This is a genomic window from Acidicapsa acidisoli (assembly GCF_025685625.1).
Taxonomy (GTDB): domain Bacteria; phylum Acidobacteriota; class Terriglobia; order Terriglobales; family Acidobacteriaceae; genus Acidicapsa; species Acidicapsa acidisoli.
In genome coordinates, this window is record NZ_JAGSYI010000001.1 from 57672 (window position 1) to 288357 (window position 230686).

At 56.5% G+C, this 230686-nt stretch carries 179 protein-coding genes, 1 other RNA gene and 2 pseudogenes (2 of these 182 only partly in view); 86 read left to right on the forward strand and 96 right to left on the reverse strand.

The features are described from left to right. The 6 genes from OHL23_RS00250 to OHL23_RS00275 all read right to left on the reverse strand — a co-directional run. Window positions 1-449: the 5' end (the start) of a thiamine pyrophosphate-dependent enzyme gene (locus OHL23_RS00250; RefSeq protein ID WP_263349732.1), read on the reverse strand. It extends 697 nt beyond the left edge of the window; the window shows 449 of its 1146 coding nt (coding positions 1-449); the start codon lies at window positions 447-449; its stop codon lies off the left edge, out of view. 13 nt (window positions 450-462) lie between these two features. Continuing rightward, window positions 463-891, reverse strand: coding sequence for a thiamine pyrophosphate-binding protein (locus OHL23_RS00255; protein ID WP_263349733.1), 429 nt, complete (start codon window positions 889-891; stop codon window positions 463-465). A 6-nt stretch (window positions 892-897) separates the two neighbouring features. Next, window positions 898-1032 carry a thiamine pyrophosphate-binding protein gene (locus OHL23_RS00260; protein WP_263349734.1) on the reverse strand — a complete coding sequence of 45 codons (135 nt, stop codon included), beginning with the start codon at window positions 1030-1032 and terminating at the stop codon, window positions 898-900. 144 nt (window positions 1033-1176) lie between these two features. After that, complete coding sequence (locus OHL23_RS00265; protein WP_263349735.1) at window positions 1177-2040, reverse strand: alpha/beta fold hydrolase; 864 nt, start codon at window positions 2038-2040, stop codon at window positions 1177-1179. Window positions 2041-2118: 78 nt separating this feature from the next. After that, window positions 2119-5058, reverse strand: a complete 2940-nt coding sequence (locus tag OHL23_RS00270) for an FAD-binding and (Fe-S)-binding domain-containing protein (protein ID WP_263349736.1) — start codon at window positions 5056-5058, stop codon at window positions 2119-2121. A 35-nt stretch (window positions 5059-5093) separates the two neighbouring features. Then, window positions 5094-5915: a fumarylacetoacetate hydrolase family protein gene (locus OHL23_RS00275; RefSeq protein WP_263349737.1), complete on the reverse strand. Its 822-nt coding sequence runs from the start codon at window positions 5913-5915 to the stop codon at window positions 5094-5096. 798 nt (window positions 5916-6713) lie between these two features. On the opposite strand from OHL23_RS00275, the gene OHL23_RS00280 reads away from it, so the two are divergent. The 8 genes and pseudogenes from OHL23_RS00280 (at window position 6714) to OHL23_RS00310 (ending at window position 18634) form a co-directional block, all read left to right on the forward strand. Beyond that, window positions 6714-7940 (forward strand): ligand-binding sensor domain-containing protein, encoded by a 1227-nt coding sequence (locus tag OHL23_RS00280; RefSeq protein ID WP_263349738.1) that lies wholly within the window; start codon window positions 6714-6716, stop codon window positions 7938-7940. After that, complete coding sequence (locus OHL23_RS00285; protein ID WP_396127310.1) at window positions 7856-10141, forward strand: ATP-binding protein; 2286 nt, start codon at window positions 7856-7858, stop codon at window positions 10139-10141. The genes OHL23_RS00280 and OHL23_RS00285 overlap by 85 nt, the downstream gene beginning before the upstream one ends. Before the next feature lie 98 nt (window positions 10142-10239). Then, complete coding sequence (locus OHL23_RS00290; protein ID WP_263349740.1) at window positions 10240-12741, forward strand: PAS domain-containing protein; 2502 nt, start codon at window positions 10240-10242, stop codon at window positions 12739-12741. Then, on the forward strand, window positions 12725-13351 hold the full coding sequence (locus tag OHL23_RS00295; RefSeq protein ID WP_263349741.1) for a response regulator transcription factor: 627 nt from the start codon (window positions 12725-12727) through the stop codon (window positions 13349-13351). Before OHL23_RS00290 ends, OHL23_RS00295 begins: the two co-directional genes overlap by 17 nt. Before the next feature lie 147 nt (window positions 13352-13498). Then, window positions 13499-13858 carry a response regulator transcription factor gene (locus OHL23_RS00300; protein ID WP_263349742.1) on the forward strand — a complete coding sequence of 120 codons (360 nt, stop codon included), beginning with the start codon at window positions 13499-13501 and terminating at the stop codon, window positions 13856-13858. A gap of 36 nt (window positions 13859-13894) precedes the next feature. Next, complete coding sequence (locus tag OHL23_RS00305) at window positions 13895-14944, forward strand: sigma-54 interaction domain-containing protein (RefSeq protein WP_263349743.1); 1050 nt, start codon at window positions 13895-13897, stop codon at window positions 14942-14944. A 273-nt stretch (window positions 14945-15217) separates the two neighbouring features. Continuing rightward, window positions 15218-15526: pseudogene (locus OHL23_RS28620) on the forward strand (two-component regulator propeller domain-containing protein); the annotation flags it as partial. A gap of 300 nt (window positions 15527-15826) precedes the next feature. Next, on the forward strand, window positions 15827-18634 hold the full coding sequence (locus tag OHL23_RS00310) for an ATP-binding protein (protein ID WP_263349744.1): 2808 nt from the start codon (window positions 15827-15829) through the stop codon (window positions 18632-18634). Between the two features lie 150 nt (window positions 18635-18784). On the opposite strand, the gene OHL23_RS28625 is transcribed toward OHL23_RS00310, so the two are convergent. Next, window positions 18785-19222 carry a response regulator gene (locus OHL23_RS28625; RefSeq protein WP_396127311.1) on the reverse strand — a complete coding sequence of 146 codons (438 nt, stop codon included), beginning with the start codon at window positions 19220-19222 and terminating at the stop codon, window positions 18785-18787. A gap of 198 nt (window positions 19223-19420) precedes the next feature. Continuing rightward, entirely contained in the window at window positions 19421-20407 is a 987-nt protein-coding gene (locus tag OHL23_RS28630) for an RNA polymerase sigma factor (protein WP_396127246.1), read from the reverse strand. A 476-nt stretch (window positions 20408-20883) separates the two neighbouring features. Between OHL23_RS28630 and OHL23_RS00315 the strand changes: the two genes are divergently transcribed. From OHL23_RS00315 to OHL23_RS00330, 4 genes are all read left to right on the forward strand, one after another. Further along, window positions 20884-21363 carry a redoxin domain-containing protein gene (locus OHL23_RS00315; RefSeq protein ID WP_263349745.1) on the forward strand — a complete coding sequence of 160 codons (480 nt, stop codon included), beginning with the start codon at window positions 20884-20886 and terminating at the stop codon, window positions 21361-21363. Beyond that, the gene (locus tag OHL23_RS00320) at window positions 21360-21893 is read left to right on the forward strand and encodes a DsbA family protein (RefSeq protein WP_263349746.1); all 534 of its coding nucleotides are present in this window, start codon (window positions 21360-21362) and stop codon (window positions 21891-21893) included. Before OHL23_RS00315 ends, OHL23_RS00320 begins: the two co-directional genes overlap by 4 nt. Before the next feature lie 400 nt (window positions 21894-22293). Next, window positions 22294-23193, forward strand: coding sequence for a polysaccharide deacetylase family protein (locus OHL23_RS00325; protein WP_263349747.1), 900 nt, complete (start codon window positions 22294-22296; stop codon window positions 23191-23193). Beyond that, on the forward strand, window positions 23102-23401 hold the full coding sequence (locus OHL23_RS00330; protein WP_263349748.1) for an SDR family NAD(P)-dependent oxidoreductase: 300 nt from the start codon (window positions 23102-23104) through the stop codon (window positions 23399-23401). The genes OHL23_RS00325 and OHL23_RS00330 overlap by 92 nt, the downstream gene beginning before the upstream one ends. A gap of 274 nt (window positions 23402-23675) precedes the next feature. On the opposite strand, the gene OHL23_RS00335 is transcribed toward OHL23_RS00330, so the two are convergent. The 9 genes from OHL23_RS00335 to mdcA all read right to left on the reverse strand — a co-directional run bounded on the left by OHL23_RS00335 (window position 23676) and on the right by mdcA (window position 32357). After that, on the reverse strand, window positions 23676-24842 hold the full coding sequence (locus OHL23_RS00335; RefSeq protein ID WP_263349749.1) for a tyrosine-type recombinase/integrase: 1167 nt from the start codon (window positions 24840-24842) through the stop codon (window positions 23676-23678). Between the two features lie 433 nt (window positions 24843-25275). Next, window positions 25276-26211, reverse strand: a complete 936-nt coding sequence (gene mdcH, locus OHL23_RS00340) for a malonate decarboxylase subunit epsilon (RefSeq protein WP_263349750.1) — start codon at window positions 26209-26211, stop codon at window positions 25276-25278. After that, window positions 26195-26836 (reverse strand): malonate decarboxylase holo-ACP synthase, encoded by a 642-nt coding sequence (locus tag OHL23_RS00345; protein ID WP_263349751.1) that lies wholly within the window; start codon window positions 26834-26836, stop codon window positions 26195-26197. The genes mdcH and OHL23_RS00345 overlap by 17 nt, the downstream gene beginning before the upstream one ends. A 9-nt stretch (window positions 26837-26845) precedes the next feature. Further along, entirely contained in the window at window positions 26846-27793 is a 948-nt protein-coding gene (locus OHL23_RS00350) for an AEC family transporter (RefSeq protein WP_263349752.1), read from the reverse strand. Between the two features lie 9 nt (window positions 27794-27802). After that, the gene (gene mdcE / locus OHL23_RS00355; RefSeq protein WP_263349753.1) at window positions 27803-28636 is read right to left on the reverse strand and encodes a biotin-independent malonate decarboxylase subunit gamma; all 834 of its coding nucleotides are present in this window, start codon (window positions 28634-28636) and stop codon (window positions 27803-27805) included. Further along, the gene (locus OHL23_RS00360; RefSeq protein ID WP_263349754.1) at window positions 28633-29502 is read right to left on the reverse strand and encodes a biotin-independent malonate decarboxylase subunit beta; all 870 of its coding nucleotides are present in this window, start codon (window positions 29500-29502) and stop codon (window positions 28633-28635) included. Before OHL23_RS00360 ends, mdcE begins: the two co-directional genes overlap by 4 nt. Then, window positions 29499-29795, reverse strand: a complete 297-nt coding sequence (locus OHL23_RS00365) for a malonate decarboxylase subunit delta (protein ID WP_263349755.1) — start codon at window positions 29793-29795, stop codon at window positions 29499-29501. Before OHL23_RS00365 ends, OHL23_RS00360 begins: the two co-directional genes overlap by 4 nt. Next, window positions 29782-30699 (reverse strand): triphosphoribosyl-dephospho-CoA synthase, encoded by a 918-nt coding sequence (locus OHL23_RS00370; protein ID WP_263349756.1) that lies wholly within the window; start codon window positions 30697-30699, stop codon window positions 29782-29784. Before OHL23_RS00370 ends, OHL23_RS00365 begins: the two co-directional genes overlap by 14 nt. Next, complete coding sequence (gene mdcA / locus OHL23_RS00375; RefSeq protein WP_263349757.1) at window positions 30699-32357, reverse strand: malonate decarboxylase subunit alpha; 1659 nt, start codon at window positions 32355-32357, stop codon at window positions 30699-30701. Before mdcA ends, OHL23_RS00370 begins: the two co-directional genes overlap by 1 nt. 104 nt (window positions 32358-32461) lie before the next feature. Here mdcA and OHL23_RS00380 point away from each other — a divergent pair, with 104 nt between their 5' ends. After that, entirely contained in the window at window positions 32462-33400 is a 939-nt protein-coding gene (locus tag OHL23_RS00380; protein WP_263349758.1) for a LysR family transcriptional regulator, read from the forward strand. A gap of 51 nt (window positions 33401-33451) precedes the next feature. On the opposite strand, the gene OHL23_RS00385 is transcribed toward OHL23_RS00380, so the two are convergent. The 6 genes from OHL23_RS00385 to OHL23_RS00405 all read right to left on the reverse strand — a co-directional run bounded on the left by OHL23_RS00385 (window position 33452) and on the right by OHL23_RS00405 (window position 41905). Beyond that, window positions 33452-34963 (reverse strand): multicopper oxidase family protein, encoded by a 1512-nt coding sequence (locus tag OHL23_RS00385; protein WP_263349759.1) that lies wholly within the window; start codon window positions 34961-34963, stop codon window positions 33452-33454. A gap of 137 nt (window positions 34964-35100) precedes the next feature. Beyond that, the gene (locus tag OHL23_RS00390) at window positions 35101-35883 is read right to left on the reverse strand and encodes an alpha/beta hydrolase (RefSeq protein ID WP_263349760.1); all 783 of its coding nucleotides are present in this window, start codon (window positions 35881-35883) and stop codon (window positions 35101-35103) included. 96 nt (window positions 35884-35979) lie between these two features. After that, window positions 35980-36828: a helix-turn-helix domain-containing protein gene (locus OHL23_RS28635; RefSeq protein WP_396127247.1), complete on the reverse strand. Its 849-nt coding sequence runs from the start codon at window positions 36826-36828 to the stop codon at window positions 35980-35982. A 508-nt stretch (window positions 36829-37336) separates the two neighbouring features. Then, a complete protein-coding gene (locus OHL23_RS00395) occupies window positions 37337-40522 on the reverse strand; it encodes a sigma 54-interacting transcriptional regulator (RefSeq protein ID WP_263349761.1) in 3186 nt (1061 codons plus the stop codon). Between the two features lie 209 nt (window positions 40523-40731). Continuing rightward, the gene (locus tag OHL23_RS00400) at window positions 40732-41121 is read right to left on the reverse strand and encodes a nuclear transport factor 2-like protein (protein ID WP_263349762.1); all 390 of its coding nucleotides are present in this window, start codon (window positions 41119-41121) and stop codon (window positions 40732-40734) included. Window positions 41122-41149: 28 nt separating this feature from the next. Then, entirely contained in the window at window positions 41150-41905 is a 756-nt protein-coding gene (locus OHL23_RS00405; RefSeq protein ID WP_263349763.1) for an SDR family NAD(P)-dependent oxidoreductase, read from the reverse strand. Between the two features lie 269 nt (window positions 41906-42174). Here OHL23_RS00405 and OHL23_RS00410 point away from each other — a divergent pair, with 269 nt between their 5' ends. The 29 genes from OHL23_RS00410 (at window position 42175) to OHL23_RS00540 (ending at window position 75601) form a co-directional block, all read left to right on the forward strand. Continuing rightward, window positions 42175-42489 (forward strand): antibiotic biosynthesis monooxygenase family protein, encoded by a 315-nt coding sequence (locus OHL23_RS00410; RefSeq protein WP_263349764.1) that lies wholly within the window; start codon window positions 42175-42177, stop codon window positions 42487-42489. A 728-nt stretch (window positions 42490-43217) separates the two neighbouring features. Next, window positions 43218-43625, forward strand: a complete 408-nt coding sequence (locus OHL23_RS00415) for a hypothetical protein (RefSeq protein ID WP_263349765.1) — start codon at window positions 43218-43220, stop codon at window positions 43623-43625. Window positions 43626-44190: 565 nt separating this feature from the next. Further along, window positions 44191-47355: an efflux RND transporter permease subunit gene (locus tag OHL23_RS00420; protein ID WP_263349766.1), complete on the forward strand. Its 3165-nt coding sequence runs from the start codon at window positions 44191-44193 to the stop codon at window positions 47353-47355. Between the two features lie 142 nt (window positions 47356-47497). Further along, window positions 47498-48706 (forward strand): efflux RND transporter periplasmic adaptor subunit, encoded by a 1209-nt coding sequence (locus OHL23_RS00425; RefSeq protein WP_263349767.1) that lies wholly within the window; start codon window positions 47498-47500, stop codon window positions 48704-48706. Continuing rightward, window positions 48703-50163 (forward strand): efflux transporter outer membrane subunit, encoded by a 1461-nt coding sequence (locus OHL23_RS00430; RefSeq protein ID WP_263349768.1) that lies wholly within the window; start codon window positions 48703-48705, stop codon window positions 50161-50163. Before OHL23_RS00425 ends, OHL23_RS00430 begins: the two co-directional genes overlap by 4 nt. A gap of 394 nt (window positions 50164-50557) precedes the next feature. Continuing rightward, window positions 50558-50818 (forward strand): hypothetical protein, encoded by a 261-nt coding sequence (locus tag OHL23_RS00435; protein WP_263349769.1) that lies wholly within the window; start codon window positions 50558-50560, stop codon window positions 50816-50818. Further along, complete coding sequence (locus OHL23_RS28640) at window positions 50752-51111, forward strand: DUF4136 domain-containing protein (RefSeq protein WP_396127312.1); 360 nt, start codon at window positions 50752-50754, stop codon at window positions 51109-51111. Before OHL23_RS00435 ends, OHL23_RS28640 begins: the two co-directional genes overlap by 67 nt. After that, window positions 51108-51305 carry a hypothetical protein gene (locus tag OHL23_RS00440; RefSeq protein WP_263349770.1) on the forward strand — a complete coding sequence of 66 codons (198 nt, stop codon included), beginning with the start codon at window positions 51108-51110 and terminating at the stop codon, window positions 51303-51305. The genes OHL23_RS28640 and OHL23_RS00440 overlap by 4 nt, the downstream gene beginning before the upstream one ends. 118 nt (window positions 51306-51423) lie before the next feature. Continuing rightward, window positions 51424-51990 (forward strand): cupin domain-containing protein, encoded by a 567-nt coding sequence (locus OHL23_RS00445; protein ID WP_263349771.1) that lies wholly within the window; start codon window positions 51424-51426, stop codon window positions 51988-51990. A 52-nt stretch (window positions 51991-52042) separates the two neighbouring features. Beyond that, window positions 52043-52444, forward strand: a complete 402-nt coding sequence (locus tag OHL23_RS00450) for a nuclear transport factor 2 family protein (protein ID WP_263349772.1) — start codon at window positions 52043-52045, stop codon at window positions 52442-52444. A gap of 43 nt (window positions 52445-52487) precedes the next feature. Continuing rightward, window positions 52488-53537, forward strand: coding sequence for an alkene reductase (locus OHL23_RS00455; RefSeq protein ID WP_263349773.1), 1050 nt, complete (start codon window positions 52488-52490; stop codon window positions 53535-53537). 527 nt (window positions 53538-54064) lie between these two features. Next, window positions 54065-54631, forward strand: a complete 567-nt coding sequence (locus tag OHL23_RS00460; RefSeq protein ID WP_263349774.1) for a cupin domain-containing protein — start codon at window positions 54065-54067, stop codon at window positions 54629-54631. 238 nt (window positions 54632-54869) lie between these two features. Then, window positions 54870-55508, forward strand: coding sequence for an RNA polymerase sigma factor (locus OHL23_RS00465; protein ID WP_263349775.1), 639 nt, complete (start codon window positions 54870-54872; stop codon window positions 55506-55508). A 91-nt stretch (window positions 55509-55599) separates the two neighbouring features. Then, window positions 55600-56682 carry an alpha/beta fold hydrolase gene (locus OHL23_RS00470; protein ID WP_263349776.1) on the forward strand — a complete coding sequence of 361 codons (1083 nt, stop codon included), beginning with the start codon at window positions 55600-55602 and terminating at the stop codon, window positions 56680-56682. A gap of 743 nt (window positions 56683-57425) precedes the next feature. After that, window positions 57426-58856: a class II fumarate hydratase gene (gene fumC / locus OHL23_RS00475; RefSeq protein ID WP_263349777.1), complete on the forward strand. Its 1431-nt coding sequence runs from the start codon at window positions 57426-57428 to the stop codon at window positions 58854-58856. A 14-nt stretch (window positions 58857-58870) separates the two neighbouring features. Beyond that, on the forward strand, window positions 58871-60610 hold the full coding sequence (locus tag OHL23_RS00480) for an NAD-dependent malic enzyme (RefSeq protein ID WP_263351685.1): 1740 nt from the start codon (window positions 58871-58873) through the stop codon (window positions 60608-60610). A gap of 128 nt (window positions 60611-60738) precedes the next feature. Further along, window positions 60739-61308: an FUSC family protein gene (locus OHL23_RS00485; protein ID WP_263349778.1), complete on the forward strand. Its 570-nt coding sequence runs from the start codon at window positions 60739-60741 to the stop codon at window positions 61306-61308. 30 nt (window positions 61309-61338) lie between these two features. Then, window positions 61339-62130 (forward strand): (Fe-S)-binding protein, encoded by a 792-nt coding sequence (locus OHL23_RS00490; protein ID WP_263349779.1) that lies wholly within the window; start codon window positions 61339-61341, stop codon window positions 62128-62130. 14 nt (window positions 62131-62144) lie between these two features. After that, complete coding sequence (locus OHL23_RS00495; protein WP_263349780.1) at window positions 62145-63551, forward strand: lactate utilization protein B; 1407 nt, start codon at window positions 62145-62147, stop codon at window positions 63549-63551. Further along, the gene (locus tag OHL23_RS00500; protein WP_263349781.1) at window positions 63532-64185 is read left to right on the forward strand and encodes a LutC/YkgG family protein; all 654 of its coding nucleotides are present in this window, start codon (window positions 63532-63534) and stop codon (window positions 64183-64185) included. Before OHL23_RS00495 ends, OHL23_RS00500 begins: the two co-directional genes overlap by 20 nt. Before the next feature lie 4 nt (window positions 64186-64189). Then, window positions 64190-65518, forward strand: a complete 1329-nt coding sequence (locus tag OHL23_RS00505; RefSeq protein ID WP_263349782.1) for a cytochrome ubiquinol oxidase subunit I — start codon at window positions 64190-64192, stop codon at window positions 65516-65518. Beyond that, window positions 65515-66546, forward strand: coding sequence for a cytochrome d ubiquinol oxidase subunit II (locus OHL23_RS00510; protein WP_263349783.1), 1032 nt, complete (start codon window positions 65515-65517; stop codon window positions 66544-66546). The genes OHL23_RS00505 and OHL23_RS00510 overlap by 4 nt, the downstream gene beginning before the upstream one ends. Before the next feature lie 16 nt (window positions 66547-66562). After that, window positions 66563-67405 carry an acetolactate decarboxylase gene (gene budA, locus OHL23_RS00515; protein ID WP_263349784.1) on the forward strand — a complete coding sequence of 281 codons (843 nt, stop codon included), beginning with the start codon at window positions 66563-66565 and terminating at the stop codon, window positions 67403-67405. Next, the gene (gene alsS / locus OHL23_RS00520; protein WP_263349785.1) at window positions 67405-69084 is read left to right on the forward strand and encodes an acetolactate synthase AlsS; all 1680 of its coding nucleotides are present in this window, start codon (window positions 67405-67407) and stop codon (window positions 69082-69084) included. Before budA ends, alsS begins: the two co-directional genes overlap by 1 nt. 163 nt (window positions 69085-69247) lie before the next feature. Beyond that, a complete protein-coding gene (locus tag OHL23_RS00525) occupies window positions 69248-70681 on the forward strand; it encodes a TolC family protein (RefSeq protein ID WP_263349786.1) in 1434 nt (477 codons plus the stop codon). A gap of 131 nt (window positions 70682-70812) precedes the next feature. Beyond that, window positions 70813-70947, forward strand: coding sequence for a YtcA family lipoprotein (locus OHL23_RS28645; RefSeq protein WP_396127313.1), 135 nt, complete (start codon window positions 70813-70815; stop codon window positions 70945-70947). A 17-nt stretch (window positions 70948-70964) separates the two neighbouring features. After that, complete coding sequence (locus OHL23_RS00530; RefSeq protein WP_396127314.1) at window positions 70965-72173, forward strand: efflux RND transporter periplasmic adaptor subunit; 1209 nt, start codon at window positions 70965-70967, stop codon at window positions 72171-72173. 2 nt (window positions 72174-72175) lie between these two features. Continuing rightward, window positions 72176-74302 carry an FUSC family protein gene (locus tag OHL23_RS00535; protein ID WP_263349788.1) on the forward strand — a complete coding sequence of 709 codons (2127 nt, stop codon included), beginning with the start codon at window positions 72176-72178 and terminating at the stop codon, window positions 74300-74302. 321 nt (window positions 74303-74623) lie between these two features. Next, window positions 74624-75601, forward strand: a complete 978-nt coding sequence (locus OHL23_RS00540) for an ATP-binding protein (RefSeq protein WP_263351686.1) — start codon at window positions 74624-74626, stop codon at window positions 75599-75601. Between the two features lie 187 nt (window positions 75602-75788). On the opposite strand, the gene OHL23_RS00545 is transcribed toward OHL23_RS00540, so the two are convergent. Continuing rightward, window positions 75789-76082 (reverse strand): excisionase family DNA-binding protein, encoded by a 294-nt coding sequence (locus OHL23_RS00545; RefSeq protein WP_263349789.1) that lies wholly within the window; start codon window positions 76080-76082, stop codon window positions 75789-75791. A gap of 715 nt (window positions 76083-76797) precedes the next feature. Beyond that, entirely contained in the window at window positions 76798-77298 is a 501-nt protein-coding gene (locus OHL23_RS00550) for a hypothetical protein (RefSeq protein ID WP_263349790.1), read from the reverse strand. 501 nt (window positions 77299-77799) lie between these two features. Here OHL23_RS00550 and OHL23_RS00555 point away from each other — a divergent pair. Next, the gene (locus OHL23_RS00555; RefSeq protein WP_263349791.1) at window positions 77800-78147 is read left to right on the forward strand and encodes an ArsR/SmtB family transcription factor; all 348 of its coding nucleotides are present in this window, start codon (window positions 77800-77802) and stop codon (window positions 78145-78147) included. After that, the gene (locus OHL23_RS00560; RefSeq protein ID WP_263349792.1) at window positions 78128-78637 is read left to right on the forward strand and encodes an SRPBCC domain-containing protein; all 510 of its coding nucleotides are present in this window, start codon (window positions 78128-78130) and stop codon (window positions 78635-78637) included. Before OHL23_RS00555 ends, OHL23_RS00560 begins: the two co-directional genes overlap by 20 nt. A 402-nt stretch (window positions 78638-79039) precedes the next feature. Here the strand turns inward: OHL23_RS00560 and OHL23_RS00565 are convergent, their stop codons facing one another. Together OHL23_RS00565 and OHL23_RS00570 are read right to left on the reverse strand one after the other, a co-directional pair. Next, the gene (locus OHL23_RS00565; protein ID WP_263349793.1) at window positions 79040-79633 is read right to left on the reverse strand and encodes a DinB family protein; all 594 of its coding nucleotides are present in this window, start codon (window positions 79631-79633) and stop codon (window positions 79040-79042) included. A 194-nt stretch (window positions 79634-79827) separates the two neighbouring features. Beyond that, window positions 79828-81108 (reverse strand): hypothetical protein, encoded by a 1281-nt coding sequence (locus OHL23_RS00570; protein ID WP_263349794.1) that lies wholly within the window; start codon window positions 81106-81108, stop codon window positions 79828-79830. Window positions 81109-81491: 383 nt separating this feature from the next. Between OHL23_RS00570 and OHL23_RS28650 the strand changes: the two genes are divergently transcribed. Together OHL23_RS28650 and OHL23_RS00580 are read left to right on the forward strand one after the other, a co-directional pair. Continuing rightward, complete coding sequence (locus OHL23_RS28650) at window positions 81492-82172, forward strand: TetR family transcriptional regulator C-terminal domain-containing protein (protein ID WP_396127248.1); 681 nt, start codon at window positions 81492-81494, stop codon at window positions 82170-82172. A gap of 161 nt (window positions 82173-82333) precedes the next feature. Next, window positions 82334-82951 (forward strand): LytR/AlgR family response regulator transcription factor, encoded by a 618-nt coding sequence (locus tag OHL23_RS00580; RefSeq protein WP_263349797.1) that lies wholly within the window; start codon window positions 82334-82336, stop codon window positions 82949-82951. Window positions 82952-83036: 85 nt separating this feature from the next. Here OHL23_RS00580 and OHL23_RS00585 read toward each other — a convergent pair whose 3' ends face one another. The 5 genes from OHL23_RS00585 to OHL23_RS00605 form a co-directional block, all read right to left on the reverse strand. Beyond that, window positions 83037-83411, reverse strand: coding sequence for a DDE-type integrase/transposase/recombinase (locus OHL23_RS00585; RefSeq protein WP_263351688.1), 375 nt, complete (start codon window positions 83409-83411; stop codon window positions 83037-83039). Beyond that, window positions 83408-86077 carry a hypothetical protein gene (locus tag OHL23_RS00590; protein WP_263349798.1) on the reverse strand — a complete coding sequence of 890 codons (2670 nt, stop codon included), beginning with the start codon at window positions 86075-86077 and terminating at the stop codon, window positions 83408-83410. Before OHL23_RS00590 ends, OHL23_RS00585 begins: the two co-directional genes overlap by 4 nt. A gap of 280 nt (window positions 86078-86357) precedes the next feature. Beyond that, the gene (locus OHL23_RS00595) at window positions 86358-86960 is read right to left on the reverse strand and encodes a class I SAM-dependent methyltransferase (RefSeq protein WP_263349799.1); all 603 of its coding nucleotides are present in this window, start codon (window positions 86958-86960) and stop codon (window positions 86358-86360) included. Window positions 86961-87039: 79 nt separating this feature from the next. Beyond that, complete coding sequence (locus tag OHL23_RS00600; protein WP_263349800.1) at window positions 87040-88200, reverse strand: iron-containing alcohol dehydrogenase; 1161 nt, start codon at window positions 88198-88200, stop codon at window positions 87040-87042. Window positions 88201-88765: 565 nt separating this feature from the next. Next, window positions 88766-91009 (reverse strand): GH92 family glycosyl hydrolase, encoded by a 2244-nt coding sequence (locus OHL23_RS00605; protein ID WP_263349802.1) that lies wholly within the window; start codon window positions 91007-91009, stop codon window positions 88766-88768. A gap of 346 nt (window positions 91010-91355) precedes the next feature. Here OHL23_RS00605 and OHL23_RS00610 point away from each other — a divergent pair, with 346 nt between their 5' ends. Beyond that, window positions 91356-95795, forward strand: a complete 4440-nt coding sequence (locus tag OHL23_RS00610) for a DEAD/DEAH box helicase (protein WP_263349803.1) — start codon at window positions 91356-91358, stop codon at window positions 95793-95795. A 130-nt stretch (window positions 95796-95925) separates the two neighbouring features. On the opposite strand, the gene OHL23_RS00615 is transcribed toward OHL23_RS00610, so the two are convergent. Next, entirely contained in the window at window positions 95926-99063 is a 3138-nt protein-coding gene (locus tag OHL23_RS00615; protein WP_263349804.1) for an ATP-binding protein, read from the reverse strand. Between the two features lie 496 nt (window positions 99064-99559). On the opposite strand from OHL23_RS00615, the gene OHL23_RS00620 reads away from it, so the two are divergent. Then, on the forward strand, window positions 99560-99931 hold the full coding sequence (locus OHL23_RS00620) for a response regulator (protein WP_263349805.1): 372 nt from the start codon (window positions 99560-99562) through the stop codon (window positions 99929-99931). 74 nt (window positions 99932-100005) lie between these two features. Continuing rightward, window positions 100006-100638 (forward strand): response regulator transcription factor, encoded by a 633-nt coding sequence (locus OHL23_RS00625; protein WP_263349806.1) that lies wholly within the window; start codon window positions 100006-100008, stop codon window positions 100636-100638. Window positions 100639-100908: 270 nt separating this feature from the next. On the opposite strand, the gene OHL23_RS00630 is transcribed toward OHL23_RS00625, so the two are convergent. The 8 genes from OHL23_RS00630 to OHL23_RS00670 all read right to left on the reverse strand — a co-directional run bounded on the left by OHL23_RS00630 (window position 100909) and on the right by OHL23_RS00670 (window position 118661). Further along, window positions 100909-102303: a Gfo/Idh/MocA family protein gene (locus OHL23_RS00630; protein WP_263349807.1), complete on the reverse strand. Its 1395-nt coding sequence runs from the start codon at window positions 102301-102303 to the stop codon at window positions 100909-100911. A gap of 508 nt (window positions 102304-102811) precedes the next feature. Then, window positions 102812-104569: a hypothetical protein gene (locus OHL23_RS00635; RefSeq protein ID WP_263349808.1), complete on the reverse strand. Its 1758-nt coding sequence runs from the start codon at window positions 104567-104569 to the stop codon at window positions 102812-102814. Then, complete coding sequence (locus tag OHL23_RS00640) at window positions 104566-106998, reverse strand: hypothetical protein (RefSeq protein ID WP_263349809.1); 2433 nt, start codon at window positions 106996-106998, stop codon at window positions 104566-104568. The genes OHL23_RS00635 and OHL23_RS00640 overlap by 4 nt, the downstream gene beginning before the upstream one ends. 28 nt (window positions 106999-107026) lie before the next feature. Next, window positions 107027-109315 carry a hypothetical protein gene (locus OHL23_RS00645; RefSeq protein WP_263349811.1) on the reverse strand — a complete coding sequence of 763 codons (2289 nt, stop codon included), beginning with the start codon at window positions 109313-109315 and terminating at the stop codon, window positions 107027-107029. Then, on the reverse strand, window positions 109316-111748 hold the full coding sequence (locus OHL23_RS00650; RefSeq protein WP_263349812.1) for a hypothetical protein: 2433 nt from the start codon (window positions 111746-111748) through the stop codon (window positions 109316-109318). A 398-nt stretch (window positions 111749-112146) separates the two neighbouring features. Next, a complete protein-coding gene (locus tag OHL23_RS00655; protein WP_263349813.1) occupies window positions 112147-114045 on the reverse strand; it encodes a hypothetical protein in 1899 nt (632 codons plus the stop codon). Between the two features lie 32 nt (window positions 114046-114077). Next, window positions 114078-114704, reverse strand: coding sequence for a hypothetical protein (locus OHL23_RS00660; protein ID WP_263351765.1), 627 nt, complete (start codon window positions 114702-114704; stop codon window positions 114078-114080). A gap of 378 nt (window positions 114705-115082) precedes the next feature. After that, window positions 115083-118661, reverse strand: coding sequence for an alpha-mannosidase (locus OHL23_RS00670; protein WP_263349814.1), 3579 nt, complete (start codon window positions 118659-118661; stop codon window positions 115083-115085). 323 nt (window positions 118662-118984) lie between these two features. On the opposite strand from OHL23_RS00670, the gene OHL23_RS00675 reads away from it, so the two are divergent. Then, window positions 118985-120031, forward strand: coding sequence for a LacI family DNA-binding transcriptional regulator (locus OHL23_RS00675; protein WP_263349815.1), 1047 nt, complete (start codon window positions 118985-118987; stop codon window positions 120029-120031). A 132-nt stretch (window positions 120032-120163) separates the two neighbouring features. Here OHL23_RS00675 and OHL23_RS00680 read toward each other — a convergent pair whose 3' ends face one another. From OHL23_RS00680 to OHL23_RS00690, 4 genes are all read right to left on the reverse strand, one after another. After that, window positions 120164-120715, reverse strand: a complete 552-nt coding sequence (locus tag OHL23_RS00680; RefSeq protein WP_263349817.1) for a tetratricopeptide repeat protein — start codon at window positions 120713-120715, stop codon at window positions 120164-120166. Beyond that, window positions 120684-120794, reverse strand: a complete 111-nt coding sequence (locus OHL23_RS28655; RefSeq protein ID WP_396127315.1) for a hypothetical protein — start codon at window positions 120792-120794, stop codon at window positions 120684-120686. The genes OHL23_RS00680 and OHL23_RS28655 overlap by 32 nt, the downstream gene beginning before the upstream one ends. 13 nt (window positions 120795-120807) lie before the next feature. Continuing rightward, entirely contained in the window at window positions 120808-121236 is a 429-nt protein-coding gene (locus OHL23_RS00685) for a hypothetical protein (protein WP_263349818.1), read from the reverse strand. A 171-nt stretch (window positions 121237-121407) separates the two neighbouring features. After that, window positions 121408-124947, reverse strand: a complete 3540-nt coding sequence (locus OHL23_RS00690; protein WP_263349819.1) for a carboxypeptidase regulatory-like domain-containing protein — start codon at window positions 124945-124947, stop codon at window positions 121408-121410. A gap of 380 nt (window positions 124948-125327) precedes the next feature. Here OHL23_RS00690 and OHL23_RS00695 point away from each other — a divergent pair, with 380 nt between their 5' ends. Both OHL23_RS00695 and OHL23_RS00700 read left to right on the forward strand, forming a co-directional pair. Continuing rightward, window positions 125328-125612, forward strand: coding sequence for a hypothetical protein (locus OHL23_RS00695; protein ID WP_263349820.1), 285 nt, complete (start codon window positions 125328-125330; stop codon window positions 125610-125612). A 684-nt stretch (window positions 125613-126296) separates the two neighbouring features. Continuing rightward, window positions 126297-127016, forward strand: coding sequence for a glyoxalase (locus OHL23_RS00700; protein WP_263349821.1), 720 nt, complete (start codon window positions 126297-126299; stop codon window positions 127014-127016). 336 nt (window positions 127017-127352) lie between these two features. Here the strand turns inward: OHL23_RS00700 and OHL23_RS00705 are convergent, their stop codons facing one another. Beyond that, window positions 127353-128615 (reverse strand): hypothetical protein, encoded by a 1263-nt coding sequence (locus tag OHL23_RS00705; RefSeq protein WP_263349822.1) that lies wholly within the window; start codon window positions 128613-128615, stop codon window positions 127353-127355. A gap of 9 nt (window positions 128616-128624) precedes the next feature. Then, window positions 128625-129791, reverse strand: a complete 1167-nt coding sequence (locus tag OHL23_RS00710) for a nucleotidyltransferase domain-containing protein (RefSeq protein WP_263349824.1) — start codon at window positions 129789-129791, stop codon at window positions 128625-128627. Window positions 129792-130762: 971 nt separating this feature from the next. Between OHL23_RS00710 and OHL23_RS00715 the strand changes: the two genes are divergently transcribed. Beyond that, window positions 130763-131290 carry a hypothetical protein gene (locus OHL23_RS00715; protein WP_263349825.1) on the forward strand — a complete coding sequence of 176 codons (528 nt, stop codon included), beginning with the start codon at window positions 130763-130765 and terminating at the stop codon, window positions 131288-131290. Window positions 131291-131402: 112 nt separating this feature from the next. On the opposite strand, the gene OHL23_RS00720 is transcribed toward OHL23_RS00715, so the two are convergent. Genes OHL23_RS00720 through OHL23_RS00735 form a run of 4 tightly spaced genes read right to left on the reverse strand, consistent with a single transcriptional unit; the run spans window position 131403 to window position 133539 of the window. Continuing rightward, on the reverse strand, window positions 131403-131885 hold the full coding sequence (locus OHL23_RS00720; protein ID WP_263349826.1) for a GNAT family N-acetyltransferase: 483 nt from the start codon (window positions 131883-131885) through the stop codon (window positions 131403-131405). Window positions 131886-131940: 55 nt separating this feature from the next. Beyond that, the gene (locus tag OHL23_RS00725) at window positions 131941-132477 is read right to left on the reverse strand and encodes a phage tail protein (protein WP_263349828.1); all 537 of its coding nucleotides are present in this window, start codon (window positions 132475-132477) and stop codon (window positions 131941-131943) included. Window positions 132478-132495: 18 nt separating this feature from the next. After that, on the reverse strand, window positions 132496-132993 hold the full coding sequence (locus OHL23_RS00730) for a phage tail protein (RefSeq protein WP_263349829.1): 498 nt from the start codon (window positions 132991-132993) through the stop codon (window positions 132496-132498). A 48-nt stretch (window positions 132994-133041) separates the two neighbouring features. After that, the gene (locus OHL23_RS00735) at window positions 133042-133539 is read right to left on the reverse strand and encodes a phage tail protein (protein ID WP_263349830.1); all 498 of its coding nucleotides are present in this window, start codon (window positions 133537-133539) and stop codon (window positions 133042-133044) included. 397 nt (window positions 133540-133936) lie between these two features. Here OHL23_RS00735 and OHL23_RS00740 point away from each other — a divergent pair, with 397 nt between their 5' ends. Further along, entirely contained in the window at window positions 133937-139339 is a 5403-nt protein-coding gene (locus tag OHL23_RS00740; protein WP_263349831.1) for a beta strand repeat-containing protein, read from the forward strand. A 429-nt stretch (window positions 139340-139768) separates the two neighbouring features. Beyond that, on the forward strand, window positions 139769-140923 hold the full coding sequence (locus OHL23_RS00745; protein WP_263349832.1) for an esterase/lipase family protein: 1155 nt from the start codon (window positions 139769-139771) through the stop codon (window positions 140921-140923). 166 nt (window positions 140924-141089) lie between these two features. On the opposite strand, the gene OHL23_RS00750 is transcribed toward OHL23_RS00745, so the two are convergent. From OHL23_RS00750 to OHL23_RS00785, 9 genes are all read right to left on the reverse strand, one after another. Further along, a complete protein-coding gene (locus tag OHL23_RS00750) occupies window positions 141090-141641 on the reverse strand; it encodes a YceI family protein (protein ID WP_263349833.1) in 552 nt (183 codons plus the stop codon). A gap of 70 nt (window positions 141642-141711) precedes the next feature. Beyond that, a complete protein-coding gene (locus tag OHL23_RS00755; protein ID WP_263349834.1) occupies window positions 141712-142176 on the reverse strand; it encodes a MarR family winged helix-turn-helix transcriptional regulator in 465 nt (154 codons plus the stop codon). Between the two features lie 78 nt (window positions 142177-142254). Next, window positions 142255-142629, reverse strand: coding sequence for a methyltransferase domain-containing protein (locus tag OHL23_RS28660; RefSeq protein WP_396127249.1), 375 nt, complete (start codon window positions 142627-142629; stop codon window positions 142255-142257). Next, a complete protein-coding gene (locus tag OHL23_RS00760) occupies window positions 142566-143258 on the reverse strand; it encodes a hypothetical protein (protein WP_263349835.1) in 693 nt (230 codons plus the stop codon). The genes OHL23_RS28660 and OHL23_RS00760 overlap by 64 nt, the downstream gene beginning before the upstream one ends. 58 nt (window positions 143259-143316) lie before the next feature. Beyond that, entirely contained in the window at window positions 143317-144345 is a 1029-nt protein-coding gene (locus OHL23_RS00765) for an alpha/beta hydrolase (protein ID WP_263349836.1), read from the reverse strand. Between the two features lie 8 nt (window positions 144346-144353). Next, complete coding sequence (locus tag OHL23_RS00770) at window positions 144354-145127, reverse strand: outer membrane lipoprotein-sorting protein (protein ID WP_263349837.1); 774 nt, start codon at window positions 145125-145127, stop codon at window positions 144354-144356. Then, a complete protein-coding gene (locus OHL23_RS00775; protein ID WP_263349838.1) occupies window positions 145124-145804 on the reverse strand; it encodes an ABC transporter ATP-binding protein in 681 nt (226 codons plus the stop codon). Before OHL23_RS00775 ends, OHL23_RS00770 begins: the two co-directional genes overlap by 4 nt. Next, entirely contained in the window at window positions 145797-146930 is a 1134-nt protein-coding gene (locus tag OHL23_RS00780; RefSeq protein WP_263349840.1) for an ABC transporter permease, read from the reverse strand. The genes OHL23_RS00775 and OHL23_RS00780 overlap by 8 nt, the downstream gene beginning before the upstream one ends. A gap of 332 nt (window positions 146931-147262) precedes the next feature. Next, a complete protein-coding gene (locus OHL23_RS00785; protein ID WP_263349841.1) occupies window positions 147263-149347 on the reverse strand; it encodes a beta-N-acetylhexosaminidase in 2085 nt (694 codons plus the stop codon). A 357-nt stretch (window positions 149348-149704) separates the two neighbouring features. On the opposite strand from OHL23_RS00785, the gene OHL23_RS00790 reads away from it, so the two are divergent. The 4 genes from OHL23_RS00790 to OHL23_RS00805 all read left to right on the forward strand — a co-directional run bounded on the left by OHL23_RS00790 (window position 149705) and on the right by OHL23_RS00805 (window position 155692). Further along, entirely contained in the window at window positions 149705-149851 is a 147-nt protein-coding gene (locus tag OHL23_RS00790; RefSeq protein ID WP_263349843.1) for a hypothetical protein, read from the forward strand. Beyond that, a complete protein-coding gene (locus OHL23_RS00795; RefSeq protein ID WP_263349844.1) occupies window positions 149848-151545 on the forward strand; it encodes a nitrite/sulfite reductase in 1698 nt (565 codons plus the stop codon). The genes OHL23_RS00790 and OHL23_RS00795 overlap by 4 nt, the downstream gene beginning before the upstream one ends. Window positions 151546-151758: 213 nt before the next feature. Then, complete coding sequence (locus OHL23_RS00800; protein WP_263349846.1) at window positions 151759-154074, forward strand: glycoside hydrolase family 2 protein; 2316 nt, start codon at window positions 151759-151761, stop codon at window positions 154072-154074. Between the two features lie 49 nt (window positions 154075-154123). Next, window positions 154124-155692: a glycerol-3-phosphate dehydrogenase/oxidase gene (locus OHL23_RS00805; protein WP_263349847.1), complete on the forward strand. Its 1569-nt coding sequence runs from the start codon at window positions 154124-154126 to the stop codon at window positions 155690-155692. A gap of 2 nt (window positions 155693-155694) precedes the next feature. Here OHL23_RS00805 and kdpC read toward each other — a convergent pair whose 3' ends face one another. Genes kdpC through kdpF form a run of 4 tightly spaced genes read right to left on the reverse strand, consistent with a single transcriptional unit; the run spans window position 155695 to window position 160153 of the window. Further along, window positions 155695-156261: a potassium-transporting ATPase subunit KdpC gene (kdpC, locus tag OHL23_RS00810; RefSeq protein ID WP_263349849.1), complete on the reverse strand. Its 567-nt coding sequence runs from the start codon at window positions 156259-156261 to the stop codon at window positions 155695-155697. Window positions 156262-156272: 11 nt separating this feature from the next. Next, window positions 156273-158306: a potassium-transporting ATPase subunit KdpB gene (gene kdpB, locus OHL23_RS00815; RefSeq protein WP_263349850.1), complete on the reverse strand. Its 2034-nt coding sequence runs from the start codon at window positions 158304-158306 to the stop codon at window positions 156273-156275. 14 nt (window positions 158307-158320) lie between these two features. Next, window positions 158321-160063: a potassium-transporting ATPase subunit KdpA gene (gene kdpA / locus OHL23_RS00820; protein WP_263349851.1), complete on the reverse strand. Its 1743-nt coding sequence runs from the start codon at window positions 160061-160063 to the stop codon at window positions 158321-158323. After that, window positions 160064-160153 (reverse strand): K(+)-transporting ATPase subunit F, encoded by a 90-nt coding sequence (kdpF, locus tag OHL23_RS28665; RefSeq protein WP_396127250.1) that lies wholly within the window; start codon window positions 160151-160153, stop codon window positions 160064-160066. Between the two features lie 464 nt (window positions 160154-160617). On the opposite strand from kdpF, the gene OHL23_RS00825 reads away from it, so the two are divergent. The 5 genes from OHL23_RS00825 to OHL23_RS00845 all read left to right on the forward strand — a co-directional run bounded on the left by OHL23_RS00825 (window position 160618) and on the right by OHL23_RS00845 (window position 166768). Further along, on the forward strand, window positions 160618-162258 hold the full coding sequence (locus OHL23_RS00825) for a UxaA family hydrolase (RefSeq protein WP_263349852.1): 1641 nt from the start codon (window positions 160618-160620) through the stop codon (window positions 162256-162258). A 54-nt stretch (window positions 162259-162312) separates the two neighbouring features. Further along, entirely contained in the window at window positions 162313-162702 is a 390-nt protein-coding gene (rbsD, locus tag OHL23_RS00830) for a D-ribose pyranase (RefSeq protein ID WP_263349854.1), read from the forward strand. A 52-nt stretch (window positions 162703-162754) separates the two neighbouring features. Next, window positions 162755-163930: a mannonate dehydratase gene (gene uxuA, locus OHL23_RS00835; protein ID WP_263349856.1), complete on the forward strand. Its 1176-nt coding sequence runs from the start codon at window positions 162755-162757 to the stop codon at window positions 163928-163930. A 61-nt stretch (window positions 163931-163991) separates the two neighbouring features. Further along, window positions 163992-165437, forward strand: coding sequence for a glucuronate isomerase (uxaC, locus tag OHL23_RS00840; RefSeq protein WP_263349858.1), 1446 nt, complete (start codon window positions 163992-163994; stop codon window positions 165435-165437). A gap of 2 nt (window positions 165438-165439) precedes the next feature. Beyond that, window positions 165440-166768 (forward strand): MFS transporter, encoded by a 1329-nt coding sequence (locus OHL23_RS00845; protein WP_263349859.1) that lies wholly within the window; start codon window positions 165440-165442, stop codon window positions 166766-166768. A gap of 13 nt (window positions 166769-166781) precedes the next feature. Here the strand turns inward: OHL23_RS00845 and OHL23_RS00850 are convergent, their stop codons facing one another. Genes OHL23_RS00850 through OHL23_RS00860 form a run of 3 tightly spaced genes read right to left on the reverse strand, consistent with a single transcriptional unit; the run spans window position 166782 to window position 169682 of the window. After that, complete coding sequence (locus tag OHL23_RS00850; RefSeq protein WP_263349861.1) at window positions 166782-167447, reverse strand: LutC/YkgG family protein; 666 nt, start codon at window positions 167445-167447, stop codon at window positions 166782-166784. Beyond that, a complete protein-coding gene (locus OHL23_RS00855) occupies window positions 167440-168927 on the reverse strand; it encodes a LutB/LldF family L-lactate oxidation iron-sulfur protein (protein ID WP_263349862.1) in 1488 nt (495 codons plus the stop codon). Before OHL23_RS00855 ends, OHL23_RS00850 begins: the two co-directional genes overlap by 8 nt. After that, window positions 168924-169682, reverse strand: coding sequence for a (Fe-S)-binding protein (locus tag OHL23_RS00860; protein ID WP_263349863.1), 759 nt, complete (start codon window positions 169680-169682; stop codon window positions 168924-168926). Before OHL23_RS00860 ends, OHL23_RS00855 begins: the two co-directional genes overlap by 4 nt. A gap of 241 nt (window positions 169683-169923) precedes the next feature. On the opposite strand from OHL23_RS00860, the gene OHL23_RS00865 reads away from it, so the two are divergent. Beyond that, window positions 169924-172827, forward strand: a complete 2904-nt coding sequence (locus OHL23_RS00865; protein ID WP_263349864.1) for an FAD-binding and (Fe-S)-binding domain-containing protein — start codon at window positions 169924-169926, stop codon at window positions 172825-172827. 13 nt (window positions 172828-172840) lie between these two features. Here OHL23_RS00865 and glpK read toward each other — a convergent pair whose 3' ends face one another. Then, complete coding sequence (gene glpK, locus OHL23_RS00870; protein ID WP_263349865.1) at window positions 172841-174352, reverse strand: glycerol kinase GlpK; 1512 nt, start codon at window positions 174350-174352, stop codon at window positions 172841-172843. 54 nt (window positions 174353-174406) lie between these two features. Then, complete coding sequence (locus OHL23_RS00875; protein ID WP_263351689.1) at window positions 174407-175771, reverse strand: DUF2252 domain-containing protein; 1365 nt, start codon at window positions 175769-175771, stop codon at window positions 174407-174409. Between the two features lie 97 nt (window positions 175772-175868). Between OHL23_RS00875 and OHL23_RS00880 the strand changes: the two genes are divergently transcribed. From OHL23_RS00880 to OHL23_RS00895, 4 genes are all read left to right on the forward strand, one after another. Continuing rightward, complete coding sequence (locus OHL23_RS00880; RefSeq protein ID WP_263349867.1) at window positions 175869-177341, forward strand: UbiA family prenyltransferase; 1473 nt, start codon at window positions 175869-175871, stop codon at window positions 177339-177341. A gap of 200 nt (window positions 177342-177541) precedes the next feature. Then, complete coding sequence (locus tag OHL23_RS00885; RefSeq protein ID WP_263349868.1) at window positions 177542-180814, forward strand: efflux RND transporter permease subunit; 3273 nt, start codon at window positions 177542-177544, stop codon at window positions 180812-180814. Then, window positions 180811-182064 carry an efflux RND transporter periplasmic adaptor subunit gene (locus OHL23_RS00890; protein WP_263349869.1) on the forward strand — a complete coding sequence of 418 codons (1254 nt, stop codon included), beginning with the start codon at window positions 180811-180813 and terminating at the stop codon, window positions 182062-182064. The genes OHL23_RS00885 and OHL23_RS00890 overlap by 4 nt, the downstream gene beginning before the upstream one ends. Window positions 182065-182121: 57 nt before the next feature. Further along, the gene (locus OHL23_RS00895; protein WP_263349870.1) at window positions 182122-183639 is read left to right on the forward strand and encodes an efflux transporter outer membrane subunit; all 1518 of its coding nucleotides are present in this window, start codon (window positions 182122-182124) and stop codon (window positions 183637-183639) included. A 66-nt stretch (window positions 183640-183705) separates the two neighbouring features. On the opposite strand, the gene OHL23_RS00900 is transcribed toward OHL23_RS00895, so the two are convergent. After that, window positions 183706-184461, reverse strand: coding sequence for a polysaccharide deacetylase family protein (locus tag OHL23_RS00900; RefSeq protein WP_263351690.1), 756 nt, complete (start codon window positions 184459-184461; stop codon window positions 183706-183708). A gap of 145 nt (window positions 184462-184606) precedes the next feature. Between OHL23_RS00900 and panB the strand changes: the two genes are divergently transcribed. Continuing rightward, window positions 184607-185548, forward strand: coding sequence for a 3-methyl-2-oxobutanoate hydroxymethyltransferase (gene panB / locus OHL23_RS00905; protein ID WP_396127251.1), 942 nt, complete (start codon window positions 184607-184609; stop codon window positions 185546-185548). Between the two features lie 6 nt (window positions 185549-185554). Continuing rightward, window positions 185555-186397 (forward strand): pantoate--beta-alanine ligase, encoded by an 843-nt coding sequence (gene panC, locus OHL23_RS00910; RefSeq protein ID WP_263349871.1) that lies wholly within the window; start codon window positions 185555-185557, stop codon window positions 186395-186397. A gap of 81 nt (window positions 186398-186478) precedes the next feature. On the opposite strand, the gene OHL23_RS00915 is transcribed toward panC, so the two are convergent. The 3 genes from OHL23_RS00915 to bcp form a co-directional block, all read right to left on the reverse strand. After that, window positions 186479-186979 carry a c-type cytochrome gene (locus OHL23_RS00915; RefSeq protein WP_263349872.1) on the reverse strand — a complete coding sequence of 167 codons (501 nt, stop codon included), beginning with the start codon at window positions 186977-186979 and terminating at the stop codon, window positions 186479-186481. Between the two features lie 76 nt (window positions 186980-187055). Beyond that, on the reverse strand, window positions 187056-187664 hold the full coding sequence (locus OHL23_RS00920; RefSeq protein WP_263349874.1) for a DNA-3-methyladenine glycosylase: 609 nt from the start codon (window positions 187662-187664) through the stop codon (window positions 187056-187058). A 49-nt stretch (window positions 187665-187713) separates the two neighbouring features. Beyond that, window positions 187714-188178, reverse strand: a complete 465-nt coding sequence (bcp, locus tag OHL23_RS00925; RefSeq protein ID WP_263349875.1) for a thioredoxin-dependent thiol peroxidase — start codon at window positions 188176-188178, stop codon at window positions 187714-187716. 175 nt (window positions 188179-188353) lie between these two features. On the opposite strand from bcp, the gene OHL23_RS00930 reads away from it, so the two are divergent. Then, window positions 188354-189883, forward strand: a complete 1530-nt coding sequence (locus OHL23_RS00930) for a hypothetical protein (RefSeq protein WP_263349877.1) — start codon at window positions 188354-188356, stop codon at window positions 189881-189883. A gap of 239 nt (window positions 189884-190122) precedes the next feature. Here OHL23_RS00930 and hemL read toward each other — a convergent pair whose 3' ends face one another. After that, window positions 190123-191433 carry a glutamate-1-semialdehyde 2,1-aminomutase gene (gene hemL, locus OHL23_RS00935; RefSeq protein WP_263349878.1) on the reverse strand — a complete coding sequence of 437 codons (1311 nt, stop codon included), beginning with the start codon at window positions 191431-191433 and terminating at the stop codon, window positions 190123-190125. Between the two features lie 92 nt (window positions 191434-191525). Here hemL and OHL23_RS00940 point away from each other — a divergent pair, with 92 nt between their 5' ends. From OHL23_RS00940 to OHL23_RS00955, 4 genes are all read left to right on the forward strand, one after another. Beyond that, window positions 191526-191972, forward strand: coding sequence for a thiol-disulfide oxidoreductase DCC family protein (locus OHL23_RS00940; protein WP_263349879.1), 447 nt, complete (start codon window positions 191526-191528; stop codon window positions 191970-191972). A 111-nt stretch (window positions 191973-192083) separates the two neighbouring features. After that, window positions 192084-193211, forward strand: coding sequence for a phosphoribosylformylglycinamidine cyclo-ligase (purM, locus tag OHL23_RS00945; RefSeq protein ID WP_263349880.1), 1128 nt, complete (start codon window positions 192084-192086; stop codon window positions 193209-193211). Continuing rightward, entirely contained in the window at window positions 193208-193837 is a 630-nt protein-coding gene (gene purN / locus OHL23_RS00950) for a phosphoribosylglycinamide formyltransferase (RefSeq protein ID WP_263349881.1), read from the forward strand. Before purM ends, purN begins: the two co-directional genes overlap by 4 nt. Before the next feature lie 272 nt (window positions 193838-194109). Beyond that, window positions 194110-194388, forward strand: a complete 279-nt coding sequence (locus OHL23_RS00955; protein ID WP_263349882.1) for a hypothetical protein — start codon at window positions 194110-194112, stop codon at window positions 194386-194388. 70 nt (window positions 194389-194458) lie between these two features. Here OHL23_RS00955 and OHL23_RS00960 read toward each other — a convergent pair whose 3' ends face one another. The 4 genes from OHL23_RS00960 to OHL23_RS00975 form a co-directional block, all read right to left on the reverse strand. Beyond that, a complete protein-coding gene (locus tag OHL23_RS00960) occupies window positions 194459-195610 on the reverse strand; it encodes a S1C family serine protease (RefSeq protein ID WP_263349883.1) in 1152 nt (383 codons plus the stop codon). A 104-nt stretch (window positions 195611-195714) separates the two neighbouring features. Further along, window positions 195715-196905, reverse strand: a complete 1191-nt coding sequence (locus tag OHL23_RS00965) for an acyltransferase family protein (RefSeq protein ID WP_263349884.1) — start codon at window positions 196903-196905, stop codon at window positions 195715-195717. Between the two features lie 289 nt (window positions 196906-197194). Continuing rightward, window positions 197195-197899, reverse strand: coding sequence for a dephospho-CoA kinase (gene coaE / locus OHL23_RS00970; protein ID WP_263349885.1), 705 nt, complete (start codon window positions 197897-197899; stop codon window positions 197195-197197). 4 nt (window positions 197900-197903) lie between these two features. Then, entirely contained in the window at window positions 197904-198818 is a 915-nt protein-coding gene (locus tag OHL23_RS00975; RefSeq protein WP_263349886.1) for a bifunctional 5,10-methylenetetrahydrofolate dehydrogenase/5,10-methenyltetrahydrofolate cyclohydrolase, read from the reverse strand. Window positions 198819-198945: 127 nt separating this feature from the next. On the opposite strand from OHL23_RS00975, the gene OHL23_RS00980 reads away from it, so the two are divergent. The 3 genes from OHL23_RS00980 (at window position 198946) to OHL23_RS00990 (ending at window position 205419) form a co-directional block, all read left to right on the forward strand. Beyond that, window positions 198946-201021, forward strand: coding sequence for a PP2C family protein-serine/threonine phosphatase (locus OHL23_RS00980; protein WP_263349887.1), 2076 nt, complete (start codon window positions 198946-198948; stop codon window positions 201019-201021). Window positions 201022-201159: 138 nt separating this feature from the next. Then, complete coding sequence (locus tag OHL23_RS00985) at window positions 201160-203301, forward strand: PP2C family protein-serine/threonine phosphatase (protein WP_263349888.1); 2142 nt, start codon at window positions 201160-201162, stop codon at window positions 203299-203301. A 78-nt stretch (window positions 203302-203379) separates the two neighbouring features. Continuing rightward, window positions 203380-205419: a PP2C family protein-serine/threonine phosphatase gene (locus OHL23_RS00990; protein ID WP_263349889.1), complete on the forward strand. Its 2040-nt coding sequence runs from the start codon at window positions 203380-203382 to the stop codon at window positions 205417-205419. A gap of 10 nt (window positions 205420-205429) precedes the next feature. Here OHL23_RS00990 and OHL23_RS00995 read toward each other — a convergent pair whose 3' ends face one another. Continuing rightward, a complete protein-coding gene (locus tag OHL23_RS00995; protein WP_263349890.1) occupies window positions 205430-205882 on the reverse strand; it encodes a hypothetical protein in 453 nt (150 codons plus the stop codon). Window positions 205883-206307: 425 nt separating this feature from the next. Here OHL23_RS00995 and OHL23_RS01000 point away from each other — a divergent pair, with 425 nt between their 5' ends. Then, window positions 206308-206457 (forward strand): hypothetical protein, encoded by a 150-nt coding sequence (locus OHL23_RS01000; RefSeq protein WP_263349891.1) that lies wholly within the window; start codon window positions 206308-206310, stop codon window positions 206455-206457. 102 nt (window positions 206458-206559) lie between these two features. On the opposite strand, the gene tyrS is transcribed toward OHL23_RS01000, so the two are convergent. Continuing rightward, window positions 206560-207813 (reverse strand): tyrosine--tRNA ligase, encoded by a 1254-nt coding sequence (gene tyrS, locus OHL23_RS01005; RefSeq protein WP_263349892.1) that lies wholly within the window; start codon window positions 207811-207813, stop codon window positions 206560-206562. Between the two features lie 331 nt (window positions 207814-208144). Here tyrS and OHL23_RS01010 point away from each other — a divergent pair, with 331 nt between their 5' ends. Further along, window positions 208145-209584 carry a hypothetical protein gene (locus OHL23_RS01010; protein WP_263349893.1) on the forward strand — a complete coding sequence of 480 codons (1440 nt, stop codon included), beginning with the start codon at window positions 208145-208147 and terminating at the stop codon, window positions 209582-209584. A gap of 167 nt (window positions 209585-209751) precedes the next feature. Here OHL23_RS01010 and OHL23_RS01015 read toward each other — a convergent pair whose 3' ends face one another. The 8 genes and pseudogenes from OHL23_RS01015 to OHL23_RS28670 all read right to left on the reverse strand — a co-directional run. Further along, window positions 209752-211095, reverse strand: coding sequence for an MFS transporter (locus OHL23_RS01015; protein WP_263349895.1), 1344 nt, complete (start codon window positions 211093-211095; stop codon window positions 209752-209754). A 153-nt stretch (window positions 211096-211248) separates the two neighbouring features. Continuing rightward, entirely contained in the window at window positions 211249-212295 is a 1047-nt protein-coding gene (locus OHL23_RS01020) for a VWA domain-containing protein (RefSeq protein ID WP_263349896.1), read from the reverse strand. A gap of 16 nt (window positions 212296-212311) precedes the next feature. After that, window positions 212312-213349 carry an RluA family pseudouridine synthase gene (locus tag OHL23_RS01025; protein ID WP_263349897.1) on the reverse strand — a complete coding sequence of 346 codons (1038 nt, stop codon included), beginning with the start codon at window positions 213347-213349 and terminating at the stop codon, window positions 212312-212314. Next, a complete protein-coding gene (locus OHL23_RS01030; protein WP_263349899.1) occupies window positions 213342-214148 on the reverse strand; it encodes a prolipoprotein diacylglyceryl transferase in 807 nt (268 codons plus the stop codon). Before OHL23_RS01030 ends, OHL23_RS01025 begins: the two co-directional genes overlap by 8 nt. A gap of 98 nt (window positions 214149-214246) precedes the next feature. Then, a non-coding RNA gene (gene ssrS, locus OHL23_RS01035) (6S RNA) lies at window positions 214247-214434 on the reverse strand. Between the two features lie 175 nt (window positions 214435-214609). Continuing rightward, a complete protein-coding gene (locus tag OHL23_RS01040; RefSeq protein ID WP_263349901.1) occupies window positions 214610-214954 on the reverse strand; it encodes an EF-hand domain-containing protein in 345 nt (114 codons plus the stop codon). Window positions 214955-215167: 213 nt separating this feature from the next. Then, window positions 215168-215506 (reverse strand): DUF4870 domain-containing protein, encoded by a 339-nt coding sequence (locus OHL23_RS01045; RefSeq protein ID WP_263349902.1) that lies wholly within the window; start codon window positions 215504-215506, stop codon window positions 215168-215170. A 78-nt stretch (window positions 215507-215584) separates the two neighbouring features. Beyond that, window positions 215585-215674 (reverse strand): annotated as a pseudogene (locus tag OHL23_RS28670) (zinc-ribbon domain-containing protein); the annotation flags it as partial. 362 nt (window positions 215675-216036) lie between these two features. Here OHL23_RS28670 and OHL23_RS01050 point away from each other — a divergent pair. Further along, on the forward strand, window positions 216037-218127 hold the full coding sequence (locus OHL23_RS01050) for a putative bifunctional diguanylate cyclase/phosphodiesterase (RefSeq protein ID WP_263349903.1): 2091 nt from the start codon (window positions 216037-216039) through the stop codon (window positions 218125-218127). A 113-nt stretch (window positions 218128-218240) separates the two neighbouring features. Here the strand turns inward: OHL23_RS01050 and OHL23_RS01055 are convergent, their stop codons facing one another. After that, the gene (locus tag OHL23_RS01055) at window positions 218241-219761 is read right to left on the reverse strand and encodes a S10 family peptidase (protein ID WP_263349905.1); all 1521 of its coding nucleotides are present in this window, start codon (window positions 219759-219761) and stop codon (window positions 218241-218243) included. Window positions 219762-219894: 133 nt separating this feature from the next. Then, the gene (locus OHL23_RS01060) at window positions 219895-220836 is read right to left on the reverse strand and encodes a catalase family peroxidase (protein WP_263349907.1); all 942 of its coding nucleotides are present in this window, start codon (window positions 220834-220836) and stop codon (window positions 219895-219897) included. A gap of 290 nt (window positions 220837-221126) precedes the next feature. Here OHL23_RS01060 and OHL23_RS01065 point away from each other — a divergent pair, with 290 nt between their 5' ends. Further along, a complete protein-coding gene (locus OHL23_RS01065) occupies window positions 221127-222209 on the forward strand; it encodes a hypothetical protein (RefSeq protein ID WP_263349908.1) in 1083 nt (360 codons plus the stop codon). A gap of 176 nt (window positions 222210-222385) precedes the next feature. Continuing rightward, on the forward strand, window positions 222386-222562 hold the full coding sequence (locus tag OHL23_RS01070; RefSeq protein WP_263349910.1) for a hypothetical protein: 177 nt from the start codon (window positions 222386-222388) through the stop codon (window positions 222560-222562). Between the two features lie 71 nt (window positions 222563-222633). Here OHL23_RS01070 and OHL23_RS01075 read toward each other — a convergent pair whose 3' ends face one another. From OHL23_RS01075 to rpmI, 6 genes are all read right to left on the reverse strand, one after another. Next, entirely contained in the window at window positions 222634-223014 is a 381-nt protein-coding gene (locus OHL23_RS01075) for a cell division protein ZapA (RefSeq protein ID WP_263349911.1), read from the reverse strand. A gap of 9 nt (window positions 223015-223023) precedes the next feature. Beyond that, a complete protein-coding gene (locus OHL23_RS01080) occupies window positions 223024-223674 on the reverse strand; it encodes a hypothetical protein (protein ID WP_263349913.1) in 651 nt (216 codons plus the stop codon). A gap of 87 nt (window positions 223675-223761) precedes the next feature. After that, complete coding sequence (pheT, locus tag OHL23_RS01085) at window positions 223762-225918, reverse strand: phenylalanine--tRNA ligase subunit beta (protein WP_263349914.1); 2157 nt, start codon at window positions 225916-225918, stop codon at window positions 223762-223764. Beyond that, on the reverse strand, window positions 225915-226997 hold the full coding sequence (pheS, locus tag OHL23_RS01090; protein WP_263349915.1) for a phenylalanine--tRNA ligase subunit alpha: 1083 nt from the start codon (window positions 226995-226997) through the stop codon (window positions 225915-225917). The genes pheT and pheS overlap by 4 nt, the downstream gene beginning before the upstream one ends. An 89-nt stretch (window positions 226998-227086) precedes the next feature. Continuing rightward, on the reverse strand, window positions 227087-227461 hold the full coding sequence (rplT, locus tag OHL23_RS01095; protein WP_263349917.1) for a 50S ribosomal protein L20: 375 nt from the start codon (window positions 227459-227461) through the stop codon (window positions 227087-227089). 240 nt (window positions 227462-227701) lie between these two features. After that, window positions 227702-227899 (reverse strand): 50S ribosomal protein L35, encoded by a 198-nt coding sequence (gene rpmI, locus OHL23_RS01100; protein ID WP_263349918.1) that lies wholly within the window; start codon window positions 227897-227899, stop codon window positions 227702-227704. A 173-nt stretch (window positions 227900-228072) separates the two neighbouring features. On the opposite strand from rpmI, the gene OHL23_RS01105 reads away from it, so the two are divergent. Together OHL23_RS01105 and OHL23_RS01110 are read left to right on the forward strand one after the other, a co-directional pair. Beyond that, window positions 228073-228831, forward strand: coding sequence for a hypothetical protein (locus OHL23_RS01105; protein ID WP_263349919.1), 759 nt, complete (start codon window positions 228073-228075; stop codon window positions 228829-228831). A gap of 481 nt (window positions 228832-229312) precedes the next feature. Beyond that, window positions 229313-230686 carry the 5' portion of a carbohydrate binding family 9 domain-containing protein gene (locus tag OHL23_RS01110; protein ID WP_263349920.1) on the forward strand. It continues 861 nt past the right edge of the window, so 1374 of the gene's 2235 nt are visible here — the first part of the coding sequence; the start codon lies at window positions 229313-229315; its stop codon lies off the right edge, out of view.

Here is a 230686-nt window from a genome sequence, read left to right on the forward strand (position 1 = left end):
CTCGCCTCCTGGTAATTTTCCCGGGAGGTCTTCAAATGCCAATCGTCCTGGTTTTGCGTCAGCTTTGGCAGAAGGGCCTGAAGAGTCGTTTTTGCATCTCCTACAAAGCCATAGTCGACCTTGGTGCGGCGGCCTAATTGTTCTCCCCGGATGTCGATCTGTACGACCGTCGCATCCTTCGGGAAGAACTGCTGATATGGAAAGTCCGTTCCGATCATGAGCAACAGATCGCAGGTCATCATCGCGCGATAACCCGACGAAAACCCAAGCAGGCCAGTCATACCCACATCGTATGGATTGTCGTACTCGATGAATTCTTTTCCACGCACAGCATGCACGATTGGGGCGTTCAGTCTGGCCGCAAGTTCAACCAACTCCGCGTGAGCTCCCGCGCAGCCCGCCCCGGCAAGGATCGTTGTCTTCGTGGATCCATTGAGTAGGGATGCCAATATCTCGATTTCATCACCGGTGGGAGATACAGTAGGTCTGGGCGGGGGGAAAATGTAGCCGTGGTCCCTCTTGTGTTGCATCACGTAGCGCTATGTCTCCGGGAATCGTAACCACTGCGACCCCACCACGCGAAACAGCAGTCTGGATGGCAATCTCGAGAACACGCGGCATCTGCTCCGGAAACGAGATCGATTGGCAGTAGTGACTGCATTGCGCGAAGAGGTGTTCTGGGTTAGTTTCTTGAAAATAGCCGCTGCCAATTTCGCTGCTGGGGATCTGAGCTGCGATCGCGAGCACTGGAACGCGACTGCGATGGCAATCATAAAGACCGTTGATCAAATGCAGATTGCCTGGGCCGCAACTCCCCGCGCATACCGCCAGTCTTCCCGTCAGATGTGCTTCCGCGCCGGCCGCGAAGGCGGCTGCCTCTTCGTGGCGCATGTGAATCTATTGAATCTGGCTCTGCCGTCGAATCGAGTCGGTAATTCCGTTGAGGGAATCGCCGGAAACCCCGTAGAGCCTTTTCACGCCGGCCGCCGCAAGAGTTTGCACAAGCAGATCGGCCACTGTTTTTGTTGCCACTGTATTCCCTCCCTCTTCATCCTGCAAAGCGGTTCGTTCACTTGCATCGCCATTGTCGGCGTCCTCGCGCTAGGTAAGGCAAGTTGTCTCTCTCCTTTGGTGGAGACAACTCGCCAATTACGCGGCGCGCTTGCCCGATGTATTTCAAGGTTGCAGGAAATCGAGCAACGCGGCGGTCACTTGTTCGGGCTGCTCTTCGTGTGGCAGATGGCCTGACAGCGGGATGGGTGCAACCTTAAGATCTGAAGCCATGTCGTCCCAGAGTTTCGCCATGTCCATAATTTTCGCTCCGGCGAATTCGGCTCCCCACAGCGCCATCGTGGGGCATGCGATCCTCTTGTCCGCATCGGCGTAATCCTGCTCCAGATCCTGACGCCAGGCGCTATAGTCGGAAAAAGCGCCATGCAGACCGCCCGGCTGAGCATAAGCCTGCGTGTATACGGCGATGTCCGCGTCGCTCAACGCTTCGGGATTGTAGGTCCAGTCTCCGAAGAGGTAGCGCAGCCACATCTCTTCGCGCCCCTGTACCAGCGCCTGGGGAAGATGGGGCACACCTTGGAAGAGGAAAAACCAACCGAACTGAGCGAATGCCGCATTCTTTGTGTCAAAGATAACTTTGGTCGGGATATTGTCCAGCGCCGCAAACCGTTCGACCACTTCGGGATGATCTTTTACAAACCGCGTTCCTACTCGAGCGCCTCGATCATGACCGATAATGGTGGCCTTCTGAATGCCCAGGTGTCGCATCAGCCTTCGAATGTCGTTGGCCATCGTGCGCTTGTCATAGCCGCTCGCTGGCTTATCAGTGGCGCCATAGCCGCGCAGATCCGGGACGATGAGTCGATAATGTTGCGCCAGCGAGGTGATCTGGTAACGCCAGGCATACCAGGTCTCCGGGAAGCCGTGGAGCAAGACCACAGCAGGGCCTTTCCCCGCTTCTACAAAGTGCATCCGTAGACCGTCTAAGTCTGCGCGATGGTGCTGGATCATCGATAAATTGGCGTTCATAATGAGCTCCCCCTGTCGAAAATGATGAAAAATCTCTTGGCGCTAAAAGGCGTTGCCCCTCTAACGATCCTCTTGCAGCTATCTTGCTGCGCCATCGAGACGAGTCGTCTCCTCGAGCGCGAAGATGAATGACTCGTAAGGCTTACCGGTCGCTTGCTGCAGGCCCATCTCACAAGTCCGATTTGCTGAAAGGTAGACGTCGGCGGGATGCGCGTCTAGATAGGCCTTCTCCTCGCGTGTAGCCGAGACAACGAGCTCTGGGTGCAGTAAGCCGCGATCGCCGGCGGTTCCGCAGCACGTTGTTCCGATTGGAACGATAACGTCGTCGGCAACAGCCCTGGCGATCTCGATGAATTTCTCCTCGAGACCGAGATGGATCATGGAGCACGTCGGATGCACCGCCGCACTACCCAGCTTTCGTTCGATCGGAAGGCTTGGGAGCAACCGGTGGACCCAAACAATCGCGTCGACGAGTTCGATCTTATTGAATCGCTCTTGTCGCTCGCGGTCTATGTGAGTTCGTACATCGTCCAATAGGCCGTGAGTGCATGAAACAGCGTCGATCACGACGGGCAGGGCGCCCGCGTTGCTCCAGTCCCACATTGCGTCGGCGATCGCCGTGGCCATCCATTCATGACCAAGCCGGTAACCCTTGGAACTCCAAGGCGTTGAACAGCAAAGGCCACGCACGTTATCGGGGATCCAGAGCGGTTGCCCGGCGCGGGCAGATAGCGCCACAAGCGCCTCGGGAAGGCTCGGTCGCCGCGCCATGCCTCGCGCGCGGCCAAAGATGCGGTTGATGCAGGCCGGAAAATAAACCGCCGCTGCACCCTGACGCGAAGTCTGCGGAAGCCTGCCTGGGGCCTTCTGCGGCATGGGTCCGGGGACTGAGGGAACGAGGTCTTTGCTGAGTGCCGCTCTCGCCACCGCAGTCAGACCCGTCAAGGCTCTCACGCCAACAGTTCTCGAGATGAAATCAGTCACGCCTACTGCCATGCGGGCGATGGTTTCGACGCTATTCCAGCGCTTGGCGATAGCAAGCGCAACCTTCTCGCGCCCATCTGTGTTTTCGCGCTGGCGGAATGACTTGACAAGCGTCCCCGTGTTGATTGATACCGGGCAAGGCTCCGCGCATGATCCGTCGGCCGCGCAAGTCTGTATACCGTCGTATTCGTAGTCCTTGAGCAATTGCGCAAACATCAGTGAGTCATTCGGCTGGCGAGCCATCTCGCGCCGGACAACGATACGTTGCCGAGGTGTCATAGTAACGTTGCGCGATGGGCAAACCGGCTCACACATGCCGCACTCGATGCAACGCGTGGCTTCGGAGCCGTCGATCGCTGGGGAAGACTTAAATCGCTGCAAATGGATTCCCTCATCACGAGTAAGAACGCAGTCCGGAGCGAGCACACCGTATGGGTCGGCCAACCTCTTGATCCGCCACATCATCTCTGTGGCCTTATCGCCCCATTCACGCCGTACAAACGGGGCCATATTACGCCCCGTTCCGTGCTCGGCCTTCAGCGAACCGTCGTATTTGTCAATCACGAGCTCGACCAGTTCGTCCATGAATGCGCTGTAGCGGGCCCGATCGGCGGGGTCCTCCAGCCTTGGGGTAAGAGTGAAATGCAAGTTGCCGAAGGCCGCGTGCCCGGCCACGCCTGGCAGAAATCCGTGCTTGGTGAGCAGCGCCTGCAAGTCTTGTGCGCCTTCGGCGATGCGGGCTGGAGGAAAGCAGACGTCTTCATTGACGAGCGCGGATCCGTCCGGTCGCCCTTTCCCAATGATCCCGATCAGGCCTTCGCGTACCCGCCAGTCAATCTCCATCGCCTTGGCGTCACGGGTGAAGTCCAGAGGTTGGAGCAGATTGGCGTTGGCAGTAAGCGCGTGTGCCGCAGCTTCGATATGGTCAAGTGCGGCGTCATCCGCTGCGGTGAATTCGACCAACAGTGCGGCGGCCTTCGGATCGAGTGTCATCCAGTAGTGAGGTGTTCCCGGAAACGCCTGGACAGCAGCCGTCAGTGCTGGCGCCATCATGAGCTCGACGGCCTCTGCGCCGAGAGAGACGAGGCCGGGCACCAGCGCGACGGCCTCATCCATTGAAGGTAACGGAATCCATGTAACGCAGGTAGCGCCGGGGGTCGGGAGCGTGTCGATCACCGCTTCGGCGATGAACGCAAGCGTCCCTTCGGAACCAACTACGAGTCGGCGGAAGATTTCGAGCGGCGTGTCGGCGTCGAGCAGAGCGTCGAGCCGGTAGCCGTTCGTATTTCGGATCATGAACTTATGTCGGATTCGGTCGGTGAGTGGACGGTCGGCGATCAACTCAGCCCGCAGCTTGAGCAGACCCTGTGCAAGCTCTGGTTCGCTGCGCATGAGCGCTGCCTCGGCATCGGGCTGTGCCGTGTCAATGACGGTTCCAGAAGCCAGCACGAGGGTCATCGAGCGGACCGTGTTGTACGCGTTGCGCTCAATCTTGCACCGCATCCCACCTGAGTTGTTGGCGATGACCCCGCCGATCGTGCACGCATTGATGCTCGCTGGGTCAGGTCCCAGGCGACGACCGTGTTTGCGTAGGAAGGTACTGGCGTGCCCGAGAATAACACCGGGCCGGGCACGAAGCAGACTGCCTCCGTCCGCGAGCGACATGCCATACCAATGTTTACGGACATCGATCAGGATGTCGTCCGATTGCGCCTGTCCGCAGAGGCTCGTCCCTGCTGCGCGGAAAGTTGCATGTCGTCCGTTCTCGCGGCAGTATTTCAGTAAAGCGACAACGTCTCGGGTTGTGCGCGGAGTTACTACGACCTGCGGAATGAGGCGATAGGGGCTGGCGTCGGAGGCGTAACGGATAAGGTCAATGGCACGATGCAGAACTTGATCTCCGCCGATCAGTTTACTCAGCGCTTCGCGCAACTCCCGCGGCGTCCCGAAAACGCGTTCATCGGGAACGCGATCTTCAGCTGGTTTTCCCGATGTGTGACCGATTCGAGCCGTGTCTGGTTGTAGTAGTGCCATTTTGGGCGCTTCTCCTCGTAGGGTCTGCTGATGGGTCAGCGTTGAACGATCCGGTTGGCTATGCGGCCAATTCGCTCGATTTCAACTTCGACCACGTCGCCGTCGTGCAGGAATATGGGTGGTTTCCTGGCGACCCCGACGCCTTCCGGTGTGCCGGTAGCGATAACGTCGCCAGGCTTGAGCGTCATTGCCCCTGAAGCATAGGCTCCGATTTCCGCGCCTGAAAAGATAAGGCCTGACGTGTTGCCGTCCTGGACGATCTTGCCGTTGACGCGGGTCTGGAGATGCAATCGACCGGGATCTGGGATTTCGTCGGCCGTAACGATCCACGGGCCGAAAGGTCCTGAGCTGTCGGCGTTCTTGCCAAGTGTCCAGCGCTCGCTGGCCATTTGAAACTTACGGGCGCTGAGGTCGTTGAAACATGCATAGCCGAGGATCCCAGCCTTTGCGACCTCAGGTGTGACGTCTCGGAGCTCTGTGCCGACGACCACCGCCAACTCACCTTCCCAGTCGAAATGGTCATCGCGCGGTGGAATGGGGACGGATTGGCCATCGACGGACAGGGTCGAGCGCCAACGCGCAAAGATGTCGGGCTGCTCCGGCACCTTAAGCTGTGTTTCCTGAGCATGGGCGAGATAGTTCATGCCCGCGCAGAGTATGCGGGCCGTGTCCGGCAGCGGCGGAACTTGAATCAGGTTTGCGAGCGGCTCTCCACCGGAGCGCATCTGGGCGGCTGCCAATAGATTCTGCTGGGGGTTCGCCCAGAAGTCCTCAAGTTTGGCGACTGGCAGCGCCGTCTGATCGAGAACTCTGGCCATGATTCGGTCGTCGCCTTTCAGATATGCAATGAGTTTCATTGCTGATCTCCTTGATCTCAGCTCGTGACACTTCATTCAAAAGCAAGTGTGAGCCAAACTCGCTCCGCAGTTTCCGCGACCCGCGTTCCTTCTTCAACAAATATCCACCCAGCTATGGTCGATCCTGTGCCGCCACCGAAAATCACTAAAACACATTCTTCCGACTGCGTCTGCCCAGGTAACTGGGCGCCGTGACGTGTTGTCGGTGCCCTTCATGCTTATTTTTGTTTCTGTGCGTCAGGCTCACTCTTGGCCTACTTTGTTTTCACGAAATCGGCGGCCGACGCTCCATCGAGGGAAGGCGCACAGCCGTCTTCTCGCACTACGCGTTCCTTCAACGCTATGTAAGCTGCACAGCCGAATTTCTTGCGCAGACCAATTTGAGTGCCTGGCCGCAGGAAATAGTGTCCAGCCTTTTAACGGAGCACGGCGAATGCCAGGAATCAGAGTCGCAACATCGCCTGAATTCAAAAGGGTTGTGAAATAGCGTGTCTCGCCGGTATTCGTTGCGTGGCAAATCTCTGACGTCAAGGCGGAAAGGAGATTGACGTGACGCACGAGTGCAGTTCGCTCACGCGTTCAACTTATCCAACCTGATGGAGGTGAAGGATCAGCGAAGCGCAAGGGCGACGCCGCGAGGCGGGGGTCTGAAGGAACCTAGTGCCACGAGGCGTGGCTTGATGCGCAGGAAAAATTTTGCATGAGAATTGTGGCTCGTTTTCGGCCTTGACGGGGAGATCCAGAGCCGCGAGAGAATGCTATAAGATCTGGGACACGGGGCGCTCAGAGGGGGGATAAGTGCGGCGTCATGCGGGACTGCTGGCTACGGTGTCTTCTATTGTACTGGCGTGGTGCGCTTGCGCATTTGCGTTGGATCCGTCGCACGACATCAGCCAGTACGCGCATACGGCATGGAAGGCAGGCGCCCGTCTTACAACGGGCAAGATCAACGCGGTCGCTCAGACGCCTGATGGTTATCTATGGCGGGGCACAGATTTCGGCTTGCTCCGGTTCGATGGCGTGCGCGCGATTCCATGGCGGCCACCTGCCGGTCAGCAGCTGCCGTCTAACAATGTCTCTAGTCTATTGGCCGCTCGTGACGGGACCTTATGGATTGGTACGCGGAAAGGGCCCGCCAGTTGGAAGGACGGCAGACTAAAGGAGTATCCAGAGCTGGCGGTTTCGTACGTCGTCAGAATCCTGGAGGATCGCGAAGGTACGATATGGATCAGCGGAGCTGACTCTCTGATCGGTAAGGTCTGCTGGTTGCGCAGTGGCATGGCCGATTGTCAGGGAGAGAATGCACGGCTTGGCTCTGGAGCCTTCGGCCTCTATGAAGACCGTCAGGGTAATATCTGGGTGGGCGCGGTGAGCGGGCTGTGGCTGTGGAAACCCGGTCCTCGAAAATTGTACCCGTTGACGGGCGAAATGTTCGGCGTCGAAGCCCTGGGGGAAGACAACGAGGGCGCGCTCCTCGTCGGCTGGAAGGGCGGAATCCACCGGTTCAATGACGGCAAAATCGAAACGTATCCACTCCGCGGCGTTGGGCAATTCACTGCCACATGCATTCTACGAGACCGCGATGGTGGGCTGTGGATTGGCACACGAACAGAAGGCCTTGTGCATGTCCATCAAGGCAGGACAGATGTATTCACTCCGTCCGATGGCCTTTCCGGTGCCACCGTGCAGAATATTTTTGAGGATCGTGAAGGCAGCCTTTGGGTAGCCACGGGGAGCGGTCTGGACCGATTCCGCGATTTCCCGGTGGCGACGTTTGCTGCGGGTCAGGGTTTGTCAAGGGATCTCGTGAGCTCGGTTCTGGCAGATCGAGATGGAAGTGTCTGGGTGGCAACCTATGGTGGTCTAGACAGATGGCGGGACGGAGGAATCAGACCATGGGCAATCGCGAAGGGAAACTCAACGGACTTAATCCGACTTCGCTGTTTCAGGATAGCCGTGGGCAAATTTGGGTGTCCACGAATCGTGACTTTGGCTATCTGGCACACGACCGATTTGTTCCAATAAGCGGTTTCCCTGGCGGTATCGTGGACGGCATCGCGGAGGACGGCCGGGGCGACCTATGGGTCGCAAACCAAAATGAGGGGCTCATCCACCTATCTGCCAACAGAGTCGTGGAGGAAATTCCATGGACCCGCCTGGGACATAAAGAGAACGCAAAGGCCCTGACGGCAGACGCCGTGCGGGGCGGCCTGTGGCTGGGATTTTACGATGGAGGCGTTGAGCATTTCGCCGACGGTAAAATCCAAGAGTCGTATACAGCCGCCGACGGATTGCGCAAAGGCAGTGTAAACAGCTTTCGCATCGAGCAAGACGGCACATTGTGGGCCGCGACTGAGGGTGGCCTCAGCCGCTTGAAAGACGGCCGCTTTCTCACACTCGGCAGCAAGAACGGTTTGCCTTGTGACGGAGTGCACTGGACAGTCGAGGGCGATGACCGTTCCTTATGGCTGTATATGCAGTGTGGGCTGATTCGCATTGCACGTCCCGACGTAGAGGGTTGGACTGTTGCACTGGATAAGGATGACAAGCGAAGCATCGCATTCACAGCCTTTGATGGTTCCGACGGAACACCGACCTTCGCGGCGGCCCTCTGGCGCTACACGCCCGCAGTGACCAAGTTGTTGGATGGAAGGATCTGGTTCAAAGCTTTCGAAGGGGTCAGTGTCATTGATCCGCATCACCTTCCGTTCAACAAACTCCCGCCGCCGGTGCACATCGAGCAAGTCACCGCCGATCGGAAGACCTACTGGCAGAACTGGTCGGGCGACGCATCATCCTCGCTCCTGAGGCTGCCGCCGCTGGTGCGCGATCTCACAATTGATTACACGGCGCTGAGCCTGGTTATGCCGGAAAAGGTTCACTTCCGCTTCAAGCTGGAGGGACAAGATCGGGACTGGAGGGAGGTGGTCAACGACCGTGAGGTGCAATATTCGAACCTTGTGCCGGGCAAGTACCGCTTCCGCGTGACCGCCTGCAATAACAGCGGTGTATGGAACGAGGCCGGCGCATTCCTGGATCTTTCAGTCGCCCCGACGTTCTACCAAACGAACTGGTTCCGTGCTCTTTGCGTGGCCGCTTTCCTGACTTTGGTTTGGGTGCTGTATCGACTGCGTATCCAACAAGTACGGCACCAAGAAAGGAAGCTTCGGGATGTCGTTGAAACGATGCCGACGTTTGCCTGGACCACTCTGCCCGACGGCTCCGTGGACTTCGTCAATCGCCACTGGCAGGAATATACGGGGTTGTCCACCGAGAGTACAGTCGGCTCAGGTTGGCAAGCCGCTGTTCACCCCCAAGACTTAAAGCGCCACGCTGAAAAGTGGCGCGCCTCGGTGGCGACCGATGCGCCCTTCGAAAATGAGGTGCGCTATCGGCGGGCGGCGGATGGGCAATATCGTTGGTTCTTGACTCGTGCCGTGCCGCTGCGAGATGCGCGAGGCAAGATCGTCAAATGGTACGGAGTCTCGACCGACATCGAAGATCGCAAGCGCGCCGAAGAGCTACAGGCGGACCTCGCGCATATCACGCGCGTGAATACCATGGTGGAACTGACCGCCTCGCTTGCGCACGACATCAAGCAGCCAATTGGGGCGGCAGTAACAAATGCTGAAGCGTGTGCGCGACTACTTGATCGCGATCAGCCGGATGTGTTGGAGGCACGAGAAGCCGCTCTGGAAATGGCCAGAGACGCTAGGCGTGCAGCCCAAATCATCGACCGTGTCCGTTCGCTGTACCGAAAGGATTCTTCACACTGGGACATGGTCGACGTAAACGAAATCGTCGGCGAAATGGTCATGTTGCTACGAGGCGAGTCCCAACGGTATGGAATTTCGGTGCGCACGGAACTTGCAGAGGAACTTCCCACAATCAAGGCCGATCGTGTGCAACTGCAGCAAGTATTCATGAACCTCATGCTCAACGCAATTGAGGCAATGAAGGAAACCGGGGGCGACCTTAGCATCAGGTCGCAGCAGAATGAAGATGGTGAACTGCTGGTCTCAGTAACGGACAATGGCGTGGGATTGCCTGCCGGAAGAGCAGATGAGATCTTCAATGCATTTTTTACTACCAAGTCTCAGGGCACGGGTTTGGGACTGGCAATCACCCGTTCCATTGTGGAATCGCACGGTGGTCGCATCTGGGCCACTGCAAACTCTGAACGAGGGACAACGTTTTACTTTACGCTCTCCAGTACAGTCGCATGACTGGATGAGCTTTCTCGCTGCGAGCGAATCCTACTTTGCACCTGATGAGTGTATGAGCGATTCTATTGTGTAATGTGGCGTGAGGGTGAATAGCGGAGATGTCATCTCTGACCAAACGCGGAACCGGCGAAGGCGTTTATTCTTCGCCTCAGGTCGCGGGGCGGCGCTATGAAGCGGTACTTCGCCTTAGTGAATCTCTTTCCCAATGTCGGGATCCCGAGGATCTCACTGCGATCCTCTCTGAAGAACTGCGTGAGTTCCTCCCGTTCTTACAGTTCTACATCGTCGTCTACAGGGAGAACTCCGACGAAGTCGAATGGGCTGTAGTAGGGCGAGAAAAGAGCCTCATCGCTGGATACGCGAATGTGCCAGTTCAGGAACGACCATCCTGGCAGGCGTACAAGACCCAGGAACCTTACTACATCCATGATTGGGACACCGACGAGAGAGTCCCCGCACAACTGAAAAGGGGAATTGCAGATCAAGGGCTAAACGTCGGCCCCCTGGTTTTTGTACCCCTGACCACGCCGGATCGCCGTTTGGGCGCGTTGGGCATGTCCGGACCTGCCGCAACCGTCTACACCAGTGAGGACGTCAGCTTTCTGCAACTGATTGGCCGTGTGGTCGCATTTAGGATTTCCGACAGCTTCAATCTCCGGCAAGCGGAGGCAGCACGCTTGGAGTTGGAGCGCCAGAATGATCGGTTGCAACGCACTGAACGAGAGCTGCGCGAAGTGATCGAAACGATCCCGTGTATGGCGTGGTCTGCCACGGCAGACGGGAACGCCGAATTCTTCAATCGGCGCTGGTTGGACTACGCCGGGCTCACGGCGAATCAGGCGCGGGGCACCGGCTGGACAGCTGCACTTCATCCGAACGACCTCAATGGGCTTGTTGATTACTGGCAGCGAATTTTAGCCTCTGGTCGGCCAGGTGAGTTCGAGGCACGGCTGCGCCGTTTCGACGGAGAATACCGTTGGTTTCTGTTCCGCACAACTCCAAGCTTCGACGAAAATGGAAAAGTCATCAAATGGTATGGCACAAACATCGATATAGAGGAGCGCAAACGGGCGGAGCAGGATCTCAGGCGCAGCGAAGCTTATCTCGCCGAAGCACAGAGGCTGACCCAAACGGGTAGTTGCGCCATTCACGGGACAAGCCGCGAGATCTTGTACTGGTCCGAGGAAATGTTCCGACTTTTCGGCTTCGATCCGCAACTGGGTCTACCAAGGTTTGAGCAATGGGTGCAGTGCATTCACCCCGAAGACCGCGACAAGTTCAAGCTGGCGAGCGATAGGACCCTGCTGAAGAATCTAGATTGCGACGTTGAATTTAGAATCGTGAAGCCCGATGGAACAGTTCGACACATTCATGGTATCGGCCATCCAGTTTTGAGTCCCGACGGTGAGCTTGTCCAGGCGGTTGGCACGATGGTCGACATCACGGAACGCATACGCGCTGAAGAAGGTTTAAAGCGGAGTGAAACATACCTGGCGCAAGCCCAACGAGTGGCCAACATGGGGAGCTGGGTTTTCGACACAATTCGAATGAAACCCGTGCATCTTTCAACGGAATGGCATCGCCTCCAAGACTTCGATCCTAAAGACGGTATGCCCACCTGGGAGCAAAGGCTGCAGCGGATTTATCCCGCGGATCGGGTCAGATATGAAGGGGCATTCAAGCGAGCAATAGCCGAGAAATCGGATTTGGACGAGGAGTTCCGAATTCTGCTTCCGAACTCGACCGTCAGATATATTCGTTCCCTCGGCCACCCTGTTTTGGACGCATTTGGCGAAGTAATACAAATGATTGGGGTGATAATGGACGTGACCGAAGGCAGGCGGGCTGAGCAAGAACACGAGAGATTACGGCAGGAACTCGCGCATCTGTCGCATCTGAACCGAGTCAGTACGATCGGGGAGTTGACGGCCTCATTGGCCCACGAAATCAAGCAACCAATTGGGGCGGCGGTTACAAATGCTCAAGCGTGCTTGCGATTTCTTGATGGGGACCAACTTAATCTAATCGAGGCACGCGAGGCTGCATTGGAGATGGCCAGCGACGCCATGCGTGCGGCCGAAATCATTGACCGTGTCCGTTCCCTCTACCGAAAGGATTCTTCACATCAGGAGATGGTTGACGTAAACGAACTGATTCAAGAGATGATTGTTATGCTGCGCGACGAGGCCAATCGGCATTCCATTACAACGCGCACCGATCTCGGCCAAGGGCTCCCCAATCTGATTGCCGATCGCGTGCAGTTGCAGCAGGCATTGATGAATCTCATGCTCAATGGGATTGAAGCGATGCGGGACACGACCGGCGAGCTGAGCGTCAAGTCGCGGCTGGCTGAGAATTGTCAAGTGTTGGTTTCCGTCACGGATGCCGGGGTAGGGCTGCCCACCGAAAAGACTGACCAGATCTTTAACGCGTTCTTTACCACCAAACCGCACGGCACCGGGCTGGGACTTGCGATCACACGTTCCATTATCGAGTCACATGGCGGCCGCGTGTGGGCCACCGCAAACTCGGTGCGAGGGACAACGTTTCACTTTATCCTGCCCTACGGAAGGCTGTGCACGCATGACCCCCGCAAATGATGTCACAGTATTCCTTATTGATGATGACGCTCGTATGCGTGCGGCACTGGAGCGGCTCTTGAAGTCAGTCGGATTGCGCTCCGAATCGTTTGCAACGCCGCAAGACTTCCTCCGTCACAAACTTCCAGATGTCGCCAGTTGCCTCGTTTTGGATGTGCGGCTCCCTGGAATGAGCGGACTGGAGGTCCAACGCAAATTAAACGAGAGGAGAGTCAGCCTCCCTATCATCTTCATCACCGGTCACGGAGACATCCCCATGACCGTCGAAGCCATGAAATCGGGGGCGGTGGAGTTTCTGACAAAGCCTTTTCGGGATCAAGATCTCATCGATGCGATACAGCAGGCCCTGAAGCGTGACGATGAGTTGCGGCAACAACAGGCCGAGATTGCTCAATTGCGGGAACGCTACGCGAAGCTGACCGCACGTGAGCGCGACGTAATGCGTCTTGTTGTTTCCGGCATGCTTACGAAACAGATTGCCTCAACGCTCGCGTTGAGCGAGGTCACCGCGACCGTCCATCGAGGGCATGTAATGCGCAAGATGCACGCCAATTCTCCGGCCGAGTTAGGACGAATAGCAGAAAAACTTAAACTTCCTACAACGACCTAGACCTCGAGCCGCAAAGGCGGCTGCGCTCCTGCACGATTAAAGCTCACCCTATAGATACCTATCATTGTCCTTATCACAAGTCACAATTGCATTTTGCAGTGGCCGCATTGACCATGTACCTGTATGCCCAGAGCGAGGGTCCCAAAAATGGTCGCGGTTGTCGAAGACGATGAATCGTACCGGCTCGCGATGCAACGGTTTCTGAAATCAGCTGGCTTCTCTGTACGGTCGTTCCAGTCCGCAGAAGACTTCCTGGACTCAGGCTGCCAGCAGGAGACGGGTTGTCTTATTGCCGATATCCGCATGCCCGGAATGTCGGGCTTGGATCTTCAGGCGAAGCTGAACGAAGATCATTGCCCGATCCCCATTATTTTTGTTACGGCACATGGAGACGAAAAAATGCGGTTGCAGGCGATGAGAGGGGGAGCAGTGAAATTCCTCGCCAAGCCATTTGACGGCGCAATCTTACTGGAGGGTGTTCGAGCGGCCTTGGGAAGCGAAAGCTAAGACGGAGTTCAGCAAGGTTCTGACGAAAGGGATACTGTGGCCAGCTTCAAATCAATTCGGTCCGGGGACCAGGAGGACAGATATCGCCAATTTGATCAAATCATCGGACGGAGTGCGGCTCTTGAAGCAGTTCTTGAGAAGGTTGAACTGGTCGCGCCTACCACCTCAACGGTATTGATTCAGGGCGAGACCGGCACCGGGAAGGAACTGATAGCGAAAGCGATCCACAATATCAGTCCGCGCTACGACCGTCCCTTTGTGAAGGTCAATTGTGCTGCCATTCCTTTAGATTTGCTGGAAAGCGAGCTCTTCGGTCATGAGCGAGGAGCGTTCACCGGGGCGATCTCGCAGAAAATCGGGCGCTTCGAACTGGCCGACAAGGGAACGCTTTTTCTGGACGAGGTTGGCGATATTCCGCTGTGCTTGCAACCCAAACTGCTGCGTGTTCTGCAAGAGCAAGAGTTTGAACGTCTGGGAAGTACTCGGACCCACCGTGTGGACGTGCGCGTGGTGTCCGCCACCCACAGAGATCTTGAGTGCATGGTTAGGCGCAGCGAATTTCGCGGCGATCTCTACTATCGTCTCAATGTGTTTCCGGTGCAACTGCCGCCATTGCGGGCACGCGTTGACGATATACCTGCTCTTGTCAGCTATTTCGTTGATTTCTATGGCCGCCAGATCGGGAAACGCGTTGAACAAATTCCTGAAGAAACCATGTTGGCATTGCGCTCATATGACTGGCCTGGCAATGTGCGCGAGTTGCAGAACCTGATTCAACGCGCGGTAATCCTTTCTTATGATGGCGTCCTACAGAATCCTCTACCGTCGAATCATCTCGAGACGGTAACTGTAACATCGAAGTCCGCAGCGCTAAGAGAGGTTGACCGAGCCCTGATTTTGCAGGCGCTAGAAGCGGCCGGCTGGATGATCGGCGGCCCGGAAGGGGCGGCAGCCAAACTAGGACTCAAGCGCACCACACTGTTTTACAAAATGAAAAAGCTTGGCATTTCTCGCCCCGCCCCTACCCGTCGGGTAGGAGGTGCGGCGACAGCGCTCGAACCCGCGGAGTCATCTTCCACACTGTAAGACCTTCCCATGCTCATATTGAAGTCTCAGATCGAAAAGACGCCCGCCTTCATGGGGAGCGTTTTGCGCCTGCCGTTCGATCAGAAGCTTCTGATCAGGAAGCAGGTTCAAACCGTGTGTCGATATATCGACGCGGAGTCTCCCCCGCGTCACCGATCCGTTCTGTCCCTTCCCGGCAGGATCGACGGGCATGCATGCGAGTTTAGTTCATCAGGATTGCGTACTTCCGTTGCGAACACTTTTATTCCGGCTAGCAATCGAGGAATACTCTTCATGTGCCGAGCGATCATCTTGTTGGTAGTCGTTTGCTTTGATTCCTCAGTCGGCATTGCCCTCGACCCCACAAGTCACATCTCACAATACGGTCACAGTGTTTGGCGGGCGCAGGACGGATATTTCGGAGGAGCGCCAACGGATATTACACAGACCACAGATGGGTACATCTGGGTCAGAACTTACAGCGGGCTCTTCCGGTTTGACGATGTGCAGTTTGTTCGCTGGAGCGCACAATCCGGAGAGGTATTGCCTTCAACCTCGGTTAATTCCATGCTGGGCGCGAGGGATGGCAGCCTCTGGGTCGGAACCGAAGCCGGCCTGGCTCACCTTGTCAACGGGCGACTGACTCTGTACGAAAAAGGATGGGTAACTGCGCCCCTCATTCAGGATAGAGATGGAACAATCTGGTTCCTCCACGTTCGACCCGGTGACCGGACACATCCTCTTTGTCAGGTTCTGCAGGGTGAAGTTCATTGCTACGGAAAAGAAGACGGACTTGATATACCCGGTTCCAGCGCCATGGCCCAAGATGCTTCCGGAGACCTCTGGGTAGGAAGTGAGAGAACTCTTGTCAGATGGCGCCCCAATTCCTCTGGGTCCTCGAAAGTGTACCGTCTGCAGACGCTGCAATCCCAGGCGGGAAATCTCGGCGTGGCAGGGATAACACGCGCCGCCGATGGCTCTGTTTGGGTCGGGATCGCGCGGCCCGGAAAGGGTGGCGGCTTGCAGCACCTGATCAACGGTACTTTGAAGCCGTTTCTCGCTCCCAAATTGAATGGCGAGACTCTAACGGTGACCGCTCTGCTCAGCGATCATCAGGAAAACCTGTGGGTCGGAACATTGCATGGTGTTTACAAGATTCGCGGTAAAAATGTCGATCTCTACGGCACTGCCGAGGGTTTATCGGGTGACGTTGTAACCAAAATATTTGAGGATCGCGAGGGCAACATCTGGGTCGCGACATCGGGGGGCCTCGATATGTTTCGTGATCTTCGCGTGAAAAGTATTTCTACACGCGAAGGGCTAAACGAAGACGCAGTAGAATCGGTTGCCGCCGCGCGAGACGGTAGGGTGTGGGTAGGAACGAGCCGGCTGCAGGTCATCGAGCCCGGGGGAGTATCGTTAAATACTGAAAAGGCCCCGCCAGGAAATCAAGTTACGGGTCTTTTTGTAGATCGCGCCGCCCACCTATGGATGGGAATGGACAACAAGCTGTTCGTTCGCGAGGGAGGAACATTTCATCAAATCACGAAGCCTAATGGGAGTCCCCTCGGGATGATCTTTGGGATCGCCGAAGATTCGGATCGTAACATTTGGGTTGAGGCCAAGGGACCACCAGGCACACTCGTTCGGATTCGGGGCCTGAAGATCCAGGAAATGTTCTCTCCGCCGAAAACGCCATTCACCGGAAGGATCGTGGCCGACCCTCAGCGCGGAATCTGGTTAGGTCTGTGGTCGGGCAATTTGGGGCGCTTTCGCGACGGAAAGGTCCAGACCTTTCGTTTTGGCGAGAACCCAAACTTTCATTTTATGGCAATCACTGCTGCCTCCGACGGTTCCATCCTGGGCGGAACGGCCTCTGGCGTGGTTGCCTGGAAAGATGGAAAGCAGCAAATCCTTTCAGAAAAAAACGGCTTGCCTTGCAATTATGTCAGCGGACTGATTACGGACGATGCAGGCAACTTGTGGCTCTTCGCGCAATGCGGCCTCATCGAGATTCCTCAACATCAGATGCGACAGTGGTGGGAGCATCCAGAGAGCAAATTGGATCTGAGGGTGTTCGATATCTTCGACGGGTTCCGATCCGGTTTAGGTCACTTCAATACTAGTGCCAAAACGCCCGATGGACGACTCTGGTTTGCCAACGGCAGCGTGCTGCAAGTGATCGATCCGGCGCATGTGTCCCAGAATATTGTTCCGCCACCCGTCAAGATTCACGCTCTTGTTGCCGACCACAAGGAGTACCCGATAGATTCGGGAATCAAGCTCCCGGCGCTAACGCGCGATCTCGAAATTGACTATACAGCCCTGAGCTATGCCGCGCCGCAAAAGGTCTTATTTCGTTACATGCTTGATGGTCGAGATTCCGGCTTTCAGGAGGCAGGCACAAGGCGGCAGGCTTTTTATAATGACCTCCGACCCGGCCATTATCGTTTCCACGTAATCGCTTGTAACAACGATGGCGTCTGGAATGAGGTAGGAGCCTCTTTGGGTTTTTCAGTTCTTCCCGCCTATTACCAGACGAATTGGTTCCGAGCACTGTGGGCTGCGGCTTTCCTGGCGCTGCTCTGGGCGGTTTACCAAGTGCGGATTCGGCAACTGAGGAGCGAAGAACAAAAGTTTCGAGAAGCGGTTGAGACCATGCCTGCCCTGGCGTTCATTGCTCGGCCGGACGGTCAACGCACATTCGTAAACAGCCGCTGGGTCGAATATACAGGGCTGACAGAGAAACAGGCCTTAGGCTGGGGTTGGCAGGTTGCAATTCATCCCAACGATCTCAGCCGTGCTCTAACAACATGGCAGGAGTCTCAGGCCTCCGGTAATACATTGGAGTATGAGGCGCGAATACTTCGTAGCGCGGATGGAGATTACCGTTGGTTCCAGACCCGTGCCGTACCTGTGCGCGACAAACGAGGAAAGATCGTTAAATGGTACGGAGTAATAAATGACATTGAAGATCGCAAACGTGTCGAGCAGCTACAAGCGAACCTCGCTCATGTAAATCGCGTGAGCACAATGGGTGAACTCACCGCCTCGCTAGCACACGAAATCAAGCAGCCAATTGGCGCGGCGGTAACGAATGCTGAAGCGTGCGCGCGATTCCTTGATCGAGATCAGCCGGATGTCCTCGAGGCGCGCGAAGCTGCCTTGGAAACTGTTAAGGACGCCGGGCGTGCAGCCCACATCATTGACCGTGTCCGCGCGCTGTACAGGAAGGGCTCTTCACAAATGGATTCCGTTGATGTAAACGAACTCATCGGAGAGATGTTGCTTATCTTGCGCAACGATGCGCATCGCCATTCCGTAAATATCGTTACGAACGTCGCCGACGGGCTCCCGAAGGTCATGGCAGATCGTGTGCAGCTCCAGCAAGTACTAATGAACCTTATGCTCAATGGCATCCAAGCGATGGAGGACGCAGGCGGAGCACTTACGATTAAGGCGCAACTTCGGCAGGACGTCCAAGTCCAGATTTCGGTCAGCGATACAGGTGTCGGATTGCCCGCCCATGAAGCAGACCACATTTTTGATGCATTCTTTACCACGAAACCAGAAGGCAGTGGCATGGGGCTGGCGATCAGTCGTTCGATTATTGCGTCGCACGGAGGACGTGTGTGGGCATCTGCCAACTCTGGGAAAGGAGCGACATTTCATTTCACTTTGCCGCTCGCACCAGACTCTCTGCCGCGTTGAAGGCGACAAGTTGCATTGCTTTGGAGAGGCCGATGGAGTTCCACGCGTTCTATATAGGTAAGCCTTGACGTTTTTTCCCGTAATGAGCCGACAACGCGAGCAGCCCTCCTGAAAGGGCTTCGCCTCCCGATGCGACGAAATGTGTCTCTGTTATGAGCCATAATCGGGGCCCTGCATTGGATCCAGAAATTCCGCGACCGTGTCGAGTAGGTAATGAATGGGCATGCTCTTGTCGATACACCGCGCAAAGAGGATGCAATCTTCGTGCGAAAGACCCGCCAGGCACCCCGTGAGCAACACAATTGGGAATCTGGCCCCCATCGCTCGAATACGTAGTAAGAGCTCTCGACCATTTAGTCCCGGCATCTCAAAATCCAGAATCGCGAGATTAAACGCAGAGAGATCGCAGCGTGTAACCTCGAGGGGAGAGTGAAAGACAGCAACTGAGAAACCGTGCTCCTCCAGAATCTCTGCGCGCATAGTCGTGCCCAATACGTCGTCATCTACGCACAGAATCCGCTGTTTGTGAATTTGCACAGGCGCAACATCGAGAGGCATTTTGTTAACAGTGACCTGATCGCTATCCATCAGATCGTTCGATAGACACAATCTCCGTCGGACGTTTTCCTGTTTCACTCTTGCCTCCCAAACGCCCCTCGCGAAATCGGGTGAGTGAGTCAGTTCTCTTAATGTTCTTTCCAGAAATTAAATTCGTTACTGATCCGGAATGAAATGCATCGAGATCAGGTTTGAGCAACACTTCTGTTGGCGCTATCTAGTCGTGAATCAGGTTCTCGATCGATGCATTGGATGAAGCTGACAGCAGAGTGTCTCTGCCGACGCTCGCCAAGAGTGATTGCAGGATGTCAATTGCAAAACGCTGATGGTCGGCGTTCCTGTAGAAAGTTGTTGACGTGCGCGATATAGACGAGACTTGGCAGCCGCTTCGGAGATGTTCAGAGCTTGGCTGATCTCCTTTACCGACCATTCGTGCTTCATCTGCATCCGAATTGCCGTTTGCAGTTTGGGGTTGAGACGGCGGATCGCGCGCAGGGTCCTGGTTTGACGCTGCCGCAAGTCGTAGGCCTCCTCAGGATTCGGAGCAGAGTCCTCAACTTCGAAGAAGATCGTCTCACAGCGACGATGATCCGGTTGGGGATCAAACAACACTTCGGGACGGGTACGCCGTTTGCGCAGGATCATAAGGGCACAGTTGATGGCGATCCGGCTCAACCAGGAATAGATACTAGATCTGCTTTCGAAAGCGTGGACCCTCAGATGCGCTCGCAAGAATGTCTCCTGTAGAGCGTCTTGGGCATCCTCTGGGTTCTTTGTAATCGCAGTGATCGTTCTGTACAGACGAGGAGAATATATCGCATAAAGTTGCGCGAAAGCCTCGGGCGCTCCCGCTTGGATCGCCGTTACGAGTGGGTCCTTATGTCTTGAGGCCAATTCGTCGGCATTTTCGATTTGCGCGTCTTGGTCTATCCAATTCATGCAACGCCTCCGAGTCGGAGTGTCCGCATCGTTTCGGACTCGATCTCTCAAGTAGCAACCCGGTTGCCAGGATGCACTCCGAAGAAGACGCTTGAATTTATGTGAGTTGTGAAATCGCGAATGTTCGGCCGCCTGGCCACGCGTCGATCCTGTGACGTCAGGACGGAACAAGGATTGACGTAGCGCAGACTCAGCCATGCCGAGCATGGAGTCAACTGCTTTTGAATGGAGATGTTGGTTCGACGCTGCGTCCCGGCACTCGAATTGCAAGGACATAAGGTGGAGGCGTTCGTTGGTGAGTAGCCAATAGCTCAGTCGGTACCAGGGACGAAATCGTGCTGAGGAATTGTGGCTGACGGCGTGCCTCGCTCGGCGTTAATTCGGAACATCTGGACTTACGGGTAGCAAGACAATTCTCTCGAGGGATCACTCTAATTTGAGTGCATCAGCAAAGCGCGACAATAACACGATCGATCAGGTCCGAGTAATCCTTCCAAGACAAATGTGAATCTGAAAACGTCGTGAGGAAACAATAACGGCTGTTGATTTGATGATGAACTGCGTCGCGGATCTGGTCGCGAACGCGCTGCTGAAACGCACTGGGGCTAGACACGAATTGGAGCGGCACGCCATCACGCCGGAGGATCTACCAAGGACGACCTGACAGAGTCAACTCTTCTGGACGGATTTCAATTTTGGTACTGACAAACATGTTCTGTGATTTTTAGTCATCTCACACTCGAAGTAGCCTTATGTCCAACATTTTGTCTGCCGGATCGCCGGCTCCGGATTTCAGTCTTCACGTCACGCCCGACCAAAGGCTCTCCCTGAACGAGTTGCGAGGTAAGCCTGTCATTCTCGCGTTCTACCCCGCTGACTGGAGTCCGGTTTGCGGCGACCAGATGGCACTCTATAACGAGATTCTGCCCGAGTTTCAGAAATTTGGAGCCATATTGGTGGGAGTGTCAGTAGATGGCGTCTGGTGTCACGAGGCGTTTGCCAAAGATCGGCATCTGCAATTCCCCTTAGCCGCAGACTTCGAACCGAAAGGCGAGGTTGCGAGGGCTTACGGGGCCTACCGAAGCGAAGTCGGTGTCTGTGAACGGGCACTGTTTCTCATTGACCAGAAGGGCGTTATCGACTGGAGCTACCTTTCGCCCATCGCAATCAATCCTGGAGCCGACGGCATCCTAGAAGCTCTTGAGAATCTACCGAAAAAGGAGAAGCCATGAGCAAGCTTTCAATTGCAGTCAACGAGGACGACCACATACAGGGAAATCCTACAGCGGAGTACAGCCTGGTCGAATATGGCGACTATGAATGCCCCTACTGCGGAGCGGCCTATCCAATCGTCAAGCGACTACAGAAGCACTTTGGAAAACGGCTCTCATTTGTCTTTCGCAATTTTCCTCTGGCCCAGATCCATCCGTGGGCAGAGCCGGCTGCCGAAGTAGCCGAATTTGCCGGGGCCCACGGAAAGTTCTGGGAGATGCACGATCTGCTCTTTGAGAATCAGTTGGGTCTGGACGAAGCTCTGTTCATGAATCTGGCTAACGATCTCGACCTATCAACTTCGCAGTTACAAACTGCCATTGCCAACCATACTTACCGCGCTCGAGTGTTGGCCGATTTCGCTGGAGGCGCCCGAAGTGGCGTCAACGGAACTCCCACGTTCTTCGTCAACGGTTGGCGTCACAACGGATCTTTCGATTTCGATTCCCTGAGTGAATCTATCCAATTAGCTCGTTCGCTGAGTCGATAGCGGAAGCTTGAGGCAGTGCGAACCACTGGTGCTTCATTCGTCCATGAATTAGATCCAATCTGATGGAACCCCAGCCACCGCCTCCGGGCGCGCGTACAGGTTCGTGCTTTATCGAGGTTAGCTAACAATTCGCGGTGGGCGACAGGTAATCGGCATGCACTTCTCAGAGATTGTCCTCTTCATCGGTCTCCGAACGGTTGTGGGGCTCGTCGGCGGCTTGTTCGCGATCGGTGGCGCCGTTCATGCATAGCATGTGTGAGTGCGAGCTATGTGGCTCGATCAGAATGGGTACCAGATGATCACACGAAGAAATTTTGCAATCGGAATGGGAGCTTCTGGACTAGCGTGGGGCCGCGGTCTCACGCGAATCAACAGCAATTTGGACAAAGGAGAAGGTGAAATGAGCGCAGACAAACCCGCCCAAAAATTTTGGCCGAACGGTGCACGGCTTGCAGTGAGCATCTCGATGATGTTTGAAGGCGGCGGACAACCGATCTCTGGCTCCGGCGGCCCGATTCCTGAGCCAATCAAGGATGGCCTGCCTGACCTGCCGACTAATGCGTTCTTTGCGTACGGCTATTACGAAGGCATCCCGCGTGCCTTGAATCTCTTCGACAAGCACGGGATTAAGGTATCCAGCTTCATGATCGGCGAGGCCGTCGAGAATGCTCCAGATCTCGCGCAAGAGATCGCGCGTCGCGGCCACGAGGTGGCGGCGCACGGACGTACCTGGCGGAACTCTTACTTCTTACCCCGTGATGAGGAGAAGAAGTTCATCGCCGACTCGGTCGAGATGATTCACAAGGTTACGGGTCAAAGGCCTGTCGGCTGGAATGCCTACTGGCTCCGCAACTCGGTACACATCCTCGAAACATTGCAGGAGCTGGGCTTCCTCTATCACATTGACGAGCCCAGCCACGACGAGCCCTTCATTATCCCGGTAAAGGGCAAAGACTTTGTCACGGTTCCATATACCTTCCACATGAATGACATCTCCTCCTTCCCGTTTGAAAGCTACAACCCTATGGCCTATGAACAGGCCCTCAAGGACGAGTTCGACCAGCTTTACGAAGAAGGGGCGACTCGGCGACGGATGATGCTTATCGGTTTCCACGATCGCATCAATGGGCACGCTAACCGGATCCGGATGCTGGATCGATTCCTCACCTACGCAAAGGGCCACGACAGCGTGTGGTTTGCGCGCAAAGATGAGATTGCGAAATGGGTGTTGGAGAACAGGCAGGATACCCCGATTCTTCAGCGGGGACCAGCCAACGTGTCAGGACTGCCGGGCGTCTAGCTGGCAGATTTCATTAAAGGAGAGCTCTATCTCATGCGAAGCGGGCATTGCGATTCAGTCCGTGCTTGTAGTCGGCGGGAGCTCCGGTATTGGACTCGCCACTGTCCAGCTTGCGCTTGAACGCGGAGCGCACGTAACGATCGCGTCTCGCGATCGAGAGAAGTTGCGCAAAGTTAGCGCGACGATTGGAACTGCTGTGGTCGTCTAAGACGTCGATACAGACGACGATGCGATCAAGACGATGTTTTCGAAGACCGGTGTGTTTAACTATGTGGTAATGTCTGCCGCTGCTGGCCTGTCCGAGGTTTTTGTATGAGTGGAATCAGTGTAGCGCAGATTTCACGGCGATAACACGGGTTCAAATCCCGTCGGGGACGCCAAATAGAATCTGTAACTTACGCTCAGTTTCGCCTAAACTTCGGGGGTGCAAAAAGCCACGTTTTTGTGTCTTTTTTGCACCCTCAATACCGGGACTACTTCCCCTACGCCAGCCCAATCATCTCGCAATCAACGTGCAAATCCGGTGGCGCGAAGAACAGCGAGAGTACTGCTGCTTGAGCAGCGCGCTTTGCTGGGCCGACGGCCTGCGTATACACGTCGAGCGTAGAGCGCAGCGAGGAGTGTCGCATCAATTCCTGCATGACTTTGAATTCGACTCCAAGACTTCTGAGCAACGTGCAGTAGGTGTGGCGAAACGTGTGCCACCCAATGCGCTTTTGAATACCCAGCTTTTCGGCAACCGGCTGGATGTAATGGCGCATAATTGCTGCTCCCCAATACGGCTTTCGCCCGTTGTGCAATCGACTGGCGAACACCCAATCGTCAACAGCCTTGAGCCTGCACTGTTTTTTCCACTCAATCAATGCCGCAGCGAGCTGCTGATGCATCGGAACGGGCTTCTGCGAGGATTCGGTCTTGCAGCGGCCTTCCACACCGCAGACAATCGATCGAATCACATTCAACTCCCCATGTTCGAAATCAATGTCCCTCCATTTCAGACCGAAGAGTTCTCCCTGTCTCAACCCGGTTGATGCCGCGAGCAGAACGAGTGTGTGCTCGCGCAATGGCAGATTCTCAACCAAAACCTTAATCTCGGGACCGGTTAGCACATCTGGAGCTCGACGGCGCTTGGCGCTTTGGCGAACGAAGCGTATTGGGTTGCGGTCATACAGTTCATGACGACAGGCATGATTAAACAGGACACAAAAGACGTTTCGGATCTTGGCTCGTGAACCGCGTGCAAGATTGAGTCCACCCAGCCATGCTTCCACTTCCACTGCCTTGATCTCGTCCAGAGTGCGAGCGCCCCAGCGTGGCCTGATCCAGCGACGAACGTAACCGCGGTAGGTCTTCTGGGTGGCGACGCTCCACGAGCTTGTGCCGGACCGCATTTCACTCTGTTCAAAGTGCTCGCACAGCTGATCGATGGTAATTGCGCCAACTCGATTCTTGTGTGATCGCAGGTTGACCTCCGAAATCAGAGCTGACGCCGCATGACGTACGGCAGTCGCATCAGCGTATTGCTCCACAGTTCCGATGACCCGCTTCCGATAAACACGTTGGCCATTCAAATCCTTTTCCGACCATCGAAACTGCCATACATTCGGGCCTTCTTTTCTGCCCGTTTGAATTACGCTTCCCTGTTGCATGGCTTACCTCCATGATCTGTCAGACGGAGGCAAGTCTTCCACGACTCCTCGGCAATGTGCGATAGCGCTAGGACTCTTCTTTTTGCGGGAAGTGAGGTAAGACGGCACGCTGTAATACGCGGATGAAAACCCGCTCTGAAATTGTTGTAGTCGACCGATCCTGGGAAGCAGGCAATTGGAAACTGCTTGGCAAATGCATTCCTATGGAATGGCCTCCACAAAACCTACTGCCGAACCGATTCATCGGTCCGGATCAGGTCTCGACGTGTGCTTTGGCGATAATGCCCATCGAGACAGTCGTAACGAGTCAATTAGCTGCGACCACTTGTCCGTGCAGCCGGTTATACGGCCTGGTGGATTGGATATGTAACACTAGGCCATTCAGGAACCCATCATCCAGGGCGGGTGATAGCCACGCCCTTCACATCAGACCTTAAGCGGTGGCGAGTCGCAAAACGTGTCTGAAAAGATCCGATGTGACCACACAAGCGGTAACGCCGGGAACGTTTTCTTCCGCGAGGTCCGTCAGAGTGTGGCCCGGCGGCATTTCAAGGAAGAGGTTACAGCCCAATTCCTCCGCGACTATCGTCGCATCATGCCACCGAACTCCGTGAGCGATGTTGTCCGCCAGATCCGTTGCTACGGCCGACGCGGAGCGCAGAGCTCGTGCATTCACATTTGCGATGTATGGACATTTCGGAACCTTTAGCTGCATAGAATTTAGCTGGAGCCGAAGTGAGTCAGCAACGGATGAAAGCAGAGGACAATGGGACGGCACGGAAACGTGCAGGAGCTCAGCCTTCCTGGCGCCGTTCCGGCTCGCCTCTTCTAAAGACTTCTGCATCCCTTCTATGGAACCTGCAATTACGATCTGCCTCGGTGCGTTGATATTTCCTACGAATACTGGAGTCGCGGTCGTATGTACTGAATCGACGATAGCCGTAACCTGACGCTCGTTCAGACCGACGATGGCAGCCAATCCGTATCCGACTGGATATAGCTGTTCCATTTTCTCTGCGCGGGAGCGAACCAGAATTACCGCATCCTTCAATGTGATCGCTTCGGCAACGACCGCTGCTGCAAAGGCGCCCACTGATAAACCTGCAACTGCACAACAAGTGACGCCGTATCTCTGCAAAGCTCTGGCCGTAGCTACTCCGGAAGCTAGAAGAGCGAGTTGAGCCGATACTGTGGAATTCAACGCCTCAGTCGAGTCCAACAGACGAACATCGGATTTCAAAACATCACTGATCTCGTCGAGCGTCAATTCGACAGCTGGATCATCCACGAGTTCATGAAGCATTCCAGGTTTCTGTGCTCCTTGTCCCGGGAACAGAAATGCAGTATTCACGCTAGCTATCCTCGTCATTCGAAGGGTTCCAGGGATCGGAGCCGAGAATGCGGCCCTCGCTTGTACGAAGCAGAATCCTACGCGGTGAGGCAGTCACGAATTCCTCTAAGGAAAAACCGCAGCACGGTGTCTCTACCAATACATCGACCTTTCCCGGAGCACCGCCGATCATGCGCCACAAATCCCGTGCTTCTGTAATGTCGAGCCTTCTGGGCGCGAAAAGTATGAAGTCCAAATCGCTGTCGGCGCGGACAGCAGGGATTCCCGCGGCTAGTTCATAACCTACGCTCCCGCCCGGGCCCCAGCTCATATCCAATCCTGCGAGATGGCTTTCGAGATAGGACAAGGTTCGAAATGCTTGTAGTGCTCGACGTGAATCCTCTGCGAGCCGCAGCCGCAATTGATCCGGGCGCCGAGACTCTATCGCTTCACTCAATCTTGTGAACCCTGCACAGCGTTCATGCCTTTGCGTCCCCCGCACTCCCACAGGGATCAATCCATCTAAGATGCGGCCTCTGCGCACAACCACCCACGGGCGCTGATTGAGATTGAGGTAAGGGTACGCTGATACTCCTTCAGTGGAGATGACCGCCGACTCTGTTCTCAGGAGGATGAGATCGTGGACATGTAGCGTGCCGACCATTGGATTTCCTCAAAAATACTTTGTGAGTACGAGCATCCAGCCAGCCAGGGAAAATGCGCCTACGCAATAGGAGGCAATCAGCGCTGAGCTGGCGGTTTCAGGAGTTGCATTGAAGCTCTTTCCGAAGACGAGACCGAAGAACCCCGCGGGTATCGCGCTGATAAGCGTGACATCGCGGATTTCAGCATGACTCATATGAAAAAGCTCAGTCATGCCAAGAGCAAACAGAGGCTGGATCAGCGCGATTGCGGCGGTTGTCCAAGCGACTTTGCTGTCAAAGCGAAATGTCTGAGAGGAGACAACGAGGCCGGTAAGAATCAAAGCCGATCCTGACGCCGCGCTCCCAAGAATCGTTAAGGACCTATCAACATAGGATGGCAAATGTAAACCGAAGTAGACACCTATCAAAGCCAAGATAGGGGCCCACACCACGGGGCGAGTGAAGGCCCGAAGAAATTTGATCGCAAACGCTTGAGTAGAGACACCCTGTCCATCGGACAGTTTGTCGGACTCGAGCAGCGCAACGGTGAAAGGGGAGATGGTGATCGCTCCTACTGCGATTGAAAGAGCAGCTGTGACGCGTGAACTGGGGCCATACGCGGTGGTCAGCAACGGCAAAGCTACGGCTGCGGAGTTTGGAAAGCCGATTGTCAGTGCAAGTACAGAAGCATCGGAGATGGACATTTTGAGGCTTTTTCTTGCCCAGATATAACTGGCGGCATACAGGGCCACAAATACCACAGCGATCATTGCTGCGGATTCCGATTGTTCCCGGAGCACAGGCCAGGATGTGTTGCTGATCGTGGAAAACATTGCACATGGGATGGCGATGTCCATCACGAGCACAATCAGATTGCGAACATTCAGGTTGTCCATGACTCCGCGCCGGCCCGCTATATATCCCAAGAGCAGACCGACGAAGATCGGGAGTAACGCATCAAGAAGAATCAGAGTCATTTCGACCTCTTACTCGTTGATCCACTGCGCTTCAAGAGCAGCTCGCACCGCAAGGGTACCTTTCCGCGTTGTTTTTGCGGCGTCTGACTCCCACCTGTTACTCAGATCGAGCTTGCCTTTACGTGCATCTGCAATCGCTTCCGTGATTGCGTTCCTCACTTCGGCAACCTCATTCGAGGCCGGGTGTTGCGGGTCGGCGGCGTGCAACAGCTTGAACAGGAGACCGAGCTTCGCGTAGTCACGGACGTCATACGACATCGGAGCGATCTCGTGTCCCAGCTTTTCGAGTTCCGCAACGGGCCTTCTCGTAATCCTCGCCGCCGCCTCTTTATGCATCGCATGGATCACAATCCCGGCATCGTCAAATGCCAGAATACGATTGGCCTGGTAACCGTGAGTGAGAAATCCGCCGCTGAATGCCTGGCCGGCTATCAAGGAAATAACGGGATGCCCCGCCATCCTTGCCGATGCGTATGCATCCGCTGACGCAGCCGCAGCGAAGAAGATACCGGCCGTCTCCTCACGGCGCCCGTAAGCCTGGCTCTTGACGTCAACGATTGCGATGATGGGCCGCTTCGCTTCCCGAGGTTTATCGCGATCTTCGGCGATAACTGCTCGAATGTGGGCTGCGAGAGCGAATGCTTCTTCGAGTCCAACCTGCCCGTCGCGGACGCAGGGAAAACGGCTGTCCTTGTCAGGTACCACGCAGAGGAACAGGGCTGATTCATTCCAGACTGGTGCGGTCGTGGCCAGCACGGAGTTCGGATCGCCATCGTTCGGAGTGTCGCTTCCGGTCAGAGCTTTGAACCATGCTCTGCCGCGCAATCCAACTTGTTCATTCATCGCACACCTCTCTTTGAGTCAGCCCACTGTTGCCGCAATGTTGCCGGTTCGATCTGGCTGGACGTATCAAGCGCCGCTATATGAGCGCGATAGAGTTCCACCTGCTCGGTCCGGTGTTTTTGGGGTACGCCTTTGTAGACACAATCACGCACTGCCGCCGCTATCTTGCCTGCATCATCATCGACCAGCAAATCAGCGAGTCCCATGCCGACGCGTTGTTCTCCGCCATGAATTGCCCAGATGAGCGCTCGATCGGATGAGTCAAACTCATCGATACCGGACTCCTGCTCGATCACCTCGGGGCCGTTCAATCCAAGCCGTGCTTCGCGCGTCATGATTGTGTAGCTGGAGAGGCCAGCTACAAGAGACATGCCTCCGAAGCAGCCGACAGTGCCTGCAACGATTGTGATCACGGGGGCATGCTGACGAAGGGCGAGCGCTGAAGAGATAATTTCGGCAACAGCTGCCAAACCAAGGTTCGCTTCCTGAAGGCGCACACCGCCGGTTTCGAGTAGAAGAACTGCAACTGTCGGTTTTCCGGCCTCGGAATCCCGCGTGGCGAGATCCAAAGCAGCGGTCATCTTGGCGCCTGATACCTCGCCAACGCTGCCACCCTGGAACGCTCCTTCGAAGGCAATGGCGACCGCAGGAGAGCCACCGATTTTCCCCTTGATCACGACGCAGCCATCATCCGATTGCGGAGCGATTCCTTGCTTGGCAAGCCACGGAGACTCGATGCGATCGAAGGGACCGACCAGCTCCCTCCATGTACCTTCATCGAAGAGGCTCTGCGCACGGGAACGGGCGTCCAGTTCTATGAAGCTCTTGCGCTTGACGAAAGCGGGTATGAAAGTTGGCGCGTTCATTGCTCAATCACCTCCACTGCCTGTTCGAGACGAAGCAGCACACTGCCGGGTGTTGCGCCGGCATCGTTAATGTAGATACGGACGGCCCCATCGAACTTTGAGAAGAAACGATCGAAGACCGCCTTCCACGCATTGCCGAAGCCGTTGACGCTGGTCGTGATGAAGACCCGGGCTCCGTCTTCGTTATTCGGTTCGAGAAGGACCTCCATGTCGCCTGACCCCACTACACCGACGTGCGCTCTCCTGGTGACGATGCGTTTTGCCTCTGGATAGTTGAACTCAATGTTCTCCATCGTTTTCCTCCACTAGACTGTTGTCCTTTTCCACTCGTTCGAGGCCGCGTTCGAGAGCGTCCAGAAAAAGTGTGGCCGCGAGAAGATCCGCGCTGCCGCCGGGAGAGATGCGCCGACTGACAAGCTCTTGCCCGAGTGCGATCAATGCTGCATTTCCCTCTGTGCTTCCCGGGCCGCCTACCTCGATGACACGAGTAGCGCCTTCGCGCACGATCCTTTGTCCATCAGGCCCTCCTCGATAGAGAACACAGGTGTCATCGAGATGCGACATGATCGCAAGCAGTGCGGTGAGCCGGCTCTCTCGCTCAGTTCGGCCGCTTTTGCGAGCCGCCTTCAGTGCAGGGAGCCCAATCTTGACGACGTGCGGAAAGTCTCTGTAGGCTTCACCGCGAGCGCCGGTGACTCCATAGCGTTCAAGAACGACATCGCCGTGAGATACCGTGCGCGGTCTTGCACGATCAGGCAAGCGGGCGAGACAGCCTGCAGCCTCGGTTACAAGCTCGGGATGGGAATCCTCACTCTGACTTGCAGCACAAACCAGAAGTCCCAGAATCCAGATTGCGCCTTTGTGCGCATTGCTGCCTGAGGTCGCGCGGAGCATCGCCGCTTCGGCTTCTCTTCCAATACTCGCAACTACGGCACGCAGACTGGTATCTATCTGAGATTCGGAGGATGCCAGGGCCATCCGCGTGAAGTACGGGGCAATCGCATTTGCAGATCTCCTCATCAGGTGGAGGGATAGATCCGAATGCGATCCCGATCCTCGGCCGTCGACCAGGCCCGGTTTCGGTGTCAGCTCTGCCTCAGCAATCAACGACTGCCAGGCGAGTTCTGAAAGCCACTCATACCGGGTCAGAGCGCTGAGCTGCTGAGACGATTTCGCAATTGCTGTTAACTGTGCCATTACCAGCTCCTGAACTTGGCCGGCGGCTGATAAAGGCCACCTGACCATGCAACTAGGTCTTCCATGCTCCTGGCAGCGAGTAAAGACCGGTTGGCCTGGAGGCGATGGACTCCAATATCTTCAGGAAAGGCCACGATGCCGCGACGACGGAGATCGGCTGTCTCACTGGCCTTTGCCTTAAGGCCGACAGGACTGATGCCTGCTACCGCAGCCAAAACCCGGCGGCGCTCTTCAATGCCTTCGGTTTTGTACAGATAAGCGATCCCTTCTTCCGTCACAACATGGCTAACGTCCCGGCCATAGATCATGATGGGGGTGATCGGCATGCCAGCCCTCTTGCCAACTTCAACGGCATCCAGAGTTTCGACGAAGGCCGGCTCGCCACCTTTGGCAAAGGTTTCAAGGGTCTGAACCACCAGCTTGCGGCCCGGGAGTGTGGGGTCAGCACTGGTCTTGAGGTCGAGCCAGGCCGGTGACGAATGGCGGCGTCCATGCGGGTCATGTCCCATATTCGGCGCGCCTCCGAAACCTGCAAGCCGTCCGGTCGTCACCGTAGAGGAATTGGCATCGCCATCCATCTGCAGCGTTGCTCCAATGAAAGCATCGACTGCGTACTGACCAGCAAGCTGACAGAGAACACGATTAGAGCGCAGGCTGCCATCCCGACCAGTGAAGAAGATGTCGGGACGAGCCCGGATGTATTCATCCATTCCGACTTCGCTTCCGAACGAGTGAACGCTCTCGACCCATCCGCTCTCGATTGCCGGAATTAGTGTGGGGTGCGGATTCAGCGCAAAGTGCCTGCAGATCTTTCCGCGAAGCCCGAGAGACTCTCCGTAGGTCGGGAGAAGAAGTTCAATGGCAGCCGTGTCGAAACCAATTCCGTGATTGAGAGACTGGACATGATGTCTCTCATAGATGCCACGGATGACCATCATCCCGGTCAAAATCTGTAGATCGCCGATGTGGCGGGGATCGCGAGTAAAGAGAGGTTCGACCGCGTATGGCTTGTCGGCCTCTACAACGATATCGATCCAGGAGCCGGGGATGTCGACTCTCGGCAATGTGTCGACAATCTTGTTGACCTGCACGATTACAATCGCATCGTGGAAAGCGGCAGCCTCAACAATCACCGGGGTATCCTCGGTGTTGGGGCCTGTGAACAGATTGCCTTCGTGATCCGCCTGCTCTGCGCAAACCAATACCACTTTTGGGATTAGGTCTACGAGTAAACGGGCATACAGTTCGACGTAAGTATGAATGGCGCCGATTTCAAGAATGCCATCTTCAAGAAGTTGAGCGACCCGCAGGCTTTGTGGGCCGGCAAATGCGAAATCCACTTTTTTCGCTATGCCCAGCTCAAAGAGAGTCAGATGTTCGGGGCGACTGATGCTTGAGATGATCAGGTGAAGATCGTGAATCTTCTTCGGATCCACCTTAAGGAGAGAACGCGAAAGAAAATCCGCCTGCTTTTGATTGTCGCCTTCCATGACAATCCGGTCGCCGCTCTGAATCACGGTTTCGAGAGTTTCGACCATCTTGTTTTGCTCCAAGAGCGGACCTTTCATCCATGGCTCGATCCGCTGCATGCGCCGGTGCTTCTCATCGCGCCGCGTAGTCCAGGAACGCGTTCCTTGTTTTTCAGTTTGTTGTGTCATCGATTCACTCCTGATCTCGACATTTCAATTACACGCTCCGCATTGTGATTTGTGAAATTGAATGTTTTGTGTTCTGTGATTTGACTTGCAAATATAATGGCGAGATGGAACTCCGCCACATCAAATCCTTTCTCTCCATCGCCGAGACTCTGCACTTCAGTCGCACTGCAGAGTTGATTCATCTCAGCCAGCCGGCTCTCTCGCTCCAAATCCAGGCGCTTGAGGAAGAGGTGGGCGTCAAGCTTTTCGAGCGGAACCGCCGTGAAACAAAGCTCACCGCAGCGGGATTCGCTTTTCGGGATCATGCTGCTGCCGCAGTCGTTCAACTGGAGCAGGCCGTCCGTCGGGCGCGTTTGGCAGCAAACGGAAAAGTTGGTTTGCTTCGGATTGGCTTTATCTCGACGGCTGGCAATGAGATCGTGCCCCAGCTCGTTCGCAAATTCAGGGAGTCGAATCCGGAAGTAGAATTTTCTCTGCATAACATCCTCACGCTCGATCAAATCCGTATGCTCGATACTGGTTCGCTCGACATCGGATTTCTACGGTTACCGATTGGCGAGCACCCTGAACTTGAAGTCGTCGGTATTCATCGCGAACCGTTTGTACTTGTGCTGCCATCCTCACATCGGCTGGCGCATAAGAAGAAGGTGCAGCTGCGCGATGTGGCCGACGAAGACTTCGTGTTGTACGAACGCGCCTTCGCTCCGGGCTTTTATGATCTGCTCTTCGGAATCTTCCGGGATGCAGGGATCATTCCAGCGGTGCGCCAAACGGCTGGACAGATGCCCACGCTGATCTCGCTCGTAGCCTCAGGCGTTGGCATTTCGGTACTGCCTGTGTCGGCTGTCAAACACAGTGCCGCTGCGGTTGTCGCGTGCGAGATTGCTTACGCACTTCCCCTTTCCGAGATAGGTCTCGCTGTACATAAGCGAAATCGACCAGCCATTGTCGATCACTTCCGATCCTTCGCAATGAAAGAGCTCGTTGGGAGTACACGACTGCGAAAAGAGAAGGAGAACCAGTCGAAGCGCACTGCGAAATAAGAACATCTCCTTCTCGTTATGCACCGACTCGATCTATGAGCCGAGGCACCCTTATTGAAATAGAATCTTGGCCATCATTCCCTTGTCTTCGTGTTTCAGAAGATGACAATGTAAGACTGAGATCCCACGGATAATCGGGTCGGTAAAATCCATAATCAGATCGACAGAACCCTCCGGCGCGATGTTCACCGTGTCCAGCCACTCGGGCCCTGCCGTCTTCTTGCCGCTTTCTTGGAAAACAAGGAAATGCACCTGATGGATATGAAACGGGTGGATTTCATGTGAGTTATTGACGACGCGCCAATGTGCGTAATGCCCAATCTTCACAGTGATCATTGGCCCATCGGTTGGGGAGTACTTCTTGTCGTTCACATAGAACCCGTGCAGGTCCTCAGTGAACTTTACGGTGAACTCCGGTTCGCCGCTTTCCAACGTCCGCACTAAGGAAGGCGAAAGCGTCTTATAGACAGCCTTTCTCGTGCTTGGACTAACGGACGGCACATGGCTTGTCGCCGGGTTCGTTGTCCTGAGATCAGCCACAACCATCGCAGGATTTGGATCACCATCCGCCCCTGTGTCGACGCAACGTGTCCGTAGCGCGGCATGCACGCCTGCATTCGGCCCGACAACAATCGTCTCAACGCGACCGGCCGGCGCGAGCAGAACATGCTGCAATGACTCGGTACGACGCCTAGGGTCGTGATAAGCGAGCGGCATTCCATCCAGCGCTAATACTGTCAATTGTTCGGTGTCGATCTCCAGATCTGCATAAAGATCGGGAGATGCATTGACGATTCGCCAGAACTGCTTCTCGCCTGGTGCAATGCCTATCTGCGGCCGGACGACACCGTTCACGGTGAAGATTCGTTGGGGCTCCCCGGTGGCTGCGCCACAGGCTGCCGGTGAGAGTTGCACCTGTTCCTTCAAGTAGGAAGACTCGGCATCGTGCTCGTGCAATTCCGCATCGCGAAGAGTCAGGATGCGCTCCTTCATCGAGCGAACTTCGGGAACATAGCGGTCGATCCCGTCGATGACAATGGCTCCTGACATTCCATCGAGATCCTGCCGGTAGCTTTCTCCGTGAGGATGGGTGTGGTACCAATACAATCCGGGCGGTTGATCCAGCGGGATGTCGACTACGTAGTGCAGCGATTGACCAGGCATCGCCATCATTAAAAGAACATCGTCTTGAGGCGCATTGGGCGAGACGTGAAGCCCATGGAAATGCAGGTTGGTCATGTTCGTGCAGGGTCCATCGACGCATAACTCCCTGGACTTCGATGACATGCGATTGACATACTCCACGCGGATTGTTCCGCCCGGCTGTGTGCGGATCACAGGCGGAACTTCGCGGCCTTCGAAGGAAAATGCGGCCTTCCCACTCGTCGGATCGCTCACTGCATCCAAAACAAAAGGCCTGCGTACCTCGGGTGGCTCAGGTAGATCACCGTTACTGGCCGCCTGATGCAGCTGTTGTGCGTGGAGATTCACATGAATGAAGAGGCAAAACATGGTAGCAATGTGAGTCTTCGTTTTTGACGTGTTGGACCTTCTTGCGTACATACGAGTTGATCTCTTTCGCATTTCGAAATCTCTTGCGTCTTCGTTATCGTCTTGATCCACGGCGTGGATTGCCGGGCAGTACCGGAGAAGGGCGTGCTCCGGTACCGCGTCCGCTCAGGAATCCGAAAGAGAGATGACTACTGAGCATGCGTCGCAGCGTCTTCGATGACAGCAGCGACTTCCTTTGGTCGGGAGGCATATACCGAGTGGCTCGCACCTGCGATCTCTGTGGTGTGGCTATTGGCTCGTACCGCGTACCAACGCTCCAGATCGGGATTGATCGTCCTGTCTTTGGTCGCTACGATCATCCAGCTCGGCTTACTGCGCCAGGCAGGTGTCGTGATAACTGCCTTGAAGTTGTCAGCAAAATTCAGGACCTGCGAATCTGCCATGAAAGCGGCCTGCTGAACAGGCAAATCAGCGGCAAAGTACTCATGAAATTGCGCGGGATCAAGATATGTGAAGCCGTCCGCAGCCCTCTTGATTGCGCTGGATTTGCTCAAGTCGCTCGGGAAGCGCTTCCCATCATCCGCTTCGTCTTCGCCAGCATCCGGCATGTGTGCAGCAACGTACACTAAACCAGCAACGGATGGTTCTGTGCCCGCCTCAGTAATGACAGCGCCTCCATAGCTGTGAGCGACAAGAATGCTCGGCCCATCCTGCAGCGCGAGGATACGTTTCGTGGCGTTCACATCGTCTTTGAAAGACGTCTCTGGCTCCTGAACGATGCTTACCTTGTAGCCATCCTTATTAAGGATGTCGTAGACGCCTTTCCAGCCAGAACCATCTGCCCATGCGCCGTGAACCAGGACAATATTTCGAACACGGTGCGTTTCGCGTTGTGCGCTTAAATAGGCAGGTGCGCTTACGAGGTAGCCTGCCAATACGACCAACGCGATTGATTTAGTAACGTTGTTCATTTGCTTAGAACCTTTCCGTGATGGGACTTGCATGACCTTTCTGATGATTCGATGTATCAGGCACCCCCGATGGTGTGTCCAAACCTCCGCCTTGTATCAGGCCAGAGACTCTGCAAGCAGCGACGGGATTGCTTGAATGCTTATGTCGTTCGTGTACGGTAAATCTGTGTAGCTGGATACGAGGGCTGATTGTTGAGCCTGTCGACGATACTCTGTGGGGGTCCTCATAGTGTGTCTTCGAAAGATGCGAGCGAAGTGCTGCTGAGTTTGAAAGCCACATTCCGCTGCTATATCGATCACTGGGGATTCCGATGCTTCCAGCAGCTTTTTCGCCTTGCAAACTCGGAGCTGCAGCAGATACTGGTGCGGCGAGATTCCGGTCGACGATTTGAAACGCTGGGAAAAGTAGGCGGCACTCAATCCTGCCTCGCGTGCCAAGTCGGAGAGAGTGACGGTTCGGGAAATGCGTTCGTTTATGAACGTGAGGACACGCCTAAATTGAAAGGGCGATAAACCGTCTTCTCGTGATGCGTCCAGCTGTATACATCCCGTTTCCTTCCGTGTGGGTGGGCTAAGAGGTACCTCACTCACCGGAGACGGCGACTCGAGGAGACTGATGGGAGTGCGTCTCCCATCCTGCTCAACCCAGGCCGGACCAGGAACCAGCTTGAGTGAAGCCGCTCGGTCAAGAGTTGCAAACTGAACTTTGAGACGGGCGCCCCCACGGTCCAGATTCACCGCGCCCATTGGTGCTTCATTTGGCGCCGAGATGCCTTCAAGAGTCTCATGATCATCTTTCTGTTTCTGAGTGGACCGGCAAGGCTTCAAACGCGCCGAAGCTATGTCAGTGTTCCGAATTGGTGACCCATCCTGTTGCAACACACCGCCATTACGGAATGCTCGCCAGTCACGCCTATGTGAAAGTGCCTCGTTTTCGCTGTTCATATCCAACCCCAAAATTAGTTTTCTTCGTCGGCAGCTTGCTCTCTGAATACCCACTCGCGGATATACGGCGAGCAATGCGCTAATTCGACGCCCTTCGCTTCACACAGTCCCAAGAAGCGAACCACCTCAGCATCAACGAGGGTTACCTCTTGCAGATCAAGAACGGTTCCCCTTGTTCGGCGGTTCATCTGCGCGCTTAAATCCTCGATATCTCTGGCCTGAATCCGGCCGCTCAGTTTGAGAACGGTACGCGCTCCGTCGGATATTTTCAATATTCGCAAAGTCATCGTGCTCTAGATAAGCACGCGACGGACCAGATGTAAGCTGATGGATATAGATAACTTAGCGAGATGGCTAAGTTCTGATTTTCGGCAATTTCTGATTTTCGGCAGAATCTCGCTGCCGTTTGAAAGTCTCACCCATAATTGGGCTTCATTGGGGAATCGCCGCCATGCACAGCTTCTTTGCAACGTCCTGCTGCGTCAGAGCAATTGGAAATTCAGATTGATCACTTAGATTTGAAGCGGCTTTTGTTGATTCCCAGTAAATCGATTCTCGAGTCAAGAGTTTGACGAGGAATTCCGAGCCTGGCAGCTGCTCCAGATAGACCGGCGATCCGCCCGCCCGTCTCAGCTAGGGCTGCTTCAATTATTTCTCTTTCTCGATCAGGATCCACTCGTCTCAGCGCTTTTTCGGTCGTATCCGACGATGGCGATTCAAAGGGATGCTTTGGTTCCAGCCAGCGCTGATCCACGCAGAAAGTATCGCCGTCGCTCAAAACAACGGCTCGTTCGACCACATTCTGCAACTCACGAATATTCCCCGGCCACGCGTAGGCCTGAAATTGCTCTAGAGTCTTCTTCTTTATATTTCTTATCCTTCTACCCACTTTCTTCGCATAGCGCTCAACCAGATACTCTACTAATACTGGAATGTCATCGATCCGTTCCCGAAGCGGCGGAATCTCAATTGGAAAGACATTTAGTCTGTAGAAGAGATCTTGCCTGAAGCTTCCCGAACCGACAGCAGCGTCCAGGTCGCGGTTAGTCGCTGCCAAGACCCGCACGTCCACTGAAATCGGCCGGGTTCCTCCTACGCGTTCGAATTCTCGTTCTTGGAGCACGCGCAAGAGAGTTATCTGAGTCTCGGCCGGAAGTTCTCCCACCTCGTCCAGGAAGATCGTTCCCTCATGCGCAAGTTCAAATCTTCCCAAACGTCGCTGTGTTGCACCGGTGAATGCACCCTTCTCGTGCCCAAAGAGTTCGGACGCGATCAAGGATTGTGGAATCGCAGCACAATTCACTCGGACAAATGCACGGGTTGAACGGTTCGATCGATTGTGGATAGCCCGCGCGATTAATTCCTTTCCTGTTCCAGTCTCACCAAGAATTAGAACCGTGGAATCGGTGGGCGCTACCTTCGCCACTTGCGATAAGACGCGTCGGAGTGCCGATGAGGAGCCGACGATCTCCTCGAACATGGATGCCTGATCAACTTCTTCGCGTAACGCAATGTTCTCGTCCCGAAGTCGCTGCTCAGCCCGCTTGCGATCGTCAATGTCGGTCGCTGCGGAATACCAACGTGTTAGACGTCCCTGTTCATCTCGTACCGGGTTTCGACGCCTAAGAAACCAGCGATATTTCCCGTCTTTTCCCCGAAGACGTACTTCGAATTCGTGCGGGAGTCCTCTCAACAATTTATCTTGAGTTTCGCGAGTCACGCGCTCCCAATCATCCGGATGGACATACTCGCGACGATCGGTGTTCCGCCACTCTTCAAGAGTGAACCCGAGATAATCGAGCGCAATTTGATTGGCATACAGACGAGTGCGATCGCGATCAGGAGCCAATACAGCGACGTACTGAGGTGCAAAATCCAAGATCTGTCGAAGGTCCGCTTCGCTTCGCCGGATATTGTCTTCCGCCTGCTTTCGATCTTCAACGTCCGTCATTAAGGTGTACCAGCGCATAATGCGGCCATCCGCGTCACGTTGTGGCAGGCGGCGCAGCAAAAACCAGCGATAGACACCATCAGCCCGGCGAAGACGGAGCTCAACATCAGTTGGTTGGCCCGTTTCGATCGAGGTTCTCAACGTGGCAATCACGTTAGGAAGATCGTCGGTGTAAACGGCATCGGAAACAGCCCAGTTCTTCAATTCGTCAAGGGGCTTACCAAGATATTCCAATGTCTGATTATTGACGAATTCAATTTCGCCGCTCATCGTCAAAGTAGAAACAAGGCCAGGAATACTGTTAACGATCTGACGAAAGTTTTGTTCACTGGTTCGGAGCCTGTCCTCAGCGCGTTTGCGGTCCTCAATATCGGTGAGGGTGCCGTACCATCGAACGACGTTTCCCTGGTCATCCATCAACGGCTCGGCACGGTACATATGCCGGCGATATTCTCCGTCAAACCTCCGAATGAGACGTTCGCCTTCGCGGGGCTTCTTTGAAGCTATGATGTCACGCCAATCATCTACGGCGTCTTGCGCATCATCAGGATGAATCGCAGTTCTCCAGCCCCATCCCCTCGCCTCCTCATCGGAGAGGCCGGTGTAGTCCAGCCAGCGCTGATTGTGGAACTCAGCAAAACCATCCGGCAGGGCGCACCAAGCCATCACCGGGATTGTGTCGATAATTGTTCTAAGGCGTATTTCTGAATTAGTGATCTCAGTTAATGCGCTCTCCAATGCCGCTTTCGCCCGATGCTGGTCGGTGACATCTATTGTGGTGCCAACGAACTGCACCACATCACCCTCTGAATTGACTGCTGGATGAGCCACGATTCGAATATTCTTTTTCGACCCGTCAGGAAAGAGTAGACGGGACTCGTATTCGATGTTGGTTTTCTCTCGCGTCGATTTTTCCGCCGCGGCCATCAAGCCAGCCCAGTCCTCGGTCGACTGGAGGGACCGGTCTTCTTCAAAAAGGGGAGGCCCCTGCGATGGATCACGTCTGTGGATCCGATACATCTCTGCCGACCAATAGGAGGGGCCCGGTCGATGAACATCCCATACGAAGCTACCCGAGTGGCTTAATCTCTCTGCCTCACTCAGATAAGCCTCGGTGCGCCGCAACTGCTCTTCTTTCAGGTGTCGCTCAATTGCTATACCTGTGATGTCGCTGGCATTCTCGATCAGTTGCAGATCGGCGGCACTGGGGTTACGTGGCTCACGACTATGGATAGAAAAAGCGCCAAGGGGTCTGCCTTCACGAGTGAACAAGGGGAGCGACCAGGCGGAGCGAATTCCATAAGGCAACACGCGTTCGCGATAGTTTTCCCAGATGGGATCGGTCAGGATGTCGGTTACATACACCGGCTCCCTGCGGTAGACAGCTGTGCCGCAGGACGCACCCTTCGCGCAAACTTCCGCGCGCCCTATTTGAGCGACAAATCCAGGAAGGCTTGGCGCCGCTGCGCAATGAAGATACTTTCCGTCTTCATCGAGAAGCCAGATTGTGCAGAATAAGCCATCGCCTTGAGATTCAACCAACCGAGCAATGATCGTCAGCACTTCAGGTAGTGGAGACCCAGCAAAAATCAACTTTAGAATGTTGAGTACCGACTCGGTTGAGAACAAGCCCGATTCGTTCTTCGAACGTTCAACTCCAGATTCGACATGCGGGAGAGATTTCGGATCTTCGAAGTGGTTTTTGTCAATTCCAGCAGATTCTGCGCTATCGGGTTTGGTCATCGCAAATCCAATCTGCTGTGTCGCCGCTCCATTAAAATGCGTCCCAGACTGGTAGTTCTTCTAATCACTCGTTGGAAACGGGCGGCCAACACTGCGGGAGGAGATTTTGTCAGGCTAATCGCCGTAGAGTGCAACTTGCAAGTGAACATTATTGGCAACAGCAAGCACCCGACAACGTCCAGCCCTTCAAAATGCCAAATTCGAAGCGGTCATCCAGCCTCTGGCTCTGCATCCGTTTCTTCATTTCTCAGGGGATCGAGAAATGTGTAAAGCGCCTCAATCTTGCCGCCTTTCGAGACAATCACGTCGAGGCCTGTGACGGCCGGCTTTTTCCCGGCGGGACCAAAACCCCATGCCAGCCTTCCTATTCCGTTATGGGAATCTGGTGCACCCAGCTCGCTGAAAATGAAATCCGGAAACTTGAGCAATAGGTGTTCGATAGCATCATCGATGGCTTCGGTTCCAATGTGCAGACCTTCAGGATCGAGGAAGACACCGTCAGGCTCCCATATTTTCGAAATGGCCGCGCGCCGCTTCTCTGCGTCGCGCTCGCCGAATGCTTCCAGGTTCGTTCTCAAGAGATCGTCTACGCTCTGCATCACGTTCTCCGTTCCGAGCAACCGCCAATCATATCTGGGCGAGCCCGCCATCGACGAACAGCTCGATGCCGGTTACGTAGCTGCTGTCGTCAGAGGCCAAGAACAAGACGGCCTTCGCGATTTCATCCGCAGTGCCAGGACGGCCCAGAGGGATATTGCCAATCGAGCTCTCAACATACTGATCGACCTGTTCCTGCGTCAACCCAAGCGAGGTATTATAGCCCGGCGTCGGAATTATGCCTGGACTGATTGCATTCACCCGGATCTTACGATCCTTGAGATCTACGGACCAGGTACGCGCAAATGAGCGGACAGCAGCCTTGGTCGCGCTGTAGACGCTGAAGGATGGACTGCCCGTGGAGGAAACGATCGATGCATTCAATACAATCGATCCGCCGGGTTGCAGCAACGGGAGCGCCTTCTGCACTGTGAACAGTAGTCCCCGCACGTTCACATCAAATTGCTTGTCAAAATGTTCTTCGCTGATTTGCCCGAGTGGAGCAAACTCACCGGTACCGGCGTTGGCAAAGACGATGTCCAGCTTGCCTCTCTGCTCCTTTACCATTGCATACAACTTGTCTAGGTCGGCCATTTTTGAGACGTCGCTCTGGACGCCCGTCACGTTTTGCCCGATCTGGCTGACAGCGGTTTCCAGTTCGCTTTGCCGGCGTCCGGTGATAAACACATAAGCGCCTTCATCGGCGAACCGTTTTGCTGTTGCGAGCCCGATCCCGCTGCTTCCACCGGTGATCACTGCTACTTTTCCTGCGAGTTTTTGTGGCATATTCATTTCTCCTGGCCGGGTCCCGGCCACAGTGATCAGATGGCATCGCGCGATCTCAAGATTCGCACTCCGAACAACGATACGTGCACAATCTTCCGATTACGTATCCATTCCTTTGCCTAAGATACGCACCCACTCAAAGCTGCCAGGAATTGAGTCGCACACAGGCCGGTCGTGTGTTAGCGTTTCGCAAGTGAGGGCTGGAGTTCGCAACAACACACCGTTAGTATGCGCAGTGGAGATACGGCTTTCACTTAAAGGAGATTGACATGTCAGACAAGATTACGCTTATTGTTCGCTTTCAAATGGACGAGTCTGCAAAGCAGGAGTTCGTCACAAAGTTGCAGGATGTCTTCACACACATTGCGAGGGAGGAGACGTTTGTCGAGGCGTCGTTGGTCCAGGATATGCGTGATCCAGAGAGCATTCTTATCTATGAGGTATGGAATGAGAGCCCGGAGTCTTTCATGAATATCCAGATGAGCAAGGCCTATCGCGCCGAATACGAGAAGATGATCGTCGATTTAAAGATCAATCGCACTCCGGCGTGGTATTCCACTATCGCCAATTGGATGAAGGACTGAATCTGAAGAGCGAGTGATAAACGACGGGACTAGAGGGTTGCGGAACGGCACCGTCCGCGCATTGCTGTTTCGGAGTAACGTGAGGCGGCAGGGTTCGCTGGATCTTCTGCGATAGTCCTCACTCCTTCGGACTACAACAAGTAACTGGAAGCGCATTGTTGTCTGGTAAGCCTCCTACTGAATATAGAGCGGAAGTTTGGACACACCATCGTGGATGCCTGATCAATCGAATCATCAGAAAGCCCATGCAAGGCCCGTCACAGAATGGTTTAAGCACATAACAACTGAGTAAAGGACTCGCATTGTCCGCGGTAATCCAGATGATGGCAACATACAACGATTCTCGTTACGAGAACAGGACTCCATTGGATGTTGCTGGAGTGGAGAAATTGAATGCGTGACAAAACGCTGACCCGGCAGCGGACCACATGACAACGAACAGGGACAGAAGCGCGGTTTGCCCCTGACCGGATTCAGTAATACAAGCTCAAATGCTGTGCGGAGGTAGAGTCCGCACTTGTTTGTCAGCGCCCAGAAAATCACTATTCTACAGAGAGTTTGTGAAGTTAACATTTGTAGTATTATTCATTGCTCTGACAGTCTCGTGCGGTGCGGTCGCGCTGGCGCAACAGAAGGAAATGGACTGGGGATCTGCGGGAGGCGGTTACCTCTCCCAACTCACGGAGGGTACCACCGGCGCTTGGACAAGTACGCACGGCTGGTAGGTGTTGCCCACCTTCAACATCAACAAACAAGTTGGCGTATTTGCCGACTTTGCGAACCTTTACGGCAAGGACGAAAATGTTCACGTAGAGTTCTACGGCGTCTTTCACGGATTCGGCAACAAAACGAGGTTGACGCCCTTCGTGTTTACTGGCCCTGGTTCCATCCGGGCCTCCAGCGCCGGAACCATAAGCCATTCGTTGGGGTGGTGCGTGGGCGGTGGCTTGACGATCCCGTTAACGCGACGGCTATCCTTTGAGGCCATACCGGTCGAGTATGTCATCGATACTGCCAACGGAGATGTTGGGAACAACATAGTCGCCAGAGCTGGATTCGCAATCACGTTTCCGAAACGACGAAACTCAGACAAACAGTTCCGTCCATCGATGCACTCATCGGATCAGAACCGGTAGCGGAGAAGCGTGCGTCCAGCCCGCTTGACATGCGGCGCTTAGCAGGGAAACGCTAGCGCAATTCTTCGCGCCTCATCGCGGACTTCGATGCCCACCTGCCCGACTGCCCCACTAGGCGACAGCGATAAAAGCCGCCCAGGTAGGAGAAAAGCCAATTGGTACAACCTGCCTGGTTATATGGACGTCGCCACCAGCACTGGCACTTCCTGTCTTGGGGATGTGGCCGGCGATGCGGTTCACACGCAAGTGAGTCATGGGCTTCGGACCAGCCAGCCTCTCTTGGTTTGACGAAGACACTTAGCGAAGGGATCGATCCAATAACAAAATTCTAGACACGCATTAGTCGTCTGCTCCCTGTAGAACAAGAAGGGTCGGACATACCGACCCATTGAAGTTGGCGCATGGCCTCTAACGGAAACAAGAAATGTGGCTCGTTGCTTATACGACATTGCTCGCAACCACAAAATGCATTTGGCCCCTTCTCAACAGGTCGGAATTGATTCTTGTACTTACAGTCTTTCCGATGACTTAGGCAGTAGGCCGCAGCAGAAAGGTATTGTGAACCGTGTGGATTATTAAACTGGCTCTGAATCGGCCGTACACTTTCATCATTCTGGCGTTGCTCATTCTGATCGTGAGCCCTCTTATGATCCTGCGCACGCCAACCGATATCTTCCCTAACATCAACATTCCGGTCGTCGCGGTTGCCTGGCAGTACACGGGTTTGAATCCTGAAGAGGTGGAAGGGCGGCTCACGACTCCATTCGAGAAGAACCTCACCGTCCTGGTCGACAACATCGAGCACATTGAGTCAACGACCTATAACGGCCAATCGGTCGTCAAGATTTTCCTGCAGCCGGATGCTAGCCTCGATACTGCCAATGCGCAGGTTACCGCGCTCTCGCAATTTGAATTGCGCCAACTCCCCCCGGGTACGCTTCCACCAGAAATTATCAACTACAGCGCGGGCAGCGTACCCATTCTTCAATTGGGCATCTCCGGCAAGGGACTGAACGAGCAACAATTGGCTGATCTGAGCACTAACGCCGTGCGCCCCCCGCTGGCGACTGTGCCGGGAGCCGTGCTGCCGTCTCCCTATGGAGGCCAGAGCCCGCAAATCACCGTCAGCATGGACCAGAACCGGATGCAGTCGAAAGGCGTTTCGCCAGGCGACCTGTTGACGGCCATGAACGATCAAAACGTGGTCGCGCCAGCCGGAACGGCGAAAATAGGCTCTGAGGAATATGACGTCCGCACTAACGCGGCTCCTCATACTATTGACGAGCTCGGCATGATGCCGATCAAGAAGGTCAACGGCGCGCTGGTCTATATCCGCGACGTTGCCACCGTCAGCAATGGTGCGGCATTTCAGACCAACATCGTACGGCAGGACGGTCACAGGGGTGTGCTGATCAGCGTACTCAAAGCCGGGAATGCCTCGACATTGAATATTGTGAAGGGAATACGGGCTTTGCTTCCCCGCGTGGCCCAGGTTGTTCCCCCAAACCTCAAGATCACGCCGTTAAGCGACCAGAGCGTATTTGTCCACGCGGCTGTCTCCGGCGTAATTCGAGAATGCGTTATAGCTGCCGCCCTTACCGCCCTCATGATCCTCTTGTTTCTGGGCAGTTGGCGGTCTACGCTCATCATCGCTATTTCGATTCCGCTCTCCATTCTCAGCTCGGTGATCGTCCTTGGTCTGCTCGGACAGACAATCAACACGATGACCCTCGGCGGCCTCGCTCTGGCGATCGGTATCCTGGTCGACAACGCAACCGTGACGATCGAGAACATTGAGAGATTTCTGGAAGAAGGCCATGGGCTGCGCGAAGCGATCCTGGATGGCGCCGCTCAGATTGCCGTGCCGACGCTTGTCTCCACCCTCTGCATCTGCATCGTTTTCTTTCCCATGTTCTTCCTTCAGGGCGTCTCCCGCTTTCTTTTTGCGCCGTTAGCTGAATCCGTAATGTTCGCTGTAATCGCCTCTTATTTTCTGTCGCTAACACTCGTGCCGACGCTCGCCATGTACCTGCTAAAGGCTAAGCAGAGTGGAACGAGTCGAAATCCCCTTGTTCGATTCCAGCGCGGTTTTGAAACTCTGTTTGACCGCTTGCGCACTGCGTATCAGCTCCTGCTGACGAAGCTCGTCTCGTTTCGCAATGTCTTTATTCCAGCTTTCCTCTGCGGTTGCCTCTGTGCTTTCCTGTTGCTACCGTTTCTCGGGCAAGATTTCTTCCCCAACTCAGACTCCGGCGAATTCATCCTGCACGTCCGTGCAAGAACAGGAACTCGAATCGAAGAGACCGCGCGTTTGGCTGACCAGGTCGAAGCATCGATTCGCAGCCAGATTCCGGGTAAGGAACTCAATAACATCCTCGACAATCTCGGCCTGCCCTACAGTCCGTATAACACGATGCATTCAACTTCAGGTCTTGTCGGAGCGGAAGATGGCGACATCATAGTCAGTCTGAATGAGGGGCATCGTCCAACGGCGGACTATCTGCGAAAGTTGCGTAGTGAGCTTCCTCGGGAGTTTCCGGGGACGCACTTTTATTTCTTACCCGCGGATATCACGACGCAGACGCTGAACTTCGGCCTGCCGGCTCCCATCGATATTCAATTCCAGAGCGACAACGTCGAGGCAAGCACTCAGCAAGCGACTTCAATGCTTGAGGAACTGCGACAAGTGCCGGGCCTGGCTGATGTTCGCATTCAGCAGCCAATGGACTATCCCACACTTGATGTAAACATGGATCGGACCAAGGCAGAGCAGGGTGGATATACGGCCCGCGATGTATCGCAGAGCATGCTGAATACTCTGAGCGGCAGCTTTCAGATCACGCCGATGTTCTTCCTTAACTACAAAAACGGCGTAACCTACAATCTCGTCGCGCAGACTCCGCAGTATCACATGGAATCCCTTCAGGATATTCAGAATATCCCCATCAATTCGTCCATAGCAGCGCCTCGCGCAACCCCGGAAGTGCTCGGAGATCTGGCATCGATTCAACGCGGCCACGAGATGGCCATCGTGTCTCACTACAACATCCGTCGCGTAATCGACATTTATGGCGCGGTGCAGGACCGTGATCTGGGCGCCGTTGCTAATGATGTGGAAGCCATCGTTCATCGGCACGAGAAGACTCTGCCGCGCGGCATGTTCGTTTCCTTGACCGGCCAGGTACAGACAATGCGAACGTCCTACACATGGCTGTTGGGCGGTCTGATATTCGCCATCGTCCTCGTTTACATGCTCATTGTGGTGAACTTCCAATCATGGTTGGATCCCTTCATCATCATTACCGCACTTCCGGCGGCACTGGCCGGCATCGTCATCTTTCTCTTCCTTACGCACACGACGCTTAGCGTTCCAGCGCTGATGGGCGCGATCATGTGCATGGGCGTGGCCACGGCAAACAGCATTCTAGTCGTGTCGTTCGCCAAGTCACGGTTTGCAGAGCATAGGGACGCGATCCTCGCAGCCATCGAATCCGGCACAGCTCGTTTTCGCCCAGTATGCATGACTGCACTCGCCATGATCATCGGCATGATCCCGATGGCCATGGGGATTGGCGATGGTGGGGAACAAAATGCGCCCCTCGGGCGCGCCGTGATTGGCGGCCTGCTCTGTGCAACGGTGGCCACGCTGATCTTTGTTCCGGCTGTCTTCGCCTTGCTGCACGGCGCAGCAAAGAAGCCAGCGGATTCTGTCGAACTCGAACACGCTTAACGATCACAGCACGCATAAGGGCACGGAAGACGTGCGCTTGAATCGCTGAAGGTCAAAACTGACAGCAACCAACGTGGAGTCAAAGTCGATGCAACAACAAAATGGACACGAAGATTCACTGAATCACATACAGGAGGGCTACGTGCCTGAACAAAATGACCCTCGCGGCCCCGCAACCGAGGACGCACACCCTTTCTCTGTCCATACTCAGCGGAGTCTCGGGCACGGCCCGATTATCGCCGGCGTTCTTGCTGCTCTGTTGCTAGGTGTCTTCGTCGTTACTGGCATTCGCACCCGAGTTCATGCCGAAGAGAAGTTGACGATATCGACCCACCAGGATGCGGTCCTCGCGGTCGCCGTCACAACGCCTACCCAGGGAGCGGCGGCGCAAGAGATCACACTACCCGCAAACACACAAGCCTTTATCGACACGCCGATATATGCCCGCACCACCGGATACTTGCGCAAGTGGTATGCAGACATTGGTACCCACGTCCATAGCGGTCAATTACTGGCCGAGATCGAAACACCAGAGCTTGATCAGCAAGTGCAGCAGGCGCAGTCGGATCTTGCGGCAGCACAGGCAAACCAACAGATCGCCCAGATTACAGCAGACCGCTGGACCAAACTGCTCACCAAGAGTGCGGTTTCCAAACAGGAGACCGATCAGGCCACTAGTGATCTCAGTGCCCGCCAGTCTGTGCTGTCGGCGGCTGAGGCGAATGTACGGCGATTGCAGCAACTGCAGGGGTTCGAAAAGGTATCTGCGCCATTCGACGGTGTGATCACCGCCCGCAACATCGATATCGGAGCGCTAATTCAGGCTGGAGACATCAACTCCCCAAAGTTAGAGCTATTTCATATGGCTTCGACGGACAAGTTGCGTCTCTTCGTTCCGGTTCCCGAGGTATACGCCAACGAGGTCCATAACGGCGACCACATCGCAATCACTTCGGACGCGATTCCGGGTGCGAAGTTAATCGGAACAATGGTGCGCAACTCGGATTCGATCGATATCTCAAGCCGGACCCTCAACGTCGAGGTTGATGTCGTCAATTCGGAGCACAAGCTGTTTCCGGGCCAGTATGCATTCGTCCATCTGCCGATTCCCCCCTCGAGTGCATCCATGACACTGCCGTCGAACACCCTGTTATTCCGCAAGGAGGGGTTGCGCGTTGGCGTTGTGCGTGCCAGCCGCGTGCAACTGGCTCCTGTACAAATCGGTCAGGACTATGGGGCCACGGTCGAGATTATTTCGGGCCTTGCTCCCTCAGATCATGTCATCCTGAACCCCCCTGACTCACTTGCTCAAGGAGAACATGTGATTGTCGAGAAGGGCGATGCGGAATGAGAAACGTATTCACATTGACGATTGCGGTTACGCTGCTGATTCTGTCGGGCTGCAACGTAGGGCCGAATTACAAGATGCCGGCCGCTATTGCGGCGCCAGCGTTCAAAGAGATGGCGCCCGCATCCTTCGCCGAGCAGGGCGGATGGAAGCCTGGCCAGCCTGGTGACGCCAAACTCAAGGGCGACTGGTGGACTTTGTTTCAAGATGTTCAATTGAATGAGCTCGAGGGAAAGGTTGACACCGCGAACCAGTCCCTCAAGTCGGCAGAAGCCAATTTTCGCGCGGCACGAGCGCAGATTGGCTACGCGCGTTCAAACGAGGCGCCCACTATTGGGGTTGCGCCATCAGTATCCACGGTTCGCGACTCGGCGAATCAGCCCTACTTCTCCAACAATCTCGCAAACAACGGCGGGGGAAGCTTCGCCCTACCTGTCGATCTGAATTATGAGATCGATCTGTGGGGCCGGGTGCGGCGCGGTGTGACATCGGCCCGAGAGCAGGCTCAAGCGAGCAGCGCCGATCTTGAAAGCGTCCGGCTCAGCCTGCATGCGGAGCTCGCGATGGACTACTTTGGGTTGCGATCCGCGGACGCGCAAACTAAGCTGCTCGACGATACGGTCAAGGCCTACCAGGATGCGGTGGAACTTACTCAGGATCGCTTCGAGGGAGGTGCAGCGCCTCAATCGGATCTGGCACAGGCCAAGACTCAACTCGATCAAGCGCGCGTTCAACTTACCGACACCGAAGTGCGCCGCACGCAATACGAGCACGCCATCGCTGTCCTGATCGGTAAGCCTCCTGCGGAACTAACACTGCCGCCGCTCCCTCTCAATCAGGATTCTCAGATCATGCCAGATATTCCCGGAGTAATGCCGGCTGCCTTGCTGGAGCGTCGACCCGATATCGCTGGGGATGAACGTAGAATGGCTTCTGCGAATGAACAGATCGGCATCGCCCAGGCGGCCTTCTACCCCACACTCTCGTTGAGCGGTGTCGCCGGTTTTCAGGGGACGTCAGCACTTAACTGGTTCAACTGGCCAAGCCGCTTTTGGGCTGTCGGACCAGCATTGTCTCAAACCGTTTTCGACGCTGGTCGCCGCCTCGCCACAAAGAACATCACCGTAGCTCAGTATGACGCCACGGTAGCAAATTATCGCCAGACAGTCCTGACCGCATTTCAGCAAGTGGAGGACAATCTGGCGGCGTTGCGTGTACTCGAGAATGAAGCGCAACAGCAACATGAGGCCACCGCATCCGCGGAACAATCCCTTGACCTCTTTCAGACTCGTTATGAAGGTGGCGTAGATACATATCTGCAGGTCGTTACATGGCAAACAGCCGCGCTCAACAATCAACGCAATGACATCGATATCCTTCAGCGCCGCCTGGACGCAAGCGTGCTTCTGATCAAAGCACTGGGAGGAGGATGGGATGTAACCAAACTGCCGGAGAATTGAGATTCCCAGCTTGCACTGCCCTGCAGAGCCGTCAGCCCATCACAGTCAAAGAAGACACTTAGTGAAGGGACCGATCCAACACCGAGATTTTGGACACACATTGGTCGTCTGCCCCCTGTAGAACAAGAATGTCGGACATACCGACGTCTGGGAGTTAAGTATGGTCGATAACTGCTCAGATCTCTGCGGATATGTATCGAGCATCTGTCACTACGAGATCTATCCATCAACAGTTTCGCCGCAACTCCAAGACCGTGTTGCAAGTTGTGGTTCGCATACTGCGTGCATTCCACGAATGACGAAAGGCTGTACCTGTCATGGCCTGTTTAAGGTTATGGCGATTCTGCCAGACACACCCGACATCACACAACTCGAACCAGACAAGGAGACATTTATGAGCACACAACGCAGGATTCTCTCTCTGATGGTGATCGCACTTATTTGCGCGACCGCATCTTTCGCGCAGGAGATCAAGACCGACTACGATCGCAGCATAGATTTTAACCAGTACAAAACGTATTCCTGGGAACGCGTGCAAACGCAAAACCCGCTCTGGTCGATCGAATCAAAGCGGACGTCAATTCAGCACTGGCAGCGAAAGGCTGGACTCAGGTTGAATCTGGCGGGAATGTTTCCATCATTGCGATGGGGATGACGCAGACTCACCAGACTCTCAACACCTACTACGACAGCTTCGGCGGTGGTTGGGGCTGGGGAAGAAGGTTTGGCGGATTCGGAGATAGTTTCGGAGAATCTACGACAGTCCCGGACACGTATCGAGTCGGATCACTGGTCATCGACTTGTTCGACTCGAGTACGAAGAATCTGATTTGGCGGGGAGCACTGAGTGACGCCCTATCGAACAAGTCGAACAAGAACATTAAGAGCCTAAATAAGGGCATAGTGAAGCTGTTCGAACATTTTCCGCCGAGCGCAAAGAACGGATGACCAGGAGTGCCCGCGAGGATGCGCACATCTCAACCGCAAACTCAACGACCGCAGCCTCAGCAGTCAGGGGCGATCTTGAGAACGTAAAGCACTTTGATGTACGCATGTTCAATTCGGGCAACCTCGTCATTGCAGCCATTCCGATTGACGCTCCATGGAACGCATCAGAGGAAATTTACGCATTGGCGGATTGAGCGTCGCGAGATTTCGCTTAACTCGAGACAAGTATCTTCCTGAACCAACGACGGTATTTGGCCGCTTATCCGAGATTGCTCGCAACAATGAAATGTATTTGGCGCGGAGATGAGGTGAATGATGCAGGATAAAGAACATCTGTCGCCGGCGGCGTTCTCACGCGCCACTAATGTTGATTCGACCTTCGCCTATATGGGAAGCCTGATGACCTTTTTAGCGAAAGGCTCGGAAACGAGCGGACGGTTCGCCCTTATGGTGTACCACACTAAGCCAGGGAATGAGCCTCCACCTCACGTCCATGAGCGGGAGCATGAATTGTACTTTGTGCTGGAAGGCGCAATGCGCTTCTACTGCGAGGACAAGACGCTAGACATTGGCTCTGGTGATGTCGTGTTCCTTCCCCAGGGTAAGGCCCATGCATTCACATGCATTTCTGATGTTGTGCGCACCCTGATCTTTGTACAGGCCGCTGACAACGATGCTGTGGGCCTGGACAGCTATTTCCTCGCGATGGGCCGACCGGCCGGAAGCATGGCGTTACCAGAATCCGCCATAACTTATGCAGTCGACGAACCGGAGCACGCGATTCGAGTCGGCGCTTCCACCGGCATACGTATTCTTTCACCATCGGAGGCCCAACAGGCACTTCCGCAATTTTCCGGTTTTGGCGTGCCTGTTCGCTGAACTCTTTCCACCGATCACGAATACCAAAGAGGTCCAGACAAGCGGTAATCGAATGGATGCTAGCGTAACAAATACCTTCAGTGAATCAGAAATTGAGCGCATGGAAGATCTGCGTTATACCGCGATGCTTAACAAAGATTTAGAAACGCTGAATCGTGTGCTGCATAACAAACTTCTGTACTTACACTCGAGCGGTGATAAGCATACAAAAGCATCCTATGTTGCTGGACTCACAGGTAACGAGTTTGGCTATCGGCGGATCGAGCGTTCCAACCAAACCATTACGCTGCAAGGCCCCGTGGCTTTGGTGTTCAACTTCTTGTCCATCAGCTTGAACTTGAACGGCAAGCCCATAGAACTACGTAGTCGAGCCATCGCGGTCTGGCTTCATGATAACGGTTCATGGCAACTGATTGCCGTGCAATCAAGTGCCGACCCATCATCCCTGAAGTGAATCATTCCTCGCAAACAACGGAAGTGCAAGGAGTCCGATTACTATGCCAACCCTCTTCGATCCCATTCGAGTAGGCGATCTCCAACTGCCGAACCGTATCTTAATGGCGCCTATGACACGGCTTCGTGCAAGCACAGATAACATTCCAACTCCTCTCATGGTGGAATACTATACGCAACGCGCTTCGGCGGGTCTAATCATTGCTGAAGCCACACCAGTCTCACCGGCAGCGATCGGCTATGCCCAGGTGGCGGGCATCTGGTCAGAGGCTCAGATCGCGGCCTGGAAGCTCGTCACTGCTTCCGTTCACGCCCGGGGTGGTCATATCTTTCTTCAGCTTTGGCACGTTGGGCGTATATCCGATCCTATGTTTCTGCGCGGTGAGCTTCCTGTTGCTCCTTCCGCTATTGCTGCCGCTGGCCACGTCTCACTCGTGCGACCAAAAAGGGCTTTCGTGACGCCTCGTGCTCTGGAGACGCGCGAGGTCTACGAGGTAGTCGAGCAGTTCCGGGCGGCAGCTCAGAATGCTCAACGAGCCGGCTTCGATGGTGTTGAGATTCACGGAGCCACCGGGTATCTCCTCGACCAGTTTCTTCAGTCCGGCACGAATCATCGCTCTGACGAGTTCGGTGGGCCAATCGAGAACCGAGCCCGTCTCCTGCTCGATGTGGCTGATGCCTGCGTCTCGGTGTGGGGAGCTGGCCGCGTCGGTATGCGTATCTCTCCCCGCGGCGACAGGCATGATGTGTCCGATGTAAACCCTGCGGAAACCTTCAGCTATGTGGCGCGTAAGGCTGGTCTTCGGCAACTAGCCTATCTTCACTCTCGCGAGTACCATGCAGACGGATGGCTTGGGCCGAAGCTCAAGCGTGAGTTCGGCGGCGTTTACATCGCCAATGAGAACTTCACTCTTGAGACCGCAAGTGAAAGCCTCGCGAAGGGCGAGGCAGATGCAGTGTCGTTTGCAAGGTTCTTCATAGCCAACCCCGATCTTCCACGCCGGTTTGCAGAAGGTGTCCCTCTAAATCAACCTGATCCGACAACCTTCTACGCTCATGGACCCAAGGGCTACGTCGATCCGCTCAGCTCATAACAGCAGCAGGTCACCAGGCGTCTGACGGAGATTCACAAGTACACGCCTTTCAGCTGCTTTGTTAACGCAATTTAATGCAATAGTAAGCCGGAACCAGCGCAGTTGTTCACGAGCGACAGTTTTATTTTCACGAAAGGCAAGTGATTGCTCGTCCCCCCTGCAGAAACCGTCACTGCTGCGACTGCACTGCAGTTACAACCTCCATCTATGTGCCGTCGCCCAGTGTTGGAACTCTGGGCGACGGCGTTTTCGCGTTCGGGGCCATGGCAGGTTGCTATGTCATTTCCTTCAGATACAGCTAGTAATAATTGCGATTGGTAAGTTTTCAGAGGTATTGATCCAATGGCAAATTTCTGGACACGCATCTATTGCCTGTTCTCGATAAAACAAGATAGGCACATGCCGCTCAGCAAGAAGCATTGAAGAAAAAGTCTCATGCTGCTATGCAGCGTATATCGGAGATAGCCCGAGCGAGCAACATCTATCTCACTCCTTATGTCGCAAATACCAGACCAGAGGTGAAGTAAATGACAAATACCGATAAGCAGCTAATTCCGGCTGCCTACTCCCGTGAAGTGAGCGTTGACTCAACCATCAAGTACATGGGCCAGGTGATTACGGTTCTTGCAAAGGGGACCGAAACTAATGGGCGCTTTGCATTTATGGAAGTCAGAGTACGGCCCGGGCTAGAGCCACCACCTCACATCCACGAGCGCGAACACGAGCTATTCTTCGTGCTTGAGGGAGCGATTCGATTCTATACACCAGAAAAGACGTTCGATGTCCAAGCTGGCGGCGTTGGATTTCTTCCTCAGGGTAAGCCCCACACATTCGCCTGTCTGACGGAGGAGATACGTGCATTGATTATGGTCGGAGCCACCGGCGATGAAACAGTTGGAATGGATGGCTACCTATTGGCAATGGGTGAACGGGCACACGACATGGTTCTGCCTGATGTGGCGACCGCTAACGCGGTTGAAGATCCCGAGCAAGCAATCAGCGTTGGCGCTTCGTGGGGCATTCGCTTCCTCACGCCGGAAGATACCAAGAAAGCTTTGCCGCTTTATCCCGGTTTCGGGGCTCGTATCTCTTAACAAAAGCTATAGGTCGATGATGGTAGGAAACTTTTTCATGTTCAGGTGAAAATAGCTCCCACTCCGTCTGGCGTCCGTGTGATGAACAAGGCGCCTTATTCTCATGGCACTCAAATTCAAGGCGCATCCCATTCGGGCGTGTCTGATCGACGCAATCCACTCTGATGGTCTGGCGCCAACTTGCCACAGGTGAATTGTTCCTCATTTCTCTAGCAAAGAAGCCTCCGGAGTTCAAAGGATGAAAGGTGTCGCTCTAGTTAACCGTCATGCCGCGGATCGAGCGTCGGCGACAGATGATGACGTCGTCTCGGCAGCTCGGGCAGGGTCGCCCGAAGCCTTCGCAGAACTTCACGCACTCTATTCCCGGCGCCTCTATCGAACCATCTTGGCCATTACCAAGAATCCTCAAGATGCAGACGATGCATTGCAGGACACATTTCTGCGTGCCTATGTGGCAATCCAAAACTTTGAGGGTAGATCCAAAATCTACTCCTGGCTGACACGGATCGCCATCAACTCTGCTCTATCGATCCTTCGCAAACAGCACACTCGTACCGAAGTATTGTTTGATGATCAGCTTGATCCTCAGCTTGAGACTCTCTCATTTGAAGTTAGGGACACTGCGCCGAATCCCGAGGAGGCCTACGATTTGAATCGGCGCCGACTTGAGACATTACGCGCTATTTGCAGCCTTGATCCCCAACTGCGTGCGCCAATTCGAATGAGAATGATGCTCGGATGCTCAGTGAGGGAGATCGGCCGCGCGCTGGATCTCTCCGAATCGGCCGTCAAGGCCCGCTTGTATAGAGCGCGTCGACGGCTTTCGGCTGCACATAACCTCAGCGAGTCCGAACTGCCGCTGACCTGGAGCGTCTGAAAGTTGCGGCCCCGAGACTTGTTATCACTTTGCGATCGGGCTCGTGAGCCAGATCGTGTTCACTGATCAGGAATTGAACGAGGAGGTTGTTATGAATCGTCGAGTTTTCACATCACGCGGATTAGCCGCCACGTTGGCTGCGATGATCCCTAGCGCGGCAAGTGCACAGTCTAAACCTGCCCCTAGCCCATCTGACCTTGCGCAAGAACTCCCGAGCGCGCATCCGGAGCCCGCACCATGTGCCAGTCTGAGGGAACTTCCCGAACCGCCCTCTGCCGTCACCTCGGAGAAACTCCTGCCTGGCTTCGAAGCTCGGAGGATTCGGACATCGGGCGCCGAAATCAACGTTCTCACCAAAGGAAATGGCAGGCCGCTACTGCTTATCCACGGCCATCCGGAAACACATCTGACATGGCATAAGATCGCGCCTGCACTCGCCGAGGAATACACTGTCGTGCTTCCAGACTTGCGCGGCTACGGTGATTCGAGCAAGCCGGGATACAGCGACGACCACGTCAACTATTCCTTTCATGCCATGGCTCTTGATCAGGTTGAAGTCATGCGACAACTTGGACACGAGCGCTTCCTCGTAGCCGGCCACGATCGCGGCGGACGGGTCGCCCATCGCCTTTGTTTGGACCACCCCAGCAGCGTCGAGAAGGTAGCCGTTCTCGATGTAGCGCCCACTCTGACAATGTACGAACAATCGACAAAAGAGTTTGCGACTAAGTATGTATGGTGGTTCCTTCAAATTCAATCAGCACCGATGCCCGAACACCTGATAGGCCTCGATCCTGCTTACTACCTGAGGGATCATCTTGCCGTTCAAGGCAAGACACCAGGTGCGATCTCGCCAGAGGTAATGGCGGAGTACATTCGCTGCTACTGCTGCCTTGGCACCATTCGCGCCGTATGCGAAGACTATCGCGCTGCAGCCGGACTGGACCTCGAGCACGATCGTGAGGATGAGAGTAGGAACAAGTACATTCAAGCTCCCCTTCTCGCTCTATGGGGGGCAAAAGGCACAGTCGGCCACCTTTGGGAGGTCCTCGCAACGTGGAGAGCCAAAAGCAACAAGACCGTCTCCGGCAAACCGCTCCCATGCGGTCATCTGCTCCCGGAGGAAGATCCAGAGGGTGTGCTCGCTGAGTTTCGGGAATTCTTCCGGTCATGAGGTGGTCCGGTTGTTGGGGGGGCTGTCTTTGCCTTGCAACTAATGGCTTCTACAGCCTTCGCAAACGCACCCTCCCCTTCGGGCGACACCGACCGTAGGCTATGGCTTAGCCAGGGCCAAACACTTCCGATCGCGCGTCCATCGAGTCAATGGCGTCCTGCGAGGGCAGGGTGAAGGAGTCATCGAAAAGGCATCATCGATTGCTTGTCCAAATGTCTGCTTCATATCCAGCCAGAGGCTCTTCAGACGGCCACGGGGTTTTAACCGGATCTGCGGCGTGAATCGAGCTAAACAGACCACACGGACGGATACATTCCCGCAGCTTTGTGCACGCGCATCGATGCGGCGATGTATGAAATAGATGAAGAAGATTTGGTTAGCCGTTCCAAAGACGCGGCACCCTGTTTCGTGGCGTCTTTATGTGAGTTCCGAAAGAGCAACGTTTATTGTTTCTACTTGTGCCTGGTTAACGAACAAGGAGTGGAGTTATGGAGACCGAACAAATAGAGAATGGCGCATGGCGGCCCCTTCGTGGTTGCTTGTAATTTGCGGCCCTGTCCATGCTTCGACAGTGTAAATACGTTGACACCGATTCGCTTGAACACAGGGCTGCACCTGCCGTGTAACAGGTGTCTTTTCAACCAAACAAACGGCGAGACGTTTGGCAGCCTGAATGCCTTAATAGTTGTCGTAACAATGGAAAACGTTGAGTGACCGCAGAGTATCGAGCAAAGGGAGAAACGATGAATGCAAGCAGTGCAGTGAAGAATCAGGAAGTGCGAAAGGAAACCGATAGTCTCGGCGAAGTGGAGGTGCCAAGCGGCGCACTCTGGGGAGCGCAAACGCAACGCTCGCTTGAGCATTTCAACATCGGGCAGGATCTGATACCGCGCGAAATGATCGCCGCGTATGCCACCCTGAAGAAAGCCGCAGCCAATGCTAACCATACCGGCAAGCGTCTTGACGACCAGCATCACGGGCTGATCGTCCAGGTCTGCGATGAGATCCTTGCGGGCAAGCATCAGGACATGTTCCCGCTACACGTCTGGATGACCGGAAGCGGCACGCAATTCAACATGAACGTAAATGAGGTGATTTCCAATCGATGCTGCCAGCTCGCGGGCACACAGCTTGGGAGTAAGACACCCGTTCATCCCAACGATCACGTTAACATGTCGCAGTCCTCAAACGATTCTTTTCCCACTGCGATGAATATAGCGGCGGCTGTGAATGTAAAGGAGAGACTGATACCTGCAGTGAGGGCATTGCGCGACGCGATCGCGGCTAAGGCCGACGAGTGGAAAGACATCGTTAAGATCGGACGCACCCATATGCAGGACGCCACCCCCCTCACACTTGGGCAGGAATGGTCGGGTTATGCCGGTATGCTTAGCGACAATCTTGAGCGCATCGAGGATGCGCTGAAGAGCGTGTACTGCCTCGCACTTGGCGGTACGGCTGTAGGAACGGGCATCAATGCTTCTCCTGAATTCGGCGATGCCGCTGCTGCAGAAATTGCAAAACTTACGAGCCTTCCCTTCGTTAGCGCGCAGAACAAATTTACCGTGCAGGGTGCTCATGATGCTCTCGTCCAGCTCTCCAGCACACTCCGCACTCTAGCAGTCTCGCTCTACAAAATTGCCAATGACATTCGTCTGATGTCGTGCGGGCCGCGCGCAGGCTTTGCCGAATTGTTGATCCCCGAAAACGAGCCCGGCTCTTCGATTATGCCCGGCAAAGTAAATCCGACTCAGGCCGAGGCGCTAACGATGATAGCCGTGCAGGTAATGGCCAATGACGTTGCGGTGGGCTTCGGCGGTGCCGGCGGCTACCTGGAGATGAATGTCTACAAGCCCTTGATCATCTTCAACATTACTCACTCCGTCACGATCCTGACTGACGGATGCACCAACTTTCGCAAGTTTCTGGTCGAGGGAACGAAACCGAATTTGAAGAAGATCGCGGAATACGTGGAGCGGTCTTTGATGCTCGTAACCGCACTCGCGCCTGTCATCGGTTATGACAAAGCGTCGAAGATTGCGCACTACGCCCTGGACAACGACCTCTCGCTCAGGCAAGCCGCACTCAAGCTGGGGTTTGTCACCGAGGAGGAGTTCGATCGGGTCGTCGACCCAGCGAAGATGGTCCATCCGTACGTTGCGAAAGCCAGCTAACGGAGCCTGCAGCTCTGAGTCGATGCACTCCCACTAATAAAGAAACCTATGCAGACCAAGGAGACAACATGACCGCAAATAAGCACGGAATCGAAGTGCTTCAAGATCCATCGCTCAACAAGACGACAGGCTTTACGGAGTCCGAAAAGCAATCGCTCGGCCTCACTGGCCTCGTACCCGACGTTACGGAGTCGATCGAAACTCAACTGAGTCGCGTTTTGCTGCAACTGAAGGAAAAGGCGACCGATCTTGACCGGTTCATCTACCTGATGAATCTGCTCGATACGAACGAGACGCTGTTCTATCGCACCCTGATGTCGGACCCGGCTCGCTTCCTCGAGATCGTGTACGACCCGACGATCGGTGAAGCCTGCCTGAAGTTCGACCACATCATGCGCCGCCCACACGGAATGTATCTATCGATCAAGCGGAAAGGGCACGTAAAGGAAGTGCTGCGGAACTGGCCAGTCAAAGATGTGCGCTTCATCTGCGTGACCAACGCTGGCCGCATCCTGGGCCTGGGCGATCTCGGAGCCAACGGTATGGGCATTCCGATCGGGAAGCTGCAACTCTACACAGCTGCGGCAGGTGTGCCGCCGCAGGGCCTGTTGCCGATGTATTTGGACGCCGGTACGAACAACGAAACATATCTCAGCGATCCGCTCTACGTCGGCCTGCGACAGCATCGCCCATCGAGTGATGAGTTGTACGCTTTCGTCGACGAGTTCGTAGAGGCGGTTCAGGAGGTCTTCCCGAACTGCTGCATCCATTTCGAAGACTGGACCGGGGTCGACGCGGTCGCTCTGCTTGCGCGCTACCGCAATAGGGTTTCCTGCTACAACGACGACCTCCAGGGCACGGCCGGCGTAACTCTCGCCGGACTGATTAATGCATTGAAGATCACAGGTGGCGAACTCAAGAATCAGCGAATCCTGTTTCTGGGAGCAGGCTCCGCGGCCATCGGCCTCGCAGATCTGGTCGTCTCTGCATTGGGACAGGAGGGTGTCGCGAAGGAAGTTGCCCGTCAGCAAATCCGATTTTTCGACACACAGGGACTTGTAGTTGCTGGAAGGCCGGGTTTAGCAGCACACAAGCTGCCATACGCACACAAGCTGCCGTCCAGCAAACCATTTAATCATCTCGACCTGGCGACCGAACAGCCACAGATCGTGACAGCCATCGAAGACTTCAAACCGACGATCCTCATCGGTGTCAGCACTGTGGGCAAACTATTCTCGCAGGAAGTCGTCGAGGCGATGTCCCGCCACAATGAGCGTCCCATCATCTTTGCCCTTTCCAATCCTACTCAGAAGCACGAATGCCTGCCCCAGGATGCCTATGCGTGGTCGAAGGGCAAGGCAGTCTACGCTGGCGGAGTGCAATTCCCACCAGTGCAGTTAGGCGGGCAGACGTACCTGCCGTCCCAGGCCAACAACCTGTATATCTTCCCTGCCGTCGGCATGGCCATTTACGCCACCAACGCGAAGCGAGTGACGGATGAAATGTTCATCGAGGCTGCACATGCTGTCGCCGACCAGGTAACTCCCGAGCAGTTGAAGCTGGGCATGCTCTTCCCGCCGCAGTCGAACATCCTTGAGGTCGAGATTCAGACCGCCGCGCGAGTCGCGAAGCTCGTGTTCGACAGCGGTCTGGCCAGGGTCGAGCGGCCATCCGACCTGGTCTCGTTTATTCGGGAGCATGTCTACAAGCCCGAATACCGCGAGGAAGTAACGTCGGCAACGAGGGCCGCCTAAACACAAACAGAGGCAAGGTTCGATGCAGGATGGATTCCTCGCCGCTCCCATGAGCGACAAAGGAATGCATCCTGCGGAGGACCACACTAAGTGACTGTCGGGCTCGTTTCAGAACAAGGAGTGGAATTATGGCACTGGTACAACAACAAGATGTCGAATCGCCAGGCGGTCGACGAACAAACATCGGGCAAGCAGTCGGCTCGGGCGCGATTCTCGCGGTGGCCTGCCTAATCAGCTATGTGGTAATTACTTCGATCCTGACTCGTGAGTACTCTGTTTCTCGAGATGACGATTTCCTCGGCGGAATGTGGGCTGCGGTCGCCACGATCTTCGTGTATCGCCAGAGTTACATCGAAAGCGCTCGTGCCGCGTTTTCGCGAACATTAGCAACCTTGGCTAGTTTCGTCCTCTGCCTGATATACCTTCTGATTTTCCCATTTCACGTTGTTGGTATGGCCGCGTTGATCGGGATCATCTCCATCCTCCTGGCCCTGATTCGCCGCTCAGAGGAAATCATCACAGCGGCTATTACGACCGCTGTAGTGATGGTCGTGGCCGGCATCAGCCCACAGCACGCATGGATACAGCCCATTCTGCGTCTAGTTGACTCGGCTGTTGGGATTCTGGTCGGCATGGCTGCCGCGTGGATCGCTCTGGGACTGGGGTTGAGTTCCAAGCCGCAACGCAGTGACGCTTAAGTCATACCGGAACCGAAAGGAGCAATAGAAATGACGACACAGACCGAAGCAACAAATCAGAGCACGATTTCGAAGGATACGAGAATTGCTCTCTTCATACCCTGCTACATCGACATGATGTTTCCAGAAGTTGGGATAGCTACGCTACAGCTCCTGGAGCGATTCGGGCTCAACGTGAGTTACCCACTCAATCAGACATGTTGCGGTCAACCCATGGCTAATAGCGGTGATGAAGCCAATGCGGCACCGGCCGAGCTTCTCTTTGTGGAGAACTTCAAGGAATTCGACTTCATCATCGGGCCGGCAGGAAGCTGCGTCAAACAGGTCCGGTGTCATTTTGATGTTATCGACCAAACCGACGATGTTAAACATGTTCGCCAACGCACCTATGAGTTAGTCGAATTTCTTCACGACATTTTGAATGTGGACTCCTTCCCCTGGGCGGAATTCCATCACTCGGTTGCGATTCACAATAGCTGCAGCTCCATCCGCGGGCTGGGCATTGCCAAGCCATCCGAGATCATGGGAGTTCCATTCGACAAAACAGCGGACCTGCTTTCGAAGGTGAAGGGCTTAGTGCTAACACCTGTAGATCGGCCTGATGACTGCTGCGGTTTCGGCGGCACCTTCTGCGTTACGGACGAAGCTGTTTCCGCCCGGATGGGACTGGAGAAGGCTCACGATCATCTTCGCCACGGTGTCGAATACGTAGTATCGCCCGACATGTCGTGCTTGATGCATCAGCAGGGTATCGCGCAGCGCTCCGGACTGGATTTGAAATACATCCATGTCGCGCAGGTGTTGAATGGCGGCCCATTCTGAGAGGAGTTTCCGATATGAGCAATGCAAAGCAGGTTGATCCGGCAAAGGCTGCCGAACTATTCATCATTCACGATCAAATCCACGAACCGATGCACGATCGTTTCTTGTGGGGAACGATGCAGCGGCGCGATGCAGAAGCGGCTGCTATTCCGGAATGGGAGGAGCTGCGCGAAATTGCCTCGAAGATCAAAGAGCATACGCTCACGCATCTCGATCACTACCTGGAAGAGTTCGAGGCGAATGCCACGAAACGCGGCGCGCATGTCCACTGGGCGTTGGATGCCGCCGAGCACAATGAGATCGTGCATTCCATCCTCAAAGATCACGGCGTTAAGGAGATGATCAAGAGCAAGTCCATGCTTCAGGAAGAGTGTCATATGACGCCCTTCCTTGAGAACCGTGGAATCAAGGTCATCGAATCGGATCTGGGTGAGCGAATCCAACAGCTCGATGGTCAACCGCCCAGCCACATTGTGTTCCCCGCTATCCACAAAACGCGGAAGGACGTGGCACAGCTGTTTGCGCGCACGGTTGGTACCGATCCAAACAACGATGATCCCCACTTATTGACTGAGGTTATTCGAAACAACGCTCGTCCGAGATTTCTGGCGACGGGAGCGGGCATGACGGGAGGCAATTTCGCGATCGCCGAAACCGGGACCTTCATGGTCTGCACCAATGAGGGAAATGCCGACATCGGTGCTTCTGTGCCGCCGCTCCATATTGCGAGCATCGGCATTGAGAAGTTGATCCCGCGTGTGGAGGACATGGGCGTGTTTCTGCGGCTGCTGGCCCGGAGCGCGGAGGGATCTCCTCTCACACAATATTCGTCTCATTTCAGCGGACCTAGAAAGGGTGGAGAGCTGCACATCGTGCTGGTGGATAACGGGCGAAGCCGACGGCTTGGCATGGCCGACTTCTGGCATTCACTGAAGTGCATCCGCTGCGGCGCTTGCATGAACACTTGCCCTGTCTATCGTCGAAGCGGTGGCTTGTCTTATGGCGCAACCTATTCGGGCCCCATCGGCGTCATCCTCGACCCTACGTTTGACGAGTTCAAGTACAGCGAACTGCCGTTCCACTCCACTTTGTGCGGGTCATGTTCCGATGTCTGCCCGGTGAAAATCGACATCAGCGATCAGATCCTCAAATGGCGCAGAGTAATGGCGGAAAGAGGATACCTGCCGTTGGTAAAGAGGATGTCATTTGCTGTTGCCGGTCACGTTCTCGGTCATCCCGAGGAGTACCACGCGATGGAGAAAGTTGCCGCGCCGGCGATGGACTACGCGCCGCACTTCCTCTTGTACAACCGTTCCTTGAATCCCTGGGGGCGTAGCCGCGAACTCCCGCAGATAGCGAAGCAAACATTCCGCGATTGGTATCTCGCAAACAGGAGTGAACATGCAGACGACGAACAGTAGCCGCGAGACAATTCTAGGGGCAATCCGCAACAGCCTTCCGAAGGATAAAGTGGAGCATCCTCGGATTCCGCACTTCCAACGGTCGGGCGAACGGCTCAAGACAGAGTTTGAACGGCATCTTCAAGAAGCCGGAGGAGTCGCACACGACGTCGCCACCGTGGCCGAGGCCGAAGCTAGGTTGATGACGCTTCATCCCGGAGCAAAAGTGATTTGCTCAGCTGTGCCCGAAATCGCAGGCACACGCAGAGCGGAGGATCGCGATCCACACGAATTTGCCGACGTAGACGTGGGCATCGTTCGTGCACTGTTTGGTGTTGCAGAGAGCGGCGCCGTTTGGCTGACGCAGGAGGACCTGGTCGTGGATGCTCTCGCATTCCTCTCGCAGCATCTCATCGTGTTACTCGATCCGGAACAGATCGTGTCTGACATGCACGAGGCTTATCGTCGCGTGCGCCTCGATGAAACAGCCTTCGGGTGTTTCATGATGGGCCCGTCGGCCACCGCTGACGTGGAAGCAACTCTGGTGCACGGAGCTCAGGGAGCTCGCTCTCTGAACCTATTCTTCCTGCCACCCGCACAAATGCCTGTTGTACCGGCCTCTACGAAAACCTCACGGCCTGAACCAGGAGCGTAGCGGAATGGACAACTTCATTGCAGCCCGATCCCAGATGGGGATGTCTTTAGCATTCCATATCATCTTCGCGACGATCGGAGTTTCGTTGCCCTTGATGATGACAATCTCCGAATGGCGGTGGAGGTCGACCGGCGATCCGGTCTACCTCTTACTGGCAAAGCGCTGGGCGAAGGGGACAACCATCCTTTTCGCCGTCGGCGCCGTCTCCGGCACCGTCCTGTCCTTTGAACTCGGCCTCTTGTGGCCACGGTTTATGCAGTATGCCGGTGCAGTCATTGGGATGCCGTTTTCATTGGAAGGTTTCGCCTTCTTTACCGAGGCAATTTTTCTCGGGATCTACCTGTACGGTTGGGACCGGGTGCCCGGATGGTTTCATCTCCTTTCGGGCATCATCGTCACGATCAGCGGTGTGCTCTCTGCCATATTCGTCACGCTTGTGAACGGGTGGATGAATACACCAACGGGCTTCGATATCGTAGCCGGCAAGTTCGAGAACATTCATCCGTTTGTTGCGATGCTCAATCCAGCCGGAATTCCGGAAGCCGTACACATGGTTCTGGCGGCGTATACGGCAGCCGGTTTTGCAACCGCCGGTATTCATGGCTGGCTTCTCCTGCGTGGCGGTAGAAATCGCTTCAATGAGGCTGGGCTTGGAATCGCGTTACTCATCGGTGGTTCAGCGGTTCTTCTTCAGAGTATGAGTGGCGATGCTCTCGCTCGCATGGTGGCGGCGAAGCAACCGATGAAGCTGGCCAGTCTTGAGGGTCAGTTCCAGACCGAAACCGGCGCACCGCTTCGCATCGGAGGGATCCCCTTTCCAGACAAACGCGAAACGAAATACGCAATCGAAATACCGCATGCTCTGAGTCTTCTCGGATTCCATGATCCCAACGCGCTGATCAAAGGACTCGATCAGGAACCGGAATCCGACTGGCCTGACGTGCGGGCGGTGCACATCTGTTTTCAGATCATGGTTGGCTGTGGCAGCCTATTGTCCCTCTTTGCTGTTGCGGCGGGCTGGCTCGCCTGGAAGAAACCTCCACTCATCGAACACAAGGTTTTTCTCAAAACGCTCGTTCTGGTCAGTCCTCTCGGTTTCGTCGCACTGGAGGCGGGATGGATGGTAACGGAGCTCGGCCGTCAGCCCTGGATCATTTACCACCTCATGCGTACCAAAGATGCGGTAACTTCCATGCCGAACGTTACGATCACCTTCCTCGTGATGACGGCGCTCTACGTGGTTCTTGGAATCATCGTTGTCTGGTTGCTGAGCAGGCATGTGATCGCAACGCCAAAAGGAAAAGAACTTGAACGATCGGAGGTTCTGGTATGAGTACAGATGTCATTCTTGCTGCGGTAATGCTCGTCGCGCTCGTGATCTATTCCTTGCTTGGCGGAGCCGACTACGGGGCTGGATTCTGGGATCTCATGTGCTCCGGGCCGCGTCAGCAAGACCAGCGTGACGTGATCTCAAGAGCAATCCAGCCAGTGTGGGAGACGAATCATATCTGGCTCATCCTGGTCGTCGTCCTAACGTTCGCCGGCTTTCCGGCTGCGTTCAGTGAGATCAGTCTGGGTCTCGCCGTTCCAATCTTTCTTATTCTCCTTGGCATTGTTTTGCGTGGTTCATCGTATGTCTTCCGCGCCTATTTCACGGGAAGCGTTGGAACACAGCTCTATTGGGGTAAGGTCTTCTCCATATCGAGCAGCATGACCCCGCTATTTCTTGGGATCGTGATCGGAGCGATATCCAGCAGCACCGTGCTGGTGAAGGACGGCATCAGTGAAAATGGCTTCCTGAGAACGTGGTTCCATCCCTTCCCGCTGATCGTCGGCGCGCTTTCGCTCTCACTCTTCGCTTATCTATCGGCCTGTTATCTCACTATCGAAACAGGCGATCCAGCGCTCCAGAACGATTTTAGGAACCGCGCTCTATTCTCAGGATTTGTTTCCCTGATGGCTGCCTTTGCAACCTACGTCGTCGCAGAGAATGCCGCGCAGGGAATCCGCGATGGCCTGTCTCGCGCACCCTATGTTTGGCTGATTGAGGCAGGCGGCGCTATCGCGGCGCTTGTTGCGTACCAGGCTCTCTGGACAAGGCGATATCAGCGCGCCAGAATAGCGGCTGCAGCGCAGGTTGCTCTCATCGTATTCGGCTGGGGCGTTACACAGTATCCCTATCTCGTCCGACCCGAACTCACGATTGTCAACAGCGCAGCACCCTCCAACATTGTGTCGGACCTGGTGATCGCTGTCGCAATAGGCGCCTTGGTTCTCATCCCGTCGCTCATCCTGCTGATGCTTGTCTTCAAAACGCATCGCGAATCAAGATCAGTTGACGCCGATACAACGCTTGTCTAGCCCGGTGGAGAATTCTATGCCTTTGCTTGTTCCAATTTCGAAGTCATTGCAGACCGCACTTGAAAAATTATCTAGAGAGACGGGAGAGCCCATCACTCACCTCATTTCGAACGCACTCTCCCACTGCTTTGATGTACCGCAGCACACGCTCTTCCAGGTCTCAACTTCGGGAGCTCTTGTTCAGGGGATTTACAAGCGAGCTGTGTCGAGCAGCTTCTTACTAAACTACGGCGACTTTGGGCTTGGAACCTTTGAGAACCTTGACGGCGAGATGGTTGTGCTTGACGGAGCAATCTATCAGGCGCGCAGTGATGGCAAAGTCTTGAACATTACCGATGATGCGGGGACCCCTTTCGCGGTCGTAACGCACTTTACCGCGGACCAGGATCAGTCCATTGTGAGTGCATCGAGCTTCGCGGAGATCACCAAAATCTGCGACCGGTATCGTGACTCGGACAATCTCTTTTACGCCTTCCGCATCGACGGTCACTTCACGCACATCCACACTCGGGCTATGAAGGCGACGCTCGATGGACTTCCACTAGCCAAAGCGGCGGCTATCCAACCGGAGTTTGAATTTGTGGATGTCGACGGAACTCTTGTGGGCCTTTGGGCGCCGCAGTTTTCGAGTGCCCTCAACATCGCAGGGTACCACTTCCACTTCCTGTCTGAAGACCGGACGAAGGGAGGTCATCTCCTTGAATGCAGTGGCAAGAACCTCCGAGTTCGCGTGGACAGGCTGAATGACTTCCATCTGTCTCTTCCGGAATCGGAAGAGTTCCTGCGAGCAGATCTCACCAAGGACGCGTCGGAAGACCTTGCCTATGCAGAACAACTTCACAAAAAGGAAAACGCCTAATGTCAACGGAAAAGAACCTAAGTGAGCAGCAAACAGGCGCAGATATCGTTGTCAAAACGCTCGAACAGCATGACGTGAAGTGGGTATTCGGAGTTCCGGGCGCGAAGATCGACAAGGTCTTCAATACGCTCGTCGACTCTCCGATCAAGACTGTCGTCTGCCGTCATGAGCAGAACGCAGCCTTCATTGCTGGAGGGATTGGACGCATGACCGGCAAAGCCGGCGTTGCGATTGCGACCTCCGGACCTGGAGTTTCGAATCTTGTTACGGCCTTGGCTACGGCCAACACTGAAGGCGACCCAGTGATCGCCTTGGGCGGCGCGGTAGCTCTCTCCGACAGATTGAAGAAGATTCATCAGACGATGGACTCCGTGAGTCTCTGCAAGCCTGTCACCAAGTACAGCGTTGAAGTGGACTCACCAGAGTCCGTCTCCGAGGTAATGACGAATGCGTTTCGCAGCGCCGAATCCGACCGCCCAGGAGCGGCCTTTGTAAGTCTGCCAATGGACATCATGCTGGCGCCCTCCAAGTGCGAGGTTCTTACCCCTCCAGCATACTCTGGCGCCGGTCCTGCCGATACGACCGCTATCCAAGAAGCTGCGCGGCTTATCAATCAAGCGAAGAGACCTGTGGTCCTGCTCGGCTTACTAGCAAGTAAACCGCAAAACGCAGCTGCCGTTCATGAATTCATCGAAAGCGGAAAGCTACCGGTGATCGGAACATTTCAGGCCGCCGGAGCGGTCGCCGCGAATCTCTTCGGTAACTTTGGCGGAAGAGTCGGCCAGATCAACAACCAACCCGCCGACACAATCCTTGCCGCAGGCGACCTGGTGATCACAATCGGATACGATCCCGTGGAATACTGGCCCTCCATTTGGAATCAAGGCAACAGGCGGCCCATCATACATTTGGATACTCTGCCAGCTGACATTGATAACTCATATAGTCCAGCGGTCGAACTGATTGGGGATATTGCCGCGACGCTTCGGCTGCTGACGCCTCAGGTTTCCGACTCCACTCCAGAACCGTCGATCAAACGGCTACTGGAACAAATTGCTCAAGAACGTGAGGGGCTTGCACGGTCATCTGCTGCGCTGAATGGCACTCCGGTTCATCCCCTACGGCTTGTTTCCGAATTGCAGAAGATTCTGACACCGGACACGACCCTTTGCTTAGACATGGGTTCCTTCCATCTCTGGATGGCCCGACATCTCTATAGCTTCCGAGCGCGACAGATTCTTATCAGCAACGGCCAACAGACATTGGGTGTAGCCCTTCCCTGGGCGATTGCAGCAACACTCGTTCGCCCTGCAGAAAAGGTCTTGTCGATCTCAGGCGATGGTGGTTTTCTCTTTTCCGCGATGGAGCTTGAAACAGCGGTACGACTCCAATCGAATCTCGTACACATGATCTGGATTGACGGAACATATGACATGGTCGCCACTCAGGAAAGGCAGAAGTACGGTCGCCCCTCCGGCATAGAATTTGGCCCCGTCGACCCAGTAAAGTATGCGGATGCCTTCGGAGCGCGTGGATTCATGATTCAGTCCCCGGACCAGATCAGCCCGGTACTGCAGAAGGCGTTCGATACACCTGGGCCTGTGCTTATTGGAGTTCATGTCGACTATCGCGACAATCACAAACTCTTTGAGCAGGTGAACGAGCGAAGTGTCCACTAGTCGTTCGTAGAGTTCTCCACAACACAAACAATCGCTGAGTGCGATGGTTCTCTGCTTGGCCAACCAATGTAGCGAGGAAAGGATGTGCTCAAAATGGAAGACCATTCTTCCTCCTCACTCTACCTCGCTTCTCCTGGTCTGACCGCCCTGATTACGGTGCCAAATGAGCATTTGGACTACAGTTTCGCTCTTACTTCTTCTTCTTACCGGAGATGTGTTTGCCCAGAGTGCTCCGGCCTCACCCGGGCAACCAGCCCATTTCGCCGGAGAGCGGGAAATCGAAGACTCTGCAAAGCAGTTTGTTGGATTCAGATTCAGCATTCAACAGGACCAAACATACACATTGGCGGAACTGGTTAACTTGGCCGAGGAACACAATCCGGCAACTCGTGTTGCTTGGCAGACGGCCCGTGCTCAAATGGCAGCTCTCGGCGTGGCACGCAGCGAACTGTACCCAACGGTCGCGGCTGTGGCACTCTCTCAGACAAATCGTTCGGAAGTCCTCTTCGGTAGTCAGTTTGATCGCCAGACTGTTCAGTCTTTTAGTGGAGCCTTAGATCTGAACTACACAATATTCGACTTTGGAGGGCGTGCCGGTCGCATCACGGCAGCACGATCAGATTTGCTCGCAGCCAACTTTGCGTTTAACGATACACATCGAAAAATCATCAATGAAGTGACTGAAGCTTATGATCGATTGCTCAACGCGGCTGGTCAGGTAGAGGCGGCTCGGGCAAGTCTCAGGAACGCCCAAACCGTTCAGCAAGCAGCCGAGGATCGTCTTAACAACGGTCTCGCGACTTTGCCGGATGTACTAGAAGCGCGAAGCGCGGCCGCTCAGGCGCAATACGATCTGCAAGCCGCTCTTGGGATTGAGAAGAACACTCGCGGGGATTTGGCAGCTGCATTGGGAACACGTCCCACCGACGCGATTCGAGTTCAGCCCATCGACCAACTTACTATTCCCGAAGCGCTTGACGATTCCGTTGGCCAGGCAATGGATCGGGCATTCGAACAACGGCCAGACCTTATGCAGCATGTGGCTGAAGTTCGAAAAGCAAACGCCGGCGTTAAAGAGGCGCGGGCTGCTTATTATCCGGCTTTTTCTATCACCGCTACTCCCAGTGCGCAATCGTTATATGGCTTGCAGCAGCAGCTTCCCTGGGCACACACGGCGGATCTGCATGGGGAACTGCAGTTGAGACTGAACTGGACCTTGTTTGACGGTGGCAAACGGAAAAATAATCTGGCGCAAGCGCAAGCCAAGCTACGCGCGGCTGAAGCAGGAGTGAACGTTACCCGAGACAACATTGCGGACGAAGTCTGGAAAGCTTATTCCAATTTGGAGACCGCGCTTGGCCAACGGCAAGCTGCTGCCGCTCTTCTCAGCGCGGCCGATCAATCATATTCCGCCGTGTTGGAGTCCTACAACGATGGTGTCCGCAACCTGCTGGACGTAACGGCCGCCCAGGCAACACTGGCAAATGCTCGCTCGGCTGATGTTTTGGCGCGTGCGCAAGTCCTCACGAGTTTGGCAGATCTGGTCTTCGAGACCGGAGACTCGCTGCAATCAAGCGCCAGGAGCCCTAAGCCATGATCTGCCGCCGAGGCCATCGCGTTACGAAGTACGGCTTCATGTCTACTTCGCTTCTGCTTGCGGGTTGCGAACGGGCTCCAACCTTTGACGTGGTAGGTTCGATTTTCCCGGCATGGTTATTTTGCCTGGCTATGTCGATCCTGCTTACAGTTCTCGCTCGGTGGATTTTCCAGCACCTACGTGTTGTGGTCGCTCCTCAGATTTTGATTTATCCAAGCCTGACCGCCGCTTTTGCATCCGCATTGTGGCTTATTTTCTTTTGCTAACGAGGCGTCATATGGAGATGGAATCAAATTCGTCGATTAGGGAGCGGCTCAGTCGACAGATCAGTCTTGGCATTGTGGTAGTCGCTATTGCTTTGGGTCTTGGAGTGCTGTGGAGGTTGACTTATCATCCACGAACAGATGATGCCGAGGTTTTTGCGAATTTTATTGGCATTGCGTCACAAGTAGAGGGCCCGATCACCCGCCTGAACGTGCGCGACAACCAGTTCGTTAAGAAAGGCGAGTTGCTCTTCGAAATCGATGACCGGCCATACAGGTACGCTCTCGAGAAAGCCCTGTCTGATCAAGCTGCACTCGAAGGACAAATTGAGGACGAGCAGCGAAAGATTGCAGCACTGGTGAGCGGCGTTTCTATTTCACGGGCTAATATCCATAGCTCGCAGGCTGACATCGAGCGGTGGGCAGCGGCAATCGATCAGGCCCGCGCAGATTTGGCAAACGCAGAGCAGGGCGTGAACAGGGCTAGAGCAGAGTGGACCTACACAAACAACAATCTGCACAGGATTGAGCCCTTGCTGGCAAAACAGTTTGTCACGGTAGACCAGGTCGATAGAGCGCGAGCATCCGAGGTTGCTCAGGCAGAAGCCCTGAAGCAAGCACAGTCGCAATTGCTGCTCTCACAGGCAGGATTGAAATCGACCTTAGCGCAGTACGAACACTCCAAGGCGGTCCTAGAAGAGAGCCATGCCCAGCATGAGCAATCGATACATGCCGTAACCACGCTCGAACCGCTCACCAATCAGCGTGGCGCCCGGACATCGGCAGTAGAAACTGCTCGCTACAATCTCAGTAATTGCCAGGTCTATGCGCCGTTCGATACGCGAGTGACCAACCTTACGATCTCGGAGGGCGCCTACGCGCGTGTTGGGCAGCAGGTTTTTACGCTCATCGATGCGCGTACATGGTGGGCGATCGGTAATTTTCGCGAAGGTACGCTACAGCATATCGAGCCTGGCATGCGGGCAGACGTTTTTCTGCCGTCGAGGCCGAACATTCGCCTTTCCGGAGTGGTGGACAGTATCGGTTTCGGCACAACTCCGGATCCTGATGTCTTTGGCCGTTTAGAACCAGGGCTTCCTGACGCGCAGCGAACACTCAATTGGGTGCATCTGGCATCGCGATTTCCTGTCCGTGTTCGTGTCGAAAATCCCCCTCCCGGATTGTTTCGAGTAGGTGAGTCGGCGGTTGTTGAGATTCGTGGGCATTGAAGATGGCAACGTTCACGCAAAGCGCATCGAACTCAACTCAGCAATCGGGTTGGATCTGGGAGTTTCTCAAAGAGGAACTTGTACCCTATACCGGAAGATATGCCTTGGTGGGCCGCATGGTCACGTCTGCGACTCTCGCCATGCTCATTAGTATGACGTTTCGACTTCCCTACGGTGCGTATTGTGCCATTTACGCACTCTCGATTTCCTGGGAAAGCGCTCAGACAACCTTGAGGACTGCAGCAACGAGAATCGTCTCCTATTCTCTAGGAGCTACTTGTGTACTGGTCGGCGCAATGATCTTTGTGGATGACCCACTGCTGCGGTTGTTGTGGGCGGTCGGTGCAATGTTCATGACGTTCTATGCGATTAGCGCCATGACAGATAGGGCCACCGCCACCGCAATTGGCTATCTGATTGTGATAACTGTTCCCCTCTGGGATGAACACATCTCTGGCGAACTCAAGCTGGAAGGGACACTCTGGGCGGTCTTTGCACTCTCGATTGGGAACGCAATTGCCGTCGTTGTCGAGTTGTTGTTTGAAGCGATGAGACCGGGGAATGACCTCTTGCGATCGATTGCCGATCGCCTGGCTTCCGTTGAAGCCGTGCTCGCCTGTTATGGAGAAGACGTTTCGGTAGATCCGGAGACGGCAAAGAAGGTTACGCGGCTAGCGATGCTTGGCACATCGAGGCTACGGCGCACGTTGCGCAGTTCCAACTATCCCCGACAATACCTGGAGCGGATGGGCGCCGTTGTAGCGCTGGCTGGGAGGCTCGTTGACATTACTGCAAGTCTGACGCAAATCGAAGTTCTCGTGAGCGTTGAATATCGCAGGAGGTTGCGGGACTTAGCTGGTAGCATATCCACAATTCGCGCCGATCTGCTGAGTAGGAAAATTCCTCGCGCAATTGATGTAGACAGTGGATACGAGTCTTTGGGCGGCATCCCGCTCCTCAGCGAGCTCGAGAAGACCGCAGTGCTCATCCCGGAGGTCTTCTCGGGTGCTGAATCTGTGAGCGAACTCGGGGTCACAAAATCCGATGAAAAGCTACCTTCACGAGTTCTCACTCCAGACGCCTTCACCAATCTAGACCATTTGAAGTTCGGACTGAAAGGCGGGGTCGCAGCGAGCCTTTGCTATATTATCTATAACTCCATCGCATGGCCTGGCATTAGCACAGCCGTTACTACGGTCTTGTTAACCGCGCTTACTACAGTTGGCTTTTCTCGTCAAAAACAGATTCTGCGATTCTCCGGCGCAGTCGTGGGCGGCTTCGGCTTCGGGATGGGAGCGCAAATATTCATTCTTCCTTACCTCGACTCGATCGCTGGATTTGCAGTTCTATTTGTGGCAGTTAGCATGATAGGTGCATGGTTCGCAACTTCAAGCCCCCGACTGGCATATTTCGGCGTGCAGATTATCGTCGCATTCTATCTCATCAACCTGCAAGAATTCAGGGAACAAATTTCACTCGGCATTGCGAGAGACCGTGTAATCGGCATCTTGTTGGGTCTCTTGATAATGTGGGTTGTCTTCGACAAGCTGTGGCCTACGCTCGCTGCGGTCGAGATGAAGCAGGCGTTCATTTCTAATCTCAGAGCTCTGGCTGAATTTGAGAGGCAGCCCCTCGCAGGAGAGAGAAAGGTCGCGATCGAGCGCAGCTATTCTCTTCGAGAGACGATCAACTCAAACTTTGATAAGGTCAAGAGCCTGGCAGACGGACTGCTCTTCGAATTCGGTCCCTCACGTCAAAAGGACCTTGCCCTGCGCGGACAAATCCGAGAGTGGCAGCCGCAACTACGGATGCTTTTCCTAACGCGTATTACTCTCTACAAATATCGCCTTCAACTCCCCGGATTCGAACTCCCGTCGGAGGTGGGCGCTTTGCAAAGGGAGTTTGACTGGAGGCTAGCTGCAATACTCGAGCGGATGGCAAATCGGCTGGAGAACACGGCACCGCAGGAAGATCATGACTTTAGAAGTGCATTTGAGCATTTGGAAAACACGGTCCGGGCCTGCTGTATTGAGGGATCTCATCAGTCGAAAGCCATCGACCTGGAACCCTTTCTCTCTCTTTCACGCACCGCTGAAGGTTTAGTAATCTCTCTGGCAAATAAGATCTAGAGGCCGAATTGCAGAACAACAAAATTCACCTGTCGCAGGCCTACTGTGTACAGCGTGATTCATTGGACAAGTTGTGCGAACGAAGAGTACTCCGAAGGAGGCGACGTGACGCAGGTTGCGCTCGCCCTATTTCACACATCCAGGCTAAAAGCGAAGGGTTGATGCCCGATTCCCAGTGGCGCAAGCGGACAGACTTTTCCGCCGCGCACTCGTAGTCAGGAGTAAGTGAGGCCGATCTAAAGATAGGGTTGTGTCTCGACTAGAAGAGACGAATCCACAAGCATCGGCGATATTCGCAGTAGATACACGGCGCTCACCTTCATTAATACCTCAAAAGTCCTGTTTCGATACAAGCTCATGGGACATGATCCCGATTGGCAAGATGCTGGCACGCGGCGGGAAGCTTTTTACACAAATCTTGGACCGGGTCATTACACGTTCCAGGTGGCTGCACGCAACAGCAGCGGAGTATGGAATGAGAAGGGTGCTTCAGTTCAGTTCGATATAGCGCCTGCCTGGTACCAGACTTTGTGGTTTCGATTAGCCGCAATAGCCCTGGTATTCGGTATCCTCGTGTCCGCATATCTCCTCCGCGTGCGGGAACTTGCGGCGAGAATTGAGCTACGGGTCAGCGAACGAATGTCAGAGCGGCTTCGCATTTCGAGAGAACTGCACGATACGGTCTTACAGGCGCTTCAGGGATTGGTTCTCAGCTTCTCCACCCTCACGACGCGTGTGGCGCCGGATGTACAGTCGGATATGGAGCGTTTTCTGGATGAAGCAGAATCGCTGACGGTCACGGGTCGCGATCGCATCAAGGAAATGAGGGGCTATTTCCCAGAGAACGCTGATATCGCAACTGAAATTCAAGCGATCGTGAGCGGCCTTTTTGGGGAACACCAGTGTCAAGTGACAATCAAGACCAACGGCGCTTCGGCGCCGTTGAGCACGATTGCTCACGACGATACTTTATGGATCGCGCGGGAAGCTCTCCGCAACGCATGTCAGCACGCTCACGCTAAGCACCTCAACATTGAAGTATCCTTCACTCCATCGGAATTTCAAATGCTGATTCAAGATGATGGAGTAGGGCTGGAACCGGATGCATTCCTTGCGCATCAAAGAGGACACTTCGGCCTTGCAAGCATGCGTGAAAGAGCGAACATGATTGGGGGCCGTCTCAATGTCTCAAGTGCTCGCGGAAGAGGAACCGCAATCTCTCTCATGCTGCCCGCTCGAATTGCCTATGCCACTCCTCAGAGCTGGTTCCGACGATTGTTCTCCCGGCGCGTCAACTAGCCCCCCGGAGTGGCTCTATTGCTCTGCTAGGTCTACCGATTCGTTCCACAATGCCCACACTCTGCCAGCATGGCTGTTGGTTATCTTCAGCGCGTCATTATTGGCGATGGTTATGAGTTGTGAATCGTGTCAGCCAAGGGCATTGCGATCAGGACGCACGCATCCAATACTTCGGGACGGACACTCTTCACTCGTCCATGCCGCCTTCCGGGAATACGTTCCGCTCGTACAAGCCGGCTTCGAACGCATCGCGCGCTAGCATGTCCAGGGCAGCAAGACGCTCCTTGTCGCGTTTCTTGGCGAAATCCATGACATCACGAAGATAAACGCGGCGCTGGTTGCCTATTCGATGGTGGGCCATCAGACCGCTCTCAAGCTGCTTGATGAAGAATGGACGCGATATCCCGAGAATGTCGGCAGCTCGCTGTGTCGTAATTGCCAGGTTATCCGGAATGAGCGTAACGGTCTGGCCGTGGCACATAAACCCAACTGCCGTTCTGAGGACCTCAACTACAGTGCCGGGAAGTTCGATCCGGTCCCTGCAGGGCTGATCAGTGCAGGCACACCTCGACGCAACAGTTTCTCCAAGTCCTGCACCTGTTGCTGCTCTGTCTTCGGGAGCGGGATCGGCTTCTTCGCTGCAATGGCCATAATGCCCCAGACTAGCAGGTAGTCGAAATACTCGCAATACGCGCAATAGTCAAGAGGACACTTAGCTGTCACGAGAGCCAGAAAGAGCGCGATGAGCCGAGAAAATCTTGCGGACAGTTGCGGAGCATTTAAGCTGTTCGTTAATGTTGTTAGGATTCTTACCGATGCATTCTGGTTCTCAGCAGTGCGTTAATGTTGCGAGTTGATTGGTTACTTTCACGGCGATAACACGGGTTCAAATCCCGTCGGGGACGCCAATAACATCAAGTACTTAGCGGTTTTTCCGGTTATTTCCGGGGAGCATTTAAGCGCTCCTTTCAGACGTAGATGGCGATACCGGCGTTCTAACCATCTCAACAACCTTCTGTTGCGCCGCCCGTTTTGCATCGAACCGCCATACTTGACGATGATGGGCGGCAGGCCAAACGGAACAAATCGAATCGTAAGGCCCGCAGTGAGAGTGGCAACCAATAGCTCAATCGAAAGTGCAATTGGGCGGGAACGTCGGATGGACTTTTCGCTCGCTGAATTGGCAATCTGTTGCATCAGGCTTGTTCTCGTTCGAGCGCTTGGATGGACTGCCTGCAAAGAAAGAGCGGCACACTTCCGAAAATTCCAAAACTGCAGTCGATAAGGCGCCATGGAAAAGGAATGCCACGGATGGCACCAGCGATAAGGGCAAGCGGGACGACTCCAGCGCAAGCGATCAGCCCGAACGTGATCACCCACTTGTTGCGGACTGGGTCGATGTAGGGACCAACGAATGCAATTGCGATCACTAGATGTGCGAATGCGAGCCAGTCGGTGCCGTAAGCGAGAAATGGATAGTAACCGTTTGTAACGCGGAGAGCGTTATTGACGCGTTCAATCCACGGAAGTAGCCCGGTGAATTCGGAGATCGGTCGTAACCAACCTCCATGAAGGACGGATACGAGCCAGCCCATCTCCATTTCGAGAGGAAAAGCCGTGATGCCACTGAGGACTAGGCCGATGATGAAGACGGCGAGCCAGAAGCGAACGCGACGAAGATGATCGGATTGCGTCATGAATATGAACAGAGTAGATAGTTAGGGCCAGAACGTCGACCCGGCTGCCGGGAGGGACGGCGATCAATCCTGCGTTCCTTAAAGGTGATCATGGGACACTGCCCATGAATTCGGATACTATCTGAGGTTGTAAGCCTGCAAGTGGTTTAAGCGCATTTGTCCGAGATGCCGGTTTTGCAGCCAAGTGGATTGGATTTGTAAACACTAACCAACATGTCGGTATCTATACGAACCCATGAGCGAATCGACGATTGAGAGCTCCTGGCGAACCAACTGACAAAAAGATCACTTGGCCAACAGGCCGGTGATGCATCGAGAACAAGTCCTGAGGCAATCCGCATGCTTCCGGCCCTGATTGCCGCGCCACAACGGAGCGCGGCTCGCGCTCCTGCGCACCTTGTGGTCGACACTCTCGTCGTCTTGGTCCAGAGATCAAGGGAACAAAATCAGAAATCGCAGAATTCTCCTTGACATCGACAGAACATCCACTACCATTCGGTTGTGGATAGATTGAGTACAACATTTGCGGCTTTGTCTGATCCAACCCGCCGGGCCATGATCGAGCGGCTCTCCCATGGGCCTGCCTCTGTGCATGGATTGACGGAACCGTTCGCCCTCTCGCAGCAGATGATTTCAAAACATATTGCCTACCTGGTGCGGGCGCGGATTGTGATCAAGACGAAGCGTGGACGAGAGAGTGTGTGCACGCTTAGGCCAGAGGCGATCAAGACAGTCAGCGACTGGGCGATTAGCTATCGCCGATTCTGGGAAGAGAGCTTCGACAAATTGGATGTAGTTGTCAATCAAATGAAGAAAGAGGAGGTCAGAGATGACAGAAAACACGGTTAGCGAAATTGAGCGGATGGTTGTCACAAGAGTTTTTGATGCCCCACGCGAGCTGGTTTGGAAGGCGTGGACAGACCCGAAGTACATCATGCAGTGGTGGGGACCGAATGGCTTTACTGCGCCCGTTTGTCAGATGGATTTTCGCGTTGGAGGAAAATTTCTCTGCTGCATGAAGGCTCCAGATGGGCAGGAGTTCTGGAATGCGGTTGAATACTACGAGATTGTTCCGTACGAGAAGATCGTTTCCTTGATGTACTTTTCCGACTCGAAGGGAAGCAGGGTTGACCCTGCGCAATTAGGAATCGAACATGAGGCCATAGACGGTGCGTTCGACGTGACCACCTTTGAGGATCTCGGAAACGGCCAGACGAAACTCACCTTCATTGGAAATGAACCCATGGAGAGCGCGAAAAATAGCGGCCAGATGGAGGGCTGGATTCAGATACTCGATAAAGTTGCCGCAGTTGTTGCGGGGCTAGTGCAGGCGAACTAAGAAGTCGAAGTTTTGAAGATCATTATGCGCGAGATACAGTCAAGTGCGGCAGCGAAGGCTTAGTTGAAACAGCCTTCCCGTCCCTTGGCTGTACCGTCGCGTTTCCGGACACAGGTTGGCTTTAGCCCGCCGCATTGATCCAACATAAACCTGGTCGATCTGCGTTCATTGGTGCCGAGAAACGCGCTTCTTGTCACTTGGCCGTAAATTCGGCTGTTCGTACAAATGAAGCCCGTAGACGACTGACTGATTTGCCTATTCCCTCGCCAACCAGCCCGAAAGCTAACGAGGGGGACGCTAGAGGACCTCTGCCGTTCGGTTTGTAGCCCTAATAAGAAGGAAGAAAATCGATTTGGAGGAACGAATCATAATCTGCTAATTAGATTCGCTGCCAATGAGCTTCTACTTCGCGCTTGCCGGCGGCACAATGCCGTTCATCCGCAGATATTCCACCATTTGGCCGTAGTGGTCATTCCCATGTGCGGCTGCAAAAGCGGCGATCGTCGTCCTTGTACTGAAGCCGTCAATCGGCTTAATGGCTACAAACGCATTTTCTGCCGTAATAGTCGCTATGGCCTTGTGCGCATAGACGAACGATGCTTCCAATGCAGCCACCGCTTCGTCTCTAGTCGTAATTGACCCGATCGCCTTTACGTCGCGGTCAGGTTTAATGCCGCTCCAGCCGAAGAAGAAGTAATTCGCCTGCGCCAGGTGCGTCACCTGTGCCACAAAGGTGCGTACGGTGTCGAATTGCGTAGTTTGGCCCGAGGCGAAGATGCCTTGCGCTGGTGCGAAACTGTATTTATCAGCGGGCATCGCCTTTGCCGCCCCCACTACCTGGACTTCCATCAAGGACAGCAATCCGTCCACCGCTTTCGCGGGATCTTCCTTTGTACCCACCGGCGGTGACGGCGGTGGTCCGCTCATCTGTGAGTGCATCTGCACTCCACTACTCGAGATCACAGCAGCTGCAAGAACCAGAGTGAGAATTCGCATTGTTTATCCTCGATCCAAGTTTGTTTAAAGGCGGCTCCAGCATAACAGCCCTTCCCAACTGTCGTCTGATGTGGTGCATCCTGGGTCACTCGGTATCTGACGTGACCCAGGATCTTCTGCATAACCTCGAGTCTTGGCTTTCACACAACATACGGTTGGAATTACATGGTGTCGGAACTCCGAAAAAGCCCACTTTATCTCCCGAATGGGCCGGGGCCGAATCTCTGCGAAGAGTGGCAGGCATTCGCGGGCACAGTGGAATGCGGGTGTGTACGTGCGAAATCTGCAACCGACTCGCCGATCTCCTCCCTTGCAGGGGTTAATAGAATGGCGTGGATCTTGCCCGTATCCGGCCCGGTGAGCACCGTTGCCATACCCGAGATTTGTCCGCGCTCGTTGATATTGCTGGCCGCGATGATGAAGAGGTTGGAATCCCTGTGAATGAGCGTGTTCAGGTCGGTCATCACATTGTCCTGCCAGATGAAGCCACGGGACCAGCCGACGGAGTTGAAGGTGCTTCCCACCACCTGGCCCCGGTTGTTGATGCCTGTAGCAAAAGCGGCGCCATCTCCCGGCAGAATGCCGAGGCTTGTGACTGCGCCGCGTGCGCCGTTCTGCCAAAGAGAGGCAACGATGGTTGTGCCGTCAGCGCTCGTGACATACCCAACAACTTGGCCGTGGTCATTAATGGCGTAGGCGTCATTTCCATCGTGTCCTAGGCCTGGAAGCTGGAAGGCTCTGTCGTTTTCCCACAATACGGCGTGGGTCGCTATGTTCGCGCAGGTTCCCGAGGAGCCTACGGCCTGGCCTTGATCGTTGATGCCTTGTACGAAACCGTCCGGGTCGCGATCCACCGTAGGAAGAGCTCGGACTTCGCCTCTTTCCCAAAATGCCGGCGATATGATCTTTCCGGGCTTGCTAGGCGGGCATCCGGAGTCCTGGACCGTCGTTTCCGAAATGCCTACTATTTGTCTGCGGTTATTGATCGCGCTGGCCTGCCCGTTATTTCCGCCCAGCGTCGGGAGAGCCATCATGTGGCCGTCTCGCCAAAGAAACGGACGACACGTGAGGTGTGTGCCGAAGGCGCAAAAGTCTTCACCGTCTGGATCTGGAACAGATGTTTCGGCCAGACCGACAGCTTCCCCGCGATCGTTGATCCCGCCGTAGTTGGTCCAACTGTTCTTTCCTCCAAGCGTGCCGAGGTCGATGTTGAGTCCGTAGATGCCTATTACCGCGCGGCCACTTGCAATGGTCGTGGAGGTCGAAGTGATGGGCGGGTTTACAACCCCATCCATGTTCTCTGCCCAGCCCTGATTATTGAGTCCCATGACCATGCTGAAGTTGTCCGTGCTCTTGTTAAGGCCCAAATCGGTAATCTTGTAGCTGGTTTGAGCGAATGCAGTGCTGGCGCAAGCCAGAACAATTGTCGTAATACACGGTATCCGGATATTGCACAACTGTCTTAGTGTGTTCATGTCTCCTCTTTTCTCCATATGAAAGTCGCCGTGGCGAGATGACTGGCGATTTACGTCACGTATCACCCCACGCTCCAGCAGTTCAGGGCAGAATTGGCGCACAACTCCACAACATCTCCGCCGAGTGACAGCTAAGGGAGCATGTGGCGCTCCACGTTCATAACAATTACGTGACACAACAGGCCCAACATTTCAGATATCGAAGCAGAGTGGCAGACTAACAACCTCTTGGGACGGGTCCAAAGCACCTGGAACGACCGTTTCTCCAACTTTCCATACACACACTGGCGAGAGATTACAAAATTCAAGAACACTGAGCCGCCAGAAGTCAGACAGATCATTTTTATTGACTATAGAAATGGTTAACATACATACTTGTCGGTATGTTAAGTGCCCACGAGAGGAAGCGAAGGGTCCGTGATCCGGAGCGAACACGGGAACGCCTGCTGCAGGCTGCCTTTCGAGAGGTTCACAGATCAGGCTTCCAGAGTGCCGGCATCGATACAATTCTCGCCGCCACCAATGTCACCAAGGGAGCGCTCTATCATCACTTCGATAGCAAAGAAGCTCTTGGATATGCCGTCGTCGACGAAGTCATCGCAAAGATTGTTCGCGACAGGTGGTTGAGCCCTCTGCTTGGCAGAGGACAGCCAATTGACATCTTGATTAGCATTGTCCGGCGTATGTCTGTTCGGCCCAAAGACATTCGAACCGGTTGTCCACTGCTCAATTTGGCGACGGAAATGTCTCCGGTGGACGAGCAATTCCGCAAGCGTTTGGAAAGGATTTTCCTTGCCTGGCAGGAAGGAGTAGCTGCGCTCTTGCGAAGAGGACAGTCCGAGGGAACAGTTCGCCGCGACCTGAATCCAGAGGAAAGTGCCAGTTTTCTGGTCGCCATGGTCGAGGGTTACGCCTCGTTGGCGAAGAATGCTCAAGATGCCAAGGTGTGGGAAGTGGGAATTAGAAACATCGTGGGGTGGTTGAGGTCTCTTCGCGCGCCGCGTCAATCTCCAAAAGGCGGACGACCGATGTCGAAGAAGCGTGCTGTCCGGCGAGGGCGGTGATTTCAGTTTAGGGAACGCCATGAATCGAAGGAGATCGGCGATGGTACATTGTCTGAGTTTCGCCCTAATCCCAGAGCTCAGTTGAGTTCATGTAGAAGCAGCGCACGCACCATCCTCAATCGCGTAACGGAAATCGAAACGAAAGAACAAGGGGTTTCATCATGAGCGCCCGCACAATTCAGGATCAGGCCGTTGCGTGTAAAACCTTTGTTCAGCAAGCTGCTCACGCAGATGCAATCGCTCCGGTTGGCGCACGGCGGGGGACCGCGATGTTCTCCACCAAAAGTAAAAGGGGCCACACTCCTGGAGCGACAGAGGACCAGTACTTCGAAGCTGTAGATACATCATTGCCTCCCGTCGTTCGAGTTGATGCGGCGAGCCTCATGCGAATCTCGCGGCAGTTGGAGACCATAGCGAAACGACAGGGGCCGCGAATCGCGTTCAAGGCAAAGGGCACCATTTTACTGTTGAATCTATTCGACATTGTGGCAGTGCAAGCAGAAGGCAATTACGTCTCGCTGCAACATCGACCTCATCCCTATCTGGTGCACGAATCCCTCTCGTCCATGGCCAATAAGCTCAAACCCTACGGTTTTATTCGCATCCACCGATCTGTCGTCGTGAATATCTCGGCCGTTGAGGAGATCCAACCTCTACCGACGGGGGAGTACAGACTGCTTGTAAGAGGCGGAAAGGAATACTTAGTAACGCGTACATACAAACACAACCTCAGAGATCTGGCTCAACTGTGGGTAGGAACAGAATGGCTTTGCGGATAACAGGAGGCTTAGGTTGCGTCAATAAACGGGCTCTGGTGCAAATAACTGCTACAGCCGAATGTCGAGGATAAAGTGATGTTGTGTTTTATGCGGCGAGCACGGCATTCCAGATCGCAAGCACAGCTTGGCCTTTAATTTTCAGCCGATTTCGAGCGAATTGATCTTTGTGAATGCGACGGAGTAGCTCCACGCCAGCGATCGTGATAACGGCAGATTCAAAGTTCGTGAAGCCAAGCATAGGTTGAGTCCTGAACTTGACCCCACGGTGATCTTGCTCGATCAAGTTGTTCAGATACTTTGAAGAGCGTAGCTTCGTGCCCTTGGGCAACAGACTGTCTGTACGCATTTCGCGAACGGCGCGATGCGAAGCCACATAGCCATCGAGGGTGATCGTAAGATGCGGCTGCCCCTCATGCCTGATTGCCTTCTTGAAGAAGGCCTTGGCCGCCGATGCTTTCAGACAGTTACAGGCATCAGTGCGAAATAGGGCTGGTTACTGAGGTTGGCATTGAGTACTGGATGCAACGTGGCTGTTTCCGCGGTCCGAAGCTCGAAGTAATACTGCAGTGGATAGGGAGAGCCAGTGTAGCTGCTGGGGATGGCGACGCTGCAGGTGTTGCCGGTTCTCTTCATGGGTATCGAAAGCCAGCGTTCGCCATGGTTGACGTGGCGATACCAGAGGACAGCGCTCGTCACCGATTCAGGTACTGAGACGGAAAGCGCCAGATCTACGCCAGGTTGGAAGGGAGCCGGAGGCATGTGCTCAACTGCGACCGATGGGCGCGCAGGGGTACCGGCCAGATGCGCGAGAGCGGTGGAAGCGGAACCAGTCTGTTCTGACTTGGCAGCGAAGTGCTGCTCAAGGGCAGTAAGATCCTGCTCGATAACTGGAAGGCGATCGATCCAATGGCCGCGACGGAATCTGGGCTCGCCGTAGCTGATGTCTAACGCATAAACTCTGGAAGCACGCTGAGCCATGGCAGCCCAACTGTCGTGCGCTTTGCGATAGGCATTGAGAGAAGCTTCCGATGCCTGCGGGTCACCGGTGCGTGCGTGGATGGAATAGCTGAGTGCGGCGCGGAAGAGGTTGGCGTAGTAGAGACCGAGGCCGTTAAGGATGAGAATGTCTTCTTCAGCCTGACGGAAGGCTGCAGACGTAGAGCGACGATTGTCTGCGGTGCGGGCTGCGCTAAGAGCCTGTGTAGAAGTCTCTGCCATCACCTCAAGCCAGGCGATGACTTCGCTGGGGCTGTATCGGGCGTTTGCTGTGCCGGCGAGCAGATCAGCCGCGTGCTGATCGATCGTGGAAAAGAGCTGCGGATCGAGTGGGCTGATGGCGCTGACATTATGGGGAGCGGGTGAATCCGCGTAGAGTGGCTCGCCGGTAGTTGGAAGGATCGAGATGGGCGAGTATAGCTCAGGCCAGAAGCTGTGATTGGAGGCTGAAGGCAGCCATGCTGTGGTGATGAGGGGCAGAATGCGGCTTGAGTGCGCAAGAGCAGATTGCAATTCTGGACCGGATGGACCAAATTGATGGCGGAACCAGCGCTGATGGACATCCGACCCGCTTTCAGGGTTGTAAAGAGCACGGCCCCAGACGCGGTAGGTGATAGCGAACTTATCCGTATCTGGATGGGAGGCGGCGAGGGCCGCATCCGCATAGGCATTGCGCCCGCCAGGGTGGCCTGATCCTTCGCGGCCTTTGAAGGTAAGTGGCTCGCAGAGCTCCATGCCTGCAGCTCCGCAGAAGTGAGCGGCGCTGCCATAGCCCGAGGCAAGAGCCGGATCTGCCCAGAGAAGATGGTGCTGCGTGCCGGGCCAGACTCGATACAGAAGCGTGATGTCGTCACGCTGGCCATAGAAGTCGCCGTATCCGTAGCGGGTGAAGTTGCGCGCACCACTCGAGACGGCGAAGGTCCCTGTGACGCCTTGGCGCGGGTATTCGGCTGCGCGAATGTCGGCCTGGTGGTAGCCGAGGCCCAGGTGTTCTGCCCAGAATTTGGCGCCGGCTTTTACGGGCATGCCGGTCTTGTGGGCCATGTCGATCATGGTCTGATTGAGACCCTTTGCATGCATATCGATCTCGATGGTGCGGCCGGCTATGGCAATGGCTTCAAAGAGCGTCTGCCAGAAGGGATAGCTACCCTCAGGGATGCCGCTTTCGCCGTGAATACGCAGGGTGAGGCCCGTGATCTGTGGGCATGCTTTGAGCAGCGCGGACAGCGCGTCACGGCAATAGGCTGCGTGCGTCTCTGGTGTGAGGCCGGTGATGCGGTGATCGGCGTGCGGACTGTCAGTCCACTCATAAGCGTGGGTCCAGATGCCGAGCTGGAATTCGAGGCCGCGGCGATCTGTTTCTGCAGCAATGAACTGCAGCGTTTCGAGATTGCGTTGACGCTCGCCGTGCGCGATCGGCGGCTCGATGGCGACGTGGGAGTATGCAGGCAGCTCGACGAGATAGGGATAGGGGAAATGAAAGTAGTCGCCGGTGACGCCGCGAGGAAAGTCGTAGCCGAAGCCGAGAGCAAAGTTGAAGCGATTGAAGCGTGCGTAGGCTAGCGTGTCGAGATAGTGGGTCCAGAAGGCGCGATCATAGAACCACGACTTGTCTTCGACCTCAGAGATAAAAGCGCGGGCGACGCTGCGCACTTTGTTTGGCGTGGTTTCAACGATCGGTGTGGTGAGATGGAGAACCTCTAAGGGATCATCACCGAGCTGTATGCGGTCGGCGAGCTCGAGAAGCCCATAGACGAGACCACGCGCATCGATGCCGGTGACAAGAATGGCCGGGACATTGCGATAGCTGCCCGGAAGCAGAGCCGCGGTCTCCGGCTGCGTGATTGCAGGCAGTCTTCCGAAGCCTGCTGCAAGCGAGCTCGATGACGGAGCGACGACAATGGCTAGTTTGCCTGAAGGTGTGGAAAGAGTCAGGCCTTTTTCCGCGCAGGCGCGGTGGAGCTCGGCAAGCGCCCAATGCACAGATTCGACTGAGAGAAGAGCGCTTTTATCGGTGATGAGAGCGATTGAATCGCTGGCCGGAATCGCGTAGGCGAGATCAGCGGCAGTGAGAGAGGTGGCTGCAGCAGTGAGTTTGAGAAAGGTGCGCCGGCTGGGCTGAGTAGGCATCGAGAGTAAGTCCTCTACAGGCTACGAACGATGCAGACGGGCATGCATGCGGCCGTAACGCTCAGGAAATGCAAATTTGGCGTGCATGCGACGGCAAGAGCGGCGCATACCGAATTGTACGGGTGCAAGCAGCACGCGTGCGCCCACGAAACCAAGAATCAATGTGCCATTGAAATAGATGTGCACCGCTAAGATCTATCAAGACTCTTGTGAAGCGGGAAAGGTCAAGATTGAGTCCGGCGAACTGGTCGGTCAATAGAAGTCGACTTCAGGAGAGTGATTATCTTATGTATTTTTCCTTGAAGGCATCGAAATAGTGGTTTCCCCCAACATCCTCGTATTCCTCTGTGACCGATATGCCTGCGGCTCCGAGTAGCTTCCGGTATTCGTCGGCCCCCAGGGAAATTGATTCGAGGCCCGTCATTGCGTCAGCCCAAGCATGAGGTTTGGCGGTTGCGGTGAATAACAAACGGCCACCCGGCACCAGGAGATCCGCGAATCGCCGGATCAGGCGGCGCTGCTCTTCAGCTCTGAGAAGGAACATCAGCCCAATTGACAACACGCCATCGAAGGTTCGATCAAAAAAGCTCGACTCTAGGACGGATTCGCAAACGATGGGTGTGCCCGGTAGGTTGCGTTTGAATGCCGCAACAAACGATGGTGCTGCATCGACCCCAAAGACTTGAAGTCCTTCTTCGATCAGAACCACCGTGATGGGAAAGCCGGGCCCACAACCCAGGTCAATAACGCTGCTGCCCCGCGGCAGTGTTTTCGCCCACTTCCGTACTTCCTTCGCACCGATCGCATCAGAGCGGTTCCTACCATTGCCACGACGCGCAAGAAATTCTTCAGAGACTGATTCGTATCCATTGGATAGATCCATCTGAAGATGGTAGCAAGACGCCACGCCGTTCTTGGCAATAAGTCTCTCGGTAACAAAAACGCCGTATTCGAGGTAATCGTCAATTCCAAATCTGCCGATAAATCTCTTCGATTTCCGTTTTCGTTGGAATGCGAGGATTATTCTGTGGTGAACCTGAGGCCAGGGCTTGTTCCGCCATTGTTGGAATCAGTGAGAAGTATCTCTGTTCGGGAATGCCAAATTGTTTCGGTGAAGGCACCCCGAGATCCTGATTCCGCGCGAACAGTGCATCGACGAGTTTCCCGCCTGCATGGGCGTCAGAATCTAACTGAGACGCTACTCCTATGATTCGAGCACATTCCGCGTAGCGGCCTTCCGCAGCCTGCACTGAAAATGCGGTAACGGCCGGTAATAGCATTGCGTTTGAAAGCCCATGCGGCACGTGGAAATGCGCTCCAATCGGCCGGCTCATACCATGGACCAAGGCCACGCTTGCATTCGAGAATGCCATCCCGGCCTGAGTCGCAGCCAACATCATCGACTCGCGTGCGCGACGATTGCCAGGTTCGTGAAACACAGTCAGCAACTCCGCCCAAATGGTTTTCATAGCCGCCATTGCAAAAGCATCGGCGAACGCGTTTGCTTTGCGGCTTACGTAAGCCTCGATTGCGTGAGTCAGTGAATCGGTGCCTGTATCCGCCGTGAGCCTCCCGGGCATGCTCAGCGTCAATTCAAAGTCAACGATCGCCGCATTTGGTACTAGTGACGCACCCGCGATGAGCATCTTCTCGTCGGTTTCTGAATCGGTGATGACGGTGAAGCGCGACACCTCGGACCCTGTTCCGGCAGTGGTGGGAATTGCAAGGTGCAGCGGGCTCACATGCGGAATCTTGTTAGGCACTTTGTAATCGCTCGCTCGACCGCCATTGCTCGCCAGGATGCCGATCGCCTTCGCCGAATCGATAGGGCTTCCGCCTCCTAAGCTCACCAGCCCGTCATGTTTGCCTTGAACAAAAGCTTGCAAGCCTGCTATTACCGCGTCGGTCGTAGGATCCGGTACGGTTTCCGAGAAAACGCCACAAGCGATGCCTGCTTTCTCGATTTGCTGGCGCAACGACCCGGCCAGCCCCATACGCACAAGTACGGGGTCGGTGACGATCAGAGGGTGCTTGACGCCGAGGTGCTTCAAGACGCTCGACGCTTCAGCAATTGCTCCGCCGCCAATTTTGATAATCGGAGGAAGAAGGACTTCTATCGCCATTCTCTTTCCCTCATTCCTTTCTCGGATGGTTAGCCTAACAACGTGTCCCCGCAAAATCTGAGACGAGTACGGATGTTCACCTGTTGAGTGTACTTGTTCAAGTGTGAATCAACTTGCATCTTTCGCGATAGTTCGACCTCTGCGCAATCTGACTCTCATTTCTGGTTCAGAGAATCGATTAGCCGGACATGATCTATTCGCCTTCCGTGGACTCGTGGCAATTGTAGAATGTCTCGCCGTGCTATCAACTGGTCGGAGCAAGACTGCGGGTCACGTTGGCACAAGATCAAGACTGGGAACTGGGCTCGGCTTTATCAATTCTCTGCACCCTTCTCGATGAGCCCATAATCGTTTGTGCCCTCATTGAGCGCGGTCTGAGCCGATCTTTAGGGATTAGCCCCGAAAAACGCAGCATGCTCCGGGAGGACCCCCTCATTTTCTCCGAAGGCCACATCAGACGGTGCCGATCGTGGAAACGGGCTTCGCCCTGCTACCGTCAATCCAGGATAATTCCCAGAAGGATCGCCGGACACAATCCGACTTAAACGATGCCGCAGCGGCGGTCTTATACAAAACGTAGCTTTCCGCCCGCTTTTATCTCGTCGTGTTGAATCACGCCGCCGAGCAACGGTTTGCCGTCGAGTGAGGTATGGACAGTGCTGCCGCTTTTGTATGCATTTTCTACGATGAGGGTTTTGGTGTTGGGCAGGTGCACTGTGGCTCGGGCGAAGAGTGGCGCTCCGAGGATGTACTCCGGCTTGCCGGGGCAGAGTGGGTAGAAGCCGAGCGAACTGAGGATGTACCAGGCGGCCATGGAGCCGGTGTCTTCATCCCCCGCAAAGAGGTCCGGGGTGTAGAGTTCGTCCATCACGCGCTTGGTCCAGTGAGCTGTACGGTCCTGCCGCCCTGCAACAGTGAAGACATACAGGATGTGATGTGAGGGCTGGTTGCTGTGTGCATACTGGCCAAAATTGATGGCCGCCATCTCTGACATCTCGTGGATTTCGCTGCCGTAGGACCCGGTTTCGAAGTCGGGGAAGATCGTGAGCATCTTCTCGAGCTCGGCGACGACTTTCTCTTTGCCACCCATGGCTTCGATCAGCGCCTGCATGGCGTGGGGTGCGTCGAAGCGATGCTGATAGGCAGCACCCTCGACATAGGGGTCGCCCCAGCGAATGGGGCTGAAGGGTTCGAGGAAGCTTCCATCCGAGTTTTTGCCGCGAAAGAAACCCGCCTTAGGATCGAAGATGTTGCGCCAGTTTTCAGAGCGCTTCATGAACATGGCGTAGTCGTCGGTATTGCCCAGAGCTTTCGCGACCTGAGCAATACAGAAGTCGCCATAGGCAGCGTCGACTGTCTCGGCGGCGGCCTGTTCGACTTTGTCGGCGGGGTCATAGTTGAATTTCAGATAGTCATCGATACCGCGGCGCCCATAGCCAGCGTCGGGATTGCCGGGCTGGGTTGCGTGCTTCCTGAGCCCGGCATAGGCTGCGGCCATATCGAAGCCCTTGATGCCTTTGGCGGCTGCCTCGCCGAAGAGCGAATCGATGAGGCTGCCTGTCATGCATGCGCGATAGCCCGGGCATGGAAACTGTGGAAGCCATCCGCCCTCCTGGTAAGCATTGACCCACGCCTGCAGAATCTCTGCAAGGCGATCGGGGAAGAGAATGGTCATCATGGGATACCAGGCGCGATAAACGTCCCAGTAACCGTGATCGGCATACATCACGCCTGGCACGACCTTGCCGTTGTAGGGACTGCGATGTTGCATTGCACCGCTCGCATCCGGCTCATGCCATATGCGAGGGAACAACAAGGTGCGATAGAGGCAGGAGTAGAAGGTGCGCTGTTGCAGCTCCGATGCACCCTCGATCTCAATGCACTTCAGGTGCTTGTTCCATACCTGTTCTGCCTCGGTGCGCAAAGTGGCTATGGGCTTCGCGCCGAGTTCGAGTTGAAGGTTGCGATCAGCCTGCTCAAAGGAAATGAAGGAAGTTGCAATACGGACGTCCAGGGAGCGGACGCTCTCTGCAAAGCTGAGATGGGTTGAGCGATGCATCGTCAGATCTTTGTGCTCGAGGGCTGTCCATCGCTCGGAGAATTGCAAAACGTAATAGCAGGCAAAGTCGTTTGGTACGCCGCCGGAGTTGGCCGTGGAGCGGAAGCGAATTGTGCGCTGCGCAGCGTCCGGCTCTGGCATGGGAGTCTTGTCGCCCGGGACATCGAAGACGAAGCCTGGTATCTGGTCCTTGGTGTAACTGGCATGGATCAGTGCACCGCGTTCGGTCGGAACCAGCTCGGCCTCGATGCCGTAACGCAAGAGTTTCATCGCGATCGTGTGCGGAGAGAGGCGTGAATCCTCCGGGCGATAAGAGGTGGCCCGTTCGCCGTAGTCCAGGTTCGGAGTGCCGCATATCGGCAGGAACGTGGCCTGCCCGTAGTCCCCGAGCCACGGACTCAGCTGATGAGTGGAGCGAAAGCCTTGGATCCGCCGTTGCCCGGGCTGAAACATCCACGGCGTGTTCGGCGTTGTCTGCAGCGTCCAGTGCGCCATCCCGAAGGGTCGCGCTGCAATGGGCAGCGTGTTTCCGCGCGAGAAATAAGGCGTAGAATCGGTTCCTTGCAGAATGCTGACGAGTGTGACGGGACTCGCCGCCTGCTCATCCTTCATCGATGCGTGCTGCGTAACCGTGGGCGTCTGGGCTTTCAGTTGCGTCGCAACAGGCGCCATGGCCGCGGCGGCGGCAAAGCCTGTGGACTTAAGAAAAGAACGACGGCTGATTTCCAGGGGACTCTTTGGCTCACTCATTACGCTGCTTCTCCTATGTTTTATTGCAGATGCTTCGAATTGTATCTGTCAAAGTCAGTTGCCATCCGTGAGCTATGTTTCCCAAACCTGGGCGGCAATGACCGCAAACGGCACGTCGCCTTACAGTAAATTCGAGAGATCGCGGGTTACCAGTAGTTCCCCAGGCCGGAATCAAGCTACCCAGATGTCACTCGATCTCTTCGGATGGCGCTTTGATCCCGCGAGCGATTATCTCAGGGCCTTCCGGATGGTCCGGAACCTGGCTTTGCGCCCCATATGTCAATGGTGGAAGAAACTCGGATGAAACCATCTAGGCAAATAAAAGGCGAACAGGCTAGAATTCGTCATGCAGATTCCTCCAGAACTCGCGTGGGCACACCCAGTCACAGCTGAGTGGTTCGTCCGCAAATTCGGTACGCCGACCGAGCCCCAGGTTCAGGGATGGCCGAGTATCCTCGCCGGGGAACCCACGCTCATTTCGGCACCGACAGGCTCGGGTAAAACGCTCGCAGCGTTTCTCGTATGCATCGACAGGCTCTTACGCCAGTCCATTGAGGGTTCCCTCGCTCCAGCAACTCAGGTCGCCTATGTCTCTCCGCTCAAGGCGCTGTCCAATGATGTGCAAAAGAACCTCGACGGTCCGCTGGCCGAGATTCAGCAGTTAGCGCTCGAACGAGGCTACCTGTCAATGGGGATTCGCACCGGGGTGCGGACAGGCGACACACTTACCAAAGAAAGATCGGCGATGCTAAGGAACCCGCCGCACATCCTGGTCACGACGCCGGAATCTCTCTACATCCTGCTCACCGCAGGAAAGAGCCGCGAACACCTTAGGAGCGTCAACACGGTCATCGTCGATGAGATTCATGCGATGGCGGACGATAAGCGCGGGGCACATTTATCTCTCTCCCTGGAACGGCTGGAAGCCCTGGTGTGTCGAGAGAACAAAGCGGCGGCCGCGCGATACCTCACTGGACTCATTACTCCGCCCCAACGGATAGGTCTGTCAGCTACTCAAAATCCCATTAACCTGGTTGCCCGCTTCCTGACCGGGGTCGATCCTTCCCGCAGGGCCGCCACAATCATCCAGGTCGGGCAGCGGCGTGAGCTCGACATCGCGATCGAGGTGCCCAGTGACGAGTTGAGCTCGGTCACTTCGAACGTAATGTGGGAAGAGATATTCGACAAGCTGGCGGCCCATGCTCAGAATCATCGATCAACCCTGGTGTTCGTGAACACCCGCAGGTTGGTGGAGAAAATTTCCTTCGCCCTTTCCGAGCGGCTTGGGATAGAACACGTTGCCGCCCACCACGGCTCCCTGTCCCGGACTCTGCGACTTGACGCCGAGCAACGCCTGAAGCGCGGCGAGATCAAGATTCTTGTCGCGACCGCCTCGCTCGAGCTCGGCATCGATATCGGCGACATTGATCTCGTTTGCCAGATTGCCAGCACCCGCGCCGTCGCCGTTGCCATGCAGCGCGTCGGTCGGGCGGGACACTGGCGAGGCGCTGTGCCCAAGGGCCGGCTGTTCGCCACGACCAGGGACGACTTGCTGGAGCAGGCGGCATTGATTCGCAAGATGCGTGCCGGTGAACTTGACCTGCTTGAAATTCCTCCGCAGCCTGCCGACGTTCTGATGCAACAGATCGTGGCGGCTTGCGGTGCGGAGTCGTGGGATGTCGATTGCCTCTACAACACATTCCGCCGTGCCTATTCCTATCGCGACCTGACCAGGGTGCAGTTCGATGAGCTGATAGCCATTCTGAGCAACGGCATTGAGTCGAGCCGAGGCCGGTATGGGGCTTACCTCATGCACGATCGCGTCCAGGGTCAGCTTCACCCACGACGCGGGGCGCGGATGATCTCGATCTCGAATGGTGGGGCCATCCCGGATACGGCGCTGTTCAGCGTTATCCTGCAACCGGAAGGTGTGCAGATCGCGACGCTTGACGAGCACTTTGCTGTGGACTCATCGCCGGGAGACGTCATTCTCTTGGGCAACACCAGTTGGCGGGTTCAGCGAATCGAAGCGGCAGGGCGAGTCTTAGTTGAAGACGCGAATGGCGCTCCCCCAAGTGTGCCGTTCTGGACTGGAGAAGCTCCCCAGCGAACGGGCGTGTTATGTGACGGCGTCAGTGAACTACGCGAGGCGATCTCTGGAAAGACATCGAATGTCGCACCGGGTTACATCTCCGCGGCACAGCCGGAGATTGCCGAGGCCGTGGGGTGGGTGATGGAGGAATGCGGAGTGTGCCCCTCCGGCGCACAGCAATTGATCGCTTACATCGTGGCAGGGCGCGCCGTGCTTGGTGCGGTTCCGTCGAAGACTACGATCATCGCGGAACGGTTCTTTGATGAGGGCGGCGGCATGCAACTCATCCTGCACGCCCCGTTCGGTGGCCGTATCAACAAGGCCTGGGGGCTCGCACTACGCAAGCGTTTCTGCCGTGGATTCAACTTCGAACTCCAGGCTGCGGCTACGGACAACGGAATCAACATCTCGCTCGCCGAGCAGCACAGCTTCCCCTTGTCTGACGTGTTCCAATTCCTGACCGAACAGACTGTGAAAGGTCTGCTGGAACAGGCGTCAATAGCCTCGCCCATCTTCAAGACAAGGTGGCGATGGGCGGCAGGCCGAAGTCTGCAACTACTTCGAACTTCCAAGGGAAAGCGGATAGCCCCGCAGGTACAGCGCACACGCTCTGACGACCTCATGGCAAGTGTGTTTCCTCAGGCGGCAGCCTGCTTTGAAACCATTGTCGGGGATATTCAGATACCGGGCCATCCACTGGTTCGGGAGGTGATGCAAGACGTCCTCCAGGAAGCAATGGACCTCGAAGGCCTGATTGGGGTGCTTCGTGGCATACAGGACGGAAGCATCCGATGCCTTGCCGTGGATACTCCCGTGCCGTCGCAGTTCGCACACGAGTTGTTAAATGCAAATCCCTACGCATTCCTGGATGAAGCGGGTCTGGAAGAACGCCGCGCCAGAGCGGTTTCGTTGCGGGGCACTATCCCGGCCAGTATGCTTCAGGAGGCAGGAAGACTTGATCCACGTGCTATCGATACGGTACGAAGCGAGTGCTGGCCGGACCTTCGTGATGAGCACGAGTTGCACGACCTGCTAATGAGTCTTGTCGCCTTTCCGGTATCTCTGCTGAATACGAATCCTACACGGAGCTGGCCCCGGTTGTACGAAGAGCTCACGCGCACTGGTCGCGCTCAAACTCTCGTTTGCACTGGCGTGCCCTGCTGGGTTGCGACAGAACAGCTTCCCCTCGCAGAGGCTCTTTGGCCATCGTCGACAATCACGATCAAGCCTTTCGACACAGAGGAAGCTCTGAAGAAATGTGCGCAGGGATGGCTTCAGCTTATGGGGCCGGTGACGGCCAACGATTTCGCAGGGCGTCTTTTGCTCAGCCCAGCTTCGGTCTATCAGACCTTCCTTGGAATGGAGATTCAGGGGCTGCTCATACGTGGAAGCTTCGAAAAATCCGCGACTGCCAAAGATCATGAAATCGAGTGGTGTGAACGGCGCATTCTTCAACGCATTCACCGTCTGACCTTGAGCATTCTTCGAAAGCAGGTTGAAGCGGTCACGCCTGCTGTCTACATGCGATGGGTGCTGGGATGGCAACACCTCGCACCTCAAACCCAGCTCACTGGAGAAGAGGGCCTGTTCGAAGTACTCTCGCAACTTGAAGGATTTGAGGCTCCGGCCATTGAGTGGGAACGGACGATCCTTCCCGCGAGGGTCGCCAACTATAATCCCCGCTGGCTGGATCAGCTCTGCCTCTCCGGCGCGGTAGGTTGGGGCCGGGTGTCACCGCATCCCGCATGGTCTGCTGGCGACGAGTCTGTACCCCGGCGGGTAATCCCTACCAACGCTGCACCGATCACATTCTTTGTTCGAGATTCGGCTCAGTGGCTCCCCTACGCGCTAGCAGAGCAATGTGTTGATGAGAAGAAGCTTCGACTAGCGCTTAGCACGGAGGCCCTGAGCGTGAGGGACCTCCTGAGGCAGCGAGGCGCGTGTTTCGCGGACGACATTCAGCGACTGTTGAACCTGACACGCCAGCAGACCCATCACGCGCTGTGGGAATTGGCAACCGCCGGCCTAGCGGCAGCGGATGGTTTCGACCAGCTCAGGTCGATGATTGACCCTGCCCGCAAATCCGCAACGACATCTGCGCCAAAGCGGTATGTGAGGAGCACAGCAGGACGCTGGTCCCTTTTCACGGCCGAGGTCCAGACACCTCCAACTGCCATCGAACGGGCTCGGCGTACTGATGCTGCTCTGGAGTCGGCGGCTCAGATCCTGCTCAAGCGGTATGGAGTGGTGTTCCGCGACCTCCTTCACCGCGAATCGAATGTTCCGAAATGGCGAGAACTTCTTGGGATATTACGTAGACTCGAAGAGAGAGGCGTAGTGCGTGGGGGACGCTTTGTGACGGGGTTCGGAGGAGAACAGTTCGCTCTCCCTGAAGCCGTTGATAGTCTGCGATCCTCAAGACATCGGGAAGCGAAAGAGGTCGTTGTCGTCGCCGGAGCAGATCCTATGAACCTGGTTGGAATCGTGCTGCCTGGGGATCGCGTAGCGGCAGTGCCGGGACGGTCCATAACTTACCGCAACGGAATCCTTCATCGGGCAGAGGGTCTACCACCCACCTCCAAATCAGAACGGCAGGCGGCGAGCTCGAACAGATACAGTTTCTTCTCGGACACGTCTCCATTGAAACCACCGAACGGTATCTCGGCTGCAAACAGTGCTTCCAAAATGCTGTGAACGATGCCATTGAACTCGAGCCGGACGGTCCGTGATTCGCGGTGATGACTACAGAAGCCAACTTCGCGTTTCCGATCGGCTCTCGATGAGTAAGTTGGCGATCACGAGCGCTCTACGACATCGGTTGGATTTATGGCTGGTTCTCTATCACAGCAGGCAGGATGAACTGAAAAGTCGCGCCGCGCCCCAAGAGGCTGACTGCCCATAAGCGCCCACCATGCGACTCAATGATTGACCGGCTGATGCGAAGCCCCATGCCGGTGCCATGAGGTTTCGTCGTAAAGAACGGGTCGAAAATCTTTTCCACGATTTGCGGCGGAAGCCCTATGCCGGTATCACGAAATGAAACAAGGATCTGCTCCTTCTCAGCCCGCTGCGATTGGATGATGATCTCACGTATCCCGTCGACGTCCTTCATTGCTTCGATGCTATTGAGGATCAGATTCATCATGACCTGCTGCAATTGCAGACGATCTCCAACGATCTGAGGCAGATCGGCTGCCAGTTCCGTCCGGACCAGGATGCTGTGTCGCACTGCTTCGTCGCGCAGAAGGGCAACAGTTTCCGGAATAATCTCGTTTAAATCAAGGGTCTGTTTATTCGCGGCGCCTTTCTCAAATTGCGCGCGGATCCTATCGATAATCTCAGCGGTACGTTGCACATCCCTACCAATTCTGGTAACGCCCGCGCGCACCTCATCCAGATTGGGTTCATCGCGATCGAGCTTTCGCAGGCATGTGCTGACGTTGGTGATAGCACCCGTGATTGGTTGTTTGATTTCATGAGCCAATGAGGCTGCCAGCTCTCCCATGGTTGTCACCCGGTTGATGCGTGCAAGATCGCCCTGCGCCTGGCGCAAAGCCTCTTCCGCCCGCTTCTGGTCGTCGATGTCGGTCGTCGTACCGACGAATTTGAAAACTCTTCCTTCTGCATCGCGCAAGACCACAGCTTGATTGAGGTGCCAGCGATATGTCCCGTCCTGAGCGCGGAGAGTCCTGGTTTCAAACGCAAATCCTGTTCCCGAGCGTACCCCCTCCCAAAAGCCCTTGGCTGTCGTCTTCCGATCCTCGGGATGGACCGCGGTCATCCAGGCTTCGGGATGCGACCGGACGAAGTCAAGGGTCTGACCTGCGAACTCCAGCCAGACCCGATTCACGAAATCAGGTGTCCCATCGGGCTTGAGCGTCCAGGCGGACACAGGAAGCTGCTGCAGCAGCGCAACTTGTAGTTGCAATTCTGCGTCGGCCTGCTGTAGCTCACAGTAAAGGCGGCTCGTCTCGGCCAACCGTTCTTCGCTGGCGCGCAGTTTCTCGCGTTCGAGTTGCGCCTCACTGCGGATCCGTTCTTCGCGTTCCGCAGTTTCGCGGCGAAGACTGGCCATTTTGACGTGTGCCGCTACACGCGCCAGCAGCTCCCGGGCAGCGAATGGCTTGATGAGATAGTCGTCGGCATCGGCCTCCAGTCCTTCCACGCGCGACTCTTCGCCTGCCCGTGCCGACAGTAGGACGACTGGCGTGCCGGCGAGGGCTGAATCATCGCGAATCGCCCGCAACAGGCCAAACCCATCGAGATGCGGCATCATGACATCCGCCAGCACAAGGACTGGGCGCAATTTCCGAGTGGCTTCCAGCGCCTGGAGGCCGTCAGCAGCCGCGTGCACCTCATATCGCTCGCTCAGCAGGCGTGTGAGGTATTGGCGCATGTCCGCATTGTCATCGGCCAAGACGATCAGTTCGCGTTTCCCCGAGGGTGAGGGTTCCAGGCTGGGGGCGAGCGAAGCTTGTTTGGGAAACGTTGCCGCATCGACCGCCAACCCCGGTTCATTTTCCAACCACTGATTCAGCTCTTCGACATAAGCTTGGACTCGAATCGTGGTCGAGGCGAGTGTTTGTGCGGCCTGAATGCGCTCCGCCGGCAGATGGCCCGTGCCGCTCGGAATCGTCACAGTGAATGTGCTGCCGACGCCAACGGAGCTCTCCACGCGCACAGTGCCGCTGTGCAATCTCACGAGTTCCTCAACCAGCGCCAGCCCGATCCCTGTGCCTTCGTAAGTCCTGGCCTGGGTGCTTTCGATGCGATGGAACCGCTCGAACACGTGCTCGCGATGCTCTTCGGGTATGCCCACGCCGGTGTCGCGGACCTGTAATTCCACTGCGCTGTCCACGGATTTCAATGTGAGAGCAACATCGCCCTCGAACGTGAACTTATAAGCATTGGAGATCAGATTCAAAACAATCTTCTCCCACATGTCGCGATCCACGTACACCAGGTCGGCGATTGGCAGGCACTCGACTGAGAAGCAGAGCCCGGCGTTCTTCATCGCCGAGTCAAACGCGCTCGCGATTTCTGCGGTGAAACTTGCCAGGTCTGTCGGCTGATAGGACGTCTGCGCGCGACCGGCTTCGATACGCGAGAAATCCAGAAGCGTGTTGACGAGCTTGAGCAATCTGAGGCCGTTGCGGCGCACCGTGGCCAGCAGCTCGTAACCTTCGGGACTCAGCCGCTCCCTTGCTTCCTTCTGAATTTCCTCAAGCGGACCGAGCATCAGCGTCAACGGCGTTCGGAACTCGTGGCTGACGTTGCTGAAAAACGTTGTTTTGGCGCGGTCGAGTGCGGCCAGAGACTCTTCCACCCGCTTTTGGTCATCGATGTCAGTGGTCGTTCCGACGAATTTGATGACGTTTCCTCGCACATCGTGCAGGGGCACGGCCTGCTGAAGGTGCCAGCGATAGGTCCCGTCGTGAGCACGCAGACCCCTGTTTTCAAACACAAACCCGCGTCCCGAACTCACGCCCTCCCAGAAGATCCTGATTACTCTGTCCCGATCTTCAGGGTGGACCGCGTTCATCCAGGCCTCAGGATTTGACCGGACGAAATCGAGAGTTTGACCGGAGAATTCAAGCCAAACTCGATTCACGAAATCGGGCGTCCCATCAGGATTAAGCGTCCAGGCAGCGACTGGAAGTTGCTGCAGCAGATCGACTTGGATTTGCAACTCTGTTGCGGCTCGCTGCTGCTCTCGGTAAAGGCGGCTGGTCTCCGCCAATCTCTGCTCGCTAGCGCGAAGTTTTTCGCGTTCCTGCTGGCGCTCCTGTTCAAATGCGCGTGCGCTGTCCAACACGATTCGCACGCCCGTTCGCAGGGCTTGCGGCCATTGTTCCACGGGGCCGAGCGGCGTAGTCGACCAGTCGAGCGCGCGCATACGCGTGGCCATCTCGCCGTCACCGGCAAACACTGACTCGATCAACTCTCTTTTGCTAGGCTCCATCTCTAGATCCTCCCGCTCAGCGGCAACGCGGAAAAGGCCTGCGGCCAATGGTAGATGAATCCAGGGAGCCACCCGGCAAGCCAGATCAAGCTGGCGTTGGAATGCGATCAATGAAAGAACGCGGGACCAACGGATCAGGAATATGGCGCTCAGAGGAATTCAGAGGAAACCTATGGGCCGACTCGCCTCGAACGTGCCTATTCAAGCGATGCCAAATTATATCGCGCGCCGAAGATCGAGGGTCGGGGGAGTCGGTAAAGAAATACCAATACCAAAGTATTAGTGGTAATTGCGAATCGCATCTGCCGTGATATGGTTGCTTCAACTGATCGCCTGGAAGAGACTCTATCAGTCGCGTTGTTGATGTGCGGCTCGGACAAAATCGTATTATGCAAGATCCGAGTGCATCGACTTCCTCAGACAACGCTAATCTTTCGGAGATGTTTTTCAGCGTTCTCCGTGAATTCTGCTTCATGTGTGGCGTGAGAGTTTCTTGATGAAAGCGCATTTGCTGATTTCGGTGGTCGACGATGACCAATCAGTTCGCGAGTCGCTGCCGGAACTGTTGAATGAGTTGGGACTTGACGCGTGGCCATTCTCATCGGCAGGAGAATTTCTGGCGTCCGATGCTCCGTTGCATTCGAGCTGCCTGGTCCTCGACGTATCAATGCCAGTAATTTCCGGACCCGGCCTCTTCCGCGAACTTCGTCGCCGCAACCTGAATATTCCGGTTATTTTCATTACTGCTCGCAAGGACGAAGTCGCACGAACGCGATTGCTTGATGATGGAGCAGTCGAATGTTTGTTCAAACCCTTCAGCGATACAGCTCTGTTGCAGGCATTGAGCAAGGCTGTTGGCGCCAAATAATGTTCTGACGCTCGTGGCATGTGGCAACAATGAACGCAACAAACGAATTGTGCTCTGAAAAGAAAACTTCACTCGTGCCAAACACCTCACCGACAGTATTCGTTGTAGATGACGATATCTCGGTCCGAGAATCGCTTCAATTCTTGATTCAGGACGAAGGCTGGCAAGTAGAAACCTTCGCGTCGGCTGAAGAATTCCTCAACCGCCGACGCGAATTCGCCCCAAGCTGCTTGACCCTCGATATCTCGATGCCTGGGTTGAACGGGCTCGATCTGCAGAAGAGACTAGCGGTGGAACGACCCGATATGCCTATTATCTTCCTCACCGGTTACGGCGACGTGCCGATGACCGTAGCGGTTATGAATGCTGGGGCAGTAGAGTTCTTAACGAAGCCCTTCAGTGACGGCACACTTCTGGCCGCCGTCAGCAAAGCCATTTCGCGGAGCTCGGCTCTGATCGCCCGTGATACTGAACTTAGAGCGCTCAGAGCGCGGTATACCCGTTTGACCTTTCGCGAACGAGAGGTGTTGGCTTTGGTTGTCGTTGGAAAGGCGAATAAGGAGGTCGCTAATGAGTTGGGCATAAGCGAGGTCACCGTGAAAGCGCATTGTGGAAGCATGATGCAGAAGATGGGAGCCGGTTCTTTGGCGGAACTGGTGAATCAAGCCGCAAGGCTCCGCCTGTTGCGATCTAATCGGAATCCCTAGAACACGATCGAATCCAAAGATTCACCTAAAGCCACTTTGTTCCGCCATCCCCCATGTTCGGAGTCCATAACGAAACTTTCTATAGGTCCTCATAAACGTGCCAGTGTTCCGGCAAGTCGCCGATATGCGCCCGCGCTTGGCAGTCCATCCCCCAATTTTGGGCAAGGGAAACCCTCAGGCAAACCACGGCGGCGAGTCAAGCCCACAACCCGGGATCGCCAGATGGTCTGCAAACGCCGCTGCCGCTAGCGAGACCCCACAGCGGCAAGTCTAAGCTCGATATTCGCGTGAGGTCACGATTCCCGGTTGCGGTACAGGATATCGGCCGTCGGCATCAGCAACCAGTGGCGCTGGAGAATCCATGGTGAACTTGTCTGTGTTCGGCGACATTTCGAAGTCGCAGTTGAGCATCTGGTCAAACGTCACTTCCCGGCCGGTGTGGGCGGCCATGCGGCCCATGCTCGAAACCAGGCTAACTTCCACACCACGCTGCACCTCGTTGTAGGGCTTATCGTCTCGAATGGCGTCCACCAAGTCATTCCATTCGTTTTGATAAGGGTCCTGCTCTTCCGGCTTTACCTTGGATTCCCAAAACATGTTGGCGGTCAAGTCCTGGCTTGCATATAGGCTTGACGGCTGCCCGCAATCGCCTGCCTTCGAGGCGATTCCCGACCCTTTGGTGCCTTGCAGGTAGCTAGAATAGATCTGCTCACATCCGGGGATGGTGCGCCCGTCGAAAAAGAACTTGGCGCCGTCGGAATACGTGTATTCCACTGAGTATGTGTCGAAATTCTGATCCACATACATGATTCCTTCAGGACTGGAGCGGTACTGTCGGCCGCCTAGCGCCTGCGCTTTCACGGGCCACTCGTTCTTCATCCACCCTAACTGATCGATCAAGTGGATATAGAAGTCGTTAAAGCAGCCGCCGCTAGCCCAGATGAAACTGTGGAAGCGCTGCACTTGGTAAAGGAGGTCGGTGATACCGGCCGGTTTCGGAAGCGAACTGAAATAACCGCCCGGCCCGTGCATCCGGTAACCCCGCTGCAGAATGATCTCGCCAATCTCGCCATCGTGGACGCGCTTGGCCAGTTCTTGCATCGCCCGGTTGTGACGTGACATCAACCCCACACCGACCTTCAGGTTCTTGGCCTGGGCCTCGCGCGCCAGGCTGAACATGCGTTTGCTGGTGGGCCCGTCAGCCGTTAGCGGCTTCTCCATGAAAACATTTAGACCCTTCTGGATCGCGTAAGAGAAATGCACCCAGCGAAACGCCGGCGGCGTAGCAAAAATCGCGACGTCGCCCGGTTTCAAACAATCCATCGCTTTCTGATAAGCGTCGAAGCCGATGAACTGACGTTCCGGCGGCACGTCCACCTGGCTGGCAAACTGCATCTGCAACTTGGTCAGGTCTTTCTGGAGGCGATCCGGGAAGATGTCGGCCATGGCCACCAGCTTGATAGGGCCGCGCTTGACGGAAAGTGCATTGGCTGCTGCGCCACCGCCGCGCCCACCACAGCCGATCAGGGCGACCTGGATCAGGTCGCCGCCAATAGCGTGGACAGCGGGAATGGCCACGTTGGCCAAAGCCGAAATCGCTGCAAATTTGCCCGTGCTTTTAATGAATTCACGGCGGGACGCCGAGGCTTGCATGGATGATTTCATGACTGTGCAATCCTCCTATACGTATGGTTGCCATTTCGAGGGCACGCAAAAAGCATCGAAGATGCGGTAGGACATCCTAACGCGTCTTCCCCAGTCGTCAAGAATAATCTCATCCCCCAAGAATAGCGGTCGAACGACTGAACAGGTCTTCCTAGGCGGTGAAATCCGAAGATGAGTTTATGGGTCGTCTCAATTAGGCACTTGCAGGAATATCAGCATTCCCGATCGAAATCCACATTGCCCATGACCTAAGCTGGAAAATGTATGAGAAATTCATGAGCGGGCTTAAGAACCAGATCGCGAATTGACTGGGGTCAAATGTTGTCCCGGGCATTCGCAGCCCTAATAGTCTGTGTTCGGGTTCACCAGACATCGTTTTCTCTTTTGCAATTGAATTGCGTGTTGGTGTGCCTGGCTGCAACGAGCCGAATGTGGGCAGTTGGGAGCCGGTCGCTGTCTGCCTTCCGCCCTCTGTGCGCGCTCCGAAGGGTCAACCTCCCTAGATTGACTACAACGCGATGTTCAGGATGTCTTCCTTGCTTACCTGCCAGTCGCGCGTGGTGGTGCCCGACTGCCTGACTACATGGAGCCTATACGAATAGTCGGCCGAGACCTCCCGGTTCAGCACAAAGTCGCTAATTCGCATGTCCACCCTACCCTTCCCGGTGAGTGCGTCGCGGGTCAGCGTGACTTCATTTCCGGGTTTGAACTCGACACGGACCGCGGTAACGTCCCCGGTAAACGCGATTGCCGGGGACCGCACGTCGATCGTCTGAGAAAAGTCCGCGCCAGCCTCTTCGAAGATACGATTCCAAAGCGCTTCCCGATCACCCTCGACGCGCCCCCGGAACTCCACTGTCTGCGCCCACTCGCCCATCTTCACTTCGATCTTTCCGGTAAAGAGCGTGGCGCTGCCGCCGAACATTGCGTCATAGATTCGCTTCAAGGCGAGTGGCCCAACCTCGAAGGAATCGGTGATCCGATGGTGCAGATCCTGACAGCTGTTGGGCCTCTGCCGGTCGCGCCACTGCAGGTCATCCTCATCTGGCAGGCGCAGCGTATAGGTCACCTTTGTATCGCCGATGGAGTCCGGTTGCAGGGGCAATAATTCTACGCTGGAAAATCTGTCGCCCGCGATCTCCAGGAGCTCCGTTCTTGCGTCTTTCAGCAACCGGCCTTGCTTGTCCACTCGCGGAAATGCCTGATATTCGATCTGAAACCGTCCAAAGCCTTGTGCAGCCCTGATCTTCAGAAACTTCGGTGAGCCGTTCTCGGCGACCAGATCGAAGTACTCGGGGAGATAGTAGAACTGGTTCAACTGGCTCGCCTTTTGGAAATAGATGCGTCCGGCCTTCGTCGTCTGTAAGATCAGGCCTTGCCACCTGGGACGCTCGAGTGCCAGGTCCGTGGACCGGAATCGCATGGGCTCCTGTGTGGGTAAGGTTACGGTTGCCACAAGCCATCGGTTCGTCCTTGCCAAGGCAGCGTAGTACCCATCCAGCCGCCCCCTACATTCCGCGATCTGACGCCGGAGGTTGGCAGGAGAATCCCCGTCGTAAATGATGGCCATCCGTTCGGGCCCCAGCCTGGAACCGCTTCGCGAGAGGCGCATTTCGAGCGAGGCTATCTCCCCATGGGTCCCCCGGATCAAGGCGTTGTACCTCTCGATCTCTCCCGGGTTTTCCATGGATGCGAGATCCAGTTTTCGCGTCAGAGCCAGCTCGAAGCGAATGCCCCCGGTGTCACGGATCAGTTCGTCCAATGCAATCTGTTCGTCGGTGGAAGAGACTGTGAGTGTCGCCCGAAGCCGGCCACCGCTGTCTTCGAGTCGTTGAAAATCGAATTGCTTCTCTAACCTGTCTCTGCTCAGAATCTGCAACTGCAGCACGCTTCTGGTCGCTATACCCGGCGCCGGCGCTGCCGTCCGTGCGGAGTCCCCAAGCTCCGGGGCGGGATACGGCACAAGCTCGGCGACGATGGTGTACTGCGCGGCCCGCCGGAGATGGATCTGCTGGCGGGTCACGCCGGCCTCGTCGCTGTAGGTGGCCAGACGGTATCGGGCAAGAAACAGCTTCTTTGACGAATCCTGAGCATCCTCAAGGACACTCTGGTCCTGCCTCTCGCGTGGCGGTACACCTGGGAACACAGGACACCTCAGCGACGATCGAGGGAAGGGTCCAGGATCAGGTGCGGAGAGCGAGCGAAGCTGGGGTTTTGGAAAAACTTCGATAGCATCCAGTGCCAGTTCGATTTGCGGATCTGTCATGATTGTTCCTCTGGCACCGCAACTTCCACATCGAAGGTCCAGCCCTCGCTCTGTTCGGCTATCTTCATCGAGGGTTGGGGCTTCTTCCACTTGATTTCCGCCTCCCACGAGCACTTGAAATCGGCGTGTCCTGGGGGCACGGGAAAGTCAAAGACCACCTCGCCCGCATCGACAGCCCTGACCAGTGGATCGCCACGAAGGATCTTCTGCTCCTTCCAGACATAATCGGTGGCGTTCACCGTCAGGCGCAACTCCTGAATGGCCGCGGGAGCGAGCGCGCCGACACCGAAACGCAGCGGGACCAACGAAGGCCCGCTGATCATTAACTGCGTAGAGCCGGGCTCCGAGAGCATCCATAGACTCACCAGCGACCGGGGACCATTCTTGTGGGTTACCCGGTATTCGTACGAGATGGGATCCTTGCTGTCGACACGCAGACGATAGAGCTGGAGTGTGCTGGCTTCTGTTACGGTGAAGGTCTTCGGCGGAACCGAGTCGGCTGGGGGAGCCGATCCTCCGGGCGGATAGCGCATCTCGACAGTTGCCGTCTTAAACCCGTTTCCCCAGTTATCCGGCCCGGGAGCGATCTCGCATTGAATGAACTGCAGTTCATTCAGCGATGCGTTGACCGTTCGTCCCGAGATATTGTCGAACTTATAGGAGTAACTTGTCTTCCCGCCTTTACTGAGCCATCCGGAGGTGAGGTTGTCCTGAAAGACGTATTCGACGTTGTACCCGAAGGTCGGGCCCTCAAGGTGAGGTTGCCAGATTGCCGAGGCTTCCACCGCTTTCGTAAAAGGAAACACCTTCGTCTGCTCGGTATCTTTCGGGCTAGAGCGCGGATAACGCAGTGTGACCGTGGCCGCCTTCATCGCCGCAGCCGGGTAGACGCCTTCTTCCGGTCCGTAGACCTTGATAGGGAAAGAATCGAAGAACGCGCTGTCGAAGACGACACGCTGCAAATACTCGTTGGTCTTCTTCTCCGGATCCTTCCAGACGGTCATCTCCGTGGCCAGCAGATTGGTGAGGAACTGCTGAGGGCAGAATGATCGCTGCTGGGCTTCGCGCTTATTGAGGTCGAAGGTGAACTGCCGCAGCTCCGTCTGCTGAATGGCCTTCAGTTCGAATGAGATCACCGCGCCACCAGCGACTTTGGGAATCAGACCATCGACGATCTTTCCGATCTCCGGGGTTGAGTTATCGGGAGTCTTGTCAGGCGTCGGATCCTCGGGTTCAGGATCTTCGGGATCGGGGTCGTCCGGATCACGATCTTCCGGGTCATCCTCTGGAGGAGGCGGGACGTCGTCATCGTCGGGCGGTGGCGGAGGAATTTCGTCGTCTGGAGGAGGTGGCGGCGGATCGTCATCTTCGTCGTGCTCTTCGTTATCTTCCTCGTCAGGCGGGTCGCCTACTCGCGGTGGAACGCGCAGGACGATCTTGTTCTCATCTCCTTTATCTTCCTTTCTCGCCTTATCCCGCCCGATTACCGTATCGAGTGACTCCGGGTCCTGCACCATGCCCTTGAGTTCTCCGGGGGTCAGCACAGGCTTCATCCATTCATTGATGATCTTCTCCTGGAGGATCGACATGATGGTGGCCTCAAGTGCCTTGTTCTCTCCCGGGAGAAAATCGTCGATATCGATTTTGATCACGTCCTGACGTTTCAACTCTTCGAGACCCGCTGTAATGCCCACCTTGATGAGCTTCTTCTGGCCCGCGGCTCTGAGGCTCAGATGCTTGTATACCTGGCTCATATTGGCTGTGATGTGGGCTTTATACGACGGTGTCATGCCGATGTACTTTAACTGGTAGATGATGCCGATGGGCATCGTGTCCATCGGGTTCTCCAGGGTAGCGCGCATGAGTTCGGCGCCCGCACGAGAGAGATGCAGGCCGAAGATCGCGGTGTTTTTTGCATCGAGAGAAGGTGTCACAGAGCCCTGAATCGATTGGGTGAAGCTGAAGGTCGCGGTCTTTGTCTCAGGCTTTTCGCTCTCAGAGGCGCCGGCGGCCGGTTCGACCCGTAGGCTGCTCTTGTCGAAGCTGACACACTCGACCGTTCCTCCCTTCCAAGGAGCAACGGAAAGCGTGACGTTGCTTGAGTCCGGTTCGCCGTTGCGGAGCTTCTTATTGTCGCGGCATTGATCGATCCATTCAGAGAAAACCACCCCAATGCGCGATTTGATCTTTCCCTCCACGAGTTTGGGTAATTCGAGGCGCACCTGGAAGTTTACGAAGGCACCTTTAGGTTCCCCCTCACCGCCCGTGTACTCGATCATCTGAAAGACAGGCTTCGGGTTGCTGCTCCCGGCGACGGTGTACGTGTCCAGTGAGACGTGATTGGGTAGATACCAGTAGGTATAGGGGTCCGAATGGTCGGCGAACACCGTCGTCCATTCAATGGTTCGTTCTTTGCCAAGATCAAGCATCCACTGTCTCCTTCGATTGTGTCGGTCTCTACCTGGGCGATGCCGGGATCTGCAATTCGAACTTGTCGCCTTCGACAAACGGAACCGTCTTCACCACCGCGCGGTCTTTGATGTATTCGACCTTGTAACGATAGGTGTCCGGTTTCAGAAAAAAGTACTCCCAGACCTGCGGGTCGCTGGAGGCGCGTGAGAAGACGGACTTCCCTTCTGCGTCGTCGAGCTTGTCATCCTGATCCGAGTGGCGAACGGTCACCTGAATTTTGTCGAAACGGCTGTCCCACTCACCTGCCAGGCCGATTCGAACCGCGCGCCGTCCCGCAAGGACCTGGGTACTGCCATCGACCCCGGGCCCTGTCAGAGACAGTTCATCTTCCCAAACAGAGCCGTTGACCGAGTATTCCTTGCCTTTGGCCGGCGTGATCTTCATTCCGTATGAGACCAATTTGTTCTCGCTGCTGTCGCAGAAATAGCTGAATGCGTCGGCGGTCTTCTTGGGTGTCAACTTTATCTGTTTCAATCCCGGAGCTAAGGGGTGCGTCCTGGTATATCGCAGGGCGAGGTCGATCTGCCGAACATTTGCCCAGTCCACCTCTGCTCCGCTGATGGCGAGCGTGCGCACGTACGGGCGTGGATCGGCTATCTCCAGAAGGTCGCGTCCCCACTCTTTCCACGGGGTCTCGAAGCCATCGCCGCCCTTCAGCGGGTCGCCTGTATATCGCACACGGAATTGGCTGGCGAACGTCTTCTCGATCGGGCTGAAGTTGCGAAATGTGCCAGAAGATTTCTCTTTGGTCAGCGTAATCGTGCTCTTCGGCGCGCTCTCGCCGCGTGAATCGGCCGGACGAAGGTCGACTTCTACCCGCGGATAGCGGTCCCAAGGAAAGCCGTACTCCGCACGAACGTCAACCGCTGTCAGATTGAAGAGATCCTGTTGCGGCGCCACATAGAGCACCTGGTCTGCGAAGGCGATTCCACGCATGGAAATCATTGGCGGACGGCCCGGGACACGCCTGGCCGGATCGTCCTTGAACCGCACGGTATAGTCGATCTTGATGGCGTCGGTTTCAGCATCGCGGGCCCAGCTCCAGTCGGCGGGCGCTGCATCCGAAGTGGTGAGAGACAACGTCTTAGGGGGGAAATCCAAATAAGTGGCATCGACATCGATGGACTGAATATCGTTGGTCGCGAAGTCGATGGAAGAACGTACCTTGAGGGTCCGGAACTGGAAGAATCTGTCTTTGCCGAAGACCACCGTTTCAACTGGCTGTTCCGGGAACTTCTTGGTATCGCGAAGCCCTTCAAGAAACGCGGAAGGAGAGATCATTCGTTTGACAGCCACCCGTTCCCTGACTTCAGCATTCAATTCGGAAATCGTGGTGGCATTGACGTCTTCCTCGTTGAATGTGTAACCGAGACTGCCAATCTTGGAGAAAAGTCCTCCGATCGAATCGGCGAGACTGTCTATTGACCCCCTTGTTCCCTTGTCCGCTTCAGGGCTGAGAACCGGTGTGAAAAACTTATTGGTCACCATATCGGTCAGGCGGTTGACTACCATCGTGACCCTGTCGTCCATACTGGCGTCGACACCGGCCTCAATCATTTTTGTGACGTCGATCTCAAACGTCTTTTCATCGGTCAGTTTGCTGACTTCTTTCTTGATGTCCTCGTGATAAACAAGATAGTTCTTCTTTGTCTGGCTCGCGAAGCGCTCGTAAACTTTCGTCCAGTTCGCCTTTACCTTTACGCTGTAGGCAGGCTGAAGGCCAACGAAGCTGAGCGTGTAGATCACACCTATCGGCGGATTGCGTCCGCCTTTGATTGCCTGATTGACCAGCTCCATACCATTCCTGGTCAGATTCACCGAAAAGATCGCGGTGTTGTCGCCATAAAGCGATGGAGTCTGCGAATAGCGAGTGGAGTCGACCAGCGAGGTCTTTGCCCCTTTTTCACCGGCATCGTACAGCATGAGCTGGACACTTCCGCTCGAGACCGGCAGCGGTACCAGATTCAAGCTGGAAGGCTCTACACTCTTCTTTCGCGTAATGCTTAGCCGTCTTGCGAGCTCTCGACGTACTTTGTCTTTGGCCTCATCCTCGACACCGAGATCGGTCTGAAAGGACAGATAACCGCCCTGCATGCTGCCAGCTTCGCTTCCTGTGTACTGCAGGGCGTGAAAGACTGCTTGCTTCGTGGCGGGGTCCACCGAAAGGCGCGGTCCGGATGGAAGGTAGTAGAAGAGATCGGGATTATGCGGTTCGTGGTCCGGAAAGAGCGTAATGCCCTCAATCATGTGAAACGGCGGCATGAGATAGAGCATTTAAACACTCCCTCCGCCCTTGATCTCAGGCGGATCGATGATGAGCACCCAGCCGGGACTCTTGGACTTCACCTTTTGGGGGGCGCGCTTTTTGTCTTTGAAGACAAAGGTGGCCTCCCAGCTAAATCCCTCGAAGGAATCAGGCCCTACTTCAATATCCCAACTGACCAGTTGCTCGGTATCCGCCGGAATATCTTTGATGACAGGCATCACAGAGTTATAAGAGGGATCGGCGGGATCTTCATATTTGATCTGAAAATTCCGTATCGAACGAACCACATCCCAAAGATCAGCGCCGGCCTCGACGACGATTGAGATCTCCTGCGTCTCGGTCACGGCCGCAGGGGGACGCTCCGCCGCAGCGGCAATGGTAAGCCGGCCATCGATGGGAAGGACACGGGAGAAAGACCGGACCTGGCCCGTGTCATAGATCACCCTGCCACTGGCTGACCACTCTCCCGCGGCATCGCCCGGCACACCCAGTGAAAACTCTTTGGACTGATCGTTCTGCTTGAGCTTGACGGCGGTATGCCGAAGATACTTTGATGCAGGGTCTTTGTATTCCACCTTGACTTCGACTTCCTTTACCGCCCGATGCATCGTCAGAGCCTCCACCAAGATGCTCACCCTGCGGAAAAATGGATAGTCGAGATTCAGGGACGAGCCACCTTCAATTTCAACGCTGTCTTTCCACACGTTGTGATCCTGGAAGCTATAGGACACGTTGCAAACGAAGGGCTTCGGCTCGCCGATGTAAACCGGTAGGGCGAGGGATTGCAGAAGCTGCAAGCCTGGCGTTGGCTTCTCGGCGTCGCTGGCATCGTCGTCATCGAAACGCTTCTTGCCACCCTTCGATTCCTCCTGCGATGACCCTCCCTTGCCGGTGTCTAGGACAAAGCGGTATTGCTTCGGAAGCTTGACGTTGGGGTGAGTGATCTCGACCTGTGCCGATGTGCAATCGCCCTTTCGAATCGCCAGCATGGTCGCATTGAGAGCAAGTGTCGCCACGCCCAGATTCGCGTCGGTGAGGATAACGTTGCTGTCTGCGGTGGTGAGCCTGGGAGACTGGAATGAGGCACTCCTGTTCTTGTAGAAGACCTCGTAACTATAGACAAGCTTCTCGTCTGTCTTCTCCTGATTGGCTTCGATGGTCCAGGCGCTGAGATTCTTCTCTTCAAAGGTCCGGTCATCGCTAAAGGAACCATAGTGCGCGCGCACTTCAATGTAAGAAATAGGTGAGTCAACCCCAAAGGAATGCTGCACCGAGATCTGGAAGTAGCGTTTTTCGTAGAAGCCACGATTCAGAGTAAGACTGGTGGAAAATCGCTTCCAGTCCAGCTTTTTTCCTCCGCGATCCTTCAACGAAGTGATGGCCGGCAACGTGCCCTGCGGAGCGATATTAAAGTCGATGACATAGTTCTCGTGTAACTCAACACTAAAATGCGAGGACTTCGCATACTCGTTCTTAAGTTGACTCTTACGCTCCTGAGGCTGATTTTTGTAGTAATAAAAAAACCAGCCGTAGGGAGAACGGACCGTGATCTGATGATCCGCGGCATCCTTGGCAGCGGCCTTGCTGAACTCGTCGCGCTCCTCCTTGCTGACACCCGATAGCTCCTGGAGTTCTTTCTCCATCTGCTTGCTCAGCGTGTCGAGCGCCCAATCCCGTACTTTCTTTCGGGTCGCTTCAATCGCGGCCTGCGTTGCCGCCGCATCTGGCCCCGTGCCGCTGGATTTAGGGTCGTAGGCGCCAAAGTCAATGTCGATTTTGCCAACACGGTCCGTCGAGAACTTCTCATTCACGCTTTGGGCGAAACCTTTGCCTGAGCCTGGGGTATTTGACGAAATCTCTTCGATAAACGAACGTATCTGATCCACGTCGTAGGCTATCTTCACGGTCAGTTGACCGCACCGCGCTGGAGTTCCGAGGTTGTAGATCACTTGGATTGCGCCCCCGCCGCCATCCACACCAGCTTTGAAGATCTCGGCCCACTGCGAAGACATCTCCATATTGAACGACGTGACATTACTGCCCACCAGGCTCGGCTTGCCAAGATTGGTGATGCGAATGGCGGGGTTGCCAGTGCCCCCCGGAAGCAGAAGCTGGGCCGAACCCCACAGGTATTGCGGTCTGTTCACCGATGCCTTTCGTCCTGTGATCTTTAACAGTTCGTCGGATACCCGCTTGATCTCCGCATCGGTGACGGTAAACTCAACGTCGAACAGACACAGTGCGCCCGCCAGTTTGTCTTTGGGCTCGCCCTTCACCGTCTGCGAAGGCTGCCGATATTCAACGTAGGAAAATACCGGAAGACCTTCGTCATCCAACCGGAAATTCGGCTGATTCGGAACGACATAAAATAATTCCTGACTTTGATCGTCCCGGTAAACGGTATAACCGAGGACTGTTCGTGGGCGGTCCAGAGTCAGCATGCCTAAGTATCCTTTTCAATCTGAATGGTTGAGTTACATTAAGCTCTTCGAATCACTTCAGCGTAACATCTGATTCGCCTGTACATTTCAAATTGATCTCGGCGGAGTGAGACAGACGGAAGACGGACCCATTACGGAACTGCGACAAACTGTTGCGGGGGCTGTTACGGAACTTTTCCGAAACTGATCGCGCATGGTTCGCGCAGCATCCATAATAGCTTTTTCAATCTGCCTCTAGCGGAGCGACTCAGTTGCAGGTGACCAGTAGAGTCCGCAACGGGTCGACCCACGAAGTTTGAATTACCGAAGGCCGTGCCGGGAAATAGAGGTGATATTGGGTTTCAGGCTGCCAGGTAAAGAAATAAAGGCCCCTGTTTCGACTCAATCAGGCAATTCCTTCATCGAGGAGCCCCTGCCTCTATAGTCAGATTTTCGTGCCAGCGATGTGGTGGCGACCATTGCTCTTCGAGCGCTCTGAGTTTTCCACGGACCACGATACTCTCCGTCCGATGGCAATAACCCGAATGAAAGAGTGACTGCGCAAACCATCGGAACGAGGCCTTTGTGTTTGCTGCATCGAACGAAAAAGACTGATGGAGGCTGGAATCATCGAGGCCATCTTCGGGCGCAAGCACGACTGTAGCTGCCTCGGCCCCGCCCGTGAAAGTGCACTCGATCTCAGCCTCGTGGCTACCGTATTCCTGAAAGGAATAGAGTCCAAGAACAAGAGACTCTTCGGCGGGAAATACGGCGGAGATACTGCCGGAGCCATCGGTCTCCTTCGCCTGGATGATCCAGCGGAGATCCTCGGCGCGGGGAATCATGAGAACACGCGACGCCGGCCCAGAGGGCGGCAATTCGAACTCCCTCGCTCGCACTTCGCCGTCTTGCCGCGATTCGCACCGGCCCGAGAGTGAAGCGTGAAGCAAGAGGTCTCGATCCGCCGAGATCAACAGAAGCCTTACCGGCAATAGGGCCGCGGAGACATTCAGGTGGACGCGTTCGCGCCCCTTTTCCACCCCGATAAACGGTGAGAGGCGCCCGTCTTCGAGCACCGATCCGTCGTTGAGGACGAGGCGGCAGCGATAGCGGTAGCGGCGGTCTTCCTTCGAGCTGAAGGGAAGCTGGATCTGATTCTTCCCTTCCTGCTGCTGACGGGCAGCCTCAGGCGTCCCCGGCGGCACGAGTTCCAATGTCCTAACGACCTCGCGCGGGCGGAAGGGAGGACAGGAGTTGAGAACGAACGTCAACTCCATGCGTGAGACGGTCGGTTCCACCTGGAAGTTACAGCGAGCGACAACGAGCGCGTTTCCCGGACTCAGCGGAGGCACGGTCACGTTCGGGCAGAAGTATGAGATGTCTTTCGTGATGCATGCCTGGCGGACTGTCGAGATCGGGTCGAGGGGAAGTGCCATCGGAAGTGCCGCTAGCAGAGGTTCGCGCAGATCCCAGAGATCCTGTCCCTCGCCCGCGATTTGGCCGGCTGGAAGTCGTACGAATGTTTCGCCAGCAGCCGTGGAGGGGTCAGGGGCCGGGGTAACTTCGAGATAACGCATGCGCGCCTGGTAGGCGAGACACATTGCCCAGGAATCCTGCGCGTCAAGAACAGGACGGCCCTCGTGGAATTCGAGCGGTAAGGAGCCAGACTTGCCCTCCACCGTGTTGCGCATGGCCTTCACCAAGGCACCCCAGGGGATTTCATCGCCACCTGTTCGCGCCGACAGCCCGGCAAGGCTTGCCGCGAAGGAACGTGGGTTCAACCGCACAACGCCCGGAACGCGTGGAACCCAACCTGCTATCTCCACTTCTGCGTACGCCACAATCGTAAGAGCACCAGCCTGCAGAAGGTTCAGAACGAATGCGGCTGCAGAGACCGGAAGGGTTAGCCGGAAGTCTCCTATTCTCCGGCCTTCGAAGGCGAAGCGCACAGGCTGCATAAGGGCCTGGACGTCAGCCGGTTCGAGACCCTGTATGGTCGTCACCGGCACTAGCCGCAGAAAGCCTCCGGTGAGTGGAGCAGGCATGAGCGTCGCATCCGGTCGAAGACCCCCCAGGGCGCGATGAGCTGAGTCCAATTGCGGGTAACGAGCCTCGACACGAAACATCAGCGAGCCGTGGTTGCCGCTCGATCCCCTTACGGATTCGAGAAGAAAATCAGGAAGTCCTTGTTCGTTCTGAGCAAGCGCAAGGCCATTCGGCAGGAGGAAGTATTCTGATCCGCGGGTCACTTCGGAGCCAGCAAGAAACTGGAATTCACCTGCATTCAGGATCGCGCCCAGGTCAGGGAAATGGTTCATGTATCCTTTGACGTAAACGACAGCTGACTTATCTAACTCGCAGTCCAGTTGTAGCCGGAACTTCCTTCGGGAGCCTTGTCCGACTTTTCACCCACCGCGTACACCGCCAGCGAGTCCCCTTCCCACTTGAATGCCACGCCGGTTCCGTTTCCTACATGAGCGTGAAGAACACCGGCACCCAGGCTCCGGGTCGGACCATGACCTTTGTAACCCTTACCTCTGTCATAGATCGCACAGATTTTGGTCTTATCGGCCGGTTCAAGGCGCCTTTCCAAACTGGCAACGGGAAAGCTCTTTCTTATGCTGGACCAACTCGAAGGCGTCGCAGACGGCTTGACCGCAGGCTCAAGCGCATCAAGCGCACTTGTCAGAACTTCATCAATCGTTTTGCAAAACGCGTCCCGCATTTGAGCTCCGGGAGGCCGGCCCTCAGTGTTGCCAAGCAAGCTCCATGCGGTCTCTTCCTGGGCCGTGCCGATTGAGTATTTCCGAAGGACACGCGCTCCAGCCTTCACTGCCTCCTGAAGGTAGACCTCCGTTTGCGTGCCCTGACCGGGAAACATGGATGGAAACACCTTGCGTACCGCCACAAGGTGGACAGCTACGGGCTTGTTCACGTCGATCCGGCTCGCTTTGAGACACTTTTCGAACAATGGCATGGTGTTTCACCTCTCCATATTGGTTGTACCAGAGCAGCCATGCGATGGTTTCATCCTTGGCCTGCCGGATGGTTTCGAAGCGTTGACCGTGAAGCCGCCCACATTCAGAGAAGCGAACAGGGTTTCGCTGGGTGCATTGTCCCAGAAGTTCCCCTTGCGGCTTTTCGAAGCTGTGACGTCGTAGTCCTCAAGAGCTCGGCTGAACTCATGATTGGCGTACACATATCACCTTTCATTGCTTATGGCACCATGACCTCGGTTGGGTCCGCTTAACGACTATTGCTCCGACGGTCCAAGTGGTTAGAACGGCAGGACGTTCGCAGGCCAACATGCGAGTCCGAAGGCCATCGTAGCCAACTCAGCTGCGATGCCTGTCATTCAGCGCGTCGCGGCATCTTCATTGGCATTGCTTTCTGTCGTCCTGCCCAACGTATCGTACAGCGGCTCGGCTGGGGCTACTTTGGGCTCTTCCTTCGCAACGGAGATTGCCAAGATCCGGATGCTGTCATTTGCCGGCAACGTCAGCGTCCTGGCATGAGCGGGCAAATCCATTGGGTAAACGAAGAGATAGCTGTAAGCATACGGCTGGTTCAGACCTTCCGGAGTGTGATGGTGTGAGGCATACCATGCCAGAGTTGCCGGCTTAACGTAGCCAGGACGCAGACCGAGATAATCCTCTGGATAGCGCGGGGACCAGGCTGGCGAGCCCTGATTGTGAAGATCCCATGTCGCGTGATTTGCCGACACAGCCCAATCCTTCCTGAGCGGAACCTGGTGCGCCGGAACCTGGCTGTTTGGCCCACCGCCTTGCGTGATCGAATCCGGCCTGGGCTTCCATTGGCGCGTATCCCATTGGCCGATAAACCCTCCCCAGTCTTCTACCGTCAGACTTACAGGACGATCCCCAACGCGGAATTGGGCCTGCTGATCGCCTTGCGCAGAAGCTGCGAGTACATACACCTTATTGAAGTCGCCTGCGGGTAGAGGAATGGCCTGCCCCTTTGTCACCAGCGCATCGGGCTTGCCTGTTCCGGCATGCGCCAGTTGAAAATCCACGCCATTGACACTGAGTTGGGTAGGCAGCATCTCTGCGGGAAGCGCGTCGCCTTGCTTGTCGAATCCGCCGATCGATTTCGTGTCGTCTTCGCTCGCGGCGGCTAGGTCGTACTTGAGCGCAACCGGCTTCGAGGTGACTGAGTTCAGATGCGCGGGAGACTCGCCCAGCCGAAGGGCAAAGGTACGCGGCTGATACGGCTTGAAAGAGGTCTCAAGTGCGCCGTCTACGACAGAAGCCGAGCCAATTGGCTGATCAATCGGCAATTCCTGTCCGTTGACTTCGCGCATTGAGGCGATAGGCCCGGCGAACTTCACACGAACCTGCGGGGCTGGCTTTCCGTCCAGTTCCACGAGCCGCACAATCACTTCATCGCTCAGTTCAGCCTTTTTGAGGGCGAGAATGCGGATGTCCGGGTTGTCGACGGTCAAAAGCGAGAAATCACGTCCTAGCTTACCGGCGTGTTTCTCCGTTTCAAAGGCGATCAGCGGAGTGCTGAGACGATAGGCTTGCCAATCTGTGCGGCCCTGGCGCCAGTCTCCGGCGTGCCCTGCGATCCCAAAGAGAATCTCGTGGTGGCCCCAGTCCTGGTTCAGTTGATCGGTATAGCCGCCTTTCATTTGCGAAGCAGCCCCTGGCGTGCGGAGCAGCGTCAGGCGGATGGTGCTGTCGTCGCGCTTGTCCGAGCCGTTCTTGACGTCGGTAAGGATGGTCGCGCCGTAAGAGCCGCTCTCGTCGGTCTGGTCAATCCAGTGATGCGAGGCTACCTCGAACTGCCGTTCTGTAGCCGCGGGCCGCTGAATCGTGCCAATCTCCCAGTTATAGGTGGCCATCTTGTTGGCGGCTGACAGCGGAAACACCGCCTTGAGATTTGCGGACAGCGTCCTCCAGTCGATTGAATCGCTGAATTCAACGCGATTGCCTGGGTCGCCGGCCGACAGTCGAACGGTCTGCACGAACTTCGAGCCTTCGCTCTCGCGAGTGACTTCCACCGCTATTCGTACGGGGCCGCTTTCCACTACGCGAATCTTTGCGGCTCCGCCGACGTAGGCGCGCGGCGCTGCCTGCTCCTGGTCAAAATCCATGTTCCAGGCAGGCCACTGTTTCGGCGCATCGTTAGAGATAGCCAGTCGCATCGGTCCTGCGAGTAAATCCTTGTTCAGCGACTTGTCGATGATGCTGGTTACGTCACCGCCCGGGCTGAGCGAGATGCGATAACGCCCGTTTTCCAGCGTAGACTGGCTCACCTTTAGTTCCGCCGAGGGCGCGGGCGACTGTACGCGGCGAATATCGTAAACAGCGTATCCGACAGACGGCACTTTGGCGAGGAACAGAACTTTGCCGTCTTCGACCTGCGCGGGTACCTCATGTCCGTCGGGACCAAAGACTCGCACTGCCTTCGGCGATTCGCCGGTAGATGGCAACGCAGCCTCGACCACGTCTTCACGCGCAATGTTCAGGGGGTTGTACACCACAACGGGCGTTCCGCTCACCTGCGTGTCCAGTGCGGACGCCACGGACTGCGTGGCGCTGGTGAGCACATCCGAGAACTGATTAAGCGCAATCACATCGTCGTTCTGCTGAAACTCATAGGCGCGCGGGGTCGCCGTTCCTGCTCCCGAGTCGTGAAACTGTCCACCCATCACCAGCATCCACGCATCGTTCAGGCGTTGCTGCGGGTAAGGACGGCCGCCCATCCACGAGGCTGCAATCGAGGCTTTCTCGGCGGCGTCAGCCAGGATTTCATTCCGGCGATTCCAGCGCTTGTGATAGGCCTCCGAGGTAAGCGAGCCAGCCGAGTGATTGATCAATTCCAGATCGCCCTTGTAGCTGGGCAACTTCGACTGCATCTCCGGTTTGATGTCGAGGAACATTTGATCAGCGGCTGCGGAGATCACGTGCACGGGTCCATCGCCCATTCGGACAGGTGTGCCCTGCGCCGGCGCGTCGGCAGCGTTACCTTCAGATGAGGGCAGAACGGCCTCGCCATGCGTCACCGTGGCTTCGAGCAGCTTTACGGACTCTTCATTGGTAGCGCCACCGATATCGCCAGTGCCGACGTAGTGGTAATCGGCATAAACGCCAGTCACGCTTCCGTCCAGATTGATGCGCTTTGGCCAGTCCGGCTCAGATGGCTGCCTCCGGCGCGGATTCGAGCCCGGTGCTGGAGGTACTTCCGGCGGCGGACTCTTACTCAGGTCGGTGTAAATCCGGCTTCCGTAGCCGCCGGGATTGAGCGCCGCGATCACTGTCTCTCCGTCGGGACCTTGCCATAGCCCGACATTGAAAGGAATGCCTTCAGGCGTCTTCTCCGGAGAATCGGGACCGCCAATCAGAGGAGCGGGCTGCCACACCGCGTTCAGCTTCTGCGTCGAGAACCCTTTTACGCCAGCATGCGCCAGAATGGTCGGCAGTGACGCCGGAAACCCGAAACAATCCGGCAGCATATATTCGGCGCTGGCCTTGCCAAACTCATTGCGGAAGTAGGTGTTGCCGTACAGTACCTGGCGAATGATCGACTCCGCGCTGGGGAGATTTACATCGCCCTCTTCGACGGAAGAACCGGCTGGATACCAGTTACCCTTGGCGACGTACTGCTTCAATCTTGCATAGTCGGCGGGATAATACTCCTTCATGAGCCGGTATCGATTGGAGCCCGTCCAATTAAAGACATAGTGCGGATATTTATCGATGTAATCGAAGTTTACTCGCATTGTTTTCAGCAGGTATTCGCTGATTACCTGCGGGTATTCCCAACGCCACTGCGTATCGAGGTGAGCGTAGGGAACCACATAAAGCGTCGGTTGCTTCGTGATATCCGGAGCCTCCATGGTCTGCGCCGGGGCGCGAAACGCGAACGCCATCAAGGCAGCAAGCAATAAACTCTTCGGGAAACGCGACATGGAACCTCCAGTGGGCTGGACCTCAAAGGTCGGAGTGGATGCCTTATATCGGGGAGCGGCCGAACGTGGAAGCTGAAATATAATGGTATCGTTTCCACGGCACCATAGTAGGCCGCTGGCTGCACAGTGTCAAGCGATACGAGGTATCTGTACGTCTAGTGAATGGAAATGGCCGCATCAGCGCCAAAAGGTCAAAGGTGCGAGCCCGTGACGGGGCCTGAACCTTTCGGCAAAGCAGCTTCGCTCACAGCACACTTAACTTTCCCGGCCAGGAGGCATAGACTCGTGATATCGAAATTCGCCTCAACTATCTTGAAAACCAAATGAAAAAGAAGAATGCGCATCCAACTCTCAGCCAGGTGGCCCGGAAAGCGGGCGTAGGGACGACCACTGTTTCCCGCGTCATCAATGGCGGAGACCGCGTGAGTCCCAAAACCCTGGCCCATGTTCTCCATGTGATTGAGACGCTCGGCTACATGCCCAATCAAGCGGCACGCACGCTGAAGGGGCAGCGCACCAAAGCGATTGGTCTTGTCATCCCCAGCATTGCGGATCCTTTCTTTTCCAGCTGTGCGGAGGCTGCTCAAGCCGTTGCTCGCACGCACGACTCGCTCCTTATCGTGACCGTAACAGGGAACGATCCGCACACAGAGATAGAAAACCTGAATGTCTTGATTCGCCACCGAGTGGATGGGCTGCTCATTGTGCCCTCGAACAGGCAAAGCCGGGCGCTACGCGACCTGCTCAATCGCGCAGCGTTGCCGGTTGTAACCATCGACCGCCCCATCGCCGATTCTTCTATCGTCTCTGTGGTATGCGACAACTTCAATGGTGCGATAACTGCCACGCAGCATCTGATCGATCACGGTTACAAGCGGATCGCATGTCTTACCGGAGAAAACACCTTGTACACGATCCGCGAACGAATCCGCGGCTATCGCAAGGCGATCGAATCCGCGCACTTACCCTGCATCTTCGGCGCCTCGGTCAAGGACTACAAGTCTGCCGAATATGCGATCAAGAGCCTGCTTGATGGGCCGAACCCGCCGGAAGCAATTTTTGCGACGAAGAACAGCACCACAATCTATGCCTTTGAGGTGCTGCAACGACTGAATGTATCCGTGCCGCAATCCATCGCATTGTTGGGCTTCGACGATTTTGAGCTTGCCTCAACAGTTCGTCCATCGATCAGCGTAATTCAGCAACCGGTCGAGGAGATCGGACGCCGCGCCGCGGAGATTCTCTTCGAACAATTGGCCGGTGAGCGCGAGACCGGATCGTCTACCCGGTCTAAGCATGCCCTGCAACTCAAGCTGCAGACGCACTTCATTCCGCGCAGTTCCTGCGGCTGTACCCCGTCAATGGCATGAATCAACGAACAACCGGTGTAAGTATCCTCACGACTGCGGACGCTGGATCATTAACGATTCCATTGTCACGCTTAGATTCGAATGAGTCCCCTCGAAGACAAATTGATATGCATTGATTCGTATTTAAAACAATTAATGAGGCCCCGCAGGGCTTGGGATAAATGGGTCGGGAGTTTCGGTAGAAGAATGCGTGCTGTTTAGTCTGGCACAGATCTGAAACTCCTGTTTAGCGAGGTCACGCAGTCCTTCTTTACGGTATAGGTTCGCCAGCTTGAAGTGAAGCCCGGATATCTTGGGCGCCATAGGGACAACTCGTTCCAGTTCCACTTGTGCCTCGGGCAGACTATTCTGACCCTCGTATGCGATGCCCAATTCCTCATGAATCTTGGGATTGCATGGAGACAACCCAACGGCTTTGGAGAGAAGTGGTACGGTGGCCTCAAAATTGTCCTGATCGACCAGTATGGCGCCAAGATTCAGGTAAGGTTGTGAATCGGAGGGAGCACTGCTCTGCCAATCGATCGCGCTTTGAAACGCCGCTTTCGCCTCATCCAGTCGATTCAACTCGCGCCAGCATAATCCGAGATTGCTTTCTGCTTCAACGTGCCTGGGATAGCGAATGAACACGTGCTGGAAGCTTGACACCGCTTCATCATAGATACCACGCTTCCTGATCTTTAGCATTGCGGTCGAGGAATTGGCGGAGAATCCGGGTGGCCTCTTCGTATTTCTTCAGTTTGATGAAGACATGCGCCAGCACCATCACGGCTTTATCGTCATTTGGGTTGGCTTACACGGCAGCCCGGATCAACGGCTCTGTCTTTTTCGTTTATACCAAGTTCGTAGTAACTCATGCCCAACATGGCAGATGCGGTGGACATGTTTGGATTGAGTTTAAGCCCGTGCTCCCGCGCCTCGGATGCATGCGTGTAATCATGCTGATCGAAATAGAGCATACCGAGGTTGTTGTAGGCGGGAGCAAGATGCGGCGCGAGCTTGATCATAGCGCGATACTTAGCGATGGCGGTCGCGGGATCATTCCGCTGCTGTGCTGCTTTGGCCTGCGCATAGAGTTGCTGGACCTCTGGCGTTACCTCGTCATCAGCTTGCTGCGCATAGACTCGGACGAATGGGGCAACGAAGAAGCACGCTGCCAGCCGATAAGTCGCACATGTGCGTATAAAGGTAATGCGGTCCATTTTCATGTAAAGAAATTATAGTGGAATCGCATGAATGCTACCGTCCCAATACATTGCACAACAATGGTAAGGAACTGCCGTTGAAGAAAGAAGAAGCCGGGCTGAACGTTGAAGAGCCCGGCTGCAGACTAGATAGGTTGTGCAGTGCGAAGACTATCTGGCCTTCGCACCGCTTTTTTAGAATTTAACCGTCAAACTAACCTGTCCTTGACGGTTCGCAGGAAAATTACCTGGAGTTCCTTGATTGATGACCTGACCAAACGTGCCGTCGCTTGCGTTGCCATCGGGACCATTGAATTGGGTTCGATTGAGTACGTTGAAGTAATCCACCTTGAGGTTAGCCTCAAATCGCTCTCCCATGTAGAAGCGCTTTATTGCATTCGCGTTTTCGACGTACAGGGGTGCGTTTCTGAGCCCTCCGTAATTCCTTTGTGCGTTGCCGAGAACATACTGGGATGCTGTCGTCGCAAATGCTGCGGGGTTGAACATCTGGGCCGTTGGAGTTTTGCCGGTGAAGTAATCGCGTACTCGGCTATAGGATGCTGTTCCGAGACTGACTCCGGGGACCCGGTTGGGACGATCAAAGCCATTTGGGAAGGGGACGCCGTTCTCGCTGGCTCCAAATGCTGTTCCAGCCTCATAGTCCAGGAACCAGCTCACTTGCCATCCGCCGAGCACCTGACCGGTGACCCCATGGTTGTTGAAGATTTTCTTCTTGGGACCGATCGGCAGTTCATAGGTTCCGCTCACCTTCAGAGTCTGTGGCTCATCAGCGCTTGAGACTGCCCATTCCGGCTTCTGGTTGTACTTATTGATGCCACCGTTAGCAAAGCTAGAGAAGCCGCTGCTCGTGTTGTCCATCTGGTGGGAAAGCGTGTAGCCGGCGAGGAACGATAGGCCATTCGTGAATCGTTTCTCAACTTCAATTTGGGCACTCTGGTAATAGGTGGTACCGGAGCCTTCGAGATTGTTGAAGATCTTGGAATACTGTGGATAGGGTACGAGCGACTGGGCTACCGTAGCCGACCCGCCAAAATCGTTGACGAAGTTGTCATACGGCATTTGGAAGCCCGCCGCCTGCGCTGCACCGTTGTTGAATGTCAATCCCAGTTGAGAACCGAGAGCCAGATACTTAGGATCGAGCTGGTCCGGGCTATTCAACTGGCTAGGCAGATGGATTACGCGATTGCCAACCCAGGCCGCCGTCACGAACATGTTATACGGCAGCTCACGCTGGACATTGACGTTCCACTGTTGACTGTACGGAGCGTATCCGTCATTGACACTGAATGCTTCAATCTGTTGTCCGCCGCCCAACCCGGTGCTGAATGGGGTGGCCCCAGGATTTGGCATTGGGATTGCGTCCCAGGTACCGCCGTAAGCAGAGGTGTTGGTGCCCGTGCTGTTGCGTTGGAAGGAGCCTACAAGGAGATTGCTATCGTTGACAGCAATCTTGCTCGTTCCATACTCGTAAGCGCCACCGTCGAGGAAGGCGATCGAAAAGCCTGCCTGAAGAACGGTTTTATCATTCAGCTTGTAGGCAAAGCCGAAACGTGGACCCAGATGTCCCCAATGGATATTGGCGCGATTGAAGCCTGCACAACCGTCGCAACCGCTGCCAAATTTACTTGCGGCTCCGGGGATGTTATTCGCAGCGGGGTCTGTTCCATTGGGATTGAAGAAGACGATCAGGTTGTTGTTTTCGGTGAACGGTACCTGCATGTCCCAACGAAGTCCGAGGTTCAGGGTCAACCTTGGCGTGAGCTTGATGTCGTCCTGAACGTATGGCGAGAGATCCACGTTGCGCAGTCGCAACTCCTGGGAGTTGCTTCTGTTTGCCGAGTCAGGAAGGCCAAGCAGGAAGCTGGCGAACGCGCTTCCGTAGTTACCGAAGTTGGGATCGCTCGGATTAGGCACCGAGGTAGATCGCTGGCTGAATTGGAAGCGTCCTCCCTGGGTCTGTTGTTCGTTGTCATCCTGATAAGTGCGACGGAACTCACCACCAATATTGAACGTATGACGTCCCTTGGTCCACAGCCAGTTATTCACGATGGCGATGCCCACTTTTCGATTGGTGGAACCACCCCACGAGCCCTGGGTGCCCCATGTGGTGGGAGCGTGATTGCCGTCGAACGTGATGTTGGCTGGAATCGAGCCATCCGCTACAGCCGGAAAGTTGAATTTCGTCTGGTTGAACTGGTCATTGATCTCGCCAATCCAACCAATTCCAGCGGTCATCGCCAGGTTCGGTGACCACACCTTGTTGTAGGTCAAGAGAAATCCGCTTCCGAGGGCAGGCTCATACTTCATGCTGTTGAGCGGGTTCGGCGCAACAACCAATGGATTGTAGTCGAAGGTATAGTTGCTGAAACTGTTACGCCATTGGCTGTAGTGAATGCTCTGAGTCTGAGACAGGTTTTGGTCGATCGTAAAGCCCCAAACGTGCTGAATGTGTGGATTCACGAATGGCGCAAAACTCTTGTTGCTATCCAATCCGCCGATGCCGCTTCCCGGACGATCGGGATTCGGAATATATGGGATGAGCAGAGCCGAATTTGCGCTGATTCGCCCCGGAGGAATGACGTTGAGTTTTCCGTTGTATTCAAACTGCTGGCCGGTAAGTGGATCATAGATGGGAATCAGCGCTCCAGTGCTACCATTCACGTAGTCGCTGAAGTCTCCGGTCTTTTCGAGCGCGGTCGGCACAGTTGAAACAGCCGTATTTTCGTTGTTCTGCTTGTACCACTCCTGGCTGTAGTGAAAGAAAGTCTTGTCGCGGCCGTTGTAAATGTGCGGGATACGGACCGGCCCTCCGATGGTGAAGCCGTAGTTATTTTCGTGATCGGTGGGTGGCGTACTCGAACCTCCCCATGCCGGGCCATTAAAGAAGCCAACCGAATCAAAGAAGCTATTGCGGTTGATTTCAAAGAGATCGCCGTGATACCGGTTGGTGCCGGATGCCATCTGATAGGTCAGTGCGCCCTGGCCCAATCCAAACTGGGCAGAAAAGGTGGAGCGCTCAACGCGAAACTCCTGCACCATTTCGAAAGGAGGATTGAAGTTCGTCGTGTATCCCTCGGTTTCGGGTTGCGGAGCAGGAATGCCGTTATAGAGAATCTCCTGTTCAAAGTCGACGCCGCCGCTCACGCGGTGCGAGAACGTGCTACCGGTTGTGCCCGGCGCCATAAACTGCAAACTGTCGATCTGTCGGCCGCGACCGGCGACTTCAACCGGCAGCGCTTCGACGACAACCGGCTCAATCGTGCTTCCAAGCTGTGGCTGAGTCGTGTTCAGCGCGATCTGCTCGGCAGTCACTTCCATTGTTTCGTCAACAGCTCCGGCAGCGACGGTAATGTCGATTGTGCCCGTGGTGCTGACTTCTACGTTGACACCCTTCTGCACTGCCTTCTTGAAGCCCTTGGCTTCAACTTCGACTGTATATTGGCCGGGATTCAAACCAAGAACGGTATAGGTTCCCGCGCTGCTGGTAACCGTATGGCTTGCTACGGACGTAGCCTCATTGGTTATCGTGACCGTCGCGTTGGCCACGACGGCTCCGCTCGTGTCGGTTACAGTGCCCGTAATACCGGCGTTAGCCTGGGCAGAAGCAGTTCTGGGTGCGAACAGCAGAAGACAAATAGTAGCGAATGCGATCAGGGCAACTCGAATCGACAGACGTGTCCTTATGCGCTCCTGGAGCGGGGGTATTGGTCTCACTGATCCTCCTCAAAATTATTCTGACTCTCTAGCTAGGCGCTCTCGCCGCAGAGATCCAGATGTTAATCATGTCTCGTCTGGTTATCTAAAAGTGGAATCGACACCATAATTTTATGGTAACGTTTCCATGACTCGCGAATATATGTGGGTCAGCAAACGACTGTCAAGGAGTTTTTGAAGGAAACGATCATTTTTGTCATACTTTCGGACGACCTGAGGCTCCCACCGAAAGTGTATCTCGGTGCTGAAAGAGCCATTATTAATTCGCCCGGACCAGAAAGAATTGGTCTCAATCTTATAAAGGAGGCGTCTGAGATCGATAGACCAGATTGCAGCGGATGCCCGCTCCCACGGAGAAATAGAGCTGCATCGTTACCTCGATGGACAAGACCGAATCCGCAGTTCGCACTATACTCACGGCAATTGAGACGCCGCTCTACGATGTCGGTGTCATGAGTGATCGCGGGATGCTTCCAGGCATCTACCGCATTCCAGCCTCGGCAGTACTCGCCCGGCTTTCGCTGCTCAAGTACCGCAATGCCCACGGGGTGCATATCCGCGTCCGGCCATTCAGTCCGAAGAGCTCGCCATGCCTCAAACCGGTTGATGCGGCTAAGAGAACCGAGGTCCTTTCACGCAGAGGCAGGCTCCAACCAACGTCCTGATCTCAGTTCCAGTCAGCACGTCCGGCGCGCTTCGCTGCTTTGCGCTCTGAAGACTCCGTCACGATCCGAGGTAAGACGGCCTGGGTTGCATCTACCACGGTTCGCAGTACGCATAAACAACGATCTGCTGTTTTGATAGAGCGTTTCTTACCCGTCCGCCTTGCGGCGCCGGTGGAATATAAGTGAACTCGATCGAAGGTTCGGAACTGGCATTCTGCGACTGGCAATTGTTCAGTGCAATGGAGCAGCAGCGATCGTTGCAAAAAAACTGGGACCGACGGTCGAAGTTGCATATGACCCCATTAGACTGCTGGATGCGCGCGGTGGAGGCACACCGCAGAGTGCTTGGACTGAATCTTACCGCACTGGTCCCTGGTATGCACCACTGACATTTCGAAGTGACATAATTAGCCTTGGTCACAACTGATTTCGCTCGTTAAGCGTCGTGGAACAGGCGCCTGGAAACACGAACCACAGAATCGTGAGGAGGCCCCCCATAAGAACACTGCAGTCTACATTTCGCCTTGGCGCGGCGGTGATTTTGATCTTCTGCGTTTCATCCGGTCTGACGGAAACGCCCTCTGCGAAAGCGACGCCCGTCGTCGCCGTCGGCCCGCAGTACGATACAATGCACGTCTATGTTGCTCCAGAAAATGTTGACGCCTTCGTGAAGGCCTTCTTGGTATGTTTGGAGGCACCAGCACAAAGCAAGAGGTGGTCACCGTCACGCCGACTCCGAGCAGTACAAGCTCCCAGCTTCTGCAGACTTCGGTAGGCACTGTTTCGCTGTTTGGATTCAAGACTCCCGTTCCGTATCCCTTCGGCGCGGAAAGGACTGGCTATCTCGTCACCGATCTCGATGGCGCCATCGTTTCTGCAAAGTCTGCGGGGGCGGATGTCCTCGTGGCGCCGTTTCCTGATCCGATTGGACGCGATGCAGTCATTCAGTGGCCAGGCGGAATCAATATGCAGCTTTACTGGCACACAACTAAACCCTCATACACGGCATTTCAGACAATTCCCGAGAACCGTATCTATGTTTCGCCTATTCGCGTTAACGACTTCCTTCGAAGCTTCGTTGCCTTCTCTCATGGCAAGATCGTTTCGGATGATCCTCATGCGCCCGGAATTGAGATTGGCCGACCGGATGCCACATTCCGCCGCGTCCGCGTCGAATCTCTATTCGGCAAGCTCACCGTCTTGGTTACGGATGGCCACTTCCCTTATCCTTATGGACGTCAACTGACTGGCTACGAGGTTCCGAGCCTTTCCGATACGCTTGCGAAAGCTCAGTCGTTGGGTGTAAACATTCTTGTTCAGCCATATTCCTCGAGTGCGCGGACTGCTGCCATTGTCGAATTCCCGGGCAGATATATTGCTGAGATTCACGAGATAAGTAAGTAGTACTCGTCGCCAAGAGGCTGCGTGGCAGTACGCGGCTATCCGCGTACTGGCTGAGACCTAAACAAAGGAGCGCCGGTCATATCGAAGCCAGCTTTCGGTACAACGTGTGCGGTCCAATAGCCCTTGCAATACCGCGAGCCGAGAGGTCTTTATAGGTGTTGAGGGGGGCAGCCTGTCCCGTTTAGGTTCAAAGAGTTACCTCAGTTGTGCCCGCTTTCACGGCGATAACACGGGTTCAAATCCCGTCGCGGACGCCAAATAAACGCTGCAATTTACGCTGACATCGTGCAATTGACGGGGACACGATGAGCAATGAGGTTAGTGCCTCAATCCCTATTAAGCCGCAAAACAGCCAATCTCTCGAAGCATCCTATCCGCTTCTTGCAGCGAGCTATAGTGAATTCGATAGGCAGGTGTGAAACAAACGAACTTCAGGAAGTTCTCGAAGCCGTCTCGCGCAATATGCCTCGCGAATAGCATTCCTCCGTTGTTGAGAAAACAAAGGGTGCGAAAGGGCGAGATGGATTCTACTTGCGCCCCAGAAGCCGCGCCGTAGTGCGGAAACACGATGTGAGTTATGGGGCGCGCCCGGGATGAATAGCGCTCTTCCGGTGGATGCGCCAGGCGGATCTTTGTCCCGTCAGAACGAATGTGAACGGGTGAGCCGGACAGGGCCGGCCAATGCTGTTGCAGAGTGGGCCAGCTTTCCTGCTTCAGACTGACAGGCAGATGAAGAGACCTGATGGACCACGTATCGAAATTCAAGAGGGCTGGCTCATCGGCTAGAAGATCAAATCCTTGTGTCACCAGATGAACGGCTAGGGTGCTCTTGCCGCATTCGCGCGGCGCGGAAAGCATGATCCCGAAATTGTCATGGGCTACCATCGCTGCGTGAAAAGCTACGTCGTAATCGCCTTGGGCATAGAGCAAACTTCGCGCAGCATGCAAGAGGCCCAATCCGAGCTGGCGCTCTTGAAGCGAAGGCAAGAATTCAACGCCGTTTACATAGATCGCCCAACCGTCCTCCGCTTGTTGGGCGGATAGGCAGCAACGTGGCGGCCTTTCCGTGATGACGCAGTTCCGGAAGTAGTCCTGGCACAAGCTGGCAAGTGGTCCTGGCGGATATTGAAGCGATACAGGAATGCCATCAATTTCGATGTTGGCGATTGCCGTATCGCTCCATTTGGAAGACTGAAAGGGTGGCCACTGCGCCGGTGCATTCTCGGCGGGAAAAATGCCCCGAGAGAGATCATAAACGGCCTTCAGCCCTTCGTAGGACGTGGAGGCGTCGCCGCCCACAACCCGAGGTCCATCCAAATCTTCCAACGCGGCGCCTGCGTCAAAGGCGCGAAACGCGGAGACTCCGGCGGCATCAAGACCGGCAAAGCGGTTATTCACCTCCGAATAAACTACGCCGTCGTCGCCAAGTAAGTAGAGCCACTGTTGCGGGTTACCACAGGCAACACGATGCAAGCCGCTCGCAGTAGTCGGAGATTCCTTCACAGTGTGCACCCCAAACCCGGGCGCCAGAAAAGGCACGGCTTGATCGTTTGTGACACGGCGAGCAAGCACGCCGTGCAGGCACAATTGCAAGCGCAATTCACAGTGTTAACTCCTGGGAAAGGCAATTCGCAATGCCTTCCGGAAGCCATACTTATGGAGCAGGCGAAAGGGCCTGACGACAACCATGAGCCCGGATTGAACCCGATGGCGACGCGCCCATTGATAGTCCGAATATGTCGGCATCAAGTATCTGAATCTATATCGCCATCGTCTGAGGACATGGGGCTCCGCCTGCAGATACAGGCCACGATAATCGTTGATGACAACCTGTCGGTTCTCTGAAAAGAGCCTCCAGGCAGCGGCGCGAGCGAGCGCAACGGCTTTGGGTGATGCGGAGGTCGCGATATCCAGCGCTTCCGGCAATAGTTGAGGAAACATTGCGCGCACAACCTCGCAACCGATGAGCAGATATGGCTGCAGACCCTCTCGTCGAGCTTGCTGCACCATTTCCTCATAGGCGTCAGGCTGCCAACCACGCAATGCCCGCGCAACGTCCATGATCCAGATAAGTCTCGAAAAACCATGCTTCAGGCCGTGGGAACAGAGATACAGAACCAAATCGGCATCGGACATGGCACGAACCGGCTGTCCGCGAAAATCATGGGGACGAGAACGGCTCCAGATGTGATCAATATCGAAGGGAAAGTCCCGAGGAGAAGCCAGTTCGAAATGCAGTTCTACCAGAAGTTCGTCTCGGATAAATCTGCGGTCATGCTCGCCAGCCGGTCCCAATCCGATAAATCCTCTGCCCAAGAGCAACGTTTCGCAACGAGGAAAATCATCGCGGCGCACAAGCAGATCCAGGTCGTTGGACGCTCGCAGCGCTACATCTCCATAGAGGGTCAATGCCAGCGAAGGCCCCTTCAACGGAAGGACCTCTATGCGCAGATCCCGAAAGTCTTGTAGTAATTCTTTCAGTTCCTCTGCGAGCCATTCTGCGAAGGCTTGGCACTCACGAGCGGCAATCCGGAAAAAGCCTGGCATATCCGCACCCATCGCAAACATCGACTGATGGACGAGGAGAAGGACGCCATTTTCTCTGGCGAGATCAAGCAGGACTTTCCAATCCACATCTTCCGGAACAAGGTATGGCAACCCGCGCAGACAGGTTATCAGCAGAGCGGTCTCGGGTGAAGGATCATCGGCGCATTGCCGAAGCGAGATTGCTGAACATGTCTGAGTCGCTGTTACGGGAGTTCTGAATGCTGCCATTTGTATCCCGGGAGTCTGAAGCGGCGAGCTGCCCAGATCGGCGAAAACTCGACGATTACGCTGCGCGGTCCAGGGGAGGCGTCGCTGCGTCGACGCGGGCCGCGCCATGATGGTCTGCTCGACACTAAGGCTTGCTGTGAACAGCGTGGGCCTTCGACGCAAACACCAGCAATGGGGCCGCTACAAGCGCATACTTGCCATAGCGTTCAATGAGTTCCCGTCGGGTTGAGGTCTCCACTGACTCTGAATGAGCAAGCGAAGACGATGATGTAGCATCCTGACCTTCCGGAGGGCGCGTCTCTTGCGGCTTTGCATTCATATCCAAACCTACCTCCCTTTGCTTTAGAAGCTTCAATGCTATTTTTTCCCTGAGCGCCTTGGCTCGTAGCTATCGAGCACTGGCCCCGGCATAATTACTTGATCCATCTTTGGCGTCACGATAGGACGGGTCGACGTTGTAAATCGTAACGCGATACTCAGATGCGAAATCGGCATAAATCACTGAGACTTGAATCCCTGAACGCAGCAATTCGCTGTTGTTGCTGATACGTTTGGGTCCTACGATATCGGGGTTCCGTCGACGGCAGTATCTTCCACTGCGACCGGGTACGGATCATCTCCTCCCCCTAAGTGAGCCGAGATCGGGTAGCTCCCCAGGTTCTTCACAACACTAGATCGAAGGTGCAAACAGTATAGGTTGAGACCCATAATTCCGCAATGCCGTTTCCGTTGAAGTTGCACAATCTCAGGTAGCAACGCTTTCTCGTTCGGTTTATGCGACTGACACTGCCATGCGCGGTGAGAGATAGCTGCGCCAGCCCAAGACGGAATTACGTGACGTAAGCTTTGTCCAATAAAAACTTAAAGCCTGAACTTGGGCCAAAGAAATCACCTGGAATGCTAGGAGCGCATCTTAGCCGAAGACCGAGCTTGTCGGTATCCAGCCGCTTCGATTATGCTGATCCCTCTCTATGCCCCACGGATTCGATGACTATCGTGTATTTATCTCCGCCCCCGGTGATCTGGAGTCGGATCGCCAGGCCTGTAACGACGTCATTGCAGATGTGAACGAAACGACGGCCATGCCAGCGAAGATTCTGCTGGTATCGATCGGCCTACGCGATAACGATCAGATCGTCAGCCATCGCAGCATCGTTTCGGATAATGTACGCTGGAGCACTTACTTCATTCAGATATTCCAAGACGACTGGGGTCCGCGCGATCTGTTCAGGAAACTGTTTCTTCTCGCCATGGAATGCCGGGATGATGAGAACATGCCGATGCGCGATGTGGTGATTTGTCTCAAGGATGCGCCCCATGAAACCGACGCGGAGATTCTGGCATTTCGCCACGAGTTGGAGGAACACCAGGATCTGCGTGTTTTCCGCTACACCAGCATGAGCGAGTTGAGAGCGCAACTTACCGAAGTCTGTGAAGGATGGTCGCAGAGCTTGATCGAGTCCTTGATTGAGACAAGGAGAGATTTGGGTATCGATTGAGACAAGGAGAGATTTGGGTATCGAGCCGGGAACTGAGCCGGGAACCGAGTCTATCGCTGGCTCTACGCCCAACACCTCTGCTGCAACCGAAGCATAGCCATTCTTTGCACCCCTACAGCAATGGAACGGGCCGCCATTCCATGTAGAAATGTGTCTGATCCTCGCGTACGATGCTGAAGCCCAGACGCTGGTGGAAACGCAGGGAGCCAGGATTAAAGCGGAAGACGCATGAGCGAATCGGTAGCCTGGCCTGCACGGCTTCCTGTTGTACCCGCTGAACCACAACAGTTCCGATTCCCTTCCCCTGAAGCCTGGGGTGAATGGCGATATCCACCAGCTTTAATTCACCGTCGCCCGGCGCTACCCACAACCGGCCTGCCAGCTCACTGTCGAGCAACACCACATGGCAACAGGAGTTAGGGTACATGTGCGTGTACGCCGCCATCTGCGCCCGAAACTGCGTCCGAATGAGTTGTTCCTTTAACGTTGCCGAGATCGGCGCAAGCGCAAACTCCGGCCCGCGTACCGCCGCATATAGGTCGTACAGAAATATCTCGTCCTGCACAAGCGCAGGGCGAACCGCGAGAGTAGGCATAGCTCAATAGTGCTGCAGACCGGCCTTTTAACCGGTTTCTGGCTGGAAAAGTCTGCTAACTGCGAGGCGGAAATACACCCTGCAAGGCAATGCAGAAGTTTAACGTGAGATACGGCATCATGTTGTTGTGCGGCTGACTGCCTCCCACGATCGCGACCATATTCGTGGCCATGGTTTGATTCTGCGAAACGCCGCTGGTGTAGGCATTCGCCGGGGTTCCCCCAGTCTTAACAAGAATTGCATTGCCCGGCTGGCCGGTCTGTCCTCCAACCCTGGCGCCGTCTACACAGTTAATGCTATGAGAGTGAGCGGGCATCTCGGAGCTGAGTATCGTGACACTATTCGAGCCGCCCGATTCGCCGAGATCGTGCAGAGACAGACCCGGACCCTGGCCCGGATGCATCGGAGCGCTCCCCTGAAGATTGGGAAGAGCAAAGTTGCTTCTCCCGTCCCCGCCGTAGGTGGTGCCCAGCAGGGAGAAGAGCGCCGTATTTTGGGAGAGGGATAACAGTTGGCCATTGCAAAAGGCCCACCCTCTTGGCGCGAAATTGAACGGAAATATCCTTATTTCTGCTACAAACGGATCGGCCATCTTGGATGCTCCTTGAGGTTAATTCTGAGAGGGGAATATTCCCGTTAAAGAGATGCAGAAGTTCAGCGTGAGATAGGGCTGCATATTCTGGTGCGGCTGGCTTCCCCCGACGGTCGCTAATGCGCCTGGGTACATACCCACGAGACTACTCCCGGAGTTGTTATATTCCGGCGCGCCACCCAACAGATTCGAGGTCGGACTTGCAGCGTTCGCAGCGACGTTCGTGGCGCCCCAGGGGTGGGTATGCGCGGGGATCTCGGCAATGGAGAGCGTGTGATTCTGCTCTCCCGCCATCTGCCCCAAAGTCTGCCCGTTGCCCATGTGTAGAGGAGTACGGCCCTGCAAATTGGGCAATCCGAAGTTCGTCCTTCCATCTCCGCCGTACGTGGTTCCGAGCAGCGAGAAGATGGCCTGGTTCTGATTGATGGGCAGCAGTTGCCCATTACACAGCGCCCAGCCTTTGGGTGCAAAACCGAAACTGAAGATTTTGATCTCGGATATGAATGGAGTACCCATCGGTCATTCTCCTTATCTTTTCGTTCAATGCCTTTGTCGGTTCGGCCCCTAAGACTGACTGGGAAACACACCGAAGAGCGAAAGGATGAAGCTGATGCACAAATACGGCTGAAAATTGTCGTGAGGCTGGCTTCCGCCTATCGATCCGATCGCTGCGGCCATCGTAGCATTACCGGGTCTGTTCAGGTCATAGATGTCGGGTCCCGAAGCAAGGAAGTTGCCGCCCGGGAGAGATGAGGTATTAGGATTCGTAGTGGCGAGGACCGTGTGGGTGTGCGCTGGCATTTGATTCGTTGTCAGAGTAACGCTTTCGGCGCCGCCATTCATGGCCAGAACGAATCCTGCCCCCGTATGGATCGGAAGCCGGCCCCTCAGGTCTGGCAGCGCGAAAGTGCTTTGGCCATCGCCCCCATAGGTAGTGCCGATGAGGTTGAAAAGGACCTCGTTTTCTGAGATGGGGAGCAACTGCCCCTCGCAGAACATCCACCCGGCTGGCGCGAAATTGCCGCCAAACATTCGAATCTCACCTACATAGGGCTGAGACATGGCTCATTTCCTCCAAGACTCAGGATTCCGCATGATCGCCTGCGGTTTCTTTGAGTCAGCGATTAAGGTGTCCGGTATAACAACGACAAACGGTACTAGGTGTTTCGCTGATTCGCAAGAGAAAAATCGAAAAAATAAATTACGGCGAACTAACTTGAAACTGCAGGCTGATCCACAGTTTCAGTTAGCGCTCGAGTCGCATATCTCCATTTTTCTTTCTTTGTTGCATTCCTTAAAGGTTGTGCTACACTTCGTCCGTCTCAGCCATGGTTGCACTGCACTCTCCCGTTTTCAGCCTGGTGATCCAACGTAGTTCGTCGCGGCGGTTCTGTTGCCGTTCCGAGCCTGGCTCTTAGCCGGTGAAGCGTGGTAGCAGCCGCGCTGCGGTGGAGGGCACATGCGGGCGATCAGAGCAGGGGTAGAGTTTCAGGCCATAGTTTTCCTAAGCCTGTTATTTGCGGCGTCGACAGGGATTTTGCAGGCGCAGACGTTCTCAAGCTCGGGGACTATAACAATCCCCCAGGGCTCTGGCACCACTGTACCTACCGCTTACCCAAGTACAGCAACTAGCTGCACTTCGACAACCCCTACGAATGCCGCATGCGTCTACGTCAACGGCCTGACTGGTAACTACACGTCGATGTCGATTACGCTCAACTACAGTTCTCTCAGCAGCCAGTCCTTTCCCGATCCTGCGATCCTGCTCGAATCCCCCAGCGGAAAGTTTCTCGATATATTGTCATTTGGATGTGCGTACGAACTCAGCCCGACGTCGGTCACTTTTACGCTCGTTGACAACGCGTCGAACGGTTTGTTCCCCCCTGCTTACGATCCAAATTCTCAAGACTGCCCAGCCTCGTTCGCAAATAGCAGCTATGAACCGGCAGCGTATGAAGTCTCGACCGACAACTTCCCCTCTCCAGGTCCTGGGAATTCCGGATATACCGTTGCAGGCAACGGCTCAAACCCCTGCGCGGGCGGTATCAATAACCCATGTACAAGCGGCGACGGAACCTTCGCTAACACCTTCTGCCCGTCTCCGTCATCGTGTGTCTCAGGCCTCAACGGAACCTGGAAATTGTACGCCGTGGACCAGGGTGACTTTCTGCCATCCCCCGCCACAGTACTTACCTGGAGCCTGACCTTCAATGTTACGGGCAGCAATGCCGCTACGACCACGACACTCCAGGCAGGGTCTCCGAACCCCGCGTTCACGTCGGGAACAGGAGACTCGGTTTCCTTTACCGCCCATGTGGAGAAATCCGACAACAGCGGGCCCGCGACCACCGGCACGGTGACACTTCACGACAACACCACGAACACAAATCTCGTCACCGCGAGTGTAGATTCGTCAGGAAATGCCACTCTCACCACGACCTTCACGACTGAAGGCACCCACAACGTAGACGCCGTTTATAACGGCGGAACGGGATTCGCTGCCAGCGCTGCCTCTAACTCGGAAAACCAGATCGCAGTAAACCACGCGACGAACCCGAGCAGTGGGACATTCTGTAATCCCGGCCCAATCACTCTTGGGTCGAACACCGGCGGGACCCCTTATCCTTCCAGGATCGTTCTAGGTCCCACGAATATTTCCGGCGACACCGAGCCGACGTTGAGCGGCACAATCGAGACTGTCACCGTGAGCCTCAATGGTTTTAACTTGCAGAGCGGTGTCGAACTGGACGACTTGGGTCTTCTGCTCCAGGCGCCCGGCACAAATACAACGGATTTATCAAGCTCCGGCAACGCATTCGAGTTTCTCTCGTGGGCGGGCAATCCCTTCACCAGCGGATCACTAACGATGTCGGACACAGGTGCGTCGGAGATCCCGGCATTCTCTGCTCCAACCTGCACTACCTGTCTGCCAACCGATGATCACGATGAGGTAGGCTCGAACAATTCAGACTCGTTCCCATCCCCGGCGCCGACGTCCTTCGTCACGGCCGCTCCGACCGGCTCAGGCACTTTCCTGACCGAGTTCGGAGGCGGAGGCGTGAGTGGCACGTGGAGCTTATATCTTGACAACCGGTTAACTACGGGCGGAACTCTAGGATCGCTCGGTTCCTGGTGTCTGAACTTCACAACACAGACCAACGCGCATCCTACCTCGACGACCGTCAGCGGATCGCCGAATCCGGTTTCCACCGCTGCCAGCACCACTCTCACCGCCAACGTTTCCGTTACCGACGGCTCAGGTTTGACTGTGAACGCAGGCACCGTAACGTTCGTCGACGGCAGCACCAACCTCGGTTCCTCTTCTGTTGTGAACGGCGTGGCCACGTTGAGCAAAACGCTCACCGAAGGCACACATCAAATCGTGGCCAGCTACAGCGGCACAAATACCGGAACCGAGTTCGGCATCAGCTCCGCAAACTTCAACCAGCGCGTCGACCACCCCACCGCAGAGTCGGGAACGGGGCCGTACACATACTGCAATGCCGGCCCGATCACAGCCCCCGGTCTGGGTGTAGATGCGGGCGCGGCTGCGCCGTATCCCTCGAACATATTTGTAACCAACCTGCCGGGCACAGTGGATGCTCTAACGGTCACATTGCACAACTTCAGTACCGATGATCAGGGCGATCTCCTCTCTCTATTAGTAGGTCCAGGAGGCAATAACCTTGACTTCTTTTCACTGACCGGCAGCAACGACTCCGGCATTTCACCAATCAACCTCACCTTCGCCGACTCAGGAAGCAGTATCGGCGGGAACATCACAGCCTCCGGCACCTACCGGCCGACGAGTGCCAACACCTCCATCACCTACCCGCAATGTCCGCCTAACGCAAGCAATTGCGCCAGCCCGGCCGTGGGACCGCCGCTACCTTCGAATCCATTTACACCAACCAACAAGGCCGAATCCGCCGGAACCGGCATCCTTGGCGACACCAGCACGGAAGGAGTCTTTGGCGGCACCAGCGCCAGCACCTATAACGGAAATGGGACTTGGAGTCTATACATGGACGATGGTGGCCCCACTGGCGGAGGAGAACTGACCAACGTTGCGGGGGGCTGGTGCGTCAACTTCACCGAAAATCTGCCGACCGTGACGGTTGCCAAATCGCACAGCGGCACGTTGACGCAGGGCCAGCAAGGAGTGCCGTTCACAATCGATATTACCAACAACGGCCGTGGCCCCACCGGCGACCCGACAGGCGGTAGCAATCCCTTGACTGTCACCGATACCCTGAACTCCGCCTATGCATATGCGGGCTTCTCGGGCACCGGCTGGAGTTGCTCAGCGACGGGACAGACAGTAACCTGCACCAACGACTCCACCGTGGCTCAGGAGAGCAGCTACGGAGCCCTGACCATCGACGTAAACGTGAGTGCGACAGCAAGCACTACCTCAAGCGTTACCAATCAGGTCCAGGTTTCCGGCGGCGGAGTCACTTCTACCAGTTCCAATGTCGACAGTGTGACTATTTTGCCGGCCGCTGTGCTGGCAGTTCAGAAAACCCACACCGGAACATTCATGCAGGGCCAAACCGCCCAATGGAACATCGCTGTCTCTAACACTGCGTCCGGGGGCTCGACCTACGGCACAATCTCGGTGTCGGACACACTGCCCACCGGCTACACACTTGCCTCGTATACGTCGACCGGCAGCGCATGGAGTTGCAGCGGCGCCAGTACGATCACTTGCACCACGACAGCGACAATATCCGGCGGGGCTGATTCGGTCATCACCCTCACCGTGAACGTCCCAGCCAATTCACCAGTCTCCGTAACGAATACCGCGAAAGCGTGGGGCGGCGGCGACCTGACCCATACCAGTTTGGCTTCGGCTGCATCGGGCGCTGACACTGCTGCCGTCGTGCAGGTGCCGGCCAGTGTGACAATCAACAATGGAGGAGGCACGCAGTCCACCACCATCGACGCCGCATTTGGCACCCCTCTTTCAGTGACGGTTGATGACGCTAACTCGGTTGTTATTCCGAGTTACTCGGTAGTCTTTACCTCCAACGCCGGAGTCAACGGACAGAGCGGAACCTTCTCCAACTCGACCGGCACCATTACGATTCCTACGAGCGCTTCCGGTATCGCCAACGCGGGCGCATTCACGGCCAATAGCAAGGCTGGCTCATATACCGTTACCGCGGTGGCAGGAAGCGTGTCTGCAACATTCAACCTGACCAACACGCCAGGCGCCCCGGCGAACATCGTACTGACAAGCGGCTCAGGCCAAAGCACGGCGATTCACACTTCTTTCACAAACCCGTTGATCGCCACATTGACCGACGTAGGCGGAAACCCGCTCTCCGGAGTGACAGTAACCTTCACCGCGCCTACGGGACTAACGCCAAGTCTGGCCTTCTCGAATGCTTCGAACACCATCAGCGAACCTACAAATGGCCTTGGCCAGGCGAGTTCCGGCTTGATGACTGCCAACGGCATCCCTGGCGGACCCTATAACGTCCAGGCCGCCGTCGGTTTGGTCACCAACAATTTCCAGTTGACGAATCTCGACAAATCATTGACGACCTTCGCGGCGCTCAGCGCTAACTCGGCCACCATCGACGTCTTCGGCTTCGGGTTAACACCGCCCAGCGGCCAGCTCGCTTTCACCGACCTCACCACAAGTAGCCCAATCACCTCTCCAGTGACGCTCAATACCTCCAGCGCTCTCACCTCGCTGCAGCCGCAGACGACCACCAGCACGGGCGCCAATTCGCTTCCTGACTGGACCGAGCTTGGCGACGTCAACGGCGACGGGAAGCTGGACCTCATCACCTCGGTCTTCCAGACCGACTCAATCAGCGTGCAGTTAGGGAATGGCGATGGAACCTTCGGGGCCGCTACAAACTACCTTATTTCCAGCGGATTCGGTCCGTCGGAGTCCCATCTGTTCAGCTTGCGCGGTAACGGAGTACTGGACATCGTCGTAGCCAGCTACAACTTGAACCAGATTGCCGTGCTGCTGGGCAATGGCAACGGTACCTTCCAGTCTCCTCAGTTCTATACCGTTGGCACAGCGGAGAATTACACGTTATCGATCGCTGCCGGCGACTTCAACCATGACGGCAACTTGGATCTGGCCATCGTCAACGGCAACGACAATACAGTCTCCATCGCTCTGGGGAATGGTACGGGGAGTCTTACCGTACAGTCGCCGGCCATCTCCGTTGGGGAAGCTCCGGTCGCCATTCGATCCGGCGACTTTAATAGCGACGGCTATTCGGATCTGGCCGTGGCCAATTTCTACAGCGGCACGGTCACCACCCTCTTGAACAACAAGAACGGGACATTTACCCCAACCACATTCTCCGCAGGCAGCGGCGTGCATTCAGGCCCGGAGGCGCTGGCCATCCAGGGTTCCGGAGACAGCCTGCAACTGGCGGTGGCCAATTACAACGACGACACCGTCAGCGTTTACAACAGCAATGGCAACGGCACTTTTGCAACTCCCAAGATCACCAGCGTCGGCAAGGGACCCGACGATCTTAACTTCGCCGACTTCAACGGCGTCGAGGAGCTTGTCGTCTCCAACTACACCGACGGGTCGGTCGATCTGCTCATCCCCAATGGGTCAGTCTATACACTTGCCGGCCCATTCAAGGTAGGCACTGGGCCTTACTCCGCCGCAGTGGGAGATATCGACCTCGATGGCACCCCCGACGTCGTGGTCTCCAATTGCTTCAGTAACAATACCGGAGCACTGCTGAGCGGGACTCAGATATCCGTCCCCTACAGTGGACTTTCGCTGGTTGCCGGTCATTCAATCCAGGCCGCATACACTCCGGATGGCAGCAGCAAATACGGAGCAAGCACTACTGCCGCCACCACCGCACCCTAGTGGGGTATTAAGCAAGGCTATGGTGTGAAGGTTCAAGAAACCGGGAACAAGAGGATCACGGCTCCATGCAGGTCCTCCTGTTTCCGGGTCTCATCCGATTGCGCGGAATTCCCCCTCGCTGACGCATACTGGAGGCAGAGCTGGAAGTAGCGGCCCTCCGGTTAGTGTCTGTACTCCCGGGATTCGCGTCCATTCGCAGTAAGAAAGTGCACAAATGCAGCGCAAAACCCCGGCTAATCGCACCTGAATTTTCCCACAAACCGCACATTCAGTTGAAGATAGATCACAAAATCAGTACCACCCCCGGGGGGTCTGCGACGCAGGCTTGTCTGCGTTGGCGATATCCTGAAACTATCAATTAGGGAACTGCGACCGATAAACTAGACTTCAGGCTGCAAATCAGTAAAAGACTGCTCAAATGATATGAAGATGAAGCTTGTTCTGGTTGCCTTGTTCCTCCTGTTCCACATTTCCGCGTCCTTCCCTCAGACGGGCATACAACCGGACCATGCTCAGTCGATCCCTCGTGCAAGAGTCATCGTTTTTGTGCATGGTCTTCACGGGAGCCGCGAGTCATGGCGGGCTTCGAACGGAGCCTATTGGCCGGATTTGGTTCGGACCGATCCGCACTTCGCTTATTCCGACGTGGAAGTTGCGGAGTATCCCACGCCCGCGTCAAACGGCAAAATGTCCAGTGTACAGTTGGCCGACATTCTATGGACGCACCTTAAGCAGGACCACGTCTGGGAGCATCGCGAGGTGGTTTTCGTCGCGCACAGCCTGGGGGGCATCCTCGTCGAGGAGATGCTGTTGAAACATCCCGCGGAGGCCGCGAAAGTCAAGTTCATCGTGTCGTATGGAACGCCGCACGAGGGCTCAACGATCGCCCGGATAGCTTCCATTTACGACAGAGACCCTCTGCTCAATGATCTCAGCGACGCAGGCGATAATACATTTCTGACTCAGCTTGAAAACAACTGGCGAGGACACAATTCCGTCAATGGAATTCATCGGTTCTGCGCTTTTGAATCGGAAGACACGACGCTCACAAACGGGTTTGGGCGCTATCTCAAGACCCATGCCCGCGTCGTCAGCTACTTCAGCGCGACCTACGGTTGCGATGTGACCACGCCGCCGCAGGAAATCCATGCCGATCATGTGCACATGATCCAACCTCTGGACCGCACATCGAGTGCCTATGATTTTTTCTACCGCGTATACCGCGACAACCCAATCCTGGAAGAACAGGTGGTCACCCGGGACAACGTGATCGCGGGCCTGGAAGCCAGTTGCGATCGGAGCAACGAGAATCTTGACTTACAGGTCCCGGTAGCTCTCGATAGCACAATGCACGAAAAAGTAGTTGCAGCTGACGCTTCTTTGTTCAATGCTGTGGACGTCCGAGACGTGAATCCAAACCCACCCGTCGTCACCAGGATCGATCCGGACGGCGTGGCCCACGTGTACTACGGATTCAGCGGGCCAGCCAAGAAGCTGTTCGTTTGTCTCGGCGCCGCCCACGCATCGTTGAAGGTTCAGTTTTCCATCGACAGGCAAGTACCGATTCGCGAGCCGCAGAATTGAACCCGAATCCGGGACAAAACATGCGACAAAGCAGTTGAAATCGCTCTAGTCCGCGCATCGATAGACTTCGTGGTTTGAATACTTCTTTGACTGGGCGCAGCAGCGTGGTTTTTCCTTCTGAATTACAGGAACACACCGCTTCGATTTGCTCCGCCCATGTGCGAATTCAAGCCTTCACGAACTGAAGATCCAGAGTAATGATGATGTCTTCTCCAACCAGAATGCCGCCCGATTCGAGAGCCGCATTCCAGCTCAGGCCGAAGTCTTTGCGGTTGATCTTTGTTGTGGCAGAAAGCCCGATACGGATGTTGCCCCAGGGATCCTTGGCAGGAACAGACGGCCCTTCCACGACGAACTCCACGTTCCGGGTTACATCCTTGATAGTTAGGTTGCCCGCGACCACCAGGTCGCCGTCGGCGTTGTGAGCTACGCGGGTCGTTTCCAGCGCCATCGTGGGGAACTGGTCCGCATGAAAAAAGTCAGGACTCTTCAGGTGACCGTCGCGTTGCGCATCGCGTGTATTGATGGAGGCAATTTCAATCGAAGCTTTAACGACGGAGTTGGTGATGTCTGCTTCGTCAAGGGTCAATGTGCCGCTCAGGCTGGTGAACTGCCCTTTTACGTTTGAGATCATCATGTGCTTTACCTTGAATTCGGCGACGGAGTGAACTGGGTCAAGATTCCAGGTGCTGATGGCGGGCGTGGTGAGTGTGGTCATGTTAGTTCTCCTTCAAACAATATGATTCGTTAAGACGATAATCGTTTCAACAAATATTTGGTTAAAAATTTTACTTTAAATTGCTGCGGCTTTCGCGCAGAAGCTCTATTAAAGCGTTGAGTCGCTTTGGGCCGAGGTGGCCGAGCACCTTGCGATGGGCTTCCCTCACCGGTTCATCCAACCGGGCAAGGCGATTGAGCCCCTCCTCGGCGATCCGGGCCATCACCAATCTGCGGTCTTTGTTCTCTCGCCACCTCAAAATCAGGTCTCGCTTTTCCATCCGGTCGAGCAAGCGCGTGATGTCCGGATCGCGCGTGATCATGCGATTACCGATTTCTCCGCAAGGCAATCCTTCAGGGGAGCCACGCAGGATGCGAAGAACGTTATATTGTGTCGAAGTTAAGTCCTCTACTTTGAGCACCGGAGACAAACGGCGGGAAAGCATATCCGTCGTACGCAGCAGTTCAAGAAATGCCGCTTCTTCCGGAAGGCCGGCATGCGGAGTCTTGCTCTCGGTGTGAACTGCGTCGATCATTTTGGCGATGTTATTCCTTATAACAAATATTGTCAAAACACACTTTAGCCAGAGCGCCATTTGCGCTGTCGGGAGAACTTATGGACGCTTTCGGCAAAGTGCGCGGATATTCGTGCAGTTTGTCCATCCGAGCTCAGCTTTCGTGGATTCAATACTGATGAGATCCAAGCCTGCAGCCTCCACAAGGCCAGTGATCGAGGAAGCGCAGTACACATTAATGTGCTCATGAACCATCAAACCGCGAGGAGTTGCAGTGGTCTTCAACTCTGCAAGCTCTGCGTCAGTGAGTTCCTGAGGTACTTCAATATAAAGATACCGGGACGCCTTCACGAAGGAAGAAACTCGCTTCAATAGAGCAAGGGGGTCAGGCACGTGCTCAAGAACGTGAGCTATCTGGACATAAGAGTAAGTTGCCAAATCTGCTTCGCTGGCAATTCGCGAGATGCCTTCCAACGGGCGGATGTCCGATATCTCGAATACATACTTTTTCCCTTGAAGTCGTGGGAGAAAACGACCGTCAGCGCCCCAAAGTCCAACATCGAAAAATCGTCTTCACTCTCAATTTTTCCCGCCAGCCATGACGTGAGCCCTCCCGCGCGAGTCTGAACCTCCTGGTCACAGGTACCTACGTCCGTCGCAATTGTTTCGTAGGTCGGCTCGTAGTGAATTCGCTCCCGGTTATAAGTGGCGGAGCGATAATCAGCGTACAAGCGACCGATTGCGTCATCGGAAAATGCATGCTTTGTCTGGACAAAGGAACAGTCGCGGCATATCTGCATTTCCAGATATGCGCCACAGCCATAGACTCTGGTAAACAGACGCTGCGGAAAGTCACACAAACGGCGCGCCAACAATTTCAGGGGATTTCGAGCTTCTGGCGTTCTCAACTCCAGGTTGAATACTCGCTTTAGAAAAAACGGAGCGACTTGTCCGGTGAATCCCAACTCTCTCAGATTTTGTGATCCGCAATTTCTACAGCCCTGCACAAGTCCTCCTTCTTGAGAGACATCCGCGCGAGAAGTGTAGCAGGCGGAGGGAGAAATCAGGTCAAAATCTGCTACGTCTTTGAGAAGATAAGGCACGTACCCGGAACGCATTTGCAGAAGCTCACGGCGTCGGCGAAAGATCTCCCATGCGGGATCAGACTGAGACCGGAATCGCCTCGTGGGTAGCGGCCATGACCATTTCGCGAATCGAGTCAATCACCAGGTCCGGCTCATCCAGATGAATCCAGTGCGCGCTGGCGGGGGCGATGACTTGCTGCACATTGTCGCCAATTTCTCCCAGGCGCCGTTCACAGAGCGGCGAGGCGCTGCCCGGCGTGAGCAGTGTGACCGGAATGCCCACGATTGGATCGGTAGCCACCATTTCACGAACCGTATCTGGCACAGACTCGACGTGGCTGCACATACCGGCGTAGTAGCTGGGGCGCGACCAGTGCGCGGCCACTATTGGCCATACTTCCTGCGGCATCTTGCCGACCTCATCCTTGATGCGCCCTAGCACATGCCGGCCACCATTTCCTGCCGCCCCGGCAAGAAAGCTCGAAATCTGGCCTGATCGACACAGCAGCGAGGTTACGGCGAGCCGGGCAAGTCCCAGATGAGCAATGGGGATTGCATAGCCTGTAAGTTTTGTCCCGCGATCGATCTGGGCCTGCTTGGTGGGATCGAGAGGCGGCCATTCCTCGCAGCGCATCGGATCGACCAATACAATTCCAGCGACATCTTCCGGATAAAGGACTGCATAGCGGCGCATTACCAGCCCGCCGAAGGAATGCCCGACAAGGACGTAGGGGGGCTTGATGCCCGCGCGTTCAAGCATGGCGTGCAACTCGATAGCAATATTGCCCGGTGTCCGAGCGGAGTTGGCCGGGCTGCTCCAGCCCAGTCCACCGCGGTCATACGAGGCCGTATGAGTAAATCGGGAGACCGTTTCCTGGATGCGGCACCAGTTCAGGTTTGTCGCGGCGATGCCGGATTCAAATAGGACGGTCGGACCGCCTGAGCCTTTTTCGAGCAGATAGAGTTTGCATCCTTGCCCGATGTTGATCCAGCGCCCAGAACCGGCATAGCGACGACGGTCCAGATGTGCGCCCAGACGTTGATACAGGAATCCCGCAGCGATAAGTGCTGCAATCGAAGCGAAGATCGTGGCAAAGATGTACATGACCCATCCTAGAAATGTGTGAGTTGCTCAGGACCGAAGTCCCTGAGGTCGAGTCTTGCCTTTGTGCTTCCGCGGTCGATTATCAGCAAAGTCGAACCGGCTTGGCCGCGAATCTTTCCTTCCACTTGGCTTGCGGACCAGACACCGCCGTTTTGGCGCAATCCGTAGTAAGTGAACTCCTTGACCGTTCCTGATGCCTTGAGTGATTTCTCTACATATACTGGAAAGCCGATACTTCGGTCCAGCCATGTGCGAACTTCGGCGTAATGAGTGTGGTCAGACGGGCCTGGTGTACTCTTCAACAGGTCGCAGTCGCGTGCGCCGAACTTCGTCTCTCCGGCCAAGACCTGTCCGGGCCAGAAATACTGGGATTCCAGGAAATCCTCGTAACTGAACCCAGCCCCAAGTGGCCCATCGCTCCATTTTTCAAACGGCAACGGAATGGGAGCCTTATCGCCAGGATGCGCGATGCGGATAGAATTCTGGCCATTTGGCCGCATTTCCAACAGGATGTGAATGCGCGTATCACCTGCGCTCCCAATCTCGCATAAGATGCGCAGTACCCCCGGAAACCAATGCACTTTCAGGGTGATCGGATAGCTTGTGCGGGCTCCGGCCGCGTCGACGTGAACGAGATGCCCGGTAGCGCGGTAATCCGCGGTCTGCAGACGCTGCTGCGGGCGAGCCAGTACGGCATGAACATCCGCCGCAGGAGCAGCAGGAGCAAGCACAGCGGGCGCAAACAACAGTGAAACTGCAAGTCCGGCGAGGTAGCATCTCACGGCTCGACCCTCCCGTCGCGGATGCGAATGTGCCGTGGAGCGGCGTTCGCGATTTCGTTCTCGTGTGTGACAACGATGAGCGTCATGCCTCGACACTCCTGAATTCCGATGAGCATCTCCATGATGCGGGCGGAATTCACGCTGTCGAGATTCCCGGTGGGCTCATCCGCCAGCAATATGGAAGGATTGTTGGCCAGCGCCCGGGCAATGGCCACGCGCTGGCGTTCTCCGCCGGAGAGCTCGTTGGGATACTGGCGCATCCGGCTTTCCAGCCCCATCTCGATCAGAAGAGATTCAGCTCTTGCCGCCCGCTCTTTGGCGTCGCTCTTGACGGCGAGCATGGGCACCTGGACGTTTTCGATGGCGCGCAAAGTGGGCATCAGGTAGAAACCCTGGAAAATGAATCCGACATGATGGGATCGATAGGTGTCAAGATCGACGTTCGTTCCCAACAGAGAGTCCTGGAAGAAAACCTGACCGCTCGTCGGGGAGTCCAGTCCTCCAATGAGCTGAAGCAGGGTGGATTTTCCGCTGCCGCTGGGCCCGCTGATAGCCACGAACTCTCCGGTATGAATCGAAAGGTCTACCCCGCGCAAGGCTTCGATGCGGCCCTCGTCATAGCTCTTGCGGAGAGCCCGCACGGCGAGGATCGGGGATCGCGGCAACGAATTAGTCATGCCTCAGCGCCTCGACGGGAGAGAGATGAGCGCCGCGCCAGGCCGGAAAAACTCCAGCCAGCAACCCGGCGAGAACGGCGACGCCGAGCGCTTCCAGCAGCAGAACGGGAGAAAATACTGCCGATACGATGCTGGCGGTCTGAGGCAGTTTGGACAAGATTTGAAGGGCCGCGCACCCGAAGAAGATGCCGAAGACACCTCCCGCGAAGCCCAGGACTGCGGCTTCGGTTTGAATCAGCAAAAGGACTTTCCAGCGCTTCCATCCAAGCGCACGCAGAATGCCGATCTCCCTGGTGCGTTCGAACACGGACATGGCCATCGTATTGGCAATTCCGAGGATGCCGATCAGAAGCGCGATGCCAGAGGTGCCCCACGCGGCCGCGTGCGCCATGACTACTAGCTGGTTATTGCTGGCGCGTTCCGCCGCAGGGACGGCGCGCAACTCAGGCAATGCGGACTCGATTTGAGCCTGCGCGCTCTCAAGATAATGCTGCGGCGATTCGCCTGCCGGAGCGGGACGCAGGCGAACATGGAATGCGGATACCTTCCCTTGCAGGCTTGCGATTTGCTGCAGCTGATCCAGTGGAAGAATAAGTGCGCTTCCTTCGAGCGCCGAGCCGCTGTGATAAACCCCGGTTACCGTCAATTTAGAGCCCTGAATATCGAGTGTGTCGCCAGCGGTCTTGTTGAGATTTGCGGCAAGCAGGTCACCGAGAATCACTTCCGGCTGGCCATCGCGAAAACGCCTGCCAGATTTGAATGCCAGCGAGTCGAGTTCGAAGGAGTCGGCCTTCCATCCGTAAGTCAACGCGGTGATCTCGGGCGTGATTTCCATCATATTTAGAATCATCGGCGTGGCACGCGCTATGTCGGGGAGAGACCTCAACTTCGCCGCAGCAGACTCATCGACCGAAGTATTGAAGAAAGTCTTCTGTATCACAGCTATATCGGTGCCGCCGCTCTGGTACACCTCCAGCCACTCGTGCTCAAAAGAGCGGGAAAAGCCGACCAGAGCTACGAATGCGCCGATTGCCATGCCGATTCCGCACAGGGTAAGGAGAGTCCTAAGACGCCTTCGCCATAGATTTCTCCATGCGAACCACGCAAAGGATAATTGGGGGGCCATATTTCGAAAAAATCCTTAGGGGTTCCGCATCGCGATCAATGTACGGGATAGCTAAGTTTATCGGGCGGTGCCCGTAGTGTCCATTTAAAGATTCTTTGTCTCGGACACTTGCAGCGCAGGACGGAACCTTAGTGCTTACTGTCTTCGTTTGAAACAGACCGGATCGCGGCTACTCATACAATTGCTTCACGCTCTTCCGGCTATCGACCATTAGCCATCGGCTCTCATATCCATTCTAGCGTGTTCTACCGGCAGTTCGGCGCATCGTGCAGCAATTCCGCGACGTCAAGGCCGGCCAGATAGCGCCGATTCTCATTCCCTCGGCGGCCGATCTATTGCACTTTGACGGACTTCACCAATAATTCCACCGAAGGCGCAACCATCAGCAGCAGCACCGCCTGCGGCTTTTCCGCGTTGGTCAAGGTCGCAAGATCCTGCTTCTGAGCTTCCATCGTCGACGCCTGGCCGCTATGCAGACTATCGAGAGCATGCAGCCCGATCTCCGCGACGTAACGCAGCGACTGCGAAACCGGAATTAGTTCCTCGGTAATATCCGACTTGGCAAGCAAAGGCTCAAGTTTCGCGTCGTTGTCACGCCACAGAACGAGCCAGTCATGCGCAGTTTGCCAGTCCTGGGAAGTGGCATTGCCCGCGACGATGCGCTTGCAGATATCCCGGAAGACACGGGCCGCATTGCTCTCTGGAGGAATCGCATCTACCAGGCGATTGAGCGGAGTGAAGCTGGTGTACTCGCGTAGTTCCTCCCGGGCATAGCCCCTGGGCGGCGCAACGACGGAAGCAAGAACGCGCAGCGCCTCCGGGTTAGGATCGCCGCTCATCCGCTCCAGCATGCGCTCCGATGCGGCCTCGTTTTCGATGCCGTAAGACTTGAGCTTCTCTGAAATAACCGCGAGGCGGCTGTACATGGAGTCCACATCGCGAACCTGCTGCGGAGACCAGAATCGCTCAGCAATCGCCGCTGTCCGGGGCCAGATGCGGCTGTCGATGTTCTCGTCGTTAACATACTCTGCCCACATCGTCGCTTCCCCGCCCAGAATGCTTGCGGTCTGTTCCGGTGTGAGCTTGTCAGCAATCCCCTCCAGCGGATCGACGAGATAGTGCTCTTCCGCGGGTTGGTTGAGGTCAATGTAATACCCGTGGGAGAGCAGTCCGCGATACCCGCGTTTAGCGGCGTCTAGCAATGAATCGCGCCCACGCCAGGACTGAATGACGACATTCTTGGGAGTATCCGGTTGCAGAACCTCATCCCATCCCTCAGCAATCTTGTGGTGACTGACCACAATCTTCTGTACCCGCCCGCTGAACCACGCCTGCAAAGCCGCGTTGTCCTTCAAGTTGTGGGTCCGCTTGAACTCCTGGATCTGCGGGTTGGCGTCCCATTCCTTGCCATTGCATTCGTCTCCGCCAATATGGAAGTAAGCATCGGGAAAGAGGCCTGCCATTTCGCCGATAAAGAGATTCAGGAACTGGTAGGTGCTCTCGCGCGTCGGGTCCATCGCCGGGTCGAAGATGCCCCACTTGCGCTCAATCTGATACGGTCCTTTGCCGCTGGCAAGCTGCGGATACCCGACAAACCACGCAGTCGCGTGCGCCGGCATATCAAATTCCGGAACTACACGAATACCGCGATCCCGAGCGTATTCAATGACATGACGGATCTGCTCCTGCGTGTAATACAGACCATCCGACCCCTTCTGTTGCAGCAAGGGAAAGACTTTACTCTCGACACGAACACCCTGGTCCTCGGAAAGATGCCAATGAAAAACATTCATCTTGACCGCTTCCATCGCGTCCAGATTGCGCTCGATCACTGGGATCGATGTGAAATGACGCCCTGAGTCGATCATCAGGCCCCGCCAGGGAAAACGCGGTTTATCGTCAATCGTCAGAGCCGGAACAGTGAAACCGTGCGGAGTAATCCGCACCAGTTGCAGAAAGGTCTGCATCCCGTGCATTACGCCCAGCGGATTTGCCGCTGTGAGCCGAACCCCATCCGGCGAAATCGCCAGTCGGTAAGACTCGTCTTCTCCAAGTTGCTGAATTACCGCGCTAGGTCCCGCTGTATGTATCTGGAAATGCGCGGCACCGTCAGACGCCGTTCCCTCTACCGACGTTCCCAAAGCCACCTCGCGGACAAACGGTATGCCCGTTTCGCTGAAAAGAGTGGCCAGGAAGCGTTCGCGAGCACGGAACAAACGCGGTTCCGTGAATCCATCAAAAGCCATGCGAAATTGCCCATCGACGATAAACTCTCCCTGACCTGGCGTGACGCTCGCCGGTAAAGGCATGATCGGCAATGGCTCCGGAGTCGAACTCTGAGCCTGGGAGAAAGTTGAAACTGCGCCAAGGAACACAACCAGGGAAAGCAGACGATGCGGCCAGCGGGCAGGGGTCAAGTCGGACTTCTCCACACGAAAAGAATATTCAGGTATAAGCCTAGGGTTTAGCTTCCACGATTCTGTCACCCCACCCCCTGAATGAGCAATCAGGATTTACCGGAGCGACTGCTTACACCGGCAATGTAAGAATTGTGCTTACGCCAGGTTTTTGATAGCATCTACCAACATATGGTTTGCGCTTCCCCAAGCCGCTCTTGTTGTCGCCTGTCGAACATCTTCGACGGGTGCTTATTCTAATCTCCGATTTCCGAGCGCAAATAATCGAGTGATCCAGAGGCCACACCCGTAGTTCTTGAGCCGGGTTAGCCTTTTGCGATTCCGGCGTTTAGCACACCAGGAAGTATCGAGGTTTGCATGCCGGCTATAGAAAACCAAGTCGATTCGCAATTCGCAGCCGCGAATCTGTTCGCTCCGACGCTCCCAAGCCATCTGCGGCTGCTTGAGGCGGAGAACATCCACATTCTGCGCGAGGTCGCCTCGAAATCAGGAGCAGTTTCATGACCACACAGTTCATTCCCACGCCTGAAGTCAAGACCGAAGGCAACCCGCCAGTCAAACCTGTCAAGGAAACCAAGGCGCAGCGCTCGGAACGGCTGAAGCGGGAGAAAAACCCCTGGGAAGCCTTCGAGGAAATCCGCCAGTTTGCGCGTGACGGCCGGGCCAGCGTGCTACCGGAATGGGCTGAGTTCTATTTCAAATGGTGGGGAATCTATACGCAGGGCGACGGCGCAGGCGTCACGGGGGGCACTGGTGGAACAGGGAAAGCCACCGAATACTTCATGATGCGTATTGGCATTCCCAACGGTATCGCTACCGCGGCGCAGCTTCGCGTCATCGGCACACTAGCGCGCGATCATGCCCGAAACCTGGCCGACATCACCACCCGACAAGCCATCCAATTGCATTGGCTGACAGTGGACTCTTTGCCCAAGGCGGTTGAGGCACTGGATTCCGTCGGCCTCTCGCCTCGTGGAGCTTGCGGCGACGTGGCGCGCAACGTTACCGGATGCCCGGTTGCAGGCCTCGACGGGCATGAGTTGATCGACGCATCCCACCTGGCGCGGGCCGTCGCGCGAGAGGTGAACGGAAACTCCGAATTCTACAATCTGCCGCGCAAGTTCAAAATCACGGTTACTGGCTGCCCCGTTTGGTGTTCCTACCCGGAAATCAACGACATCGCTGTCACTGCCGTTCGAAACGGCGACGAGATCGGCTTTTCCGTCCGGGTAGGCGGTGGACTTTCCGCCGATCCCCATCTGGCAGTGAAGCTGGACGCTTTCGTTCGCGAAGATCAGGCCGTCGCAGTCGTTCGCGGCATCACAGAGATCTTCCGCGAGCAGCAGGGGCTGCGGGAGAGCCGCGACCGCGCCCGCATGAAGCATCTTTTCCTCCGCGAAGGATGGACAGCCGAGCGTTTTCTTGAAGAATTGCAAACGAAGCTGCCCTTCCAATTGGCGCCCGGGGTGGACGACGCAGTTCCGGACGACGTCTTTCGCGATCACGTCGGAGTTCGCCCGCAGAAGCAGCCCGGGCTTTACTCGGTGGGCGCAACCGTGCTCAACGGGCGCATGAGCGGCGAACAGTTGCTGGCTATCGCAGATCTCTCGGAGAAGTATGCCGGCTCGGAGTTTCGCACTACGGTGATGCAGAACTTCATTCTTCCGCACGTCCCGCAGGCCAATCTCGAATCTATGCTGGGCGGACTCGCCGGATTAGGCCTGACCGTGGAAGCCACGAACTTCTGGCGCGGCACGGTAGCCTGCACAGGCACAGAGTTCTGCAAACTGGCCATTACTGAAACCAAAGGCTTTGCACGTTGGCTCGTGGAAGAACTGGAAGGCCGCTTGCCTGGTTTCGATCAACAAATCAAATTGCATGTAACCGGCTGCCCCAATAGCTGCGGACAACACTGGATCGCCGATGTGGGCCTCGAAGGCAAGAAGATCAAGCACGACGGCAAACTCGCCGACGCTTGGTCGTTTGCGCTCGGAGGCGCGTTGGGCGTCCACTCCGGAGTAGCACGACTGGTCAATTACAGATGCCTCTCAGCCGACGTTCCCGATGCATTGGAGCGCCTTTTCCGCAGCTATTTGGCCTCGCGCAGCGAAAAGCAGAATCTCCGTTCCTGGTTTGCGAACAGGTCCAACGAGGAGTTGCGCGACATTCTTGAAGCAAACGCGCCTTCGGTGGATTAGGGGCGGTCGAGTCCTAAACCGAATGCTTGGAGAAGAATGCTCTTGTCCATCTGGCGTCGCAGGGTGGAAAATAATCGGTTGCCGAAAATGTAATCCTTTTCATCCATCCGCAGAACCATCTCCCGTTCGGATGATCTGGATCGTGTGCCATCCATAATTGTGCATACGCCGATTCCCTGAATTGCCTTACGACCGACAGGAGTTTGGATCTCAATGCAAAGACGTGATTTTCTCAAGACGACCGGCACTCTGATTGCCGGCGCGACTGTAGTACGCCCCGGCCTAGCGTCGGACGCAAACTCTTCCCGCGCTCAGGGCCGGACCATTCTCCCCATCAATCGAAATTGGCGGTACAGCCGCACCTTCACCGACGCCGCTGTCGCTCCCGCCTTTGACGATTCGTCCTTCGAGCGCGTCGTCGTTCCACATACGAACGTGAAGCTCCCATGGCATAGCTTCGACGATAAAACCTACGAGTTCATCTCCGTCTACCGCCGACGCTTCAAACTCCCTGCTTCCGTGCGTGGCCAACGCGTCTTTGTCGACTTCGAAGGCGTGATGACCGCCTCAACCGTCTGGATCAACGGAACAAATCTGGGCGAATATAAAGGCGGATTCACTCCATTCTCCTTCGAACTCACCGACCATGTGAACTGGAATGGCGAGAATGTCCTGGCAGTCAAGGTCGACTCCACGGAACGCGCCGATATTCCTCCGTTTGGCTATCAGATCGACTATCTGACCTTCGGCGGCATCTATCGCGAAGTAGCCTTACGAATCGTTCCGCACACTTATATTGAGAACATATTCGCTCAGCCAAAGAACGTCCTTACCGACGCGCCAACTGTGGATGTAAAGTGTTTCTTGCAGAGCGCGGGCGGAGCTCAGGATAATCTTTCTCTTGAAGTAACACTCAAGAGTGGCGAAAGCGTTGTCGGAACAGCTTCCAAGCGAATCGACAGCCTGGACTCAAGCAGCGATCCGGCATCGACAACCGTTACCCTCAGCAACTTCGGCAAAGTCGATCTCTGGGATCTTTCCCATCCGCACTTATACACCGTTCAGGTGAAGCTACTACGTAGCGGTCATGTCGAGGACGAAGAAAGCCGCACCGTCGGCTTCCGCGAAGCGGAGTTTACTGACCATGGATTCGAACTAAACGGCAAAGCTATCAAGCTACGCGGACTCGACCGGCACCAGACCTTTCCATTTGTGGGTCAGGCCATGCCGGGCCGAGTACAGCGTCGCGACGCGATCATCCTAAGGCAAAAGCTGAAATGCAACATCGTCCGCACTTCACACTATCCCCAATCACGCCACTTTCTCGATGCCTGCGACGAAATCGGCCTTCTGGTTCTTGAAGAGATTCCCGGTTGGCAGCATATCGGCGATGTTCCATGGCAGGATATTTCGGTGGACAACGTCAGCCGCATGATTCGTCGCGACTGGAACCACCCGTCGATCATTCTCTGGGGAGTCAGGATCAACGAATCACGCGATAATCACGACTTCTACACCCGGACGAACGCGATGGCGCATAGTCTCGATTCCTCGCGCCAGACGGGCGGAATCCGATACTTCCAGGAATCTGAATTTCTCGAAGACGTCTTCACCATGAACGACTTCGGCTTCCCTCTGAAAGCGCCCAATCACCCCCGCTATTTGAATACTGAGTTCGTCGGACACACCTATCCCACGAAGACCATCGACAATGTCGAGAGGCTCACCGAGCACACACTGCGCCACGCTCGGATTCATGACCAACTAGCCTCAAATCCGCAATATGCCGGAGGCATTGGCTGGTGCGCCTTCGACTACAACACGCACAGTGATTTCGGATCGGGCGACCGCATCTGCTATCACGGAGTAACGGATATCTTCCGCGAACCCAAGCCAGCCGCCGGCTTCTACAAATCCCAATGCGACCCCGAAGAAGAAATCGTCCTCGAACCGTCGTTTCACTGGGCCAGAGGCGATCAATCCATCGGCTTTTCGAAGGCAGTTGTCTGCTCGAACTGCGATCATCTCAAGTTCTATGTCAAGGACAAACTCATCGCGGAAGTCGACCCCGACCGCGCTCAGTTCCCGAATCTTCGTTATGCGCCGTTTGTAGCGGATGTGGGCAAAGGAATCGATCCCTGGGGTGATCTCCGAATTGAGGGCTATATTCAGGGCAAGCAGGTCATCGCAAAGCGGTACTCCAGCAAAGGCATTGAACAGAAGTTCTCGCTTGTCGCTGACGATCTTTCCCTTCACGGAGACGGCGCCGACACAACCAGGGTCGTCCTCGCAGTGACGGATGAATTCGGCGCAATTTGTCCATTCGCGGACGATGCCATCAAGCTGGAAGTCGAAGGACCCGCAGAGATCATCGGAGACAACCCATTTGCATTGGTAGGGGGCACGGGGGCAATCTGGATTCGAGCGAAGGAACAGGCAGGAATCGTGCACCTGCGAGGCCATCATCCTGTTTTAGGTCAGCAGGAGATTCAGATCACTGTCTCGCCAAGCGCATCGGAATTGGCGTAACGAGCAGCCCGATCGATTGAGCGCGCCAGGAAGGGACGGGCTTTAGGAAATGGACCGACAGCAGATGTTGGATCGCATGTCCCGGCGAGAGACTCCGTGGGACATGGTCATCATCGGCGGCGGCGCCACTGGCGTAGGCGTCGCCATCGATGCAGCCTCGCGCGGCTTCGAGGTCCTTCTGCTGGAGGCTCGGGATTTCGGAAAGGGAACCTCAAGCCGCAGCACCAAGCTCATCCATGGCGGAGTACGTTATCTCGAACAGGGAAACATCTCCCTCGTGATGGAAGCACTCAAGGAGCGAGGTCTGTTGCGCCAGAACGCTCCGCATCTCGTTCACGACCTCGCATTCATCGTCCCCAATTACTCATGGTGGGAAGCGCCCTTCTACGGCATCGGCATGAAGGTCTATGACCTGCTCGCAGGTAAGTACGGATTCGGCAGATCACGCATTCTCTCCGCCGAAGAAACCATCGAGCAGCTCCCTAACCTGCAGACCGATGGCCTTCGCGGAGGCGTCATCTACTACGACGGTCAGTTCGACGACACCCGCCTGCTGATCCACATGGCTGCCACCTCTGCGGATCACGGAGCCACGCTGTTGAATTATGCTCCCGTCCTTGAAATCACCAAAGGGGAGGATGGCTTTGCCGACGGCGTCATTTTGAAAGACGAAGAGAACGGGCGGCAGTTCAAAGCCGCTGCTCGCGTGGTCATCAACGCCACGGGCATCTTCGCGGATCAAGTGCGCCGCATGACCGACCCCGATGCAAAGAAAATGATCGCTCCCAGCCAGGGAATTCATCTCGTCTTCGAGCGATCCTTCCTGCGCGCGGACGCAGCCATCATGGTCCCGAAAACCAGCGACGGGCGCGTCCTTTTTGCAATTCCCTGGCACGGCCATACAGTCGTCGGCACAACAGACACGCCGATTCAGGAGCCCAGTTACGAACCGCTCCCTTTTGAAGAAGAGATAGAATTCATCCTCGACACGGCGGCGCAGTTCCTCAGCCGCCCTCCCACTCGCGATGACATTTTGAGCGTCTACGTCGGTATTCGCCCGCTCGTAAAAGCAGAGGGAGATGGCGGCGAGAAGACATCCGCGCTTTCGCGCGATCATACGATTCATATCGACTCCGCCGGGCTGATCACCATCGTCGGCGGCAAGTGGACAACTTACCGGTACATGGCAGAGGATTGCGTCAACCACGCAATCACTCTAGGCAGACTTGAAGATATCCCGTGCATCACCAGATCTTTGAAACTCCACGGCTATCACGAAGCCTCGGAAGAACTGGGCAACCTATGGGTCTACGGCTCCGATGCGGAAGGTGTAAGAGCCATTGCGTCTGACGACACAAAGCTGCTCGAACCGATGCATCCCGATCTCACCTATTGCGAGGCCGAAGTCCTCTGGGCCATTCGCCACGAAATGGCTCGCACCGTGGAAGATGTGCTTTCCCGCAGAACCCGCGCGCTCTTATTGAATGCCAGAGCTGCAATTTTGCTCGCACCAAAAGTGGCTGAGATCATGGCGAAGGAGTTAGGCGAGGATGCCGCGTGGGCAGCAAATCAGGTGGCCGCGTTTCGCGCCCTCGCCCAGAATTATCTCGTCCAATAACTCTACTTCGTCAGTGCGTCCAGATCGAGATTGAGTTCCAGCACATTCACCCGTGGTTCGCCAAGAATACCTAGCGTGCGTGAAGTAATATGCGCAGCGACCAGCTTGTTCACAGCTTCGTCGCTCAGATGGCGGGCCTGTGCAATACGATGAACTTGATAGTAGGCCGAGTCGGGAGTGATATCCGGATCGAGTCCCGAGCCGGAAGTCGTGACCAGATCAATCGGTACAGGCTTGCCCGGATTTTGCGCTTGCAGTTTGTCGATATCGCCCTGAAGGCGTTGGACAAGCTTCTGGCTCGACTGGGCGAGGTTAGAGCCACCAGAGCTGGTGGCGTCATAGCCATTGCCCGCAGCCGACGGTCGCGGATGAAAATAGCGGTCGCTGATGAAGCTCTGGGCCAGCAAAGATGAGCCGATAACGTGGCCATCCTTGAGAATGAGGCTACCACTGGCTTGATGTGGAAAGAGCGCGCCGGCGATGCCTGTGAGAACAAGTGGATAAGCGAATCCCAGCAGCACAGTCGTTACCAGCGTGAAACGAATAGAAGTCTTCCAGACGGAATGCACAGCGATTCTCCTTAAGCCAAATGTAGGGCTACAAGCACCAGGTCAATGGCCTTGATACCGATAAAGGGCACGATAACGCCCCCGAGGCCATAAACCAGCAGGTTCTGGCGAAGCAGCACCGCTGCAGCTTTGGGTTCATACTTGACTCCCTTGAGAGCCAACGGAATAAGAGCAATGATGATGACGGCGTTGAATATGACCGCCGACAGAATCGCAGACTGCGGCGTAGCCAGGTGCATGATATTCAGCGCATTCAGCACCGGGAACACACCCGCAAACATCGCCGGAATGATGGCGAAATACTTGGCCACATCGTTCGCAATGGAGAAAGTAGTAAGCGCACCTCGGGTCATGAGCAACTGCTTGCCGATCTCAACAATCTCGATTAACTTTGTCGGGTTCGAATCGAGGTCAACCATGTTGCCCGCCTCTTTTGCTGCCTGCGTCCCCGAGTTCATCGCGACTCCCACATCGGCCTGTGCCAGCGCGGGAGCATCATTGGTGCCATCCCCGGTCATCGCAACAAGCTTCCCCTTAGCCTGCTCGCGCTTAATCAGGTCCATCTTATCCTTGGGTTTGGCCTCGGCAAGAAAGTCATCGACGCCAGCCTCACGGGCAATCACGGCCGCAGTGAGCGGATTGTCGCCAGTAATCATGATGGTGCGAATACCCATGGCGCGAAGCCGCGCGAGACGATCCTTCAATCCACCCTTGACGATGTCTTTCAGATAGATGACGCCCAGTGCGGTCGAATTCTCGGCAACCACCAAAGGCGTGCCGCCAGCGCGGGCAATTTCGTCCACTTGTTCCCGCACCTTGCGCGGCAGGCTTGAGCCCTGTTCCTCCAGGAAATGAGTAATCGCGTCAACCGACCCCTTGCGAATGCGCGAGCCGGGCAAGTCGACACCAGACATGCGTGTCTGCGCTGTAAAGGGCACAAACTCCGCATGGATGCTGGAAAGATCGCGACCGCGCAGACCGTATTTCTCCTTGGCCAACACTACGATGGAGCGACCCTCCGGCGTCTCGTCCGAGAGCGACGAAAGCTGCGCTGCGTCCGCCAACCGCTCGTTGCTTACATCCGGCGCGGGATAGAACTCCGTCGCCTGACGATTGCCAAGTGTGATCGTGCCGGTCTTATCCAGCAACAAGGTGCTCACGTCACCCGCGGCCTCAACAGCGCGTCCGCTCATCGCCAGTACGTTGTACTGCACCAGCCGGTCCATGCCCGCAATGCCAATCGCCGAAAGCAACCCGCCAATCGTCGTTGGAATCAGGCAGACTAGCAGTGAAACCAGCACAAAGATGGTCTGCGGCGCCTTGGAATAGATCGCAAACGGCTGCAGTGTGACTACCGCCAGCAGAAAGATAATTGTCAGGCCCGAAAGCAGAATGCTCAACGCAATTTCGTTTGGCGTCTTCTGCCGCGTAGCGCCCTCGACCAGGGCGATCATGCGATCCAGAAAAGTCTCGCCCGGATTGGAAGTAATTTTGACCTTGATGAAGTCCGAGAGCACTTTCGTGCCTCCGGTCACAGCCGAACGGTCGCCGCCTGCCTCTCGAATCACCGGAGCCGACTCTCCCGTAATGGCCGACTCGTCCACCGAAGCCACCCCCTCGACCACTTCACCATCGCCGGCGATGAAGTGCCCAGCCTCGACGTAAATCAAGTCACCGGCGCGCAACAAGCTGCTGGTCACGTCTTCGAGCACGCCATCGGCGTTGTACTTGCGTGCGATCGTCTCGCCTTTGGCCTTGCGCAGCGTATCGGCCTGAGCCTTACCCCGACCCTCGGCCATTGCCTCCGCAAAATTCGCAAAGAGCACGGTGAACCAGAGCCATAGCGTGATCTGAAGATTGAATCCAAGGCCAGCGCGATGATGGATCGCGTCGTCAATGAGCAATGCCGTCGTCAGCACGCTGCCCACTTCCACCACAAACATCACCGGATTCTTCACCATCAGCCGGGGATTGAGTTTGCGCAGTGCATCCACGGATGCCTGACGCAGAATATCGGTGCTCCAAAGACTCTTTTTGTCTGCCATATCTGCCTACTGCCTTAGAAAAGCTGCCCGGAGTGCAGCAAAAGATGTTCGAGGATCGGACCCAGGCTCAGAGCCGGGAAGAAGGTGAGCGCGCCCATGATGAGAATCACCGATATCAGCAGCACCGTGAAGAGCGGCGTATTCACCGGGAACGTGCCCGGCGAAGGCGGCACGCTCTTCTTTTGGGCCAGATTTCCGGCCAGGGCAAGCACCGGAATCGCCATCAGGAAGCGCCCACCGAGCATCGCTCCGCCCAGCGTCACGTTGTACCACCAGGAGGTGGTGACACCTAGTCCGGCGAATGCCGAGCCATTATTGCCCACTGCGGATGTGAAAGCGTAAAGAATCTCAGTAAGTCCGTGGGGGCCGTTATTGGTCAAAGCGGCAAGCCCAACACTCGGCCAGAGCGCGAAGATCGCCGTGAGCACCAGGATGATCAGCGGAAAGATGAGCACATACAGCATGGCCATCTTGACGTCGTAAGACTCGATCTTCTTGCCGAGATACTCTGGCGTCCGGCCGACCATCAGTCCGGCGATGAACACCGAAAGAACCACAAAAATCAAGATGCCATAGAGCCCGGCGCCGACGCCGCCGAAGACCACCTCGCCAAGCATGATATTGGTGAGCACCACCATTCCACCCAGCGGGGTAAAGGAGTCATGAACGCCATCAACGGCGCCGCAACTGGCGTCCGTTGTGATCGTGGCAAACAGCGAGCTCTGCGCGATGCCAAATCGCACCTCTTTGCCTTCCATATTGCCGCCCGGCGCCGTGGAACTCGCCGCCTGTGCTGCTCCGTGAATCAGCGGATGCGGTTGCGATTCAGCCCAATAAACTGCACTGAATCCCACAGCAAAGAGCACAAGCATCGTCGCAAGCACCGCCCACCCGTGACCGGGCGAACCCGTCAACCGACCCAGCGTCACTGTCAGCGCGCCCGGAATCACGAAGATCGCCAGGATCTGTAGCAGATTCGTAAATGGAGTCGGATTCTCAAACGGATGCGCGCTGTTGGCATTGAAGAAGCCGCCGCCATTTGTCCCAAGCATCTTGATCGCTTCCTGCGAAGCAACCGGCCCCTGCGCAATCGTCTGCGATTGCCCTTCGAGCGTGGTCACCTGGGTATAAGGATGCAGATTCTGCGGTACTCCGTGCCATACGAGGAGGAGCGCAAACACCACGCAACCCGGCACCAGCACGTATAGAATGCTGCGCGTCACGTCCACCCAGAAATTCCCAATGGTCGACGCGCTCGTCCGCTTGATGCCCCGCACCAGCGCAACCGCGACCGCAATGCCCACCGCCGCCGAGAGGAAATTGTGATACGCCAGAGCGCCCATCTGCGTTAGGTAGCTCATGGTCGTTTCAGGCGTATAGGACTGCCAATTCGTGTTGGTCGTGAACGACGCAGCCGTGTTCCACGCCAGTGCCTGCTCTACTCCCGGCAGTTTTTGCGGATTCAGCCAGCTTACCGCCAACATTCCCCAACCCTGCGTCCGTTCAAATACGTAGGTCAAAAGCATGCTGACTGCGGAGAACCCCAGCATCGCGCAGGCGTACTCACGCCAGTTCATCTCCTGGTCCGATTTCACTCCGCTCAGCTTGTAGATGAATTTCTCGATCGGCCGAAGGATTGGATCAAACCATGTGCGTTCTCCCTCGAGAACGCGGGCAAGATAAATACCGATTGGCCGAACCGACGCTAGTAACAGAACGGCATAAACTGCAAACTGCAACCAACCATTTCCAGTCATTTAGAACTTCTCCGGAAACAACAGCGTCGCAATCAGGTAACCCAAAAGCAACACTGATAAAACAAGAACCACTATCGTTACGATATTCATCCCGTTACCTCAACTTCTGGCATGCATGAACGTAACTGAAGGCCAACACGAAGAAGGCCACTGTAAACAACACCATCCAAAAGTCCTGCATTTTCGATCCCATTCTCCACAAACCAGGACTGGAAGCAGCCGGCTTGTGCCAGTAATATCGATCCCCCGAACAATCCTAGCCCACACGCGAAGCAAATAAACTCGCGCCGCAAGGATTGCGCCCTTCATTTATCTTGCGGACCTCTGGGTCAGGCTTGACTAATGCTTTCGTAAGGAAAACGTAAAGGGAACTCTCCTGATGTCGCAAAAATCAAATAACTCAAACATTTGAAGTGCGAAAGAGCTACCCGGGTGTGGCTCAAAACCGGCCCAAACATAACTGAGCCCTCGGATGATAAATTGATTTGGTAACCGATTCCGGCGCGGGCTGGTCGCCCTATCCGAGTGGCACTATAAGCATTAGAGGAAGAACCGTGACAATACCCAAGACAATCCAGCTCGACCCGCGTGACAACGTCCTCGTCGCCCTGGCGGATCTGCCTGGTGGCGAACGAGTGGTTCACTCCGGCGAAACCTATACGCTCAAAGCGTCGATTCCCGCAAAGCACAAATTCGCGATGAAGGATTTCCCAGTGGGGTCGGAAATTGTCATGTATGGGGTGATCGTCGGCCGCGCCCGAGAGCCCATTGCGATGGGCGGACTGCTCACAACCCAGAATGTCGCACACGATGCCGCCGGTTTTCAGGCTAGAAATGCAGCCTACGCATGGACTGCCCCGGATATCACGCCGTGGGCTGGCCGCACATTTAACGGTTATCATCGCCCCGACGGCCAGGTAGGAACGCGCAACTACTGGCTCGTCATCCCGCTCGTCTTCTGTGAAAACCGCAATGTCGACACACTGCGCGAGGCCTTTGAAGAGGAACTCGGCTATGGCAAGCCCAAGCTCTACCGCCAGCAGGTTCGCGAGCTACTGGAAGAGTACCGCGGCGCGGGATCAGAGGGGCAGTCGGCGCAAAAGGAAGCCAGCCAATCGCCTGCTCGCATTTTCCCGAATGTCGACGGAATCAAATTCCTGCTCCATCAAGGCGGATGCGGCGGCACACGCGATGATTCGCGGGCCCTCTGCGGCCTGCTCGCGGGCTATATCCACCACCCCAACGTGGCCGGGGCAACGGTTCTGAGCCTGGGATGCCAAAACGCGCAAGTCTCCGATCTTCTCGAAGAGCTCAAACTGAGAGAGCCGTCCCGGTCGAAGCCGGTATTGATCTTCGACCAGCAGAAGTCAGGCCTGGAATCGACCATGCTCTCGAACGCAATTCGGGAAACGTTTCAGGGACTGATTGAAGCAAACAAGATTGAGCGCAAACCAGCTCCGCTCTCCAAATTGACCATTGGGTTGAAATGCGGAGGGTCAGACGGATTCTCAGGCATCTCGGCCAACCCGGCGATCGGGCGCGTATCCGATATGATCGCCGCCCTTGGCGGAAAGTCGCTCCTGTCGGAGTTCCCCGAGCTATGCGGAGTCGAGCAGAGCCTCATCAATCGATGCGCTAACGACACCAGCTCAGATCGCTTCATCCAGCTCATGCGCAGCTACGCCGCGCGCGCCAAGGCAGTCCATTCCGGTTTTGAAATGAACCCCTCGCCCGGCAACATTCGCGATGGCCTGTTGACCGACGCAATGAAGTCTGCGGGCGCGGCCCGAAAGGGCGGTACATCCCCGGTCAACGATGTTCTCGATTATCCGGAATACGTCCGAACCCCCGGCCTGAGCCTGCAATGCACACCCGGTAATGATGTTGAGTGCGTAACCGCCCAGGTCGGCGCCGGAGCGAACATCGTCCTGTTCACCACCGGACTCGGCACCCCGACCGGCAATCCGATCACCCCAGTGCTCAAACTCGCGACTAACACCAAGCTAGCGCAGCGCATGTCGGATATCATTGACATCGATACAGGCCCAATCATCGAAGGCCAAAACACAATCGAATCAATGGCAGACGCGATTCTGGAACTCATCATCAGCGTTGCGGACGGGACCACACACACAAAGGCAGAATCACTCAGGCAAGACGATTTCATTCCCTGGAAGCGCGGTGTATCCCTATAACAAACGGCCGCATCGTAAGCGGCCCGCTAAATAGACGCCCGAGTTGGAGTCGGCATGATCAAAAGCGGAATTCTCAATCCGGCAATCAATTCTTTACTGAGCCGCGTGCGGCATACAAATACCCTTGTGATTGCCGACCGCGGATTTCCCTTCTGGCCGCATATCGAAACCGTGGATATTTCGCTCGTCGACGATGTGCCCCGCGTCATGGATGTTTTGGAAGCGATCAAGAATAACTACTCCATCGGCCGTGTATTCGCGGCAGAAGAGTTTCTCGCTGTTAACTCCCCACAAACAACAAGCAGCCTCGAAAACGCCCTGCTGGGGATTCCAATTACCTTCGAACCGCACGTCGAACTAAAAAGACGTGTGCCTCACGCCATCGGATTGATTCGCACTGGCGACACGACGCAATACTCCAATCTCATTCTCGAATCAGCGTAGAATGCGGCCCGCACCAGGCACCGCAATCAAATCCCCATCACGGAGTGCCCCAATGGAACAAACATGGCGCTGGTTCGGTCCCCGGGACACTGTTTCACTCTCAGACGCGCGGCAGGCCGGCGCCACCGGTATCGTGACGGCCCTCCACTACATTCCACCCGGAGAAGTGTGGCCCATCGATACCATCCTGGAGCGCCAGAGGACGATCAACTCCGCGGGACTCACCTGGTCCGTCGTCGAGAGCGTCAACGTCAGCGAAGACATCAAGCAGCGCGGCAAGAACTGGCAGCAGCATATCGACAACTACATCGCAACCCTGCGTAATCTCGCCTCCTGCGGCATTCGCACGGTCTGCTACAACTTCATGCCGGTCCTCGACTGGCTGCGCACCGACCTCGAGTGGGAACTCCCCGACGGTTCCATATCCATGCGCTTCGAAGCCGACGCCATTGCGGCTTTTGATCTGTTCATCCTCAGACGGCCCGGAGCCGAAAACGACTGGAGTGACGCGCAGCAGCGTAGCGCCCACACTCGTCTTCAGCAAATGAGCGAGGCCGAGCACGAACGGCTGATTCGCACCGTTGTCGCCGGTCTGCCTGGAACGACCGAGATCTACACCCTCGACTACGTGCGCAACGCGATCGCAAGCTATGCCGATATAGGCCGCGAAGGACTGCGAGCCAATCTCGGAGAGTTTCTCCACGCCGTCTGTCCGGCCGCAGAGGAATTCGGCGTGCGCCTCTGCATTCATCCCGACGACCCGCCGCGGTCCCTGCTCGGCCTGCCCCGCATTGCAAGCACAATGGAAGACCTTCAGTTCCTTCTCGATCAAGCCCCGGAGGCCGCCAACGGAATCACCTTCTGCTCCGGTTCACTAGGCGCCCGGCCGGACAACGATCTTGTCGCGATGATTCGGCAAGTGGCCAAACGCATTCGCTTCGTGCATCTGCGCTCCACCAAACGCGAGCCCGGCAACGATGCCTTTTACGAAGCTCCGCATCTTGCAGGCGACGTCGATATCGTCGCGCTGATGAAAGAACTCGTCCGCGAAGAACGGCGCAGAGCAGCCTCAGGCGACGACGCTCAGATTCCGTTCCGCTGCGATCACGGCAACAAGATCCTCACCGATATCGGAAGTCCATCCGTGCCCGGATATCCGGCAGTGGGCCGCCTTCGAGGACTCGCCGAGCTTCGCGGCGTATTGACAGCAGTAGAGGCACTTACTTAGATTTCACATTTGCTGCTCTAAATGCATATTTATTGCCCGGTACGAACCGGAGGAGGATTGGATGGCGTTTATCGACGAAAGGTTCCTGCTTGAAAGCGAGACAGCGATAAGGCTATACGAGGAATACGCCGCGCCCGAGCCAATCTTCGATTACCACTGCCATCTTTCCCCCCGGCAGATCGCAGAGAATCGCCGCTTTAACGACCTCTTCGAGATCTGGCTGGAAGGCGATCACTACAAATGGCGAGCCATGCGCGCCAACGGCGAACCCGAGCGCTATTGCAACGGCAACGCGCCGCCGTATGAAAAGTTCCTGGCGTGGGCCCGCACCGTTCCGCACACCCTGCGCAACCCGCTCTACCACTGGACGCACCTGGAGTTGCAGCGCTACTTCGGCATCACCGAACTTCTCGATGCCGACTCCGCCCCTCGCATCTGGGAACAGGCCAACAGCATCCTCCAAAATGATCTCGATGTGCGTGGAATTCTGCAAAAGTTCAACGTGCACACTGTCGGAACAACCGACGATCCAGCAGATACTCTCAACTATCACGCGCAGATCGCTGCATCTTCCCTGCCCACCAGAGTCCTCCCAACCTTCCGGCCCGATCCCGCGCTGCGCGTCGATGCTCCACCGTCCTTCAACGCCTGGGTAGACCGGCTATCCCGTGCCGCAAACACGCAGATCACCTCCTTCAAGTCCTTTCTCGACGCCCTCGAACAGCGCGTGCTGGATTTCCACGCCATCGGTTGCCGTGCTTCCGACCACGGCCTCGACATCTGCTTTGCCGAACCCTGCACCGACGCCCAGGCCGCGGCGATCTTCACCGATGCTCAAATCGGACACACGGCAACTCCAGAAGACCATCGCAGATTTGCCAGTTACATCCTTCACTTCGTCGGACGGCTCTACGCCAAACACAGTTGGACAATGCAACTGCATCTCGGCGCGTTGAGAAACGTGAACTCCCGCGCCAAGTCGATTCACGGCCCCGACACCGGCTTTGACGCCATGGGCGGCACAGCGCAACTTTCCGCCCTGGCTAAGTTCCTCGATAAGTTGGAGCAGGACGGATCACTTCCCCGGACCATCCTCTATAACTCAAATCCCGTAGAGAATTACGCCTTTGCCACCATTACGGGCAGCTTTTCCGCCGAGGGCATTCCGGGCAAAGTGCAGTTCGGGAGCGGTTGGTGGTTCATGGACCAGAAGGAAGGAATCGAGTGGCAATTGAACGCGCTTTCCAATGTGAACCTGCTCTCGCGCTTCGTCGGAATGATCACCGACTCACGGTCCTTCATGTCTTATCCACGGCACGAATACTTCCGCAGAGTCCTTTGCAATCTGCTCGGCGGCGAAATGGAAAAGGGGCTTCTGCCCAACGACGAAGCGCTCGTCGGCAATATGGTTCGTAACATATGCTTCGGCAATGCCGACCGCTATTTTGGCCTGCCTGAGCGGGCCGGTGCTACCATGGCTGGGACCGTTGATATAAATCAAGGATAAATATGACCGATGGTGTAACTCCATCAACCGAGGCAGTCCTCGTGGCAGCCTCAGACGAGAGCGAAATCCACGCTCCGCACCCGCTTAAAATCGGGAGCGTCCGATGGCGCATTTGCGCGCTCCTCTTCTTTGCCAACACGATCAATTACATGGACCGCCAGGTTCTTGGCGTTCTCGCTCCGTTGCTGCAAACAAAAATCGGCTGGACTGAAATTCAGTACGGTTATATCGTGGAGGCATTTCAGGCCGCCTATGCGCTGGGCCTGTTAGTCGCAGGCGGAATCATCGACGCCATCGGCGTGCGTCTCGGATACGCACTGGCAATTGGCCTGTGGAGCCTGGCTGCCATCAGCCACTCGCTCGCTCGAACTCCTCTTTCTTTCGGCGTATCCCGTTTCTTTCTTGGCCTCGGCGAGTCAGGAAACTTCCCTGCGGCGATCAAGACCGTAGCCGAATGGTTTCCCAAGAAAGAGCGCGCGCTTGCGACCGGTATCTTCAACTGTGGTACCAACGTTGGGGCAACCATTGTTCCTCTCATCGTGCCGTGGATAGCAGTCACCATCGGTTGGCAGTGGGCCTTCCTCTTTACGGGCTGCTTCAGCCTCACCTGGCTGCTCGTCTGGTGGACGACTTACAAGAGCCCCGAATCCGACCCAAAGCTCGGGGCACCCGAGCTAGCCTACATTCGCAGCGATCCGGCGGAGATATCGAAAAAGGTCCCCTGGATTCGCCTCCTGATCTATCCCCAAACCTGGGCTCTTCTCATCGGCAAAGGACTCACCGATCCCGTCTGGTGGTTCCTGCTGTTCTGGCTGCCCAAATACTTCTCATCAGAATTCGGCGTAAAACTGGAAGGCCTGGCCTTGCCGCTAGTTGTCATTTACAACGCCGCTGCGGTCGGAAGCATCGGCGGCGGATGGCTGCCAGCGCAGGGAGTCAAGCTTGGGCTAAGCATTAAGGCCGCGAGAAGGTCAGCCATGCTGCTGTGCGCGATTGCCGTCATGCCGATCATGCTTATCGGCAACATCCACAGCTTATGGACTGCAATCGGAATCATCAGTCTTGCTGTGGCAGCGCACCAAGGCTGGTCCGCAAATATCTTCACGCTCGCGTCCGATATCTTCCCGAAATCGGCCGTCGGTTCGGTAACCGGCGTGGCAGGCTTTGGCGGCGCCATGGGTGGCATATTGGCTGCCTACATCGTCAGCCACGTACTGGAGCGGTACCACACGTACTCCGGCTTGTTTATCGGCGCGGGCCTCGCCTATATCACGGCGTTACTCATCATCCAACTGCTGGTACCGAAGCAGGATCTCGTAAGACACGCTTAAGTAACTTGACTTATTACGCTTTCGCTTCTTCAACGACCAGTACATCCAGGAAACGCGGTCCATGGACGCCCTTGATACGAGTCATCTCGATATCCGCCGTCGCCGAGGGGCCCGATATGAACGTCGTCGGTAAATCAGAAGTAGCCTTCAGACGGTCGAAGGCTTCGGGAACAGTCGCGACGATCTGATCCGCGAAGACCACACACAGATGATAGTCAGGCACAAGGGACAGAATGCGCGGTCCCTGTCCCGGAGCATTCTGCAGGACGATTGTGCCCGTCTCCGCGATGGCGACAGTGCAGCCGCACAAGAGCCCTTCGGCCTTATCGAGCCGATACGCGTCGAAAGCATCTGCCTCTCCAAAAGCAAAATCCTTCGACAGCCAGTCAGCGGGAAGACCTGCGGGAATCACGAGGCTCTTCTTGCTGCGCGCGGTCAGAACCTCCGCAATGGCATCAGCAACAGACCCGGCAGACGAGTGGTAAACACCGGCATCATACTCCCGCAGACGATCTTCAAATAACTCCACGACAGCGATTGCGCTCGACATGCTCGATCGCGTGTAGGTACGCGCAATCGCCGCGTATTCCTGCGCGATTGCCGATAGCGATTCAGAAGCGCCGAGCGAACGGCGAATGCTACCGAGGATGGCAGCGCGATGATTCGACGAGTCAGCCATCGTGTCCCATCTCGTTTCGTTGCGAACTATTCGCTTGCGGAGCCTTCTCCTTCGCCCACCAATCGCGAAAGGACTGCGCAGGCATAGCTTTGAGATCGCGCGTCTGCGTCCATCCGTTGAGCATCAGCGGCAGCCATTCGATAAATCCATTCTTGGAAACCAGCGGCTTTTGTCCGATCTGTCCAATGCGTTCCGCCATAGCTAATCTGCTCGCATCCTTGAAAAGAAACGCAGCGGCCTGCATGCCGATATTCCAAAGGCTGAACTTGCCTGCAAACGTGGCCTGATCTTCGCGGACAACTTTCCCGCGAAGATGAATCAGCACTTCCGGAATATTGATCTTGACTGGACAAACCTGGTAACAAGCCCCGCACAGCGACGAGGCGTAAGGTAACGAACGCCCTTCTCCCATCGAATGCAACTGCGGCGTGAGAATAGCCCCGATCGGTCCTGCATACACCGATTCATACGCATGGCCTCCCGTCTGGTGGTAAACCGGGCAGGCATTGAGACACGCGGCACAGCGTATACATTGCAGCGTTTGACGTGCTTCCTTGTCAGCCAGAATAGGACTCCGTCCGTTATCCAGGAGCACAACATGAAACTCCTTCGGACCATCCCCCGGATGAACCCCGCACCAAGTCGAGTTATAGGGATTCATCCGTTCGCCAGTAGCCGAACGAGGAAGTGTTTGCAGAAAGACTTCAAGATCCCTAAAGCTGGGAATGACCTTTTCGATGCCCACGATTGAAATCAGAACATCGGGCAAAGTAAGGCACATGCGGCCATTCCCTTCCGACTCCGTGATGCATATGCCGCCCGAGTCCGCAATCAGAAAATTGCCGCCGGAGATAGCCACCTTGACACGCAAAAACTTCTCGCGAAGATAAGTGCGCGCAGCCGTCGCCAGGTCTTCCGGCCGATCGCCTAAGTCGGGAAGATTCATCTCCCGCTGAAACATTGCGCGCACCTGCTGCCGGTTCATATGGAGCGCAGGCACAACAAAATGCGAAGGGCGATCCTTGCCGAGTTGAATAATCAGCTCGGCGAGGTCCGTCTCGACAGGCCGCACACCATTCGCCTCAAGGTGCGCATTCAAGCCGATCTCTTCCGAGGTCATCGTCTTGATCTTGATGACCTCTTTGGCCTGATGTTGCTGTACCAATCCAAGGATGATGCGATTGGCCTCGACCGCATCGCTGGCCCAATGCACATGTCCGCCTGCGCGTGTGCAATTGGCCTCAAATTGGGTCAGATAGTAATCCAGATGACGCAGCGCATGAGCGCGCACCTGCGCCCCGGCCTCACGCAGATCTTCCCAATCCGGCATCTCCGCCGTGACTTTGTTCCGCTTGGCCTGGATAACGTTCGTCGCATGCTGCACATTCTTCCGCGTCTGCGAATTCTCAAGCATCTCGCGCGCCGCAGCTGGAAAATCCTGCCTATTCCAATGAGCCGTCTGTGCCGGAACCTCACTCATGCGCGCACTTCCTCGACCTTCGCGCCTGCATGACCGGAGGCAAGAATCTCCGCCAGATGCGCAGTCCGCACAAACGTCCTTTGCCGGTGCAGCGAGCCATAGAGATGCATCAGACAACTGTTATCGACCGCCGTGCACACCTCCGCGCCCGTATTCAGCACGTTGCGCACTTTGTCCGCCAGCATCGCTGACGAAACATCCGCATTCTTGATCGAAAAAGTCCCTCCAAAACCGCAGCACTCCTGCATGTTCTGGATCGGCTGCAAGTCGAGTCCGCGCACCTGCTTCAACAGCCGGATCGGAATATCGCCCAGATGCAAACTGCGCATCGAATGGCAACTCGCATGGTAAGTCACCTTGTGCGGATACGCCGCGCCGACGTCCTCAACTCCCAGCTTACGCACGAGGAACTCGGAGAACTCATAGATCCGCGGCAGCAGCGACTCAATCTCCGTGACAAGCCTGGCGTCGCCTTCCATCTCCGCCGCCTTAATGTAATGATCCCGCATCATGGAAACGCACGACGAAGACGGAATCACCACCATCTCCGCATCCCGATAAACCTGCACAAAATGTCGGATGATTGGAACAGCCTCGCGCAGATAACCTGTATTCCAGTGCATCTGTCCGCAGCACGTCTGCTCGGGACGAAACTCAATCTCGTGTCCCAGCCGCTCCAGGACACTGACGACCGCCTTGCCCGTCTCCGGAAAGAGAGCGTCGTTATAACAAGTGATAAATAGGGAGACGCGCACGAATTTACCTCGTCGACGGCAGACGTAAAGGTGAGACTCACCCAGTGTACGACGGTCCCATCCGCAAGCGACATCGCAATGGGGATTTTATTTCCCTAATGACAATTAGAGACCACATGCATTCTCAAAGTGTCTCCCCGAAATCTTGACTTACAGTTGACAACAAGCCAGTCATTGCAGAACCTGAACTGGGACGGCAACGGCCAAGCCGGCAATAAAGAGAGGGCAAAAAGAGAGACTGATGGAAACCTCACTGGAATCAGCATCTCAGATACAGATCGGGGATCAGCTAGCTGACCCCACAGAAATCCGGCAACTCCTCCAGGAGTTGATTGATCCGGATCGTATTCTGATACGTCCAATCGAACGCATCGCCTTTGCCTCGGACGCCAGCTGTTATCGCTTGATTCCCCGCGCCGTCATCCAGCCAAAGACCGCCGAAGAGATCAAGCATCTTTTCCTATTCAGCCATGAACACGAAATCCCACTGGTCTTTCGCGCCGGTGGCACCAGTCTCTCCGGTCAGGCAATCACCGACGGCATCCTCGTCGATATCGGCCGCTACTGGCGCAACGTCCGCGTAGAGAAGAACGGCCAGACCATCCGCGTTCAACCAGGACTGATCGGTCAGCAGGCCAACAACGAGCTACGCCTCTATGGCCGAAAAATAGGCCCCGACCCGGCATCCATCGCAAGTTGCCGCATGGGAGGAATTCTCTCCAACAACTCCAGCGGCATGTGCTGCGGAGTCGTGCAGAACGCCTATCACACCCTCAGTTCCCTCACCTTCATCCTGCCCTCGGGAACGCAGATCGATACCGCCGATCTCAATGCCGACAACATCTTCCATCTGCTTGAACCGCAACTCTGCAAAACACTCCTCAAGCTGAAAACAAAGATTGAAGGCAACACCGCGCTCGCCACACGAATCCGGTCGAAATACAAAACCAAGAACACCACGGGCTACTCGCTCAACGCGTTCCTGGACTTCGACCGTGCGATCGACATTTTCAGTCATCTGATCATCGGCTCGGAGGGCACGCTGGCCTTCATCGCCGAAGCGGTGCTGAAGACAGTCCCCGACTACCCTTTGAAGTCGACCAGCTTGCTTTTGTTTCCCGACCTCTACGCAGCCTGTTCCGCCATTGGTGCCTTCACCGCCGCGGGAGCAGCCGCCCTTGAGGTGATGGATCGCGCATCCCTGCGCTCAGTCGAATCGCAGCCAGGCATCATGCCGTATCTGAAAGAGCTACCTGACGCTGCAGCCGGTTTGCTGGTCGAGTTCCAGGCGCCGAACGAAGCGCAGCGCCGCGACTTCGAGATCAGTGCCACTGCCGTCGTCGCCACTCTGACCCTGCAGCGCCCCGCTGAATTCACCAGCGACCCGGTCGAGCAAGCCAAGCTGTGGAAGATTCGCAAAGGCATGTTTCCTTCCGTCGGAGCAGTGCGCGCCGCCGGCACCACAGCCTTGATGGAAGACATCGCAATTCCCGTAGACCGCCTCGCCGAAGCAGCCACCGACCTCCGAGCCCTCTTCAGCAAGCACGGATACGACAACGCCATCATCTTCGGCCACGCCAAGGACGGCAACCTGCACTTCGTCCTGACCCAGGGCTTCAACACAGAGTTCGAAATCGGCCGTTACCGCGAATTCATGGACGACGTGGTTGAAATGGTCGTCGGCAAGTACGACGGCGCGCTCAAAGCCGAACACGGCACCGGACGCAACATGGCTCCCTTCGTCGAAACCGAGTGGGGCCCGGACGCCTATCGCATCATGCAGGAGTTGAAGGCGGTCACCGATCCGCACAACCTGCTCAATCCCGGAGTTATCGTCAATGCCGATCCGCTGGCCCATGTCTCAGACCTGAAACAGATGCCGGTCGTCGAGCCCGAAGTGGACAAATGCATAGAATGCGGCTTCTGCGAACATAGCTGTCCCAGCCGCGACCTCACGCTCACTCCGCGTCAGCGCATCGTAGTCCGCCGCGAAATGCAACGGCTGAAAGACTCCGACGCGCCCGACGCAACCTATGCCGCTCTGGACTGCGATTTTCCCTACATGGCGCTCGATACCTGCGCTGCCGACGGACTCTGCGCCACCGATTGCCCGGTCCAGATTGACACCGGCAAGCTCACCAAGCGATTTCGCACCATGCGCCACTCCCCGATGGCGGCAAAAATCGCAGAAACCGCAGCGCGCAACTTCGCCCTTGCCGAATTTGGAGCGCGCTTTGCCCTTGCCGCCGGACACCTCATCGAAAGCACCTTTGGCCCCAATTCGATGACAGCCATCACCAGGCAGTTTGACCGCGTCTCCAGAAAACTCTTCGATGCCGCATTCTGGAAATGGAGCTATCCCATGCCAAAACCCCGGCGCGGCAAGCTCCCAGTTCAACCCCGCGAAGGCGCAGACGCAGTCTATTACCCTGCTTGCATCTCGCGAATCATGGGCGCATTACCCGGCGAATCAGAGGAACCCTCCAACATGCAGGCCCTGCTCAATATCGCCGGACGCGCCAAAATCCATCTCCACATCCCGCGCGATCTCGCCGGACATTGCTGCGGCGTTCCCTTTTCTTCTAAAGGCTTCGACGCCGCCAACAACATCGCCGTCAATCACACCATCGAGAGCTTCTACCGCTGGTCTGACTCCGGCCGTCTGCCCATCCTCATCGACACCAGCCCCTGCACCTACGGCCTCAAAACCTGCCGCCCGCAACTCACGCCCGAGAACCAGCAGAAGTTCGACAAGCTGCGCATCCTCGATTCGGTCGAATACGCGCAAAGCACGATCCTGCCTAAACTGCCGATCGTACGTAAGCTGCCTTCGGTCGCATTGCACCCGGTCTGCTCCGCCTCCAAGATGGGCATCGCAACCAAACTGACCGCGCTCGCCCAGTCCTGCAGCGAAGAGGTCGTAGTTCCGATGGAAGCCGGTTGCTGCGCCTTTGCAGGAGACCGCGGTTTCCTGCATCCCGAACTCACCGCCTCCGCCACGCAAAGCGAGGCCGCAGAGTTGGAATCCCGGCCCCAAGACGGCTATTTCTCCTCAAGCCGCACCTGCGAAATCGGCATGACCCGCGCCACCGGCAAACTCTACCGCTCCTATCTTCACTTACTAGACTTCGCATCGCGCCCATAATCGCTCACTACTTTCAAACATTCCAGCGACGAGACCGCTCCACCGCCTCTTTCCAGCGATTCCGTCGCGCAGCTACATCCGCTGCATTCTGGCTCGGCTCAAAGCGCACATCATTCTGCCGCTGCGCACAAAGCTCGCTTTCCCCACCCCAGAATCCAGCTGCCAACCCCGCCAGATACGCCGCACCCAGCGCCGTCGTCTCCGTAACCTGAGGCCGAATCACCGGAACCCGCAGCACATCCGCCTGAAACTGCATCATCAGATCGTTCACCGCCGCCCCGCCATCGACACGCAAAGCCGGCAGCTCGATTCCCGTCCCGGACGCTGAATCCTGCTGCATAGCCTCCAGCGCATCCGCAACTTGGAACGCGATGCTTTCAAGAGCCGCCCGCGCAATGTGCCCCGGCTGCGTGCTACGGCGAAGTCCGATCAACAATCCGCTTGCATGAGGGTCCCAGTGCGGAGCGCCCAGACCGACAAACGCCGGCACAAAAACCACCCCGTCGCTGTCCGGGACCGAAGCCGCCAGCAATTCCACCTCCGCCGAAGAGCCGATCAGCTTCAGATTGTCGCGCAGCCACTGCACAACCGCCCCACCAATAAAGATGCTGCCTTCCAGCGCATACTCCAGCCGCCGATTGGCGCTCGCCGCCAGCGTCGTAATCAGCCTGTTCTTCGATTGCAGAAAGCCCGTTCCGATGTTCTGCAACAGAAAACACCCGGTACCATACGTATTCTTCGCCTCGCCCGGATGAAAACAAAGCTGCCCAAACAGCGCTGCCTGCTGATCGCCTGCAATCCCTGCAATCGGAATCCCGCCCAGTCCGAGCGAAGTGTTCACCTCGCCAATCCGCTCGCTCGACCACCGCACCTCAGGCAAAACGCCCGCAGGAATTCCGAACAGGCGCAGCAACTCCTCATCCCAGCGCCCTTCGACGATGTTGTAAAGCAGTGTCCGCGAAGTATTCGTCTGGTCCGTAACATGGACGGGAGCCTTACCAACCCCATTCGTCAGATTCCAGATCAGCCAGCTATCCACAGTGCCCATCGCCAGCTTCCCCGCCTCGGCCTGCACCCGCGCACCCGGCACGTTCTCCAGAATCCACGCCACCTTGGTCGCCGAAAAATACGGGTCCAGCACCAGCCCCGTCTTCTCACGAACCATCGGCTCCGCGCCCTCCGCAATCAACCGTTCGCAATGCGCTGCGCCACGCCGGTCCTGCCAGACAATAGCGTTATAGATCGGCCTTCCTGTCTCGCGCTCCCACACCACCACGGTCTCGCGCTGATTGGTAATTCCCAGCGCCGCCACATCCCGCGGCTCCACTCCCGCGCGCACCATCGCCTGCACCGCGCAGCTCATCTGCGATGTCAAAATCTCGGTCGGATCATGCTCCACCCAGCCCGGCTTTGGATAAATCTGTTTGAATTCCTGCTGCGCCACAGCGGCAATCGCGCCCGAGTGGTCAAACAAAATCGCGCGCGAACTGGTCGTTCCCTGATCGAGTGAAAGAATGTATGCCATGCGGCCACTATGTAATCACGCGCCACGCAACGCGGGCAAGCCAGGCATCGGGCGCTACTTCTTCACCTTCTTCAACTGCGCCCAGTCCTTCTCTGTCTGATCCGCATACTTCCTGCCGAATTCGGCAATCGCCTCGGCAAATCCATCTCCGGCCCCCAGATACGCAGCAATCTGCCGCGCGTCACCCGAGCGCGCATGGCCCCGCGCCAATAGCTCTCCGCATAGCTGCGCGTATTCCAGCAGTCCATCGCCATTCAGATCCGTTAGCTCGATCGATGCCTTGTGGTCGTTCAGTCGCCGTACCAGATAATCTCGCCCATCGATCGTCGTATACCCAAGCAGAATATCTGTGCCGGTCTGGATCAATCGCTGCCCTTCAACAACTCGCTGCCCCTGATGCCGCGGCACATGCGGGTCCTGCAGATACGGTGCATACGCCGACGGAGCCTCTTCCTTGATCTGCAAGAAGAACGGATCGCCCGGCCCATTGCCTTCCATATACACGCAGTAATCCCGCAACCCCACCGACCCGGTCCCGACCACCTTGAACGCAACATCCAACGGCCGGTACTGAGACAAAAAGATTTGGCGCTGCGACTGCAGCGTCTGCCGGTAAGCCTCCAGCGAAGCCAGCACAGTCGCAGCCTTCGCGCCCGAAAGCCGCGTCAACACAGGCTTCTGCTCACGGAAACGCCGTGGCGCTTCCGGCTTCGCGGCGTCCGGCCCCGGCACCGGCTCCGTCAGCTGCTCAAGCGTATGCATTGGCGTGGCCCTCAAAGCCTTTCGCAGCGCCACATGCACGGGTGCAACTTCCTCGATACGGCTGATCTGATCCCGTACCATCTCCAGTACCGGCATAGGAGCGTAAGCCCGCATCCGTTCGCAGTAGCTGGCAATGCAGCGCACCACGGACTGCTCGCAGATGCTCTCCTTATTGCCTGCCTCGCGTCCAGCCACAACCAGTGACGCGGCCATCCGCTTCAGGTCCCATTCAAATGGGCCGCGAAAGGTTTCGTCAAAGTCGTTAATGTCAAAAATCAACCGGCCATCTTCGGCCGCATAAGCACCAAGGTTGCGCACATGCGCGTCACCGCAAAGCTGTACGATCAGACCCGTATTCGGAAGCGTGGCAAGATCCGCCGCCATCACCGGCACCGCACCGCGAAAATACCCAAACGGCGACAACGCCATGCGTTCATATTTGATCTTCACCAGCGCCGGCACGCGTCCGCGAACAGATCGCTGCAGCAAGGTCAGCGGAGGCGTGAGACGTGCTTTGGCTGAGAAATCCGAATGTTGCTGACGCGCCATTTGCTTGCGCCGCGCCTGGCCCAGGTTTTGTCGTTCTTCAGGAGTCGCCCAATGCATGTCGGGACCATACAACCGGTGGCGTCCGCCGCGCAAGCTCGGCTTGACCACTGGCAAAAAGCTATACTGAACGAAATTCCTTGCGTGCCTCGCAAAAGGCGCAAGACGCGATCGAAAGGAATCTGCGCTGAAGATACAAGAGCAAGAGGTGTCCAAATCAGCTTCAGCCGCCCCCGCTCAGGGAGTGCCGCTCTGCGTGGATCTGGACGGCACGCTCGTAAAGTCAGACACTTTCCTCGATTCGCTCTGCATTCTTCTGCGTACCCATCCAGCTAGCCTTTTACGCATCCCAGGATGGCTAATAAGCGGCGGCAAAGCACATGTAAAAGCTGAGGTCGCTGCGGTCTCACCTCTGGATGCGACCCATCTGCCTTACAATCAGGCAGTCCTCCACTTTCTGGAGGAACAACACCGCCTCGGACGCCCCATCTACCTCGTCACCGGCGCAGACACATCGCTCGCCAGCCGTGTTGCCGCGCATCTTGGCCTTTTTTCCGGCGTGATGGCCTCTAACGGCGAAACTGGTTCGTCCGGCCATACCGATTCGGTGAACCTGACCGGCAACCGTAAGCTGACTGCGCTTCAGCATCGCTTCCCGGCCTTCGACTACATCGGCAACTCCCGCCCCGACATTCCCGTGCTCAGTCACTCACGTCTGGCCTATATCGCCAACCCGACTCTCGGCCTGCGCATGGCCCTCAAATCCCGCACTCTTTCCGCCGCGCAGTGCTTCCGCGACCGGCGATCCCTGCTTTCGACCGTGTTCAAGGCCATCCGGACACATCAGTGGGCAAAAAACGTCCTCCTGTTCCTGCCCTTGCTGCTCTCGCACCAGGTCTCCATGAAGACAAGCGTCGCGGCAATCGCGGCATTCTTTTGCTTCAGCTTCATCGCATCCGCAAACTACCTGATCAACGACCTGCTGGATATCGAGAACGACCGGCGTCACCTCAAGAAGCGCCAGCGGCCATTCGCTGCTGGCGATCTTGCGGTTTCTTCCGGAGTGACCCTGGTTCTGCTGCTGATTGCCGCAAGCTGCGCCATTCTGCCGCACCTGCCGACAACCTTCGCCTTATGGCTGCTGGTCTACGCCACCACCACCTCGGCTTACTCCTTCTACCTCAAGCGCGTTCCACTGGTCGATGTGCTCGTACTTTCAGGCCTCTACGCCGTCAGAGTGCTAGCGGGCGGCGCCGCGACCAATACATTTATCTCGCCATGGCTCTCGGGCCTCGCCATTTTCCTCTTTCTTTCCCTCGCCATGGTTAAGCGATTCAGCGAACTGGCAAACCTGCGCGAGCGCGGTATCGCCAACTCCCAGGGTCGCGGTTACCTGGTCTCCGACCTGGAACAGATCCGCGCCTTTGGCACTGCGAGCGCATACGCCGCAGTTGTCGTCTTTTCCCTGTATATCTCGCGGCCCGACGTTTCCGCGCTGTATCGCCACTCGGGACGCCTGTGGCTGATCGTGCCCATCATGCTCTATTGGCTGAACCGAGTCTGGCTGCTCGCCTCCCGCGGAGAACTCGACGAGGATCCTGTAGTCTTTGCCATCAGCGATCCCGTAAGTCTCATGCTTGCAGCGGGTACCGCCGTCCTTGCCATCTTCGCGATGGTCTAGGGAGTCTCCTCCTACCTCGAACGGCTCCCCTGAGCCACGCAAGGTATTGATGCATCTTCAGATGGTCTTGCTCCGTCTTATGGGACACATGCCTTTTTCGAACATCTGTTAGCGGAAATTCCGCCATTCCGTTTCCAACCCTTAGACTGAATTCAACTGCAACATCTTTTTTGCGAGTCTCGGGAGCGACAAGAAATTCTATGTGGATTGTCCGGCTTGCGTTACGGCGCCCTTATACCTTCGCCGTATTTGCCATCCTACTTCTGTTGATAGGCGCGTTCAGCATCCTTTCGATGCCAACCGATATCTTTCCGAACATAAACATCCCCGTCGTCAGCGTCGTCTGGCAGTACACCGGCCTCTCCGCCGAAGAGATGGCTAATCGCATCATCTCCAACAGCGAACGCGCCATGACCACCACGGTCAACGACATCGAGCACATTGAGTCTCAGTCGCTCAACGGCATCGGCGTCATCAAGATCTTTTTCCAGCCCCATGTCGATATCGGCTCGGCCGTCGCTGAAGTCACCGCCATCAGCCAGGTTCAGCTCCGCTCCCTCCCACCCGGAACGACCCCGCCGTTCATCATCCAGTACAACGCCTCCAGTGTCCCGGTCCTGCAGCTCGGCCTTTCCGGCCAGGGCCTCAGCGAGCAGCAGTTGGGCGATCTAGGCACCAACCTCATCCGCACCCAGCTCGCCACCGTCGAGGGCGCGTCACTTCCCTATCCCTACGGCGGCAAGCAGCGCCAGATCCAGGTCGACCTCGACCTGCACGCGCTGCAATCCAGGGGCCTGTCGCCCAGCGACGTCGTTAACGCCATTAATGCGCAGAATCTGATCGTTCCCTCCGGCACTATGAAAGTAGGGACCTACGAGTACGCAGTCGAAACCAACTCCGCGCCTCCTATCGTCGATGAGCTGAACAACCTGCCCATCCGGGCCGTCAACGGCGCGGTCGTTTATATCCGCGATGTGGCTCACGTCCGCGACGGCTTCCCGCCGCAGACCAATATCGTGCGCGTCGACGGCCAGCGCGCCGCGCTCATGAACATCCTCAAGACCGGCTCCGCGTCCACGCTGGACATCATTAGCGGCATCAAGGAAAAGCTGCCTGTCATCAAAGAGCGGATGCCTCCCCAGCTGCGCATCAACGCGCTCAACGATCAGTCCATCTTCGTCAAGGGAGCCATCAACGGGGTGGTTCGCGAGGCGATCATCGCCGCATGCCTAACCGGCGTCATGATCCTCATCTTTCTCGGCAGTTGGCGCTCCACGCTGATCATCGCGGTTTCCATTCCGCTCTCCATCCTCAGCTCACTCATCTGCCTCTCTGCCTTGGGCGAGACCATCAACATCATGACCCTCGGCGGCTTGGCCCTGGCCGTCGGCATCCTGGTCGACGACGCCACCGTCGAAATCGAAAACATCAACCGCAATCTCGAATCCGGCAAGGAGATCGAGCAGGCCATCCTCGACGGCGCTGCGCAGATCGCCGTCCCCGCCTTCGTCTCCACGCTCTCTATCTGCATCGTCTTCGTACCGATGTTCTTCCTGAGCGGCGTCTCGCGCTATCTCTTCGTGCCCCTCGCCGAAGCGGTCGTCTTCGCCATGCTCGCCAGCTACCTGCTCTCGCGAACCGTCGTGCCCACGATGGCCAAGTTCCTCCTCAAGGAGCACAGCGACGAAGATGCCGAGAAGCGCCGCACCAGCCGCAATCCCTTCATCGCCTTCCAGCGTGGCTTCGAGCACTACTTCGAAAAAATCCGCGGTGGCTACATCCGTCTGCTCACCTTCTGCGTCGATCACGCCACGCCATTCATCGTCGTCTTCCTGCTGATCTGCGCCGCATCCGTCGCTCTCATCGCGCCCTGGCTCGGGCAGGACTTCTTTCCCTCAGTCGACGCCGGGGCCTTCCGCATTCACGTCCGCGCTCACACCGGCCTGCGCATCGAGGAGACCGCAAATCTCTGCGATCACATCGACAAAGCCATCCGCCGCGAGATTCCCTCCAAGGAAGTTGTCACCATCATCGACAACATCGGCCTTCCCTACTCCGGCCTGAATCTCTCCTACTCGACCTCCGCACCCGTCGGAACGGCCGACGCAGACATCACAGTCCAGTTAACCGAGGACCACCACCCCACTGGCGCTTATGTCAATGACCTGCGCAAGTCCCTGGCCCGCGAGTTCCCAGGCGTCACCTTCTACGTGCTGCCTGTCGATATCGTCACCCAGATCCTCAACTTCGGTTTGTCCTCGCCCATTGACATCCAGGTCATCGGCCCCGACCTGCAGCACAATCGCATCTACGCCGAAAAGCTGCTCAATGACGTCAAGTACGTCGCCGGCACCGCCGACACACGCATCCAGCAGCCCTTCAACCTGCCCAAGTTCACCGTCAACGTCGACCGCACTCGCTCCGAGGAAGTGGGCCTGACCCAGCGTGACATCGCCGGCAGCCTCCTGGTGGCGCTCAGCGGCAGCTTCCAGACGACGCCGAACTTCTACCTGGACCCCAGAAACGGCGTCTCCTACAACATCGCCGTTCAGTCCCCTCAGTACAACGTTCAGTCCGTGCCCGACCTGCAGAGCCTGCCCGTAACCCTCTCCTCGGGAGCTCCGCTGCCGCCTCCGATCTCCGGCGCCAGCGCGACCGCTGCCCCAGGCAGCCCGCAGACAGTACAAGTTCTTAGCAACCTGTCTTCCCTCGCTCCAGGCAACGAGCTCGGCACCGTCAGCCACTACGATATCCAGCCCGTCCTCGACATCTACGCCAACGTCGATGGCGCGGATCTCGGCTCCGTCACCCGTAAAATCGAGGCCATCGTGGCCAAGCACAAGAGCGAAGTTCCACGCGGAACCCAGGTCGTCCTTCGCGGCCAAAGTGAAACCATGGCCAAGTCTTATATCGGCCTCCTCGTCGGGCTGGCCTTCTCGATTCTGCTGGTCTACTTCCTCATCGTCATCAACTTCCAGTCCTGGCTGGACCCCTTCCTGATCATCTCCGCGCTGCCGGCGGCCATCACCGGCATTGTCTGGTTTCTCTTCATCACCAACACCCGGCTCAGCGTTCCTGCGCTCACCGGCACCATCATGTGCATGGGCGTAGCAACCGCGAACTCCATTCTGGTAGTCAGCTTCGCCCGCGAGCAGTTGGAGGCCCTGGTAGGCGACGCGCGCAAAGCAGCGCTCAATGCAGGCTTTACCCGCTTCCGCCCGGTGCTCATGACCGCGCTGGCCATGATCATTGGCATGGTCCCCATGGCCCTCGGCCTGGGCGATGGTGGCGAGCAGAACGCGCCTCTCGGCCGTGCCGTCATCGGCGGCCTATTGCTGGCCACCGTGGCCACGCTCTTCTTTGTCCCAACCTTCTTTTCGGCACTCCACGGACGCATTGAAAAGAACGCCCGCCGCAAACGGGCCTATACCCAGAGCACCGTCGTGGACGAGCAGTTTCCGGAGCAGATATGAGCACTCAAGAGACGAATAAGCAGCATTCTTCTAATCCGCCCAGCGGCGCTGTCACTTCGCATGACACTGAAACCGCTCCTGAGCAGAAACCCATCAAGGCCGGTCATGGATTGACGGCAGTCCTGGTGCTGATCGTGGTCCTCATCGTGCTGGGCGTGCTTGGCATCCTGCCGCGCCGCCATGCGCAGGAAGTCCTCGCTCAGCGCACCGACGAGCTCGCCGCGCCCTCCGTCATTACCCTCGCGCCCAAGCCGGGCAATCCTATCCAGGAACTCATCCTGCCCGGCAACGTCACTTCCTACACAGACGCGCCCATCTTTGCCCGCACCTCCGGCTACCTCACGCACTGGTACTTCGACATAGGCGCCAAGGTGAAGCAGGGCGCGCTGCTCGCCGAGATCGCCAGTCCCGAAGTCGACCAGCAGCTCTCCCAGGCCCAGGCCGACCTCAATACCGCCGAAGCCAACGCCAATAACGCCCGCATCCAGGCCGACCGTTACAAGGACCTCGTCACCTCCAACGCCGTCTCGCAGCAGGACACCGACACCTTCACCAACCAGGCCTCTTCCACCGCCGCCCAGGTCAAATCCGCCCAGGCCAATGTCCAACGCCTTAAAGAGCTAACCTCTTTCGAAAAGATCTACGCTCCCTTCGACGGCGTCATCACCGCCCGCCGTGTAGACATCGGCCAGCTCATCGACGCTGGCGCAGGCCAGAACTCCACCGCCGAGCTCTTTCACATGCAGGCCGTAAACACCCTCCGTGTCTACACCAATCTGCCCGGCGTCTTCTCCGCTTCCGTCCACCGCGGCGAAACCATCGATCTCACCTTCGCCGAGCACCCCGCCCAGGTCTTCCACGGTAAGCTCGTTCGGACCGCCGACGCCATCGACCCCACCAGCCGCACCCTGCTCGTTGAGGTCGACGTCGACAACCGCAAAGGCGACCTTCTTGCCGGAACCCTCGCCCAGGTACATTTCAAGGTCAATCCAGTCGGCAATGTCTTTGTCCTGCCGGTGTCGGCTCTTATCTTCCGCAGTGAAGGCCTGCGCGTCGCCACCATCAAAGACAGCGTCGCTCACATGAATCCGGTCACCATCGGCCAGGATGACGGCCGCACCGTCCAGATCATCACTGGTCTCGGCAAGGACGATCAAGTCGTCCAGGATCCGCCGGATTCGCTGATCGATGGCGAAAAAGTCCATGTCCTCACACCCCAGGAAGTTCAAACAGCTCAGGGGGGCAAGTAGGAAATGGGTATTCCCAACAAATCAGGGTCAAGCAAACAATCTTCTCCACAGATGTGGGTGCCCGACCCTTGGCGCAGTCTCGTCGCGCCAAGGGTCGGACTCGCACTCGCTGCCTTTACGACCCTCATCGTGACCGGCTGCAAGCCGGTCGGACCCAATTATCAGCGCCCTGTCTACGACACCCCTCCGATCTACAAGGAAACAGGCGCATCCAACGTAGTCGCTCCCCCACCTCCCGCTCCCGAAGGTGGGGGCTGGCAGCCGGCCTCGCCCTCCGATGGCATGTTGAAGGGCAAGTGGTGGGAGATCTACAACGATCCTCAACTCAACCAGTTCGAAGAACGCATCGCCGCTGTCAACCAGAGTCTGCACCAGGCGCTCGAAACCTATCTTGCCGCCCGCGAACAGGTACGAATCGCAAGATCGGCATACTCTCCTACGCTCTCCGCCGGGCCATCTCTTACTCACGACAAGGTCTCATCCCATCGACCGCTCATCACCGGGAGTCAATCCGCATCCATTACCAACTACAACGATCTTGTGCTCGCAGGCCAGGCTTCGTGGGAACCGGACTTCTGGGGTCAGATTCGCCGCACCGTGGAATCTGCCCGCGCCGCAGCCCAGGCCAGCAACGCCGACATGGCCAACATTGAGCTAAGCCTCGAATCCGAAATGGCCGAAGACTACTTCGATCTGCGCGGCCTCGACCTGCAAAAGCAATTGCTTGACAAGGATATTCAAGACCTCACAAATCAGCTCGACCTGACCAAACGCCGCCTCAAAGGGGGTATCGGAACCGAACAAGACGTCGCCTTCGCCCAAACGCAACTAGACACCACCCGCGCCCAGCTCATCGACGTCGGAATCGCCCGCGCCGAGTTCGAACACGCCATCGGCACCATTGCCGAATACAAGCTACCCAACTTCAGCATCGCTCCCAACCCGCTGCCGCTCGATTCCGATCACGAACTGCCCAAGGTCCCTCTGGGTGTGCCGTCCCAGCTCTTGCAGCGCCGTCCTGATATCGCAGGCGCAGAGCGCCGCGCCGCCCAGTCCAACGCCCAGATCGGAGTCGCAATCAGCGCCTTCTATCCCACCATTTCGCTCGGTGGAACCGGAGGCTTCGAAAGCACCCACGGCGGCACCTGGATTCAAGGCCCAAGCTCCCTCTGGTCCTTGGGCGCGCAAGCATCCGAGCTGCTCATCGATGGCGGCAAACGCAAAGCCGTCACCCGACAAGCCCGCGACACATTTGAAGCCAGCGCATCCTTCTACAAAAACGTTGTCTTTCTCGCCTTCAACGAAGTCGAAGACAAGCTCTCCGATCTGCGCATTCTGGAGCAGGAAGAGATTGCGGAGCGAGCCGCAGTGGCGGACGCCCAGCATTCTCTCGATGTCTCAAACAAGCGATACAAAGGCGGCGCAACCGACTATCTCGAAGTTCTGACCGCCGAAGCGACACTCATCCAGAACCAGCGAACACAAGCAACTCTGGTCAGCCGGCAATTTGCCTCCAGCGTCGAACTGATCCGCTCCCTGGGCGGCGGCTGGGATGCTTCGCAGCTTCCGAAATAGCAGGAAATTTGCTACCCACCAGCGCGATTTGCCATCCTACAAACCACAAAGTGACGGGGAAAGGTCCTAAATCCCCGTCTCCCACACATCGATCGTGACGAATCGGTGCGTTGTACCAAAACGCTCCACGAGTTGTCCCGCAGCGGCTACCGACGCAGAGCGATTCACTTCTAGCGTTCTATGGCTACCGTCGTGTAATACGATGTTGGTTGCATAACCCCGCTTCTGATTCCGCTCGACAAGCCCTGAAAGACGAGGCGTCACCTGTCCTGCCTCGGTCGCGTCCCAATCCGCTGTCATCGCGTTCCACAGGACCGGAATCAATCCCAGTTCGCGAGCAATCCGCAGCGTCACCGGCCGTCGTGATCCAAATGGTGGCCGAAAGAATCGAATTGGCGCTCCAATCGTCTGCTCGAGTTCGGATTTGGTCCGCGTCAGCTCTTCGCGCGTTTGCATCTTGCCCGTACGGGCCAGATGAGGGTGGGTCCAGGTGTGATTGCCAATCACGTGACCTGCGTCATGCATCTCGCGAACCAGCGAACGCTGGTCGATCGCATATTTTCCGAGCAGGAAGAATGTGGCGCGGACATTGTGCCGGGCAAGCGCCTCAAGCAAGATCGGCGTCCAGCGCGGATTCGGGCCGTCGTCGAAGGTAAGAGCAATCTCGCCGGGACCGTCTTCAGGATTGCGAGGGGCCGTAAGCGTGGCTCCGAAGATCCGCGAACTGGGCCAGTTCGCGGCGTAGGCCCACCCGCCCACGACAAGCCCTGCGACCACTGCAGAGCCAACTCTAGCCTCAACCAAATCGAGCGGGGCGACCACGGTCAATTTACCTTTGATTTCATATGGTTGTCTCAGTCCCTGAGACTATTGTCGTCCGTTCTCTTTGCATTCGCCAAGTCTCCGGGCGTACACTCTGATTGGTTCGGACCGTATCCTGAGTAAACGGAGCGGCACTGGAGATAAAATGAGCCTTACCAATTTCCCCGAAGAGGGCAGAACTGCTGCCGCTCCTACTTCCCAAATGACAACTAAGGTTACAATGCCAGCGCTGGCCGGAATGAAGCGCCAGGGCAAACCCATCACCGCGCTCACGGCGTACGACTATGCTACGTCGCGCCTCGTGGACGAGTCCGGAATCGACATGATTCTGGTCGGCGATTCGCTGGCCATGGTGGTGCTCGGACACGACAACACGCTGGCTGTCACCGTAGATGAGATGCTGCACCACACGCGGGCCGTCCGTCGTGCAGTGCGCCGCGCACTGGTTGTAGCGGATATGCCCTTCGGCAGCTATCACGGGAAGATCTCCGAGGGCGTTGGCAATGCGGTACGCTTCGTCAAGGAAGCAGGAGCCGAAGCGGTCAAGATCGAAGGGCCACGCACAGAGTTGGTGCGGGCGCTCACCGACGCCGAGATTCCCGTAGTCGGGCATCTTGGCCTCACTCCGCAAAGCGTGCATCGAATGGGCGGCTATCGCGTCCAGGCCAAGACCACCGAGACCGTTTCGCAGCTTCGTGCCGATGCCGTAGCGCTGGCGGAAGCGGGCGCAGGAGCGATTGTGCTGGAAGGAGTTCCGCGCGAAGTCGCCTCGGCGGTTACAGCAGATCTGGCGATTCCGACGATTGGCATCGGCGCCGGTCCGGAATGCGACGGACAGATTCTCGTCTTCCACGACATTTTGAACATGACCTTCGCGCCTCATGCGAAGTTTGTCCGTCAATACGCCGACGCCGCCGCACTGATTCGCGATGCGGTGGAGCGTTATCGCGAAGATGTCGAGCATCGCGCGTTTCCTACGGACGAAGAGAGCTACCACCTCCCTGCCGCAGTTCGCGAAGCCGTCCAGGCCGCTGAAGCCGCTGAGACATTGGAACTGCCTGCCGCCGCTGGAATTCATCGGGTCTAGCCGCGAATGCAAATAATCCAAACAGTAGCCGAACTGCGCGCGTGGTCGCGCGAATTTCATCGATCTGGAAAAACAGTCGGCCTCGTGCCGACCATGGGAGCTCTGCACGAAGGACATTTGTCTCTCGTGCGCACGGCGAAAGCTGCCTGCGATGGCGTGGCTGTAAGCATCTTCGTGAACCCAACCCAGTTTGGGCCGAATGAAGACTTCGCCCTGTATCCGCGCACCTTCGACGCAGATTGCACACTCCTCAAAGCAGAAGGTGTAAACGCGGTTTTCGCGCCGGCGCCCGAGGAGATTTACCAGTCCGGCGCCAGTACCTTTGTCGAGGTTGCCGGGCTCAGCGACCGTCTGGATGGAGCATCAAGGCCGGGCCATTTTCGCGGCGTGGCTACGGTCGTGGCCAAGCTGCTGATTGCCGCAGAGCCGGGTCGTGCCTTCTTCGGGCAAAAAGACGCTGCGCAAGTTGCCGTGTTGCGGCGGATGACAGCCGACCTCGGTCTGCCCGTGGAACTCGTCATCTGCCCGATTGTGCGGGAGCGCGACGGGCTGGCAATGAGCTCGCGGAACCGCTATTTGAGCGCTGCAGAGCGAAGACAAGCATTGGTTCTGCATCGCGCTCTGAATGCCGTTGATGCGCTGGTCGCCACGGGAGAGCGTTCCTCAGAAGCATTGATCGCCGCCGCCCATGCGAATTTTGCCACGGAGCCGTCAGTCCGGGTTGATTACATCGCCGCTGTCGATTGGGCCACGCTTGAGCCTGTCCAGGAAGCCCGACCCGGAACACTGATCGCTGTTGCCGCCTTTGTTGGGACGACACGGCTGATCGATAACCTCGTCGTCGAATAGTCAGGCCCTCCAGGTCTCTAAATCGAGACCTGGAGTCGAAACCTGACGCAGTCTGAGCCTTATCGCGAACCGGGTAACCGCTTAGTGCGGGCCTTCTTTTTCAGGCTTCGCGACGAACGGTTCGGGGCCTAGATGTCCGCGATGGCAGGTGCCACAAGTGACAGGATCGCCAGAACTGTCGATTTTCGCGATATAGCTGGCGTTGATCTCTTCCACCATCTTGTACATCTTGCGCGCGGTCTGCTTCTCTTCCTTCGAGTCGTCGGCAAAGTTGAGGCGCGGCTTGCCATTGGGGCCAAGGTTCTTCGGATCGACGGCATGGCAGGTCTTGCAGCCGGTACCCAGTTCGCCTTCCCACTTTTCCATGATCTCGTGGACCTGCGGCCCCGTGAGGTCTTTGGGCAGGACTTTGAGATTGGTAGGGGCGGGCATCTCATGCTTCGGCGCGGTGTCGGGCTGGTTCTGGGGTGGTGGCGGGATCGGATTCTGGGCTGCAAATACTTGGGATCGCCCAGCAAGCAGAGATACTGCGGCGACCGCAAACGTTAAGACAGCGGCCTGCATAAAGCGGGATGATTTCATGCCTGAAAATCCTTTCGGGATGAGGAACGGCGTGCAGTTTGGACGGAGAACTATGAGGACAAGTTTACACAGTCCATCAAACAGAACGAATACGAGAAACGCAGGAATTGTCGGCGAGCGCGAATCGCAGGGGCAAATCCGCGGCGTGACGGATGCCGATTCTGGGAGTGACCTCAATCGGGCCAGGAAGCCATTCATCCTGACGAAGCTGCAACGGAGACGCTGAATCAAGAAAATCGAGGCCATTGTGCTCCGGCCGAGTGATGCTAAGCGCCTGGCATAAGCGCCCCGGACCTCCGGTCAGTTTTGCCGGGGATGTGTTTGCGGAAAGCCCACGATTGATGGCCATCGCTTCGAGACCGAGCACCGGTTCCAGGGCACGGACAAGAATGGCGCCAGCCTTGCCTTCCGGCTCGCAAGTGACGTTGACGCAGTAGTACATGCCATAGATGAAATACACATAGACGTGGCCAGGCGGCCCGAACATCACCGAATTTCTTGGCGTCACGCCGCGGAAGCTATGCGCTGCCGGATCAGGCGTATCGGTAATGTGCGGGCCGAGGTAGGCCTCCACCTCGACAATGCGTCCGGCAAGCCAGCCTGCCGGAGTGCAGCGGGCCAGCAATTTGCCCAGCAGCATGGGGGCAACTGTCTCAGGCGGCTCGGCAAAGAACCTCCTTTGCATCCGTTTCCAGTTTCGCGGCAGCGATACGTTCGTCACAAAAAGGCCAGAATTACGCTTTGTGCGATTGAATGGCTGCCAGCACTTCTTCAGCGTGGCCTTCGGGTTTGACCTTGGGGAAGATCTGCAGCAGGGTCTGGTCAGGACCGATCACGAACGTCGTGCGTTCAATACCGATGACTTTCTTACCGTACATGTTCTTTTCTTTGAGCACCCCAAACTGATTGCACACGGTTTCGTCTACATCTGCGAGAAGTGGATACGGCAGGTCGTACTTCTCGCGGAATTTCCGCTGTGCTTTCGGCGTATCGCGGGAGATTCCGAGGACCACAGCGCCAGCTTTCTGGAGCTTTTCAAAGGTGTCGCGAAAGCCGCAGGCTTCTATGGTGCAGCCAGGAGTATCTGCCTTGGGATAAAAGAAGAGTACGACCGGCTTTCCGGCGAAGTCGGTAAGATGGACGGTCTGGTCCTGATCGTCCTGGAGGGTGAAGTTGGCAACTTTTTCGTTCAGTTCCATGAAGGATTCCTCATTGGGTAAGCAATCGTTGAGATTCTGTTTGGCCGATTCTGCGTTGTGGAAGCGCGGTACAAGGACATTGGGGAAATCTTTGTCGGAAATAGGCGACTCATACTTGGCTCAAATCGATTATTCCCGAGCAGGGCTCGGTGTGTCATTGTCGCGGATGAGAGTTGTGGCGAGTTGCTTTGCTTTTGCGAGCTTCGCGGCGGTGACGCTGGCGCAATACCCGGGGCGAATTACGAAGACAGACAAAAACACTCCCACCCTGCGATCCATCGCCGTTCTCGAGTGGACGGGCGACCCCGGTAAGCCATCGGCCAGCCGTCTGGTGCCGGTTACAGTCTACGACGGCGAACAACTGAACGATGGAACGATCTATTTGTCCCGGCCGGAGCCGCTTGCTCTTGCCGGCGGCGTCGAATATGAGCTGCAAAAGGCGGGAAACCCCGTGGGGCTCTTCGACGTTTTTGCCGCAGGCGAGGTTAACGGCGCGTGGCAGGGTTTCGGGGCGTGGAAACCGCTCACGGCTCCGGAGGCCGCGAAGGCCAAAGCGTCCTTCAACACCAGTTCCCTCTATGGAGGCGACGATGCCTCCGATAACGATCACCCGGTGCTGAAACGCAAGCACCCCAAGGGCACCGATTCCGACGACGGCGCCAGTTCTGGTTCGGCAAGCGGTTCGGATACAACGGCGAAGTCCCCTCCGGCCACCGGAAACAGTTCTGGGACCGTAGATCCGGATCGGCCAACATTGAAGCGAAAATCCAGCGACAATTCCGGGACGAGCAGCACTTCGAGCGCCGGTTCGGCCTCAGCGTCCAATGCTCCCGTCGATCCGGATCGGCCCACGCTGCACCGGAACCGGCATGTGGCAGATGCTGATACGGAAACCTCCTCGGCTCCGCCCGATCCCGATCGTCCGCGCCTCAAGCACGGCAAGCCAGCCGACCTCGCCGACGCCGAAATTCCGAAGCTCATGGGACTTCCCCCCACGATGCAGCAGGCCGTTGCGGTTTCGGACGCCAGCAATCACGCCGAGCATCCATGGAAGTACACCTGGGCCAACCTGGACGACGAATCCAAGATGAAGGCTGCGCTCGAAGATATTGCGCGAACTGCGTTAGGGCTCAACACTCCGCTTGCTCCTCCACCTGCCAAATCGGCGCGGAAGACAACGACCACTAAAAAGACTCCCCTGGTGCCGCCAACGCCTCCGCCACCAGTTGAGCTGGCAGACGAGGAATTCCGCGTCTTTGAGTTGGCTTATGGAGGCTCCGCGACGATGGTTTTGACGGCCAGTACTCCTCTGCCGCCGATGCCCAATGCGGCGGATGACTCGGAGCCTCCGCCGCCGGTGATCAAGCGCGGCAAGCCGACTGAGGGTTCGAGCGCGCCGCTTGCCCAGACTCCTATCCCGCCAAAGCCTGCTCCGCAGAAGTTTGTGACGCTCGTGGCGCAGCCGGATTTGTACGGCGGCGTCATGGTGCTCTTCAAGAGCGTGACCGACAACGCCCATCTGGACGACAAGCCGCGCATGAGACTGGTGGATGCTGTGGACGCGATGGCCGACAATCGCGGCGAGCTGCTGTTTGAGCTGCGGGGTAAGACGCAGCGGCAGTTTGCGCTGTTTCGCGTGATGCGCGGTTCGGCGGAACAGCTATTTGCGACGGTCGCGATTCCCTCGGTTACGGTCGCTCAATGAGCGAACAAAGAGGGAAGAAAACGCTACCCCTGGGGGGGAGGGGTATTGTTTTCCGCTTAACTGATTGACAGTGCTTGTTTTATTGACATAAAAGGGTGAGTTTTATGCCTGTTTTTGGCGCATTTTGATGCGTTTTTTGTACGAAAATTGAGAGGCGCAAACACCGCGTGAGCAACGAGTACGCTTCCTGATTGTGCATCAGGGGATGGAAATTCTACGCATCGCTTTTGTTTCCTCGGCTACACGACCGCAGTTACCGCTGCAAAGGCGCTCCGTGCTGCGGCAATCGTCGCATCAATCTCGGCTGGCCCATGCGCCGTTCCCAGGAACATTGCCTCAAACTGCGAGGGCGGCAGCCATACACCCGCGTCCAGCATGGCGCGATGGAAGCGCCCGAACGCCGTGGTGTCGCTGGTCGCAGCCTGCGTGTAATCCGAAATCGGTCCTCCAGAGAAGAACCAAGTCCACATCGAGCCGACGCGATTTAGCGTCAGTGCGACGCCAGCCTGGGAAGCCTCTGCTACGACACCCTCGGCAACTGCCTTTGAAGCTGCCTCCAACTGCGGGTAGACCGACGCAGCGTGCTCCCGCAGATAGCCAACCGTGGCCAATCCAGCCGCCATCGCCAAGGGATTACCGCTCAGCGTCCCGGCCTGATAGACCGGCCCGAGCGGGGCCAGCAGTTCCATGAATTTCCGCTTGCCGCCAAACGCACCGCAGGGCAGGCCGCCGCCGATGATCTTGCCCAGGGTCACCAAATCCGCATCTAGGCCATACAACTCCAGCGCGCCACCTAGAGACAGCCGGAAGCCGGTCATTACTTCGTCGACGATCAGCAAAGCGCCGTGCTCCTCGGTGATCGTCCTGAGGCCCGCGAGATAGCCCGCCGCCGGAGGAATGCACCCGGCGTTGCCGACAACCGGCTCCAGGATGACCGCCGCAATTTCGCCCTCATGCGTAGAAAAAGCCGCTTTAACCGCTTCCAGATCGTTGAATGGCAGTGCGAGCGTCAGTTGCGCAATCTCTTCGGGTACGCCCGCCGACCCGGGAATCCCGAGCGTCGCGACACCTGAACCGGCTTTCACCAGCAGCCCGTCTGAATGGCCGTGATAGCAGCCCTCGAACTTGATGATCCGCTTGCGCCCGGTTGCCGCGCGAGCCACGCGGATGGCAGACATCGTAGCCTCGGTTCCTGAGCTGACGAATCGCATTCTCTCGATCGCCGGGAAGCAGGCCATCACCAATTCGGCCAGATCGCCCTCGGCTTTTGTCGACGCACCAAAACTGGCCGAATCCCGCGCGGCCTTCGCGATTGCTTCGACGACCGGCGGAAAGGCGTGGCCGAGAATCATCGGCCCCCATGAGCCGAAGTAATCAATGTATCGGTTTCCGTCGGCGTCCAGGAGATAAGGACCCTCGGCCCGCGCAACAAACGGTGGCTCTCCACCGACCGAGCGAAAGCCGCGTACCGGCGAGTTCACCCCGCCGGGAAAAAGCCCTTCGGCCCGGTTTTGCAATGCCCGCGATTGTGTCCTGCTCGTTTCCGCCATCTGTCTATCACCTGAATCCAAGTATAAGAGGCCGCTGTATCTGCGCAATTCCGCAACAAGGACTAAGATCGCAGGTATGAAGGAAGGAATATGTGGGTGAGTTCCTCGAATTGAAGGACAAGCTGCTCGTTCTCTACGACGGCGAGTGCGGATTCTGCAATCGGTCGATCCGCTGGCTGTTGCGCCGCGATGGTCACGACCGCCTGCGCTTTGCTCCTTCGAACTCGCCCTCCGTTCAGGAGCTGCTCGCCCGGCACGGTTTTCAATCCTCAGGCGAGGAACAGGGTCCAGACACCATCCTTGTCTTCCGCAACCTTGGCACTCCGGTCGAGGAACTGCTTGTCCGATCCAACGCCTTTCTCGCCTGCCTTCGTGTTCTGCCGCAGCCATGGCCAACTTTCGCGGTGGGTCTTCGCATATTTCCCAGACCGCTCCGGGAAATGTGCTACCGCTTCATTTCTCGCCATCGCTATCGCATCTGGGGCCGATATGCGAGCTGTCCCATCCCCACAGCAGAAGAGCGCCTGCATTTTCTCTAGCGTCGCGCTACAAGGACTGCACGCCGCTCGTCCGGATGGCGTTAGCTGGTAGAATCAGTCTTTCCGGGCTGCTTTCGCAGACGGCAATCCATCCCCCTCTGAAGGCACACCTTGCCCAAAGCTGCTCCAACCGCCGACGCTCATCCGGACACAACTTCAACTGCCCCCAGCCAGACCGAGACGACGAAGGCCGTCACTTACGCCGACGCAGGCGTCGATATCTCCTCGGGAGATCGCGCCAAGGACCGCATCAAGTACCTGGCAAAACGGACCTTTAACCGCAGCGTTCTGGGCGGAATTGGCGGATTCGGTGGGCTTTTTCAGCTTGATCTGAAGAAGTGGGCTGAGCCGATCCTCGTCAGTTCTGCCGACGGCGTGGGAACCAAGCTGAAACTGGCCTTTGACCTCGGCATCCACAACACGGTCGGCGCGGATCTGGTAAACCACTGCGTCAACGACATCGCCGTGCAGGGCGCGGCGCCGCTCTTTTTCCTGGACTATCTTGCCACAGGCAAGCTTGACCCCGCCGTCACTGAGCAGATTGTGACCGGCCTCGCCGACGCCTGCAAGGCCAACGGCTGTGCCCTGATCGGCGGCGAAACCGCGCAGATGCCCGGCTTCTACCAGGATGGCGAATACGATCTGGCAGGATTTATTGTCGGCGCTGTCGATAAATCGAAGCTGATCACCGGCGCGACGATTGCGCCCGGCGACGTGCTCATCGGACTGCCCTCGACCGGGTTGCACACCAATGGATATTCGCTGGCGCGCAAGCTGTTTTTCGAGGTCGCCAAGTACAAACCGACGCAGTATATCGGCGCTATCGGGGACAAGGCCGGAACTGCCCTGATGAAGGTGCATCGCAGCTATCTCGCCATCATGCAGAAGCTCGCCAATGCGGGTCTGGCCGCGGGCATGGCCCACATCACCGGCGGCGGAATTACGGAGAATCTGCCCCGCATCCTGCCCAAAGGCACCTGCGCGCAGGTCGAACTCGGCTCATGGCCGGTGCTGCCGATCTTTGAACATCTGCAAGCGCTTGGACAGGTTCCGCAGGACGAGATGCTGCGCACATTCAACATGGGAATTGGCCTGATTGTCGTTGTTCCGGCAGACAAGTTCAGCAAGGTACGGGCGCTGCTGAACCGCGCAGAAGAGAAGTTTCACGTGATCGGCCGCATCGTCAAGGGAGACAGGTCAGGAGACAAGGCAGGCGACCGCAAGGTGCACTTTGTATGAAGCGGCTCGGCATTCTGCTCTCCGGCCGAGGCTCGAATTTTCTGGCAATCGCCAAATCCATCCGCGAAGGGCGGCTGCCGAACGCTGAGATTGCAATCGTTATCGCGAATGTGGCGGACGCTCCCGGTCTCAAAGCCGCGCAGGATTTGGGTTTGCCCACCGCGGTTTTCGTCTCCAAAGGACGGAAACGTGCCGAACACGACGCCGATGTTGCCGCATGTCTGCGGGAGCATGGCGTCGATCTGGTGATCCTTGCCGGATATATGCGGCTGCTCTCGCCGGAGTTCATCGCCGCATTTCCAAACCGCATTCTGAACATCCATCCTTCCTTGTTGCCCGCATTTCCCGGTCTGGATGCGCAGCAGCAGGCCTTCGACTACGGCTGCAAGGTCGCGGGGTGCACCGTCCATTTTGTCGACGAGCATCTGGACCACGGCGTCATCGTGCTCCAGCGGAGCATCGCGGTCCTCGAAACCGATGATGCGCATAGTCTTTCCAACCGTATCCTCGCGGAAGAGCATGTTGCTTACAGCGAAGCCATCGCCCGCGTCCTCTCCGGCGAATACCGGATCGAAGGCCGGCGTTATCTGCGCATCTCTGAGGCAGCGCCTACGCCTGTCAAGTAGGCTGCCACAAGTGCGGCAGTTAAGCATCACATTTATATAGACTTATTCCATATCAACGATTTGCCGAATAAATCTGCCGCGCGCCTAGTCTTGAATCTGGCTGGGAACAGGCCAGTTCCGGCTGCGAAGATCAGCTCTTCAGCCCTCCCCCCGATTGAACTGAAGCAACGGGAGCTGCATGATCGCAGCCGGCGCCGGACTGTTCCCTGACCAAATCGAAGCCTGAATCGCAACGTAGAGAGCGACTCAGGCGGAATGAGGACTAAATCGCGATGGCCAACATTCTGGTAAACGTAGAAAAGGGAATCGAAATCGCTGCCACAGACGCGCTGCAATGGCTGGGCAAGGCCCAGACCGCACTGAGCGCGGCCCCCGGCGTGGTCGCCGCGCTGGCTACCCTGGCGACCGCCGTGGACAAGCCTCTGGCCGACATCACGGGCGTTATTGCCAATCCGCTGAATATCCCTCTGGATGTTCAGACCGCAACCGACCTCAAGGCTGTCTGGCCCCAGGTCAAGAGCTTCCTTGGAACTCTGGGCGTTAAGTTCTAGGAGCCGGACACAGACCAGTTGGGCCGCTTCCGGCTGGAAGCGGCCCTGACTATCCATCCGGGATTAGTGTTTAGGTGTTCACTTCCCGCGCATCTCCCAAAATAAGCCGGGCAACCATCTTTCTGTGGCCCCGGTAGAAGGTCACGCTTACTTCGTCGCCGGGCTGATGTTTTTCCATGATGGTGGCGATGTCAGAGGTGTCTCCGATCTCGCGGCCATCAATGGCTACGATCAGATCGCCGCCCAGCATGATCAGCATGTTGCCGAGATACGCCTGCTCGTTGCCGCCGTGCAGGCCTGCGCGCTCCGCCGAGCCTCCGGGGACGACTTTCTGCACCAGGACACCGGAGGCTGCCGGCAGCCCCATCTGCTCGGCGATATCCGGACCGATGGCGAGGGAGACAATGCCCAGGGAGGGCCGGCGGACGCGGCCAAACTTGGTCAAATCGCCTAGAACGGCCTTGGCCGTGTTGATGGGAATCGCGAACCCAATGCCTGAGCTTTGTTCCGCTCCGCCGGTGGCGATGAGCGTATTGATGCCGATCACTTCGCCGCGCGAATTCAGCAGCGGACCGCCGGAATTGCCGGGATTGATGGCCGCGTCGGTCTGGATGGCGTCCTCAATCGGCGAACCCTCGGGGCCTTTGACTGTGCGGATCGAGCTGATGATGCCGCGAGTCATGGTTCCGTTCAGGCCAAAAGGGTTTCCTATGGCGTAGACCTTTTGCCCTACCACGAGGTCGCTGGAGTCCGACAGCGTCACCGGCTGCAGGTTGGGCGCGTTGATCTGCAACAGCGCCAGGTCATGAATCTTGTCCGAGCCGACAATCGTTGCCTTGTAGGTGTGCTTGTCGCTGGTTTTGACTTCGATCCGGTTGGCGTCGGCGATTACGTGGAAATTGGTCAGTACGTGTCCGGCGTGATCCAGAATGAAACCGGAACCTTGCCCCTCCTGCGGTACCTGCCCGTAGAAGAAATTGAAGGACACGGACTTCGACGTGATATTCACGACCGAGGGCAGCGCCTTCTTGTAGACGGCGATATTATTCAGCTCCTCAGAATCGTAGGCTGGCGCGGCATGGGCCTCGGTGAGCGCCAATGGCGACTTCGATCCGCTTGCATTCAGCAGATTCAGTCGGCTAACCGCTTCTGGAAGGTGAGCCGTAATATACCAGAAACCACCTACCAGCAGGACAATCAATACAATTCGACGCAATCGCATACCCGTCAAAGCCTTTCCGGAAAGACAAGAAAACCTACGGGAATTCGATGCTGCACGTTCCCGCTATTCTCTATTGTATTAACTCGGTTGAGGAAGAATTGTTGCTAATCTGCGATTGTCGGTTCTACCCCGGCGATCGCCGGCTTGTAGGAGGCGCCAAACTGCCGATCTCCGGTTGCAGGAAGAGAGGTGAAAACACCCACGATTGAGGGGAAAAAGCGCTCGCGAAGACGAAGTGCAGGGATCTCGATAAGTTTGGCGGCGACGATCCCGATCACAATTGAGCTAGTGAAGAAGACTGCGACGCGAACAGAGGCGGCGCTTGCTGGCAGCCACGCGGAAATCATGCCTGAACAAAATCCATGCCACAGATAAATGGAATAGGAGAATGTTCCGATATACGCGACGGCTGACAGGCCAATCAGGGCTGGCTTTGGAGCTTCATGAATTTTTACACTGAGAAAGCCTATCAGGAGGCATCCATACCCAAGATAAAGGGAAGTGAACCCAAATGTGTACATCCACCTTTCATACTGTCCCCAAATGAACATTGGCAAAAGACAAACTGCCGAGAGACAAAAAATCAGGGTGCGTCTTCGATACGCGAGATTCAAAAATCGCTCCTGGTGAAAGTGATACCAATAGGAGATGACCACGCCGAAGAATAGTGAATCCAGCCGGAGATGAGTTGGAAAATTGTGAGTCTGTAGCGAGTAAGGAATATACCTCGCTGTAAGCAGACGCACAAAAAGTACGATTAGAGCAACCACTACAAATATAACCGGGATAAATGAGAAAGGATTGTTCCGGTCCTTGACGGAGTTGCGAATAAGAAAGAACATAAGCAGGGGGAGCAGAATATAAAAGTGTTCTTCAACGGAAAGAGACCAAAAATGGCCCCACGTACCAATGAAATAACTCTGAATAAATAACATATCGTGAAGCAATTGGTACCAAATCTCATGGCGATGCTGCACTACTCGGATAGCTACGGTGATACCAACAACCGCGTAGAATCCAGGGTAAATCTTGAGAGCTCGTCGGATCGCAAAACGGCGGAAAAGAATTCGCCCGGTTCTTTTATATTCCGAAAAAAGCAAACCTGAAATCAGAAAACCACTTACCACAAAGAATAGGTCAACGCCGCTCCAACATGGGCGCCAAACACCAGCATCCCATGTTGGCGTCCGAAGGATTGCACTATGGCAAATCAGCACCATAAGTATGGCAACGCCTCTGAGAACATCCAGTTGCAAATTCCGCGCAGACGTGCTCAAGGAAGCGGCAAAGGTCATATGTCTATCCTCCATTAGTGGGTCCACTAGCAATCTCGTCGCATCTTGCGATTTCAGCGGCGAATGTTCCTAATCTCCAAGCAAATGGCCGAATGCCCAGCTAACTGCACGACTTGTCTTGCTTCTTACACAAAGGGGTATGGGGATACGGTCAGAAATTCAAATGACACGATGTGGAAAGCGGGATGTTTGGGGGAGTTCAGAATACAGCGAAGCGTTTTACAGATCAACCCAAATCCATCGCAATTTTTCACGAATTGCGTTAACTCAGCTGCCAGGAATCGCTAAATTAATTCGTTTGTCTATTGTAAGGACCTGTTTGCAGAGACTTGTTACCCAGTTCCACCAACTGCCGCCATACTGCCTCCACCTGGGCGCGCAGTTCGGTCAGATCGCCGGCATTTTCGAGGACAAAATCTGCCCGCGAGACCTTTACAGCATCGCTCAACTGCTTTGCCAGCCGCGACCGGGCATCGGCTGCGATGCGATCGTCCCAGCCGGACGGCGACAATCGGGCGACGTACCGGGCGATTTTCAGCTCATCCGGAGCGGTCACGGCGATAATCCGGTCAAACCGGCGACGCCAGTACGACAAAACCCCCTCGGACTCGCCGCGCAGCCGTGCGTCCCGCTCCACTTCGTAGATCAGTGCCGACTCGACGACTGCGATCGCCCTGGGATCGCGCAGGAAGACTTCCCGCATCCAGTCTCCCTGCACGGCAATCACCGCTGGATGGACGATTGCGTTCAGTTCATTGAGCCTGCCGCCGCGAAACGCTAATTCCGCCAGCCGCGCCCGGTCCAGCTTGCTATCCGGGGCTACGACGCCGGGCCCGAAGACTTCAACGATCTCGTCATACACGGGATGGCCCGGTTCCATGAGTGCTCGGGCGAGCTCATCCGCCTCGATCACCTCCGCGCCAAGTTCGCGCAGATGGCCCGATACGGTGCTTTTGCCGCTGCCTAATCCACCCGTAAGTCCTACACGCAGCATCTGCTTACAGCCCCCTGCGCATACGGGCCGCACGCACGGTGTTGGACATCAACATCGCAATCGTCAGCGGACCTACGCCGCCCGGCACCGGCGTATACGCTCCGGCGATTTCAAAGGCCTTCGGATGCACGTCGCCTACAATTGTCGAGCCGCGCTTCGAGAAGATCTCCGCCCGCTTGCCGTCCCCAGCGAAAAATTTCTCGAACTCCGCCAGATCGGTGATGCGGTTGATTCCGACGTCGATCACGGTAGCTCCGGGCTTCACCATCTCCGGTGTAACGAAGCCTGCCCGGCCGATGGCGGCGACCAGAATATCGGCCTGACGGGTAATTGCGCCCAGATCGCGTGTCTTCGAGTGGCAGATGGTTACGGTGGCGTTTTCATGTAGCAGCAGCATCGACGCCGGCTTGCCCACGATATCGCTTCGCCCGACCACCACCGCGTGTTGCCCTGAAATCGGGATGCCGCTACGCTTCAAAATCTGAACCACGCCCGCCGGTGTGCATGGCGCGAGCGCAGGGCGACCGGCTTGCAACCGTCCCGCGTTCACGGGATGAAAACCGTCCACATCCTTTTCCGGAACCACCGAATCCAGCAACAGCTTGGCGTTGACCTGTGGTGGCAGCGGAAGCTGAATCAGGATGCCGTCGATTTCTTCGCGGGCGTTCAAGTCCGCCACGAGCGCCAGCATTTCTTCGGTCGTGACCGTCTCGGGCGGCGTGATCATCTCGCTGAACAAACCGAGTTCGCCGCAGGTCTTGACCTTGCTGCGCACATAGATCTCCGAAGCCGGAACATGCCCAACCAAAACTGCCGCCAGACCGGGCCGAATGCCCTGCTCGGCGAGCAGTTTTACCTCTTGCGCCACTTCGCTTTTGATCTCCGCGGCAATCGCCGCACCGTCCAAAACTCTCGCCATCCGTCATCCATCTCCCAAACAGTTATCGTAGCAATTCGTGAGCGTGCCCACCTTCAATCTGCCCTAAGTCGAATCCCAGCCACACTCTTCCGCCATCAAACTCCCGTTGCGGGAGTATTCTGACCACATGTTCTTGCGCCCGTCGCGCCCATTCCGCCGGCAGGGACTGGCCCTGCTTATTCTCGCTTCGATCCTGGCGGCAGCGGCGACATCGAACGCTCAGTCGTCGGGAGGTTCATCCACGCGTCCCGCAATCCCTGACGGCAGGGAGCTCGACATCAAGGACATAGGCGTCGGCGCAGTCCCTATCGACGGGAACTGGCAATTCCGAACCGGCGACGATCCAGCCTGGGCCGCACCCGGATTGGATGATTCCGGCTGGGAGTCGATTCGCACCGAAAAGCCATGGGGGGTGCAGGGCTATCCCGCATACTCGGGATTCGCCTGGTATCGCCGCCATTTGCACATCGCCCTGAATCCCCCACCGGAGCCCGGGGCGAAGCCGGATCTTCTGCTGCTCATGCCGCCGGTGAATGACGCATACCAAGTCTACTGGAATGGCGCTCTCATTGGTCATATCGGCGAGTTGCCACCGCATGCGTCCTGGCCTGTTACAGCCGATCGGCATATTTTCGGCTTTCCAGCAGCGGGATCAGGAGTCCTGGTGATTCGCGTTTGGAAATCGCCTCCCGGTTCTAGCGACTCCGGCCGACTTGGCGGCCCGCGCGACCCCTTGTATATTGGCCGCCATGATGCCATCGCCGGCATCATGGTGGGTTGGGATTACGACTGGCTGCGCAGCAATCTCTATACCATTGGCCTCAATTGCCTCTACGGCGGCGTCGCCTGCCTGGCATTCCTCCTGTGGCTGCGCAGGCGCAACGAAAGTCTAATGCTTTGGTTCGCACTTTTCGCAGGCCTGCCGGTCGTGTGGGGAATTCTCTTTAGTCTCCGTCTTCCCTTCGATTCCACCATTGCGAGCGCAATCCTCCAACCGATCTACGCGCTGCGGAATGTTGCACTCTGGTTCGTGCTCATCGAGCTGTTGCAACTCAAGAGCAATCGAGCTCTTCTTCGATGGGCGCAGTTTCTCGCCGCAATATCGTTAACTACCGGTTCCATCGACGGACTTCTTGGCCTGGCTTACTTTGTGGTGGGATGGACGACCCATTCCTGGATACAGTGGACGGACGCCATCGTGACCGCCATTGGAACAACGATTGAAGTCTTCCCGCTGGTCATCATTGCGCTCGGCATCCGCCGACGGCTCGACGCGGCACGATGGGCCGTCGCTTCCACGGCCTTTCTGTCGCACATGATCATGGTCGTTACGTCGGCCAGCAAGCAAGGCGAACGCTTCACGCATTGGACCCTCTCAAACTTGTTGAGCACGCCGCTTTTTTTCATTCAGGGAATGTACTTCAATGCCGAGATCCTCGCTGACACCGCCTTATTCGTCTCTATTCTCTTCGCCGTCTATCGCTATGGCAAAGAGCAGACTACACGCCGGAGCGCGTTGGAGCTTGAGATCCAGCAGGCGCGTCAGATCCAGCAACTGCTCATCCCCGAGGCCATTCCGCCAGTTCAGGGCTATGCTCTTACCAGCGCCTACCAACCGGCACGGGAAGTAGGCGGAGATTTTTTCCAGGTCATCGCGCTGGAGGATGGCTCCACTCTGATCGCCCTCGGGGATGTCAGCGGCAAGGGACTCCACGCCGCTATGAGCGTCTCGATGATCCTCGGCGTCCTGCGCACTCTCGCGGATTCTTCTCTCAGCCCTGCCGCAATCCTGACCGGCATGAATCGCAGTCTCTATGGCCGCATGGGAGACGGTTTCGCCACTGCGGTTTTTCTGCGCATCACTGCCTCGGGCAGACTGACACTGGCCAGCGCCGGTCACCTTCCGCCCTTTCTCAATCATCGGGAACTGGACTTGCCCGGTTCGTTGCCTCTGGGCCTTACGCCAGCGAGCAGCTACGAGGAAACATCGATCGAATTCCGCCCAGGCGACCAGCTGAGTCTCTATACCGACGGCCTGCTGGAGGCGCGCAATCCCTCCGGCGAACTCTATGGATTCGAACGCCTCAACGCTCTTTTCGCCAGCCGGCCTACTGCCGAGGACGCGGCGCAGGCGGCCGTTGCCTTTGGCCAGGACGACGATATTACCGTGCTCACGCTGACACGGCTGGCTGCAACGGCCTGACGCCACAAGACGCCGGGCGATAGCCACCGCAGTTCATTCCCCAAACGTTGCATCCCGGAAACATCAATATCCGAATGAGTTGGACTCGGAATGGGTATAGTTGTGCCATGTATTCCTGATTGATCGGGGGAACGGGCTGTGCCACGAGGGCTGCGCATCGTCGTCCCCATATTGCTGGGGTTGTATCTTTCTTCCGCCTGCGTGAGCCAACCGGGCACTGCTGAGGCCGCGCCTGCGGCAAAACAGGCACAGACTAATAACTCTTCGATTCTCTCGCTGGGGCCGGGATACATTGCGCTGAATGGCCCGTGGCGCTTTGCGACTGGCGATTCGCCACATGCGGCGCAGGCTGCAACGCCGCTCTGGGCTCAGCCGGGCTTTGACGACCAGCGTTGGGAGACAGTCGACCTGACTCCGCAGCCGGGCAGCTCAGACCCATTCAACGGCGATCCGGCCTTTGTTCCGGGATGGACGACTTCGACGCATCCCGGGTACATAGGCTGGGCCTGGTATAGGCTCAAGGTGCCGCTGGCAGTGCTGCCAGGACAGGAACTCGCTCTGTTGGGCCCGCTGCGTATGACCGACGCATACCAGATGTATGTGAATAGCAAGCTGGTGGGCAGTTTCGGCGACTTTCTGGCGGACAGCGGAACGCCGGTGGCCTACTTTACCCATCCGGTGGAGTTTCCGCTGAAGGATGCTGCGACGCAGAGCGCAACTCCGGTGATGCAGACGATCGCCATCCGTGTATGGATGGGGCCAGTTGGATTTCTGCACTCGCCCTATGCAGGAGGGTTGAACTTTGCTCCCCTGCTGGGCGAGGCGCAAGCCATTCATGCACAGTACGAGTTGCAGTGGCAGGTCAAGCTGCGGGAACTGACCTATCCGCCGATTGAAGCTGTGTTACTGCTGGTATTGGCGCTGGTGCTGGCGAGCCTGACCTTCTTTGACCGTTCGGACCCGGTGTATTTGTGGGCTGCGGCAGTGCTGGTAATTGCGGCGTGCGCAGATATTGCGCTGGTGCTGGCGGCTCTGACCTTTGTTCTCAGCAGCCGGGCATACTTCACCATCTGGGAGGTCTTCATCATTCCGCTCTACCTCGCAGGATGGGTGATGGTCTGGTGGAGATGGTTCCACCTGCGGCGGCCGACCTGGGTTCCTGCGGCGATTGCGGCTCTGACCGTTGCTTATATGACCTCCGAAGCGCTGCGCGAGAATTTCCTTTTCTATGGGCATGTGCCGGCGACTCTTGGTTTTGTCTTTCGCTTCACCCCGGTGCTGGTGCGGCTGATCTTTCTGATCTTCACTATGCTGATCGTGACATCGGGAATTCGCAAGCAGGGGCGGGAAGGCTGGCTGGTGCTCACGGTCATCGTGCCGCTGGCGCTAGCGCTGTTTACGTCGGAGCTGATCGTGCTGCATCTGCCGGTGCTCTGGCATCCTTTCGGCTACGACATTTTTGTGGGGCAGATTGCCGATCTGCTGCTGGTAATGGCTCTGACAGTGCTGCTGCTGCGCAGACTGCTGATTTCGGTTCATCGCCAGCGGCTGCTGGCCCAGGAACTTATGCACGCCCAACAGATGCAGCGGGCGCAGATTCCTGAGACGCCTCCGCTGATTGCCGGTTATGCCGTAACCAGTTCCTATCGGCCTGCGCAGGAAGTAGGCGGAGACTTCTTCCAGATCATGCAGTTGGATGATGGCCAGACGCTGATCGTGCTGGGGGACGTGAGCGGCAAGGGATTGAAGGCTGCAATGGCGGTCTCCATGATCGTAGGTGCGATCCGGATGGCGGCAGAGACGACGACGCAACCTGCGGAGATACTGGCCGCGCTGAATCGCAGGCTCCTCGGCCGGCTGCAAGGGGCGTTTGCAACCTGCCTTGCGCTACGCCTCAACGCCGATGGCGGTTGCACGATGGCGAGTGCGGGCCATCCCCGGCCCTATCGCAACGGAAGCGAATTGGAGCTGCCCGGCGCATTTCCGCTGGGGCTTATCGCGGCTGTCGACTACGACGAGAGCAACTTAGTGCTTCGTCCGGGGGATCAGCTCAGCCTATACACCGACGGGCTGCTGGAGGCGCGCAATGGTGGCGGTGAGTTGTATGGCTTTGAGCGGCTCAAGGCGCTCTTTGCGGCGCGCCCAACCGCTGAAACAGCCGCACAGGCTGCCGTGGCATTCGGTCAGGACGACGATATCACAGTGCTGACCCTTACTCGCATCGAAGCAGGCGAGAGGATGGCCGCAGGCAGGCTTGACGCTGCATTCTCCCCAGTCTGATCCCTTTCGGTACAACAAACCGTTCTTAACTCGTTTCCTGCTTGTGGTTTCACCCGATAGCCGGGATATGCTGTCCTCATGCTTCAAGCTCTGTTACGCAGCTTTTGTTGCACTTTTTTCCTGATACTGATTGCCTGGTTTGCACCATTCTCTTCGGCGCAACAGCTCTCCGGTGGAGGCAAGCTGGAGTCTTCCACGCTTGTTCTCCAAAATCTCACCGACGGAGCCATACCGCTTGACGGCCCATGGCAGTTCCACCTCGGCGACAACCCCGCATGGGCCGCGCCGTCTTATGACGACTCCCACTGGGAGCAGCTAAGCGCAGACAAGCCCTGGGGCGAGCAGAATCACCCAAGCTACACGGGCTACGCCTGGTACCGGCGCCGCATCGCCGTTACTTCTTCCGGACCATCGTCCGACTTGGCGCTCATGGTTCGCCGGATCGACGACGCGTACGAGATTTACTGGAACGGACAATTGATTGGCCGTCATGGAGCGTTTCCGCCGCACGCCGTCTGGTATGCGCAGTCTCAACCGCCCCAGACCTTCGGCTGGCCATCGCCTCAGCAAGGCGTGATGGCCATTCGCGTATGGAAAGCGCCGCTCCTGTCCGAGGATTCCGGTCTCAGCGGCGGCTTTACTGCCGCGCCCCTGGCAGGCACCCCGGCGGCTATCGTCGCCGCGAAGAGCAGGCTGGACTACGAGTGGCTGCGGAGCCGCCAATTCGTCTTCGGCCAAGATCTGATTTACGCCCTCGTCGCACTCATCAGCCTGCTGGTATGGCTTCGCTATCGAAGCCAATGGACGCTCTTGTGGATGGCAACCTTCGCTTTGGCGTCCATCTCCAGGCAACTTGTGTTCATGATGTCTCTATCCTGGCCAATGGCCATCGTGGATGGTATCGCTGCGCCGATTTCCTCGGTTCGCGACATTTCTTTATGGTTCCTGCTGCTGGCTCTTCTGCAACTCCGCGACAAGCAATCCATCCGGACGCTTACTTTGGTCTTTTCTTTCATCAGCCTTGTCGCGACTATCACAGACGGCCTGATCTCCATCTTCTGGTGGACCTCCGATAAGCTGGTCGAAACTCAGATTGCGGATGCAGTGACAACCGCCTTCTATATCTTCACCGCAGCGCTTCCGCTGCTGCTGGTTCCCTTCGCTTTCTCGCGAAAGAGACGGCTTGACGCAGGGTCCAGACTGGTCGCCATTCTGGCCTTTCTGTCCGGAATGATTCAGGTGGTCTCCAACATCGCAGCACAGGGCAGCCGGTTCACCCACTGGACGCTGGCGGACAGAATCGCCGTCCCGCTCTTCGTTCTGGAAGGGAATTCCATCAGCATCGTGCCGCTGGCCGGGATGCTCCTGCTGATCTCTATCGTCTTCGGCGTCTACCGGAATTCCCTCGAAGCCCGCCGCCGGCAGATCGCCCTCGAGCAGGAGTTCCGTGATGCCCAGGAACTGCAACGGGCTCTCATCCCAGAGACGCTGCGAACCCTGGCCGGCTATGCACTCACCAGTTCCTACCTGCCTGCCGCAGAGGTTGGGGGCGATTTCTTCCAGCTTATTCCCGCTGCAAGTGGCGACTCCGGCACGACGCTGGTTGCTGTCGGAGATGTCAGCGGTAAGGGATTGAAAGCTGCCATGAGCGTGGCTCTCATCGTAGGCACCCTGCGCACGCTGGCCGAAACGACCTCCAGTCCGGCCGAGATTCTTGCGGGCATCAATCGGCGTATTTGCGGCCGCTTGCAGGATGGCTTTGTCACATGCCTTATCCTGCGCCTGGGCCCCGAGGGCGCATGCGTTCTGGCCAATGCCGGCCATCCTCCTCCATTTCTGAATGATCGCGAGATGGATGTGCCCGGCGCACTTCCGCTTGGCGTCATGCCCGACCTTAACTACCAGGAATTCCGAACCAGCCTGCGTCCGCACGATCACATGACGCTATACACCGACGGCCTGCTGGAAGCCCGCAACATCACTGGCGAGCTATACGGCTTTGAGCGTATATACAACCTCTTTGCCAAACGGCCCAGCGCCGCCGAAGCAGCTCAGGTTGCGGTAGATTTCGGTCAGGATGACGACATTACTATCCTCACCCTGACCCGTATGGAATAACATCGTTGAACTATCGGATCGTGTCCTTTAGTTCGTCCGCCTGCCCGGCGTATACCTCCTCCGTCGCGGTCCTGACTTCCTTCACAATCCTGGTCCAGACGGGATTAACCTTCGACGAATCCCACGTGCCCGCCGCCAAGGCCTCTTCATAAGCCTTCGACGCTTCCAATGTCTTCTTGTAGGCGGGCAGCTCCTTGACCAACTGAAACGCGGCAGCAATCGCTACGCCTACGTCATCCTTCAGACGCTCCGGAACATTCGCATAGACATCAGCCTTGTGCTCCTCAATCCATTGAAAGGCAATCGGTAAAACTACTTCACTCACCCATAAGTTATAGGCATTGAGAGCTTCTATGCCGGAAATCCAGGACGGATGCATCTCCCAATCCGGATGGACACCTTTCAGGCTGAATTTGGGGTATTCACGTGGAATGTATTCGCAGATCGTCTTAACTTGACCCATCAGGGGACTCTCCTAGCTTGCGCAGTTTGGGTTGAATGTTTTGAATCTCTGGGGGGAGAAACAGTTGAGGTTGGGGAAACACACGCTGAGCGTCTTGTTCCGATCGAGAGTGTATCGCGCTCTCGACACTGGCCAGACGTGCAGAGGTGATATTCAGCGTTTATAGCATTGATGTGCAGTCTCAATCATCTGCAAAATATCCGTTCTCTATATTCGCCCCACGCGCAGAATTGGCTTCCGATCCATGTTGATTTGCTGCTCTACGGCCTGACACTCGCGGTATGCGTCGTCTCGCTCACGCAGCCTCAGCCCATTCTTCTCTGAAACGGACCCCACAGAACCAAATTCAGGCCGGAAGAGTAGACAAGGACGAAGATAAAGCGAGGACTGGTAAACTCCGCCATTCCGGCAACGAATCCACAAGATTGGATCGAGCAGATGAAACCATGATTCCGCTGGAAGAGATGACAGACGAACAATTCGGGCAGCATGTTCTCGCTCTTCTTAAGAAAGAGCTCGGCCCGTACGGAATGGCGCGCTTCCTGAGCAAGTTTTGGATCGGAACCATCGACTAACCCCGTGACCGCAACCTCTGGCTCGATGGCGTCTCGGCAGACAAAGTCCTCAAGGAATCCGGATACGTTCCAGTCCGCGACCTGCTGAAAAAAAGAAGCATCCTAGCTAATCATCGCCACCTTTGCCCTTTTCCCCAACCGCACCACGATCCGCGCAGGCAGTTTTTCCAGCGGAATCGTCGCATTCCCCGCAACTTCTCCGTCCAGCTTCACCGCCTTCTCGGCAATTTTTCGGCTGGCCTCGGCTCCGCTCGCCGCCAGGCCAAGCTGCACAAGCAGCTTCGGCAGCCGGATCGCCAATCCTCCCGGCAGCCCCGACGGGCCAACCAGATCGGCATACGTAACCGCAACCTCTTCGAGATCCTCGCCAACTTCGCGCTGCTGGAACATCCGCGCCCAGTTCTCATCCGCCCGCGCTGCTTCTTCCGCCGAATGAAAATCGGCCACAATCGTCCGTGCCAGCCGCTTTTTGGCTTCCATCGGATGCAGCGCGCCAGAAGCGACCTCGGCCTGCAATCCGTCTACTTCCGACTGCCGCAGGTCGGTCAGAAGCGCCCAGAACTTCCACATCAGCTCGTCGGAGATCGACATGAGCTTGCCGTACATCTCCGCCGGCGGCTCGTGAATGCCAATCGCATTCCCGAGCGACTTGGACATCTTCTGCACTCCGTCCAAACCTTCGAGGATCGGCGTCATCAGCACGATCTGCGGTTTCTGCCCAAACTGCCGTTGCAATTCGCGCCCGCCTAGCAGATTGAATTTCTGATCTGTACCGCCTAGCTCCACATCGCACTCCAGCGCGACCGAGTCATAACCCTGCATCATCGGATACAAAAACTCATGCAGACCGATTGGCTGCTCCGCTTCAAACCGCTTGTGGAACTCATCTCGCTCCAACATCTGCGAGACGGTAAAGTGCGACGCCAGCCGAATCGTCCCCTCAAATCCCAGCTTGTCCAGCCACTCGGAGTTGAAGCGGACCTCAGTCTGGTCTCGGTCCAGAATCTTGAAGACTTGTTCCTGGTAGGTTTTGGCGTTTTCGTTGATCTGCTCCCGCGTCAGAGGCTTCCGCGTCACATTCCGGCCTGTCGGATCGCCGATCAGCGAAGTGAAGTCACCCACGAGAAAGATCACCTGATGACCAAGCTGCTGAAAGTGACGGAGTTTGCGCATCAGGACGGTATGCCCCAGGTGCAAATCCGGAGCTGTTGGGTCAAAACCGGCCTTCACGCGCAATGGCCGCCCTGTCTTGCGCGACTCCTCAAGCCGCTCCCGCAGATCAGAAACACGAATAATCTCCGCCGCACCCTTCTGCAGCAGATCCAACTGCTCATCCACACTCAGGAATTCATGCATATTCCTATAAGTATAGATTTACCGCCAGCCCGCTCTATCCAATCCGCTTTCTCCATAAGGACGGATTCCTCCATAGGCCGGAGGCTAAGTCCTCCCGCGAGCGCCAACTCAATTGAGCAAATTGAAACAGCCGCGATCGCTCTTTCATGAGACGCTTTTCACACTTGTCGAATGCAGCTTGGCGGGACCGTGCAATAAAATCGTTCCGGCTGGAGTTTCCGCCGGTTCAGGCACCTGCCCGATTAAACGTCCTCGGCCGCGATTGCATCCAAGGATGCAATGTCTCCAATTCCCAAGAGCGCTGCACGATGAAAGTGGAGAAAGTAGACCAATGAAACTGACTGAGCTATCCCCCAAACTATCCCCAAATCTTCGAGCCCCGGTGCTTCCGATGCTCGCGCTCGCCTTTCTTGTTGGCGTAGCAGGTTGCAAGAGCAACTCCGACCAGACCGCCCAACCCGACCAAACCGCGCAGGATCAAACCACCTCAGCCGATCAGGGCCAAAACCCCTCGGACCCGGGTGACCCGGCCAACACCAACCTGGCCCCAATTCCAGCGTCATACACCTCGTCGGGCACGAGTTCCAGCGCGAGTTCTGGCTCAAGCGCAGCCGCTCCGTCCGGTGCCAGTGGAACATCGGACTCAGGAAATGCCGCCTCTGGAGGCGGAGACTATAGCGAAGCCAGCTACAACGACACCCCAGAGGATTACGCTCCTCAGCCGCCGCCCGCGCTACCCGAATACCAGCAACCTCCCATCCCGCAGCCTGGCTATCTATGGACCCCAGGCTACTGGGCCTGGGCGCCGCAAGGCTATTACTGGGTTCCCGGTGCATGGACCGAGCCTCCTTATGAAGGCGCTCTGTGGACTCCCGGCTACTGGGGATTCAATGGCGGCCGCTACGGCTTCCATCGCGGCTATTGGGGCCGATACATCGGCTTCTATGGCGGCGTGAACTATGGTTTCGGCTACGTCGGCATCGGATACCAGGGAGGCTACTGGCATGGCAATCAGTTCGCTTATAACCGCGTGGTCAACAACTTCGGCAGTGTGCACATCACGAACGTCTACGAGCGCAATGTCGTAATCAACCGGACCATCGTGAACAATCGCGTCAGCTTCAACGGCGGCCCGCAAGGCATCCAGTTACACCCGAGCCCAGCCGAAGTGGCAGCCTTCCGCGCGCCGCACGCTCCCCCGATGAGGGCCCAGCTCGAACTGAGACAAACCTCCGCCAATAACCGCGCCCAATTTGCCGCAGTCAACCACGGCAGACCGGCAGTGTTTGTAGCAGAACATCCTCTGGCAGCCGACAAGGGAATCCGCCCCGCGCCGCCAATTCGTCCCGTTGTAGCGCTAAGAAACCGGCCCGAGGAAGCCCGGCCGGAGGTGAGGCCAGAGGCAAGGCCGGAAGCAAGACCAGAGGCAAGGCCGGAAGCAAGACCAGAGGCAAGGCCCGAGGCGAAACCGAAAGCAAGACCGGAAGCCCGTCCTGGGGCGGCAAGGCCCGAAGCCAGACCCGAAGCCAGACCGGAAGCGCGGCCGGAGGCAAGACCGCAAGCACGCCCCGAACCGACGCGACCCGCTCCTCAGGCGCACCAGGAGGCAAGACCGGCTGCAAGGCCCGCGCCAGAATCCAGACCCGCTCCACAAGCTCATCCTGAAGCCCGGCCCGCACCCAGGCCCGAATCCCATCCCGCTCCGCAGCCACATCATGAGGCGGCGAAACCTGCACCCGAAAAGCGCAACGAGCATCCCAAGCCCGAATAGTTCCAGAATCTAGCTCAGGGTTAAAACTCGAGCGGCGTAGCCACCGGCAATTTACTCAGCCGAAGGATGCGCCGCTCAACTCTTATGTCGACCTGGAAGCCGCCATGACTGCAAGAGATTTTCATCGGGGCAAGAATCGCAACCGGGCAAAAATCGAAGAGCCCGCCCTAGTCTGAGGTCGCAGACAGCAGCTTTTCTCCGCCCTCCGACCGCAAATCCTGGCGCAGCGCCTTTGCCGTCAACTCATCCGCGTCTCGAAGCTGCGGAAACAAGACGGCCCACAGCCCTGTAACCATCAGCGCCCCGACCCCACCGGCGACGGTAGCGCGCACGGCGCCCAGCCACTGCGCCGTAACTCCGCTCTCAAATTCCCCAAGTTCATTCGAGGCGCCCAGAAACATCGAATTCACCGCGCTTACCCGGCCTCGCATCTCCGGCGGCGTAGCCAATTGCAGGACGGAGCTGCGGATCACAACGCTGACCATGTCGGCCGCTCCGGCAATCGCCAAAGCCATCAGACTCAGCGACAGGTTACGCGCAAGCCCAAAGCCGATCGTGGCCAGCCCAAACAGCCCCACGCCGATAAACAGCCGCAAGCCGGCCTTATTGCGGAGTGGAAACCGCGCCAAAGTGAGCGAGACGGCCAGCGCGCCCATCGCCGGAGCCGCGCGCAGCATCCCCAGTCCCTTTGGCCCCGTATGCAGTATTTCCTGCGCAAAGATTGGCATCAGCGCCGTCGCCCCACCCAGCAACACCACGAACAAGTCCAGCGAAAACGAACCGAGCAGAATCGGTGACCGGCGCACATACTGGAAGCCGGCAAAGACCACTTTCAGAGAAATGTCCCGGTGCTCCATCCGCCCCAGGCGAACGGAAAGCGAGCCAATGAGCACAAGAAAAGTCACCAGCGAACAGAGCGTCGCGATATACACAACCCCCGCACCCGCCAGCACTCCGCCCATCCAGTGCGAGAGAGGCAGTGTAAAAAGAATTCCGCCAAGGGCCGGCCCGCCGATATTGGCTAACTGAAAGATCGCAGCGCCCCAGGTCACGGCGTTGACGAAATGCCCCTCCGGCACCAAGTGCGGAATGAGAGCCGAGCTCGCCGGGCCGGAAAAGGATCTCCCCGTCCCTATGAGGAACAGGACGCTGTAGATCAGCCGGACATCCCGCAGTCCCAGGACAGCAATGGCCAGCAGGGCGGAAGTGCAAACGATCTGCAACGAGTAACAAAGTAAAATGATCTGCCTGCGGTCGTAGCGATCCGCTACATGCCCCGCAGGCAGCAGAAAAAAAAGACCCGGCAGGAACAGCGCCAGCCCGGTGTAGCCCAGATCCAACGCTCGATGGGTGATCGAATAAACCTGCCACGCGACGGCCACTGTCTGCGCCTCAGCGCCGATAATCACAGCCATTCGAGCCGTCTGGTATCGTCGAAAGTCGCGCGAGGCGAAGGCCGCAAGGCCCCTTGCTGGAGAAGCGCCAGGCGATCTTCCAGATTTCGAGTCCATATTGAGATCAGTTCCTGATTACGGGCACTTTCGGCAATACGGTGATCCCGACTCGGTGCCGAAGAGTGGCCGTTCCTTGATAGAACGCCCACGGGAACCGCTGTTTGGTTCACACCCTTACCAAAAATGCCCTGGGGCCTGTTTGACTGCGCTTTACTGCTTCGGCGAGAAGTACCCCTTACGTGCACGAACCTGGTACCGTCGATCGTTTGCAAACAGATAGATCGTTCGAAACGCGCCGTCTGCCTTGAAATCGGCGGGGGTGTACGTCAGAGCATACTGGCTGCGCAACTCTTCCTGAATGCTCGAGAATCCGAGCGCCATCTCATCCACGGAAGGCGGGAAAAATGCCCGGCCGCCGGTTGCCTCAGCCATTTTTTGCAGGACATCGTCCCCCTTGCCGCGGCTTGGAGTCCAGTTGGTGCTGATGGCGTAGATAATCGTCTCGGACCGCTGGCACATCTTGATCGCATCATCGACGTAGGCCCGGCTCTGGTTGTCATTTCCGTCGGAAACCAGCACCATCGCCCGGCGGACTGGTTCCTGGCCGCGCGAGACATCCAAAAGCTTGTCGCGACACGCCGTATACACCGCATCGAAGAGCGCAGTTCCACCGCCCGGTCGCAACTTGTTCACACCTGTCTGAAGGGCATCCAGGTTGTTGGTCCAGTCCTGCGTAACGTCCGGCGTCGAATCGAACCCCATCACGAACGCTCGATCGCTCCTGGACTTGACCACTCCGAGCAGAAACTCCGTCGCAGACTGCTGCTCGAACTGGAAGCGCGAACGGATCGAGGTACTGGCGTCGATCACAATTCCCACCCGCAACGGCAGATTGGTCTGCTGCGTAAACGAAGAAATTCTCGCCGGAGCTTTCTGATCGTCGAGCAGGGCGAAGTCGCTCTGTTTCAGATTTGGAATAAATCGCCCGTGTTTATCTGTAACCGTAAAGATCAAATTGACTTCGTTGACCGAAGTCACAATCTTGAATGCAGAATCGTCCGAGCTTCCGGTCTGGGATGCGGGCGCCTGTCCCTGACCCTGGGTTTGACTCTGACCCGTCTGACCGCCCGTCGCCGGAGTTTTTGGCGTCGCGCTCGGCGGCGGTGTGGTGGCAGGCTGCTGCGCGACCATCCAATTGGGGAAGGAAAAACCAAGGGTGCATGCCAATACGGCTGCGGAAATCCATTGTCTGCTCATGGCTAAGTCCATTCTATCAATCCTCGGCGCGTCCGCTTCCTACAGGCCGTTCCTCTGTGACCGGGGTGCGCAACCTTGCCAGAAACTCGTCCAGCTCCCTGGGCAGCGGCGACGTCAGTCGAATCTCTTTCCCGGTGATCGGGTGCGAAAACTCAAGCTCTGAGGAATGCAGGAAGTTCCGCTCCAGCTTCAGCACCTCTCGCGCAGCCTTCCGTGTCGTGCTCAACGGTAGCGCGATAATCTTCGCCGGAGCTCCGTAGAGCGTATCTCCCACCACCGGATGCGAGATCGACGCCATGTGCACTCGAATCTGGTGCGTACGCCCGGTTTCGATTCGCACCCGTGTCAGCGTGAAGGCCCCGAAACGCGTCTCCAGCCTCTCGACCACCCGGTAGTGCGAAACCGCGTGCCGCGTGCCGTCCAGCCTGCGCGTCGTCATCCTCGTCCGGCGGACCGAATCGCGGCTGATCGGAGCTTGAATGGTTGCTCCATCCTCGGGCAGAACCCCCTGCACCAGAGCCACATAGGTTTTCGTGATCTTCCGCGAAGCGAACATCTCGGCCAGCGCCTCATGCGCGGCGTCGTTCTTCGCAATGATGATCAGCCCGCTGGTTTCCTTGTCCAACCGGTGCACAATTCCCGGCCGGAGTTCGCCGCCGACGGTCGAGAGCGTGGCGAAGCGATGCAGCAGCGCATTGACAAGCGTTCCGCCGCTGCGCGCCTCATCAGTCGCGCCAGACCCGGCGTGGACCATCATCCCGGCAGGTTTGTTCACGACCGCCAGATCGTCGTCTTCGTAGACGATCTCCAGCGGAATGTCTTCCGCCCGCGCCTCCAGCGGAGTCACCTGTTGCTGGCCGGTCACCACCACGTGCTCGCCGCCGCGCAGTTTCAGCGAGGCCTTCTCGCGCTTGCCTTCTACCAGCACGTCGCCCTGCTCCACCAGTTGCTGCACTCGCGACCGGCTCACGCCGCTCAACTGCCCGGCCAGGAACTGGTCCAAACGCCAACCCGCAGCCTCGATCGGCACCAAAAGCGACTCCATTTCAGACATTACGAACCTTCCCTGCCGCTGGAATGAGCGATCGCCAGTCAATCAGCACCACTCCGCCCAACAGCACCATCCCCAAGCCTACCAGTTGAGGGATATCAGCCAGCCCCGCAAAAACAACACCGCGCCCCTCCCAGTCCCGAAATATCTCGGTCACAAACAGGATCAATCCGGCACCCACAAACCAGACACCCGTCGCATCTCCCTTGCGTCGCGACAAAAACAGCCAGCAACACGCGATTGCTGCCAGGAGCAAAGCTCCAATGGCCGCGTACGCCTGCACGGGGTACAGCGGAACGCCCAGCGGAGTTCCACTCCATCGCGCTGCAAGCTCGTTCGAATAGGTAATAGCGGCGAACACAGAAGAAGACGCACTATCGCGCCCAAAGTCACTACCGGCCAGAAGCGCGCCAACCTGTTCCGCCGCCATTCCGACGGAAAGCGGAGCAACCAGGCAATCCGTCACGGCCCGCAGAGGCAATTTTGCCCAGCGCACATACCCCCACACAGCCGCCGTGCCTCCGCCGATCCCGACCGCGGCCAGCAGAGGATGATGCACCATCGCAACCGCCAGCAACCACGACGGATGCTTCCTCAGATCGCTCAGATTCATCGCGATCAGCACCAGCCGCGAGACCGCAAGCGACGCAAAGACTGCAAGGACGACTATGTTCCAGGCATGTCGAGGGTTCAATCCAGCTCTCTGCGCCGTGAACTGCGCCAGCCACAACGCCAGCAATACTCCCAGTGCCGCGCAAGCCCCATAGCTGGGAACCACGAGCGGACCGATTTGAAACAACACGGGATGCATCAGGAGGTGTTGGCGAGAGCACACGGCGACGACTGCGATGTGCCTTCCTCGTCTAGAACCGGATAATCAAGAGCCAAAAGGCAAGTAAAGACCGACCCACTGGGCCGTGAGCCAATGCGCTGGTGAACCCGTCCTAAGACGGCGGGACTCTCCGCGGTTCATTAGGCATCCCGGACTGGCGGGCACTGCACACAGAACCGATTTTTCGAGTCGAGTCCCTGTTCAATGAATGTTGGTTCAACCAGCGTTAACCAACTCACCTGCTTTGCAGGCCGGTCTCTAAGCTGGATGCTAGGGCATTCGGCTCAGATTGGCAAGCGCCAAGGCCAGAAGCACCATTTACATCGACTGCGCGTCAAAGCCCCGCTCAGCCGCGCCGATTTGTCAAGCCGGTCAAACTGGCCAAGCCGACCCTGGCGCCGCCTCCCGCATCGGTCTCAACGTGAACTTATCTATCTATGCCCGCCTCCACGATGCGCCTGCATCAGCTGCGACTGTTCCAACTCCTTCACATCCAGTACACCGTCGTGATTGACATCCAGCCGATCGAACTCGGCGCTCATGAAATCCATGAATTCCTTCTTCGACACCGTGCCGCTCTTGTCCGCATCGATCAACACCAGAAGCCTTTTCGCTTCAAACTCGCCTGCTGCAACTGGTTGCGACTGCGGCGTAAAGGCCGGCGCACTCTGACTTCCCGCTTGCGCCGCCGCACCCGCTGTTTTCACCAGAGCGCCGACTGCAAATACCGCGGCCAGAGCGGCGGCCAGCCCCAACGTCTGTGTCCTCGTAAGCATCTCACCCTCCAGCCTTTGGCGCGGTTCGCTAACTCGCCGCCCAGCCAAAAACGTTACGACGCCGAGGAGTATACACCTTGGAAAATCATCGAGTCTGTGGCGATAGAAAATTCCGAAATAAAGGCCCTGTTCTCACTTGTGAGCGCCCACAAGAGAAAAGCCAGCCCTCATTTGCGTGAGCTGGCTCAAACTCATTCGGCTGTGACTCTCGGCTTACGCGACCTTCCCGGCGATGCTTTGCGCAATTCCCGCCGCAATCGGCACCTCGAATCGCCTGCCCTGGTATGCCATAACCATCAGCACAATCCAGGCGGCGAGCGTGATCAACGAGAGCGCCAGCGAAATCAAGCCCTCAACCGCGAAGAAACCGTAGTGATAGCTGCCAATAAACGCAAATCCAAGCACGACCCGAAGCACGAACAGCGTGCCAAAGACCACAATGGATTGCGCCGCGTGAAAGCGCACAAACGGCCGCTTGTCGACCAGCAGCATGATGATTCCGGTCAGCCAGCCAAGCACGTAACACAACAGGCCTGCTACGTTTTCCTGCAATCCGCTTGTGGCCGGTTGAGTGGGGTATGGAGGGTATTGCGGAGGGTACGGTGGCGGAGGAGCGGCCGCGCCTACGGGAGCACCACATTGAGGACAGAAGGCAACTCCATCATTGACTTGCGATCCACATTTGCTGCAAAAAGCCACAACTTGCCTGCTTTCCGGCATCCTCAATACCCAAACCGAATCTGCCAGAGACGGCTCTTGCGATATCGGCTGCCGAAGGTTTTTTGAAATGCTGGCCAAACGCTACCGCAAGGGTTCAATTCAGTCAATCAAAAAGAAAATTCGATCTATAAATGCGGCATCGTCTTGCGCCTGTATCCGATTCTTCGGGATTCATCTCTCCCCAGCATGCGATTTGCCTCAAGGTTCTCACCACTTCAACGCCCATTGGATATCTCAAATTAAAGAATTCTAGTCACCTGCCGATAAGTGATGCGCGGGCTCAGTCGTTGCACCGCACCAGCAACGCCTGACCGGATGCGCTGCTTTCTCTCAAACTAAATCTGTAGAATCGGAAACTTTCAATGATCGCTTCCTATCACCTGAATCTGGTCGCACTTTCACTCGTTGTTGCCATTCTCGCCTCGCACACGGCGCTCGATGTTTCACGGCGGGTCAGCGCAATCCGGCAAGCAGGGCGGCCGCATCATCTCTGGCTCATCGGTGGTTCGACTGCAATGGGTATCGGCATCTGGTCGATGCACTTTATTGGCATGCTCGCCGTTTCGATGTCAATGCAAGTCGGATACGACCCTGGAGTTACGGCCTATTCTCTGTTGATCGCAATCGTAGTCTCCTGCCTGGCGTTGTATGTTGTGGTAAACCACAACAGGCTCTCGCGAACCGCGTTCCTGGGCGGCGGAATCCTGATGGGTCTCGGCATCGCCTGCATGCACTATACCGGCATGGCCGCGATGCAAATGCGTCCAGCCATCCGATATGATCCGTGGCTCTTCGCCGCATCGGTTTTGATTGCGATCCTGGCGTCCTGGGCCGCTTTGTGGATCGCGTTTTCGCTGCGTAACCCCGATCAGAGCCATTTCCTTCTCAAGCGGATCATGGCTGCTGTGGTTATGGGGTTCGCCATCGCCGGCATGCACTACACCGGCATGAGCGCCATGGCGCTTTCCAGCGGAACAATCTGCCTTGCCGCTCATGGCATCGACCAGGAGCACCTAGCGCTGGCAGTCGCAGCAGGCACGCTCACCGCATTCGGACTTGCATTTTTGTTCTTCCTGCTCGAGATGCGGTTTTCTCTGGTTGCGCTTGATCCGCTGACTGGACTGCATAATCGCGCAACTTTCATGAAACGCATGGAATGCGCGATCAGGTCTTCCCGCCATACCGGCCGGCCAGTCGCCCTGATGTTCCTGGACCTCGACGGATTCAAGTTAGTGAATGATTCGTTCGGGCACATGGTGGGCGACATGGTGCTCAAAGCATTCTCGCAACACTTGAGAAGGTGCACCCGCAGCAGCGACATCCTGGCGCGGATCGGCGGCGATGAATTCGTGATGTTGATTCCAGATCTGCACGAGGCAGGTAACGTAGCCTCCGTAGCTGCAAACATTACGTCCCGGCTGCAAGACTGCGTCCTCAAAGGGGGCGCTTCCGTGAGGGTGACCACTTCGATTGGCATTGCAATATTTCCGCAGGATGGCGAATCGGCCGAACTCCTTCTCAAACATGCCGACATTGCAATGTATGCTGCAAAGGATAAGGGCCGGAACGGCTATTGTCTTTTCAAGCCCGACATGAGCGAGGCCGCGGATCGCGTCCTAAGTATTCAGCGCGGTCTCGATGAGGCAATCGAAAGGAAGCAGTTATCTCTGCACTTTCAGGCGCTATTCGATAGCTCGACGCGAGCCATTGCCAGCGCCGAAGCGCTTCTGCGCTGGAAACATCCCGATATGGGCGATATCTCTCCGGCCGAATTTATCCCGATCGCAGAACGCTCCGGCCAGATCATTCCAATCGGCAAATGGGTCATACGCGAGGCGTGCGATCACTTGCGGCGATGGACCCGCGCAGGATTACCGAGCGTAAAGCTTGCCATTAACCTGTCTCCACACCAGTTGAGTCAGCCGAACTTCGTGGAGATGGTTCACGCCATCTTTGTCGAAAGCGCAGTCTCTCCCCATCAGGCTATCTTTGAGATCACCGAAACCGTCGCTATGCAAGACGCGGAAAAGACCACAGGAATCATCCACCACTTTCAATCGCTGGGCTTCGATATAGCGATTGACGATTTCGGCACCGGCTATTCCAGTCTTGCGTATCTTCAGCAATTTCGTTCAAAGCAGCTCAAGATGGATCGATTCTTTACCCACGGCCTCGATAGTCATGGGGACGAAGGAGTAGCTCTGGTGTCTGCAATTATCGCGCTCGCGCATTCGTTGAAGATAAATGTCGTTGCCGAAGGCGTAGAAACCAGGACACAGTTAGCTCGACTGCAGAGTCTCGCATGTGATCAGTTGCAGGGTTTTCTCCTCGCCAGACCTCTGAATGCAGCCGACTTCGAAGACCTTCTCCGCTGCCGGACAGCCGATCATCATGTGATCGAGTTTCACGCCAGGCCGTCCGATCAGAACGGGATGAAAGACAAGACCGCCTGATTTCCCGCAAGGTCGGCCATAATCAATCCGTAATCGATCCTAAAAAGCCAGCACTTCGCGCGGAACAGCAATCTGCCCCGCGCGAGAGCTGCGCTCACTTTCTATAAAACTTTCTAGTGCTGATTAAACATAGCCTTTACGTCGGAATGTAACTGTTCGCGGCTCGCCGGACGGGTGTAGAACATATGCCCGCCGGGATACTCGCGCACCGCTACGCGCGCAGGATCGCCCATCACCGGCATCTGATCCACCGTAAGCACCGATCCCATAAACGGGCAGGAAAGATCGTTCCAGCCGTGTACGATCAACACCCGCAGCTTTGGATCGGCAGCCACTGCCTCGCGCAGGTCAGGCACCGAACCCTTGCGTAGATCGTCGCCACGATCCCATTGACGGTTGACGTCATACGAGAGCGCGTTGTAGCGAGCATCTATCTTCCAACCAACGGTTCGAGTTACAAAATCCACCATGGCCGTTGTAGTTGGTGCAATGATGCTGGCAAGAATCGGATCATTCGCCCGTTGGTCCGGAGCAAACGGAAAAGGATCGAAGGAGGTTACATTTGAGTCGTATACCGAACTAAGTTTGCCTTCTTCGCGATGGGCCTCTCGCAGATAAGCTCCCGTCTCGAGGCGTCCGCCGGAATACTTTACAAAAGCGGGGTCCAGCCCGGTAAGGTCCGTGACTTTCTTGATCAGCCGCGGAGTCGCCTCCGGGTCGCTGTGTCCCTTTAAGAGATCCGTCGCATATTCCCCCTGCGTATAGGCGATAACATCCGCCATCGCCGCTGGCGTCAGCTTGCCTTCCCGCTCCAGGTGCGCAGCCGTAATTGAAGGCAAGGTTACCATCCAGGGAATCGGAGACAGGTCGCCGTTATCATCCTGCGCCGGGTTCAGATATGGCGAAACCAGCACAACGCCATTCATCGCAACCCCTAACTGAGATTGCAGAAAATGAGTAATCCTTGGCCCGCGAAATCCGCCATAACTCTCGCCAACCAGGTACTTCCGAGAGGCGAGGCGGTCGTTCTTAACCAGCCAGTCGTAGATAACTCGCGAAAGATACTCGATATCTGGAGTTGTCGAGTAGAACTGCTTCTTGGTCTCCTCGGGCGAGACAAGCGAACGGCTGAAACCCGTTCCAACAGGGTCAATAAACACCAGGTCGGTGAAATCCAGCCAGGTGCCGGGATTGTCATTCAGCGTTGCCGGATCGGACGGGCTGTCGCCTTCGTTGCCGACTTTGAGTGTCTTGGGACCGATGGCGCCAAAGTTCAGATACACCGACGACGCGCCCGGTCCGCCATTCAGAGCAAATGTCACAGGACGGTTGCTGCCTTCCGCGACGTATGAGGTGAAGACAACCTCACCGCTCGTCTTGCCGTCCTTATCGCGCACCGGCAGCGTACCCACAGTCACGGTGTATTTCAGCGGCTTGCCATCGAAATCAATGCTTTGCTGCACATGAGCGTCAGCCGGCAACGGCGGCAAGGCATTCTTGTCACTTGCTCCCGAAGCGCCCTTGTCCTTGTCGGTGGCGGGTGCCTTGTCTTTGTCCGCCTGCGCGGATGCGGAGGTTGAAAGGAATGGAAAGCCGAGGCCTGCGACGAGAATCAAGGCGCTCAAGACTGGCATTTTGCGGTTCCGAAAGCGGGAAATCTTCATAGAAATACGATATATTGCTGCCCCCGAGAGACGGTGCTCAGACCTCGATCGAGCTGAAACTGGATCGAGGCCTGGAACCGGAATGCGTGCTGGCCGGGTTGCATCAGGCAGCGCGGCGGCGGCGGCCGCTCAGCAGGTAGATCGCCGCTCGAAGTTCAAGCAGCGGGTCGTCGGAGGGTTCGATTCCGTCGACGCGCGGGATCGGATCAAAGATGATGTGCTTCTGCTCTGCCGCGTCGTCGCCGACCTTCTCTGTCAGCTCAAGCGATCCAATCTCAAGGATCTCGCGGTCTGCCGGCCAATGAATCGTAGCGTTGTTCACTTCATCGCCTTCGTTGGCCAGTTGAACCGCAATCCTGAACCGGATTGGAGCTTTGGCAACCCGTTCGTCGAGTTCGGCGAAGAGGTAATTCGCAGACTTCGCCGCGGCAGCTTCCGCGCTCACGTGGTCGTTTCCGGCTTCTGGAATGATCCTGTAACGCCCATGGCGGCTGGCCCCATTTGTATTGAGAAAGCGCATCGCCGTAACCCCGTAGTAGGTTTCGCGGGCAAAGCTTGAGGGAGCCGGCTTGGGCGTCTGAACAAAGGCCAGTGCCGTGGGGTGGCCGCCGAGGTATACCTCGATGGGGTTCGGGTGCGGAGAGTCGGGCTTGGTGGACGCGAGTGCGCGAAGAAATTCGAGAAATTCGGCGCCAGTGTGGGTCGGAAATCCATCGGTTGAGTGGCTGACGATATCGGTGTGAACCCGTTCGGCGAGATGAAATCGAACAGCAAGTCCGCGCGGATCGGCATTGGGATCGTTGTCAGGAATCAGCAGAACTCCCGTGGAGTTTGAGAACCGCACCGATACAGGCGTAGATTCCCGCGTGAAATGCGGCGCCCGTGAAAGAGATGCGGCAGCCGGCGCGGGATGAAAGATCCCTTTGAGCATCATGCCTTTGGCGTGAGCGGGCCGTAAACCCGGATTGAGGCCAAAGATCTGGTCGAATTGTTGGAGAAGGTCATTGGCAAGGGCTAGCAGCTTTTCATCGTTGGGAAGTGGCATACCGAAACGTCTCCTGATGTTGGGTGGAGTATTGGGTAAGTGCGTGGAAGGGTATCTGCCGTCTTGACAGTATCTAAGAGGCACAAGTCTGACTTGTCAATACGGGGCACTGGCCTGGGCGGTGGTTCGGGCACCGAATCGAGAAATCGTAGTCCGACACCCCTGTCAATGGGGTTCTCGGCGAATTTGATTGCAGACTCGAATGCGAACCGTCAGACTGGATTCGGTTTCGGAGTTCCGGGAACGATCAGGGGGCTGCGACGATTCCGTAATGCAAGTGAGCATACCCAGTGACAAACGCGGCAATCATCGATGCGGATGCAGATCAGGCGCCACACAAAGCACACTCACCCAGTTATTTTCTGGAAGCGCTTGAGGACGCCGAGCGATTACTGAAATATGCCGCTGAAATGGGTGTAGATGTCATCCCGGAAACCCGGTCCGCGATTCTGCGCGCCAGAGTCACCCATTCCAGCGGATGGACGGAAGAAGTCGCAGCGGATCTTCTGCTCGCGCTCACAAGCTTGGCCGCCAGGCTCAAGCCTGTGACTGCATCCAGCCTGGAAGCATGCCATTCCGAGACCCGCCCAACCATGCGGACCTATCTGGTTTGGGCCTTTATCCTGTCTGCGATCATCATTCCCGCTTCGATCCTGATGTTTGTCACAGCGAGTATCTCCGACGCGATCCGCACCGACATCACAACCGCCAACGCTCTGACCGTCAAACTCACCTCAGAACTGGGTCCTCCGCCGCGAAGTGACGTCGGGGCCAGCACAGAGATTGCAGAGCTTCAAGAATACGCCGCGACAGTCCGGTCGATTTACGCTCGTGCCCGAAGGCTGAACCGGATCGTCTTCCCTCACGTTGCGGTTCCCCCGCCGCTAGTACCTCCCGCAGGAAACGAGGCTGAACGCGCCGACTACCTGAAGAAAAAATTCGAGCTCAGCATCCCCCTCACGGACCTGCCAGCCGAACGGGACAACATTGCCGTCACTTACCAGGATGTCCGCTTTTTCGCGCAAAACATCATGAGCGACACCTCGACCTTCTATGGTGCGTTGAACTCCTGCATTCTTCCGATCCTCTACGCATTGCTGGGAACCTGCGCCTACCTGCTTCGAACTTTCGAAGATCAGATGAGCAACCGAACTTTTATTCCGTCCTCCGCAAATTCCGCCCGCTTTGTGATCGCGGCAATTGGCGGAACGGTGATCGGCCTGTTCAGTGGGTTCACGGCGCAGGCCAACGCATCTCCCTTAGCATTAGCCTTCCTCGTCGGATACGCTGTGGAGGTTTTCTTCACGTTTCTCGAAAGCCTGATCAAATCATTTACGAGAACCACCTCGCCCCCGGCCACTCCAAATCCCTAGAGGCTGGTTGGATCCCTCCGTTGTCGGCGCAATGCACTTTTCGCGAGTTGTTGCTGGCGGAGCCGATACAATTGGGCTGTTCCCTAAGCTGTCGCAGTTCCTAAATTCGCTGGAGGACCGTCTTGATCGGTACAAACTATAAATGTGAAATTTGTGGCGAAGAGAGTTCGGCGCCGATGCGCTGGTTCGTGATTCACTGCAGCGATTCCAACCTGGGAATCTTCAAGTGGGATCACGTCGAGGCCGAGAAACCGCAGTCCCTGCACTTTTGCGGCGAGGGCCACGCGCAGGTCTACATCAGCCGCTGGTTCGAGTCGTTTTGCAGCTCTTCGGTGAGGCTAGGCGGTAGGTGACGTCCACAGCGACTCACCCTGCGGGAAATACCCGCATGGGCAAGAAATAACAAAGAGATCAGGAGCCTGGATCAAGAACCGGTCTTGCGCTCCTCGTCCAGAACCGTGTCCAGCAAACCCCGCAGGTTAATGGCGCGGATATGCAGGCTGGCGGACTCGGCCGCGTCGAGCGAGCCCTCCAGCTTGAGCAGCCGGTCTTCAGCGCGCGCCAACTCGTCCGCCAGATTGAGCGCGGCAAGCACAGCGACCCGGAGCGAATCGGCGGTACGCCCCGTCGAGGCGACCGCACGCATTCGAGCATCGACCCGCGCAGCAAGACGCTGCACCTGTACGTTATCCGGACCGGAGAGGTGGTAAGTCTGGTCATAGATTTCGACGGTCACGTATGACTGCTCCGACTTGGCCGCTGGATGGCTGGGTGCTTTGCCGAAAGGCTTGTTGCGTTGGACCATAACTTCTCCCTAGAGTTCCAGGGCGTCAAGTTGACTCAGCAGGCGCTCGACGCGCTGGCGAACCTGTTCGCGTTCGATTCGCAGCGAGTCCACTTCCTGCTGCAATCGCTCGACCGCAGGATGTTCAACCGCTAACTGAGCTTCAAGAGCGACAGCACGCTCTTCTGCGGCAGCGCGAGCCTGGCGCTCGTTGCGAACTAGATTGACCGCGCGAAAGACCCGCTCCTCCAGAGCCGCAAAATCGTCGACAGAGAGCACCGACAGCGGTTGAGAATCTGCTTCGGCAGCCGTATTGGACTGCGAAACAGGCTGCGCCTGCTGGGTGGCTGGCTCAAGGGCCGGTTGAATCACCGGATCAGTGGCCGGATGAACGGCCGGCTCACTGGCGCCCGACGCCACGACCGTGCCGAGCTCACTGGAAAACGGCCCCTGCACTGGTTCATGCCCGAGCTCTTCGGATGCAGTTTCAAGCGCCTCAGCCGAGAAATCCTCATCCGCCTCGTAAGGCGGCTCATCGGAAACTTCCTCCAACACATCCTCGGAGGCCAAATAGGCCATTTCCTCGGGATCAGGACCGGGAAAACCAATCGGTTCTTCAAACATAGATTCCTGGGTTGCCGACGGATGCTCCGTCGCTTGGCCCATGGGCAGTAATGCCATAAATTCCTCCGCACAGCTCAGCGGCTCGACCTAGAAAAGCCGCACCGCCTTGCCGCGAGTATATTCCTGTTGGACGTGGAAAACAGCCTACGAGCGCAACCGCGCCCCTACTTGAGAAACAGCTTCAATCAACTGCTGACTGAAGCCTTGCAGCTCTTCATCCCGAAGCGTACGGTCGGCCGCCTGGAAGGTCGCGCCGAGAAGCAGAGAATACTCGCCGGAGACAGTCTTTTCCTGCTTCGTTTCACCGCCCGGCTTCGTGTCCGGTCTGGTATCTGGCAGCACTTCCCGGACCCTCCAGTCGACCAGTTCCCGAACGCCGGAGCCAGCCAGGGAATGCAGCGTGGCATCGATTTCGGCCCAACGGACAGAACTGGGCACGAGCAGCGAAAAATCCCGGCGGACAGGCTGAAAGCGCGAGAGTTCCCGAACTGCGGGTTTCTGCACCGGCAGTTGGAACAGGCGATCTAGGTAGAGTTCTCCGACGAGCACAGCCTCTTTCAGCTTCCGAGCCGCCGCAACACGCGGGTGCAGTTGGCCAAACCAGCCGGCTGTGATGCCCTCAACGACAACGCGAGAGGCACGGTAAGGATGAAGCCACGGAGGCGTAATCCCAGCCTCCGCCGGAAAATTGTCGAAGTAGACGGACTTAGTCTTGAACCGCGTCAAAAGCTGCTCGATCACTCCCTTGAGATCGTAAAAGTCGAGGCCGCGCGGCTGCTGGTGAGGCCCGGACTGTGGCGCCTGACCAGCCGCCCCGATGCTCAGAGCGGGCCGCTCGTCGACCCGGTCGGTCGTGCCAGAGAAGACCGCTCCAATCTCGAAAAGGCGAACATCTGCCACGTCGCGATGCAGATTACCCGCGATCATCGTAACCATGCCGGGAACCAGCGAGGGACGCATGACTCCCGCTTCTTCGCTGAGAGGATTGCCGAGCGGAACGACAAGCCCCGGCTGAGGAGCCGTCTCCGCGGCGTCCTGCGCCGAGGCAAACGTACTCGATATAGCCTCATGGAAGCCCGCCGAACGTAGCGTCTGGCGCAGTGAGTCTTCGACGGACGCATTGGGAAGTTCACGCACAGCTCCGGCAAAGGCCGGAAGAGTATTCGCAAAACGGTTATAGCCGTAGACGCGCGCGACCTCTTCGATCAGATCGATCTCCCGGTCAAGGTCGAGACGCCAACTCGGCAGCGTCACCCGCCAGTTCACGCCTGCCTCAGTTGCGAGTTCGCAGCCGAGCGCCTTCAGGATGCTTTCCGTAGACGCAGCGTCAATCCCTTCCGGATCGATCGTCGCGCCCAGAAGCCGATGGACTTCGCTCAAAGCGAGAGCCATGGGTTTTCGCTTTGCCGTGCGCCGCTCAACTGCAGGAACCGTCACATCCACGAGATCGCCCTCGATATGTCCGCCGCTTTCGAGGATAATGCTGCTCACCAGCGCCGATGCGAGCGGCGCCGCCTTGAAATCCGCGCCACGCTCGAAGCGATGGGATGCATCGGTGTGCAAGCCATGGCGCCGTGCCGTTCGGCGAACCGCAACCTGATCGAACCATGCAGCCTCGACGAGCACATTGGTCGTCGCAGTCGTAATCATCGAATCCCAACCACCCATAACGCCAGCGAGAGCGAGCGGCTTAGCGTGATCGGCGACGATCAGGTCTTCCGGATCGAGGATGCGCTCAACTCCATCGAGCGTCTTCAGCGTTTCGCCCTTACGCGCGCGCCGAACGACAATGCCGCCCACAATCTTGTCCAGATCGAAGGCATGCGTTGGCTGTCCCATCGCCAGCCACGCAAAATTGGTAGCGTCCACGGCGTTGAGAATCTGCTTCTGCTCCAGCAGCGAAAAGTAGCGGACGACTTCGGCGGAAATCGGCCCGTCGGCTGCCCCGCTCTTGATCGTCACATTGCGAAGAACACGAGCCGTGAAGCGTCCGCATGCATCTTCCGCCTCAATCTGAACCGAAAGCGCGGACTCCGCAGGTCGCGCCGCAGGCAACTGCGCCAGAATCGGCTTGAGTGCCAGTCCATAGATGGCCGCGGCTTCCCGCGCCACACCGTAGTGGTTCATCGCGTCCACACGGTTGGTGGTGATGTCCATCTCGAAAAGAGACCCGTTACCGGAACCCAGGTCATGGATGCCTTCGACAGCAATTCCGCGCAGGGTAAGATCTTCGGCGAGCTGCCGGTCGTCGACGGGAAGTTGTGGGAGAAAGCTGCGGAGCCAGGTCGTCAATATCCTCATACAAACTGCTCCAGGAAGCGCATGTCGCCCGAGTAGAACTGCCCAATGTCGCTAACGCCGTACTTCATCATCGCGATCCGCTCAACACCCATGCCAAACGCGAAGCCGGAGATCTTTTTCGGGTCATAAGCAGGCTGTTTTTCCGCTGCAAAAGCGAAAACCGCTGGGTCGACCATGCCGCATCCCAGCAGTTCGATCCAGCCGGAGTGCTTGCACTTCCGGCAGCCCTTGCCGGCGCAGAAGATGCAGCTGATCTGCACATCGGCCGATGGCTCCGTAAACGGAAAAAACGATGGGAAGAAGCGCGTCTTGACGCTCGATCCAAAGAGCGCCTTCATCGCGTAATCGAGGGTTCCCTTGAGGTCGCTGAAGGTGATGTTGGTATCGACGCAAAGCCCCTCGACCTGGTGGAAGACAGGCGAATGCGTGGCGTCGGCAGCGTCATTCCGGTGCACCTTACCCGGAATCACAATCCGGATGGGCGGCGGCTGCTGCTCCATCGTGCGCATCTGCACCGGCGAAGTGTGCGTGCGCAGAAGCAACCGGTCACGCAAGCTGCGGCGCTCCTGATTGGCGATCACCAGTGTGTCCTGCGTATCGCGCGCCGGGTGGCCTGGCGGAAAATTCATGCTTTCGAAGTTGTAATAGTCCGTCTCAACCTCGGGACCGACGCCAACCGAGTAGCCAAGCGCCGCAAAAATGGCGATTAGCTCATTCATCGTGCGCGTGATCGGATGCTCGGCGCCCATCAGCCGCCGCGTGCCCGGCAGAGTCACATCCAGCGCCTCTGCGGCGAGCGCGGCATCGCTCGGTCCCGCGCCGGCAGCCTCTTCGAGCAGAGACTCCACCAGCGTCTTGAGCGCGTTGAAACGCTGCCCAATCTCCCGCCGCGCTTCGACCGGCGCTGATTTCAACCATTGGTCGGAGAGCTGCTTCAGTCGGCCCTGCTTGCGGCCGACCCAATCAAGGCGAAAGTTCTCCACCGCCTCGGAGGAACTAAGCCCTGCGGCTGCCTGGCGGACTTCCAGCTCCAGTTGGGCGAATAAATTGTCCAGATTCTGCGGTTCGTCGGTCGTCATGCGTAAAAGTCAGGATAAATCACAGCGTTGGCTCAAAGGGAAAGGCCCGGAGGGTTGCTCCGGGCCTTGGGCGTTTTCGGAAAGAGAACCTACTTCGCGGTCTTCTCGGCTTCCAGAGCGGCCTTGGCTTGCTCCACGAGGCGCGTAAAGCCAGGCGCATCCTTCACGGCGATATCGGCGAGAATTTTGCGATCCAGCTCGATGCCAGCCTTCTTGAGGCCGTTGATCAACTGTGAGTAGCTGAAATTGTTAAGCTTGGCTGCGGCCGAGATACGAACGATCCAGAGCGAACGGAACTGGCGCTTCTTCTGGCGGCGGCCGGTGTAGGCAAACTTGAGTCCGCGCTCGACGGCTTCCTGGGCTGCCTGATACAGCTTGGATTTCGTAAGGAAGTAGCCACTTGCGCGCTTGAGAATCTTTTTGCGGCGGTCAGACCGCTTTGTGCCACGTTTTACGCGAGGCATAGTGATTTGCTCCTTTTTGCGTTACGTTTTGGCGGCTGGAGGCAGGAGGCGTCAACCTTTGAGGGAGACGCTTTGGAACCTCTTCACTCGCACTGTCGTGCCTGAATTTCGGGAATCCGCTCTTGGCATCTTCCGGGGCTGCACAACGCATTTGCGCTAACCCAGCTCACATTGCCTAATGTCGGGCAAGATCACTTTTCAGGCTGAATAGATCCGGCGTATCGCGAGATACGATCAGGATCAGGCGTACGGGATCATGCGGGCGACCTTTTCGTGGTCAGCGTCCGAGACGATCAGGCTCTTGCCGAGCTTGCGCTTCGTCTTGGGGAGCTTCGACGTAAGGATGTGGCGCATCTTGGTCTGGTGCCGCTTGATCTTGCCGGAACCAGTCTTGGAGAAGCGCTTGGCCGCGCCCGTATGGGTCTTCAGTTTGGGCATTGTTTTCTCTTATTTTCGAGGAGTTTATCTCTTGCAGCACTCTTCGAAGATTTCAGAACCACTTTGGGAACAGGGATAGCCCTGCCCAATGCGGACCAAATCAGTATATCGCAGACAGGAATTTACCGCCATGGATCTTGCCGAAACAGGAGACCGCGCGTAGGTTAAGGCCCATGCCCGTCCTTTCTGTCGATCTCGCCTGCCGCAGTTGGTCCGATCTAGGAGTCGTCCTTTTGGAGCAAAAAGGACCACAAACCGATCCACGAATCGTCTGTGAGATCTTCCGATGGCAGGATGCCGGATCGCCATCAGTCGTCGAACTGGCCATCCGCCTGAACACGCTCTGTCTGGAGCGCGGGGTGAACATATTAATGCTGGATGGCCCGCAGGCCTGGAAGTCGGAAGACAACGGCTACCCTTTCTGCCGCGCGTCAGAACGGGAGTTGAACACCTCCGCAAAGACCGGATTGCCGGGAACGGTGCTCCCGGGAACTTATGAACGATTTGTCGGCTTCTGCCTTGCGTTGTATGACGCGCTCGGACGGCTCGGCTGGCAGAGGCTGGCGACACGGGAGCGCCTTGCGGATCATACAGACGGTCCGCCGCGCAGGATTCTGGTCGAGAGCTATCCACATGCGGCATGGAAATCCCTCGGAATTCCCTCCCTGCCTGCCAAGCGCAAATGCCGCGTCAGTGATCTTGCGGACGCTTACACCGCGCTCACCGCTTTGTTGCCGATCACCACCAGTCAGCCTCCCAATCACGATCAGTTGCAAGCCATCGTCGGAGGATTGCCCGGTCTTGCGATCGAACAACGCAACGAGACGGCGGCCAGAATTGTAGGCCAGCCACCGCGCCGGGAGGGCGGCCATTGGCGCGAAGGCTTCATCGCTGTGCCCCTCGCATCAACATCGGGATCAACCAAGGGCTGATCGCTGGGCGTCGAGGGTAACCGACGAGGTTAGTGAGTTGGATAATAACTCTTATTCGCCATAGACTTAGCCCGGCAAGCGGTATGTTATATAACTAATGCTTCAGTCAATGAACTGGGCTGATAGCCTTTGATGCATAGAAGCGAAATAAGCAATACAGTCCTTGATCTCAAAGCCTGCAAGGCGCCTGATTTCGATAACAGATTCCTGTTTTCGGCTTCCGCCATAGAACCAATGGCTGGCAAAGCGAATTCGCATTGCACACAATCAGTGTAATTAGCCTGCACTTTGGATTGCGTCAAGCAGTTAGGATAGAGGCAGGATTCCCTTTCTCCGTCTGTGATGCTTCATGCTCTGAATCGCAGGGTCTACTTCACCCCCAAGAGGACGACCACGCTCCATGCGGCAGTTTTTGCAATGCTCCCCGTGCAGGACGATAACGATACGGCGCGTTGCCGGACTGCGGCCAGTCCTTCTTACGATGCTTTGGATTGGTGTCAGTACAGGTCTAGTCACCAATCTGGCCTGCCAGGCGGCTTCGGCGCAGGAGCCCTCTTCCCAACCGCAGCTGACCGGACTTCCGACCGTTCATGCACGCATGGCCACCGGGCCGATCAACATCGACGGCAAGCTGACCGAGCCGGACTGGCAGACAGCGGAACCCATGATGCTGACCCAGCAATCTCCACACCCAGGACAAGCCACGCCCTACATAACGGATGTCCGGGTGCTGATCTACCACGACGCGCTCATCTTTGGATTCAAATGCCACGACCCAAACCCAAAGGCAATTCAGGTGCATACCCTCGCTCAGGATGGGGATCAGTTCGGCGACGACACGGTTTCGGTTGTTCTCGATTCGTTTGGAGATAAGCGAACCGGGTATTACTTCCAAATCAACGAGGCAGGCGGCCGGCTGGATGGTCTGATCGGAGGGCCAGGCAACTTTTCAACTGACTGGGACGGCATCTGGAATGCGCGAACAGCGCGCACCCCGGACGGATGGTCCGCGGAAATCTGGATTCCCGCACAAACGCTCAATTTTGTCGGCGGCAACGGCCACTGGGGACTACAACTAGATCGTTCCATTGTGCGCGACCAGACGGAACTGCGCTGGGCATCGCCTACCCTTGACGCCGACCTGTACGACATGCGGAGAGCAGGCGATTTGGAAATCATGGCGCCTCTGAAGCAGGGCCACGGAGTGGAATTCGCTCCGTATTCCAGCGGTACTATGTTGCGCGACTTCGCTCCCACTGATAGGAATTGGATGGGCGCCAGCGGCGGAGAGATCACTTGGAGGATCACTCCGGAACTCGCTGCGATTGTAACCATAAACACTGACTTTGCCGAAACGGAAGTGGATTCACGCCAGATTGACATCACACCGTGGCCGCTCTATTTCCCGGAAAAGCGCGCTTTCTTTCTGGAAGGCGCAAATCAATACCTCTTCGGCCTCGGACTTAATTCGACTTTCGTTCCCTTTTTCAGCCGAAACGTCGGCCTGCTCGACGGCTACAACATTCCGCTGAATGGGGGATTCAAGCTGAATGGCCATGTCGGCCCATGGAGCCTTGCGCTGCTCGACGCACAGACCCGGACCGCCTATGTCCCTGAAACTGTGGTGCAATACCTGGGCCTGCCCTCTGCGAAAGTAGACGGCACCAATCTGCTGGCCAGCCGGGTCGCCTACGATGTGGACAAGCACCTGCGCGTCGGCGCGATCGTGACCCATGGCGACCCCGAAGCGCTGGTTTCAAACACCGTCGCCGGCGCCGACGCAGTATGGAATACCTCCGAATTCCTCGGCAAGCACAGCCTGCAATTCGGAGGATGGGGCGCGACTGCGCAGGGA

What these genes read in the sequence shown, in the direction of transcription:
- OHL23_RS00670 (WP_263349814.1), bottom strand. Translation starts at nt 118,661, where the DNA reads ATGTCGCGTTTCCCGAAGAGTTTATTGCTTGCTGCCTTGATGGCGTTC.
- OHL23_RS00775 (WP_263349838.1), bottom strand. Translation starts at nt 145,804, where the DNA reads ATGACTAATTCGTTGCCGCGATCCCCGATCCTCGCCGTGCGGGCTCTC.
- OHL23_RS00595 (WP_263349799.1), bottom strand. Translation starts at nt 86,960, where the DNA reads ATGGATCTATCCAATGGATACGAATCAGTCTCTGAAGAATTTCTTGCG.
- pheS (WP_263349915.1), bottom strand. Translation starts at nt 226,997, where the DNA reads ATGACGACCGACGAACCGCAGAATCTGGACAATTTATTCGCCCAACTG.
- OHL23_RS00440 (WP_263349770.1), top strand. Translation starts at nt 51,108, where the DNA reads ATGACCAGGAGTGCCCGCGAGGATGCGCACATCTCAACCGCAAACTCA.
- kdpB (WP_263349850.1), bottom strand. Translation starts at nt 158,306, where the DNA reads ATGGCAGACAAAAAGAGTCTTTGGAGCACCGATATTCTGCGTCAGGCA.
- OHL23_RS01010 (WP_263349893.1), top strand. Translation starts at nt 208,145, where the DNA reads ATGAAACTGACTGAGCTATCCCCCAAACTATCCCCAAATCTTCGAGCC.
- kdpF (WP_396127250.1), bottom strand. Translation starts at nt 160,153, where the DNA reads ATGAATATCGTAACGATAGTGGTTCTTGTTTTATCAGTGTTGCTTTTG.
- OHL23_RS00325 (WP_263349747.1), top strand. Translation starts at nt 22,294, where the DNA reads ATGAGCGCAGACAAACCCGCCCAAAAATTTTGGCCGAACGGTGCACGG.
- OHL23_RS00700 (WP_263349821.1), top strand. Translation starts at nt 126,297, where the DNA reads ATGTTTGGAGGCACCAGCACAAAGCAAGAGGTGGTCACCGTCACGCCG.
- OHL23_RS28650 (WP_396127248.1), top strand. Translation starts at nt 81,492, where the DNA reads ATGTTAAGTGCCCACGAGAGGAAGCGAAGGGTCCGTGATCCGGAGCGA.
- OHL23_RS00720 (WP_263349826.1), bottom strand. Translation starts at nt 131,885, where the DNA reads ATGCCTACTCTCGCGGTTCGCCCTGCGCTTGTGCAGGACGAGATATTT.
- purN (WP_263349881.1), top strand. Translation starts at nt 193,208, where the DNA reads ATGAAGCGGCTCGGCATTCTGCTCTCCGGCCGAGGCTCGAATTTTCTG.
- OHL23_RS00600 (WP_263349800.1), bottom strand. Translation starts at nt 88,200, where the DNA reads ATGGCGATAGAAGTCCTTCTTCCTCCGATTATCAAAATTGGCGGCGGA.
- OHL23_RS00370 (WP_263349756.1), bottom strand. Translation starts at nt 30,699, where the DNA reads ATGGCACAGTTAACAGCAATTGCGAAATCGTCTCAGCAGCTCAGCGCT.
- glpK (WP_263349865.1), bottom strand. Translation starts at nt 174,352, where the DNA reads ATGGCATACATTCTTTCACTCGATCAGGGAACGACCAGTTCGCGCGCG.
- OHL23_RS00695 (WP_263349820.1), top strand. Translation starts at nt 125,328, where the DNA reads ATGGACAAGACCGAATCCGCAGTTCGCACTATACTCACGGCAATTGAG.
- OHL23_RS00590 (WP_263349798.1), bottom strand. Translation starts at nt 86,077, where the DNA reads ATGCCTACTCAGCCCAGCCGGCGCACCTTTCTCAAACTCACTGCTGCA.
- coaE (WP_263349885.1), bottom strand. Translation starts at nt 197,899, where the DNA reads ATGCTGCGTGTAGGACTTACGGGTGGATTAGGCAGCGGCAAAAGCACC.
- mdcA (WP_263349757.1), bottom strand. Translation starts at nt 32,357, where the DNA reads ATGACACAACAAACTGAAAAACAAGGAACGCGTTCCTGGACTACGCGG.
- OHL23_RS00630 (WP_263349807.1), bottom strand. Translation starts at nt 102,303, where the DNA reads ATGAAATCATCCATGCAAGCCTCGGCGTCCCGCCGTGAATTCATTAAA.
- OHL23_RS00995 (WP_263349890.1), bottom strand. Translation starts at nt 205,882, where the DNA reads ATGGGTCAAGTTAAGACGATCTGCGAATACATTCCACGTGAATACCCC.
- OHL23_RS00565 (WP_263349793.1), bottom strand. Translation starts at nt 79,633, where the DNA reads ATGCGAATTCTCACTCTGGTTCTTGCAGCTGCTGTGATCTCGAGTAGT.
- OHL23_RS00380 (WP_263349758.1), top strand. Translation starts at nt 32,462, where the DNA reads ATGGAACTCCGCCACATCAAATCCTTTCTCTCCATCGCCGAGACTCTG.
- OHL23_RS00365 (WP_263349755.1), bottom strand. Translation starts at nt 29,795, where the DNA reads ATGGAGAACATTGAGTTCAACTATCCAGAGGCAAAACGCATCGTCACC.
- OHL23_RS00975 (WP_263349886.1), bottom strand. Translation starts at nt 198,818, where the DNA reads ATGGCGAGAGTTTTGGACGGTGCGGCGATTGCCGCGGAGATCAAAAGC.
- OHL23_RS00800 (WP_263349846.1), top strand. Translation starts at nt 151,759, where the DNA reads ATGCAAAGACGTGATTTTCTCAAGACGACCGGCACTCTGATTGCCGGC.
- OHL23_RS01040 (WP_263349901.1), bottom strand. Translation starts at nt 214,954, where the DNA reads ATGCTTACGAGGACACAGACGTTGGGGCTGGCCGCCGCTCTGGCCGCG.
- OHL23_RS00620 (WP_263349805.1), top strand. Translation starts at nt 99,560, where the DNA reads ATGAAAGCGCATTTGCTGATTTCGGTGGTCGACGATGACCAATCAGTT.
- OHL23_RS00750 (WP_263349833.1), bottom strand. Translation starts at nt 141,641, where the DNA reads ATGACCACACTCACCACGCCCGCCATCAGCACCTGGAATCTTGACCCA.
- OHL23_RS00550 (WP_263349790.1), bottom strand. Translation starts at nt 77,298, where the DNA reads ATGACGCAATCCGATCATCTTCGTCGCGTTCGCTTCTGGCTCGCCGTC.
- OHL23_RS00990 (WP_263349889.1), top strand. Translation starts at nt 203,380, where the DNA reads ATGCTTCAAGCTCTGTTACGCAGCTTTTGTTGCACTTTTTTCCTGATA.
- OHL23_RS00315 (WP_263349745.1), top strand. Translation starts at nt 20,884, where the DNA reads ATGTCCAACATTTTGTCTGCCGGATCGCCGGCTCCGGATTTCAGTCTT.
- OHL23_RS01080 (WP_263349913.1), bottom strand. Translation starts at nt 223,674, where the DNA reads ATGGCATTACTGCCCATGGGCCAAGCGACGGAGCATCCGTCGGCAACC.
- OHL23_RS00730 (WP_263349829.1), bottom strand. Translation starts at nt 132,993, where the DNA reads ATGGGTACTCCATTCATATCCGAGATCAAAATCTTCAGTTTCGGTTTT.
- OHL23_RS00640 (WP_263349809.1), bottom strand. Translation starts at nt 106,998, where the DNA reads ATGCTTGATCTTGGCAAAGAACGAACCATTGAATGGACGACGGTGTTC.
- OHL23_RS00385 (WP_263349759.1), bottom strand. Translation starts at nt 34,963, where the DNA reads ATGTACGCAAGAAGGTCCAACACGTCAAAAACGAAGACTCACATTGCT.
- tyrS (WP_263349892.1), bottom strand. Translation starts at nt 207,813, where the DNA reads ATGCATGAATTCCTGAGTGTGGATGAGCAGTTGGATCTGCTGCAGAAG.
- OHL23_RS00610 (WP_263349803.1), top strand. Translation starts at nt 91,356, where the DNA reads ATGCAGATTCCTCCAGAACTCGCGTGGGCACACCCAGTCACAGCTGAG.
- OHL23_RS00485 (WP_263349778.1), top strand. Translation starts at nt 60,739, where the DNA reads ATGGCACTGGTACAACAACAAGATGTCGAATCGCCAGGCGGTCGACGA.
- alsS (WP_263349785.1), top strand. Translation starts at nt 67,405, where the DNA reads ATGTCAACGGAAAAGAACCTAAGTGAGCAGCAAACAGGCGCAGATATC.
- hemL (WP_263349878.1), bottom strand. Translation starts at nt 191,433, where the DNA reads ATGGCGGAAACGAGCAGGACACAATCGCGGGCATTGCAAAACCGGGCC.
- OHL23_RS28635 (WP_396127247.1), bottom strand. Translation starts at nt 36,828, where the DNA reads ATGAACAGCGAAAACGAGGCACTTTCACATAGGCGTGACTGGCGAGCA.
- OHL23_RS01070 (WP_263349910.1), top strand. Translation starts at nt 222,386, where the DNA reads ATGCGCTGGTTCGTGATTCACTGCAGCGATTCCAACCTGGGAATCTTC.
- OHL23_RS00435 (WP_263349769.1), top strand. Translation starts at nt 50,558, where the DNA reads ATGAGCACACAACGCAGGATTCTCTCTCTGATGGTGATCGCACTTATT.
- OHL23_RS00965 (WP_263349884.1), bottom strand. Translation starts at nt 196,905, where the DNA reads ATGACCTTTGCCGCTTCCTTGAGCACGTCTGCGCGGAATTTGCAACTG.
- OHL23_RS00330 (WP_263349748.1), top strand. Translation starts at nt 23,102, where the DNA reads ATGAGATTGCGAAATGGGTGTTGGAGAACAGGCAGGATACCCCGATTC.
- OHL23_RS00660 (WP_263351765.1), bottom strand. Translation starts at nt 114,704, where the DNA reads ATGCCATTGTTCGAAAAGTGTCTCAAAGCGAGCCGGATCGACGTGAAC.
- OHL23_RS00570 (WP_263349794.1), bottom strand. Translation starts at nt 81,108, where the DNA reads ATGAACACACTAAGACAGTTGTGCAATATCCGGATACCGTGTATTACG.
- OHL23_RS01055 (WP_263349905.1), bottom strand. Translation starts at nt 219,761, where the DNA reads ATGCCAGTCTTGAGCGCCTTGATTCTCGTCGCAGGCCTCGGCTTTCCA.
- OHL23_RS00510 (WP_263349783.1), top strand. Translation starts at nt 65,515, where the DNA reads ATGAGTACAGATGTCATTCTTGCTGCGGTAATGCTCGTCGCGCTCGTG.
- budA (WP_263349784.1), top strand. Translation starts at nt 66,563, where the DNA reads ATGCCTTTGCTTGTTCCAATTTCGAAGTCATTGCAGACCGCACTTGAA.
- OHL23_RS00615 (WP_263349804.1), bottom strand. Translation starts at nt 99,063, where the DNA reads ATGGAGCCTAGCAAAAGAGAGTTGATCGAGTCAGTGTTTGCCGGTGAC.
- OHL23_RS00805 (WP_263349847.1), top strand. Translation starts at nt 154,124, where the DNA reads ATGGACCGACAGCAGATGTTGGATCGCATGTCCCGGCGAGAGACTCCG.
- OHL23_RS00715 (WP_263349825.1), top strand. Translation starts at nt 130,763, where the DNA reads ATGCCCCACGGATTCGATGACTATCGTGTATTTATCTCCGCCCCCGGT.
- OHL23_RS00275 (WP_263349737.1), bottom strand. Translation starts at nt 5,915, where the DNA reads ATGAAACTCATTGCATATCTGAAAGGCGACGACCGAATCATGGCCAGA.
- OHL23_RS00490 (WP_263349779.1), top strand. Translation starts at nt 61,339, where the DNA reads ATGACGACACAGACCGAAGCAACAAATCAGAGCACGATTTCGAAGGAT.
- rpmI (WP_263349918.1), bottom strand. Translation starts at nt 227,899, where the DNA reads ATGCCCAAACTGAAGACCCATACGGGCGCGGCCAAGCGCTTCTCCAAG.
- OHL23_RS28630 (WP_396127246.1), bottom strand. Translation starts at nt 20,407, where the DNA reads ATGTCCTTGCAATTCGAGTGCCGGGACGCAGCGTCGAACCAACATCTC.
- OHL23_RS00505 (WP_263349782.1), top strand. Translation starts at nt 64,190, where the DNA reads ATGGACAACTTCATTGCAGCCCGATCCCAGATGGGGATGTCTTTAGCA.
- OHL23_RS00920 (WP_263349874.1), bottom strand. Translation starts at nt 187,664, where the DNA reads ATGCAAAGGAGGTTCTTTGCCGAGCCGCCTGAGACAGTTGCCCCCATG.
- OHL23_RS00430 (WP_263349768.1), top strand. Translation starts at nt 48,703, where the DNA reads ATGAGAAACGTATTCACATTGACGATTGCGGTTACGCTGCTGATTCTG.
- OHL23_RS00740 (WP_263349831.1), top strand. Translation starts at nt 133,937, where the DNA reads ATGCGGGCGATCAGAGCAGGGGTAGAGTTTCAGGCCATAGTTTTCCTA.
- OHL23_RS00675 (WP_263349815.1), top strand. Translation starts at nt 118,985, where the DNA reads ATGAAAAAGAAGAATGCGCATCCAACTCTCAGCCAGGTGGCCCGGAAA.
- OHL23_RS00410 (WP_263349764.1), top strand. Translation starts at nt 42,175, where the DNA reads ATGTCAGACAAGATTACGCTTATTGTTCGCTTTCAAATGGACGAGTCT.
- OHL23_RS00320 (WP_263349746.1), top strand. Translation starts at nt 21,360, where the DNA reads ATGAGCAAGCTTTCAATTGCAGTCAACGAGGACGACCACATACAGGGA.
- OHL23_RS00545 (WP_263349789.1), bottom strand. Translation starts at nt 76,082, where the DNA reads ATGTGCCACGGCCAGACCGTTACGCTCATTCCGGATAACCTGGCAATT.
- OHL23_RS00845 (WP_263349859.1), top strand. Translation starts at nt 165,440, where the DNA reads ATGACCGATGGTGTAACTCCATCAACCGAGGCAGTCCTCGTGGCAGCC.
- OHL23_RS00745 (WP_263349832.1), top strand. Translation starts at nt 139,769, where the DNA reads ATGAAGCTTGTTCTGGTTGCCTTGTTCCTCCTGTTCCACATTTCCGCG.
- OHL23_RS00335 (WP_263349749.1), bottom strand. Translation starts at nt 24,842, where the DNA reads ATGCAACAGGGAAGCGTAATTCAAACGGGCAGAAAAGAAGGCCCGAAT.
- kdpA (WP_263349851.1), bottom strand. Translation starts at nt 160,063, where the DNA reads ATGACTGGAAATGGTTGGTTGCAGTTTGCAGTTTATGCCGTTCTGTTA.
- OHL23_RS00680 (WP_263349817.1), bottom strand. Translation starts at nt 120,715, where the DNA reads ATGCTAAAGATCAGGAAGCGTGGTATCTATGATGAAGCGGTGTCAAGC.
- OHL23_RS01105 (WP_263349919.1), top strand. Translation starts at nt 228,073, where the DNA reads ATGCCCGTCCTTTCTGTCGATCTCGCCTGCCGCAGTTGGTCCGATCTA.
- OHL23_RS00790 (WP_263349843.1), top strand. Translation starts at nt 149,705, where the DNA reads ATGCCGGCTATAGAAAACCAAGTCGATTCGCAATTCGCAGCCGCGAAT.
- OHL23_RS00400 (WP_263349762.1), bottom strand. Translation starts at nt 41,121, where the DNA reads ATGCAGAGCGTAGACGATCTCTTGAGAACGAACCTGGAAGCATTCGGC.
- OHL23_RS00735 (WP_263349830.1), bottom strand. Translation starts at nt 133,539, where the DNA reads ATGTCTCAGCCCTATGTAGGTGAGATTCGAATGTTTGGCGGCAATTTC.
- OHL23_RS00980 (WP_263349887.1), top strand. Translation starts at nt 198,946, where the DNA reads ATGTTCTTGCGCCCGTCGCGCCCATTCCGCCGGCAGGGACTGGCCCTG.
- bcp (WP_263349875.1), bottom strand. Translation starts at nt 188,178, where the DNA reads ATGGAACTGAACGAAAAAGTTGCCAACTTCACCCTCCAGGACGATCAG.
- mdcE (WP_263349753.1), bottom strand. Translation starts at nt 28,636, where the DNA reads ATGAATGAACAAGTTGGATTGCGCGGCAGAGCATGGTTCAAAGCTCTG.
- OHL23_RS00890 (WP_263349869.1), top strand. Translation starts at nt 180,811, where the DNA reads ATGAGCACTCAAGAGACGAATAAGCAGCATTCTTCTAATCCGCCCAGC.
- OHL23_RS00465 (WP_263349775.1), top strand. Translation starts at nt 54,870, where the DNA reads ATGAAAGGTGTCGCTCTAGTTAACCGTCATGCCGCGGATCGAGCGTCG.
- OHL23_RS00960 (WP_263349883.1), bottom strand. Translation starts at nt 195,610, where the DNA reads ATGCGATTGCGTCGAATTGTATTGATTGTCCTGCTGGTAGGTGGTTTC.
- OHL23_RS00850 (WP_263349861.1), bottom strand. Translation starts at nt 167,447, where the DNA reads ATGGCTGACTCGTCGAATCATCGCGCTGCCATCCTCGGTAGCATTCGC.
- mdcH (WP_263349750.1), bottom strand. Translation starts at nt 26,211, where the DNA reads ATGACGAGGATAGCTAGCGTGAATACTGCATTTCTGTTCCCGGGACAA.
- OHL23_RS00290 (WP_263349740.1), top strand. Translation starts at nt 10,240, where the DNA reads ATGTCATCTCTGACCAAACGCGGAACCGGCGAAGGCGTTTATTCTTCG.
- OHL23_RS00580 (WP_263349797.1), top strand. Translation starts at nt 82,334, where the DNA reads ATGAGCGCCCGCACAATTCAGGATCAGGCCGTTGCGTGTAAAACCTTT.
- OHL23_RS00650 (WP_263349812.1), bottom strand. Translation starts at nt 111,748, where the DNA reads ATGCTGACTCTGGACCGCCCACGAACAGTCCTCGGTTATACCGTTTAC.
- OHL23_RS28625 (WP_396127311.1), bottom strand. Translation starts at nt 19,222, where the DNA reads ATGGATAGCGATCAGGTCACTGTTAACAAAATGCCTCTCGATGTTGCG.
- OHL23_RS00495 (WP_263349780.1), top strand. Translation starts at nt 62,145, where the DNA reads ATGAGCAATGCAAAGCAGGTTGATCCGGCAAAGGCTGCCGAACTATTC.
- OHL23_RS00455 (WP_263349773.1), top strand. Translation starts at nt 52,488, where the DNA reads ATGCCAACCCTCTTCGATCCCATTCGAGTAGGCGATCTCCAACTGCCG.
- uxuA (WP_263349856.1), top strand. Translation starts at nt 162,755, where the DNA reads ATGGAACAAACATGGCGCTGGTTCGGTCCCCGGGACACTGTTTCACTC.
- OHL23_RS00530 (WP_396127314.1), top strand. Translation starts at nt 70,965, where the DNA reads ATGGAATCAAATTCGTCGATTAGGGAGCGGCTCAGTCGACAGATCAGT.
- OHL23_RS00350 (WP_263349752.1), bottom strand. Translation starts at nt 27,793, where the DNA reads ATGACTCTGATTCTTCTTGATGCGTTACTCCCGATCTTCGTCGGTCTG.
- OHL23_RS00795 (WP_263349844.1), top strand. Translation starts at nt 149,848, where the DNA reads ATGACCACACAGTTCATTCCCACGCCTGAAGTCAAGACCGAAGGCAAC.
- OHL23_RS00885 (WP_263349868.1), top strand. Translation starts at nt 177,542, where the DNA reads ATGTGGATTGTCCGGCTTGCGTTACGGCGCCCTTATACCTTCGCCGTA.
- OHL23_RS00635 (WP_263349808.1), bottom strand. Translation starts at nt 104,569, where the DNA reads ATGACAGATCCGCAAATCGAACTGGCACTGGATGCTATCGAAGTTTTT.
- OHL23_RS01050 (WP_263349903.1), top strand. Translation starts at nt 216,037, where the DNA reads ATGATCGCTTCCTATCACCTGAATCTGGTCGCACTTTCACTCGTTGTT.
- OHL23_RS28645 (WP_396127313.1), top strand. Translation starts at nt 70,813, where the DNA reads ATGTCGATCCTGCTTACAGTTCTCGCTCGGTGGATTTTCCAGCACCTA.
- OHL23_RS00710 (WP_263349824.1), bottom strand. Translation starts at nt 129,791, where the DNA reads ATGGCAGCATTCAGAACTCCCGTAACAGCGACTCAGACATGTTCAGCA.
- OHL23_RS00955 (WP_263349882.1), top strand. Translation starts at nt 194,110, where the DNA reads ATGGCCAACATTCTGGTAAACGTAGAAAAGGGAATCGAAATCGCTGCC.
- OHL23_RS00525 (WP_263349786.1), top strand. Translation starts at nt 69,248, where the DNA reads ATGAGCATTTGGACTACAGTTTCGCTCTTACTTCTTCTTCTTACCGGA.
- OHL23_RS00395 (WP_263349761.1), bottom strand. Translation starts at nt 40,522, where the DNA reads ATGACCAAACCCGATAGCGCAGAATCTGCTGGAATTGACAAAAACCAC.
- OHL23_RS00500 (WP_263349781.1), top strand. Translation starts at nt 63,532, where the DNA reads ATGCAGACGACGAACAGTAGCCGCGAGACAATTCTAGGGGCAATCCGC.
- OHL23_RS01015 (WP_263349895.1), bottom strand. Translation starts at nt 211,095, where the DNA reads ATGGACTCGAAATCTGGAAGATCGCCTGGCGCTTCTCCAGCAAGGGGC.
- OHL23_RS01075 (WP_263349911.1), bottom strand. Translation starts at nt 223,014, where the DNA reads ATGGTCCAACGCAACAAGCCTTTCGGCAAAGCACCCAGCCATCCAGCG.
- panC (WP_263349871.1), top strand. Translation starts at nt 185,555, where the DNA reads ATGCAAATAATCCAAACAGTAGCCGAACTGCGCGCGTGGTCGCGCGAA.
- OHL23_RS00765 (WP_263349836.1), bottom strand. Translation starts at nt 144,345, where the DNA reads ATGTACATCTTTGCCACGATCTTCGCTTCGATTGCAGCACTTATCGCT.
- OHL23_RS00755 (WP_263349834.1), bottom strand. Translation starts at nt 142,176, where the DNA reads ATGATCGACGCAGTTCACACCGAGAGCAAGACTCCGCATGCCGGCCTT.
- uxaC (WP_263349858.1), top strand. Translation starts at nt 163,992, where the DNA reads ATGGCGTTTATCGACGAAAGGTTCCTGCTTGAAAGCGAGACAGCGATA.
- OHL23_RS28655 (WP_396127315.1), bottom strand. Translation starts at nt 120,794, where the DNA reads ATGGTGCTGGCGCATGTCTTCATCAAACTGAAGAAATACGAAGAGGCC.
- OHL23_RS00865 (WP_263349864.1), top strand. Translation starts at nt 169,924, where the DNA reads ATGGAAACCTCACTGGAATCAGCATCTCAGATACAGATCGGGGATCAG.
- OHL23_RS01060 (WP_263349907.1), bottom strand. Translation starts at nt 220,836, where the DNA reads ATGCCACTTCCCAACGATGAAAAGCTGCTAGCCCTTGCCAATGACCTT.
- OHL23_RS00470 (WP_263349776.1), top strand. Translation starts at nt 55,600, where the DNA reads ATGAATCGTCGAGTTTTCACATCACGCGGATTAGCCGCCACGTTGGCT.
- OHL23_RS01020 (WP_263349896.1), bottom strand. Translation starts at nt 212,295, where the DNA reads ATGAGCAGACAATGGATTTCCGCAGCCGTATTGGCATGCACCCTTGGT.
- OHL23_RS01025 (WP_263349897.1), bottom strand. Translation starts at nt 213,349, where the DNA reads ATGTCTGAAATGGAGTCGCTTTTGGTGCCGATCGAGGCTGCGGGTTGG.
- OHL23_RS00725 (WP_263349828.1), bottom strand. Translation starts at nt 132,477, where the DNA reads ATGGCCGATCCGTTTGTAGCAGAAATAAGGATATTTCCGTTCAATTTC.
- fumC (WP_263349777.1), top strand. Translation starts at nt 57,426, where the DNA reads ATGAATGCAAGCAGTGCAGTGAAGAATCAGGAAGTGCGAAAGGAAACC.
- OHL23_RS00855 (WP_263349862.1), bottom strand. Translation starts at nt 168,927, where the DNA reads ATGAGTGAGGTTCCGGCACAGACGGCTCATTGGAATAGGCAGGATTTT.
- OHL23_RS00605 (WP_263349802.1), bottom strand. Translation starts at nt 91,009, where the DNA reads ATGAGTGAGCCAAAGAGTCCCCTGGAAATCAGCCGTCGTTCTTTTCTT.
- OHL23_RS00345 (WP_263349751.1), bottom strand. Translation starts at nt 26,836, where the DNA reads ATGGTCGGCACGCTACATGTCCACGATCTCATCCTCCTGAGAACAGAG.
- OHL23_RS00915 (WP_263349872.1), bottom strand. Translation starts at nt 186,979, where the DNA reads ATGAAATCATCCCGCTTTATGCAGGCCGCTGTCTTAACGTTTGCGGTC.
- OHL23_RS00270 (WP_263349736.1), bottom strand. Translation starts at nt 5,058, where the DNA reads ATGGCACTACTACAACCAGACACGGCTCGAATCGGTCACACATCGGGA.
- OHL23_RS00255 (WP_263349733.1), bottom strand. Translation starts at nt 891, where the DNA reads ATGCGCCACGAAGAGGCAGCCGCCTTCGCGGCCGGCGCGGAAGCACAT.
- OHL23_RS00645 (WP_263349811.1), bottom strand. Translation starts at nt 109,315, where the DNA reads ATGCTCTATCTCATGCCGCCGTTTCACATGATTGAGGGCATTACGCTC.
- OHL23_RS00685 (WP_263349818.1), bottom strand. Translation starts at nt 121,236, where the DNA reads ATGAAAATGGACCGCATTACCTTTATACGCACATGTGCGACTTATCGG.
- OHL23_RS00450 (WP_263349772.1), top strand. Translation starts at nt 52,043, where the DNA reads ATGGATGCTAGCGTAACAAATACCTTCAGTGAATCAGAAATTGAGCGC.
- OHL23_RS00265 (WP_263349735.1), bottom strand. Translation starts at nt 2,040, where the DNA reads ATGAACGCCAATTTATCGATGATCCAGCACCATCGCGCAGACTTAGAC.
- OHL23_RS00445 (WP_263349771.1), top strand. Translation starts at nt 51,424, where the DNA reads ATGATGCAGGATAAAGAACATCTGTCGCCGGCGGCGTTCTCACGCGCC.
- OHL23_RS00460 (WP_263349774.1), top strand. Translation starts at nt 54,065, where the DNA reads ATGACAAATACCGATAAGCAGCTAATTCCGGCTGCCTACTCCCGTGAA.
- pheT (WP_263349914.1), bottom strand. Translation starts at nt 225,918, where the DNA reads ATGAGGATATTGACGACCTGGCTCCGCAGCTTTCTCCCACAACTTCCC.
- OHL23_RS00295 (WP_263349741.1), top strand. Translation starts at nt 12,725, where the DNA reads ATGACCCCCGCAAATGATGTCACAGTATTCCTTATTGATGATGACGCT.
- OHL23_RS00300 (WP_263349742.1), top strand. Translation starts at nt 13,499, where the DNA reads ATGGTCGCGGTTGTCGAAGACGATGAATCGTACCGGCTCGCGATGCAA.
- OHL23_RS00390 (WP_263349760.1), bottom strand. Translation starts at nt 35,883, where the DNA reads ATGAACAACGTTACTAAATCAATCGCGTTGGTCGTATTGGCAGGCTAC.
- panB (WP_396127251.1), top strand. Translation starts at nt 184,607, where the DNA reads ATGAGCCTTACCAATTTCCCCGAAGAGGGCAGAACTGCTGCCGCTCCT.
- rplT (WP_263349917.1), bottom strand. Translation starts at nt 227,461, where the DNA reads ATGCCTCGCGTAAAACGTGGCACAAAGCGGTCTGACCGCCGCAAAAAG.
- OHL23_RS00560 (WP_263349792.1), top strand. Translation starts at nt 78,128, where the DNA reads ATGACAGAAAACACGGTTAGCGAAATTGAGCGGATGGTTGTCACAAGA.
- rbsD (WP_263349854.1), top strand. Translation starts at nt 162,313, where the DNA reads ATGATCAAAAGCGGAATTCTCAATCCGGCAATCAATTCTTTACTGAGC.
- OHL23_RS00405 (WP_263349763.1), bottom strand. Translation starts at nt 41,905, where the DNA reads ATGCCACAAAAACTCGCAGGAAAAGTAGCAGTGATCACCGGTGGAAGC.
- OHL23_RS00780 (WP_263349840.1), bottom strand. Translation starts at nt 146,930, where the DNA reads ATGGCCCCCCAATTATCCTTTGCGTGGTTCGCATGGAGAAATCTATGG.
- OHL23_RS00535 (WP_263349788.1), top strand. Translation starts at nt 72,176, where the DNA reads ATGGCAACGTTCACGCAAAGCGCATCGAACTCAACTCAGCAATCGGGT.
- OHL23_RS00360 (WP_263349754.1), bottom strand. Translation starts at nt 29,502, where the DNA reads ATGAACGCGCCAACTTTCATACCCGCTTTCGTCAAGCGCAAGAGCTTC.
- OHL23_RS00655 (WP_263349813.1), bottom strand. Translation starts at nt 114,045, where the DNA reads ATGAACCATTTCCCTGACCTGGGCGCGATCCTGAATGCAGGTGAATTC.